At 60.5% G+C, this 212,401-nt stretch carries 182 protein-coding genes and 5 tRNA genes (1 of these 187 cut by a window edge); 132 read left to right on the top strand and 55 right to left on the bottom strand.

Annotated features, from left to right (window positions below):
- A partial coding sequence (locus BUE15_RS02810) for a phosphoenolpyruvate carboxykinase (ATP) (protein ID WP_139252098.1) occupies positions 1–530 on the bottom strand: 530 nt, incomplete at its 3' end.
- 357 nt (positions 531–887) lie between these two features.
- Here BUE15_RS02810 and BUE15_RS02805 point away from each other — a divergent pair.
- The 4 genes from BUE15_RS02805 to BUE15_RS02790 all read left to right on the top strand — a co-directional run bounded on the left by BUE15_RS02805 (position 888) and on the right by BUE15_RS02790 (position 4,183).
- Positions 888–1,829 carry an AraC family transcriptional regulator gene (locus BUE15_RS02805; RefSeq protein WP_073281143.1) on the top strand — a complete coding sequence of 314 codons (942 nt, stop codon included), beginning with the start codon at positions 888–890 and terminating at the stop codon, positions 1,827–1,829.
- A gap of 124 nt (positions 1,830–1,953) precedes the next feature.
- A complete protein-coding gene (locus BUE15_RS02800; protein ID WP_139252097.1) occupies positions 1,954–2,475 on the top strand; it encodes a sigma-70 RNA polymerase sigma factor region 4 domain-containing protein in 522 nt (173 codons plus the stop codon).
- Positions 2,476–2,560: 85 nt separating this feature from the next.
- Complete coding sequence (locus tag BUE15_RS02795) at positions 2,561–3,358, top strand: tetratricopeptide repeat protein (protein WP_073281141.1); 798 nt, start codon at positions 2,561–2,563, stop codon at positions 3,356–3,358.
- 99 nt (positions 3,359–3,457) lie between these two features.
- Positions 3,458–4,183, top strand: a complete 726-nt coding sequence (locus BUE15_RS02790; protein WP_073281140.1) for a TIGR04283 family arsenosugar biosynthesis glycosyltransferase — start codon at positions 3,458–3,460, stop codon at positions 4,181–4,183.
- A 47-nt stretch (positions 4,184–4,230) separates the two neighbouring features.
- On the opposite strand, the gene BUE15_RS02785 is transcribed toward BUE15_RS02790, so the two are convergent.
- From BUE15_RS02785 to BUE15_RS02765, 5 genes are all read right to left on the bottom strand, one after another.
- The gene (locus BUE15_RS02785; protein WP_073281139.1) at positions 4,231–5,280 is read right to left on the bottom strand and encodes a hypothetical protein; all 1,050 of its coding nucleotides are present in this window, start codon (positions 5,278–5,280) and stop codon (positions 4,231–4,233) included.
- Positions 5,281–5,505: 225 nt separating this feature from the next.
- Positions 5,506–8,019, bottom strand: a complete 2,514-nt coding sequence (locus tag BUE15_RS02780) for a hypothetical protein (RefSeq protein ID WP_139252095.1) — start codon at positions 8,017–8,019, stop codon at positions 5,506–5,508.
- 602 nt (positions 8,020–8,621) lie between these two features.
- Positions 8,622–9,320: a metallophosphoesterase family protein gene (locus BUE15_RS02775; RefSeq protein WP_073281137.1), complete on the bottom strand. Its 699-nt coding sequence runs from the start codon at positions 9,318–9,320 to the stop codon at positions 8,622–8,624.
- A 93-nt stretch (positions 9,321–9,413) separates the two neighbouring features.
- Complete coding sequence (locus BUE15_RS02770; RefSeq protein WP_073281136.1) at positions 9,414–9,629, bottom strand: hypothetical protein; 216 nt, start codon at positions 9,627–9,629, stop codon at positions 9,414–9,416.
- A 66-nt stretch (positions 9,630–9,695) separates the two neighbouring features.
- Positions 9,696–10,196 carry a hypothetical protein gene (locus tag BUE15_RS02765; protein WP_073281135.1) on the bottom strand — a complete coding sequence of 167 codons (501 nt, stop codon included), beginning with the start codon at positions 10,194–10,196 and terminating at the stop codon, positions 9,696–9,698.
- 121 nt (positions 10,197–10,317) lie between these two features.
- Here BUE15_RS02765 and BUE15_RS02760 point away from each other — a divergent pair, with 121 nt between their 5' ends.
- From BUE15_RS02760 to BUE15_RS02710, 11 genes are all read left to right on the top strand, one after another.
- Positions 10,318–10,866: an NADAR family protein gene (locus BUE15_RS02760; protein WP_073281134.1), complete on the top strand. Its 549-nt coding sequence runs from the start codon at positions 10,318–10,320 to the stop codon at positions 10,864–10,866.
- Between the two features lie 201 nt (positions 10,867–11,067).
- Positions 11,068–11,796: a GAF domain-containing protein gene (locus BUE15_RS02755; RefSeq protein WP_073281133.1), complete on the top strand. Its 729-nt coding sequence runs from the start codon at positions 11,068–11,070 to the stop codon at positions 11,794–11,796.
- A 68-nt stretch (positions 11,797–11,864) separates the two neighbouring features.
- Positions 11,865–12,122 carry a 4a-hydroxytetrahydrobiopterin dehydratase gene (locus BUE15_RS02750; protein WP_073281132.1) on the top strand — a complete coding sequence of 86 codons (258 nt, stop codon included), beginning with the start codon at positions 11,865–11,867 and terminating at the stop codon, positions 12,120–12,122.
- Positions 12,123–12,351: 229 nt separating this feature from the next.
- The gene (gene rsmI, locus BUE15_RS02745; RefSeq protein WP_073281131.1) at positions 12,352–13,095 is read left to right on the top strand and encodes a 16S rRNA (cytidine(1402)-2'-O)-methyltransferase; all 744 of its coding nucleotides are present in this window, start codon (positions 12,352–12,354) and stop codon (positions 13,093–13,095) included.
- The gene (gene lnt, locus BUE15_RS02740; protein ID WP_244535856.1) at positions 13,085–14,749 is read left to right on the top strand and encodes an apolipoprotein N-acyltransferase; all 1,665 of its coding nucleotides are present in this window, start codon (positions 13,085–13,087) and stop codon (positions 14,747–14,749) included. The genes rsmI and lnt overlap by 11 nt, the downstream gene beginning before the upstream one ends.
- Before the next feature lie 60 nt (positions 14,750–14,809).
- Positions 14,810–15,604, top strand: a complete 795-nt coding sequence (locus BUE15_RS02735) for an inositol monophosphatase family protein (protein WP_073281130.1) — start codon at positions 14,810–14,812, stop codon at positions 15,602–15,604.
- Between the two features lie 674 nt (positions 15,605–16,278).
- Positions 16,279–16,962 carry a carboxypeptidase-like regulatory domain-containing protein gene (locus tag BUE15_RS02730; protein ID WP_073281129.1) on the top strand — a complete coding sequence of 228 codons (684 nt, stop codon included), beginning with the start codon at positions 16,279–16,281 and terminating at the stop codon, positions 16,960–16,962.
- A 45-nt stretch (positions 16,963–17,007) separates the two neighbouring features.
- Complete coding sequence (locus tag BUE15_RS02725; RefSeq protein ID WP_073281128.1) at positions 17,008–17,439, top strand: hypothetical protein; 432 nt, start codon at positions 17,008–17,010, stop codon at positions 17,437–17,439.
- Between the two features lie 27 nt (positions 17,440–17,466).
- On the top strand, positions 17,467–17,829 hold the full coding sequence (locus BUE15_RS02720) for a hypothetical protein (protein ID WP_073281127.1): 363 nt from the start codon (positions 17,467–17,469) through the stop codon (positions 17,827–17,829).
- 109 nt (positions 17,830–17,938) lie between these two features.
- On the top strand, positions 17,939–18,136 hold the full coding sequence (locus BUE15_RS02715; protein WP_084548769.1) for a FeoB-associated Cys-rich membrane protein: 198 nt from the start codon (positions 17,939–17,941) through the stop codon (positions 18,134–18,136).
- Between the two features lie 131 nt (positions 18,137–18,267).
- On the top strand, positions 18,268–18,609 hold the full coding sequence (locus BUE15_RS02710; protein WP_073281125.1) for a hypothetical protein: 342 nt from the start codon (positions 18,268–18,270) through the stop codon (positions 18,607–18,609).
- Positions 18,610–18,703: 94 nt separating this feature from the next.
- Here BUE15_RS02710 and BUE15_RS02705 read toward each other — a convergent pair whose 3' ends face one another.
- The 3 genes from BUE15_RS02705 to radA form a co-directional block, all read right to left on the bottom strand.
- Positions 18,704–19,726, bottom strand: coding sequence for an SPASM domain-containing protein (locus BUE15_RS02705; RefSeq protein ID WP_073281124.1), 1,023 nt, complete (start codon positions 19,724–19,726; stop codon positions 18,704–18,706).
- Between the two features lie 104 nt (positions 19,727–19,830).
- Entirely contained in the window at positions 19,831–21,303 is a 1,473-nt protein-coding gene (locus BUE15_RS02700) for a TlpA family protein disulfide reductase (protein ID WP_073281123.1), read from the bottom strand.
- A 193-nt stretch (positions 21,304–21,496) separates the two neighbouring features.
- On the bottom strand, positions 21,497–22,879 hold the full coding sequence (gene radA, locus BUE15_RS02695; RefSeq protein WP_073281122.1) for a DNA repair protein RadA: 1,383 nt from the start codon (positions 22,877–22,879) through the stop codon (positions 21,497–21,499).
- A 235-nt stretch (positions 22,880–23,114) separates the two neighbouring features.
- Here radA and BUE15_RS02690 point away from each other — a divergent pair, with 235 nt between their 5' ends.
- The 8 genes from BUE15_RS02690 (at position 23,115) to BUE15_RS02655 (ending at position 34,687) form a co-directional block, all read left to right on the top strand.
- Positions 23,115–24,404, top strand: coding sequence for a tail fiber domain-containing protein (locus BUE15_RS02690; protein WP_084548768.1), 1,290 nt, complete (start codon positions 23,115–23,117; stop codon positions 24,402–24,404).
- Between the two features lie 191 nt (positions 24,405–24,595).
- A complete protein-coding gene (locus tag BUE15_RS02685; protein WP_073281120.1) occupies positions 24,596–26,188 on the top strand; it encodes a hypothetical protein in 1,593 nt (530 codons plus the stop codon).
- A 33-nt stretch (positions 26,189–26,221) separates the two neighbouring features.
- The gene (locus BUE15_RS02680; RefSeq protein ID WP_084548767.1) at positions 26,222–26,923 is read left to right on the top strand and encodes a phage tail protein; all 702 of its coding nucleotides are present in this window, start codon (positions 26,222–26,224) and stop codon (positions 26,921–26,923) included.
- Positions 26,924–26,941: 18 nt separating this feature from the next.
- On the top strand, positions 26,942–28,393 hold the full coding sequence (locus tag BUE15_RS02675) for a T9SS type A sorting domain-containing protein (protein ID WP_073281119.1): 1,452 nt from the start codon (positions 26,942–26,944) through the stop codon (positions 28,391–28,393).
- Between the two features lie 269 nt (positions 28,394–28,662).
- Positions 28,663–32,253 (top strand): S8 family serine peptidase, encoded by a 3,591-nt coding sequence (locus BUE15_RS02670; RefSeq protein WP_073281118.1) that lies wholly within the window; start codon positions 28,663–28,665, stop codon positions 32,251–32,253.
- A 317-nt stretch (positions 32,254–32,570) separates the two neighbouring features.
- The gene (locus BUE15_RS02665; RefSeq protein ID WP_073281117.1) at positions 32,571–33,413 is read left to right on the top strand and encodes a metallophosphoesterase family protein; all 843 of its coding nucleotides are present in this window, start codon (positions 32,571–32,573) and stop codon (positions 33,411–33,413) included.
- The gene (locus BUE15_RS02660) at positions 33,413–34,033 is read left to right on the top strand and encodes a hypothetical protein (protein ID WP_139252094.1); all 621 of its coding nucleotides are present in this window, start codon (positions 33,413–33,415) and stop codon (positions 34,031–34,033) included. The genes BUE15_RS02665 and BUE15_RS02660 overlap by 1 nt, the downstream gene beginning before the upstream one ends.
- Before the next feature lie 42 nt (positions 34,034–34,075).
- Positions 34,076–34,687 (top strand): hypothetical protein, encoded by a 612-nt coding sequence (locus BUE15_RS02655; protein ID WP_073281115.1) that lies wholly within the window; start codon positions 34,076–34,078, stop codon positions 34,685–34,687.
- Positions 34,688–34,701: 14 nt separating this feature from the next.
- Here BUE15_RS02655 and BUE15_RS02650 read toward each other — a convergent pair whose 3' ends face one another.
- Positions 34,702–36,078: a lysophospholipid acyltransferase family protein gene (locus BUE15_RS02650; protein ID WP_073281114.1), complete on the bottom strand. Its 1,377-nt coding sequence runs from the start codon at positions 36,076–36,078 to the stop codon at positions 34,702–34,704.
- Positions 36,079–36,194: 116 nt separating this feature from the next.
- On the opposite strand from BUE15_RS02650, the gene BUE15_RS02645 reads away from it, so the two are divergent.
- Both BUE15_RS02645 and BUE15_RS02640 read left to right on the top strand, forming a co-directional pair.
- Positions 36,195–37,028, top strand: coding sequence for a tetratricopeptide repeat protein (locus tag BUE15_RS02645; RefSeq protein WP_139252093.1), 834 nt, complete (start codon positions 36,195–36,197; stop codon positions 37,026–37,028).
- 91 nt (positions 37,029–37,119) lie between these two features.
- Complete coding sequence (locus BUE15_RS02640) at positions 37,120–38,847, top strand: T9SS type A sorting domain-containing protein (RefSeq protein WP_073281112.1); 1,728 nt, start codon at positions 37,120–37,122, stop codon at positions 38,845–38,847.
- Positions 38,848–38,976: 129 nt separating this feature from the next.
- Here the strand turns inward: BUE15_RS02640 and BUE15_RS02635 are convergent, their stop codons facing one another.
- The gene (locus BUE15_RS02635) at positions 38,977–40,599 is read right to left on the bottom strand and encodes a vWA domain-containing protein (RefSeq protein ID WP_073281111.1); all 1,623 of its coding nucleotides are present in this window, start codon (positions 40,597–40,599) and stop codon (positions 38,977–38,979) included.
- A gap of 584 nt (positions 40,600–41,183) precedes the next feature.
- Between BUE15_RS02635 and BUE15_RS02630 the strand changes: the two genes are divergently transcribed.
- On the top strand, positions 41,184–41,957 hold the full coding sequence (locus BUE15_RS02630) for a porin family protein (RefSeq protein ID WP_073281110.1): 774 nt from the start codon (positions 41,184–41,186) through the stop codon (positions 41,955–41,957).
- Between the two features lie 258 nt (positions 41,958–42,215).
- Here BUE15_RS02630 and BUE15_RS02625 read toward each other — a convergent pair whose 3' ends face one another.
- A complete protein-coding gene (locus BUE15_RS02625) occupies positions 42,216–44,168 on the bottom strand; it encodes a vWA domain-containing protein (protein ID WP_084548766.1) in 1,953 nt (650 codons plus the stop codon).
- A 419-nt stretch (positions 44,169–44,587) separates the two neighbouring features.
- Here BUE15_RS02625 and BUE15_RS02620 point away from each other — a divergent pair, with 419 nt between their 5' ends.
- From BUE15_RS02620 to rpiB, 3 genes are all read left to right on the top strand, one after another.
- Positions 44,588–45,880 carry a serine hydroxymethyltransferase gene (locus BUE15_RS02620; protein ID WP_073281109.1) on the top strand — a complete coding sequence of 431 codons (1,293 nt, stop codon included), beginning with the start codon at positions 44,588–44,590 and terminating at the stop codon, positions 45,878–45,880.
- A gap of 145 nt (positions 45,881–46,025) precedes the next feature.
- Positions 46,026–46,883, top strand: coding sequence for a twin-arginine translocase subunit TatC (tatC, locus tag BUE15_RS02615; RefSeq protein WP_317614835.1), 858 nt, complete (start codon positions 46,026–46,028; stop codon positions 46,881–46,883).
- A 119-nt stretch (positions 46,884–47,002) separates the two neighbouring features.
- Positions 47,003–47,434, top strand: a complete 432-nt coding sequence (rpiB, locus tag BUE15_RS02610; protein WP_073281107.1) for a ribose 5-phosphate isomerase B — start codon at positions 47,003–47,005, stop codon at positions 47,432–47,434.
- Positions 47,435–47,653: 219 nt separating this feature from the next.
- Here the strand turns inward: rpiB and BUE15_RS22455 are convergent, their stop codons facing one another.
- Complete coding sequence (locus tag BUE15_RS22455) at positions 47,654–49,066, bottom strand: hypothetical protein (RefSeq protein ID WP_073281106.1); 1,413 nt, start codon at positions 49,064–49,066, stop codon at positions 47,654–47,656.
- A 181-nt stretch (positions 49,067–49,247) separates the two neighbouring features.
- Between BUE15_RS22455 and rbfA the strand changes: the two genes are divergently transcribed.
- From rbfA to BUE15_RS02560, 9 genes are all read left to right on the top strand, one after another.
- Entirely contained in the window at positions 49,248–49,682 is a 435-nt protein-coding gene (gene rbfA, locus BUE15_RS02600) for a 30S ribosome-binding factor RbfA (protein ID WP_073281105.1), read from the top strand.
- Positions 49,683–49,799: 117 nt separating this feature from the next.
- Entirely contained in the window at positions 49,800–50,609 is an 810-nt protein-coding gene (locus tag BUE15_RS02595) for a class I SAM-dependent methyltransferase (RefSeq protein WP_073281104.1), read from the top strand.
- A 186-nt stretch (positions 50,610–50,795) separates the two neighbouring features.
- Positions 50,796–52,025: an ABC transporter permease gene (locus BUE15_RS02590; protein WP_073281103.1), complete on the top strand. Its 1,230-nt coding sequence runs from the start codon at positions 50,796–50,798 to the stop codon at positions 52,023–52,025.
- A 179-nt stretch (positions 52,026–52,204) separates the two neighbouring features.
- Positions 52,205–55,165 carry a DEAD/DEAH box helicase gene (locus BUE15_RS02585; protein ID WP_073281102.1) on the top strand — a complete coding sequence of 987 codons (2,961 nt, stop codon included), beginning with the start codon at positions 52,205–52,207 and terminating at the stop codon, positions 55,163–55,165.
- A 29-nt stretch (positions 55,166–55,194) separates the two neighbouring features.
- Positions 55,195–55,977: a hypothetical protein gene (locus BUE15_RS02580; RefSeq protein WP_073281101.1), complete on the top strand. Its 783-nt coding sequence runs from the start codon at positions 55,195–55,197 to the stop codon at positions 55,975–55,977.
- 49 nt (positions 55,978–56,026) lie between these two features.
- Positions 56,027–56,233, top strand: a complete 207-nt coding sequence (locus tag BUE15_RS02575; protein ID WP_073281100.1) for a hypothetical protein — start codon at positions 56,027–56,029, stop codon at positions 56,231–56,233.
- Between the two features lie 54 nt (positions 56,234–56,287).
- A complete protein-coding gene (locus BUE15_RS02570; protein ID WP_073281099.1) occupies positions 56,288–56,791 on the top strand; it encodes an SRPBCC family protein in 504 nt (167 codons plus the stop codon).
- Between the two features lie 316 nt (positions 56,792–57,107).
- Positions 57,108–57,371, top strand: coding sequence for a hypothetical protein (locus BUE15_RS02565; protein WP_139252092.1), 264 nt, complete (start codon positions 57,108–57,110; stop codon positions 57,369–57,371).
- A gap of 98 nt (positions 57,372–57,469) precedes the next feature.
- Complete coding sequence (locus tag BUE15_RS02560; protein WP_073281097.1) at positions 57,470–58,657, top strand: class I SAM-dependent rRNA methyltransferase; 1,188 nt, start codon at positions 57,470–57,472, stop codon at positions 58,655–58,657.
- A 151-nt stretch (positions 58,658–58,808) separates the two neighbouring features.
- Here the strand turns inward: BUE15_RS02560 and BUE15_RS02555 are convergent, their stop codons facing one another.
- Positions 58,809–59,693 carry a prohibitin family protein gene (locus BUE15_RS02555; RefSeq protein ID WP_073281096.1) on the bottom strand — a complete coding sequence of 295 codons (885 nt, stop codon included), beginning with the start codon at positions 59,691–59,693 and terminating at the stop codon, positions 58,809–58,811.
- Positions 59,668–59,934 (bottom strand): hypothetical protein, encoded by a 267-nt coding sequence (locus BUE15_RS02550; RefSeq protein ID WP_073281095.1) that lies wholly within the window; start codon positions 59,932–59,934, stop codon positions 59,668–59,670. The genes BUE15_RS02555 and BUE15_RS02550 overlap by 26 nt, the downstream gene beginning before the upstream one ends.
- A gap of 309 nt (positions 59,935–60,243) precedes the next feature.
- Between BUE15_RS02550 and crtD the strand changes: the two genes are divergently transcribed.
- The 3 genes from crtD to BUE15_RS02535 all read left to right on the top strand — a co-directional run bounded on the left by crtD (position 60,244) and on the right by BUE15_RS02535 (position 63,247).
- A complete protein-coding gene (gene crtD / locus BUE15_RS02545) occupies positions 60,244–61,752 on the top strand; it encodes a 1-hydroxycarotenoid 3,4-desaturase CrtD (RefSeq protein ID WP_073281094.1) in 1,509 nt (502 codons plus the stop codon).
- 83 nt (positions 61,753–61,835) lie between these two features.
- Positions 61,836–62,540, top strand: a complete 705-nt coding sequence (locus BUE15_RS02540; RefSeq protein WP_073281093.1) for a carotenoid biosynthesis protein — start codon at positions 61,836–61,838, stop codon at positions 62,538–62,540.
- Positions 62,541–62,629: 89 nt separating this feature from the next.
- Positions 62,630–63,247 (top strand): TetR/AcrR family transcriptional regulator, encoded by a 618-nt coding sequence (locus BUE15_RS02535; RefSeq protein WP_139252091.1) that lies wholly within the window; start codon positions 62,630–62,632, stop codon positions 63,245–63,247.
- 87 nt (positions 63,248–63,334) lie between these two features.
- Here the strand turns inward: BUE15_RS02535 and BUE15_RS02530 are convergent, their stop codons facing one another.
- Positions 63,335–63,577, bottom strand: coding sequence for a DUF6952 family protein (locus BUE15_RS02530; RefSeq protein ID WP_073281091.1), 243 nt, complete (start codon positions 63,575–63,577; stop codon positions 63,335–63,337).
- Between the two features lie 11 nt (positions 63,578–63,588).
- A complete protein-coding gene (locus BUE15_RS02525; RefSeq protein WP_073281090.1) occupies positions 63,589–63,906 on the bottom strand; it encodes a thioredoxin family protein in 318 nt (105 codons plus the stop codon).
- Between the two features lie 307 nt (positions 63,907–64,213).
- Between BUE15_RS02525 and BUE15_RS02520 the strand changes: the two genes are divergently transcribed.
- Positions 64,214–64,792: an arylesterase gene (locus BUE15_RS02520; RefSeq protein ID WP_073281193.1), complete on the top strand. Its 579-nt coding sequence runs from the start codon at positions 64,214–64,216 to the stop codon at positions 64,790–64,792.
- Positions 64,793–64,866: 74 nt separating this feature from the next.
- Here the strand turns inward: BUE15_RS02520 and glgP are convergent, their stop codons facing one another.
- The gene (gene glgP, locus BUE15_RS02515; RefSeq protein WP_073281089.1) at positions 64,867–66,516 is read right to left on the bottom strand and encodes an alpha-glucan family phosphorylase; all 1,650 of its coding nucleotides are present in this window, start codon (positions 66,514–66,516) and stop codon (positions 64,867–64,869) included.
- A 256-nt stretch (positions 66,517–66,772) separates the two neighbouring features.
- The gene (locus BUE15_RS02510; protein WP_073281088.1) at positions 66,773–67,162 is read right to left on the bottom strand and encodes an MmpS family transport accessory protein; all 390 of its coding nucleotides are present in this window, start codon (positions 67,160–67,162) and stop codon (positions 66,773–66,775) included.
- A gap of 321 nt (positions 67,163–67,483) precedes the next feature.
- Here BUE15_RS02510 and BUE15_RS02505 point away from each other — a divergent pair, with 321 nt between their 5' ends.
- The 6 genes from BUE15_RS02505 (at position 67,484) to BUE15_RS02480 (ending at position 77,208) form a co-directional block, all read left to right on the top strand.
- A complete protein-coding gene (locus tag BUE15_RS02505; RefSeq protein WP_073281087.1) occupies positions 67,484–68,926 on the top strand; it encodes a hypothetical protein in 1,443 nt (480 codons plus the stop codon).
- 242 nt (positions 68,927–69,168) lie between these two features.
- Positions 69,169–71,100, top strand: a complete 1,932-nt coding sequence (locus BUE15_RS02500) for a glycoside hydrolase family 13 protein (RefSeq protein ID WP_084548765.1) — start codon at positions 69,169–69,171, stop codon at positions 71,098–71,100.
- 74 nt (positions 71,101–71,174) lie between these two features.
- Complete coding sequence (locus BUE15_RS02495; protein WP_073281086.1) at positions 71,175–71,882, top strand: SDR family oxidoreductase; 708 nt, start codon at positions 71,175–71,177, stop codon at positions 71,880–71,882.
- A gap of 326 nt (positions 71,883–72,208) precedes the next feature.
- Positions 72,209–74,065 carry an alpha-amylase family glycosyl hydrolase gene (locus BUE15_RS02490; protein ID WP_073281085.1) on the top strand — a complete coding sequence of 619 codons (1,857 nt, stop codon included), beginning with the start codon at positions 72,209–72,211 and terminating at the stop codon, positions 74,063–74,065.
- 207 nt (positions 74,066–74,272) lie between these two features.
- Complete coding sequence (locus BUE15_RS02485; protein ID WP_073281084.1) at positions 74,273–75,898, top strand: MFS transporter; 1,626 nt, start codon at positions 74,273–74,275, stop codon at positions 75,896–75,898.
- A 206-nt stretch (positions 75,899–76,104) separates the two neighbouring features.
- Complete coding sequence (locus BUE15_RS02480) at positions 76,105–77,208, top strand: glycosyltransferase (protein WP_073281083.1); 1,104 nt, start codon at positions 76,105–76,107, stop codon at positions 77,206–77,208.
- Between the two features lie 68 nt (positions 77,209–77,276).
- On the opposite strand, the gene BUE15_RS02475 is transcribed toward BUE15_RS02480, so the two are convergent.
- Positions 77,277–77,687 (bottom strand): hypothetical protein, encoded by a 411-nt coding sequence (locus BUE15_RS02475; RefSeq protein WP_073281082.1) that lies wholly within the window; start codon positions 77,685–77,687, stop codon positions 77,277–77,279.
- 147 nt (positions 77,688–77,834) lie between these two features.
- Here BUE15_RS02475 and BUE15_RS02470 point away from each other — a divergent pair, with 147 nt between their 5' ends.
- The 14 genes from BUE15_RS02470 (at position 77,835) to BUE15_RS02405 (ending at position 97,078) form a co-directional block, all read left to right on the top strand.
- Entirely contained in the window at positions 77,835–79,688 is a 1,854-nt protein-coding gene (locus tag BUE15_RS02470; protein WP_073281081.1) for a family 10 glycosylhydrolase, read from the top strand.
- A 113-nt stretch (positions 79,689–79,801) separates the two neighbouring features.
- Complete coding sequence (locus tag BUE15_RS02465; RefSeq protein WP_073281191.1) at positions 79,802–82,834, top strand: M16 family metallopeptidase; 3,033 nt, start codon at positions 79,802–79,804, stop codon at positions 82,832–82,834.
- Between the two features lie 326 nt (positions 82,835–83,160).
- Positions 83,161–83,391 (top strand): hypothetical protein, encoded by a 231-nt coding sequence (locus BUE15_RS02460; protein WP_073281080.1) that lies wholly within the window; start codon positions 83,161–83,163, stop codon positions 83,389–83,391.
- A gap of 154 nt (positions 83,392–83,545) precedes the next feature.
- Entirely contained in the window at positions 83,546–86,956 is a 3,411-nt protein-coding gene (locus BUE15_RS02455; RefSeq protein WP_244535855.1) for a DUF4175 family protein, read from the top strand.
- Positions 86,957–86,999: 43 nt separating this feature from the next.
- Complete coding sequence (locus tag BUE15_RS02450) at positions 87,000–87,452, top strand: ATP-binding protein (protein WP_073281078.1); 453 nt, start codon at positions 87,000–87,002, stop codon at positions 87,450–87,452.
- 4 nt (positions 87,453–87,456) lie between these two features.
- Entirely contained in the window at positions 87,457–87,942 is a 486-nt protein-coding gene (gene ybeY / locus BUE15_RS02445) for an rRNA maturation RNase YbeY (protein WP_084548763.1), read from the top strand.
- A gap of 128 nt (positions 87,943–88,070) precedes the next feature.
- Positions 88,071–88,799: a GNAT family N-acetyltransferase gene (locus BUE15_RS02440; protein WP_084548762.1), complete on the top strand. Its 729-nt coding sequence runs from the start codon at positions 88,071–88,073 to the stop codon at positions 88,797–88,799.
- Positions 88,800–89,017: 218 nt separating this feature from the next.
- A complete protein-coding gene (gene mnmG, locus BUE15_RS02435) occupies positions 89,018–90,886 on the top strand; it encodes a tRNA uridine-5-carboxymethylaminomethyl(34) synthesis enzyme MnmG (protein WP_073281077.1) in 1,869 nt (622 codons plus the stop codon).
- Between the two features lie 48 nt (positions 90,887–90,934).
- Positions 90,935–91,963, top strand: coding sequence for a S41 family peptidase (locus BUE15_RS02430; protein ID WP_139252090.1), 1,029 nt, complete (start codon positions 90,935–90,937; stop codon positions 91,961–91,963).
- A 276-nt stretch (positions 91,964–92,239) separates the two neighbouring features.
- Positions 92,240–93,133: a class I SAM-dependent methyltransferase gene (locus tag BUE15_RS02425; protein ID WP_073281075.1), complete on the top strand. Its 894-nt coding sequence runs from the start codon at positions 92,240–92,242 to the stop codon at positions 93,131–93,133.
- A 5-nt stretch (positions 93,134–93,138) separates the two neighbouring features.
- A complete protein-coding gene (locus tag BUE15_RS02420; protein WP_073281074.1) occupies positions 93,139–93,486 on the top strand; it encodes a hypothetical protein in 348 nt (115 codons plus the stop codon).
- Entirely contained in the window at positions 93,470–95,089 is a 1,620-nt protein-coding gene (locus BUE15_RS02415) for an Ig-like domain-containing domain (protein WP_073281073.1), read from the top strand. The genes BUE15_RS02420 and BUE15_RS02415 overlap by 17 nt, the downstream gene beginning before the upstream one ends.
- Positions 95,090–96,052: 963 nt before the next feature.
- Positions 96,053–96,544, top strand: a complete 492-nt coding sequence (locus BUE15_RS02410; RefSeq protein WP_073281072.1) for a DUF4385 domain-containing protein — start codon at positions 96,053–96,055, stop codon at positions 96,542–96,544.
- Between the two features lie 48 nt (positions 96,545–96,592).
- Positions 96,593–97,078 (top strand): hypothetical protein, encoded by a 486-nt coding sequence (locus BUE15_RS02405; RefSeq protein ID WP_073281071.1) that lies wholly within the window; start codon positions 96,593–96,595, stop codon positions 97,076–97,078.
- A gap of 215 nt (positions 97,079–97,293) precedes the next feature.
- Here BUE15_RS02405 and BUE15_RS02400 read toward each other — a convergent pair whose 3' ends face one another.
- Complete coding sequence (locus BUE15_RS02400; RefSeq protein ID WP_073281188.1) at positions 97,294–98,697, bottom strand: inorganic phosphate transporter; 1,404 nt, start codon at positions 98,695–98,697, stop codon at positions 97,294–97,296.
- Between the two features lie 298 nt (positions 98,698–98,995).
- On the opposite strand from BUE15_RS02400, the gene BUE15_RS02395 reads away from it, so the two are divergent.
- The gene (locus BUE15_RS02395; RefSeq protein ID WP_073281070.1) at positions 98,996–100,519 is read left to right on the top strand and encodes a glycine--tRNA ligase; all 1,524 of its coding nucleotides are present in this window, start codon (positions 98,996–98,998) and stop codon (positions 100,517–100,519) included.
- Positions 100,520–100,711: 192 nt separating this feature from the next.
- Positions 100,712–103,954, top strand: a complete 3,243-nt coding sequence (locus BUE15_RS02390) for a DUF7948 domain-containing protein (protein ID WP_084548761.1) — start codon at positions 100,712–100,714, stop codon at positions 103,952–103,954.
- Between the two features lie 68 nt (positions 103,955–104,022).
- Here the strand turns inward: BUE15_RS02390 and BUE15_RS02385 are convergent, their stop codons facing one another.
- Positions 104,023–104,427 carry a hypothetical protein gene (locus BUE15_RS02385; protein ID WP_073281068.1) on the bottom strand — a complete coding sequence of 135 codons (405 nt, stop codon included), beginning with the start codon at positions 104,425–104,427 and terminating at the stop codon, positions 104,023–104,025.
- Positions 104,428–104,666: 239 nt separating this feature from the next.
- Here BUE15_RS02385 and BUE15_RS02380 point away from each other — a divergent pair, with 239 nt between their 5' ends.
- From BUE15_RS02380 to BUE15_RS02370, 3 genes are all read left to right on the top strand, one after another.
- A complete protein-coding gene (locus tag BUE15_RS02380; RefSeq protein WP_073281067.1) occupies positions 104,667–107,105 on the top strand; it encodes an efflux RND transporter permease subunit in 2,439 nt (812 codons plus the stop codon).
- Positions 107,106–107,239: 134 nt separating this feature from the next.
- Positions 107,240–110,671 carry an isoleucine--tRNA ligase gene (gene ileS, locus BUE15_RS02375; RefSeq protein WP_073281066.1) on the top strand — a complete coding sequence of 1,144 codons (3,432 nt, stop codon included), beginning with the start codon at positions 107,240–107,242 and terminating at the stop codon, positions 110,669–110,671.
- A gap of 264 nt (positions 110,672–110,935) precedes the next feature.
- On the top strand, positions 110,936–111,595 hold the full coding sequence (locus BUE15_RS02370; protein WP_073281065.1) for a lipoprotein signal peptidase: 660 nt from the start codon (positions 110,936–110,938) through the stop codon (positions 111,593–111,595).
- Between the two features lie 81 nt (positions 111,596–111,676).
- Here BUE15_RS02370 and BUE15_RS02365 read toward each other — a convergent pair whose 3' ends face one another.
- On the bottom strand, positions 111,677–112,087 hold the full coding sequence (locus BUE15_RS02365; protein WP_073281064.1) for an Imm50 family immunity protein: 411 nt from the start codon (positions 112,085–112,087) through the stop codon (positions 111,677–111,679).
- A 74-nt stretch (positions 112,088–112,161) separates the two neighbouring features.
- A complete protein-coding gene (locus BUE15_RS02360) occupies positions 112,162–113,148 on the bottom strand; it encodes an aldo/keto reductase (protein WP_073281063.1) in 987 nt (328 codons plus the stop codon).
- A 108-nt stretch (positions 113,149–113,256) separates the two neighbouring features.
- Between BUE15_RS02360 and BUE15_RS02355 the strand changes: the two genes are divergently transcribed.
- Both BUE15_RS02355 and rnr read left to right on the top strand, forming a co-directional pair.
- Positions 113,257–115,269 (top strand): ABC transporter ATP-binding protein, encoded by a 2,013-nt coding sequence (locus BUE15_RS02355; RefSeq protein WP_073281062.1) that lies wholly within the window; start codon positions 113,257–113,259, stop codon positions 115,267–115,269.
- A 194-nt stretch (positions 115,270–115,463) separates the two neighbouring features.
- Positions 115,464–117,968, top strand: a complete 2,505-nt coding sequence (gene rnr, locus BUE15_RS02350; RefSeq protein WP_084548759.1) for a ribonuclease R — start codon at positions 115,464–115,466, stop codon at positions 117,966–117,968.
- 111 nt (positions 117,969–118,079) lie between these two features.
- On the opposite strand, the gene BUE15_RS02345 is transcribed toward rnr, so the two are convergent.
- Positions 118,080–118,568 (bottom strand): energy transducer TonB, encoded by a 489-nt coding sequence (locus BUE15_RS02345; protein ID WP_073281061.1) that lies wholly within the window; start codon positions 118,566–118,568, stop codon positions 118,080–118,082.
- Between the two features lie 130 nt (positions 118,569–118,698).
- Here BUE15_RS02345 and BUE15_RS02340 point away from each other — a divergent pair, with 130 nt between their 5' ends.
- From BUE15_RS02340 to BUE15_RS02330, 3 genes are all read left to right on the top strand, one after another.
- Complete coding sequence (locus tag BUE15_RS02340) at positions 118,699–119,670, top strand: polyprenyl synthetase family protein (protein ID WP_073281060.1); 972 nt, start codon at positions 118,699–118,701, stop codon at positions 119,668–119,670.
- 129 nt (positions 119,671–119,799) lie between these two features.
- Positions 119,800–120,453: a rhomboid family intramembrane serine protease gene (locus BUE15_RS02335; RefSeq protein ID WP_073281059.1), complete on the top strand. Its 654-nt coding sequence runs from the start codon at positions 119,800–119,802 to the stop codon at positions 120,451–120,453.
- Positions 120,454–120,586: 133 nt separating this feature from the next.
- Positions 120,587–120,820: a PLDc N-terminal domain-containing protein gene (locus BUE15_RS02330; RefSeq protein WP_170865167.1), complete on the top strand. Its 234-nt coding sequence runs from the start codon at positions 120,587–120,589 to the stop codon at positions 120,818–120,820.
- 75 nt (positions 120,821–120,895) lie between these two features.
- On the opposite strand, the gene BUE15_RS02325 is transcribed toward BUE15_RS02330, so the two are convergent.
- On the bottom strand, positions 120,896–121,519 hold the full coding sequence (locus BUE15_RS02325; protein WP_073281057.1) for a DUF2939 domain-containing protein: 624 nt from the start codon (positions 121,517–121,519) through the stop codon (positions 120,896–120,898).
- Between the two features lie 138 nt (positions 121,520–121,657).
- Between BUE15_RS02325 and BUE15_RS02320 the strand changes: the two genes are divergently transcribed.
- Together BUE15_RS02320 and BUE15_RS21430 are read left to right on the top strand one after the other, a co-directional pair.
- Positions 121,658–122,515: a glycerophosphodiester phosphodiesterase family protein gene (locus tag BUE15_RS02320; RefSeq protein ID WP_073281056.1), complete on the top strand. Its 858-nt coding sequence runs from the start codon at positions 121,658–121,660 to the stop codon at positions 122,513–122,515.
- A 342-nt stretch (positions 122,516–122,857) separates the two neighbouring features.
- The gene (locus BUE15_RS21430; protein WP_139252088.1) at positions 122,858–123,244 is read left to right on the top strand and encodes a helix-turn-helix domain-containing protein; all 387 of its coding nucleotides are present in this window, start codon (positions 122,858–122,860) and stop codon (positions 123,242–123,244) included.
- A gap of 956 nt (positions 123,245–124,200) precedes the next feature.
- Here the strand turns inward: BUE15_RS21430 and BUE15_RS02315 are convergent.
- Complete coding sequence (locus tag BUE15_RS02315) at positions 124,201–124,518, bottom strand: DciA family protein (RefSeq protein WP_073281055.1); 318 nt, start codon at positions 124,516–124,518, stop codon at positions 124,201–124,203.
- A gap of 62 nt (positions 124,519–124,580) precedes the next feature.
- The gene (recF, locus tag BUE15_RS02310; RefSeq protein WP_073281054.1) at positions 124,581–125,708 is read right to left on the bottom strand and encodes a DNA replication/repair protein RecF; all 1,128 of its coding nucleotides are present in this window, start codon (positions 125,706–125,708) and stop codon (positions 124,581–124,583) included.
- 192 nt (positions 125,709–125,900) lie between these two features.
- Here recF and pdhA point away from each other — a divergent pair, with 192 nt between their 5' ends.
- From pdhA to BUE15_RS21425, 15 genes are all read left to right on the top strand, one after another.
- Complete coding sequence (gene pdhA / locus BUE15_RS02305; RefSeq protein ID WP_073281187.1) at positions 125,901–126,965, top strand: pyruvate dehydrogenase (acetyl-transferring) E1 component subunit alpha; 1,065 nt, start codon at positions 125,901–125,903, stop codon at positions 126,963–126,965.
- Positions 126,966–127,016: 51 nt separating this feature from the next.
- Positions 127,017–127,787 (top strand): tetratricopeptide repeat protein, encoded by a 771-nt coding sequence (locus tag BUE15_RS02300; protein WP_139252087.1) that lies wholly within the window; start codon positions 127,017–127,019, stop codon positions 127,785–127,787.
- A 158-nt stretch (positions 127,788–127,945) separates the two neighbouring features.
- Positions 127,946–128,422, top strand: coding sequence for a 6,7-dimethyl-8-ribityllumazine synthase (gene ribH / locus BUE15_RS02295; RefSeq protein ID WP_073281053.1), 477 nt, complete (start codon positions 127,946–127,948; stop codon positions 128,420–128,422).
- Between the two features lie 255 nt (positions 128,423–128,677).
- The gene (locus BUE15_RS02290; protein ID WP_073281052.1) at positions 128,678–129,061 is read left to right on the top strand and encodes a TraR/DksA family transcriptional regulator; all 384 of its coding nucleotides are present in this window, start codon (positions 128,678–128,680) and stop codon (positions 129,059–129,061) included.
- A 188-nt stretch (positions 129,062–129,249) separates the two neighbouring features.
- Positions 129,250–131,052 carry a pseudouridine synthase gene (locus tag BUE15_RS02285; RefSeq protein WP_073281051.1) on the top strand — a complete coding sequence of 601 codons (1,803 nt, stop codon included), beginning with the start codon at positions 129,250–129,252 and terminating at the stop codon, positions 131,050–131,052.
- 114 nt (positions 131,053–131,166) lie between these two features.
- Entirely contained in the window at positions 131,167–131,958 is a 792-nt protein-coding gene (locus BUE15_RS02280; RefSeq protein ID WP_244535853.1) for a type III pantothenate kinase, read from the top strand.
- Positions 131,945–133,294 (top strand): BamG family beta-barrel-assembly machinery protein, encoded by a 1,350-nt coding sequence (locus BUE15_RS02275; protein WP_139252086.1) that lies wholly within the window; start codon positions 131,945–131,947, stop codon positions 133,292–133,294. The genes BUE15_RS02280 and BUE15_RS02275 overlap by 14 nt, the downstream gene beginning before the upstream one ends.
- Positions 133,295–133,304: 10 nt before the next feature.
- Positions 133,305–133,895, top strand: a complete 591-nt coding sequence (gene lptC / locus BUE15_RS02270) for an LPS export ABC transporter periplasmic protein LptC (protein ID WP_084548758.1) — start codon at positions 133,305–133,307, stop codon at positions 133,893–133,895.
- 11 nt (positions 133,896–133,906) lie between these two features.
- Positions 133,907–134,167, top strand: coding sequence for a hypothetical protein (locus BUE15_RS02265; RefSeq protein ID WP_073281048.1), 261 nt, complete (start codon positions 133,907–133,909; stop codon positions 134,165–134,167).
- Between the two features lie 252 nt (positions 134,168–134,419).
- Entirely contained in the window at positions 134,420–136,540 is a 2,121-nt protein-coding gene (locus BUE15_RS02255; protein ID WP_073281046.1) for a peptidylprolyl isomerase, read from the top strand.
- Between the two features lie 201 nt (positions 136,541–136,741).
- Positions 136,742–138,553 (top strand): tetratricopeptide repeat protein, encoded by a 1,812-nt coding sequence (locus BUE15_RS02250; RefSeq protein WP_139252085.1) that lies wholly within the window; start codon positions 136,742–136,744, stop codon positions 138,551–138,553.
- 282 nt (positions 138,554–138,835) lie between these two features.
- Positions 138,836–140,557 (top strand): single-stranded-DNA-specific exonuclease RecJ, encoded by a 1,722-nt coding sequence (gene recJ / locus BUE15_RS02245; protein WP_170865170.1) that lies wholly within the window; start codon positions 138,836–138,838, stop codon positions 140,555–140,557.
- A gap of 125 nt (positions 140,558–140,682) precedes the next feature.
- Complete coding sequence (gene lptB, locus BUE15_RS02240) at positions 140,683–141,414, top strand: LPS export ABC transporter ATP-binding protein (protein ID WP_073281044.1); 732 nt, start codon at positions 140,683–140,685, stop codon at positions 141,412–141,414.
- Positions 141,415–141,507: 93 nt separating this feature from the next.
- Complete coding sequence (locus BUE15_RS02235) at positions 141,508–143,046, top strand: GH3 auxin-responsive promoter family protein (protein WP_073281043.1); 1,539 nt, start codon at positions 141,508–141,510, stop codon at positions 143,044–143,046.
- Between the two features lie 174 nt (positions 143,047–143,220).
- Positions 143,221–143,460 (top strand): hypothetical protein, encoded by a 240-nt coding sequence (locus tag BUE15_RS21425; protein ID WP_139252084.1) that lies wholly within the window; start codon positions 143,221–143,223, stop codon positions 143,458–143,460.
- Between the two features lie 23 nt (positions 143,461–143,483).
- Here BUE15_RS21425 and BUE15_RS02230 read toward each other — a convergent pair whose 3' ends face one another.
- The 8 genes from BUE15_RS02230 to BUE15_RS02195 all read right to left on the bottom strand — a co-directional run bounded on the left by BUE15_RS02230 (position 143,484) and on the right by BUE15_RS02195 (position 152,191).
- Positions 143,484–144,266 carry a TIGR00266 family protein gene (locus tag BUE15_RS02230; RefSeq protein WP_073281042.1) on the bottom strand — a complete coding sequence of 261 codons (783 nt, stop codon included), beginning with the start codon at positions 144,264–144,266 and terminating at the stop codon, positions 143,484–143,486.
- 204 nt (positions 144,267–144,470) lie between these two features.
- Positions 144,471–144,851 carry a hypothetical protein gene (locus tag BUE15_RS22155; protein ID WP_073281041.1) on the bottom strand — a complete coding sequence of 127 codons (381 nt, stop codon included), beginning with the start codon at positions 144,849–144,851 and terminating at the stop codon, positions 144,471–144,473.
- A 128-nt stretch (positions 144,852–144,979) separates the two neighbouring features.
- Positions 144,980–146,536, bottom strand: coding sequence for a glutamate--tRNA ligase (gene gltX / locus BUE15_RS02220; RefSeq protein ID WP_073281040.1), 1,557 nt, complete (start codon positions 146,534–146,536; stop codon positions 144,980–144,982).
- Positions 146,537–146,673: 137 nt separating this feature from the next.
- The gene (locus BUE15_RS02215; protein WP_084548757.1) at positions 146,674–147,285 is read right to left on the bottom strand and encodes a pentapeptide repeat-containing protein; all 612 of its coding nucleotides are present in this window, start codon (positions 147,283–147,285) and stop codon (positions 146,674–146,676) included.
- Between the two features lie 15 nt (positions 147,286–147,300).
- Entirely contained in the window at positions 147,301–147,690 is a 390-nt protein-coding gene (locus BUE15_RS02210) for a RidA family protein (RefSeq protein WP_073281039.1), read from the bottom strand.
- Positions 147,691–147,882: 192 nt separating this feature from the next.
- Positions 147,883–149,718 carry a glutamine--fructose-6-phosphate transaminase (isomerizing) gene (gene glmS / locus BUE15_RS02205; protein WP_073281038.1) on the bottom strand — a complete coding sequence of 612 codons (1,836 nt, stop codon included), beginning with the start codon at positions 149,716–149,718 and terminating at the stop codon, positions 147,883–147,885.
- A 102-nt stretch (positions 149,719–149,820) separates the two neighbouring features.
- Positions 149,821–151,395, bottom strand: a complete 1,575-nt coding sequence (locus tag BUE15_RS02200; RefSeq protein ID WP_073281037.1) for a DUF4270 family protein — start codon at positions 151,393–151,395, stop codon at positions 149,821–149,823.
- The gene (locus BUE15_RS02195; RefSeq protein ID WP_073281036.1) at positions 151,379–152,191 is read right to left on the bottom strand and encodes a glycogen/starch synthase; all 813 of its coding nucleotides are present in this window, start codon (positions 152,189–152,191) and stop codon (positions 151,379–151,381) included. Before BUE15_RS02195 ends, BUE15_RS02200 begins: the two co-directional genes overlap by 17 nt.
- 119 nt (positions 152,192–152,310) lie before the next feature.
- On the opposite strand from BUE15_RS02195, the gene panC reads away from it, so the two are divergent.
- The 7 genes from panC to BUE15_RS02160 all read left to right on the top strand — a co-directional run bounded on the left by panC (position 152,311) and on the right by BUE15_RS02160 (position 158,467).
- A complete protein-coding gene (gene panC, locus BUE15_RS02190; protein ID WP_073281035.1) occupies positions 152,311–153,183 on the top strand; it encodes a pantoate--beta-alanine ligase in 873 nt (290 codons plus the stop codon).
- Positions 153,184–153,273: 90 nt separating this feature from the next.
- Positions 153,274–153,621, top strand: coding sequence for an aspartate 1-decarboxylase (gene panD / locus BUE15_RS02185; protein ID WP_073281034.1), 348 nt, complete (start codon positions 153,274–153,276; stop codon positions 153,619–153,621).
- Between the two features lie 58 nt (positions 153,622–153,679).
- A complete protein-coding gene (locus BUE15_RS02180; RefSeq protein ID WP_084548756.1) occupies positions 153,680–154,750 on the top strand; it encodes a lysylphosphatidylglycerol synthase transmembrane domain-containing protein in 1,071 nt (356 codons plus the stop codon).
- Positions 154,734–155,213 (top strand): D-glycero-beta-D-manno-heptose 1-phosphate adenylyltransferase, encoded by a 480-nt coding sequence (rfaE2, locus tag BUE15_RS02175; RefSeq protein ID WP_073281033.1) that lies wholly within the window; start codon positions 154,734–154,736, stop codon positions 155,211–155,213. The genes BUE15_RS02180 and rfaE2 overlap by 17 nt, the downstream gene beginning before the upstream one ends.
- Before the next feature lie 75 nt (positions 155,214–155,288).
- Positions 155,289–155,984, top strand: a complete 696-nt coding sequence (locus BUE15_RS02170) for a zinc metallopeptidase (RefSeq protein ID WP_073281032.1) — start codon at positions 155,289–155,291, stop codon at positions 155,982–155,984.
- 261 nt (positions 155,985–156,245) lie between these two features.
- Complete coding sequence (locus tag BUE15_RS02165; protein ID WP_073281031.1) at positions 156,246–157,385, top strand: acyl-CoA dehydrogenase; 1,140 nt, start codon at positions 156,246–156,248, stop codon at positions 157,383–157,385.
- Between the two features lie 158 nt (positions 157,386–157,543).
- Entirely contained in the window at positions 157,544–158,467 is a 924-nt protein-coding gene (locus tag BUE15_RS02160; RefSeq protein WP_073281030.1) for a helix-turn-helix domain-containing protein, read from the top strand.
- A gap of 89 nt (positions 158,468–158,556) precedes the next feature.
- Here BUE15_RS02160 and BUE15_RS02155 read toward each other — a convergent pair whose 3' ends face one another.
- From BUE15_RS02155 to BUE15_RS02145, 3 genes are read right to left on the bottom strand one after another with little or no spacing between them, the layout of a single operon-like run.
- Entirely contained in the window at positions 158,557–159,324 is a 768-nt protein-coding gene (locus tag BUE15_RS02155; RefSeq protein ID WP_073281029.1) for a geranylgeranylglyceryl/heptaprenylglyceryl phosphate synthase, read from the bottom strand.
- The gene (locus BUE15_RS02150) at positions 159,302–160,003 is read right to left on the bottom strand and encodes a hypothetical protein (protein ID WP_073281028.1); all 702 of its coding nucleotides are present in this window, start codon (positions 160,001–160,003) and stop codon (positions 159,302–159,304) included. The genes BUE15_RS02155 and BUE15_RS02150 overlap by 23 nt, the downstream gene beginning before the upstream one ends.
- A 6-nt stretch (positions 160,004–160,009) precedes the next feature.
- Complete coding sequence (locus tag BUE15_RS02145; RefSeq protein ID WP_073281027.1) at positions 160,010–160,396, bottom strand: phage holin family protein; 387 nt, start codon at positions 160,394–160,396, stop codon at positions 160,010–160,012.
- A 148-nt stretch (positions 160,397–160,544) separates the two neighbouring features.
- Here BUE15_RS02145 and BUE15_RS02140 point away from each other — a divergent pair, with 148 nt between their 5' ends.
- Complete coding sequence (locus BUE15_RS02140; protein ID WP_073281026.1) at positions 160,545–161,684, top strand: J domain-containing protein; 1,140 nt, start codon at positions 160,545–160,547, stop codon at positions 161,682–161,684.
- An 81-nt stretch (positions 161,685–161,765) separates the two neighbouring features.
- Here BUE15_RS02140 and BUE15_RS02135 read toward each other — a convergent pair whose 3' ends face one another.
- Positions 161,766–162,257, bottom strand: a complete 492-nt coding sequence (locus BUE15_RS02135) for a fasciclin domain-containing protein (RefSeq protein WP_073281025.1) — start codon at positions 162,255–162,257, stop codon at positions 161,766–161,768.
- 512 nt (positions 162,258–162,769) lie between these two features.
- Here BUE15_RS02135 and BUE15_RS02130 point away from each other — a divergent pair.
- The 13 genes from BUE15_RS02130 to BUE15_RS02070 all read left to right on the top strand — a co-directional run bounded on the left by BUE15_RS02130 (position 162,770) and on the right by BUE15_RS02070 (position 175,261).
- Positions 162,770–164,110, top strand: coding sequence for an AMP-binding protein (locus BUE15_RS02130; protein WP_139252083.1), 1,341 nt, complete (start codon positions 162,770–162,772; stop codon positions 164,108–164,110).
- Between the two features lie 43 nt (positions 164,111–164,153).
- Complete coding sequence (locus tag BUE15_RS02125; protein ID WP_073281024.1) at positions 164,154–164,738, top strand: TetR/AcrR family transcriptional regulator; 585 nt, start codon at positions 164,154–164,156, stop codon at positions 164,736–164,738.
- A 3-nt stretch (positions 164,739–164,741) separates the two neighbouring features.
- A complete protein-coding gene (gene paaE, locus BUE15_RS02120) occupies positions 164,742–165,821 on the top strand; it encodes a 1,2-phenylacetyl-CoA epoxidase subunit PaaE (protein ID WP_073281023.1) in 1,080 nt (359 codons plus the stop codon).
- Positions 165,822–165,898: 77 nt separating this feature from the next.
- The gene (gene paaA, locus BUE15_RS02115) at positions 165,899–166,849 is read left to right on the top strand and encodes a 1,2-phenylacetyl-CoA epoxidase subunit PaaA (protein WP_073281022.1); all 951 of its coding nucleotides are present in this window, start codon (positions 165,899–165,901) and stop codon (positions 166,847–166,849) included.
- An 83-nt stretch (positions 166,850–166,932) separates the two neighbouring features.
- On the top strand, positions 166,933–167,220 hold the full coding sequence (paaB, locus tag BUE15_RS02110) for a 1,2-phenylacetyl-CoA epoxidase subunit PaaB (protein ID WP_073281021.1): 288 nt from the start codon (positions 166,933–166,935) through the stop codon (positions 167,218–167,220).
- A complete protein-coding gene (gene paaC / locus BUE15_RS02105) occupies positions 167,220–168,026 on the top strand; it encodes a 1,2-phenylacetyl-CoA epoxidase subunit PaaC (RefSeq protein WP_211617569.1) in 807 nt (268 codons plus the stop codon). The genes paaB and paaC overlap by 1 nt, the downstream gene beginning before the upstream one ends.
- Positions 168,020–168,532, top strand: a complete 513-nt coding sequence (paaD, locus tag BUE15_RS02100; protein ID WP_073281020.1) for a 1,2-phenylacetyl-CoA epoxidase subunit PaaD — start codon at positions 168,020–168,022, stop codon at positions 168,530–168,532. Before paaC ends, paaD begins: the two co-directional genes overlap by 7 nt.
- A gap of 104 nt (positions 168,533–168,636) precedes the next feature.
- A complete protein-coding gene (locus tag BUE15_RS02095; RefSeq protein WP_073281019.1) occupies positions 168,637–169,422 on the top strand; it encodes an enoyl-CoA hydratase-related protein in 786 nt (261 codons plus the stop codon).
- A complete protein-coding gene (locus BUE15_RS02090) occupies positions 169,419–170,606 on the top strand; it encodes a 3-hydroxyacyl-CoA dehydrogenase NAD-binding domain-containing protein (protein ID WP_073281018.1) in 1,188 nt (395 codons plus the stop codon). Before BUE15_RS02095 ends, BUE15_RS02090 begins: the two co-directional genes overlap by 4 nt.
- Positions 170,584–171,021, top strand: coding sequence for a hydroxyphenylacetyl-CoA thioesterase PaaI (gene paaI / locus BUE15_RS02085; RefSeq protein ID WP_073281017.1), 438 nt, complete (start codon positions 170,584–170,586; stop codon positions 171,019–171,021). The genes BUE15_RS02090 and paaI overlap by 23 nt, the downstream gene beginning before the upstream one ends.
- 26 nt (positions 171,022–171,047) lie before the next feature.
- A complete protein-coding gene (gene pcaF / locus BUE15_RS02080; protein WP_073281016.1) occupies positions 171,048–172,253 on the top strand; it encodes a 3-oxoadipyl-CoA thiolase in 1,206 nt (401 codons plus the stop codon).
- 86 nt (positions 172,254–172,339) lie between these two features.
- Entirely contained in the window at positions 172,340–174,391 is a 2,052-nt protein-coding gene (gene paaZ / locus BUE15_RS02075; RefSeq protein WP_073281015.1) for a phenylacetic acid degradation bifunctional protein PaaZ, read from the top strand.
- Positions 174,392–174,499: 108 nt separating this feature from the next.
- Positions 174,500–175,261 carry an enoyl-CoA hydratase/isomerase family protein gene (locus tag BUE15_RS02070; protein ID WP_073281179.1) on the top strand — a complete coding sequence of 254 codons (762 nt, stop codon included), beginning with the start codon at positions 174,500–174,502 and terminating at the stop codon, positions 175,259–175,261.
- Between the two features lie 539 nt (positions 175,262–175,800).
- Here the strand turns inward: BUE15_RS02070 and BUE15_RS02065 are convergent.
- Positions 175,801–175,873 (bottom strand) — tRNA-Phe (locus BUE15_RS02065).
- A 179-nt stretch (positions 175,874–176,052) separates the two neighbouring features.
- Here BUE15_RS02065 and BUE15_RS02060 point away from each other — a divergent pair.
- The 5 genes from BUE15_RS02060 to BUE15_RS02040 all read left to right on the top strand — a co-directional run bounded on the left by BUE15_RS02060 (position 176,053) and on the right by BUE15_RS02040 (position 182,129).
- On the top strand, positions 176,053–177,447 hold the full coding sequence (locus BUE15_RS02060) for a 4Fe-4S dicluster domain-containing protein (RefSeq protein ID WP_073281178.1): 1,395 nt from the start codon (positions 176,053–176,055) through the stop codon (positions 177,445–177,447).
- Positions 177,448–177,559: 112 nt separating this feature from the next.
- Positions 177,560–178,456, top strand: coding sequence for a (Fe-S)-binding protein (locus BUE15_RS02055; RefSeq protein ID WP_244535852.1), 897 nt, complete (start codon positions 177,560–177,562; stop codon positions 178,454–178,456).
- Positions 178,457–178,587: 131 nt separating this feature from the next.
- Complete coding sequence (locus BUE15_RS02050) at positions 178,588–179,073, top strand: hypothetical protein (RefSeq protein WP_073281014.1); 486 nt, start codon at positions 178,588–178,590, stop codon at positions 179,071–179,073.
- Positions 179,074–179,260: 187 nt separating this feature from the next.
- Positions 179,261–181,114 carry a CHU_0125 family OmpA-like outer membrane integrity protein gene (locus BUE15_RS02045; protein ID WP_244535851.1) on the top strand — a complete coding sequence of 618 codons (1,854 nt, stop codon included), beginning with the start codon at positions 179,261–179,263 and terminating at the stop codon, positions 181,112–181,114.
- Between the two features lie 235 nt (positions 181,115–181,349).
- The gene (locus BUE15_RS02040) at positions 181,350–182,129 is read left to right on the top strand and encodes a proline and serine-rich protein 1 family protein (RefSeq protein WP_073281012.1); all 780 of its coding nucleotides are present in this window, start codon (positions 181,350–181,352) and stop codon (positions 182,127–182,129) included.
- A 74-nt stretch (positions 182,130–182,203) separates the two neighbouring features.
- Here BUE15_RS02040 and BUE15_RS02035 read toward each other — a convergent pair whose 3' ends face one another.
- Entirely contained in the window at positions 182,204–182,680 is a 477-nt protein-coding gene (locus BUE15_RS02035; protein ID WP_073281011.1) for a DUF4293 domain-containing protein, read from the bottom strand.
- A gap of 90 nt (positions 182,681–182,770) precedes the next feature.
- Here BUE15_RS02035 and BUE15_RS02030 point away from each other — a divergent pair, with 90 nt between their 5' ends.
- The 5 genes from BUE15_RS02030 (at position 182,771) to BUE15_RS02010 (ending at position 187,903) form a co-directional block, all read left to right on the top strand.
- On the top strand, positions 182,771–183,973 hold the full coding sequence (locus BUE15_RS02030) for a thiolase family protein (RefSeq protein ID WP_073281176.1): 1,203 nt from the start codon (positions 182,771–182,773) through the stop codon (positions 183,971–183,973).
- A 28-nt stretch (positions 183,974–184,001) separates the two neighbouring features.
- Positions 184,002–184,538, top strand: a complete 537-nt coding sequence (locus BUE15_RS02025) for a GNAT family N-acetyltransferase (RefSeq protein ID WP_073281010.1) — start codon at positions 184,002–184,004, stop codon at positions 184,536–184,538.
- A gap of 84 nt (positions 184,539–184,622) precedes the next feature.
- Positions 184,623–185,414, top strand: a complete 792-nt coding sequence (gene truA / locus BUE15_RS02020) for a tRNA pseudouridine(38-40) synthase TruA (RefSeq protein WP_073281009.1) — start codon at positions 184,623–184,625, stop codon at positions 185,412–185,414.
- A gap of 152 nt (positions 185,415–185,566) precedes the next feature.
- Positions 185,567–187,276 carry an ABC transporter ATP-binding protein gene (locus BUE15_RS02015; RefSeq protein ID WP_073281175.1) on the top strand — a complete coding sequence of 570 codons (1,710 nt, stop codon included), beginning with the start codon at positions 185,567–185,569 and terminating at the stop codon, positions 187,274–187,276.
- Between the two features lie 102 nt (positions 187,277–187,378).
- Positions 187,379–187,903, top strand: a complete 525-nt coding sequence (locus tag BUE15_RS02010; protein WP_073281008.1) for a hypothetical protein — start codon at positions 187,379–187,381, stop codon at positions 187,901–187,903.
- An 83-nt stretch (positions 187,904–187,986) separates the two neighbouring features.
- Here the strand turns inward: BUE15_RS02010 and BUE15_RS02005 are convergent, their stop codons facing one another.
- The 5 genes from BUE15_RS02005 to fbaA all read right to left on the bottom strand — a co-directional run bounded on the left by BUE15_RS02005 (position 187,987) and on the right by fbaA (position 191,104).
- Positions 187,987–188,685 (bottom strand): outer membrane beta-barrel protein, encoded by a 699-nt coding sequence (locus tag BUE15_RS02005; RefSeq protein WP_073281007.1) that lies wholly within the window; start codon positions 188,683–188,685, stop codon positions 187,987–187,989.
- Positions 188,686–188,696: 11 nt separating this feature from the next.
- Positions 188,697–189,365, bottom strand: a complete 669-nt coding sequence (locus tag BUE15_RS02000; protein WP_073281006.1) for an outer membrane beta-barrel protein — start codon at positions 189,363–189,365, stop codon at positions 188,697–188,699.
- Positions 189,366–189,499: 134 nt separating this feature from the next.
- Positions 189,500–189,573, bottom strand: a tRNA-Pro gene (locus BUE15_RS01995).
- Between the two features lie 107 nt (positions 189,574–189,680).
- Positions 189,681–189,754 (bottom strand) — tRNA-Pro (locus BUE15_RS01990).
- 267 nt (positions 189,755–190,021) lie between these two features.
- Positions 190,022–191,104, bottom strand: a complete 1,083-nt coding sequence (fbaA, locus tag BUE15_RS01985) for a class II fructose-bisphosphate aldolase (protein ID WP_073281005.1) — start codon at positions 191,102–191,104, stop codon at positions 190,022–190,024.
- Positions 191,105–191,377: 273 nt separating this feature from the next.
- Between fbaA and BUE15_RS01980 the strand changes: the two genes are divergently transcribed.
- The gene (locus BUE15_RS01980; RefSeq protein ID WP_073281004.1) at positions 191,378–191,896 is read left to right on the top strand and encodes a T9SS type A sorting domain-containing protein; all 519 of its coding nucleotides are present in this window, start codon (positions 191,378–191,380) and stop codon (positions 191,894–191,896) included.
- Between the two features lie 92 nt (positions 191,897–191,988).
- Here the strand turns inward: BUE15_RS01980 and BUE15_RS01975 are convergent, their stop codons facing one another.
- Complete coding sequence (locus tag BUE15_RS01975) at positions 191,989–193,776, bottom strand: ABC transporter ATP-binding protein (protein WP_073281003.1); 1,788 nt, start codon at positions 193,774–193,776, stop codon at positions 191,989–191,991.
- A gap of 264 nt (positions 193,777–194,040) precedes the next feature.
- On the opposite strand from BUE15_RS01975, the gene BUE15_RS01970 reads away from it, so the two are divergent.
- From BUE15_RS01970 to coaE, 8 genes are all read left to right on the top strand, one after another.
- Positions 194,041–195,129: a Glu/Leu/Phe/Val dehydrogenase dimerization domain-containing protein gene (locus BUE15_RS01970; protein WP_073281002.1), complete on the top strand. Its 1,089-nt coding sequence runs from the start codon at positions 194,041–194,043 to the stop codon at positions 195,127–195,129.
- Between the two features lie 86 nt (positions 195,130–195,215).
- Positions 195,216–196,400 carry a transcription antitermination factor NusB gene (gene nusB / locus BUE15_RS01965; RefSeq protein WP_073281001.1) on the top strand — a complete coding sequence of 395 codons (1,185 nt, stop codon included), beginning with the start codon at positions 195,216–195,218 and terminating at the stop codon, positions 196,398–196,400.
- A 91-nt stretch (positions 196,401–196,491) separates the two neighbouring features.
- Positions 196,492–196,803 (top strand): YtxH domain-containing protein, encoded by a 312-nt coding sequence (locus BUE15_RS01960; RefSeq protein ID WP_073281000.1) that lies wholly within the window; start codon positions 196,492–196,494, stop codon positions 196,801–196,803.
- A gap of 181 nt (positions 196,804–196,984) precedes the next feature.
- On the top strand, positions 196,985–197,992 hold the full coding sequence (locus BUE15_RS01955; RefSeq protein WP_073280999.1) for an isocitrate/isopropylmalate dehydrogenase family protein: 1,008 nt from the start codon (positions 196,985–196,987) through the stop codon (positions 197,990–197,992).
- Between the two features lie 30 nt (positions 197,993–198,022).
- Complete coding sequence (locus BUE15_RS01950) at positions 198,023–198,544, top strand: DUF1573 domain-containing protein (RefSeq protein WP_073280998.1); 522 nt, start codon at positions 198,023–198,025, stop codon at positions 198,542–198,544.
- Positions 198,545–198,662: 118 nt separating this feature from the next.
- Positions 198,663–199,001 carry a preprotein translocase subunit YajC gene (yajC, locus tag BUE15_RS01945; protein ID WP_073280997.1) on the top strand — a complete coding sequence of 113 codons (339 nt, stop codon included), beginning with the start codon at positions 198,663–198,665 and terminating at the stop codon, positions 198,999–199,001.
- A 39-nt stretch (positions 199,002–199,040) separates the two neighbouring features.
- Positions 199,041–199,985, top strand: a complete 945-nt coding sequence (locus BUE15_RS01940; RefSeq protein ID WP_073280996.1) for a hypothetical protein — start codon at positions 199,041–199,043, stop codon at positions 199,983–199,985.
- An 85-nt stretch (positions 199,986–200,070) separates the two neighbouring features.
- Positions 200,071–200,667, top strand: coding sequence for a dephospho-CoA kinase (gene coaE, locus BUE15_RS01935; RefSeq protein WP_073280995.1), 597 nt, complete (start codon positions 200,071–200,073; stop codon positions 200,665–200,667).
- 198 nt (positions 200,668–200,865) lie between these two features.
- Here coaE and BUE15_RS01930 read toward each other — a convergent pair whose 3' ends face one another.
- From BUE15_RS01930 to BUE15_RS01910, 5 genes are all read right to left on the bottom strand, one after another.
- Positions 200,866–202,038 carry a GNAT family N-acetyltransferase gene (locus tag BUE15_RS01930; protein WP_073280994.1) on the bottom strand — a complete coding sequence of 391 codons (1,173 nt, stop codon included), beginning with the start codon at positions 202,036–202,038 and terminating at the stop codon, positions 200,866–200,868.
- 83 nt (positions 202,039–202,121) lie between these two features.
- Positions 202,122–203,729 carry a hypothetical protein gene (locus tag BUE15_RS21860; protein ID WP_170865166.1) on the bottom strand — a complete coding sequence of 536 codons (1,608 nt, stop codon included), beginning with the start codon at positions 203,727–203,729 and terminating at the stop codon, positions 202,122–202,124.
- A 62-nt stretch (positions 203,730–203,791) separates the two neighbouring features.
- Entirely contained in the window at positions 203,792–205,411 is a 1,620-nt protein-coding gene (locus BUE15_RS01920; protein ID WP_139252082.1) for an ArnT family glycosyltransferase, read from the bottom strand.
- 80 nt (positions 205,412–205,491) lie between these two features.
- Positions 205,492–205,569: transfer RNA gene (locus BUE15_RS01915), tRNA-Val, on the bottom strand.
- A 24-nt stretch (positions 205,570–205,593) separates the two neighbouring features.
- Positions 205,594–205,668, bottom strand: a tRNA-Val gene (locus BUE15_RS01910).
- Between the two features lie 190 nt (positions 205,669–205,858).
- Here BUE15_RS01910 and BUE15_RS01905 point away from each other — a divergent pair.
- Complete coding sequence (locus BUE15_RS01905) at positions 205,859–208,375, top strand: AsmA-like C-terminal region-containing protein (protein ID WP_073280991.1); 2,517 nt, start codon at positions 205,859–205,861, stop codon at positions 208,373–208,375.
- A gap of 111 nt (positions 208,376–208,486) precedes the next feature.
- Positions 208,487–209,407, top strand: coding sequence for a TerB family tellurite resistance protein (locus BUE15_RS01900; RefSeq protein ID WP_073280990.1), 921 nt, complete (start codon positions 208,487–208,489; stop codon positions 209,405–209,407).
- 75 nt (positions 209,408–209,482) lie between these two features.
- Here BUE15_RS01900 and BUE15_RS01895 read toward each other — a convergent pair whose 3' ends face one another.
- Together BUE15_RS01895 and BUE15_RS01890 are read right to left on the bottom strand one after the other, a co-directional pair.
- Positions 209,483–210,628: a mechanosensitive ion channel family protein gene (locus tag BUE15_RS01895; protein ID WP_073280989.1), complete on the bottom strand. Its 1,146-nt coding sequence runs from the start codon at positions 210,626–210,628 to the stop codon at positions 209,483–209,485.
- 72 nt (positions 210,629–210,700) lie between these two features.
- On the bottom strand, positions 210,701–211,930 hold the full coding sequence (locus BUE15_RS01890; protein WP_073280988.1) for a Glu/Leu/Phe/Val dehydrogenase dimerization domain-containing protein: 1,230 nt from the start codon (positions 211,928–211,930) through the stop codon (positions 210,701–210,703).
- Positions 211,931–212,186: 256 nt separating this feature from the next.
- Here BUE15_RS01890 and BUE15_RS01885 point away from each other — a divergent pair, with 256 nt between their 5' ends.
- On the top strand, positions 212,187–212,401 hold the 5' portion of the coding sequence (locus BUE15_RS01885; RefSeq protein ID WP_044014970.1) for an ArsR/SmtB family transcription factor. It continues 94 nt past the right edge of the window; 215 of the gene's 309 nt are visible here — the first part of the coding sequence; the start codon lies at positions 212,187–212,189; its stop codon lies off the right edge, out of view.

Below are 212,401 nucleotides of genomic sequence, written 5' to 3'. Positions count from 1 at the left end.
AGGATGGCGAAGTTCTTCTGGCGCGTGCCGTCGGTGGCCGGGTCGGCCTCGAAGCCCGGGGCGCAGATGATGGAGAAGTCCGGCGTCCAGCTCGTGTCGGCGCCGGCTGCGGGGCGCAGGAACATGTTGTAGCAGAACAGGTTGTGCCAGGCCAGCTCGTTGACGACGCGCAGCTTGAGCTGGTAGTCGGGGTGGGCGCCGGCGTAGGCCTCGCGCACGAACAGCTCCTTATCAGCCAGGTAGGCCGCCATTTTCTGGTGCAGCTGCTCGAACTTGTCCTCGGGGAAGGGGATGTTGATGTCGCCCCACCAGACGCTGTCCTGCGTGCCGGCATCTTTCACGATGAAGCGGTCCTTGGGCGAGCGGCCGGTGAAGGCGCCCGTGTCGGCCATGAGCGCGCCCGTGTCGGTGAGCACGCCTTCGTGGCGGCGCAGCGCGTGCGCGGTGAGCTGCTCGGGCGTGAGGTTCAGGTGCACCTGCGCGGCCCCGGTGAGGCCCAGGGTAGTAAGGCGGCTATCGAGCGTAGTCATAGGAAAGAAAATGAGGTGGGAATTTGAGCGAAAAGACGGTGAGACGGGCGGCAGCTTACCCCTAGTTGCGTTGGAGCGGTAAACAGAACAGATACATCAAGCCGAAAATACAGCCGGACAAACGAAACATCATCCGAAATCAGGCGCACAACACTGCCAGCGCGGCCACCATGCCGTAGCGAGGGTATAAGCACCCGAATTGTCTGACAAAGCTAGTACACGACCTGCAGAGCCAATGAGATGTTTCGGCATATTAGCGGGACAAAACGAACATTTTGTGTGGCAGCGGTATATTAGGCAGGGCAGCTGGTTTTCGGCGGGCTGCTCCGCCCCGATAGTGCTTCCAGTTTCAGTGCCATGCCTAAGCAAATAGCCCATTACAACGGCCTCTACGGCGATACGAAGGCGCAGGTCTCGCATACGTACATTTACAGCCAACTGATTTCGCCGCGCAACCGCACCACCAACTGGGGCCTGAAACCGCACCTGCACGGCAACCTGTACCAGCTGTTTTTCCTGGAGGCCGGGCAGGCTACGCTCGACGCCGTAGCGGAGCCCATGGAATTGAGCACGCCCTGCGTGGTGCTGATTCCGGCCGGGGCGGTGCACGGCTTCACGTTCAGCCCGCAGGTGAAAGGCCGCTCCCTCACGGTGGCCGAGGCGCTGCTCGACACCATTCTGCAGGTCAGCCCCTCTATTCTGATTGAGCTCAGCAGCGTGTACGTGCTCAGCGACTTCACGGAAGAGGAAAGCTTTGCGGAGCTGCTGGCCCTGGAGCGCCACATTCATGCCGAAATGCACTCCCAGCTGCCGGAGCGCCAGCTGGCCCTGAACGGCTACTTCAAGCTGCTGTTTGTGAAGCTGTTCCGGCTGCTCAAGCATCAGGAGCGCAAGGCGGCGGGCAGCTCCAACCGCAACCTGCACTACTTCCACGAGTTCCAGAAAAGCGTGGCCCGGGCTGCTCCGTTCGAGAAGAAGATTGCCGATTATGCCCGCGAGCTGAACATTACGCCGGTCCACCTGAACCGCATCTGCCACGCCGTGAAGGGCAAGTCGGCGCTGGAAATCGTGAATGCCAATACCATCCGGCGCGCCCACAACCACCTGGTATATACCTCGTCGTCGATTTCGGAAATTGCCTACACCCTGCAGTTTGCCGACTCCGGCTACTTCACGCGCTTTTTCCGTAAGCACACGGGCCTCTCGCCGGTAGCCTACCGGGCCCGCGCCTACCGCGACGAGAAGCGCGCCGCCGAAGCCGGCAGTGCCGCGCACCCCGGCAAAGCAGCGTCCGTCTGAGCCAGCCAGCCGCCCGCCCGCCACGTTCACTCATCCACAACCCAACTTTCTGCGTTATCTTGTTCCGCCCCCAACGGCTTATCGGCCGGGGGGCTTGTTTTTCGTCTTTGTTATTTCTGGTGCCGTGACTCAGCCCTTAGCCGAAACCCTGACCCACCTGCGCGTTGGCAACCAGACGTTTCTGATAAAATTCTACCAGGAAAACCGCAACCTGTTTGCCCGCTGGGCCCGGCGCCAGCACCAGCTGGAGCCAGCCGCGGCGCACGAGCTGCTGCGCACCGTGCTGGTAGAGTTCTACGACCAGGTAGCCGATGGCCGCCTGACCAAGCTGCCGCCCGACCTGCGGGCCTACGTGTACGGCATGGCCGCTCAGAACCGGCAAACCACGCAGACAGAAACCGATATTCTGCCCGCGGCGGAGGCGGGGCGCCGCCGCCGGCTGCTGGGCCTGTTCACGCAGCTCACCACCGACTGCCAGCAGGTGCTCATGTTCTTTTATTTCCGGGGGTATAATTTCGAGAAAGTGGCCGGCAAAATGGGCTTCGCCAATGCTACCGTGGCCCGCCTGCAGAAGTCGGGGTGCCTGCGCCGCCTCTACGACCTGCACCTGCGCACCCAGCAGGCGGCCAGCCCGGCCGGTTCTTGATTCTGTTGCTTGTTCTGGCGCGCTTCTGTGTAGCTTCGCCGTTGCATCCTCGCTTCGCTGTTCTTCCCTCGCCTGCTCCCCGCTTATGACACCTCCCATCGATTTGCGCCCCTACCTCGATGAGCTGGAACGCTTTGCCGATGGGCAGATGTCGGAGAGCGAGCAGGCGGCTTTTGAGCTGCGGATGGAGCAGGACGAGCAGCTTAGCGCGGCCTACGAAGCCTACGAGCGGTTTACGGCCGACCTGCGCTGGGTAGCCGGCCACGAAACCCTGCGCCACCGCCTCATAGGCCTCGACAAACGCCTCGACCAGCGCCAGCAGGCCCTGACCCGCATTCAGCGCCGCCGCCGGCGCACCCAGGTCCGCTGGACGGTGGTAGCGGGCGTGCTGGCCGTATTGCTGGGCCTGGGCATCTGGCTGTGGCTGCGCCCGCACACCATGAGCCCCGACGAAGCCTGGACCTATTATTACACGCCGGAGCCCGGCCTGAGTAAAGCCGCCACGCGGAAAAAAGGCAACACGCTGCTTTCAGAAGCCATGCTGCAGTACCGCAACGGCCAGTATCCGGAGGCGCTGCAAACGATGCGTCGGATTTCCGAAGCCGGCCTGAGCCCCGACTCGCTTTACTACTACACGGGCGTGGTACTGCTGCGCCAGGGCGACGCGGCAGCGGCCCGCTCCTACCTGGTGCGCGCCAGCCGGCAGCCCGGCTCGGCGCTGACGGGCAAGGCGCTCTATCATCTGGGGATGGCGCAGTGGCGCACCGGCCTGCTGCCCCAGGCTCAGACGACTCTCCGCACCGTAGCCGCCGACTCCCGCAACCCTTATCAGCGGCAGGCGCGCAAGCTGCTGCGCACCAAGCTGCTACAGCCTCAGCCGTAAGCGGCAGTCACTGCTTCTGCCGCTACCAACTGGCCCTTTCCCGACCATCCTATTTGGTTTGGTGGCAACCGGGACGCGGGCGGACTCGTCTGGCCAAGTATGAACTCTGTGTCCTCCGCACCGGCCTCCTTCAGCATTATCATTCCTACCTACAGGGAAGCCGGCAATATCGGGCGGCTACTCTCCTACCTGCGGGAAGCGGCCGGGCCGGCCACTGCGCTGGAAATTGTGGTAGCCGACGCGCACAGCCCCGACGGTACGGCCGCTGAGGCCCGGCAGGCCGGGGCCCTGGTGGTGCAGTGCCCGCAGAAAGGCCGGGCAGCTCAGCTCAATTTCGGGGCCCGCCACGCCACCGGCGACATCTTGTACTTTCTGCACGCCGACACCTATCCGCCGGCAGATTTTGTGCAGCAGATCAGGGCGGCCGTGGCGCAGGGCGCGGGCAGCGGCTGCTACCGGCTGCAGTTCGACCATCCGAGCTGGTTTCTGAAAGCCAACGCCTGGTTTACCCGCTTCCCCGTGCAGGCCTTCCGCTTCGGCGACCAAAGCCTGTTTGTGCGGCGGACTGTTTTTGAGCAGGCCGGCGGCTACCGCGAAACCATGGTTGTTTTTGAAGATCAGGAAATTACGGGGCGCCTGGGGCGGGTAGCCCCATTTCGCGTACTGCCCGGCCCCATCGTCACCTCGGCCCGCAAATACCGCGAAAACGGCGTGGTGCGGCTGCAAAGTATTTACTACCTGCTCACGGTTATGTACCACTTGGGTCTGCCCCAGCACCGCATGGTAGATGCCTACCGCCGCCTGATCCGGCAGGATAAGGTGTAGAGGAGCAGCAAGAGGCAGCGCTTATTTCAGCCTGCACTCTGACTACCTTACTCTTTCTTCCGGCGCCGCAACGGGTGCTGAATCACCTCATTCCCCACAAAGTTCTGCCCGCCGGTAGCCTTATACTGCTGGTACCGCTCGGCCTCCACTTTGCGCCGGTCCACGAAATACAACCCGCCCCGGAAGCCGCGCCGCCGCACCCAGTTGTTGATCAGGAAGGCATGGGTTTTCTCCAGGCGGTTGACGCCGCGGGTTGGTACTCCGTATTCGCCCTGGAAGTATACGCCCGGTGCCACCGGTGGCCGCACAATGCCGGTTGTGTCGCCGTGGCGCAGGCGCTCCGTATCGGCCACCCAGCTGCCGTTGATGATGTTCACGGCCGGATAGGGCGAGGGGTTGCCCCACATTACGCGGCGCTGGGCTCCGTTCACGTTGGCAAACCACGGCAGGTGCGACATGACGAAGGCCGAGAAATACGCGTACTCTACCGGGTCGTAGTTCCGCTCCCGAAACACCAGCGTCACTTCGCGGCGCTCCGCCCGAATCATGCGGCGCAGCTCCTTCCGGAAGCGGGTGTCGGCCAGGTACTCCAGCGCCTCCGCGAAGGTATTGAACAGCACCGTCAGGCCGTTGTAGTGCACCGCGCCGTGCAGGTAGTTGATGGCGTGCGGCATGCGGCGGCGCGTGCCGTGCGGTATCTCCGGCGTCGGCACCGACTTGCCTACCATCGTCGCCAGAAACTTGCCCACTTTGCCCACCAGCACCTCATCGGCATCCGGAGCGTAGCTGGGCTCGGCCCACGCCGTGCCCACCGGCGTCCGGAACACTACGTTGCGGGGCCACACGGCGCCCTGCCCGTCGGGCATCTGTCCGCTCACCCAGGGATGACCAGGCGCCAGCAGCCCCGCCGGCATCTTATGCAGCGTGAGCAGGCGCATCACGTGCAGGGCGCCGCCGGTGTTATGGATAAGGTTGCCGCGTACGATGTTCTGCAGCAGAAAGGCCCGCTCCTTCACCCAGGCTCGCTTCCGGCGGCGCGCCGGTGGCAGTGCTGTATCAGGCGAAGAAGGCTGGGCGGGGGAAGGAATGGTAAGCATAGCAGCAGAAAATAGAAGAGCCAAGGCACTGGTTTCTAAAGCTACACGAATTATGCGGGGCTTTTCGTATGCGGCCTATTCCTGAGGCCCAATAAGCCGGCACTAGCAATAGAGCAGAGCGGTGGGCCTACAGTAACTCTCCGAAACACACAGCGCCACCCGAACGGAGTGGCGCTGTGTGTTTGCCGAACAACGCGCCTCTAGTGGCGCTGTACCAGGCTTTGCTTACTGACGCACTACGCGCTGGCGCAGCACGGTACCGTTCAGGCGGGCCGTCAGCACGTAGGGGCCGGCCTGGCAGGGCGGCGTCAGGTGCGTTTGGCTGAAGCCGGCATCCAGCGTGGTAGTTTGCTCCCATACCGCGCGGCCCAACGCATCGGTCAGGGTGAAGGTAACCGGCGCGGCAGTGGGCATGGTCAGCTCCACGGTCAGCTGCTCGCTGAAGGCGGTTGGGTAGGCGGCCAGCTGCGCGGGCAGGCTTTCCTGAAAGGCCACGGGGGCCGGACCATAGTAGGTGGTTTTGCCGTCCTGGTCTTCCTGGCGCAGGCGGTAGTAGCGCAGGCCCTGCTTGCCTTCTTCCTGATCAACAAACTGATAGGTACGCGGCGCAACGGAGACTCCTTCGCGGGCGGCCACAAACCCCAGCTGCCGGAACTGGCGGCCATCGGTGCTTACTTCTACCCCGAAGCCGCGGTTGTGCAGCTCCGTGGCAGTGGCCCAGGAAATAACTGCCTGCCGCCCTTCGCGCACGGCCCGGAATGCCGTGAGACCCACCGGCAAAGGCCGCAGCACGTCACCGAGGGTCCAGCGCGAAAATCCTTCCACGTTGTTCAGCGTGGCGTAGCCGGCGCCGCTGCTGCTTACGCCCCGCATCTGCCAGTTGGCACCGGCGTCCGTCGATTTGAAAAAGCGCAGATTGGCGGGCAGAATGCCGTTCAGCTCGTGGTCCAGGTAGTGCATCACCATGCTCAGGTTCAGGCCGGTAGCCGTAGTGGCCACCACGTCGAAATAGCGCTTGATGCCCTGGTTGCCGGAGGCGCTGGCGGCCGTGCCCGTCACACGCAGCACGTCGGTGGAGCCGGGCAGCACCGAGCCGGGGGCAGGCGTCATCGTCAGGCCCAGCCCGCCAAACTGCTCCGTATTGTTGGCCCGTACGGTGCGGGTAGCCAGCAGCTTGCCCAGCACGTAGCTGGCATCCGATTCGGTGATGTTGGCTTGCTCCAGCAGCTCAATCGTATGCGGGCCCGTTACCAGAATACCGTTGGTGAGCGTCAGTTGGCTGATGATGTCGGCGTCGTTGGTGATGGTCTTGTTGCCGGCACCGTTGATTTCGAGGTTGAAGTAGACGCCGCCGCTCACCAGCTGCGGGCCGGTGCCGGTCAGTTTCACGAGGCCGCCCACGCTCGTAAACGTGCCGCCCGAGTTGTTCATATCACCCTTGATTTCGAGCGTGCCCTGGGTCTGGTTGTAGGTACCGGAGGCGCTGTTGAGGAAGTTGCCCGTCACGAGGACGTCGCCGGCATTCTTGAGCACGCCGTCGTTGCGCAGGTTGCCGCTCACGGTGAGGGCGCCACCTACTTCCACGTTCACAATCTGGCCGCTGGCTACCGTGAAGTTGCGCAGGTCGGTATCGGCGCGCGAGTTGAGGCTGATAACGCCGCCCTGGCCGCTGTTGGTCACGTTGGTCACGCTGATATCCGACACGGAGGCCCAGCCGTTTTCGAGGCGCAGGGCCGTGAGCGGCTGCGTGGTGCTGGTCAGGCTCACGTTGCTAACCAGGTTGTTGCTGACCGTGGTGCTGGTGCCGGCGCCGCAGTTCACCACAATTCCCCGGAACTCGGCGCTGGTGTTCACCCAGGCCCCGCCACTGGCCGCCGCCGCGCGCCCCCCAATGGTGTTGCCGCTGATGACGTTGTTGGTAGACGAGGAGCCCGGCTCGAAGGCAATGGCCGTTTGGACGGTGTTGGGCGTGGTAGCGGCGTCGTAGAAGAAGTCGTTGTTCGACACGTTCCAGTTCAGGCCGTTGCCGCTCTGTACCTGCAGCCCGCTGGTCGTGAAGTTCGACAGGTCGTTGTCGGTAATGGTGGTGGCGTCGTTGAAGGCACCGGGCTGAATGTTGAAGGCGTAGACCAGCGTTTTGGGCAGGCTGGTGGGCGCAGCACTCGAAATCAGGTTGTCGGTCAGCGTGTTGTGGTCGTTGCCGGTGCCACCGCTGGCCGCGTTGCCGATGGTGACTACGCCCAGCCCGGGCATCTGGCAGCTGCCCAGAATCCGCGTCTGGCTCAGGCTGTTGTAAGAGGCGTCGCCCTGAAATATCACCGTAGCCAGCGAAATATCGGTCTGGCGCAGTGTGAGCGTGCGGGCGTTGGCGCCGTTGTGGCCGCTTACTACCACGTAGCGGCTGCCCGCTCCAAACGTCAGGGTGCCGCTGATGCTGGTGCTGACGCCGGCCGCCGGCCGGATGGTAATTGGATTAGCCGCAGTGCCGGCCTTATTGATGACTACGCTTTCAGTGTAGGCCGCATCCAGCAGCTGGATTTCGATGGGTTGCGCGGGCACTCCGGTGATGGAATTGATGGCCTGCGTGATAGTAGCATAAGTCCCGCCCGCTCCAACGGTTTTCACAACGGGAGCCGCCCAGGCAGAGGATGAGGTGAGCAGCAGCAGGGAGCCGGCCAGCCAACCGCGGAACTGAGGGGTACGGGCGCGGCCAGCCATGCGAGGTAGCAGTGTTTTCATCGGAATAAAAGAAGGAGCAAGCGTGATTGGGAAACCAAAACAGAGCCACCGTACCAGAAAAGCCGGACGGCCTCAGAAGCCAACTATTCCACCCGAACCAAGCGGGCGTACCGCGCACAGATACTGAATTCTGGCAGGTCGGACAACTGCGTCTCCTACCAAAGTCTAATTATCACTAGCCAATTAGCATTCTTTCTAATATGACTGTTCAAATATAAGCGCAAAGAGGAACGCCGCAACAAAGTCGCACTTTATTTTTGGATTACCAACATAGAGATGAGAGTTGAACTGTTAACCAATAGCCTAAATTACAGCTTATAACAGCCATTACACGGTTTTACAAGATAACTCTCCTTTCTTATTCGACTACATCTTGATTGCTCTTCGTTGTATTCGCATCTCCACAGAGCGCACCTGAACAAAATTACAATTATTGTACATTTTAAATTTTATCATCTTCACCATTTGAAGAATATACAAGCACAGTACAATTTTCTTCGTTTAAAATATTGTAGAAATGCTATTAAATAAAAGGTCCGGCCGTTCCTGTGCTATGAAAGCAGCAGGAGCGGCCGGACCAGGCGCTGTATCATCCGCAGAGGTCAGCGGCGGGCTATTGCGTAGGGCGGTTCCCGATTGGGTACCAGCGTAAGCTCAAAGGTGTCGAGGTTGAGCGCGGCCAGATGCGCCAGTTCCGGATTGTGCCGGTAGACGCAGCCCGTATCGAGGCCGATGGCGCCGCCCCGAATTCGGACGCGCCGCTGCACTTCGGCCGTGGGGATGGGCACGTGGCCGTGCAGCAGGCGGCGCCCGGCCAGCCGGGAAGTATCTACCGTAAACTGCTTGATGTTGAGCATGGAATGCCAGTCGGTGCGCATGCGCTCAGGCGGCAGCCGGAAGTTGTAGCCGGCATGCACCAGCGTAAACCCCGGAATATCCAGCTGGTGCGGCAGCCCCGCCAGCCACTTCAGATAAGGCTCCGGAATGTCGGCGGCCTGCGCTACGCCAAAGCTTTGCAGCGTGAGCTGGCGGTCAGCGGCGGAGGCCCACGTCAGTTGCGGCCGGCCCTGGGCAGCATCCAGCAGTTCCTGGTCGTGGTTGCCGCGCAGGCAGTGCACCTGGTAGCCGCTATGCGTCAGCCCCATCAGATAGTCGAGCACGCCGCGGCTGTCGGGGCCTTTGTTTACGTAGTCGCCCAGCAGGTATAGCTCGTCGTCGGGCTGCAGCTTCAGTTCGTGTTCCAGCAGATACTGTAGTGTCTGCAGGCAGCCGTGCAGGTCGGTGGAAGCGTAGCGGGCCATAGTAGAAGAGCAGTGGTGAAAGGAAAAGCCGGGTGGTACTGAAGAAAAAAGCACCATCCGGGGCGGATGGTGCTTTCTGCTGGTCAGGCATTATTAGCTATAAGGAGGCTTGTCGAGGTCAGGCTTATCAAGGTTGCGGTTGGGGTGGCGCAGGCCGGCATCCAGGGCTTCCTGCTCCAGGCGCTCCTCCGTCTGCTCATCAAACTCGTTTACCGGCAGGTCGCCGGTGCCTTTGGGCTGCTCCGTCTGGCTGGGGTTTCCGTGGTTCTCTTTCGACTGCTGGTTGGTGTTATTGCTGTTGTAGGGCATGGCGCTCAGGGTCTAAAGTGAAAAATTGGAGTTGTAAACAGCCATCGGGCACGGCGTAGCTGCGCGCTACTGGTCGATGTCCGTGTCGGTGGCGTTGGGGTCGGTGAGGTCAGCGTTGGTACCCTGGCGGGCGAGGTCGGCGTTGGTGCCGGTGGGGCGGTCCATCTGGCCCATGCCCACGCGCGAGTCGGGGTCCGACATTTCGTCGCGGCCCGGGCGGGCGTCGTCGCGGTCCAGCTCGTCTACCGGGCGGTGGGCTTCCAGATCCGCATCGTTTTCGTCGGGCATGTCTTGGTTGGGCCGGTCGGGGCGGGTTTCGTCGGCGGCCCGGATGTTGTCGGCCGGGTGGCCGGCTTTGTCGGCATCCTCATTCACAGAAACGGCCGAAATGCCGTTGCCGCTGTCGGTGCCGTAGCCCTCCTTGCCTTCGCGGTTGCCGAAGCCTCCGCGGGCCGCTTCGTTCTTGGGCGGGTCGCCGCCGGGCGTGATGTGGCCGGCCGCCATTTCCTGTTCAGTTGTATCGTCGTTGATGACGCGCACGGGACGGTCGTTGGGGTCAATAGCCATAGTAGAAGAGGTGTTGTGGTGGGTAGAGAGTACAGAGTAAGTGTACTGTGGTTCCCGGATTTGGGTTTAGCTTTGCCCGTATCCCGCCCGAATATTTCGCCCTATCATTTTATTTTTCAGCATGTTACCACCCATCCGCTCCGTTGCTGCGTTACAACGCCACCTTGCAGCAGGCGAGACGGTGAAGTACCTGCTTTTCTGGGGGCATACCGGCCAGGGCACTCCTGGCAAAGAGGCGTTCAGCCAGTGGTATCCGGCGCCGTTTACTGTAGATGGCGACACCTATGCCACCGCCGAGCATTATATGATGGCCGAAAAAGCCCGCCTGTTTCAGGATGAAGCCACACGCCAGGCCATTCTGCAGGCTTCCCACCCCGATGTGGCCAAGCGGCTGGGGCGCAGCGTAGAAGGCTTCCGGGAAGGCGTATGGAATGCCGAGCGGTACGCGGTTGTAGTGCGCGGCAACCTGGCCAAATTCAGCCAGCACCCGGCGCTGCGGGAGTTTCTGGTGGGCACCGGCAGCCGGGTACTGGTAGAAGCCAGCCCCATAGACAGTATCTGGGGCATAGGACTGGCGCAAAACCACCCGCAGGCCACCAACCCCGCTGAGTGGCGCGGCCTGAACCTGCTGGGCTTTGCGCTGATGGAGGTGCGGGCCGCACTGCAATAATTCCGATAGTACTGCCGGGCCGAAAGTGGCTGTTTCCGGGCTCTACGCCGCGCCGGGCACGAATCTGTGAGTAACTTAGTTGCAGCGTTGCCCGTTTGGCAAAGGCATATACTCTGCCAGCCCGGTAGCTTTTGCCGCTGCCCGGCCGAGCGGCGACCTGTACGCGTTGCCGGACAAGTGCCCGTTGTCTACTTTCTGATTATGTCTACTGCTTTTCCCGGGCTGATTCCGGACGACGAGGATCTTCGCCTTGATGCCCTCAGGCCCTATCGGGTACTATTTCAGCCCAATCAGCCGCTGTTCAATGAGTTTGTGTCTATTCTGGCCAAACTGTTTGCCGTGCCTATTGCGCTGGTGTCGTTGGTTGGTGCCGATGAAGTAATATTTGCCGGCAACGTGGGGCTGCCAGGCATGGGGCAGACCGCCCGCTCCAACAGCCTGTGTTCCGTAGCCGTGCTGCACGAGGGCATTACGGTGTTCCAAGACCTGCTGCAGCACCCCTGCAACCTGGTGAACATGGATGCCGTGCGTGGCCTTCGGCTTGGGTTTTATGCGGGCCGCCCCCTCCGCTCGCCCGGTGGCCTGGCGGTGGGCACGCTCTGCGTCATAGACCGCAAGCCCCGGCTGCTTTCCTCTACCGAGCAGGTTCTCCTCGACCACATGGGGGCAGTAGCATCGGACATTTTGCTGCTGGAAGCCACCTTTGCCAACGACCAGACCCTGAGCCGGGCCCTCTGGGAGCGGGTACGGCAGCAGGTGCAGTTCTCCCTGACGCGCATGGACACCCTAGCCGAGCTGGGCAAACACGAAGACGACCAGGAAACCGACGCGGCCCGCGCCTATCGGCAGTCCAGCCAGGAAGAGGCGCTGCTGGTGGTGCAGGCCATGCAGAAAGAGCTGAAGCAGGCCCTGGCCGGTCTCGGGAAGTAGGCTAGCCGCGCATCGGGCGCGGGTTGGGGTTGCGTATCTTGCCTCGCTATCAGCCAGCTTTTTCCGCTATGTGGACCGAACACGACAACACGCTCACGCGCACCTTCCGCTTCCCCGACTTCAAAACGGCCTTCAGCTTTATGAGCGACGTGGCCGAAGAAGCTGAATACCAGGAGCATCATCCCTGGTGGAGCAATGAATACAACGTGGTCAGCTTCCGCCTGCGCACCCACGATGCCGGCAACCGTGTGACCAACAAAGACCATCAGCTGGCCGCCGCCATCGACCAGTTGGCCGCTGAATACGGCGGAGAGCAGACGGAGTAGCGCGGCCCCAACCGCACGTCGTTTCAAGCAGCTCGTCGTTCGGAGCGTGTTGAGGAATCTCGCGTGCCGACGTTGTAGAGGCACTTACCATACTAGCGAGACTCCACGGCTGCGCACACTGGCCTGATGCGCCACATGCTCGGAATGACGGGCTGTGTATGCTTGCCGCTGACGTCCAGCAACCACTAACTGCCACCCGGCAACCCACAACTCAGCTACCTTTGTCGTTATGGCTGACTCCCAAGAAAAGACGTTGCTTTACCTCGTGCCCACGCCCATCGGCAACCTGGAGGATATTACGCTGCGGGCCATTCGGGTGCTGGGCGAGGTAGACACCGTGCTGGCCGAAGACACCCGCACCAGTGGCCGCCTGCTGCAGCACCTGGGCCTGAAAAAGCCCATGCTCAGCTACCACCTCCACAACGAGCACCAGCAGGTGCAGCGCCTGCTCGATAGGCTGGAGAAGGGCGAAACCATGGCTTTGGTGTCGGATGCGGGCACTCCCGGAATTTCCGATCCGGGCTTTTTGTTGGTGCGCGAGTGTCTGGCCCGGGGCCTGAAAGTGGAATGCCTGCCCGGCGCCACGGCTTTCGTGCCGGCCCTGCTCAAATCGGGCTTCGGGGCCGAGCGGTTTACGTTTGAGGGGTTTCTGCCAGTGAAAAAAGGCCGCCAGACCCGCCTCAAGGAGCTAGCCCAGGAGCACCGCACCATGATTTTCTACGAGTCGCCGCACCGGATTGTGAAGACGCTGGAGCAGCTGGCCGAAACGCTGGGCCCCGACCGCCCGGCCTCCGTCAGCCGGGAGCTGACCAAGCTGTTTGAGGAAACCGTGACGGCCCCGCTGGCCGGGCTGGCGGCCAACTTCGCGGCCCGGGCGGCCATCAAAGGCGAAATTGTGCTGGTGGTGCAGGGCCGTAAAGAAGAGCGCACCAAGGAAGACCGTTATGCTACCCCCGAAGACCGTGCTGACTAAACCCACTCCCGAAACTCTGGCACCAACTGCCGCCGGCCGCCTGAGTTACTGGCTGCCCAGCCTGCTGGCGCTGCTGAGCGCCGGCCTGCTGTGGCTGGGCTGGCCCGTGCACCCTTCGGGGCTGGCGCTGGTGTTGCTGGTGGCCTGGGTGCCCTACCTCCGGCTGGAGCAGCTGCTTACGCAGCAGGGCGCCAGCGGCTGGAAAGTGTTCCGCTATACCTACCTCTGCCTGGTGCTCTGGAACGCCTTCACTACCTATTGGGTGAGCTACAGTACGCTGGGCGGCGGCATCACGGCCGTGGTCTGCAATGCCCTGATGATGTGCGCGCCGGTTATGGCGTTCTATCATACCAAGCGGCTGGCGGGCCCGGCGCTGGGCTACTTCTCGCTGCCGGTCTACTGGATTGCCTTCGAGCAGCTGCACCTGCACTGGGACCTGACCTGGCCCTGGCTCACGCTCGGCAACGGCTTCGCTCAGGCTAACTACTTGGTGCAGTGGTACGAATACACCGGCTTCCTGGGCGGCTCCGCCTGGATGTGGCTGGTGAATATTCTGGTGTTCGGGGCGCTGTTCCGCCGGCAAACGGTGGCGCCCGCCCGGCGCTGGCTGGCCCCGGTGCTGGCGGCCGCGCTGCCCATCGTGGTGTCTTTGCTTATCGGCAGCCAGTACCAGGAGAAGGGCCAGACGGCGGAGGTAGTGGTGGTGCAGCCCAACGTCGACCCGTTTCTGGAGAAGTTCAGCAGCAACCCCAACTTCATTCCCTACGATGAGCAGCTCACGCGCCTCATCCGCCTCACCGAGCAGCAGCTCACGCCCCAGACCAAGCTGGTTCTCTGGCCCGAAACGGCGCTGGAAGAATCCTACTTCGAGCAGTCCTTTGAGATTCATCCGAAAGTAGTGCGACTGCGCTCCTGGCTGGCCACCCACCCCGGCCTGGAGCTGATTACGGGCATCACCAGCGTGCAGCAGTACCCGAGCAAGGAAACGGCTACGGCCACCGCCCGCTTCCGCGACGACCTGGGCTTCTACGACGTGTCGAACACGGCCGTGCACTTCTCCAGCGCCAGCGCGCCCGTCACGTTCTACCACAAATCGAGACTGGTGCCAGGCGTGGAAAAAGTACCCGTGGCCCTGGCCAAACTCGTCAACAACATCGACCTAGGCGGCTTCGTGGGCTCGTATGGCAGCCAGGATGAGCGTACTGTGCTCCAGAGCACCACTTCGGCTCTGCGCATTGCGCCTTCCATCTGCTACGAGTCGGTGTACGGCGACTTTATGGCCGAATACATGCAGAACGGCGCCACGCTCATCGGCATCATCACCAATGACGGGTGGTGGTCCGATTCGCCCGGCCACGAGCAGCACCTGCAGTACGCCACACTCCGCGCCATCGAAAACCGCCGCGACATTGCGCGCTCCGCCAACACCGGCATTTCGGCCTTTATCAACCAGAAAGGCGAGATTGTACAGCGCACTGGCTGGTGGGTGCAGGCCGCCAGCCGCCACACCGTACATCTCAACGAAGAGCTGACGTTCTATGCGCGGCATGGCGAGCTGATTGGCCCGGCCACGCAGCTACTGGCGGTGCTTCTGCTGGGCTTCACGGCTGTGCAGGCCATGCGGGCCCGCGCCAAGCATTCTACAGCCTTGTAATTCAGCTACGTGGCTTCCGCCGCGGCAGGCTCCGCAAGACTTTATTTTACTTTCGACTTCATGGATTTCAACCACATCAGTTTGCAGTTGGCGGCCGTGGCGCGCCGCGCCGGCCAGTTTATTCGCCAGGAATCAGCTACGTTCAGCCGTAGCCATATCGAGAGCAAAGGCGTCCACGACCTAGTGTCGTATGTGGACAAGGAAACCGAGAAGCTGCTGGTAGATGGGCTGCGCGAGGTGCTGCCCGAAGCCGGCTTCATCACCGAAGAGGGCACTGAGGGCGCCCACCGCGCCGAGGAATTCAACTGGATTATCGACCCGCTCGATGGCACGACCAACTTCGTGCACGGCCTGCCGGTGTATTCCGTGAGCGTGGGTCTGATCCGGGGGCAGGAGCTGGTAGCGGGGGTAGTGTATGAGGTAGTGCGCGACGAATGCTTCCGGGCTGCCAAAGGCGCCGGCGCTTTCTGCAACGAGCTGCCGATTCGGGTTTCTGATGTTCCGGACCTGAATAACGCCCTCATTGCCACGGGCTTTCCCTACACCGATTTTGGCCTGATGAACGACTATCTGCAGGTGCTGGGCTCGTTCATGCGGAAGTCGCACGGGGTGCGCCGGCTCGGCTCCGCAGCCGTAGACCTGGCGTATGTGGCGGCCGGACGCTTTGAGGGGTTCTTCGAGTTCAACCTAAACTCCTATGATGTGGCTGCGGGCCTGCTGCTCGTGACCGAAGCAGGTGGCCGCACCACTGAGTTTCTGCAGGACGGCGACCCGCTGTTTGGCAGGCAGGTGGTAGCCAGCAACGGCCACGTGCACCAGGAGATGCAGGACACCATCCGCGAATACTGGAAGTAGGCTATTTGCTTCCCCATTTGCAGCGCTGGCACCTCTTTCAATGTAAGGAGGTGCCAGCGCTGTTTTTATGGTAGCTAGCTGACTGGAAACAACTTAGCAACCAAGCGGTCTACCTACTACAAGCCAGCTACAAAGCGGTAGCCGCAGGCGCATCTGCAAAAACTACTGGCTATGCCTACCTCAACCAAGGGATAAGCGGTAACAGTGGTTGGAAATCGGCCAGCGCAACCCTCCTGGTTCTCTGCTGCTTTGCTCTACTAAAATCCCTAGCACGACAGTGTCACGGACTTAACAGGGTACAATCTAGAGTCATACGAAACCAAGCTGCACAATGCCCAGTATACAGCGCACTTAGCTGCTAATAGTCCAACATAGACATTAACCATTTTATCCCATATTGGGATTAAAATTCCCGCATTGAAATTTAATGTTGCACTATTTCAACTATTTTTAAAAAACACCCAGATAACTATTCATAGGCAGTAAAACTATGTTGATCTGGACAGGGCTTGGTTTCATAGAGCGTTTGTGGCAGTTCGCCGAAATAGCACAACCATCCTACAATAGGATTTTAATAACTACTATAAACTATGTTATATTTTTCAGGTATTTAACCCTGTAACTTTGCGGCTCACACCGAGCGCTCTTTTTAACTAATTACACCTGTCAGCTTCATGAAACTAAGTGCTACTCCCTTTCACCCGGTTACTGGCGAACTGCTGCCGACGTACCGGGATGCTTACCTCCGTGGAGACCTTTCCAGCAAAAACACCGAAGCGGTAGACAACTACCTGAAGGCGAACAGCCAGTACGGTGATGCCACGCTGCGCCGTTACTTCGAGTTGAACCAGGCCGGCCATGCCGTAAAGCCCATTGGCTGGGTACAGCGCCAGTTCGACCTTATCCGCACCGAGCCGCAGCGCTTCCGCCGTCGGGCGGCGTCGCTGGTGGCGGGCAGCGTGCTGGTGGGCGGCGCAGTATTTGCCGGTGCCAACCTGCCAACTACCCCCACCGAAGACCTGCCTACCGCCACTGCCACTCCAACTGAGCTGGTAGAGCCCGCCAGCAGCGAGGCTGCTGCTATGCGCGTAATGACCGTGCGGGGCCGTATTCTGGACGAAAACGGCAAGCCGCTTATTGGCGCTACGGTGCTGGACAAAACCAGCGGCCGGGGCGTGAGCACCGATGCTTCCGGCAGCTATTCGCTGGCAGTGCTGGGTGGCCAGGCCCCCGTGCTGCAGTACGGCTACGCTGGCTACACCGAGGAAGAAGTACGCCTGAAAGGCCGGGGCACGTACAACGTGACGCTGCTTCCGCGCGAAGCCACCGCTAAAAAGCGCCGTTGGTGGCTCTTCTAGCAGCGTTGCCGCGGGCGTATCAGCCGCTTTCCCCTTCTTCTTCGCATGCCCTTTTCTTTCCTAAACAGATTCAGTCTGCGTAAAATCACGGTCGGGACTACCGATGACGCCGGCCAGGCGGCCCGGACGGTCCTTGAGCAGCTGCTCACCGAGTTGCCGGAAATGCTGCTGGCCTGCCTGGTGGAAGTATCGTCAGGCCGTGTGCTTGCTTCCTACACCACAGCGTCGGCGCTGAATCCAAACCAGATCAGTCTGCGGTATGCCAAGCTGCTACGCCAGACAGACTCCGCGCTGGCTGCCCGGCAAATTCCGGGTGGGCCGCTCACTGAGATGACCCTGCTCCTGGAAGACCAGCTGCATCTGATCCGCCCACTGCCAACCCGCGGCTGGTACTGCTTCCTCGCCGTTCGTTTCGCTGACACCAATTTGGGTATGGCATCGGAAATACTACGTCGCCAAACCGCACAGCTTCAATAACTCACCTTTTTTACTATCATCACTCCGATGTCAACCCCCAAACAAGCCGTTAAAGAAATCCTGGAAGAACTGCCTACGCTGTTGGCCGTTGCAGTAGTAGAAACCGAAACGGGTATGGCCCTGGCTTCTCACACTAACATTGCTGACTTCGATATTGATACGGCTGCTGCCTACAATACCGAAGTGGTAAAGCAAAAGTTGAAAGCTATACAGGCTCTGAAGCTCAACCAGACGGTGCAGGACATCCTGCTCACGCTGACCGACCAGCTGCACGTTATCAAGCTTTCCCCCACCGGTGACAAGTTCATCTATCTGGCGGTGAACTCGCGCGACACGAACCTGGCCGTTGCGCGCCAGGTCCTGAAAGCGCAGACGGCTGTTCTGACGTAAGGCAGTCAGCTACCTGATGTATCTAGAAATGCCCGCTGGTAGTTCCGGCGGGCATTTCGATTTTGGCAGGAGCAAACTTTTCCGGTAGCGCCGTAGTTTTGTGGCTGCTATGTGGTTACAAACCTTGATTATCGGACTGCTCTTTGCGGCGGCGGCGTTCTATGTAGGGCGGCTGTTCTGGCGCGCTTTTTTCAGCAAGTCGGAGGCCGGCTGCGCCAAGGGCTGCGGCGGTGCCTGCTCGGCTATTGATGTGGACCGGCTGCAGCGCACCATTGAGGTAGCCGAAGCCCGTTACAAGGCCCAATAGGCGCCCACAGATCTTCCTGAAATAAGGGCAACCCGCCCCCGTACCGCCCTCGTATAGCCGATACGGGGGCGTTCTGGTTGCTCTCGTGCGTACTGTGCTATTTCTCTCTCATTCCCGAATACCACACAATCATGCAAGACAAAGAAGAAGAACACTCGCTCGTTAGTGTAGAGAACAAGCTCAACAAAGACGGTTTCACGGAAGACTTCCGGGTGACGGAAGGCCGCCTGCACACCATCGGCACCGACCGGAGCAAGAGCTATGCTCCCAACGAAGTGACCATCGTGGATTTCTACCGTTTTGAGGGGGAAAGCGACCCGGACGACATGTCCATCCTCTACGCCATCGAAACCAATGACGGCGTGAAAGGCACCATCTCCTCGGCCTACGGCGTCTATGCCGATGCTGATGTAGATGAGTTTCTGAAAACTGTGGAAGACCTGGGCAAAAACCTGCGCAAGAACCACAAATAGCACCGGCTCTCCTCGCTACGCCACAACGACCAAGTGCGCCCCGGATAGGTCCGGGGCGCACTTGGTCGTTGTAGCGTCAGGCCTACAGGCACTCTTAGCCCCAGACTTTGGTGCCCTCGGTGCAGTTGCGGCACATCTCTATCTGGTCGCGGCCCTTGAGCAGCGACGCCCGAAACTGCCGGTACTTGGGGCCGTGCCACAGCTGGCGGAAGGTCTGGGTTTTCAGGTCGCCGAGGCGGTATTCGGCGTCCTTGTCGAAGCAGCAGGGCACCACCAGCCCGTCCCAGGTAATGACACAGCTGTGCCACATCTTCCAGCAATGGTTGAGCAGGCGGTTTTTGATGCTCCAGGTACCGTCCTGGTTGTTTTCGTAGCGCGAGTAGTAGTCGATGGTGGGAATGAGCGGTGAGCCGTGCTGGTAGTCGTAGATCTGAGCCGTTTTGAACCACACGTCATCCACGCCCAGTTCGGCAGCCAGCTGCTTTGCTTCCTCCATCTGGTGTTCGTTGGGGCGCACCACCAGAAACTGAAATACCACCCGCGGCGTCTGGCTCTTCAGCTCCCGCCGCCACTTAATCAGGTTGCGCGTGCCTTCCAGCACTTTGTCGAGCTTGCCGCCCACCCGGTATTGCTGGTACACATCCTGCGTGGTGCCGTCCAGGGAAATGATAAGCCGGTCGAGGCCACTTTCCACGGTGCGGCGGGCGTTTTTGTCGTTGAGGTAGTGGGCATTGGTGCTGGTGGCCGTGTAGATGCCCTTGCGGGAAGCATACTGCACCAGATCCAGGAAATTGGGGTGCAGGTACGGTTCACCCTGAAAGTAAAAAATCAGGTACCACAGCCGCGACGCTACCTCGTCGATGGTCTTGCGGAACAGCTCGTCGGGCAGCATGCCGGTGGGCCGCGTGAAGGAGCGCAGCCCGCTGGGGCATTCCGGGCAGCGCAGGTTGCAGCTGGTCGTCGGCTCGAAGCTGAGCGCCACCGGCAGGCCCCAGTGCCGCGCCTTGCCCGTCAGTTTGCTCAGGGCGTAGCCGCCCACCACCTGGGCCGTGTTCCAGACGCGGCGCGGCGTAGCCTTGGAAATAAAGTTGAGCGAGTCGGTGAGAAGGGAAGCCATGCTGCGGGTAAAGGTACGTCGGCCAGACAGGACCGCCTCTTCAAACAAAAACGCCCCCCGATGTTTCGGGAGGCGCTTCTCTTATTTCGGCTGCGAAGCCCGTGCTACTTGGCCGGTGCCTCCGTAGGCAGCAGGCTGGTATAGGTGCTGGCTTTGCCGAAGGACTGCTTTATTTCGTCGACGGCGGCGCGGCTGCTCAGGCGCTTGGGCTTGGTGTTGAGGAAGGTACCGTCTTCGGCCAGCAGGAAATAGGCCGGCACATCTTCCAGAGCGTAAGCCCGGGCAATAGGAGCCCGCATGCCACCCACGGCCCGCACATGCACGCCGGGCAGCTTTTTGCTTACTACCAACTGCTTCCAGGCGCCTTCGTTTTCGTCGAGAGCAATGTTAAGGAACACGATGTTCTTGTCCTCAAATTTCTTGGCCAGGTCGGCGGCGTAGGGCAGGTCGCGCAGGCTCAGGCCGCTGGTTGTGCGCCAGAAGTTGATGTACACCAGCTTGCCCCGGAAGTTTTGCAGGCTTACTGTATCTCCTTTGGCCGTAGTCAGCTTGAAGTCGGGCGCCATGGAGCCAATAGCAAACGCCTTGTGCGTGTCGAAATCCTGGCGCAGCACGGGCGTGTACACGTTCTTGGTGTCCACGCTGCGGAAGTCGGCCAGCATCGCCTCCGACTGCCGGACGTGCCCAAACCGGAACGACTCCTGCATCACGCGGCCCATAATAACGGGGCGCACGGCACCGCTGAGCTGCTTGCGGGCCATGTCGTAGCACACCTGATAGAAATCGGGGTCGGAGCGCTGCTTGCCGGCGGTAGTAGCCAGGTAGTGGATGTAGTTCAGCAGAAACTCCTGGTACATCTCGCTCTGGATAGCCGCCTCGTTGTTGATCAGCTTCTTATCGTTGAGAAACTCAAAGTAGGAAGGCGACATTTTCAGGCGGCCTTCCGTGGCCACTACCTGTTCGCGCAGGTCCTGGAACGTGAGCTTGTCGTTGGCGTAGCTGTAGTCGATTTCAGCCTGCGCATACCGGCGGAAGGCTTCGCTGAACTTATTGTCCTCGATGGCGTTTTTCAGAAACTTCTGCTCCTCCTTGCGGCGGTAGTCCAGAAACGACACGAAGCCAGCCTCGTACAGCATGATGTTGTCGGGCAGCACCTGAAAGCCGTCGTTTTCGATGAACTGCTCGTCCAGATCCGACAGGTAGGTATTGGCTTCGGCACCGCGGCCCTTGAAGCGCACGGACCCGGGCAGGTCGCTGCCCCGGAACCGGATTTCCAGCGCATCGCCGGGCTCCAGAAACAGGTCGGCTACATCTTCGCCGTATACCAGGTCGGCGCGGGCGGGGCCATCCAGCTTAATAGCCATCCGGAACTCGCCTTTGTCGTCGAGGCGGGCGTAGGTAATCTGCTCTTTCAGATCAAGCGGATTTTCGCGGACTGCCACGGCCACCGTGTCCCGGGTTCTGCCGTTTACTTTGCCGGTGAGCGTTACAGTGCCCTGGGCCTGAGCCTCGAAGGACAGGGCCGCGAGACCAACGGCCAGCAACCACCCGGAAAGAAAGCGAATAGAGTACGACATCGGAGCAAGTAGTTCTGGCAGATAGCTTCGGAAGTTGCCGCTAAGCTGGTCCGGCCGCTTGTGGCGCCCCGTCACATCATTCGCGGTAAAAGTCAATTCCTGTATCGAAGATACGGGTTTTGGGTTGTGATAATCCAATCCATTTGCGGTCTTTTTTTCGTAGCCAGCCCTGCTGCCCTACCTTTTGCGGATATTATCCAAACAAACCCTCCAATACTTCATCCAGCCGGCCGGCTGGCTGCACCCGAATGCCGTAGCGGGCCAAGTCGAGGCCGCGGGCGTTGAACTGCGAGATGTACATTTCAGCAAAGCCCAGCTTCTCGGCTTCGCTCAGGCGCTGGTCGAGGCGACTTACCGCTCTTATTTCGCCGCTCAGCCCCACCTCGGCCGCCAGGCACACCTCGCCCCGGATAGCTACGTCGTTGAGGGAGCTGACGACGGCGGCGCACACGGCCAGGTCCAGCGCCGGGTCATCGAGGCGCAGGCCACCGGCAATGTTGAGGAACACGTCGTGCTGGCCCAGGCGCAGGCCGCTACGCTTTTCCAGCACAGCCAGCAGCATCTGCAGGCGCTTGGCATCGAAGCCGGTAGAGCTGCGCTGAGGGGTGCCGTAGGTGGCGGGCGTCACGAGGGCCTGCACCTCCACCAGCAGCGGCCGGTTGCCTTCCAGCGTGGCCCCGATGGCCATGCCGCTCAGGCTCTCAGTGCGCTGGCTAAGCAGGATTTCGGAGGGGTTGCTCACCTGCCGCAGTCCCGTGCCCTGCATCTCATAAATGCCCAGCTCCGACGTGCTGCCGAACCGGTTCTTGATGGTGCGCAGAATGCGGTAGCTCAGGTGCCGGTCGCCCTCAAACTGCAGCACTGTATCTACCATGTGCTCCAGGATTTTGGGGCCGGCAATGGAGCCATCTTTGGTGATGTGGCCGATGAGCAGCACCGGCACGCCGGTTTCCTTGGCGTACTTCAGCAGCTCGGTGGTACACTCGCGCACCTGGCTCACGGAGCCGGCCCCCGCCTCCACCAGGCCCGAATGCAGAGTCTGGATAGAGTCGACGATGACGACGTGGGGCTGCAGCGTGTCGATCTGCTTGAAGATGTTCTGGGTGTTGGTTTCGGTGAGGATGTAGCAGTTGGGGTGCTGCTCGCCCAGCCGCTCGGCGCGCATCTTGATTTGCTGCTCGCTCTCCTCGCCCGAAATGTAGAGCACCTTCATCTGGGTCAGGCTCATGGCAATCTGAAGCATGAGCGTGCTTTTGCCGATGCCCGGCTCGCCGCCAATGAGCACCAGAGAGCCGGGCACGAGGCCCCCACCCAGCACGCGGTTCAGCTCGCCGTCGTTGGTGTTGAAGCGGGCTTCTTCTTCAAAGTGAATCTCGCTGATAACCCGGGGCTTGGCCGCTTTGGTGGTACCCACCGTGGTAGAGGCTTTCCAGGAGCCGGCGGCCTTGGTGTCTTCTTTCTGGATAACTTCTTCAACGTAGGTATTCCACTCGCCGCAGCTGGGGCAGCGGCCTATCCATTTGGCGCTTTGGGCACCGCAGTTCTGGCAGAAATAGAGGGTCTTGAGCTTGGCCATTCGAAGGGATTGGAAGGAACTGCTACAATGCGGGCAGTCGCTAAAAAGTTTGGCAAGAACGGAGTTTTTGGGTGCTTCGGCGCAGCTGCGCAGCTGGCAATGGCGCGGCTAAAAGTCGGCGCTGTTCATGCACCAGAACTTAGGTGCTATAAACCTGCTAGTCAGCACTTTGCCACGCATTATTTAAGTACCATTCTGATTTGTATTACTTTGTAAGATAAACAATACTACCCCTATGAAACACCTTTCCTCTGTTTGCCGCTCGGCCGGTGTGCTGTTCTCTTTGCTCCTGTTCGGTGCCGCCGGGGCTCATGCCCAAGCCACCCAGAACTACGGTTTCAACGACTACGACATACACCTGCGGGCCCCCTCCGATAACAACCACGGCCTGGGCTGGTACGGCTCCGCCGCCAACCCCAAAAACTGGCAGGGCCAGACCGTTGATGGGCCGGTGCTGTACGGCTACACGGGCGGCGCGCTGGGCACTACTCATAGTGGCACCCGCAAGCTTGTGCTGACGTGGAACCATACCGGCCACGTGGGCATCGGCCTCAGCAGTCCGCAGTACCCGCTGCACGTGGCCGGGGCCGGCTACTTCACCGGCGCCCTGACCACCACCGGCACGCTCAGCAGCAGTGCATTGGGGGTGGGCACGGCCTCGCCTGCACTGCTGCTGCACCTGACCAACAACAACACGCCGGCCATCCGGATGGAGCAAAACAACTCCGGTGGCTTCAACGCGCAGACCTGGGACATCGGGGCCAACGAAGCCAACTTCTTCGTGCGCGACCTGACCAATGGCTCGCGCCTTCCTTTCCGCATCCGGCCAGGGGCCCCCACCAGCTCCGTCGACATCAGCGCCAGCGGCAACGTCGGCATCGGTACCAGCACTCCACAGGCCAGGCTGCACATAGTTGGCAATGCCAAAATCGACGGAAGCAATACGCTGGAGTTTGGCGCGGGCGTAGCGGGCAAGCAGACGCAAGCCGGCACTATTGGCTACGGCAACCTCACGACGGATGCCCTGAATATTGTGGGGGCCGGCACCAGCGCCACCGACCGGAAAGTGGCGGTGTACTCCGAAGGCGGCATGACCATCACCGGCAACCTCACCCTGAACGGCGTGGTAGCTTCCAGCTCCGATGCCCGCCTGAAAACCAGCATACGTCCTCTGGCTGACGCCCTGGCCGGAGTCCGGGCGCTGCAGGGCCGCCGCTACCGATTCCGTACCGGCAAAGGGCCGCAGGGTGAGCAGCTGGGTTTTATTGCGCAGGAACTGGAGCAGGTATATCCTGAGCTGGTCATGACTGGTGCCGATGGGCTTAAGGCCGTGAACTACGCCCAGCTGACGCCGGTGCTGGTAGAGGCCCTGAAGGAACAGCAGCAGCAAATAGAGCAGTTGCGCACCGAGCTTTCGGCCACCCAGGCGCAACTGCGGCAGCAGCACATGGCCAGCACCGCCACCCTGGAAAGCCGGCTGCAACAGCTGGAAACACTGCTGGACGCGCGGGCAGCAGCCAAGTAGCCGCCCACACCCATTGCCGGCGGGTAGTGTACGTGTGGAGCGTCCGGGCTGATGCGCTATTTTGGCAACCCACAACTCTCACCACCAACCTATTACGCACTTTTACTTGCTTGATTTTAGCAGTAGACACATAATAACAAATTAGATTTTTTCTATATTTACCTGCTCTTCTCTCTCCTACATTCTACTCTATGAAACACTTTTATCGTCTGCTGCTGGGGCTTGGCCTCAGCGGACTGGCTTCGGGGGCGCACGCCCAGACCGGGGCCGTAGGCGTGGGCACTGCCACCCCCGATGCCAACGCGGCGCTGGATATTTCGGCGGGCACGGCGGCCAATAAGGGCCTGCTGGTGCCCCGCCTGACGGAAGCCCAGCGTACGGCCCTTACGACTACCAGCCAAGGCATGCTCGTGTACCAGACCACTGGCCTGCAGCCGGGCTTCTGGTATTTCCAGGGCGGGCAATGGGTGCCGCTGGGCATTGGAGCCGGCACGGGCGCCCAGAGCTGGCTGCGCACCGGCAACCCGGGCATCAATGCCGCCACCGACTTTCTGGGCACCATCAACTCGCAGGACCTGGTTTTCCGGACCAATAACACGGAGAAACTGCGCATTGACATCGACGGCACGCTGTTCGCTAATTCCTCTAAAGGCCTAGTACTGAACCAGGCTGACGCACCGCTCATCACGCGTGGCTGGGACAAATTCACTTCTGGTAACTACAACGGGCTGGGCCGTTGGGGGGTGTTTATGGAAGCCAACACGCTTACGTTTGGGGTGCCGGCGCTGGGTGGCAAGCAGTTTCAGTGGGTAAGCTACGATGTTACCTCTGCGCGCAACACGACCTTCATGTCGCTGACGCAGGAAGGCCGCCTGGGTATCGGCACCACTCCGGCCCTCACGCTGGATGTGCTTAACGCTATAGGTATGCGCAATGGCGCAGCCTGGGACCACCTCTACTTCGCGCATGATGGCAGCACAGCCTACATGAATGCCGGCGGTGCCGAAACCGGCCTCGCGCTGCGGGTAGGTGCCAGCGGCCAGGGCAGCTACGGCGACCCTAGCCAGAACTACCGCGACGTAATGCGCCTATTACCCGGCGGCAACGTAGGTATCGGGGTTACGAATCCGGCGCAGGCGCTGGAGGTGAATGGGGGCATTTCGGCCGCTACGTTCAATGCCATCAGCAAGCAAGGGGCCTTTCTGCAGTGGAACCGCTCCAACAACGACGGGGAGACCTGGCTGCTGAACCAGCAGGGCTTGGGCGGCGCCAACGCGGGCATCCGGTTTGGCAGCGCCACGCAGGCCAATGCCGTAACGGAGTGGGCGCGTTTCCTCAACAACGGCAACTTCGGCATTGGCACGACGAGCCCCGGCGCGAAACTGGAAGTAGCCGGCCAGGTGAAGATTACGGGCGGCACCCCGGGCGCAGGCAAAGTCCTGACCTCGGATGCCAGCGGCCTGGCCACGTGGCAGACTCCGGCAGCCAGCACCACCGCTACCAACATTCAGACGACTGCCACCTTTGCTATTCCTACCACTGGCAACGCGGCACTGGCCCCTACTACGGGTGTCGTAATTCTGCCTGATAATGCTAACACGAGCAACGGCACCATTACGCTGGGCATAGGTACCAACGGCCAGACGCTGGTGGTCACCAACCTCGATGCGCAGGTCGTGAGCCTGACCAGCAGCAGCGGCACCGGCAACCTGCTGCCCAATTTCGCGGCGCAATTCGTGTACGTCGTGAATGGCAGCACCGCCGGCTGGTTCCGCATCAATTAGGCCTTCCTTCTCCCGACTTTTTTTCTCTGCTATATGCGACTCATTGCTACTCCCGCCGGTATCGTACCGTCCTCAAGCCATGCTCACCAGGCCGAGCCCGAGCGCCGGGGCTGGCTTAAGCGCCTCGGCGCCCTGCTTGGCGGCACCTTGCTGGCGGGCACTGCCGCTGCCGGCACCCGCGGCGCGGCCTCGGTGCAGGGCGAGTATCCTTACCTTGGCGAAATCATCATGTTTGCCGGCACCTATCCACCCAGAGGGTATGCCTTCTGCGACGGACAAATACTGTCTATTGCTCAAAACACGGCCTTGTTTTCTCTCCTGGGAACAACGTACGGCGGCAACGGCCAGACGACTTTTGCGCTGCCCGACCTACGCGGCCGCTTACCTATGCACAATGGCCAGGGGCCAGGGTTGTCGCCCCATACTCTGGGAGAAATAGCCGGGACCGAAAACGTGACGCTGACCTTCAATCAGATGCCCGCCCACAACCATACGGCCACGGCTACCCAGGTTACCACTAGCCCGGGCAACACCAACAACCCCAGTGGGGCTCTGCTGGCCAACGATGGTGCCGGAGGCACGCAGTATGCTACTGGCGTTGCTTCCAACGCCAGTATGGCGGGTGCTCCCACCATCGGAATAGCCGGCGGCAACCAGCCCCACCCCAATATGCCGCCCTATCTGTGCATCAATTTCTGCATTGCTCTGGAAGGTATCTACCCATCCCGGAATTAAAGCTTTACTTTATACCATATGAAGCCACTCTACTCTTTTCTGGCGCTGAGCCTGACGGCCGGCCCCCTGGCGGCCCAGGGACTCACGAATGACGGCAGCACCATCACGGTAAGCACGGGCGCCACCCTGTTTGTGGCTGGCCCGCTGGAGAACAAAACCGGCGGCACTTTCAGCAACGCCGGCACCGTGGAGGTCGGCGGCGACCTGACCAACGCCGGTACGCTCACTTCGACCGGCCTCGTGCGCCTGACCGGCACGGCTAACCAAACCCTGACTCCAGGCGGTGCCAGCCTCGCGCAGCTGGAAGTGGCCAACACCGGTGCAGCCGCCCAAAACGTGGTAAGCGTACCGGCCGACCTGACCATCACGCAGCAGCTCACGCTCACGAGCGGCATGGTACGGACGGCCGCAGCCGCCACCATCAGCCTGCCTAACACGGCCAGCGTGAGCGGAGAAGCGCCCGGCCGCTACGTGCAGGGCAACCTGCAGGTGACGCGCACAGGAGTGAACAGCGCCACCAACTTCGGCAACGGTGCCACCCTCGACCCCGGCAACAACATCGGGACCGTGACGGTGAAGCGCACGGCCGGCCTGCTGCTGCCCAACGTGAGCTACGGCCAGAACAACGCCGTACCAGCCCTGCAGGGCATCGACCGAATCTGGACCATCACGAGCAGCAACAACGTCAACAATGCCGTGGCCGTGACGCTGAGCTGGCTGCCCGAAAACGACCACAACCTGAGCAGCTTTGCGCAGGCACAGGCTTGGCGCGCTACGAGTGCCACCACCTGGGCCAAAGCCGGGGCGCAAGCCGCTGCCACTACCACCAGCACCAGCCGCAGCTTTTCGTTCAGCACCACTGTATTGGGGGCCCTCACGGTGAGCAACGCCGCCAACCCGCTTCCCGTGGAACTGGTAGACTTCACGGCGGAGCGCCAGGACAACGACGGCCTACTGCGCTGGGCCACGGCTTCGGAAAAAAACAACGACCGGTTTGAGGTGGAAGCCAGCGCCGACGGCAGCACCTTCCGCCGCATCGGGCAGGTGCAGGGCCACGGCACCACCGCCCAGCGCCACGACTACCGCTTCCTCGACCAAAACCTGGCCCGCTACCAGGCCAGCACCGTGTACTACCGCCTCCGCCAGGTAGACCAGGATGGCACCGAAACCCTCTCGCCCGTGCGGATGGTGCAGGTGCCCGGTGCCACGCCAAAGCTGCTGGCCGAAGCCTTCCCCACGCCCCACTACGGTGGTCCGCTCACGCTGCGGGTGCAGGCTCCGGCTGCCGGCCCCCTCACGCTGCGGGTGCTGGAAGCTACAGGACGGGTGTTGTGGCAGGAAACGCGCACCGTGCAGGCCGGCTGGCATGAGCAGCCTCTTGCCCGCGCCGCCGAGTTGCCCGCCGGCCTTTACCTGCTGAGTGTGCAGCAGGCTGGCCAGCAGCAAATGGTGAAACTGGTGCGGGAGTAGCCACGCCACTACCATAAACAGCTGAAAAGCGCCTCCGTTGGGAGGCGCTTTTTTGTTGGCCAATATGCCAGCGCCACTCGGAAAGCAATTGATGCGTGCTGTCTGGTATTCTCCACTACGTCACTGCATTACCTGCACCTCCCACTCCGCATTTTCGCCTGACTCCCACAATTTTCCGGGCGCGCACCAAACCTGCCCGCGCTTGTGTATCTTCCTGCCACGCTTCATCCAATTTTCATCTGAACACAACTTCTACTCCTGCTTTCTGCATGAAACACCTTCACTCCCTGGGGCTGGCGGCCCTGCTGGGACTGGCGCCGTTGCTGGCTTCGGCCCAGCCTGCCCAGCCGGCCGGCCGCTACGCCCTGCAGCTGGCCTCGGGCCCGGTAACGCCCACTGCCAACGCCGCCGAGTGGCTCCGGCAGCCTGCTACTGCTCCTTCCGACGCGTGGCAGGGCCAGGTGTTCCGGGTGCTGCAGTTCGAGCAATTGCCCACTGCCGCCCAGAAAGCCGCCCTGGCCGCCACCGGCGTGCGCCTGCTCGACTACCTGCCCCGCAACGCCTGGACGGCTTCGCTGCCCGCCACCCTCAGCCACCAGCGGCTGGCGGGGCTGGGGCTGCGGAGCGTGCAGCCGGTAGCGCCTACCTGGAAGCTGGCCGGCGACCTGGCCCGCAACGTTATTCCGGACCACATGCAGCGGGGCGGAGGCCTGGTGGAGGTGAACGTGCAATACTACGCCACCATCACGCCCAACCAGGCCGCCCAGGCCCTGCGCCAGACCGAGTGGCAGGAAGCCGGCAAGCCGCAGTTTGAGCAGCAGCTACGGGTGCTGTGCCGCCCCGCCGATATTGCCCGCCTGACGGCGCTGCCCTGGGTGAGTGCCGTAGAGCCCGCCACGCCGCCCGCGGAGCCGGAAAACTTCCGGGGCCGCACCGACCACCGCGCCAACGCTATCAGTACCGACTACGGCGCGGGCCGCCACTACGACGGGCGCGGCGTGACCGTAGGCCACGGCGACGACGGCCGCATCGGGCCGCACATCGACTACCAGGGCCGCTTCGACCAGAGTGCCGCCGGCCCCAGCAGCGGCAACCACGGCGACCATGTAGCGGGTATCATCATGGGTGCCGGCAACATGGACCCGCGGGTGCGCGGCAACGCTACGGCCGCGTTCAACCTGTACTACTCGTACCCCGGCAACCTCAACAACACGCCTGCCGCATATGCCGGGCCCCGGCGCATGCGCGTCACCAACTCCAGCTACGGCGACGGCAACAACGCGGGCTATACCAGCTTCACACGTACCGTAGACCAGCATACGCGTCAGCGGCCCTATCTGCTCCACGTGTTTTCGTCGGGCAACTCGGGCACCAGCAACTTCAACTACGGTGCCGGCGCGGGCTGGGGCAACATCACGGGCGGCCACAAAATGGGCAAAAACGTGGTGACCGTGGGCAACGTGCTCTACACTGATGCGCTGGCCAGCTCCAGCAGCCGCGGCCCGGCCAAGGACGGCCGCATCAAGCCCGATGTGTGCGCCGTGGGCTCCAGCGTCACGTCGACCGTCGACCCCAACACCTACGCCGTTTTCACCGGAACCAGCATGGCGGCGCCCGGCGTGGCCGGCGTCACGGCCCAGCTGGTGCAGGCTTACCGCTCGCTCAACAGCCAGCAGGAAGCCCCCACAGCCCTGCTCAAAGCCGCTCTGATGAACACCGCCGAAGACCTCGGCAACCCCGGCCCCGACTTCCGCTTCGGCTACGGCCGCGTGAATGCGCTGCGGGCCGTGCGGGTGCTGGAGCAGCGCACCTACCTGAAAGACTCGCTGACGACGGGCCAAACCAAAACCCACACCCTTACCATTCCTTCGGGCAAGAAAGAGCTGCGCGTGATGGTGTACTGGCACGACTATGAGGCCGCCATCAACTCCAACCCCAGCCTGGTAAACGACCTGAACATGGAGCTGGCCGCGCCCGGCGGCGGCAGCTACCAGCCCTGGGTGCTCGACCACCGGCCCACCGTGGCCCAGCTCAATGCCAATGCCATCCGGGCGCGCGACTCCATCAACAACGTGGAGCAGGTGACGCTGCAGGAACCGACGGCCGGCACCTACACCCTGACAGTGCGCGGCGCGGCCGTGCCCCAGGGCCCGCAGACGTACTACGTGGTGTATAGCTACATCGAGGATGGCGTGGAGCTGACTTACCCGCTGGGTGGGGAAGGCTTCGTGCCCGGCGAAAACGAAGTATTGCGCTGGGACGCCCCCACTGGCACCGGCACCTTCGCGCTGGACTACACCACCGACAACGGTGCTACCTGGCTGCCGATTTCGGCCAGCGTGGCCGCCACGGCCCGGCATTTCGACTGGACCGTGCCAGCCGGTGTGGCCTCGGGCCGCGTGAAAGTGCGCGTAACCCGCGGCGCGGCCAGCAGCCAGTCGGTAGCCCCGCTCACTATTTCGCCGCTGCCCGGCAACCTGCGCCTGGGCTACGTGTGCGCCAATACCGTGAAGCTGCAATGGGATACCCTCGCCACGGCCTCGGCCTACGTAGTGTACAAGCTGGGCGCCGAATACATGGACTCCATTACGACTGTGACGCGCACTTCTGTAGTGCTGACCGGCGTAGGAGCCGGCGCCGAGCAGTGGTACAGCGTGCAGCCCATTCGGGCCTCAGACGGGCTTCGCGGGCGCCGCACCCGGGCCCTCAACCAGCCTGCCCTGCTCAACAACTGCCCTGGCCCGCCGCTCGTTGCCTTCCAGGCCAGCCGCACGCTGGTGTGCCCCGGCACGGCCATCACCCTCACCGACCAAAGCCAGTCGCAGCCGACTACCTGGGCCTGGAGCATTGCGCCCAGCGCGGGCGTAACGTTTGTGGGCGGCACCACGGCCGCGTCGCAGAATCCGCAAATCCAGTTCAGCACGCCCGGCACGTATAGCGTAACGCTGCTGGCCAGCAACAGCTACGGCCCCACCACGCTCACCCAAAGCGCCCTGATTACGGTGTCGAACGGGCGGGCGCTGCCGCTGGCCCAGAACTTCACCACTGGCACCTTCCCGCCCGCCGGCTGGCAGATTGAGAACCCCAGCTCCAATTACACTTGGCAGCTCAGCGACCAGAGCATCATGGGTCCCGATACGCTGCTGCGCCCCGTGCCAATGGTGGCCGACTACTCCGATAACGTGCGCGGCGCCGAGGACTACCTCATCACGCCGCCTCTGGAGCTGAGCAGCCGGGCGCCCGGTGCCAACAGCCTGCAGCTCAACTTCTGGGTGGCCTACGCAGCGTACAGCGCCACTTACTTCGATGGTATCCGGGTGGATGTGAGCACCGACTGCGGCCTGACCTTCCAGCCTACGGGCTACCTGAAGCGCGGCACGGCCCTGGCCACCGTTACGGGTTTCCAGACTTCTGAATGGGCCCCGAGCGGCCCGGCCGACTGGCGCCAGGAAACGGTGGACCTCTCCAGCCTGCTGGCAGCCGGCGGCCCCTCCCGGATTCTGGTGCGCTTCGCCAACATCAACGACTACGGCAACAATGTGTACCTGACCAACGTGCGCCTGCGCACGGCCGTTGTGCAGAAAACTGCCGCCAGCCGCAACGCCAACCTGGGTCTGGTGAGTGCCTATCCGGTGCCGTTCGGCCAGCAGCTGACGGTACAGCTGGCGCCCACCACCAGCGGTGCAGCTACACTGGTTCTGCTGGATGCGCTGGGCCGCCAGGTTAGCCGCCAGGCCCTGACGCTGCGTGCCGGCGTGCCGCAGCAGCCCCAGTTGGCTACCGGCGCACTGCCGGCCGGCGTCTACACCCTGCGCCTGCTCACCGCCGACGGCAGCCAGCAGCTGAAAGTGGTGAAGTAACGCCGCATTAGTTTCCATCAAAGCAAAAAGCGCCTCCTCCGGGGGCGCTTTTTCGTTGAAACGGCATTGCCTGGTCCGGTGTCGGCAGCGCAGCCAGGTGCAGGAAACGCAAAAAAAATCCGGCCAGTGCCAGCGCTCCATTTCGGGCTCAAATTCTTCGGCAGACAACCTTTGCCGGAAACGTTTCCTCCGGCGAAGCCCCTTGGCAGGGCGCAGACAACGTTTCTTAATAAACAACCGCCTTGGTTAGCGAGTATATAGGCGTGAGACCATTCGCATTGGCTGGCCTCGTTTCGCCACCGAAGTGGTTTTGCTCTATGTCCTTCTCTACTCTGCTTCAACCCTGGCGCTTTGGGCTGGCGGTTGCAGCCACTGCCCTGTTCAGCAGCTGCGAGCTGCTCGAATTTAGTCCTAATGATTTTCGCGGCCCTGCCAGCCAGACGAATCTTACCCAGAAAAACCTGGACCGCCTGGCCGAGAATCCGCTCCCGGCCGGCGACACCCTGCGCTTTATCTTCACCGGCGACTCTCAGCGCTTTTATGAGCAGGCTGAGGCGCTGGTAGAAAGCGTAAACCGGCAACAAGGCATTTCGCTGATGGTAATAGCGGGCGACATTTCCGATTTCGGGCTGGCCCGCGAGATGCGCTGGGTAGACAACCGCCTGCGCAAGCTGACTATTCCGTACCTCACCGTTATCGGCAACCACGACCATGTGGGCAACGGCCGCGCCGCGTACCAGCACATTTTTGGGCCGCTGAACTACTCTTTCGTTTACGGCGACACCAAGTTTATCATGGTGGACACCAACAGCCGCGAGTACAATTTTAATGGCCGCGTGCCGGACATGCCCTGGGTGAAGCAGCAACTCAGCGACCTGCAGGGCGCCAAGCGGCAGATAGTGATGTCGCACGTGCCGCCGCAGGACCTGGACTTTGATCAGACGCTGAAGGAAGACTACACCCGGAGTCTGGCCGAGGCGCCGAAGCTGGTGTTTGAGTTGAACGGCCACCGCCACGACTTCAGCATTGGGGAGCCTTTTGAGGATGGCGTAACGTACATCAATTCCTACGCCTTCGAGGAGAATCAGTATGTGATTCTGACACTGTGGAATGATGCTGATGATGAGCCGCAGTTTCGGCTGAAAAAAGTCAGGTTCTAATGCGCAGGCTTTTGTTTTTGCTGGCGGGGCTAGGCGCTGCCAGTGTACTGCCCACTCTGGCGCAGCAGAAGCCGGTGGCTCCTGCTGATTCGCTGCCCTGGTTCCGGCCGCGCCACGTGGTGGTGCAGACGGCCGGCGGCCTTGGCATGGTGGCCGCCGGGGCTGGCTACAGCTTCTGGCGCGACCGGGCCGAGGCAGAAGTTCTGCTGGGCTACGTGCCGAAAAAATATGCGGGCTCCACCCTCACTATTGCCACGGCCAAGTTTCTCTACACCCCTTTCAAGCTGGCGCTTAGCCCCCGCCTGGAGGTGCGGCCCCTCACGGTAGGCGCGTACGTGAGCTACACCCACAACACCATCAACGATGAGGTGCGGGGCCAATACACGAAAGGCTACTACTGGTTCTCGACCGATACGCGGGTGGGTGCGATACTGCTGGGCGGCCGGGTCAGCTATTTGCGCACCGAGCGGGCCTCGGGCCGCTCCCGCCGCCTCTCCGGCTACTACGAGCTGGGCACCAACGATTTGTATTTGACGAGCTACGTCCCGAACGGCAACTATCGGTCGTTGAGCCCGTTAGACATCCTGACCCTGGGCCTGGGCATCAAAGCAGAGTTTTAGCCACTCCCCGGCCCGCTACAGAAACAGTATTTCCAGAGGGCCATGAGGCAGCTTTCCGTTCGCACCTCCATTCTGCTGGGCTTGCTGCTACTGCGCGCTGGCGGCGCAGCGGCGCAGGATGCTACCCCAGTGCAGGAGCCGCACCGCCGCACTGTGCCGTTCTTCCTGACCCTGCAGATTGGCGGTGGAGCGGGCATGGTGGCGCTGGGCGGGGGCGTGCGGCTGGCCGGGCAGCACATGGAGCCCGAAGTACTGCTGGGCTATGTGCCGCGCCGCTTCAGCAGCCAGCCATTGGCTGTTTTCACGTTCAAAACCACGTATCTGCCCATCAATGCGGGCCTGGGCCGGCACTGGAACGTGAGCCCGGCCGTGGGCGGCTACATCAGCTACACCCACGGCAACACCATGCTAGACAGCAAGGAACCGGGCAAATACCCCGGCGACTACTACTGGTTTTCCTCGAAAGTCCGGACGGGCGCGTATTTCGCGCCGCGGGTATCGTATTCGGGTGTGCGGGCCGGGGCGCCGCGGGTAGCGGCCTATGCCGAGCTGGGCACCAACGACCTGTACTTCTGGAGCCGGGCTACCAACAAAAAGGCCCTTTCTTGGAGCGAAATCCTGACCCTGGGCTTCGGCTCTAAGGTAGCCTGGTAGCACCGGCAACCGGCCTAGCGGGCGTGCCGCAGGTAAGCCTGGCGCGCTTCATTCAGAAGACGCAGGATAGTGGCGCGCTGCCGGAGCAGGTCCTCTACCACGGGGCGCTGCTGCCGAAACAGGCGCAACGCCCGCAGCCGCCGCAGCCGCCCGGCCAGCTTGTTGGCGTAATACAGCGCATAAAACCCCGACACCGGCAGGCTGAGCCCATACAGCAGCGTCCAGCGCCAGTCGTGGGTCAGGTAGCGGTGCACCAGCGCAATCTGGGCCGCGTAGCCGAAGCTGAACGTCAGCATCCCGACTACCAGCATGATGGGCGCCACAAACTCCACCTCTTTGGTAGCGCGCTTGGCCACCATCGACGGCAGCTTGTAGGGCAGATAGTTGTTGAGCGCCCCATACAGATATGCCGGCAGCCCCAGCGTCAGCTTCAGGCCGGCCTGGATGGCGCGGGCCGTGCGCGTATCGGGTGAGCCGGTGCGCTCCAGGGCCTCATCGGTGAGGCCGAACTGCCGGAGCTGCTGCAGATACACCGCCAGCTTTTCGCGCACCTCGCCCAGGTGGTTGGGGTCGTTTTTCTCGAAGTAAGCCACGGCCTGCAGCAGGGTGCGGCTCAGCTGGAAATTGTCGTAGAGCGTGCGCGGGTCGTCTTCGATGAGGTGGCCGGTAAAGGTGCGCTCCAGCTGCTGCACCAGCTCGTCCTCGGCCGCGTCGCGCGTGATAACCAGACGCTGCTCCAGATGCCGCCGGATGTCTTCGGTGAGCTGGTCGGCGGCGGCGGCGGGGTCCTGGTAATACGCCTCGGCATAGTCGGCCACCCGAATGGGCGGAGCCACGTTTACCAGCACGTCGGAACGGAACCGCTGCGGGTCGAAGTAGTTGATACCCACCGGCAGTATCCGCAGCCCCAGCTTGAAATCGTGCCGGGCTTCGGCGCCCAGCGCAATGCGCGCCGCCCCGGTTTTCAGAGGCCGCAGGCGCCGCTCGCTCACGCTGGTGCCTTCCGGAAAAATCATCACCGTACCGCCGCGGCCCAGGTAATCGTAGCACTTGCCGAACGTGGCCTCGTTCTGGGCGGCCAGCTGCTCGGGCGTCACGGCTTCGGCGCCGGTTTCCACGTCCTGACGGCGGTAGATGGGAATGGAATTGCCGGAGGTCAGCACTGCCCTCGATACCGGGTTCTTGAAAAATGTGCTTTTGGCCAGAAACGCAATGGGCTGGCGGCGGTTAGCCGCTACCACGAGCGGGTCCATGAGCGTGTTGGGGTGGTTGCTCACCATCAGCAGCGGCCCCGGCGTCTGGAGCCGGTCACGGTGGCGGATTTCGAGGCGGCGGAAGAACACGCGCAGCGCCACCTGCACGAGCGGCTTCATGACGGTATAGAAGAGCATAGGCAGCAAGTACGGAGGAACTTAGTAGACGGCCAACCGCGAACAGGCCGCGCTTGCAACATTTATTGTCGCGTATCGGCCAACTGCCCCGCCCCGCTCAGGCGTATACTCCCGATATGCTGCACCGTTACTTGCTTTTTTTATTGCTGCTGGCCGCGGTTCCAGGCCAGGCCCAGACCTCCAAAACCGCCGCGGCCACCGCTACCGAGGCCGAAGTACTGCGCAAAGCCACCGAGCTGATGCAGGACCGCCAGTATGAGTCGGCGTGGAAGCTGCTCAACGGCTTCGACCCCAAACATCGCCGCCCGGCCGTGGCCCTCAAGCAAACCGAGCTGGCCCTCAACTACCACCTGCGCAGCCGGGAGCTGGAAGGCTTCGGCTTTGTGGATCTGAAACCGCTGGAACGGCTCGACTCGCTGCGGGCGAAGTACACGCGGGCCGCCATCCGCTACCCGTTTGCGGTGGAGCTGGTGCTCAAGAATCTGCTGAAGCAGCAACCGGGCAACTATAAGCTCAACCGCGCCCTGGCCGACTACTACTTTCAGGTGGAGCAGTGCCAGTGCGCCGAAGCCGATAAGTCGCCAGCGACACTCTACGCCCTCATGGCCCGCCACTACACCATCGCGCACCAGCACGGGCAGGGCGACTACAGCTCCTACTACAAGCTGGGCTACGCCCGCATGAGCCAGACCCGGTTTACGGAAAGCCTGCCGCTGTTTCAGCGCTCCATCAAGCTCCGCCCCGACTATGCGCCGGCTCATTTCCACCTCGCCTACAGCTATACCGAGCTGAAAAAGCTCCGGCCAGCCCTCGAAGAAGCCCGCACCGCCGCCCGCCTCGCCGACACGCCGGAGCTGAAATACGACGCCAACTTTGTGGCCTCCGAGCTGGAGCGGCGCCTGGGCATCCCCTCTTCCACCCCAAAGCCGGAGCCCACCAACAAGCCCTGACAGCACTAGCCGTGCCTGTAGCAGAAAAGCGCCCCCGCAAGTATCTTTATATATAATTTTCTAGCATTACAACACTTTTTCCCTCACGGCCATGAAACACGCTTTTTCGCTTACCTGCCGCCTAGTGCTGGGGCTGGTTCTACAGGTTGTGGCTATGCCAGCTGCACAGGCGCAGGCACCGGCCTGGCAAACGGCCGTGGGCACGGCCGGCACCAGCATTTCGGTGAGAGCAGCGGCGGCCAACGCTAACGACGAGGTACTTGTAGTGGGTGATTTCGCCAATACCGCCACGTTCGGCACCACCACGCTCACCAGTACCGGTACTGCCAATGATGGGTTCGTGGCCAAATGGAGCAATAGTGCCGGCCGTTTTGTGTGGGCCCAGCAGATAAGTGGCACCGCCGGCGGCGAGTACGTGCAGTCCGTGGTCGTCAGTGGTACTGCCATCTATATAGGGGGCATTTTCACCGGCCGCAACGCCAGCATCGGTACCACCTTCCTGAACAACGCCGACACCTTTGGCAACTCCGACCTGTTTGTTGCCAAGCTGACTGACGCCGGAACCAGCAGCAGTTTTGGCTGGGCGTACCGGGCCGGTGGGCAAGGCAGCGAGGAGCTGGCGGGATTAGCAGTTTCAGGCTCCGGCGTATATGCTGCCGGTACTTTCCGGGGCGCCACCACCACATTGGGCTCCATCAGCCTGAGCAACGCCAGCAGTTCCGGCTCCAACATCTTCGTCACCAAGCTTACTGATGCGGGTGCTACTGCCAGCTTTACCTGGGCCCAGCAGGCCGGCGGCAGCACCGGCGCCGACCTGGTAAAAGCCGTGGCAGCCAGTGGAACCAGCGTCTATATAGCTGGCCAGTACTCCGGCACCACTACCCGCTTTGGCAGTACGCTGCTACCCAATGCCGGCAACTCCGACTTGTTTGTAGCAAAGCTCACCGACGGCGGCAGCACTGCCGGTTTTACCTGGGCTCAGTATGCTGGTGGCACAGGCTTCGAGGCGGTAAATGCCGTGGCGGTTGAGGGCACGAATGTGTATCTGACGGGCCAGTTTGGTAGTCCGACTCTCGCCATAGGCAACAGTAGCCTCACAAATGCCGGCAGCCTGGACCTATTCGTGGCCCGGCTGACTGATGCGGGCAACGCCGGCTCTTTTGCCTGGGGCCAGCAGGCCGGAGGCAGTGGCGCGGAGGTAGGCAATGCGCTGGCCGTACACGGCCCCAACGTGTATGTAACCGGCTACTTCGACAGCCCTGCTGCCCTCTTCAGCAGCACCACCTTGTCTACAACCGGCCAGGCCGATGTGTTTCTGGCCAAGCTCACCGATGCGGGCAGTGCCGCCCCATTTGACTGGGCACAGCAAGCCGGTGGCCCCTCCCGCGACGCTGGCACTGCAGTAGTTCTGCAGGGTGCACGTTTGTATGTAGCCGGCAGTTTTGATAGTCCAGCCATCAGCTTCGGGCTCCTTTCCCTCACCCGGCCGGGCACTTCCACCGGTTTTTTTCTGGCCTCTCTCACCGATGTAGTACTATCCTCCGGCACCCCGGCACTGAGCAGCGGTGCTATTGCTGTTTTCCCCAATCCGGCTCGCACCACTGTTTCCGTCATGCTGCCTGCTTGGCCCGGCCTGGCGCGCGCTACACTCGTTCTGCTGGATGGTTTGGGCCGGGTTGTGCGCACTGAGCAAGTGGCGCTGTTGGCGCCAGATATGCGCCACGAACTGAGCGTAGCTGGTCTGCCGGCGGGCCTGTACGTGCTGCGCATTGTGGCAGGGCCAGCTACTGCTACCCGTTCCCTGGCAGTAGAGCGGTAGCTTCACCTCACATAGTTGATACGGCGGCTGATCCACTGGCCGCCGGGATTCTGCATTCAGCTTGGCTGGCCTATACTCGAACACAGAGCCACGACGGCCGGTGAAGCTACTGAACGTGCCACAGTCGTATCACCGGCCGGCCGCTACTGCGCTGCTCAGCATGGCCGCCTGCTGCACCAGCTCCCGGAATTCTGCGCGGGCCCCATCTGCATCCGGCCCGGCCACGCTGCGCGCCAAAGCGGCCGTGCTTTCCCAGGTGGCTGTTCCACCGTGCCGGGAGTGGCGCAGCAACAGCCCAAACTGCGCCACCGAAGCCGCCAGGCGCAGATTGTCGGAGGCCTGCGCTATGGGCTCGTTGAAACGGAAGCCGCGCACGGGCAGCGTGAGCAGGCGGCTGGGGCTGCCCTGCGGCTCCTGGTAGCGCAGCTTCACGGTCAGTAGCTCGTGGCTGGCCGTAGCCGCCGGGGCGGTGGCCGTGGTCTGGTACTTCAGCGCGTCAACGGTAGCGGCGGAAGAGGCCGGGGCCCCGGCGGGCACCACCTCGTAGAGGGCCGTTACCTGCTGGCCCGCGCCCAGCTCACCAGCATCTTTGCGGTCATCGTTGAAGTCTTCGGCGGCCAGCAGGCGGTTTTCGTAGCCCAGCAGCCGGTACTCGCGCACTAGCGCCGGGTTGAACTCCACCTGCACTTTCACGTCTTTGGCCAGCGTAAACAAGGTGCCCCCGAACTGACTCACCAGCACCCGCCGGGCCTCCCCGATGTTGTCGATATATGCGTAGTTGCCGTTTCCTTTGTCGGCCAGCAGCTCCATGCGGCTGTCCTGCAGGTTGCCGCGGCCAAAGCCCAGCACCGACAAAAACACGCCCGATTCCCGCTCCTGCGTCACCAACCGCTCCATGTCGGCATCCGACTGCTCGCCCACGTTGAAGTCGCCATCCGTGGCCAGAATGATGCGGTTGTTGCCGCCGGCCCGGAAGTGCCGGCGCGCCACCTGGTAGGCCAGCCGCAGCCCCTGCCCGCCCGCCGTCGAGCCCCCGGCCTGCAGCTCGTCCAGCGCCTCCAGAATAGCCTCCGAATTGGTGCCCGGCGTGGGGGGCAGCACCAGCCCGGCCGCCCCGGCATACACCACTATCGACACGTAGTCCTGCGGCCGCAACGCCTGCTGCACCAGCTCCCGCAACGATTCTTTCAGCAGCGGCAGCTTGTCCGGGTCTTCCATCGAGCCCGACACGTCCAGCAGAAACACCAGGTTGGCAGGCGGCAGATTCTCCGTTGAAACCTGCTTGCCCTGCACCCCTACCAGCACCAGCTGATGCGCGGGGTTCCAGGGGCAGGCGGCTACTTCCGCGTTCAATGAGGCCGGGCCGGTAGTGGGCTGCGGATAGGAGTAGGGGAAGTAGTTCACCAGCTCTTCCAGCCGCACGGCGTCGGGCGGGGGCAGCTGCCGGTCCTGGGTCAGGAAGCGGCGCACGTTGGCGTAGAAAGCCTTATCTACGTCAATGGCGAAGGTGCTGAGCGGGTTGCGGCGGGCATCCAGAAACGGGTTTTCGTGGATAACAGTGTAGTTCTCGCGGCTTTCCGGCCCTATGGTATCGGCGGCGTTGGCCGCGGCATCGGGCGCGGCGGCCGGCTCTGCGGCAGCTTCTACCTGCTCCGTCACGGCCATGTTTTCGGTGGAATATTGGTGGCAGGCGGGCAATAGCCAGGCGCCAGCCAGCAGCCCGCACAGGGGCAGCAAGCGGTTCAGTTTCATCAGAAAGAAGACGTAAAGGATGAAAAAGCCTCACCCGAACACTTGCGCTGAACCAGCCGCCCCGCCGCAGCTCGCGACCTGGCGTGGGGCAGCCCGGCCGGCCGGTTTCCTTCGCGACGGAAACAACAGGGCCAGCAGAAGCAGCGCGGCCGCCCGCTCAGGGGTCGGCCTCGGATGAAGAGCAAAGACAAGCGGCGCCGCCTGTGCCTCTTTATGCCTCAGCCCCTTCCGATGTAACCCATTGGAGTCGTGGAAAGTGATGAGGTGACAGGTAAGAGGTGACAGGTAACTGGTGATGGGGGGCAGGGGGGGACCGTCATTCCGGGCGCTGCGCTGCGCAGGCGAGGAATCCTGGGTGTTGACGTGCGCAAGGTGGTTTGCCACACTAGCGAGATTCCTCGGCTACGCTCGGAATGACGTTCTGCTTTTCACCTCATCCCCATTTACCTGTCACTTGTCACTTGTCACCTGTCACCCCCTTTTCTAAAAAACTGGCACGGTTTTGTAATTACCCCTGTCACAAGCCCGCCGCCGGAACCGCGCACCCCGGCCCGCCCGCTCCCAACCTCCAACACACCCTCGTCATGAATACCAAAAAACTTTTCGGCCGTGTGGCCGCGGCTACGCTATTGCTTTCAGTTTTCGGCAGCGCCGCCCAGGCCCAGGTGCAGACCCACCGCGTACCGGCCTACACCGGCAAAGCCCAGGCCCGCCCCGTTACGTCCTATAAATCGTCCTCCACGAGCACCAACGGCCCCCAAATCGGTATCCGGGCCGGTGTAAACGTCGCCGACTGGTCTGGGGATGCGGTGCAAAGCGTGATGGATCTGGCCGGCTACACCGATGGCGCCGTCACCAAAAGCATGAAAACCGGCTTCCACGCCGGCCTCTACGCCACGCTGCCCATTGCCCCCGGCTTCTCAGTGGAGCCCGGCGTGCTCTACTCCGAAAAAGGCACCAAGCTCACCGGTACGCTCCCCTTCGAGCAGTTCGACTTCCTGAATGCCCGCGTTACGGCCACTTCGCGCATGTCGTACATCGATGTACCGGTGCTGGCCAAGGTGGATATCGTGCCCGGCTTCTACCTGTTTGCCGGCCCGCAGGCCTCGTTCCTGGTGAGCGGCAAGGCCCGCGTAGAGGCTGGTTTGCTCGGCTTCTCGGCCTACAAGCAGGATTTCGACATCAAAGACCAGTTCCGCCCCGTCGATTTCAGCGTGACCGGCGGCCTGGGCTACCAGTCGACCAGCGGCTTCGGCCTGAGCGCCGGCTACGACTACGGCTTCTCGTCGCTCGACAAAAACAACCGCTTCGACGCCTACAACCGCGTCATCAAAGCCTCGGTGAACTACTCGTTCTAAGCGCTTCCGGGCAGGCTGACTGCTCATAAAAAAGGCCCCGCTGCTAACCAGCGGGGCCGTTTGCGTTTTCCGGCTCCATCTTCCACAACCTCCCCGGAAAACTATAGCATACAACACCCCAATACACCCTCTTACGTACCCAAAGGCCAGGCCGGGCCCGACGACACATACCGGCCCCGACCCGCTGCAACCGGCCGGTGCCTGCGCCGGGTGGGTGAGTGAAGCTCCCGACCTGACCCAATTCCTGTAGTTTGCGGCTTAGCGCGCCCCGTAGCTTTCGGCGCCGGGCCGCAGCCCTTCCGCCGCCTTCACCAGCCGCACAAACTCCGCCCGATACCCCTCCGCATCCTTGCCGCGCGCCGTTTCGGCCAGCTTGGCGGTGGCCCCAAACGTGGCCTCTCCCCGGTGCTCCGACTCGCGCAGCAGCATCCCGAACTGGGCCACCGCCGCTGCAAAACGCAGGTTTTCCGAAGCCCGTTCCACCGGCACCGCCGGCCCGCGCAACGTGCGCTCCAGCAGCTGGCTTTTGCTGCCCTGCGGCTCCTTATAGCGCATTTTCACGGTCAGCAAATCCGCTGAAGCCGGGGCCGGCTGCTCCGTGGCGGCGGCCTGGTATTTCAGCTTGTCAACCACGGGCGGGGCCCCCACCGGCACCACCTCATACAGGGCCGTCACGGTGTGGCCCGCGCCCAGCTCGCCGGCGTCTTTGCGGTCATTGTTGAAGTCTTCGGCGGCCAGGGCGCGGTTTTCGTACCCGATGAGGCGGTACTCGCGCACCCGCGCCGGGTTGAACTCCACCTGCAGCTTCACGTCCTTGGCCAGCGTAAAGAGCGTGCCCCCGAACTGCCGCACCAGCACCCGCCGGGCTTCGTCCAGGTTGTCGAGGTAGGCGTAGTTGCCGTTGCCCTTGTCGGCCAGCAGCTCCATTTTCTTGTCCTGGTAGTTGCCCTGGCCCACGCCCAGCACCGTCAGAAACACCCCCGATTCCCGCTCCTGCACCACCAGCCGCTCCATGGCGTCGTCGGATTTTTCGCCCACGTTGAAGTCACCGTCCGTGGCCAGCACCACCCGGTTGTTGCCGTCCTTCTGAAAATTGTCGCGCGCCACCTGGTAGGCCAGGCGCAGGCCCGCGCCGCCCGCCGTCGAGCCCCCGGCCTGCAGGTTATCGATGGCCCGCAGAATCTCGCCCCGCTTATTGCCCGGCGTGGGCGGCAGCACCAGCCCGGCCGCCCCGGCATACACCACCAGCGCCACCCGGTCCTGCGGCCGCAGCTCCTTCACCAGCAGCCGCAACCCCGCCTGCACCAGCCCCAGCCGGTCGGCCCCGTACATCGAGCCCGACACATCCACCAGAAACACGAGGTTGGCGGGCGGCAGCTTATCGGTAGCTACCTGCCGGCCCTGCAGCGCCACCTGCACCAGCTGGTGGGCCGGGTTCCAGGGGCAGCCGGCCAGCTCCGTCGTCACCGAAAACGGCTCGGCGCCGGTGGGCTGCGGAAAGTCGTACTGAAAATAGTTGATCATCTCCTCCACACGCACCGCGTCGCGCGGGGGCAGCTGGCCCTGCTGCAGAAAGCGCCGCACGTTGCTGTAGCTGGCCGCGTCCACGTCAATGCTGAACGTGCTCAGCGGGTCTTTTTGGGCTGAATGAAACCCGTTTTCCTGGATGCTGGCATACGACTCGCCCACGCCCGGCTGTGGAGGCGGCGCTGGATAGTAGGGCTGGCTCAGGCTGCTCGTTCCCCTCAACACCACGCTCGGCTTGGCCGCGCGGTCCTTCATCTGGCCTCTTTGCTCAATCTTTACCCCGGCCACTTTGCCCTGCAGCGCGCCCCCTGTCACTACTACTTCGCTCAGTTGCTTCTGGTCAGCCACCAGCGCCACGTCTACCTGCCGCGTGGCAGGCACCATTTTTTCCACCTGCACATACCCGATAGAGCTGAACACCAGCGTCCGGTGCCGGCCGGGCAGTGCCAGCGAGTAGGTGCCGTCGTGGCTCGTGGAGACGCCGGTCGTCGTGCCTTTCACCAGCACCGTCACGCCGGGCAGGCCCTGGCCGGTGCGGGCGTCCGTCACGCGCCCGTACGCACTCATCGTATCAGCCGGGGCCGTCGGCCGCACGGGCTCTGTGGTGTTGCGCTGCGCCTGGGCGGCGGTAGTGCAGGCGAGGCTGCCGGCCAGCGCCAGCAACGAAAGAAGATAGTTGTTCATAAGGCAGGCCGCTTAGGTGAGGTTGATACTCCCTTGATGCCACCCCTCCACCAATTCCACACGCCCCCGAAAAAAATATCCATCCGCTACCCGCCCCCGGTTCGATGCCCCCGGTCCGACGCCAAAGGCGTCCGACCGGTCGCCGCTCCCCATCCGCCCCCACAAACCACCAGTCAGCAACCATAAACCATCAGTCAGACGTGATAAACCATCAGTCAGACGTGATAAACCATCGGTCAGATAGCATAAACCATCGGTCAGACACCATAAACCGTCAGTCAGCAAGCATAAACCGTCGGTCAGACACCATAAACCGTCAGTCAGCAAGCATAAACCGTCAGTCAGACAGTAAAAACCACCCGTCAGCCCCCGTTTGCGCCGTACTTGGCAGTTCCGGCCAGCGGCGTACCTTTGAAGCTATGGAAACGCAAGCCCCCGCCCTCATGCAAGACACCGCCATTTTCGACCTGATTCAGCGCGAGAAAGAGCGCCAAACCCACGGCATTGAGCTCATTGCCTCCGAAAACTACGTTTCGGAGCAGGTGATGCGCGCCCAGGGTTCCATCCTCACCAACAAGTACGCCGAGGGCCTGCCCGGCAAGCGCTACTACGGCGGCTGCGAAATCGTGGACCAGATCGAGCAGCTCGCCATCGACCGCGCCAAGCAGCTCTTCGGCGTGGAGTGGGTGAACGTGCAGCCGCACTCCGGTGCCCAGGCCAACGCCGCCGTCATGCTGGCCATCCTCAACCCCGGCGACAAAATCCTCGGCTTCGACCTCTCGCACGGCGGCCACCTCACCCACGGCTCCCCCGTCAACTTCTCCGGCAAGCTCTACAAGCCCTCTTTCTATGGCGTAGAGCCCGAAACCGGCCTCATCGACTGGCAGAAAGTAAAGGAAACTGCCCGCCGCGAGCAGCCCAAACTCATCATCTGCGGCGCCTCGGCCTACTCCCGCGACTGGGACTACCAGGCTCTGCGCGAAGCCGCCGACGAGGTAGGCGCCCTGCTGCTGGCCGATATTTCGCACCCCAGCGGCCTCATCGCCAAAGGCCTGCTCAACAACCCGTTCGAGCATTGCCACATCGTCACGACGACCACGCACAAAACCCTGCGCGGCCCGCGCGGCGGCCTCATTATGCTGGGCAAAGACTTCGAAAACCCCTTCGGCCTGAAAACCCCGAAAGGCGAGCTACGCATGATGTCGGCCCTGCTGGACTCGGCCGTATTCCCCGGCACGCAGGGCGGCCCCCTGGAGCACGTTATCGGGGCCAAGGCCGTGGCCTTCGGCGAGTGCCTCTCGGACGCTTACACCCAGTACACGCAGCAGGTGATTAAGAACGCCCAGGCCCTGGCCAGCGGCTTCGTGGCGCGCGGCTACCAGATCATCTCGGGCGGCACCGACAACCACCTCATGCTGATTGACCTGCGCTCGAAGGGCCTCACCGGCAAGCTCGCCGAAAACACCCTCGTCAAGGCCGACATCACCATCAACAAAAACATGGTGCCCTTCGACGATAAGTCGCCCTTCGTGACCAGCGGCATGCGCATCGGCTCGGCCGCCGTCACTACCCGCGGCCTCCGGGAAACCGACATGGCCCGCATCGTCGACCTCATCGACGACGTACTCATGCACCACGACGACGAGGCCCACCTGCTGCGCGTGCGCGGCCAGGTAAACGAGTGGATGCAGCAGTTTCCGCTTTTCGCTTAACGAAATGAGTGGATGAGTGAAGGAGCGGATGAGTGAATAAGATGCCGTTGGCTACATCCTGCCGGGGCTGGTTTTCGTTCGTCTTGCATCCCCTTTCTCGCTTACCGCTTCACTCATTCCCTCATCCCCTCATTCACGCATTACTTTGAATACCGAACAATCTATGCCGGGCGAGCCCCAGGAAATGTCCTTCATCGACCATCTGGAGGCGTTGCGCTGGCATATTATCCGCTCCGCCATTGCCATTGTGGTGTTCACGCTGGCGGCCTTCCTGGCCAAGGACTTCCTGTTTCACGACCTGATTCTGGGCCCTTCGCGCGGCGACTTCTGGACCTATAAAGCATTTTGCCGCTTCGGCCAGTGGATTCACGCCGAAAGCCTCTGCATCGGGGAGCCCACCTTCGATCTGCAGAACCGCCAGATGAGCGGGCAGCTGACCATGCACATCAGCTCCTCGTTTGTGGTAGGGCTGGCGCTGGCCTTCCCCTACACGTTCTGGGAAATCTGGCGCTTCGTGAAGCCGGGCCTGTATCCGCACGAGCAGGCCAATTCGCGCGGGGCGGTGTTCTTCGTGTCGGTGCTGTTCATCGTCGGGCTGCTGTTTGGCTACTACATTGCCGCCCCGCTGAGCATCAACTTTCTGGCCTCGTACCAGCTTGATGCCACCATCGAAAACCAGATTGACCTGCAGAGCTACATCAGCACCCTCACCACCATGAGTTTGTCGTGCGCTTTCGTGTTCGAGCTGCCGATGATAGTGTTCTTCCTGGCCAAAGCCGGCCTGATTACGCCGGAAATCATGCGCCTCTACCGCAAGCACGCCATTGTGGTCATCCTCGTCATTGCGGCCGTCATCACGCCCCCCGATATTTCCGCCCAGATCATCGTCACGATTCCCATCGTGCTGCTCTACGAGCTGAGTATCAACATTGCCCGCGTAGTAGGCCGCAACCGCACCAGGCAGCTCAACGACCGGCTGGCCGAGAACAACGGCGTCGCGTAGTGGCAATGCCTGACTGAGTGAATGAGTGACTGGGTGAATGAGTGATGGACGCTCCGGAATCCCCTATTCACTCATTCACCCATTCAGGCATTCGCTCATTCAATCATTCACTTACTGCTATGAAACCTATTGCCCTCGGCTCCGACCACGCCGGCTTCGAATACAAGCAAATGCTGCTGGAGTGGCTCCGCGACAACGGCTACGAAACCCGCGACTTCGGCACCTACTCCGCCGATTCCGTCGATTACCCTGACTTTGTGCACCCGCTGGCCTCGGCCATTACGGCCGGTGAGCTGGAGCGCGGCATTCTGGTCTGCGGCTCCGCCAACGGCGTCTGCATCACGGCCAACAAGCACCGCGGCATCCGGGCGGCTATTGCCTGGGAGCCGGAGCTGGCCGAGCTGGCCCGCCAGCACAACGACGCCAACATCGTCTGCGTGCCGGCCCGCTTCGTCAGCCCGGAAAACGCCCGTGCCATCGTCAGCCAGTTCCTCAACACCGCCTTCGCAGGCGGCCGCCACCAAAACCGCGTCAACAAAATTGATTGCTAAGTTGGGTGATGAGGTGACAAGTGACAGATAACAGGTAACAGGTAACAGGTAAAAAGAACGTCATTCCGAGCGAAGGCGCAGCCGGAGTCGAGGAATCTTGCTAGTGTGGTAATTACTATCACAACGTCAGCACGCGAGATTCCTCGGCTGCGCTCGGAATGACGGTCTGCTTTCTACCCCTTCACCACTTACCTGTCACCTCATCACTTCATCACCCCATCACTTCAACCGATACACCCGCGGGGTTGCCGTAGGCTGGTAGCGGCCGAAGATGGCGGGCACTTTGTACTGCAGTTCCTCCAGCCGGTTGGTCTGGTCAATCAGGACCGTGGGTGGGGCAGGAGCGAGGTTGCGCGACAGCCGGTACACGGCCGCGTACTGGCTCAGATACCCGAAATCAGCCTGAGCCAGGCGCCAGTCGAGGTAGGGCGAGGCCGGGCGGTTGTCGATGTAAGGACGCATATCGGGGCCCAGCACCAGCAGGCTTTGGCCCTTGATGGCGGCGTACTGCGGGTTGGGCTGCACGGCGTAGCGGCTTTCGGCCGGAAACTGTAGCACCGTTTCGAGGTGCAGGATTTCGCGGTAGCGCAGCCCCACTACGCTGGCCAGCACCGCCACAAACACCACTTCCACCACCCAGCCCCGGGGCGCTTTCTGCCACAGATACAGGCTGAAATACGTGACGGGCGGCAGCACCAGCACCAAAGAGCCGGGCGCTACACCCCGCCCCGCCCACGCCATCAGGCCCGCTACCAGCAGCCACACCAGCATCATCTGCTGAAACTTCACCTGAAACACCAGCCCCAGCGACGTGGTGAACATGCGGGCCAGCGCCAGCAGCAGCACCGCGCCGGGCAGCACCAGCAGCCGCCATTGCAGCAGCAGCGGCAGCCCGTCGGCCCCCAGCACCAGCCCGCTGAGCGTAGGGACCAGATGAAACCGGCTGAAATCGGGCAGCGCATCGGTGTAGAGGAAGAACGTGGCGGCCACCGCATACGGAAACCCAAACCCGCAGAGCAGCAGCAGAAAGCTCCGGAACGAGTTGGCCGCGAAGATGATAACGGCAAACAACCCGACCAGCAGAAACAGCGCCAGCGGCAGGTAACACAGCGCCGCCACCCCAATCAGAAACCCCGCCCGAAACAGCCGCCGGTTGTCGTAGCCTTCCCGCGAAGTGGGCAGCAGCGCGCTCAGCCCCAGAATGATAAACGTGTGCCCCAGCAGCAGCGGCGACAGAATATCGAGGTCCGTAGTGGCGCTGGCCAGCAGCAGGTAGGTGAGGGCCGCCAGGTAGCCGCGCTCCGGGTGCACATCGGCCCGGTTGAGTACAAAGTTCAGGCGTAGCGCCTGCGTAACGAGCAGGGCCAGCGCAATGATGCGGTAGAGCCACAAGGGCCGCGACGCAACCACGTCGAGGCCGGCAAAAAGTGCCGCGGCCAGCGGGGCGGTGGCGTCGTACAGGTCGCGGTAGGGCAGGGCTCCTTCGTGCAGCCGCTCGCCTACCAGCAGCGCCCGCAGCTCAATGGCCGTGAGCGGCACGCCCCACCACAGCAGCGGCAGCCGCACGGCCAGCACCAACACAAGCAGCGCCACCAGGCGCGTGGGCAGAGGGCTTTTAAAGAATTGAAGCAAGCCAGGAGGAAGATGACAGGTGACAGGGGAGAGCCGGCAAAGGTACGGCCTTGCCTCCATGCCCACCGACAGGGGCTGTGCGCCAGACCAGCAGCAGCCTGGGCCTGAGCAGCAACGCCGGACCGGCCCCGGTTACTTTTCGCCTAATTACGTAATCACCTGCTTATCTTTGCCGATTCCTATGGAAAGCAAACGACAGCAAAAAGTATCCAGCCTGCTGCAGCAGGAATTGGCCGCCGTGTTTCAGCGCGACCTGCCGCACCTGTTTCCGGGCCTGGCCCCGGGCATCAGCACCGTGCGCGTATCGCCAGACCTGGGCGTGGCGCGCGTGTACCTGAGCCAGCTACTGGCGAAGGAAGGCAGCGGCGAAGCCACCCTGGCCCTGGTGCGCGACAACCAGAAAATGGTGCGCCAGGCCCTGGCCAAGCGTATCCGGCAGCAGTTGCGCATCGTGCCCGACCTGGTTTTCTTCCTCGACGACTCGGCGGCCTACGCCGCCAAGATGGACCAGGTGTTCGGCCAGCTCAACATTCCGGCGCCCGAGCCCGAAGCCGATGAGCAAACCGGCGAGGCCGCGCCCAAACGCCCCAAACTCTTCGCTGACGAGGATGAATGAATGAATGAATGAGTGGATGAGTGAATGAGAGAATGATGACATCCTGATGTGCTCATTTCTCTAGGGCTCTCCACTTGCAATTCACTCATTCGCTCATCCACTCATTCACTCATTGTCTTGCATTACGACCCCATTAAACGCTCCCTGGGCGAGGTTTTTAACCGGACGCCGCTACTGCGCCGCCTGTTTTATCATCTGCTGGATCTGCTGCTGCTGCGCACCTGGCACGTGCACCGCGAGCTGCGCCAGTGGGCCAAAGGCCGCACCGACGAGAAGCTGACCATCCTGGATGCCGGCTCCGGCTACGGCCAGTACTCCTACTGGCTGTCGGGCATGAGTGCGAAGTGGAGCATTCTGGCCGTGGATGTGAAAGACGAGCAGATTGCCGATTCCAACCAGTTCTTCCGCGGAATTGGGCGCACCAACGTGCAGTTTGCCGTCCAGGACCTTGTGCTCTACCAGGAGCCCAACACCTTCGACCTGGCCCTGTCGGTAGACGTGATGGAGCATATTCTGGAAGACGTGGAAGTGTTCCGCAACGTGCACGCCTCGCTCAAGGACGGCGGTATGCTGCTTATTTCCACCCCCTCCGACCAGGGCGGTTCCGACGTGCACTCCGATGGCGAAACCAGCTTCATTGAGGAGCACGTGCGCGACGGCTACAACATTCATGAAATTCAGCAGAAGCTGCGCACCGCCGGTTTCGAGCGGATTGAGGCCCGCTACAGCTACGGCGAGCCGGGCCAGATTTCGTGGCGCCTGAGCATGAAATACCCGATTCTGATGCTCGGCCAGTCGAAGCTGTTCTTCCTGCTGCTGCCATTCTACTACCTCGTCACGTTCCCGTTCTGCCTGCTGCTCAACTGGCTGGATGCCCGCACCACGCACGATTCCGGCACCGGCCTCATCGTGAAAGCCTGGAAGTAAGCCTTCGGGGCCGCTACCTTTTTCGGGGAGTGGCGTATCTTGGGGCTCCCGCCGGCCGTTATTTTTAAGGCCGGGCGTTTCTGAGGAGCCAGCCCGGCCGGCTCTTTGGGTATAGCCAACACCCGCGCCAGTTAAGTACCTTTAGCCACTACTGCCCCACCCGCCTTTCCACCATTCACGCCCCGCATGGACGTTCCGTTGCTCATTGCCCGGCGTTACTTTTCCTCGAAGAAGAAGCGCAACATCATCAGCATCATCTCCAACATCTCCATGATTGGCGTGGCGGTGGGCACGATGGCGCTGATTATTGTGCTGTCGGTGTTCAATGGGCTGGAGGATCTGGTGCGCACGCTCTACGGCAAATCGGACCCCGACCTGCTGGTGACGGCCGTGGAAGGCAAGTCGTTTCCGGTGAATGAGAAGATGCTCGATGACCTGCGCCGCATCCGGGGCGTGGGCCTGCTCACCGAAGTCATCGAGGACAACGCCCTGCTGCAGTACCACGACCGCCAGATGGTGGTGAAGATGAAGGGCGTTTCGGAGAACTACTACACCCAGAGCAACATCGACTCGGCCATTGTGGAAGGCGACCACCGCCTCCGCCGCGGTGGCGAGCCATACGCGCTGCTCGGGGCCGGTGTGCAGCACGAGCTCAGTATTGCCCTCAACAACCGCTTTGCACCGCTGCACCTGCTGTATCCGCGCAATACCGGCAAGAAAACCCTGTCGCTCAACCCCGAAACCGCCTTCACCGAGAAAACCATTACGGCCGGCGGCGTCTTCCTGATCGAGCAGCACATCGACGACAGCTACATCTTCGTCCCGATTGAGTTTGCCGAAGAGCTGCTGCACTACGGCGACCGGCGCACCGCCCTGGAGGTAAACGTCGGCGACGAGCACGACATCCAGAAGGTGAAAGCCGTTATCAAGCAGCACCTGGGCAGCAAGTTCAAGGTGCTTGACTCCGATGAGCAGCACGTAAGCCTGCTGAAGGCCATCAAGGTGGAGAAGATGTTCGTGTTCATCACCTTCGCCTTCATTCTGCTGATTGCCTCGCTCAACATCTTCTTCTCGCTCTCGATGCTGGTTATCGACAAGCGCAAGGATGTGGCCATTCTGCTGGCTATGGGCGCCACTCCGCGCGACATCCGCCGCATCTTCCTGCTCGAAGGTGCTATTGTGGCGCTGGTAGGGGCCGCTACGGGGCTGGCGCTGGGCATCACCATCTGCTGGCTGCAGCAGACGTTCCATATCGTGAGTATGGGCATGGCCACCAGTGTGGTCGACTCCTACCCCGTAAAGATGCAATTCGCGGATATCGTGCTTACCGGGCTGGCCATTGTCGTCATCACCATTGCCGTTTCTATCCGGCCTGCGCTGAACGCCGCCAAGCTCGACGTGCGCGAGAATCTGTAACATTCCCCGGACCTGATCAGTATTCCATCTACCTGAAAGGCCCTTCAGGCATAGTGGAGTATAGGGTTCGTCTTATAAATGTGATTATTTATAGAATGAATTTTACTTTTCACTAAAAAAACAGGAATTTAGCATTTGTCAGTACATTCAACGCTGCATTTTGGTCGATTTTTATCCTCATGAAGGTTTCCACCTCTCAACCTTTTCAGATTGTTTATTCACTACTCGAGCACGAGTATCTGGGATATTTATTTGAGTCTTACGTAGTTCAGCGCAACAATAAGGACCAGCTCACGCTCCAGCACCAGACCGTCTCCGCTAAAAACGCCCCTGAGTTTGCCGACGGTCTGGATGAAATCGACTTCGAATTGGTGGCCCTCACCGACCAGATTCAGCAGGATGCAGTTATCAAGGAATTCTGGCCGAAAAAAACCACGCCGGCCGACTTCTTCCTGAAGATATACGACCCCGAGAAAGGCGACAAAGCGCTGCAGGACGTTATCTTCCGCTACGTGCAGGAGCGCATGGGCCAGATTCTGGAGCGTCTGCACGGCAAGTATGTGTTCATCATGGGCAAAGACGGCGAGCCGACCTGGCGCGAGATGCAGCTGGCCCCGGAGCCGGCTTCCGTGCTGTTTCACTTCCGCCGCAACGAAGACAACACGCACTACTTCCCAACCATCCAATACCAGAATCAGAAGCTTGATTTTCAGTACAAGAACGCGGTAATCGTGTGCGAGCAGCCGGCCTGGCTGCTTCTCGATAATGTGCTCTACCACTTCCGCAACGATGTGGACGGCAAGAAGATCAAGCCCTTCCTCAACAAGAAGTTCATCGTAATTCCGCGGCAGGTTGAGGAAAGCTATTTTCAGCGTTTCGTGGCGCCGCTGGTCGAGTCGTTTGATGTGCACGCCCGGGGCTTCGATATTCGCTCGGAACGCTACGTGGCGCGGCCTCAGCTCACGTTTTCGGATGCCCCGACTGCCACTGTGGTGGAAGAGGTGCGTCCGGCCGCCCGGCGGGCGCTGGCCGAAACCGGGGGCTCGGCCGTAGCCACGGCCGCCGTTTCTGACCACATTCACTTCGACCTCAGCTTCCGCTACGGCGACCACACCGTGCACAACGGCTATGACAAGCGGGTGTGCGTGAAGCTGGAAAAGAAGGAAGACAACTACATTTTCCACCGGCTCGTGCGCAACCTCGACCGGGAACAGGAAATCATTCGGGAGCTGGCCGACCGGGCGCTGGAAGTGCGCAACGGCCGGGCCGTGCTGGAAAAGGCCACCGCCTTCCGCTGGCTACACCACCACGCCGACGAGCTGGCGCGCATGGGGTTCACGGTGCAGCAGGGCAGCACGTCCGGCAAAGACTACTTTATCGGGGCCGTGAGCGTGGAAGTGGGCATCACGGAGGCCAACGACTGGTTTGATGTGCGCGGTACAGTGCGCTTCGGCGAGTTCGAAATTCCGTTCATCAAGCTGCGCTCCTACATTCTGCAGCGCCGCCACGAGTTCCGGCTGCCCAACGGCCAGATTGCCATCATCCCGGAGGAGTGGTTTACGCAGTATTTGGAGCTGTTTGCGTTTGCCGAGGAGCAGGCGCACACCCTCACGCTACGCAAGCACCACCTGGCCCTGGTTTCGGACCTGCAGAACGGCAGCCTGGCCACGGTGGTCATGAGCCGCAAGCTGGAAAAGCTGCGCGGCTTCGAAACCGTGGAAGACCAGCCGATGCCGCGCGGCTTCCGGGGCGAGCTGCGGCCCTACCAGAAAGCCGGCTACAACTGGCTGCACTTCGTGAAGGACTACCATTTCGGGGGCTGCCTTGCCGATGATATGGGCTTGGGCAAAACGATTCAGACGCTGGCGCTACTGCTGCAGCGCAAGGAAAGCGGCGAGGCCGGCGGGGCCGCCTCCTTGCTGGCTATGCCTACTTCGCTTGTCTACAACTGGTTGAGCGAGGCCCAGAAATTCACGCCCGACCTGCGCATCCTGACCTACACGGGTACCTACCGCGACAAAAACGTAGAGCAGTTTGCCGACTACGACGTGGTGCTGACCAGCTACGGAATTGTGCGCCTGGATGCTGAGCTGCTGAAAACCTACAAGTTCGACTACGTGATTCTGGACGAGTCGCAGGCCATCAAGAACCCGAGCTCCACTACGTCGCAGGCCGTGCGCGGGCTGCACTCGCGCCACCGCCTGATTCTGACCGGTACGCCCGTGGAAAACAGCACGATGGACCTCTGGTCGCAGATGTCGTTCATCAATCCGGGTTTGCTGGGCACCCAGACGTTTTTCCGCAAGGAGTTCCTCAAGCCCATCGAGAAGGGCAAGGATGAAGGGCGCACCCGCAAGCTGCACGCCCTCATCAAGCCCTTCATTCTGCGCCGCCACAAAGCGCAGGTGGCCCGCGAGCTGCCCGACAAGATTGAGCACCTCAGCTACTGCCCCATGACCGAGGAGCAGCAGCACTGCTACGAGGAAACCAAGAGCTACTACCGCAACAAGATTCTGCAGAACATCGAGGAGCACGGCACGGCCAGCACCCAGTTTATGCTGTTGCAGGGCCTCACCAAGCTGCGCCAGATTGCCAACCACCCCCGCATGGCCGACGAGGAGTATGAGCACGAGTCGGGCAAGCTGCGCGAGGTGGTCCGGATGATTAAGAGCGTGGTATCGGAAGGCCACAAGGTGCTTGTATTCAGCCAGTTCGTTAAGCACCTGGATATCGTACGGGCTTCTTTGGATGAGCGGCAGATTGACTACGCCTACCTCGACGGCAACACCCGGGAGCGGCACAAGGTGGTGAACCGCTTTCAGGAGGACGAAAAGCTGCGCGTGTTCCTGATTTCGCTGAAAGCGGGCGGCGTGGGCCTCAACCTCACCGCCGCCGACTACGTGTTTATTCTGGACCCGTGGTGGAACCCCGCCGTGGAGGCGCAGGCCGTGGACCGCGCCCACCGCATCGGGCAGCAGAAAACCGTTTTCACCTATAAATTCATCACCAAGAACACGGTGGAGGAGAAGATTCTGGCCCTGCAAAACAAGAAGATTCAGCTGGTGACGGACCTGATTACCACGGACGAAGCCATCATCAAGAGCCTCACCAAAGAAGATATTGAGGAACTGCTCGGGTAATACTGGCGCAGATTAACAACACGGAACTATTGAATTTCCAGACCGTTTACCCCCTTACTTCTGGCAAGCTTCGGCTACTTACCCTTGATTCAGACGAGCACGGCAACTTCATTGCCTTATTGAGCAACTGGGAAGTCTGGACCAACCAGTGGCGACTGGCGCTGCAGCAGCAGTTTCGATTTCCCCTGATCAGAAAAATTGATGATACCCGATTCCTGATAGTGGAATCCCGGCGTGGCCCGCAAGACAACGGTCATGTTTTCGGAGTTAGCGGCAATAAGCTGCTGACGTTCAATGCAGGAGATGCAGTTGAAGCTGTTCTGGTGCAGGACGAGAAGATTGTAATTTCTTATTTTGACGAGGGCATAGGTAGTGGTAAACCCAGTAGTGACGGGTTGGCCGTGTTCAACTTTGATGGTCAGCAGCTTTGGGGGTTCAATTCAAGCAACCCGGCTCACTTTATATTGGACTGCTATTGCATGTGCAAACTGGGCAAAGACAGTATTCTGTTCTATCCCTACACTGACTTTCCCTTGCTGGAGCTACGTCTTACCGACTACCAGGTAACTCATCAGCAAACCCCGGATGATTTCTGCGGTAGCCATGCCCTAACCACCACGCGTGGCAACGTTATTTTCTGTGGTTCCTACGAAGACACGTGTTTCTTCTGGTGGGACAGGAAGGATAAAATCAAACGTTTTGGTGATTTCCCTCCGGCCAGACTACGAGGAATTGGTAATGGAAAATTCCTGACTTTCGATGATCATAGCTTTACAATAGTAGATGCTATGGCAGTAATGAGAGAGAAATAGTCATCTGGCATACTTACACAGGGATCAAGCATAACCAGAGAAACAGCATATGGGCCTGTTCGACGCGCCAAAACCCGTCCGGGTAGAAATAAAAGGCCACACGCTGCACTGCATTATCTGCCGGCACCAGGGCTTCCACCGCAATGAGGTGAGACTGGAACGTGCCGGGCTGTTCACCTCCGACTGGGCTGACCCGCATGCCATCTGCTATGAGTGTGACAATTGCGGCTACCTGCACTGGTTTATGCCGCAGTAGCGGCGCTCTGGCAACCAGACCAAACCCAGTAGGCTGCGCGGGAGTTAAGCAGCCATGCACTTACTTCTTCGTACGCACGTAGCGGCTGCCCCGGCCCAGGTGTGGGCCGGCTTCACACGGGAATTGTTTCTGGACCTGGCGCCGCCATTTCCGCCATTCCACCTGCTTCGTTTCGATGGCTGCCACCGCGGCGACGAGGTGCATCTGGAGCTGGGCGCCGGCCTGCTTCGTCAGCTCTGGACCTCGCTCATCACCGACCACGGCATCCGGCCCGACGGCACGTATTTCTTTGTGGATGAAGGCCAGACGCTGCCCAAGCCGTTGCGCTTCTGGCGGCACCGCCACCTGCTGCAGCCTGCCCCCGGTGGCGGCACCTTCATCGTGGAAGATCTGGAGTTTCGCAGCCCGTTTCGGTGGCTTGATGCGCTGCTATACCCGGCCATGTGGGCGCAGTTTGCCTGGCGGCGCCCTATCTACCGGCGCTACTTTGGCCGGCCGGATGGCAACGCCCCTATTTTGGGCCCGGCCCCCGGCAAGGCAGCGCTGAAGCCGCAGTAGCCGTATATGCCCCAGTCAACCCGCGTATATTGCCCCGAATCCGGCCCTGCTCATGCATATTCCTACTTCTCTCCGCAGCTTTCGGGCTGTTTTTCGTTTGCTGACGGCCGTGCTGGTTCTGAGTGGTGCGGCGGGCTGCAGTAGCAGCCGCTCAGCGTATCAGTTTTGGCCAGTTCCTTCGGTAGCTGTTCTTCCAGCTACACCCGATTCTGCCACGTCTTCGGTAGTAGCTACTGTACCGGCAGCGGCGGCTCAATCCGCTACCTGCTCCGCTCCGCCACGCAGACAACTAGCAAAAAGGCCGCCTTTGCGGGTAGTGGCCCGAGCCATTCAGCAGGCGCACGCTCACCAACAGCCGCTACTAGCCAAGCCGACGAGGCAATCGGAAGCCGCCAAAGTAGCGGCACCGCAGCGCCCAACCGAAGTGGGGCTAGGCACCACGGTACTGGGCGTGCTGGGGCTGGTGGTGCTGCCCATTGCGCTGCTGGGCCTGCTGATCTGGGGCGGGCCGGTATGGGCCGTGCTGGCCGGCCTCTCGGCTCTGGCGGTGCTCATCGCCTACCTCGACCCGTTCGGATAAGCCCGGCTGCCGCTACAGCGGGCACGAAATCCAGGGCCGCCCGCGAATCCTGCGCTGGTGGGGCTACCTTTGCAGTCCAATCTGCTAATTCTGCTGCCATGCCTGCCACTGTCACGCTCAAACCCGGAAAAGACCAATCTCTGCGCCGCCGCCATCCGTGGGTGTTTTCGGGGGCCATTGGCCGGATGCAGGGTGAAGTGGTGGAAGGCGAAGTAGTACTGGTGCAGGCCGCCAACGGCGAAATGCTGGGTGTGGGCCACTATGCGCCCGGCTCCATTGCCGTCCGTATGCTCGACTTCGGCCCCGATGCGCAGTTGCCCGATGCCACGTTCTGGGAAAACCGCCTGCGCAATGCCTACCAGCTCCGCCAGGGCCTGGGCCTGACCGGCACCGGCAGCACCGATGTATACCGCCTCACCCACGCCGAAGGTGACGGCCTGCCCGGCCTCATCATTGACGTGTACGGCGACACGGCCGTAGTGCAGGCGCACAGCGCCGGCATGTACAAAGCCCGCCCGCTCATTGCCGCTGCGTTGCAGGCAGTCATTCCGGGCCTGCGCGCCATCTACGACAAGAGTGCCGAAACCGTGCCCGCCAAAGCCGCACCGGGGGCGCAAAATGGCTACCTGTTCGGGGAAAGCAATGGGCAGGAACACGTAGTACACGAGAACGGCCACCCGTTTGCGGTAGATTGGGAAACGGGCCAGAAAACCGGCTTTTTCATCGACCAGCGTGACAACCGCAGTCTGCTGGCCCGCTACGCGCCCGGCCGCCGCGTGCTCAACACGTTCTGCTACACCGGTGGCTTCAGCTCCTACGCGCTGCAGGCCGGGGCCGAGCTGGTGCATTCCGTGGATTCCAGCAAAAAGGCCATTGAGCTGACTGAGCGCAACGCTGCCCTCGCTGGTCTGGAAAGCAAGCACGCGGCTTACGCCGAAGACGTGTTCAGCTTCTTCAAGTCCACTCAGGAGCAGTACGACCTGATTGTGCTCGACCCACCCGCGTTTGCCAAGCACCTTTCGGCCCGCCACAATGCCCTGATGGGCTACAAGCGCCTGAATGCGGCCGGTATCAAACACATTGCGCCAGGCGGGTTGCTGTTCACGTTCAGCTGCTCGCAGGTGGTTTCGGCCGAGCTGTTTGAGGGCGCGGTACTGGCAGCGGCCATCGAAGCCGGCCGGCCCGCCCGCATTCTGCACCGCCTCACCCAGCCCGCCGACCACCCCGTCAGCCTGTTCCACCCCGAAGGCGAATACCTGAAAGGTCTGGTGCTGGCCGTGGAATAGAGCCGGCGCTTGCTTTTAACGTTGCCATCCTGAGCAACGCGAAGGACCTTACCACCACCGAACGTCAACTGTATAGAAGCTTCGTTTTAGGGTGGTAAGGTCCTTCGCGTTGCTCAGGATGACGTTTTTCGGCAGCTTTTTAAGCAGCAAGCTACTTGGCGCCCGCCGGGGGCATCTGCATCAGGAACTGGCTGCTATTGCCACCCGTGTAGGTGGGTACGGCGCTGCCGCCTTTCTCCCAGGCTTCAATCCAGCGCATCTGCACCAGCAGCGGCGTGAGGCTTTGCTGCTGCTTCTCGTTGGCGTAGGCCTGCGCGTCGGCGGCAATACGGATGGCTTTGGCGCGGCCTTCGGCTTCGGCAATATTGATGCGGGCCTGAGCTTCGGCCTGCCGGATGCGGTTTTCGGTTTGCAGGCCGGTTTGCACGGCCGTGTTTTTGGCGTCGATGGCGGCTTTGAGGCTGGCCGGCGGCTCCAGCTTGGTGGTAATCTGCTGCACGTTGAAGCCCATGCCCTGGAGCTGCCCCACGAGGTTGGCCTTCACGCGTGCCTCGTAGCTGCCCCGGTTGCTGATGAGGCTGTCGGCGGTATAGCGGTTGGTGGCCACGCGGTAGGCCTCGTACACGGCCGTTTTCAGGAAGCCGTCCTCAATGGCCGCCAACGGGCGGCGGTACTGCCGGAAAATGTCATCCACCTTATCCGATTGGATATAGTAGTTGAGGCTGGGAGCCACGCCGAAGCTGGAACCGTCCTGACTCTGCACCTCAAACTCCTCATATTCCTTGTGCTGGGTGTAGACCGGAAACTCGTACACGGCCGTGCTGAGCGGGCTGTAAAACACCCAGCCCGTGGTGTAGGTGATGTCGTCGACGCCGCGGCCGGAGCCGGCCAGGTTCACCTTGATGCCCACGTTGCCGGCATCAATGCGTTCTACTTTTATCAGGCTGCAGCCCGCAATCAGGGCTAGTAGCAACAGCCCAACGAATACCAGCGGCTTCAGCCAGTTGCGGCTAGGGTTTAGTTGAAATTCGGCCATTAGGTGGCGAAGAAGAGGGAATAGAAGTAGAGAAATAACGCAGAATGGCCCGGCCGGCCTGGTACAGCGACAGAACCACACCCGCCGCCAGCACCAGAACCCCCAGCAGCCCGCAGATCAGCCACCAGTCGGAGGGGCTGCTTAGCCAGTCGAGGCACAGGGGCACGGCATAGGGCAGCACGGCGGCGTAAAACACCAGCCAGCCGCCCAGCCACAGGTAAGAAATGTATTTTGGAGCCATAACAGAGTATCCAAATCTACTGATGTTGGCGGCAATATCGGCATCCGTCGGCACCACACACCTCCTGGCAGGGTGCTGACCACCCGTCGGGTGCTACAGCCGGAACCCATGCGCCGTATGGGCCGTGAAGAAGGCCGGCTCTGCTCAAACGTGAGCGTTGCGCGCCTTGGGCGCATATTTCTGATTGCATGGCAATTAAACCAACATTCGCCCCCGCGGCCGCTGCCCGGGCCTACTTTTTCGGCGGCCAGTTGAAGCCATCCGGTGAGTTTTGGAGTTGTAGCTTGCGCATACCCTTTATCTTGCTCTGTGGCCCGAAAAAAAACGTTCGTTTCTCCTGCTTCTCGTCCGGTAGCTGTTATTGGGGCTGGTATTGGCGGTATTGCCACGGCCGTGCGGCTGGCGGTGCGCGGGCACAAAGTCACGGTATTTGAGGCCCAGGAAAGCTTCGGCGGCAAAATGCACCAGCTGGAGCTGCCCGGCGGCTACCGTTTCGACGGTGGCCCCTCGCTGTTTACGCTGCCGCACCTCGTGAATGAGTTGTTCGAGCTGGCCGGCCGCAACCCGCAGGACTATTTCCGCTACCAGCGCCTCGACCCCATCACGCAGTACTTCTTCGCCGATGGTACCCGCCTCACGGCCTGGGCCGACGAAGAGAGGTTTGCGCAGGAAGTGCAGGACAAGCTGCACGTGCCGGCGACGCAGGTGCTGCAGTTTCTGCGGCGCAGCGGCCAGGCGTATGATGGCACGGCGGGCACGTTTCTGCACAAGTCGCTGCACAAAGCCGGCACCTACCTCAGTCCCGAAGTGCTGAAGGCGCTGGCGGTGCTGCCCCAGCTGGGCCTGCTCAGCACCATGCACCAGCGCCACGCGGCGGCTTTCCCGCAGGATGCGCGCCTCGTGCAGCTCTTCGACCGGTTTGCCACCTACAACGGCTCCGACCCCTACCAGGCACCCGCTACACTCAGCCTGATTCCGCATCTGGAGCACGGCCTGGGCGCTTTTTACCCCGAAGGCGGCATCTATGCCATTGCCCAAAGCCTCGTACGCCTGGCCGAAGAGCTGGGCGTAGCGTTCCGCTACAACGAGCCGGCGGAGGAAATCCTGACGGCCGGCGGCCACGTGACGGGCCTGCGCACGCCGCAGGATGTGTACGACTTCGGACTGGTGGTCAGCAACATGGACGTGGTGCCTACCTACCGCCGCCTCTTGCCCGCGCAGCCTGCGCCGGAAAGCACGCTGGCCCAGCCCCGCTCGTCCTCTGCCCTGATTTTTTACTGGGGCATCGCCCGGCGCTTTCCCGAGCTGGGAGTGCACAATATCTTCTTTTCGGCTGATTACAAGCGCGAGTTTGCGGCCATCTTCCAGGACCACACCATTGCCGACGACCCTACGGTGTACGTGAACATCACGAGCGGCCACACGCCCACCGATGCGCCGGCCGGCCATGAAAACTGGTTTGTGATGGTGAACGTTCCGCATGACCAGGGGCAGGACTGGCCGGCACTGGTCGCCCGCACCCGTGCGGCCGTGCTGGCCCGTGTGAGCCAGGCGCTGGGCACCGATATTGCTCCCCTGATCCGGGCTGAGCAGGTCTGGGACCCGCCGGGCATTGAGCGGCGTACTTCCTCGTTTGGGGGCGCGCTGTACGGCAGTTCCAGCAACAACCTGCTGGCCGCTTTCCTGCGCCACCCCAACTTCTCGCGGAAGCTGGAAGGGCTGTACTTTTGCGGTGGCTCGGTGCATCCCGGCGGCGGCATTCCGCTCTGCCTGCTTTCGGCCCGTATTGTTTCTGACCTGATTAAGAATGAGGCATAAAAGCGGACTAGGCTGCTGCGGCCAGCGCTTATGCGGCGCAGCAGCCTGCCCACGTCTCATTGCCTTTCCCTGCTTTTCTCTCCATGCCCGACTCCATCCAACACCTTCCCACTGAGGCTACCCCCCCGAACGAAGCTGCTACCGCGCAGGCCACTGCCCAGCGCCGCCGGCTGCGCCTGGCCCAGGGCATTCTGCTGCTGTTTCACGTCACGGGGTTTTTGGGCCTGGGTTTCGCCGAAGACCCCTCGTTCTATCTGCAGTTTGTGCCCCTGAACCTGCTGCTGACCGTGGGCCTGCTGCTGGCGTACCAGACCGAGAAGACCGCAACGTTCTGGTGGTTCTGCGCCGTCACGATGGCCGTGGGCTTCTTCGTGGAGGTTATCGGCATCCGGACCGGGCTGCTGTTTGGGTTCTACCAGTACGGCCCCACGCTGGGTACCAAATGGCTGGGCGTGCCCCTGATGATAGGAGTCAACTGGCTGATGCTGGTGTATACCACCGGCGTTATGGCCCGCTACCTGCCCATCCCGGACTTTTTGCGGGCCCTGGTAGCCACACTGCTCATGGTAGGCCTCGATGCGTGCCTGGAGCCCGTAGCTGTGCGCTACGACTTCTGGCAGTGGCGCTTTGATGTAATTCCACTGCAGAATTTCAAGGGCTGGTTTGCTGTATCCCTGATTCTGCAGGTGTTTTTCAACCGCACCCATTTCGCAAAACATAATGCACTTGCTCCGTTTATATTTATGCTGCAACTGCTTTTCTTTTTCGGATTGGGCCTGCTCAGCTAAAAATATTTCCATTGTGGAATATTATTTGTTATGCCCATCATCGTTCTTGAATAAAGCCCATTCCCCGACTTACCCCTTATTCCCCCTTTATGGAGCAAGTACTACTCCACCAATTACTTGAGCGAACGAACCTGCTGGTGCGGGATATGGGGATACGCCTGCTGCACGAAGACCAGCTGGCGGCCGCGCTGGATCTGACGCCCAGCACGTTCCGGACAGTTTTTGGCTCCAAGGCAGAGCTGCTGCTGCAAGTGACGCGCTACAACCTGGCCCGGCAGCGCCACGAGCATCAGGAGCTTTTTGCCAACCTCGCCACGCCCGTGGAGTGCCTGCTGGCACTGCTGCGCCACAGCGTGCAGGAGCTGCGCGGCTCCCACCACGACTACCATATTGTGCGGGAGCAGTTTCCGCTGGTCTGGGAAACGATGCAGACGTATCTGCAGGAGTACGCCTACCCGCTGCTCACGCGTCTTATTCAGGAAAGCATTCAGGAAGGGCAGCTCCGGGCCGCGCTTGATGCGCCGTTTATTGCGCGTATCCTGCTGGCCCAGTTTAGCTTAGTGCTGAACGAGACATTTTTTCCGCCCGACCAGACCAACCTGGGCGAGGTGTACTATCACATCTTCTTTCCGTACGTGCTGGGCCTGTGCACCGAAGAGGGCATGCGCCTGACGGCCACTCACTTCAGCAAAGCCTGGGGCCGCTAGCCATCCGGCGCCTACCACAAGGCACCTACCACAACGGGCCGGCCCTGCATAGGGTCGGCCCGTTGTGGTAGGTGCGGTACCGGCAGCTTAGCTGATGGATACGCGTACTTTCTTGGTGTATTCGCGCAGAGCGTCTTTAAACTGGGAGCCGTGTTCCTGCATGTGGTTGAGGATGAAGATGGCGGCAAACACGTGGGTCAGCTTCTCGCCTTCGTCTTCACCTTCCACCTCAAAGGCCGGCTCCTGCTCTTCCAGCAGCGCCTCTTCGGCAGCTACCAGGGCTTCCAGCGTCTGGGTTTCCACCAGGCGCTTGATAACGGGCATTTTCATGAGCGGCGGGCTTAGTTGAGGCGCGAAATCAGGGCGGCTACGGCTTCTTCCTTGCTGGCTGCTACCGTTTCCAGCAGCTCGCCGTTGCGGAACACGGCGAAGAAGGGCAGGTTGGTAACGTTGGCCAGCTTGCGGGCCTCGGGGCTGGTTTCGGCATTCACGTCCAGAAACTTGATGCCTTGCTCCTGCATAGCAACGGCCATACGCTTGTATTTGGGCGAAAACAGGCGGCAGTTGCCGCACCAATCGGCGTAGTATTTCACCACTACTTTCTCATTCTGTTCGAGCAGCTCGGCAAATTCGGCGTCCGTGGCTTTGATAACGGGCATTGGGTCAGTTTTTTGTGAGAAACGGCGTAAATCCAGATAAGAATGATTCTTACCTTCAGCAAAGGTAAAGCCGGAAACCGGTAAAAAGGTTTGTTCTGCCGCAGATTTCCCGCCCGCCGCCCCAACAAACCGAAGGAAGCCGGCAACTTTCAACCAGCCCCACGGAGTATACGCTGCAGGCCCGGTTACTTGCCGGGCGCTTGTTTATATGCAGTATCTCCTGGTTTTCGTGTGCCTGCTGCTGGCTGCCTGCGGAGCGCCGGATTCTGCCGCCACTCAGCGGGCCGCCACGTCCCCGCCTCCCCGTATGCAAAACATCATTTTCTTCGGCAACAGCCTCACGGCCGGCTACCAATTGCCGGCCAGCGCCGCCTTTCCCAGCCTGCTGCAGCAGCGCCTCGACTCCCTGAACCTGCCCTACAAGACGTTCAACTACGGCGTGAGCGGCGAAACCAGTGCCGGCGGCCGCCAGCGCGTGGCGTCCGTGCTGGCCCGCCAGCCCGTGGATGTGTTTGTGCTGGAGCTGGGCGCCAACGACGGGCTGCGCGGCATTCCGGTGCGCGAAACCACCCAGAACCTGCAGGCCATCATCGACCAGGTGCGGCTGAAGTATCCGGAGGCGCGCATTGTGCTGGTAGGGCTGGAGTTTCCCTTCGACCTGAGCGCGCTGGGTGGGCACCAGTACGGCCGCTATGCCGCCGAGTTCAAGGCCCTGTTTCGTATTCTGGCCGAGAAAAACAGCCTGCCGTTCGTGCCGTTTCTGCTGCAGGGCGTGCTGGGCCGCCGCGAGCTGAACCTGCCCGACGGCGTGCACCCCAACGCCGCCGGCCACAAGCTGCTCGCCGACAACGTGTGGGCGGTGCTGAGCGGGCTGTTGACCACATAAAAGACAAAGCGCCCTGCCGAACGTATTCGGCAGGGCGCTTTGATACCGTAGTGTGTGGCCGCGGGCCAGGGCCGCTACGCCTTATACAGCTTCTGGTAGTACTCCGTAGCCATGCGGCCCGACTCGAACTCGGGCTCTACCTCGCGCATGGCGGCTTTGGCCACGGCCAGGTATTTCACCGGCTCGTCGTAGTAAAGCGGAATTATTTCGTTTTCCAGCACATCGAGCAGGCTCGCCGCTTCAATGCTGTCCTTCACGTGGTCGGGCTGGTGGATGTCGGTGTGCGGGATGACGAAGCCGTTGTGGCCGTGCTGCACAAACTCCGGAATCCAGCCATCGGCAATGCTCAGGCTCAGGCTGCCGTTCATGGCGGCCGTCATGCCGCTGGTGCCGCTGGCCTCGCGCGGGAAGCGGGGCGTGTTCAGCCACACATCGGAGCCGCGCTTCAGGTAGCCCGACAGTGCCAGCTCGTAGCCCGTAAGCACGGCGCAGGTTTTCAGGCCTTTGGTTTTCTCAATGATGTCGTTGAACAGCCCGATGGCGCCGTAGTCTTTGGGGTAGGGCTTGCCGGCCCAGATAACCTGCACCGGCCGGTCGGCGCGGTTCACCAGCTCCTGGAACCGCTCGAAATGGTGCAGAATGAGGTCGGCGCGCTTGTAGCCGGCAAAGCGGCGGGCCCACACCACGGTCAGCGCATCGGGGTCGAGCAGCGTACCGGTCTGGTCAGCCACGATGTCGAAGAGCTGCTTTTTCAGCTTGCGCTTCCGGGCTTTCAGTGCCGCGTCGTCGTTGGCTTCCAGCGCCTCGTGCAGCTGCTGGTCGCGCCAGTAAGTGCCGTTCTGCGAGTTGGTGATGGCAATAATGGGGCAGATGCCCGGGTTGGCGCCCCACATGTCATTGGCCACAGTGCCGTGCACCTTCGACACGGCGTTGGAGATGCGTGAGAAGCGCAGAGCCGTGAGCGTGTAGTTGAGCGTTTCGTTCTCGACGCCCGCCACCCGGCGGATTTCGTCGGCGGGCACTGAGCCAAAGAACGTCATGTCGGTGAGCAGCCGCATGGGGTGTTCTTCGTTGCCGGCCAGCTCGGGCGTGTGCGTCGTGAAAACGAGGCGCTTCTGTACTTCCTCCAGCTTGCGGCCGTGCTTCTCGTAGAGGTAGAATGCCAGCGGCAGGCCGTGGCCCTCGTTGAGGTGATACACGTCCGTCTGCACGCCCAGCACGTCCAGTAGCTTGCCGCCGCCCACGCCCAGCAGAATGCTCTGCGCCACCCGGGCGGCCGTGTCGGCGTCGTAGAGATGGTGCGAGATGGTCCGCGAGATGTAATCGTTTTCGGGGATGTCGGTGGTCAGGAAGAACATCGGGGCCGTTCCGAACGTGTCGGGAGCCAAGTACATGGCCTTCACCTGCACTTCGGTCCCATGGATGGTGATGGGGAAGATGAGGCCCGTGTCTTCGAGGAAGGAGTAGTACTTGTGGCGAAAGTCGCAGCGCATCGTCTGGTCCTCGTTGCGGCCCTGGTCGTAGTAGCCGAAAGTCCAGAGGATACCGATGCCGATGAGGTTCTGCTTCAGCTCGTAGGCGGAGCGCATGTGCGAACCGGCCAGGAAGCCCAGGCCTCCGGAGTAGGTTTTGAGGGCCTGATCCAGAGCAAACTCCATGGAGAAATACACTGCCTGGGTTGCGAATTCGGGCGCCGGCGTGTAGGGTTTAAAGTCAAAAGCCATAGGGGGAAGGTCGGTGAGAAGGTAACGCCGTGCTGGCAACCAGCATACGACGGGCCCAAATATCGGATTTTCCCCGTGACACGTGTTGAATGACACCGCAGATAGCAGATTAGCGCTAAAACTGGTCAATACAACACCAGTAATCGATGAATTGCTGATCAGTGGTGGCGGCTTCCGCTGCAACTGCAGGCGCAAAAAAAGCGGCCGGCCCACCCGCGCTTTGCGGATGTGCCGGCCGGTGGGAAGTTGCCGCAGGCTACTGAATTACATACACGATGTTTACCTGAGCCGAGTTGCCGCGCCCGGTTTCGGTTTTTACCTGCGTTCCATCGAGCAGGATAGTGCCCGTTATTTCGCTGCTGGCGGTAGCTCCGTCCAGTTGGGCCAGGAAATTAACGGCCTCTCCCTGCTTGAGCGTACGTTTGAACTTGTAGGTTTTGGGCAGCGCCACGTTGTCGAGGATGGTGGTGCCGCCCGTTTCGTTGGCATAGATGATGTCGGCGGTAGCGCCGCTGGTCGGGGTCGAAATCCGATACTCTACTTCTCTTTCACGGGGGCCGGCAGGCTTGTTGTCGTCATCGTCTTTGCTGCAGCCGGTGAAGGCGAGTACACTGCCAGTCAAGAGCAGATAGGCCAATTTCTTCATCAGAAACCAGGGTATAAGATGTGGAGGAAAGGGTTGAGCGGGCAAATATAATTATACAATGTTATTGTAATACTACCCATCCTGATGGCGGCCGGAAGCATGCCTGCTCATCCCGGAACGGACATTTTACCCTGTCACCCGCCAGTGGCTAGCCGGAGTGGCAAAGCGGCTCACTTTAGTTCCCATGAGACGCGTGAATGGCAGCGTATAGAATTAGGACATAAGTGGTTGGGTAGAACAATACCGGGTACCTTTAACCAGCCTGACGCGCTGCGCGGGCTAAGCGAGCCACTCCTTTTCCACTTTCCAACCAACTCACTTATGAAGTTCCATTTCGTGTGTGCGGCAGCGGTGATGCTGTTCATGGCATCCTGCTCCAAGCAGGAGCTGACGCCTGCTACGCCCGCCGCTACTACGGCCACTGCTACTGCCAACGTGAGTGCCACCGGCTTTCCGGAAGGCTTCGAGACGGGCACCAAAACCGCGTATACCACCGGCTCCGCCACGCTCGGCTCGGGCTCCTGGACGCTGAACGATGCGCTGCTCGGCAACACCACCGCCGACCGCAAAACGGGCAGCCAGTCGGCCCGGATCCGTAATGTGGGCTCGCTCACGATGAACTTCAACACCCCGGCCGGGGCCGGCATCGTGACGGTGGCGCACGCCGTGTATGGCACCGATGGCAGCTCGCAGTGGGAGCTGTGGGCCAGCCAGAACAGCGGCTCGAGCTACGCCAAAGTGGGCAGCAGCATCACGAGCAGCGCCACCACGCTCAGCACGGCTTCGTTTACCGTGAACCTGAGCGGCGCGGTGCGCCTGCAGATCCGCAAAACGTCGGGCGGCACCAACCGCATCAACATCGACAACATCACCGTGGAGCAGTATGGCAGCGGCGGCGGCACCACGCCACCCGCTACCGGCGCCAGGAAATTCCTGTTTGATGGCTCGCACGGCGAGCTGGCCGGCAACGCCGACTGGGTGCTGGACGTGAACAGCGGCGTGGCCTCGCGCTACCCGACGCCGGCGCAGAGCGGCATCACGAGCAGCACCCCGGAAACCTACTGGACCGGCGCCATTTCGGCCTGGGGCGTGGCGCTGGCCAAGCTGGGCCACACCGTGGAGCAGTTGCCGGCCGGCACGGCCATCAGCTACGGCAACGCCTCTAACCCACAGGACCTGAGCAACTACCACGTGTTTGTGGTAGACGAGCCGAACATCGTATTCACGGCGGCCGAGAAAACCGCCATCCTGCAGTTTGTGCAGAACGGCGGCGGCCTGTTCATGATTTCGGACCACACCATCTCGGACCGCAACAACGACGGCTGGGACTCGCCGGCCATCTGGAACGACCTGATGCAGAACAACTCGGTGAAAACCAACCCGTTCGGCTTCTCGGTGAACATGGACAACATCGTGGAAAACAGCAGCAACGTGCGTACCGGCAGCAACCCCATTCTGAATGGCTCGCAGGGCGTGGTGTCGCAGCTTTCCTTCCACAACGGCGCCACCATGACGCTCAACCCCACGGCCAACGCCACCGTGCAGGGCCTGATCTGGCGCAAATCGGCCACGCAAGGCAACAACCTGGCAATGGCGGCCAGCAGCACGTTCGGCTCGGGCCGCGTGGTTATCATCGGCGACTCCTCGCCGGTGGACGATGGCACCGGCTCGCCGGGCAACACCGTGTACGATGGCTGGGGCGAAAACGTGAGCCATCCGCGCCTGCACATGAACGCCTCGCTCTGGCTGGCCAGGCTGCAGTAACCGCCCTCTGTTTTTCAGGAAAACCCCGTGGTCCGGTAGTCGGGCCACGGGGTTTTTGTTTGGAGCAGAGCAGGGTAGAAGTAGGGGGAAATTCCGCGGCTACAGAGCCTGATTGCCCACTGCGGCGCTACAAAGCGTCAGAATCGGTCAATACAACACGGATTCCGCGCAGTTCAGCATTATATTCCCGGCGGCTTCCTGCCGTAACTTGCCCCCTTTCTGACCCGATTCCCACTGCGCCCATGACTACTTCCCGTCTTCTGCTGCTGGCTGGCTCGCTGCTGGCTTCCAACCTGCTGCCTGCGCCCGCTCAGGCCCAGCTCAACCCGGTGGCGCTGGCCCGGCTGGCCAGCAACGGGGCCATGCTGGCGGCCAACGCCCAGAAAAGCGCGCCCATCCAGCGCATCGACCCGACTTTCTGGTGGGTGGGCATGAAGAACCCGAAGCTGCAGCTGCTGGTGCGCGGTGCCGGTATCGGGAGCAGCAAGGTGAGCCTGAAGTACGACGGGGTGACCCTGGACGGCGTGCAGCCGCTGGAAAACCCGAACTACCTGCTCGTCAACCTCACCATCAGCCCCAGCGCCAAACCGGGGCAGCTGGCGCTGGAGTTTAAGGGCAAGAAAACGGTGCGCTACAACTACGAGCTGCGCGCCCGCACCACGCCGCAGGACCCCACCAAAGTGCAGGGCGTGTCCACGGCCGACTTCGTTTACCTGCTCATGCCCGACCGGTTTGCCAACGGCGACCCGAAGAACGACTACATCAAGGGCATGAAGGCGCCGGCCGTGGCCCGCGACTCGATGTACAGCCGCCACGGCGGCGACCTGAAGGGCATTGCCGACCACTTCGACTACCTCAGGCAGCTGGGCGTCACGGCTATCTGGCCCACGCCCATCGTAGAAAACAACCAGCCCAAAGCCAGCTACCACGGCTACGCCCTCACCGATTTCTACGCCGTAGACCCCCGCTTTGGCTCCAATGCCGAGTACGTGTCGTTTGTGCAGCAGGCGCACCAGCAGGGCCTGAAGGTGGTGCACGACGTGGTGCTCAACCACATGGGCACCCAGGGCTACCTGTTTCAGGATGCGCCGGCCAAAGACTGGTTTCATCAGTGGCCCGCCTTCACGCGCAGCAACTTCCGCGACGCGGCCTTCAACGACCCCTACGTGTCGGGTTTCGACCGGAAGCAGTTTGGCGAAGGCTGGTTCGATACGAGCATGGCCGACCTGAATCAGAGCAATCCGCTGGTGAGCACCTACCTGATTCAGAACTTTATCTGGTGGGTAGAGTACACCGGCCTCGATGCTTACCGCGTCGACACTTACACCTACTCCGACCGTAAGTTTCTGATGGACTGGGGCAAGGCGGTGCTGGACGAGTATCCCAAGCTGGGCATGTTTGCCGAAGCCTGGGTGCAGGGCACCCAGCAGCAGGCGTACTTCGCCCGCAACATTCTGCCCGAAGTTGATGGTTTCAAGAGCAACATGCCGGCTGTGCTCGACTTCCAGAGCCAGTACGCCATCAACGAGGCGCTGACCAAGGACGCCGGCTGGACCGAAGGCATCAACAAGCTTTACTACACCCTGCAGGCCGACTGGCTCTACGAAGACCCGATGCGCAACGTGGTGTTCCTCGACAACCACGACATGAGCCGCTTCTACTCGGTGATAGGGGAGGACTTTGCCAAGTACAAGATGGGGCTGGCCTGGCTGCTGACCACGCGCGGCATTCCGCAGCTGTACTACGGCACCGAAGTGCTGATGAAGAACTTCTCCGACCCCGACGGGAAGGTGCGTGAAGACTTCCCCGGCGGCTGGGCCGGCGACAAAAAGAACCTGTTCACGAACCGCACGGGGCAGGAGGCGGAGGCCTTCAACTACGTGAGCAAGCTGGCCAACTACCGCAAAACGCATCCCGCGCTGCACGCCGGCAAGTACCAGCACTTCATCCCGAACGAAGGCGTATACACCTACTTCCGCTACTCCGACGCCGGCACCGTGATGGTGATGATGAACTCCAACAAGGACGAGAAAACCGTGGATATGGCCCGCTTCGCCGAGCGCCTCAACGGCTTCAGCTCCGGCACGGAAGTCACGACGGACACGGCCCTGCCCAACCTGAAAACGGTGAAACTGCCGGGCCGCACGGCCTGGGTGGTGGAGCTGAAGAAGTAAAAACCGGGCGCCGGCAGGAACAAGTTGGTTTTGCTATACCTTGTAAATGAGCTTTTTCCCTCAACTGCATTGCTATGACTGACCTCACCGACCAAGTTGCTATTGTTACGGGAGCTTCCCGCGGCATTGGGCGCGCCACAGCGCTGCTGCTGGCCATGCAGGGCGCCAAAGTGGTGTGCGTGGCCCGCTCCGCCGACGAGCTGGAAGAGGTAGCGCACAAAACCCGCGGCCTCGCCATTCCGGCCGACGTATCGGACGCAGACGATGCGCAGAACGTGGCTGACGAAGCCCTGCGCCACTTTGGCCGCCTCGATATTCTGGTCTGCAACGCCGGGGTGGGTTCGTTCAATCTGCTGGAGCACTTTTCGGCCACTGAGTGGGACCGGATGTTTGACGTGAACGTGAAAGGCACCTTCCTGCTGTGCAAGGCTGTGGTGCCGCACTTCAAGGCGCAGCGGAGCGGCCACATTGTGGGCATTGCCTCCGATGTGGCGCGGCGCACCTTCGAGCACGGCACGGCCTACGGGGCCAGCAAGTTTGCCCAGGATGCCGTGCTGGCCAGCCTGCGCAAGGAAGTACGCCCGCACGGCGTCAAAGTCAGCACCATTTATCCGGGCCTCGTCGATACCTATTTCAACGACTCGCTGCCCGGCAGCCCCGACGCCGAAAAAACCCACCTCAAACCTTCCGATGTGGCCCAGGCCGTGCGCTACGTGCTGGAAGCCCCGGCCCACGTGGTGGTAGATGAGCTGATGCTGCATCCGCTGACGCAGGAATGGTAATGAGGTGAATCGTGATGAGGTAAATGGTGACAGGTGACAGGTGACAGGTGACAGGTGACAGGTGACAGGTGAAAAGAACGTCATTCCGAGCGAAGCCGAGGAATCTCGCTAGTGTGGTAAATCCTGTTGTGCACGCCTGTTGCATAGCTCAGCACGCGAGATTCCTCGGCTGCGGCTCCGCCCACTGGCTTGATGCGCCACATGCTCGGAATGACGGGCTGCTTTTTCCCTCATCACCCTTTACCTGTCACCTGTCACCATTTACCTCATCACGATTCACCTCATCACCCTAACCCACCAATTCTCCATTTCCTATCTTGCCCGGTATGAGAAACCTGCTACTGCCTGCCGTGGCCCTCTCGCTGGGGCTTGCTTCGTTTTCTTCTTTCCTTCTGACCGCGCACACCCCCGTTCCCGTGTCCGATATCCCGACTACCGCTGCCCCCGACCCCAACACCACCGATGAGGTTCCGCAGGACAACAAGCTGGTTATCTACCAGCTAATGACGCGCCTGTTCGGCAACAAAACGGCCCTGAACAAGCCTTATGGCACGGCGCAGGAAAACGGCGTGGGCAAGTTCAACGACATCACCGACAAAGCCTTACAGGAAATCAGGAAGATGGGCGTGAGCCACGTCTGGTACACCGGCGTGCTCGAACACGCCACCATGACGGACTTCAGCAAGCAGGGTGGCCCCGGCCCCGATGATGCCGACGTGGTGAAAGGCCGCGCCGGCTCGCCCTATGCCATCAAGGACTACTACGACGTGGCCCCGGACCTGGCCGTGAACGTGAAAACCCGCATGCAGGAGTACGAGGCCCTGATTCAGCGCACGCACAAAAACGGCCTGAAGGTGCTCATGGACTTCATTCCGAACCACGTGGCCCGCAGCTACCAGTCGGACGGGAAGCCGGGCGGCGTGGTGGATTTGGGCGCTCAGGATGATAAAACCAAGGCCTTCGCGCCCAACAACAACTTCTACTACCTGCCCGGCCAGAGCCTGGTGGTGCCCAAAGGCGGCAACCCGGTGGGCGCGGCCCTGGGCCCGAAGGAAGACGGCAAGTTTGTGGAAACGCCCGCCAAAGCCACCGGCAACGACGTATTTTCGGCCACCCCCAGCGTGAACGACTGGTACGAAACCGTGAAGCTCAACTACGGCGTGGACTACCAGAATGGCCGCAAGCCGAACTTCTCGCCCGTGCCCGACACGTGGAAGAAGATGCGCGACATTCTGGTGTTCTGGGCCAAGAAAGACGTGGACGGCTTCCGCTGCGACATGGCCGAAATGGTGCCCGTGGAGTTCTGGACCTGGGTGATTCCGGAAGTGAAGAAGGTGAAGCCGGACATCGTGTTCATTGCCGAAGCCTACGACCCCAAAGTCTACAGCCGCTACCTCAACGAGGGCAAATTCGACTTCCTCTACGACAAAGTGGGCCTCTACGACGGCCTGCGCCGCCTGATGACCACCGGCGGCAACACCGACGACATTACGGAGGTGTGGCGCAAGGAAAGCCGCGGCTTCTCGTCTAGAATGCTGCGCTTTCTGGAAAACCACGACGAGCAGCGCATTGCCTCCAAAGACTTCGCCACCGACCCGCGCACCGCTATTCCGGCCATGGCCGTGACGGCCACGCTGGCCTCGGGCCCCGTGATGCTGTATTCGGGCCAGGAAGTGGGCGAGCCGGCCCTGAAGTCGGAAGGCTTTTCGGGTGAGGACGGGCGCACCACCATTTTCGACTACTGGGGCGTGCCGGAGCACCAGAAATGGATGAACGGCGGCAAGTTCGACGGCGGCAAGCTCGACGACAGCCAGAAGCAGCTGCGCGCCTTCTACAGCCGCCTGCTCAACCTGGCCAGCACCAGCGACGCTATCCGCAAAGGCCGCTTCTACGAACTGCAGGACGCCAACAACCTGGGCAAGGAGTACGACCAGAAGGTGCTCTACAGCTACCTGCGCTACACCGATACCCAGCGCCTGCTCGTCGTCGTCAATTTCAGCCGCGACAAAACGCTGCGCCCCACCATCAGCATCCCGGCGGATGTACGCAAGCGCATCGGCCTCGACCCTACTGCGTTCTGCACCTACACCGACCTGCTCAACGATGCGCCGCCCACCGAGTTCCTCAACCTCACGCTGCCCCCGCTGAGCGCCCACATCTTCGAAATCAATCCTAAAAAGTGATGAGGTGATAGGGTAAATGGTGAAAGGTAAACTGAACGTCATTCCGAGCGCAGCCGAGAAATCTCGCTAGTGTGGTAAACCTTGTTGTGCACGTCAGCACGCGAGATTCCTCGACTTCGCTGCGCTCCGAATGGCGTTCATTTTACCTGTCACCTGCCACTGTTCACCCCCTCATCACTTCATCACCCCATCACCTCAACCTCACTCATGGCAACCAACGTAGCGGCCGCCCCTCACGATACCCGCGAAAAACCCCGCCTCAGCTTCTGGCAGATCTGGAACATGAGCTTCGGCTTTCTGGGGATTCAGTTCGGCTTCGAGCTGCAGAACTCCAACGTGAGCCGCATTTTCGAGACGCTGGGTGCCAACAAGGACGATATTCCGATTCTGTGGATTGCGGCGCCGCTCACGGGTCTGCTCGTGCAGCCCATCATCGGCTACTTCTCCGACCGGACCTGGCACCCGTACTGGGGCCGGCGCCGGCCTTTCTTCCTGATTGGCGCCATTCTGGCCACGCTGGCGCTGTTTATCATGCCCAACTCGTCGGCGCTGTGGATGGCGGGCGGTATGCTCTGGATTCTGGACGCGAGCATCAACATCAGCATGGAGCCGTTCCGCGCCTTCGTCGGCGACAAGCTTCCCGGCGAGCAGCGCACCTGGGGCTTCGCTATGCAAAGCTTTTTTATCGGGGTCGGCTCCGTTATTGCGGCCGCGCTGCCCTGGATTTTCAACAACTGGTTTCACCTCAGCAATACGGCGCCCAGCGGCGAGATTCCGCCCTCCGTGAAATGGTCGTTTTATGCGGGAGCCATTGCGTTTCTGCTGGCCGTGCTTTACACGGTGTTCACCACCAAAGAGTCGCCGCCCGAAGATATGGAAGCCTTCCGGCGCGAGAATGCCCAGGTGGGCATCTGGGACGGGCTGAAAGAGTCGTTTCTGGGTATTTTCTCGATGCCGACGGCCATGCGGCAGTTGGCCCTGGTGCAGTTTTTCACGTGGTTTGCCCTGTTCTCGATGTGGATTTATTCCACCAACGCCGTTACGAGCAACATCTACAACATGAAGGTAGACAGCGGTTTGTACAGTCGCCTGACGAGCTTCATCGGTAGTGCGGCCGGCCGGGAGACAGATGAGAAGGCCCAAAAGGAGCTGGCCTCGCTGCAGAAAGACATCCAGGAAATCAACCAGTTCCAGGCTGATAAGCCCGCCAAGATTATCACCATCAACATGGCCAACTACTACCTAACGCACGCGCAGCCGGCAGGGCAGGACCAGGCCGAGCTGAAGCGCGTGCAGCAGCAGTACAACGACGGCGCCGACTGGCTGAGCTTGGCCTCGTCGGTACGCAATGGCGTGGCGGCCATTTTCGCCTTCGTGATTCCCTTTATTGCCGCCCGCACCAGCCGCCGCCTGGCGCACATGCTCTGCCTGCTGATTGGAGGGCTGGGGCTGCTGTCGCTCAAGCTCATCACCAATCCCGACCTGATTATGGTGTCGATGGCCATGGTTGGCATTGCCTGGGCCAGCATTCTGAGCATGCCCTACGCTATTCTGGCCGGCTCGCTGCCCGCCAACCGGATGGGCTATTTCATGGGCGTGTTCAACTTTTTCATTGTCATTCCGCAGATTGTGGCCGCCACCATTCTGGGCTATTTCACCATGCATCTGTTCGGCGGCAACACCCTCCACACGCTGGCCTTGGGCGGCGCTTCCATGATACTGGCGGGCCTGCTCACGCTCTGGGTAAAGGACAACGACGAAGCACAAGGCGCCATTCCGGTAGTGGACTCGCCGGGCTACGACACCCCAACCGTCACGACGCCTCGCGCATAAGAGTTGGTTCCTTGATACGATGCCCCCGGTTGCCCTGCAGCCGGGGGCATCGTGTTTTCAGTCCGTATTTATCTCGAATTATCCCCGTGAAAATCAGCATTTAACTCCGCAACAGTCGCCAAGCCTTTGCTCGTATTGCTTACTTACGTCTGGTTGGGCGCTTGGCACTCGGCAAGCGTTGCAGGCTGGAGGGTGCAAGGCCACGTATGCTGTTTCTGACAATCTTTTTCGGCCTGTTCTTCGGGCTGTTCGTGCTCATTCTGGGGCGGCTGCTGTTTTCCCGCACGGCCCCCGCCGACTCCGGCGCCCGGCCCCGCGTGAGCATTCTGGTGGCGGCCCGCAACGAGCAGGATACCATTGAGCGGTGCCTGACTTCGCTCTGCCGCCTGCAGTACCCGCCTGAGCTGCTGGAGATTCTGATTGCCGATGACGCCTCCACCGACAACACGGCGGCCGTGGTGGAGCGTTTCATTGAAGGCAAACCACAGTTCCGGCTGCTGCGGGTGCGCCACCAGCTGGGCACGGCCCGCGGCAAAAGCAACGCGCTGGCTTACCTCTGCCGGGCCGCATCCACGGATTATTTCCTGTTTACGGATGCCGATATGGCGCTGCACCCGCACTGGGTACAAACCATGCTGGCCGCCGCCGCCTCCGACGAGCAGGTGGGCATCGTGACGGGCATCACGACGGCGGCGGGCCGCCGGTTTGGCCGCCTGCAGGGCCTCGACTGGCTGTTTGGCCTCAATATCATCCGGGTGCTCTCCGACCTGGGCCTGCCCATCACTTCGGTCGGCAACAACATGCTGGTCACGCGGGCCGCTTATGAATCTATCGGGGGGTATGAGGCGCTGGCGTTCAGCATCACGGAGGATCTGCAGCTTTTCAGCCGGATTGTGGGGCAGGGCTGGCACTTCCGAAACCTGTGCGAAACGTGTGTGCTGGGCGTCACGGTGCCGCAGCCAACCACGCAACACCTGCTTCGGCAGCGCAAACGCTGGATGAAGGGCGCCGTGCGGTTGCCCGCGAGTCTGTCGCTGTTGTTCGGCTTCTACGGCATGTTTTATATCGTGCTGTTCTGGCCGGGCCTGCTGGCGCCAGCTGTTCTGCTGGGCATATACGGCGCCAAAATCATCTGCCAGACGCTGTTTCTGCACCTGACGCTCCGCCAGGTAGGCCGCTGCGAATCCCTGGGGCTGCTGCTGCTCTACGAGCCGTATCTGTGCCTGCTGTCGGTGGCGGTGGTGGGCTATACGCTCTGGCCGGGCCATATCTGGTGGAAGGAGCGGCAGTATCAGTGGGCTGAGGGCTAGCAGCAACCTCGCTCAACATTCCGTGCCAGGCTACTGCCGCCAGAGTCAGCGGGCCGGCAAACTACGGTCTATCGGCTGGCCTGCAGCCACTGTTGCGCGGCCTGCTCTTCCGTGAACACGCGCACCGACACCATGTTCATCTGGTCGGTAGCCAGTTCGTCGGCCAGGCGCATGTTGAGGGTTTCGGCGTGGTAGGGCGTGACCAGGTAGGCCAGGCGGGGCCGGGTACCCGGCAGCGCCGCGGCCAGCGAAGCCCGAAAATTCTGCATCACCCACCGAAAATCGGCCGGCTCGGCCAGGCCCCGGCTGCGGAGGTCAATCAGCCAGCGGCCTATCTTTTCCCGCTCCGCCAGATTCAGGGCTACCTGATAGCCGTGGCGGTGCTCTTCGGAGGTAGCCGGCCGGGTCCAGCGCAACAGCAACTGCCCCAGATCGGCGCGGTGAGTGAGCAGCAGGTATTCGAGGTTGGCAACAAGCATCAGCAAGCATCAGCGAGGGGTGGAAAGCAGCGTAAAGATAGGCACTAACCGCCGCGCAACATACATCGTGCCGATGAACAAATGATGAAAAAAGGAAGGGGAGCTTTATCTTCCATTCGTCATCCCCCACCCTTATTTTCTTCGCTTATGCTTCTACGCTACCTCCGCTGGCTGCGGCCGGGCCTGTACGCGGCCTTATTTCTGATTATCAACGCTCTGCCCAGTCAGGCTCAGCCTTCTTCCCCGCCCAAGCGGGAGCTGCGCGCGGCCTGGGTGGCCCACGTATTCAACCTCGACTGGCCCAGTGCCCGCACGCGCACGCCGGCTCAGCAGCGCCAGGAGTTTGTGGGTATTCTGGACAGCCACCGGCAGAACGGCATGAACGCCGTGGTGGTGCAGATTCGGGCGGCCGCCGATGCGCTGTATCCCAGCACCCTGGAGCCCTGGAGCGAGTGGCTGACCGGCACTCAGGGCGTGGGCCCCAATCCGCCCTACGACCCGCTGGCCTTTATGGTGCGGGAGGCGCACCGCCGGGAGCTGGAGTTTCATGCCTGGCTGAACCCCTACCGTGCCCTCACCAACGCCACCACGGCCAGCGTAGCGCCCACTCACGTCACGGTCCAGCACCCCGATTGGGTGGTGCCGTTCGGGACGCTGCGGGTGCTGAACCCCGGCCTGCCGGCCGTGCGCCAGTACCTGACGCGGGTGGTGATGGACGTGGTGCGCCGCTACGACGTGGATGCCATTCACTTCGACGACTATTTCTACCCCGCCCCGCAAACCGGCGTGGTGTTCAACGACGACGCGGCCTTTGCCGCCGACCCGCGCGGCTTTGCGGCCACCACTGCGGGCCGGGCCAACTGGCGCCGCAACAACGTGGACATCTTCGTGAAAATGGTGTCCGACAGCATCCGCAGCGTGAAGCCGTGGGTGAAGTTCGGTATTTCGCCGCCCGGCGTGTGGCGCAACGGTACCAGCGTGGGCGGCACCGCCACCACCGCCTTCCAGAGCTACTCCGACATCTTCGCCGACTCGCGCAAGTGGCTGCGCCGCGGCTGGGTCGACTACCTGGCCCCGCAGGTGTATTTCGCCATCGGCCAGACGGCCGCCAACTACTCCCTGATTGTGCCGTGGTGGAGCCAGCAGGTGAATCCCGACACCGTGCGCCACGTCTACATCGGGCAGGGCGTGTACCGTATTAGCGCCACGGCCACCGAGCCGGGGTTCCGCTCGCCCAGCCAGCTACCCAGCCAGATCCGGCTGCTGAGGCAGCAGCCCAACGTGCAGGGCAGCATGTTCTACAAAACCACCGAGCTGCGCGCCAACCCGCTGGGCTTAGCCGACTCGTTGCGGCAGGATTTCTACCGCTACCCGGCTCTGCTGCCCACTATGCCCTGGAAAGACAACGTGCCGCCCACCGCGCCCGTGCAGGCCGGCCTCTGGAACAACTCCAACTCTGGCTTTGTGGAAATGAGCTGGCAGCCCGGCCCCGCCGCTACCGATGGCCAGCTGGCCCGCCAGTACGTAGTGTACCGTGTGCCGGCGGGCAGCGGCCCCATCACGGCGGCCGACCTAGCCAACCCCGCCAACATCCGGGCTATTACGGATACCACGTATTTCCGGGAGCCGGCTACCGGAACGTCCTTCCGCTACGCCCTCACGGCCCTGGACCGCCTGCACAACGAAAGCGCCACGGCCACGCTCACCATTCTGCTGCCTACCACGGCAGGCGCGCAGGCCGCTCCGCTGCTGGAACCCGCGTATCCCAACCCCTTTCAAGCCGAAACCCGCCTAGCCTTTACGCTGCCCACGGCCGGCCCCGCCGAGATGCGCTTGCTCGACCTGACCGGCCGCGAGGTGGCCCTACTGGCTTCCGGCCGCCACGCAGCCGGCCGCCACGAGCTGACCTTGCGCGCTGCCGCGCTGCCCGCGGGCCTCTACGTGCTGGTATTGCGCACCACCGATGGCGTGGCGCGGCAACGGCTGCTGCTGACCCGCTAGCTCTGGCTCTGTCACACCCAAATTGCGGTTTCGGAACCTGCCGTGCGTCCTGCAGGGTTGCAGGAACGTCTGTGCCCTATATTCACGACTTCATTTCCCACATTTCCATTTCTATGACCTGCAAACCGCTTTGGCTGCTCAGCCTGGGCCTCACGCTGGCCCTGCAGCCGGCTACCGCCCAGCAGAAACCCGCTGCCAAATCTGCCGCTACGTCGGCTACCGGCACCAAACTCGTGGAGAAAGTGACCCGCAAGGGCACCGAGCTGGTGATTCCCTACGAAAAATATGTGCTGCCCAACGGCCTCACGCTGCTCATCCACGAAGACCACTCCGACCCCATTGCCCACGTTGATGTCACCTACCACGTAGGCTCGGCGCGGGAGCAGATCGGCAAGTCGGGCTTCGCGCACTTCTTCGAGCACATGATGTTCCAGGGCTCCGACAACGTAGCCGATGAGCAGCACTTCAAGCTCGTCACGTCGGCGGGCGGTACGCTGAACGGCACTACCAACCGCGACCGGACCAACTACTTCGAAACCGTGCCCAGCAACCAGCTCGAAACGGCGCTGTGGCTGGAGTCGGACCGCATGGGCTTCCTGCTGGACGCCGTGACGCAGCAGAAATTTGAGGTGCAGCGCTCCACCGTGAAAAACGAGCGGGGCCAGAACTACGACAACCGCCCCTACGGCCTGGCTTCCGAAAACGTAGCCAAAACGCTCTACCCGTACGGCCACCCCTACAGCTGGCTCACCATCGGCTACCTCGAAGACCTGGACCGCTCCGACGTAAACGACCTCAAGAACTTCTTCCTGCGCTGGTACGGCCCCAACAACGCGACCATCACGGTGGGCGGCGACGTGAAGCCGGCCGAAGTGGTGAAGATGGTGGAGAAATACTTCGGCTCCATCAACCGGGGGCCGGCCGTGCAGAACATGAAGCTGCCCGCGCCCGTGCTCACCCAGGACCGCTACGTGCACTACGAAGACAACGTGCGCTTCCCGATGCTGCAGATGGTGTTCCCGACGGTGCCCCAGTACCACCCCGATGAGGTGGCCGTAGACGCGCTGGCCGAAATCATTGGCGGCGGCAAAAACTCGCTGCTCTACAAAAACCTGATCAAGACGCAGAAATCGGTGCAGACCCGCGCTTACCACCCCACCTCGGAGCTGGGCGGTGAGTTCACCATTGTGGCCCTGAGCCTGCCCGGCAAAGGCCTCGACAGCACTGAGGCTATTGTGCGCAAAACGATGACTGAGTTTGAGAAGCGCGGCGTAACCGACGACGACGTGGCCCGCTTCAAAGCCTCGCGCGAAGCTGACCTGGTGAACGGCCTGGCCAGCGTGAGCGGCAAAGTAAGCCAGCTGGCGGCCTATCAGACGTTTGCCGGCAACCCCAACCGCCTGCCCCAGGAGCTGCAGCGCATCCGCAGCCTCACCAAGGCCGACGTGCAGCGCGTATACAACCAGTATATCAAAGGCAAGAAAGCCGTAGTATTGAGCGTGGTGCCTAAGGGCGGCACGGCCCTGGTAGCCAAAACCGACAACTTCACGGTAAGCAAAGACGGCTACAAAGCCCCCGCTACCGACGAGTATGCCGGCCTGAAATACGTGAAGGCCACCGACAGCTTCAACCGGAGCGTACAGCCCAAGGGCGGTGCCAACCCCGTGATTCAGGTGCCTGCCGTATGGCGCCAGGAGTTTGACAATGGCCTGAAAATCATTGGCAACCGCAACACCGAAATTCCGACCGTGACCATGCTGCTCACCATCCGGGGCGGCCACCGCCTGGAGCAGCAGAACCTCAACAAGGCCGGCGTAGCCTCGCTCACGGCCGCTATGCTGGAAGAAGGCACCCAGAAGTACACCGGCGAGCAGTTTGCCGCCGCGCTGGAGAAGCTGGGCAGCGACATTCAAACCAATGCCGGCGACGACAACACGACTGTTGTGGTGCGCAGCCTCACCAAAAACCTGCCCGCCACGCTGGCGCTGCTGGAGGAAATGCTGATGCGCCCCCGTTTTGCGCAGGCTGATTTCGACCGGCTGAAAAAGCAGACGCTGGAAGGCATTGCCAACCAGAGCACGCAGCCCGTGGCTATTGCCAACAACACGTATGCCCGCCTGCTCTACGGCCCCGGCGACGTGATGAGCATCCCGGCTTCGGGCTCTACTACGTCGGTGCAGGGCATCACGCTGGATGATGTGAAGCAGTTCTATCAGCAGAACTACGCGCCCAACATCAGCTACCTGACGGTGGTAGGCGACGTGGACCAGAAGGATGTGCTGCCGCGCCTGGGCTTTCTGAAAACCTGGGGCCGCAAAGCCGTGACGCTGCCCGCCAGCGACCCGAACCCGCAGCCCGACAAGACGCGCATTTACTTCGTGAACAAGGACGGCGCTGCGCAGTCGGAAATCCGGGTGGGCTACCTCACGCCGCTCACTTACGATGCTACCGGTGACTTCTACCGCGCCTACCTGGCCAACTACATCCTGGGTGGCGCCTTCAACTCGCGCATCAACCTGAACCTGCGCGAAGACAAAGGCTACACTTACGGGGCCCGCTCGGGCTTCCAGAGCACCCGCTACATGGGTCCCTACACGGCCCAGGCCGGTGTGCGGGCTGATGCCACGGCGGCTTCGGTGAAGGAATTCGTGAAGGAAATCAAGGAATACCGCAACGGTGCCACCGACGAGGAACTGCAGTTTCTGCAGGCTTCGGTGGGCCAGAGCGACGCCCTCAAGTACGAAACCGGCCAGCAGAAAGCCGCTTTCCTGGGCCGCCTGCTCGAGTACGACCTGCCCACCAACTACGTGAGCCAGCAGAGCGAAATCCTGAAAAACCTGAAGCGCGAAGACCTGCAGGCCAGCGCCCAGAAATACCTGCCCATCGACAACATGTACATCGTGGTGGTCGGTGACCGGGCCAAGGCCTTCCCGGGCCTCTCGGAGCTGGGCTACGAAGTGGTAGAGCTGGACCTCAACGGCAACAAAGTAGCCACCCTGACGGCCCCGGCCGCCGCTGCTCCGGCAGCTCCGGCCGCCGCGCCGGCCACTGCTGAGAAGATGAAAGTGGTGAAGAAGGACAAAGAGGGCAAGAAAAAGCGCAAGCAGAAAACCAACGAAGACGGCACCGCCGGCAAAGGCGAATAGTCGTTCTTCTCTCTGGCAGAACAAAGCCCGGCCTGATTTTCAGGTCGGGCTTTTTTGCGGCCGGGAAAGTAGCCGACCGAACTAGTAACCAGCCCGTTTCCCGGCCACCTGGCGTCCGGTTCTGCTTGTATCTACACTGCCGCTGAGCGTTTGCTGCCGGCTAGAAGCGTGGATATTAGCCACCCGCCAGCAGCAACAGAAAGGGCTTGCAATCAGGAAATAACCGACGGTGCTTTTTTGACCAGCTTGCTCTTGAAGACCAGCGGGAACTTATGACAGGCACGGAACGGTTTACGCGTGCCTTTCGGCCCCGATGCCCACTGCCTATGACGCTGAATTCTCCGCCCAACGATTTGCCTGGCCTCTACGAGGAGCATTCGGTTGCCTCAGGCAACGCCAGACGCATCCTGCAGACGCTGGCCTACATTGCTCTGATGGTCGGGCTGCTCTATTTGCTTTACAGTTCGTTTGGGCAGCCACTGCCCAGAAAAAAGCTCCGAAAGAAGCCCTGGCCCATCAGCCAGGGCTTTTTGTTGCTGCAGTGCCGGGCCCTCTAAGCCCGCCGGGTAGCAGCGCCGGGTTTTTGCAGTAGAGGCCCTTCGGTCCGGAACCGGGCCACCCCGGAGCCGGTTCTATCGGCGCGGGTATGCAGCCCGCACCGCTTAATCCGTATCTTTCCCCGGAGGCCATTAGGGGCCGCTGGATATGCCTGTGTCGCACGAAACGTCTTCTACCTCTTCTGCTTTGCGCGAAGTGCTGGCCCGCCTGGAGGCCTTCAAGCGCAAATTCTACCTTTCGCTGCTGGTGCGTGGCGCGCTGGTGGCCGGCGCGCTGCTGCTGAGCTTGTTTCTGGTGTTGAACCTGCTCGAATACTTCCTGTACCTGCCTACCTGGGTGCGGGGCGGGCTGCTGTTTGGGTTCCTGGGACTGGCCGCTTATGCCTTCATGCGCTGGATCTGGCAGCCGCTGGCCGCCCTCACCAACCTGCGCCGCCTGCTTTCAGATGAGCAAGCGGCTCAGCGTATCGGGGAGCTGTTTCCGGACGTGCAGGACAAGCTGCTGAACGCGCTGCAGCTCCAGGACAAAGCCCAGGGCAACGCCCTGATTGCGGCCAGCCTGGAGCAGCGCGCTGGCCAGCTGGCGGGCGTGCAGTTTGAAAACGGTATCAACATTCGGCAGCAGACGCGGCCCTTATGGAAGTACGTGGCGGTGCCGGCCGCTGTCATCATGGCTGTGCTGCTGATTTATCCGGCCTTCTTCGTGCAGGGCACGGCGCGCATTCTCAACTACCGCCAGAAGTACGCGCCGCCCGCGCCGTTTAAGTTTATCATCGAAAACAAGGACCTGACGGCATTTCAGGGCGAGGATTTCAAGCTGGAAGTGACGGTGGAAGGGGAGGCCCTGCCCAACGACGTCACCATCCAGTACGGCGGGCGCGAGCGGCACCTAGTGCAGGACCGGCCCGGCCACTTCAGCTACCAGTTTCAGCAGCTGCAGCAGGATGTGGAATTTCAGCTGGCCGCCGCCGACGTCACGTCCGCCGACTACGACCTGCGCCTGCGCCAACGCCCCAACCTGCGCGACTTTCAGGTGGACGTGACGTACCCGGCCTACCTCGGCAAGCCCCGCGAAACCATCCGCAACACCGGCAACCTGACCGTGCCGGAGGGCAGCACCGTGCGCTGGCGCTTTGCCACGCAGGCCACCGAGCAGCTGCAGCTTCTCTTCAAAAGCCCCGACGAAACCCTGACCGCCACCCCCGACGAGGAGGAATTCACGGCTTCGCGGGTGGTGAGCCGCACCCAAAGCTACGCCGTGCGCCTCCGCAACCCGGCCAGCCTCAACCGCGACCCAATCGAGTACCAGCTCACGGCCATTGCCGACCAGAGCCCCGAAATCAGCCTGGAGTCTTTCCCCGATACCACCTCGCTGCGCTACCTGGCGCTGGGCGGCAACCTCCGCGACGACTACGGCCTCTCGCGCCTGCAGTTGCATTACCGCCTCACCAGCAAGGCCCGGCCCAACCCGGCGTTTCAGGTGCGGGCCTTGCCGCTGGGCGCGGGTCCGGTGCAGTCGTATGCCTACCAGTGGGACCTGCGCACTCTGAAAATGCAGCCCGGCGACCGGCTCGAATACTTTGTGCAGGTATGGGACAACGACGGCGTGCACGGTCCCAAAGCCACCCGTACCCGTTCGGCGGAGTTCCGGCTGCCCAGCCGCACCGAACTGCGCGAGCAGCTGAACTCGCAGGCCGAATCGGTGCAGAGCCAGCTGAGCAAGTCGGCGGAGCAGAGCAAGAAGCTGGAGCGTGAGCTGGCCAAAAGCCAGGACAAGCTCAAGACCAAGCGCGAGCTGAACTTCCAGGACCGCAAGCAGCTGATGGACATGCTGGAGCAGAAGCAGCAGATGGACCAGCAGATGCAGGACATGAAAAAGCTGTTTGATGAGCTGACCCAGAAGCAGGACGAGCTGGACCCTAAAAGCCAGGAGCTGGCTGAGAAGGCCAAAGAGCTGCAGAAGCTGATGGAAAGCCTGCTCGACCCCGAAACCAAGAAGCTCTACGACGAGCTGCAGAAGCTGCTGGAACAGCAGAAAGACATGAACCAGCCCGAGATGCAAAAGCTCCTGCAGCAGCTCGAAAACAAGGAAAATACCCTGCAGAAAGAGCTGGAGCGCGCCCTCGAAATGTTCAAGCAGCTACAGTTTGAGCAGAAGCAGGAAGCCGCACTCGAAAAGCTGGAGCAGCTGGCCCAGGAGCAGGAAAAGCTGGCCCAGGAGACCCAGAAAAACGACAAGGACAACCCCGACAACAAAGACAGCAGGCAGAGCCAGCAGCAGAAGCAGGACCAGCTCAAACAGCAGCAGCAGGAAAAGCAGCAGCAGTTCAACGAGTTGAAGAAAGAGCTGCAGGACCTCAAGAAGATGGACGAGCAGCTCGGCAACGAGAATGGTGCCGACGAAATGAAGCTCGAGCAGCAGCAGGTGGACGAGCAGATGCAGGACAGTGAGCAGCAGCTGGGCAAAAACCAGAACCAGAAAGCCAGCCAGAGCCAGCAGAAAGCCGCCCAGAGCATGAAGCAGATGGCCCAGAAAATGAAGCAGCAGATGAGCGACGAGGAGCAGGACCAGCAGCAGGAAAACATCGATGACCTGCGCGACATCCTCGAAAACCTGCTCAAGCTCAGCTTCGACCAGGAAGGCCTGGCCAAGGACTTCCGCCGCGTCGACCAGAGCGACCCGCGCTTCGTGCAGCTCGGCCAGACCCAGCGCAAGCTCAAGGACGACGCCCGCGTGGTGCAGGACTCGCTGTATGCGCTAGCCAAGCGCGTGTTTCAGCTGCAGAGCTTCGTGACGCGTGAAGTAGGCGAGATGAACGGCCGCATGGACGAAAGCCTCGACCACATCCGGCAGCGCGACGTGGGCCGCGCCACCGCCAGCCAGCAGCAGGCCATGACCAGCATGAACAACCTGGCCCTGATGCTGAACTCGGCGCTGCAGCAGATGCAGCAGGAGCAGCGCGAAAGCCAGAGCCAGCAACAGCAGCAGGGCGGCGGCAAGCCCGGCCGCAAAAAGAAGAAAGGCAGCAGCGCCGGCGAAGGCCAGCTCGGCAAGATGCAGCAGCAGCTCAACCAGCAGATTCAGCAGCTGCAGCAGAGCGGCAAGCAGGGCCGCGCCCTCTCCGAAGACCTGGCCAAGCTGGCGGCTCAGCAGCAAATGCTGCGGCAGGCTTTGCAGGAGCTGGAAAAGCAGCAGAAGGGCACCAAGCCCGGCCAGAAAGATGGCAAAGGGGAACTCGGCGGTGGCGGCTCCGGCGAATTGAAGAAATTAATGGAACAAACAGAAACCGACCTCGTAAACAAGCGGCTGACGGAGCAGACTATCATGCGCCAGCGCCAAATTCTGACCCGCCTGCTCGAAGCCGAGAAATCGGCCCGGGAACGGGACCAGGATGACAAGCGCGAGGCACAGTCGGCTCAGAACCGCCCACCTGTTTTTCCGCCCGCCTTTGACCAATACAAACGCCAGAAAGACCGCCAGACTGAGCTGCTCCGCACCGTGCCGCCAGCCCTCACGCCTTACTATCAGCGGGAGGTAAGTGAATATTTTCAGAAAATGAAATAGCGTCTCGCTAAGTTTGCGCCCCGCCGCCCCTCACCACTACCTAATGAAGCAGGTTAAAATCCAGATTCCCTCCCTTGTCGAGAATATCCGTGTGGTTGAAAGTTTTATCGATAACTCGAAAGACACTTTCCACATCGAAGACGACATCTACGGCAATATCATGGTGGCCGTCACCGAGGCCGTCAACAATGCTATCCGCCACGGCAACAAGTTCGACAAAGACAAAAACGTCTATCTGTCGCTGTTTGTGGAGCAGGACAAGGTGAAGTTTGAGATAGAAGATGAGGGCTCGGGGTTCGACTATACTAACCTCATTGACCCAACCGCGCCCGAAAACCTGGAGAACCCCGGGGGCCGTGGCATTTTCCTGATCCGGCACCTGGCCGATGAGGTGGAGTTTCATAAGGACGGCCGCAATGTGCAGCTCACGTTTATGCTGCCTACTCCCACCGAATCCGAATCGGCCGTTAACGGCGCCGAAACGACTTCCCACTAGCAGCATGAGCGACCTGCCTACCGAGCACAACGACCAGGAAGACGATGATTTCGGCCGCGACGAAGGCCCGGGCATCGAGTTTCTGGTGGAAGATGTGGATTTTCAGCTGTCCGACGCCGAGGAGCTAACCTCCTGGGTTGAGCGGGTGGCCGAAGTGCACGAGCACGAAATTGTGCAGCTCACCTACATCTTTTGCTCGGATGAGTACCTGCACAAGGTGAACGTGGAGTACCTCGACCACGACACCTACACCGACGTCATCACCTTCGACAATGCCGATGATGCCGACATTATTGAAGGCGACATTTTCATTTCGGTGGACCGGGTACGCGAGAATGCGCAGACGCACGGCGTCACGTTCCGCGACGAGCTGCACCGCGTCATGATTCACGGCGTGCTGCACCTGCTCGGCTACGCCGACAAGGACCTGCTCAGCCAGACGGCCATGCGCAAAAAAGAAGACGACTGCCTGCAGCTGCGCACCTTCTAGCTCACTGCACCGGCTTGCTACCTGAAACGCCCGCCTTTTCGGTGGGCGTTTTTTGTGTGGCACCTTCCCGGCCCGGTCCGGCGCCAAAGGCGTTAGACCGGAAGGCTCAACTCCAGTATATTTCCGCAATGTCTGCCACGCCCTCACCCATCCGCATCATTCCCGGCAACGCCCTGGACCATTACCTGAGCCAGGGCTACTACCGGATGGCGCAGGACCTGTTTACGTGCCGGTTTCTGCCCGTGGAGGATACGCTGTACACGGTGCACTGGCTGCGGCTGGTGCTGGCTGAGGTACGCTACGGCCCGGAGCAGCGCCGCCTGCTGCGCCTGAATGAGCGGTTTTCGGTCACGGTCCGGCCGTTTCAGCTGACGGAGGAGCTGGAAGAGCTATACGCCCGCTACCGGGCCAGCATTACGTTTGATGCGCCGCCCACCGTAGAGGCGTTTCTACTGGCCGGCGCCACCCACAACGTTTTCACCACCGAAACCATCGAAATCCGGGACGCAGGGCAGCTGATTGCGGCCGGCATCTTCGACAGCGGGGCCCGGACCATGGCCGGCATCATGAACTTCTACGACCCCGGCTACCGCAGGCACAGCCTGGGCAAGTACCTGATGCTGCTGAAAATCAACCTGGCCCGGAGCCGCCAGCACCAGTATTACTATCCCGGCTACCTGGTGCATAACTACCCCAAGTTCGACTACAAGCTGTTTCCCTGCCAGTCCGCCACCGAGGTATTTGATGCCAGCACCAGCCAGTGGCTCCCGTTTTCGAAGGAGGTGGTAGCCACTCATGCCGCGGCCCTGCTGGACGAGTTGCAGCGGGAGTTTCTGGCAACCTACGACAGTGAGTGACGCGGCCACCGGCGCGCACAAAGCGGAAGGCTGCTTATCTTTGCACAGGTTTTGAGCGGGTTGCGTCCGGGTTTGTGCACGTGCTTTTCGAGTAAACTGCCTGCCTTGTGCGGGCGTTTTTGATTGGCGCAGGCCCTGAAGTTGGTTTTGCCCCGCAGCTTCCGCACCAAATACCGCGCAGCGCTGTTCATCCGAGCAGCTTTCTAAGTACCTCCGCCATGTTTCAGCAAGAAGATTACGACGTTATTGTAGTAGGAGCCGGCCACGCCGGCTGTGAGGCCGCCGCCGCCGCCGCCAACATGGGCTCCAAGGTCCTGCTCGTAACGATGAACATGAACACCATCGCGCAGATGTCGTGCAACCCGGCCATGGGCGGGGTGGCCAAAGGGCAGATTGTGCGCGAGGTGGACGCGCTGGGCGGCCAGTCGGGCATCATCACCGACAAAACCATGATTCAGTTCCGGATGCTGAACCGCTCGAAAGGCCCCGCCATGTGGAGCCCCCGGGCGCAGTCGGACCGGATGCGCTTTGCCGAAGAATGGCGCCTCACGCTGGAGCAAACCCTGAACGTGGACTTCTGGCAGGAAGCCGTGACGGGCATCGTGGTGGAAAACGACACGGTGGTGGGCGTGAAAACGGCGCTGGGAATCGAGTTCCGGGGCAAGTCGGTGGTGCTCACCAACGGCACCTTCCTCAACGGCCTCATCCACATCGGGGAGAAGCAGTTTGGGGGTGGGCGCGCCGCCGAGAAAGGCAGCACCGGCATCACGGAGCAGCTGAAAGAGCTGGGCTTTGAAGCGGGCCGCATGAAAACCGGCACCCCGCCCCGCGTGGACGGCCGCAGCCTCGACTACAGCAAAATGGAGGAGCAGGCCGGCGACGCCGAGCCCGGCAAGTTCTCCTACCTCGACACGCCGTCGTTGGTGAAGCAGCGCCCGTGCTACATCACCTACACCAACGCCGAGGTGCACGAAATCCTGAAGGAAGGCTTCGAGAAGTCGCCGATGTTCCAGGGCCGCATCAAGGGCCTGGGGCCGCGCTATTGCCCTTCAGTAGAGGACAAAATCAACCGCTTCGCCGACAAGGACCGCCACCAGATTTTTGTAGAGCCGGAAGGCTGGAGCACGGTGGAAGTGTACGTGAACGGCTTTAGCTCTTCGCTGCCCGAGGACGTGCAGTACCGCGCCCTGCGCAAGATTGCCGGCTTCGAAAACGCCAAGATGTTCCGCCCCGGCTACGCCATCGAGTACGACTTCTTCCCGCCCACGCAGCTGCACCTCACCCTGGAAACCAAGCTGATTCAGAACCTGTATTTCGCGGGCCAGATCAACGGCACCACGGGCTACGAGGAGGCCGCCTGCCAGGGCCTGATGGCCGGCATCAACGCCCACAACAAGGTGCACGGCAAGCAGCCCTTCATCCTGAAACGGAGCGAGGCCTATATCGGCGTGCTCATTGATGACCTGGTAAACAAAGGCACCGACGAGCCCTACCGCATGTTCACGAGCCGCGCCGAGCACCGCCTGCTGCTGCGCCAGGACAACGCCGACCTGCGCCTCACGCCGCTGGGCCACGCCTTGGGCCTGGCTTCGGATGAGCGGATGGACCGGGTGCGCGAGAAAGAGCAGCAAACGCAGGAAATAGCCAAGCTGCTGAAGAATTTCGCCATCGAGCCCCAGGAAATCAACGGCTGGCTCACGGAAATAGGCTCGGCCGTTATCAGTGAGAAAACGCGCGCCGTGAACCTGCTGCGCCGCCCTAATGTGGACCTGCCGGCCCTGGCGCGGGTGCTGCCCGGCCTCACGCTGGCGCTGGCTCCGTACCGGCCGGAGGCACTGGAGCAGGCCGAAATATTGGTCAAGTACGAGTCGTATCTGGAGAAGGAGCACCAGCAGGCGGCGCGGGTGCAGGAGTTGGAAAACTTCGTGATTCAGGGCCGCCTCGACTACCGCGCCATGCCGGCCCTCTCGCACGAAGCCCGCGAAAAGCTGCTCAAGATTCAGCCCGAAACCCTGGGTCAGGCCTCCCGCATCAGCGGCGTTTCGCCTGCGGATGTGTCGGTGCTGATGGTGTATTTGGGACGTTAGTTATTGTCATTTTGAGCAACCAGAACGTCATTCCTCGCTCCGCTCGTAGTGACGTTCTGGGATGCGCTTTGCAAATTGGGCTTTGTGTTGATACGCTATGCAACCATGAGGCTCAAGCTCTGCATTCTATTCTTCGTCTTTGCCTCTTGTAGTGCAGATAATGCAGTACGTAGGCTCCCTTCACCCGCGGTGCGGAAGTATTTGGAGGAGATAACCAGTATCCTGCAAGCCAATTTCATTAATCGGTCGGCAATAAACTGGGTAGTTTTCAGGCAGAACCTACTAGCGCAAGCAAGTGGCGCCAAAACAATTGAGCAGGCCTATCCAGCGGTTGTATCTGCTATTGGAGCCCTGGGCGATAAGCACAGTATGTTTGTGCCCGCCCGGCCGCTGAAGGGCCTCGAAACGCCTTCTGCCAAGCAGCCCCTGCTATACCCCGACGAGCCGGTGCCTGGGGACATTGGCTACATCAGAATTCCGTGGGTTGTCGGTAGTCAGGAAAAGCTGGACGCGTACATCACCCGCGTGCAAGCCCAAATCAAGGAGCGGGATAAGCCGGAATTAAAAGGCTGGGTCGTGGATTTGCGAGGGAATATGGGCGGGAATATGTGGCCGATGCTTGTGGGGGCAGGACCGATTTTGGGAGAGGATACCCTCGGCTACTTTATCGACTCGGATAATGCCCACACCGCGTGGCGCTACGAAAAGGGCAAGGCATTGCTGGACGGCAACACACAGGCAGAAACAGCCAAGTATTATACGCTTCAGTCGGCCAACCCTGTAGTGGCCGTGCTGACCGATACCCTAACGGCCAGTTCGGGCGAGGCCGTTGCGGTGGCCTTTAAAGCCCGAAAGCACACCAGAAGCTTTGGGGCGGGCACGTGCGGGGTATCTACCAGCAGAAGCCGCTTTTATTTGTCCGATGGGTCCGTTTTTTTGCTGACAACCGCTGTATTCGCCGACCGCCGCCTGGCACGGTATGGCCACTCTATAGCCCCCGACGAGCCGCTCGAGTCGAGCGAAGTAGTGCCACGAGCCGTCCGCTGGATCAGAGAAGAATACGAAATGAGGAAATAAGTGGCCTGGCTATAGAAACTGTATCGTCATGCTGAGGCGCAGCCGAAGCACCTCTACCGCATAGGTGAATTACTACCGCAACGTCAGCACGCGAGGTGCTTCGGCTGCGCCTCAGCATGACGTTTTTGCTTAATGACATTCTTATCTGGCAAAAACGGCCGCGGATCCTTTCGGATTCTGCGGCCGTTTTTGGTTTTGTACCTTCGCCTTGCGGCTGGCTTCTCTGCGCAGGCTGGTCGTCGCAATCAGCGGAATCAACATAATCAGCGAGCATCTGTGATTTACGAGCGTTTGGAGAAGTGCCCGGTGTGCGGCAAAACGGAGTTTCGCAACAAGCTGGTGGTCGAGGATAAGTCAGTCAGCAAGGAGAGTTTCGCCATTCAGCAGTGCGAGGCGTGCTCGTTCCAGTTCACCAACCCCCGGCCCGACGCCGCCCACATCGGCCGCTATTATGAGTCCGACGAGTACGTGTCGCACAACAGCGGCGCGGGCGGGCTCATCAACCAGGCCTACAAGGTGGCGCGCTTCTTCACGATGCGCCGCAAGGTGGGCCTGCTCAACCGGCTGGTTCCGCGCAAAGGCCGGCTCTTCGATTATGGCTGCGGCACGGGCCATTTTCTGGCGGCAGCCAAAGGCAACGGCTGGCAGGTGGCGGGCTGGGAGCCCAACGCCCGGGCCCGCGAAGAAGCCACCCAGCGCGTAGGGCAGCCCATCGGCACCGAAAATCTGGTGCAGTTTCAGCCCGGCAGCTTCGATGCCATTACGCTCTGGCACGTGCTGGAACACGTGCACACGCTCAACGAAACGCTGGCCCAGCTCATCAGCCTGCTCAAGCCTGAGGGCGTGCTGCTGATTGCGGTGCCCAACGTGGAAAGCCTCGATGCCCAGCACTACCGCCAGGACTGGGCCGCCTACGACGTGCCGCGCCACCTCTACCATTTCAGCCCCAAAACCATGACGCAGCTGCTCAAAAAGCACAAGCTGACAGTGCTGGAAAAGCTGCCGATGGCGCTGGATGCCTACTACGTGAGCATGCTCAGCGAAAAGCACCGGGCCGAGCGCAACGGCGGTATGCTGTCGGTGCTGAAGGCGGGCTATAAGTCCAACCAGTACGCCGAGCAGCACGAAGGCCAGTATTCCAGCCTGATTTACGTAGCCGCCAAACGCTAAACCCTATGACCGTGCCGCGTGCCTGCCTGCTGGGAGTGCTGCTGGCCGCCGGGCTGCCGGCTGTAGCGCGGGCAGGCGGGGGAGGGGAGGGGCCGGCGCCGGACCGGGCGGCCTCATGTGGGCTGCTGCATACGCAGAGGACCATTTCGGGCGGTGCGGCGTACGTGCCGCCCGATACCAGCCGCCGCACGGCCGGGCCGGATACGGTGGTCCAGCGCCCGGCTCTCATTCCTGATACTACTCCCGTAGTAGATGAGGACAAACCCACCCGCAAAACGGCGCTGTTTACGGCCCTGGCTATTGCGGCGCTGACTATTTCCACGCTTCTGCTCTACAATGTCCGCTCGCGCTAATCTTTTTCTTCTGTTTTCGGTGGCGGCGGCTGTGGCCGGCTGTGCCTCCGTCAGCTCGCCGCAGGGCGGCCCCCGCGACGTTACGCCGCCTAAGCTGGTCAGCTCCTCACCGGTTAATGGAGCCCGCAATGCCCGCCCTCAGCAAGTCCGGCTGGTTTTTTCGGAAGCGGTGCAGGTGAAGGATCTGCAGAAGAACCTGATTATTGCGCCCACCATTGCCGAAGACAACAAGTACAAAGTACGCGAGGAGCGCAACGCCATTACGCTGCTGTTTGAGAAGCCGCTGGAGGAAAACACGACCTACTCGTTCAACTTCGGCAACGCCATTTCCGACATCACCGAGAGCCTGCCCGCCGCCGATGCCATCATCAGTTTCAGTACCGGCGCGGTGCTGGACTCCGGCGCCGTGCAGGGCACCGTCCGCGGCCTGCTGACCCAGAAACCGGCGGAGGCCGCCGCCGTGCTGCTGTATCCGGAGGCCGACACGGCCGGGCTGCGCCGCGGCAAACCGTACTACCTGGCCCGCTCCGACAAGGCGGGAGCCTACAAGCTGCGCAACCTGAAAGCCGGCCGCTACCGCCTCTACGCCCTCATCGACAAAAACCAGAACACCCGCTACGATGAAGGCGAGAAAATAGCCTACCTGCCCCAGCCGATTACGGTAGGCTCCCGGCCCGACACGGTGCGGCTGGAGCTGGTTCGGCCGGACGGGCGGCGGCCGCTCGTGAGTGGGCAGCAGGCGGCGCCAACTCAATACCGGGTTAGTTACAACGAAGGCCTGCGCTCGGCTACACTGGCCCCGCTGGGCGGCACGGGTTCTGCCGCGCTGGCCGAAGCGGTGCAGCTGGCGGAGGCCGGGCGCACAGTGGCCCTTTACCGAACAGCGGCTCTCACGGAAGGCCGCTATCTGCTGGCCGCCACCGACAGCGCCGGCAACACCGGCCGCGACACAGTTACGGTGAAGTTTCAGGGGACGGCTCCGGCACGGCGCCTGCCGCTGTACACTGTGGAAGGCAACCCGCGGGACGTGTACCGGCAAGGCGAAGTGCGCTACACCTTCGCGGAGCCCATCCGCGTAGCGCCCGGCAAACCCTTCGCCACGCTACAGGAAGATTCTTCCGCCCGCCGCCCGCTGCTGCTGGGCCCCGATGGAACGCTCAACCCTGACCGCCTGCATCTGACCGTGCTGCTCAACACCAAAGCCAAGTCCAGCCTCACGCTGCAGCTCGATACGCTCAACCTTACCACCATTTCGGGGCAGCGGCTGGGAGCCCGGCCGCTCCGGCTGCGCGTAACGGAGCAGGCAACCACCGGCAGCCTGGCTGGCACGGTCCAAACTAAATACAAGCGCTACGAAATTCAGCTGCTGGACGCGCAGGGTGTGCTTGTGGCTACGTTTAACAAGCCCGGCCCTACTTTCCGCTTCGACCGGGTTGCGCCGGGCACCTATACCATTCGGGTGCTGATAGACGCTGATGCCAATGGCAGCTGGCGGGGCGCTGACCCCAACTTGCTGCTGCCGCCTGAGCCGGTATACCTGCTGCCGCAGCCGGTGCAGGTGCGTGCTAACTGGGAAGTGGAAGACCTGCGCCTTACGTTCTAACGCTACTGCGCCTTACAACTGCCCTGCTACTGCCTCGTCGGGTGGTGGCAGGGCTTTTTGCTGCCCCTCCTGGCAGCCTACTTACGAGTAGCTGGACTGATGCCTGCCGTGCCTGCTACTTTAGGCTCTTGGTAGGGCTTGCGCGTAGCTTGGCGGCCGTGGAACACTTTCCAAGGTTACTTTTCGCCACTTAAATGGGCTTATACGTGCTGGAAATGCGGTTTTCCTGATTCGGGGCTGTTTCACGGCGCCAAGCCCAATTGGCTTTTCTGCTGGAAAAAGGCCGCCTCGGCTGGGTGTGAGCCAGCTTTCCACATGGAGCAGGACGCGTTTCCAGTTACTGAGGGCTTTTTTGGGCTCTTTTCCACAGCTATTCCACAGGGTTTTCCACGTCTGTAGGGCCAATTGGCTTAACCTGTGGATAATACCTGCCTAACCTGGGGATAACCCGTGGAGAAAAAAGGGATAAGTTTTTTTGCGTTTCTCACGGCCCCAGCACCCCCTTGCAGCTGTCCACACCCGGTGGATAAGCGTGGACAACTTCGCCCGCTTTTCACCACAATCCACACCTGCCGTGGACTGTGGATTGTGGATTAGTGGATAAGCATTGTGGATTGTGAAAAACTTTATTAAAGCGTTTACAGTCAGTATTTTACTATCAACATACCCTGTTGACAGACGGTGCATAAACCCGCAGCTTTGCACAAGTTATTAGCCCTGTGGATTACTATTTCTGATTGTCCACTTATGCACAGCCCTAACGACAGGGATAAAAAAGATTTCTTAAAATTTCTTCTTTTAAAAAGTTATTAACCCTGTGGACAAACCGGAGGCCGAAAAAAAAAGGAGCCGGCTGAAGGAAGTCCTGCGGCTTCGCTGGTTCGGCTGCTGAGCCGGCCGGTGGCCTGCGGCAATCCTGCTGCCGGGTTCAGCGTATACAGGCAGCACCCTCTTCCGCGCCGTATGCCGTTCAACTACAACCAGGATTTCCGCAACCTCGACTTGCGCCAGCACCCGGAGCTGTACCGCGTGGGCAAAGGCGAGCAGGGCGTGTTGCTGGTGCAGCCCTATAAAGCCGAGATTCTGCCCCACTGGCGCTTCCGGACGCCTGAAGTGGCCCGGGAGTCGTCGGAGAAGATTTACGCGCTGTTTGAGGCCTATTTAGAGGCAAATGATTTTGTGGGCGCCGACATGGCCCGCAAGTTTCTGCAGATGGGCTTCACGCGGGCCCGCCGCTACGCCAACCACCAGGGCGGCAAAAAATACGCCGGCCCCGTGCCCGACGACAAAAAAGGCCAGAGCGGAGCCCACGGGCGCGCCGAGTTGCCCCGCTCGCCCGAAGACCCGCAAAAGGCAGAAGCCGCCGCCATCTTCAAGCGCAAATGGGACGAAGCCAAAGCCCACCCGGAGTACGTGCGGCAACGCGCCGAATTTGAAGCCCGCTACGGGAAGTGACCCGGCATTGGCTACCTTTACTTTCTCCTACCACTACATTCCTGAGCTATGAGCCCGACCCAAGCATCGCCTTCGAGCACCGACGAAAACGAAATCATTCTGGGCACCGGCATGGGCCCGCTCCGCTTCGGCGCAACCATGGACGAGGTGCGCGCCCTGATGGGAGAGCCCGAAGAAATTGAAGAGTCGGAAGACGACGACGAGTTCGAGCACCAGGCCTGGAACTACCTCGAAGAAGGCTACTCGCTCTACTTCGACCGCGAAGACGACTTCCGCCTGAGCTGCATCGAAACCGACCACCCCGGCATGCGTCTCTACGGCGAGAGCATCCACGGCAAATCGTCGGATGACATTCAGGAGCTGATGCGCCGCCACGGCCACGAGTCCAGCGAAATTGAGAAGATGGATACCGGCGAAATGCGCATCTCCTACGAAAAGGAAATGATTGACCTTTACTTTGATGAGGATGAGCTGCAGTTCGTGAATTTCGGTGTCTTCATCTCCGAGGACCTGGACGTGCAGTGGCCTGCCTAATTCAAGGTTATCCACAAAAAGCCCGAATTTTGCTGTGGATAAGTGGATAAGTAGTTGATTTGGTATCTGTTTAGCACGCTCTTTGTAGCACAGCAGCCAAGTTATCCGCATTTCCGGCTCCTACGAAAATCATGGCGCATAAAAAAGCCGCTCTTGCAAAAGAGCGGCTTTTTTGTATTCAGCCAAGAAGGCAGGCGGCAGTAAACGGCTAGGGCTTAGCCCAGAATAGCGCGGAACAGCAGGAACAAGCCGCCCGAAAGAGTCATGGTCACGGGCAGCGTAAGCACCCAGGCCAGCGCAATGTTGCGCACCATCTGTGGGTTCAGGTTCTTGATGCCGCGGTTGGCCACCATAGAGCCCGCAATAGCCGACGACAGCACGTGCGTGGTAGACGAAGGCAGGCCGTAGGCGGTAGAAGCCCCAATCATGGCGGCGGCCACCAGCTCCGACGAGGCGCCCTGCGCGTAGGTCAGATGCTCCTTGCCGATTCGCTCCCCGATGGTTTTCACAATGCGCTGCCAGCCAATCATGGTGCCCAGGCCCAGCGAAATGGATACGATGAGCAGCACCCAGGTCGGCGCGTAATCGGTGAAGGTGCGCAGGTTGGCGAGTGAGTCGTCCAGCGTGGCCCGGTCGGCGGTGCTCAGGCTCACATTGTTGCTCTTCTGGATGGTTTTGGCCTGGCTGCCAAGCAGCAGGACTGCTTTGCGGATATGGAAGCGCGCTTCCTGCGGCAACTGCGACACGGCCGTTTTGCCCACAAAAATGCTGTCCAGCGCATTGGTCTGCACCCGGATGCTCGACACGGCCGCCCGGTCATCGGCGCTGAGTTCGGCTACGTTCACCTTCTGCATTACCTGCTCCACTTTCAGCAGCGAGTCGCGCATGTCCAGCGGGTTCTTGGAATGGTCGAGGGCGTAGAACGTGGGCACGATGCCAATCATGATGAGCATGATCAGGCCCACACCTTTCTGGCCGTCGTTGGAGCCGTGGAAGTAGCTTACCAGCGTACAGGTCACAACCAGGATCAGCCGAATCCACAGGGGTGGGGGCTTGCGCTTGTGCGGCTCCTTAAAGATGGCCTTGTTCTTCACAAAGCGCTTCAGCAGGAACATCATGATAATGGTGAGGGCAAAACCGAACAGCGGGCCCACCAGCAGCGCAATACCCGTGTCGCCGGCCTTGCTCCAGTTGACGGCGGCGTTCTTGGCTTCCGGCAGGAAGCTGAACGCAATGCCCACGCCCAGAATAGAGCCGATAAGCGCGTGCGACGAGGACGACGGCAGCCCGTAGTACCAGGTGCCCACGTTCCAGATGATGGCACCAATAATCAGGGCGCCCACCATGGCAATGCCGTGGTACACGTTCTGATCTACCAGACTCTCAACCGGCAGCAGGTACACGATACCCATGGCCACCCCGATACCGCCGGTCAGCACCCCGATAAAGTTCCAGAAAGCCGACCAGACCACGGCCACCCACGGCCGGAGCGTGTTGGTATAGATTACCGTCGCTACGGCGTTGGCCGTGTCGTGGAAACCATTGACGAATTCGAACGCGCAGGCTGCTATCAGACAGAGGATTAGCAGGATCAGCACGTGAGGCTCTAAGCCAAACATAAAGAGGGAATTGGTGAAAATTTGGTTTTCATCATCCAAAGGTAGCTCACCCTAAGGCGGGGCAAGATTATGAAATTGTTACGGAGTGGCATCCGGCCCGGGTATTGAGGCGCTAAACGCAGGAATATTCAACAAGTTGAGTTGAATGGCGGCACAAGCCCGCGCATCCGCTACTTTTGCCCATACTTTTAGAGCTGAGAGCTTAGAGCCGGGAAGCCCGGCCCTCTTCGGGCGCCCGGGCTGCATGGCAGTGGCCACGCTAAGCTCTGAGCTTCAGACTTCTCACTTCTCTTTCTATATGAGCAACACTCCGCAGAAAGCCGCCGCCAACACCACCGAAGGCACCCTGGCTGATATCGTTTCGCACGCCAAAGAATACGGCTTCGTGTTTCCGTCCTCCGAAATCTATGATGGCCTGGCCGCCGTGTATGACTACGGCCCCAACGGCGTGGAGCTGAAAAACAACCTCAAGCAGCTCTGGTGGAAGGCCATGACGCAGCTCAACCAGAACGTGGTGGGCATTGATGCGGCCATCTTTATGCACCCGCTCACCTGGAAAGCCTCCGGCCACGTCGATGGTTTTTCGGACCCCATGATTGACAACCTCGACAGCAAGAAGCGCTACCGCGCCGACGTGCTACTCGAAGACAAAGCCGCCGAGTACGAGAAGAACGGCGAGCTGGCCCGCGCCGAAACCCTGCTGGCCGAAATGGGCCGCCTGCTCACGGCCGAGGATCTGGCCGGCGTCAAGCAGCTCATCATCGACGAGCAGATTCTCTGCCCCGTTTCTAAAACCGGCAACTGGACCGACGTGCGCCAGTTCAACCTGATGTTCTCGACGCAGGTGGGCGCCGTGGCCGACGACTCCAGCAAGATTTACCTGCGCCCCGAAACGGCCCAGGGCATCTTCGTCAACTTCCTGAACGTGCAGAAGTCGGCGCGGCAGAAGGTGCCGTTTGGCATTGCCCAGATCGGCAAAGCCTTCCGCAACGAAATTGTGGCCCGGCAGTTCATCTTCCGCATGCGGGAGTTCGAGCAGATGGAAATGCAGTTCTTCGTGCGCCCTGGCACCGAAGGCGAGTGGTACGAAACCTGGAAAGCCACGCGCCGCCGCTGGCACGAGGCCCTGGGCCTGCCCGCCGACAAGCTCCGCTTCCACGACCATGATAAGCTGGCGCACTACGCCAAGGCCGCCGTGGACATTGAGTATGAATTCCCGTTCGGCTTCAAGGAAATCGAGGGCATTCACTCCCGCTCCGATTTCGACCTGACCCAGCACCAGACGCTGAGCCGCAAAAAGCAGAACTACTTCGACAACGACGTAAACCCCGAAACCGGCAAGCCCTACGGCAACTACGTGCCCTACGTGGTAGAAACCTCCGTGGGTGCCGACCGGCTGTTCCTGGCCACGCTGTGCCAGGCGTTCCAGGAGGAAACCATTGTGGAGGGCGAAGGCGAGGAGCAGAAAACCAAAACCCGCAAGCTGCTGCGCCTGCACCCGGCCGTGGCGCCGGTGAAAGCCGCCATTTTCCCGCTCGTGAAAAAGGACGGGCTGCCCGAGAAAGCCAACGAAATCTACAACAGCCTGCGCCACGACTTCCGGGTGGTAGTAGAGGAGAAGGACTCTATCGGCACGCGCTACACCCGCCAGGACCTCATCGGTACGCCGTTCTGCATTGCCGTCGACCACCAGACGCTGGAAGATGAAACCGTAACGGTGCGCCACCGCGACTCGCGCGAGCAGACCCGCATGCCTGTTTCGGCACTGCGCAGCTACATCGGGGAGGCCGTGAGCTTGTCGCGCATTTTCGAAAAGCTATAACCTGAGAAGGTTATAAGAAAATTGAAAGAATAGGTTTTCTATAATTCTTCCTTAAAATTCTCCGGTTTCGGTAAGATTCTTGCTTACTGAGGCCGGAGAATTTTATTGCGTTTTTTCTCCGGTATTTTCAGCTTTTGTGGGCTGCGTCTGGCCGTTCGTTTTCTGTTTTTCCTCCACCTTATATTCTTTTCTATGTCTCTTTCTACTCTTTCTGGGCGGCGGCTGTATGGGTTGCCGCGTCTGCTGACGGCGGTTAGTCTGCTGGCCTCGGCGCCGGCAGTAGCCCAGTTGGCAGCCCCCAAAGTAGCGGCACCCACCGCCACCCGGCAGCTACAGTTTATAGCCAACCGCAACCAGTGGGCCAAGCCGGTGATGTTTGCCACCGACGTACCCGGTGGCCGCCTGTATCTGGAGCGCGGCCGCCTGCTTCAGACGCTTTATGATACCAAACAGGTGGAGGAGCTACACCACCACAAGCCCGACGGCAAGGACCACCGCGTGAAGGCGCACGCCTACTCCGTGACCTTTGTGGGAGCCAACCTGCAGGCCGCGGTGAAAGGCGAAACCGAAACCGGCGAGGTCAGCAACTATTTCCTGGGCAAAGACCAAAGCAAGTGGGCTTCCAACGTGCCGTCTTTCGAGGAGGTGCGCTACAAGGAGCTCTATCCGGGCACCAACCTGCGCTTCTACACCAACAAGGAGCATCTGGAATACGACTTTGAGGTGGCGGCCGGAGCCGATACCCGGCGGATTCAGCTGCGCTACGAGGGCCAGCAGAAGCTGAGCATCGTGAAGGGCGCTTTGCACGTGGCCACTTCCGTAGGCACCGTAATCGAGCAGAGCCCCGTGGCTTACCAGCTGGTGAACGGCCAGAAAGTGAACGTGCCCTGCAACTACGTGCTGAGCGCCAACAACACGCTTACGTTCGGTTTTCCGCAGGGCTACAACCGTGCCCAGCCGCTGGTAATTGACCCGGTACTGGTGTATTCTTCCTACACCGGCTCGTCGGCCAGCAACTTCGGCTACACGGCCACCTACGACGCCCAGGGCAACCTGTATGCCGGCGGTACCGTGTTTGATCCGGGCTACCCTACTACTACTGGCGCTTATGATGTGAGCTACGCCGGCGCCCAGGACTATGGCATCATGAAGTTCAACCCTACCGCCACTACTCGGACGGCTTCGCGCATCTACGCCACGTATGTAGGCGGCAATTCCGACGACCATCCGCACAGCATGGTGGTAGACCCGGCCGGCAACCTCGTGATTATGGGCACCACCAACTCGTCGGACTTCCCGACGACAACCGGAGCCTATGACCGGAGCTTCAATACCGGCGCCGACATTGTTATATCGAAGCTGAACCCGACCGGCACGCAGCTGCTGGCTTCCACTTTCTTTGGCGGCAACGGCGTGGACGGACAGGTAACCAGCTCGCTCGACAACAACTACAACGACACCTACCGCGGCGACGTAACCACCGACCCGCAGGGCAACATCTACCTGGCTACTCTCACGTCGTCGGCGAACTTCCCGGCGGTCAACGGCTTCCAGATGACTAAAGCAGCCAACTCGGATGCCGTGGTAGCCAAGTTCAACTCCGGTCTGACGGCCCTGACCTGGAGCACCTTTCTGGGTGGCTCCGGGCAGGATGCGGCCTACTCGGTGCAGGTAGACAGCACGGGCACCGTGTTTGTGAGCGGTGGTACTACCAGCACCAACTTCCCCGGCACCTTGGGCGGCCTGCATCCGCAGTACCGCGGCGGCAGCGCCGACGGTTTTGTGGCCCGTCTCTCGGCCAACGGCAACGACCTGTTCCAGTCTTCCTACATCGGCACTTCTGCCTACGACCAGGCGTATTTCCTGCAGCTTGACCGCCAGGGCGACGTATATCTGTTCGGGCAGACCGATGGCCTGTACCCGGTGACTACCGGCGTGTACTCCAACCCCGGCAGCCCGCAGTTCATTCATAAGCTCAACCGCGCCCTGAATACCACACTCTTTTCGACGGTGATTGGCAACGGCAGCACGGGCAACTCCAATATCTCGCCTACGGCTTTCCTGGTTGACAACTGCGGGCAGATTCTGCTTTCGGGCTTCGGCGGCAACATCAACAACATGCCCATCACGCCCAACGCCATTCAGAGCAGTTCTACCGGCTCATCCGGCGACTTTGGCTACTTCTACATCATGCAGCTTTCGGCCAATGCCGGCGGGCTTGTATATGGCACGTATTTCGGCAACGGCAGCTGCCACGTAGACGGCGGCACCTCGCGCTTCGACAAGAAAGGCATCATCTACCAGTCGATGTGCGTGGGCAGCGGCTCGGGCGGGACACAGCTCCCCATCACTCCCAATGGCTGGTCGGCGACGAACGGGGACAGCTGGAACAATGCCGCCTTCAAAATTGATGTGCTGCAGCTGGACGCTTCATTTACGCCTTCCAACGTTCCGAACGGCTCCCGCATCCGCACGGGCTGCGCTCCGCTCACGGTGTTCTTCACGCGGCCTTCCGTCAGCGGTACGTCTACCAGCTGGGACTTCGGCAATGGCCAGACTTCGGGCAACGCCACGGCACTGGTGAGCACCGTATACAACACTCCCGGCCGCTACGTAGTGCGCCTCACCGTTACGGATCCTTCCAACTGCATCCAGAGCGCCACTGCCACCGATACCATTGTGGTGTATGGCCTGCCCCGGGCGGCCGCCGGCCCCGATAAAACCATTTGCGAAGGCGGCTCCACCACACTGAGCGTGCCCGATGCCGGCCCCGGCGTTACCTACTCCTGGTTCCCGCCCCTGGGCCTGAACACGAGTACCGGCCGCACGGTGGTAGCCTCGCCTACCGCTACCACTTTCTACATCCTGACGGCTAACAACGTCAATGGCGGGTGCACTGCCAAAGACACGGTAGTGGTGAACGTAGCGCCCCGCCCGCGCGTGACGGCCACGGCCAGCACGCTCAATGAGCTGGCCGGCACGCCCGTCAACTTCACGGCTTCCGCAACCGGCGGCACCGTGAGCAGCTATACCTGGGACTTCGGTGACGGAACTACCGGCACCGGCGCTACTACTTCGCACACCTACAGCAACCCCGGTCCCAACGGCACCACCTACCAGGTGCGCCTGACCTCCAGATCGGGCCCCAATGGTGGTTGCGAAGAGGTGCAGAACCTGGCCGTGTTTGTACGCGGCGTAGAGAAGCCCAACATCATCACGCCCAACGGCGACGGCAAGAACGATACCTTCCGCCCGTTCCTGACCTTCCAGCCGGTAAATATTCAGATTTTCAACCGCTGGGGTAAGAAGGTGTTTGAGCAAAGCAACTACACCGACGGCTGGGGCAAAAACAACGTCCCCGGCGGTGTCTACTACTACCTGCTCGAAAGCAGCACCGGCGAAAGCTGGAAAGGCTGGGTGGAAGTAGTCCGCTAAGCAACTGTAGCACAGAAAAGGCCCCTGGAACTCAGTTTCAGGGGTCTTTTTCGGTAGGAGGCAGTCGGTTAGCTGCGGCTGAGCCAATCGGCAGCTTCGCGGCGCGAGGTAAAGTAGTTGAACTCGACGTAGGCCGGTGGCAGCGTGCTGGCGCTGGCAGCCAGCGAATTGCCGACCTGGTACTGATACTGCCCCTCCGACACTACGGCCGCAATAAACAACGGCCGCGTTTCGTGCTCCGGCAGCACGCTGGCCAGCGGGGGCAGCAGCTCCAGCTCGTCGTCGGTGGGCGGGGCGTTGCGCTTCAGATCCAGCAGCAGCTTGCCCACGTTGTGCTCCAGCATCTGTTCCAGCGCCTGCTGATACGCCATGCCAAACGACACCGTGAGCCGGGTGGCGCTGTAGCTGAGCTGCAGCATGTCGGTGGTGGGGTGGTAGGTGAGCGACGCGTCGGGAGTATGAAACAGAGTCATAGGCAAAACCGGAAAAGCAATAACCTGTAGCAGGCAAAATGCAATTATGAGAGGCTTTAACTGGTTGAACTTCGGCTGTTTACGTGCTGATTAGCATTTTAAGTTTTCTATATTCAGTGAAATACTACGGATTTACCCCAAAATAACCGGCGCGGCCGGCGCTGCTACGGTGGCCGGTTTGCGCATTCGGCGGCTGTAGCTGCGGCGGGTTGCGTACCTTTGCTGCATTTTAGCAGCCTATGTGGAGAAACCTTGCCTTGTTTGTCATTAAGAACCGTCGGCTCCTGATTGGGCTACTGGCGGTTATTACCGTGTTTATGGCCTGGGAGGCGCGCAAGGTTGAGATGACCTACGACTTCGCCCAGGTAGTGTCGCCCGACGACCCGGACATGGTGTACTTCCAGCAGTTCAAGAAGACCTTTGGCGAGGATGGCAACGTGCTGGTGCTGGGCATGCAGGACAGCTCCGTGTATAAGCTGGGCAACTTCAACGAGCTGCGAACCCTCACCGACACGCTCAGCAAGGTGCAGGGCGTGAGCGGCATTCTGGGCGTTACGCGGCTGCCCAAGCTGGAAAAGGACACCGCCACCCAGACGTTCCGGGCCGTTCCTATCTTCCGCAACTTCCCGCGCACCCAGCTGGAGCTCGACTCGCTGATGCGCATCGTGAATGCGCAGGAGTTCTACAAAGGCCAGCTGATTTCGCCTACTACCGGGGCCACGCTGCTGGCGCTGACTATGGACCCGAAATTCCTGAATTCCAGCAAGCGCGAAGGCGTGATGCAGGAAATTCTGGGGCATGCCGAGCGGTTCCAGAAGAAAACCGGCATCAAGATGCACTACGCCGGCCTGCCCTATGTGCGGGCCACCATGACGACCAAAGTAGCGGCCGAAATGAAGCTGTTCGTGGGCCTGACCATCGGCATGATGGCCCTCACGCTGCTCATGTTCTTCCGCACGTGGTCGGCGGTGGTGTTTCCACTACTGATTGTGCTGATTGTCGTGACATGGTGCATCGGGAGCATGGTGCTGCTGGGCTACAAAATCAACCTGCTCACGGGCCTGATACCGAGCATCATCATCGTTATCGGCATCCCGAACTGTACGTATCTGCTCAGCCGCTACCACTACGACTACCGCAAATCCGGCAACCAGGTGCTGGCTATGGCCCGGGTAGTGCGCAAAATCGGGCTGGTAACGCTCATGAACAACACCACCACGGCCATCGGTTTTGTGGTGTTCTGCTTCACCAACATTGCCATCCTGTTCCAGTTCGGGGCGGTGGCCACGCTCAACATCTTCGTGGCGTTTGCGGTGTCGTTTATCCTGATGCCGATTGTGTTTACCATTCTGCCGCCGCCCACGCCCAAGCAGCTGGAACACCTCGAAGCCAGGCCGCTCATGAAGCTGCTTGAGTTCTTCGACTACGTGGTGCTGGAGCGCCGCCGCACCGTCTACATCACCACGCTGGCGCTGGTAGTGCTGGCTTCGTTCGGGGTGAGCAGAGTACGGTCGGTAAGCTACATGGTGGACGACTTGCCTAAGGATTCGTCGGTAAATTCCGACCTGAAATTCTTCGAGCAGCACTTTAATGGCGTGATGCCGCTGGAGCTGGTAGTGGACACGGGCAAGCCCAAAGGCCTGCTCAAGCTCAAGAATCTGGAGCGGATTGACCGGCTCGAAAACTACCTGCGCACGCAGCCGGTGCTTACCTCGCCGGTCAGCGTCGTTACGTTCCTGAAGGCCTCCACGCAGGCGTTCTACAACGGCGACCCGAGCTACTACCGCCTGCCCGACAACGACGAGAAGAACTACGTGTTCAGCTACCTGGCCCGCTCGCAGTCGACGGAAGGCAGCGAAGGCCAGCTCACCAGCAAGCTGCTGCGCTCCTTCACCGACAGCACCATGCAGAAGGCGCGCATCTCGCTCAAGATTGCCGATATCGGCTCGCACAACCTCGATACGCTGCTCAACAACCGCATCCGGCCCGAGATTAACAAAATCTTCAACGGCACCGGCACCGACGTGCAGCTGACGGGCACCACCATTATCTTCACCAAGGGCAACGAGTTTCTGATTGGCACGCTCAAATCGAGCTTGCTGCACGCGTTTCTGCTGGTGGGGGCCGTCGTTCTGATTCTGTTCCGCAGCATCCGGGCGGTGTTCTTCACGCTGCTGCCCAACTTCTTCACGCTGCTGCTCACGGGCGGGATTATGGGCTATTTCGACATTCCACTCAAGCCCAGCACGGCCCTCATTTTCAGTATCGCGCTGGGCATTGATGGCGACAACTCCATTCACTTGCTGGCCAAGTTCCGGCAGGAAATGGCTGCTAATGGCCGCCGGGTGAAAGCCGCCATCAGCACCACGCTTTCGGAGGCTGGCACCAGCATGATTTACACCAGCATTGTGTTGTTTCTGGGCTTCCTGGTGTTTGCCTTCTCGGAGTTTGGCGGTACCAAGGCGCTGGGCCTGCTCATGTCGGCCAGCCTGCTGATTACCAACTTCTCCAACCTGATTCTGCTGCCCTGCCTGCTGGTTACCTTCGAGCACGGCAAGGACGAAGACGTCATCGACCAGTCGGGCATCAAGCACTACGACGACAACTACCACGAGGAAGACGACGACCTGGAACTGAACCTCAACCGCATGCAGGTGCAACCCCGCCAGAACGGTTAAAATCATTTACACTATCGTCATGCTGAGCTTGCCGAAGCATCTCTACCGCTTCGTTGGATGACTACTGCAATGAAGCGGTAGAGATGCTTCGGCAAGCTCAGCATGACGTTCTGATACAACGACCCTCCCCCACAATGAACTACCCCGAATTCAAGCAGCCGCTCAACTACGGCCAGGTCGGCACCGATATCCTGGCGTGGTGGAAGCAGAACGGCATCTTTGAGAAAAGCGTGAGCACCCGCGAAGGGCAGCCTACGTTCGTATTTTATGAAGGCCCCCCTTCGGCCAACGGCGCCCCCGGCATTCACCACGTGATGGCCCGGACGGTGAAGGACATCTTCTGCCGCTACCAGACCTTGCTGGGCAAGCAGGTCAACCGCAAAGGCGGCTGGGACACCCACGGCCTGCCCATCGAGTTGCAAGTGGAGAAGGAGCTGGGTATCACCAAGGAGGACATCGGCAAGAAAATCAGCATTGAGGAGTACAACCAGCGCTGCAGGGAGACTGTCATGCGCTTCAAGGCCCAGTGGGACGACCTCACCGAGAAAATGGGCTACTGGGTGGACCTCGACGACCCTTACATCACCTTCGAGCCCGAGTACATCGAGAGCTGCTGGGCGCTGCTCAAGAAGCTCTACGACAAGGGCCTACTCTACAAAGGCTACACCATCCAGCCCTACTCGCCGGCCGCCGGCACCGGCCTGTCGTCGCACGAGCTGAACCAGCCCGGCACCTACCGCGACGTGAAAGACACGACGGTGGTAGCGCAGTTCAAGGTGAAGCGGGATGAGAAGTCGGAGAAGCTGTTTGGTGGTCCATCCTGGTTAATCGAAAACACTGACGTATTCATTCTCGCTTGGACTACGACGCCTTGGACACTACCAGCCAACACTGCTTTGGCCGTTGGCAAGAACATCCCTTACGTTCTTGTTCGCACCATTAATCCTTACACCAAGCAATACATCCGGGTTGTTTTGGCTAAAGCGAGGTTGAAGAGCTACTTCTCAGATTATACTGAAATTGGTAAGCCTACGCCACCAACCTATTCAGATTGGGGCAGTGAGACAAGACAGATTCCTTGGGAAATCGAAGCCGAATTCACTGGTGCTGACCTGGTGGGCGTCAACTACGAGCGGCTGTTCGGCCACGACAAGGGCTTTCCGGCCTTTGAAGGGGAGGAGCGTGCCTTCCGCGTTATCAATGGCGACTTCGTAACCACCGAGGACGGTACTGGCATCGTGCACATTTCGCCCACGTTTGGCGCCGATGACTTCCGCGCTGCCCAGCTGGCCGGCGTGCCCGCCCTGCTGGTTGCTGATGACGAAGGCAAGCTAGGCCCCATCGTGGACCGGACGGGCCGCTACGTGCCCCAAATGGGCGAATTCGGTGGCCGCTGGGTGAAAAACTACGACGGCCACGACCAGAGCGGCGCCGATTACAAAACCCTCGACGAGAGCATTGCCATCCGCATGAAAGGCGACGGCACGGCCTTCAAAGTGGAGAAGTACGAGCACACCTACCCGCACTGCTGGCGCACCGACAAGCCCGTTCTCTACTACCCGCTCGACTCCTGGTTTATCAAGACCACGGCGGTAAAAGACCGGCTCATCGAGCTCAACAAAACCATCAACTGGCAGCCCGAAAGCACCGGCACCGGCCGCTTCGGCAACTGGCTGGAAAACCTGGTGGACTGGAACCTGAGCCGCTCGCGCTACTGGGGCACGCCTCTGCCCATCTGGCGCACCCAGGACGGCACGGAGGAAATCTGCATCGGTAGCATTGCCGAGCTGAGCGCCGAAATTGATAAGGCCGTAGCGGCCGAGGTGATGACGCACAACCCCATTGCCACCGGCGAAATGAAGGATTTGCACCGCCCCTACGTGGACGACGTGTTCCTCGTGTCGCCCAGCGGCCAGCCCATGTACCGCGAAACCGACCTCATCGACGTGTGGTTCGACAGCGGCGCTATGCCCTACGCGCAGTGGCATTACCCGCTGGAAAACAAGGCCCAGTTCGAGAAGAACTTCCCGGCTGATTTCATTGCCGAAGGCGTGGACCAGACCCGTGGTTGGTTCTTCACCCTGCACGCCCTGGCCGTCATGCTGGAGGACTCGGTGGCCTACAAAAACGTGATGGCCAACGGCTTGGTGCTGGATAAGAACGGCAACAAGATGAGCAAGCGCCTCGGTAACGCCATCGACCCGTTCCAGACTATCAGCCAGTTCGGCCCCGATGCCACGCGCTGGTACATGATTGCCAACGCCCAGCCCTGGGACAACCTCAAGTTCGACCTGAACGGCATCACGGAGGTGCAGCGCCGCTTCTTCGGCACGCTGTTCAACACCTACTCGTTCTACGCCCTCTACGCCAACTTGAGCGGTTATGAATCAGAGAAGTATCCTAGTATTCCACTTGTGGAATGGAGCGAACTTGACTTATGGATTTTCAATAGGTTGCAAAAACTAATCGAAGATGTTCGCGGACATTTCGACAATTACGATCCAACTAAAGCCGCTCGTGCTATCCAAGATTTTGTAGTCGACCACCTTTCAAATTGGTACGTCCGTCTTTCCCGCCGCCGCTTCTGGCAAGGAGAAATGACAACTGATAAGATCAATGCATTCAAAACCTTGGAAGCATGTCTTCTGGGAGTGACGCAACTGATGTCTCCTATTGCACCATTCTTTAGCGAATGGTTATATAAGAATATGACGGACGGCCCTCGAGCTAGAGGGGCGTATCAAGGAAACCTTATGCCAGAGTCAGTGCATCTAACAAGGATTAAAGACGCTCAATGGGATCCATCAGTTGATTCAAAGAGTCTCTTAGATCGGATGGAGTATGCACAAAGAATCAGTTCTCTAGTGCATTCTCTTCGCAAGAAGTCTGGAATTAAGGTTCGTCAACCACTCAAGCAAATTTTACTTCCAATAGATGACAAGGGTAAAATCGGACTGATCAAATTGGTATCGGATCTGATTTGTGCTGAAGTGAATGTGAAGAGTATAGATTTTTTGGATGATACCAGTGGTATGCTGGTGAAGTCAGTGAAGCCCAACTTCAAGCGCCTCGGCCAGCAGTACGGTCCCAAGCTGAAAGCCGTGGGGGCCCGCATCCAGCAGATGAGCGCCGAGGAAATCAGCACCCTCGAAAAAACCGGCCAGCTGGCCGTGGAAATCGACGGCGAAGCCTACACCCTGGCCCCCGACGACGTGGAAATCCGCACCCAGGACCTACCCGGCTGGCTCGTAGCCACCGATGGCCCGCTCACGGTAGCCCTCGACGTGACCCTGACCGACGAGCTGCGCCAGGAGGGCGTGGCCCGCGAGCTGGTGAACCGCCTCCAGAACCTGCGCAAAGACAGCGGCCTGGAAGTGCAGGACAAAATCCGCGTGACGCTGGGCCAGCAGCCCGAGCTACAAGCCGCCGTGCAGTCGTTCGGCGACTATATCCGGGAGGAAGTGCAGGCCCTGAGCCTGGATTTTGCCCCGGAAATCAGCGGCGGTTCGGTGCTGGAATTCGACGAGTATTCGGTGCCCGTGCAGCTGGAAGTCGCAACTGCGTAAGGCTCAGCTACCAACCGCCGCCTCAGAAACGGCGGTTGGTACACGGACGCATAAAGCGCTACGCCGCCCCGCGGAATCAGCTCAAAAGGGCACAAAACGCCCCCTGAAACATATACCACCGAGGCTGAGCCCAGGACGAATGCCGATACAGCCAAGTCTAAAATTCAGCGTCAGTTTGTGCCAAGAGAGGGGAGAGGTTCCAGCCCTGACAGAGCGTCAGGGTAAAGTCTCGCTTCTCACTTCTAACCGCTCACTTCTCTTTACATGAAGTACTGGAAATACTACCTGGTGGCCCTGCTGGTCATCGTTATTGATCAGCTTTCGAAGTGGGCCGTACACCGCTACATGCCCATGGGAATGCCCGGCGAAATTCCGGTGCTCGGCGACTGGTTTAAGCTGCACTACACGCTGAATCCGGGCATGGCCTTCGGGGTAGAACTGCCCGCGCCCTACGGCAAAGTCATCCTCACGCTGTTCCGGCTGGTAGCCGTTACGGGCATCAGCTACTACATCTACCGGCTGTGGAAGCAGCATGCGCCCAGCGGGCTTATTTTCTGCATTTCCCTGATTCTGGGCGGTGCCATCGGCAACCTCGTAGACTCTATTTTCTACGGCGTGCTCTACGACAACGCGCCTTTCACCGCGCCCACTCCCTGGCTGCACGGGCAGGTGATTGATATGCTGTTTGTGGATTTCCCCGACGGCTTTTTTCCGGCGTCCTGGCCGCTGGTAGGAGGGGAGATGATACCCGATTTCCCCATCTTCAACATTGCCGATGCCTGCATTTTCGTCGGCGTGGTGCTGATCCTGCTGTTCCAGAACCGCTTCTATAGCCATGAGGAGGAAGAAGCCCACCCCGTAGCCGCCAACGACCCCGCTGCCGCCCAGGCCCGCCGGGACGCCGAAGCCTCGGAGGTGGTGTAACAAAGAGGAGCTTGATAAGCTAAAAATGCTTGTCGGAACTGTTCCGACAGGCATTTTAATTTCCACTGAACCGTGGCACTTTTACTGCGTTGGAGTCAAGCTTGTAACTATTATTTCTTCAGCTACTATAACGGCTTCCAAGCCTGTAGCAGCATCAATTGTACACTTAATTGTATCCTCAGCTTCTTCAAAAGCCAGATATAAAATAGCATTCTGATGGCTGAAGTTATCAAATTCCATTGCCCGGATTCCGTTGAACTGGAACTGTATGTCGCAGTTATTCAAGATCTTGTATCCACCTATTTCATCAGTTTTCTGGGTTCTTTCAAAAGCTGAAAGTAAAACAGTTACGGAGGGATGATAACCTGGGTTGGATTCAAAAATCACTCGCTTAATTTCCGCATCATGAAAGTTTGGCCAATAGCCAAAATGCCGATGAACAACTTCTGAGTTGATTATTCGGCTGATTGCGGTGCTCTCACTGTTAAGCATATCTAAGAAGCTTCAACAAGAAAATAGCAGAGTGGAACAGCTAGGTACGATGCCTATAAAATCAGGCGTTCTTATCACCAGCTATAGTACACCAGCGGTTTAATCCGTTGCTCATAAATACCCCGTACGGCCTGCATCTGCTCCGGAGTAAGCGCCGGCAGCTCGGCGGCCTGCAGGTTCGATTCGAGCTGGCTGGTCTTGGACGCGCCCGGAATCACGCAGCTTACTTCATCGAACATCAGCACCCAGCGCAGGGCAATAGGGGCGAGGTTGGGCTGATCGGGAAACACTTTCTTCAGCTCTTCCACGGCTGCCAGGCCGGTTTCGTAGTCTACGCCGGCGAAGGTTTCGCCCTTGTCGAAGGCGGCCCCGTCGCGGTTGAACTGGCGGTGGTCGTCGGGGGAGAAGGTAGTGTCGCGGGAGAATTTGCCCGTAAGCAGGCCGCTGGCCAGGGGCACGCGCACAATCAGGCCCACATCAAGCCGCTTGGCCTCACGGAACAGCAGTTCGGCCGGGCGCTGCCGAAACATATTGAAGATGAGCTGAATGGTGCTGACGTTGGCAAAAGTCAGGGCTTTGAGGCCTTCTTCCACCTTTTCCACGCTCACGCCGAGGTGCCGGATCTTACCTTCGTCCTTCAGCCGGTCGAATAGCTCGAAGATTTCGGGGCGGTAAAACACCTCGGTGGGCGGGCAGTGCAGCTGAATCAGGTCCAGCGTGTCGAGCTGCATGTTGCGCAGGCTCTGCTCCACAAACCGGCGTAGCGCGGCGGGCTGGTAGGCGTCGTTGGTATGGGGCTGGAGCTGGCGGCCGCATTTGGTAGCCACGTACACCGGCTCAGAGCGGCTGCGCACGAGCCTGCCCACGGCTTTTTCGCTTTCCCCGTCGCCATACACATCGGCCGTGTCAATGAAGTTGATGCCGCTGTCGACGGCGGCGTTGAGGATGGAGTCGGCGGTTTCGTGGCTGAATGGGTCGCCCCACTTGCCACCTACCTGCCAGGTGCCGAGGCTGATTTCGGATACGTTGAAGCCGGTTTTTCCTAGTTTACGGTAGTGCATAAGAGAATGAGGTGTGATTGTCTGTACCAGCAGCATACGCCAAACCGGCACGGCAAGCTACCGGCCACTGGCCTATCTTTACTTTTTTCCGCCCCGTCCGTCGCCGCCGTGTCCCAGTCCATCCTCTCCGTCCGCAACCTCACCATCGACTTTCACAGCCACCGCGGCAACACGCGGGCCGTGGCCGATATTTCCTTTGACCTGCGGCGGGGCGAAACGCTGGCCATTGTGGGCGAGTCGGGTTCGGGAAAATCGGTGACGTCGCTGGCGCTGATGGGCCTGATTCCGCTGCCGCCCGGCCAGATTGTGAGCGGCGAAGCGCGGTTTCAAAGCGAGGCACTGGGGGAGGTAGACCTGCTCACACTCTCCGACGAGCAGCTGCGAAAAGTGCGCGGCAACGATATCAGTATGATCTTTCAGGAGCCGATGACGTCCCTGAACCCCGTGTATACCTGCGGCAGCCAGGTGGTGGAAGCGCTGCGCCTGCACACTACGCTCACGGAGAAGGAAGCCGCAGCCCGCACCGTGGAGCTGTTCACGATGGCCCAGCTGCCCCGGCCCGAGAAAATCTTTACGAGCTACCCCCACGAAATCAGCGGCGGGCAGAAGCAGCGCGTCATGATTGCCATGGCCATGGCCTGCAACCCCGCCATCCTCATTGCCGACGAGCCCACCACCGCCCTCGACGTAACGGTGCAGGCGCGCATGCTCCGCCTCATCGACGACCTGCGCCGGCAGCACCAGACGGCTGTCATCTTCATCACCCACGATTTGGGCGTAGTGGCCGAAATAGCCGACCGGATTCTGGTGATGTACCGCGGCCGCGTGGTGGAGCAGGGGCCGGTGCTCGACATCTTCACCAACCCCCAGCACCCGTACACGAAAGGCTTGCTGGCCTGCCGGCCAAAACTTTCGGTTGGGAAGAAAAAACTTCCTGTTGTTTCCGATTTCATGCAGGAAAACGCCGATGGAAGCTTTTCTGCTACTGAAACTGGCCTACCGCAACTATCTGCTAATGACACTAGTCAAGCTGCTCCAATAGTCCCTCAAAGCATTCCTGAAACCACCAAAACGTTCCCCGTGGAACATTCTGTTTCACGCCCTGTGGAACCGGGCTTTGGGCTGACTGAGGCGCCGGGCCTGGAGTCCGGGTTACCACTGCCGCTGGTTCAGCTAGGCCCGGCCGCCGGGGTTGTCGGCGGAACCATGCCGGGAGCTGGTGCTCTGGATGCTGCTCCAGCTTCGGGCATTGGTCCTGACGCAGCCGCGGGTCCTGTAGTAGCGGCCACCCGCGCCGAGCCCATTCTTCGCGTCGAAAACCTGAACGTGCACTTCCCGATTCGCAAGGGCTTCTTCAACCGCCGGAAGGAATTCGTGCGCGCTGTGGATGGCGTGAGCTTCGACATCTATCCGGGCGAAACCGTAGGGCTGGTGGGGGAGTCGGGCTGCGGCAAGACCACGCTGGGCCGAACCTTGTTGCGGCTAGTGGAACCAACTTCAGGCAGCATCCTGTTCGAAGGAGTTGACCTGGCCACGCTACCGGCGGAGCAGCTGCGCCGCCGCCGCCGCGAGTTTCAGATGGTGTTTCAGGACCCTTACGCCGCCCTGAACCCGATGATGACCGTGGGCGAGGCCATCCTGGAGCCCATGCGGGTGCACGGCGTGGGCGGCACCAGGCAGCAGCAGAAAGACCGGGTGCTGGAGCTGCTGCGCACGGTGGGCCTGAAGGAGGAGCACTACCTGCGCTACCCGCACGAGTTCAGCGGCGGCCAGCGCCAGCGCATCTGCATTGCGCGGGCCCTGGCGCTGCAGCCCAAGTGCATCATCTGCGACGAGTCCGTGTCGGCGCTGGACGTATCGGTGCAGGCCCAGGTGCTCAACCTGCTCAACGACCTCAAACGTGAGTTCGGCATTACGTATCTGTTCATCACCCACGACCTGTCCGTGGCCCGCTTCATGTCCGACCGGATTCTGGTGATGCGCCAGGGGCAGATTGTGGAAAGTGGCCCGGCCGCCGAAGTCTACGCCAACCCGCAGCACGAGTACACCCGCACGCTGCTGGCTGCTATTCCTAAAGACGAGCCCGCTGATATCCGGGCCGCCGTGGCCAGCCGGGCGTAAAGTGGCCGGCGCATAACGTAACCATAACCCCGTATTTGTAGTCCGGAATAGTTATTCCCGGCTATATTCCGTATCATCTCCCCAGAGCCCATTTGTGGGCCTGCATACTTAACCCGGAAAGCTTCGTAAACAGCTTTCCCTATCAACCCTGCCGCCTGCGAAAAAGACAACCACTGGCGGCTCTCATTTTCTAAATGAAAAGAAAAGACGACTCCGCCGCCCCCCGCGCCGACCGCGCGAAGGCAGCAACCGGCAGCCATGAAGCTGCCCCCATTACCAAAGACATTGTATTCCGGATCTTCCGCGACAACCCCGGCAAAGTCTTCGCCTACCGCCAGATTTCGCGCCGCCTGGGCGTAACTACCAAGGAGCAGCGCGAAGACATCTTTGCCCATCTGAAGGCGCTGAAAAACGCCGGCACGCTTACGCTGCTCCAGAACGACGAGTACCGCCTCACGGATGCCGGGGCCGCCCACGCTGCTACGGAGCCCGCCAGCAGCCGCCGGCCGCGCAATGCCGGCAATATTCCGGTGCCGGCCCGCCGTAGCGGCCGCCCGGTTGAAACCGAGTTTGGCCAGGACCCCGTGGTGCACCGCCGCCGCGAAGCAGGCTTCGACTTTCCGGATGCCGACGGCGCTGATACCCGCCGCCGCCATGGCCACGACAGCCACGCCGAAACCCTCATTGGGACGGTGGCGCTGGCGACCGACAAGTACGCCTTCGTTATCAGCGAAGACAGTGAGAACGACGTGCGCGTGTTCACGGACCGCCTGAAGTTTGCCATGCACGGCGACACGGTGCGCCTGCGCCTGCGCGGCTCCCGCGACGGCCGCCCCGTCGGCGACGTGGTGGAGGTGCTCAAGCGCAACCGCGTGGAAGTGGTAGGCCGCCTGCAGCTGCAGGGCGGCATCGGCTTCGTGAAGCCTGACAACCGCAAGCTTTACTTCGACGTGTTTGTGCCGTTCGAGAACCTGCACGGTGCCAACCACGGCGAAAAGGTGCTGGTGCGCATTACCGAGTTTCCGGAGGATGACGCCGGCCGCTCGCCGGTAGGTGAGGTAGTTCGTAGCTTCGGACAGGCCGGCGAAAACGAGGCCGAGATAAACGCCATCATGGCCGAGTTTGGGCTGCCGTTTGAGTTTCCGGCTGAAGTGGAAGAAGAGTCGGAATCTATTTCCGACGTTATTCCGCAGGCCGAGATTGAGCGCCGCCGCGACTTCCGTCCCATCACCACCTTCACCATCGACCCGGCCGACGCCAAAGACTTCGACGATGCCCTGAGCATTCAGAAGCTGGAAAATGGCCACTGGGAAATCGGGGTGCACATCGCCGACGTGACGCACTACGTGCGGCCCGGCACGGCGCTGGAGCAGGAAGCCAAGCACCGCGCCACGTCCGTGTACCTCGTGGACCGGGTGATTCCCATGCTGCCGGAGCGCCTCTCCAACGGCCTCTGCTCGCTACGCCCCAACGAAGACAAGCTGACCTTCTCGGCCGTGTTTGAGCTGGACGAAAACGGCAAGCTCTACGAGTCGTGGTTCGGTAAAACCATCATTCACTCCGACCGCCGCTTCGCCTACGAAGAAGCCCAGGAGCGCATCGAAGGGCTGGACTCGGACTACACCGCCGAGATTCAGCTCATGAACAACATCGCCAAGAAGCTCTGCGCGCAGCGCTTCAAGCAAGGGGCCATCAGCTTCGAAACGCAGGAGGTGAAGTTCCGGCTCGATGAGAACGGCAAGCCGCTGGGCGTGTACGTGAAGGAGCGCAAGGACGCGCACAAGATGATTGAGGAGTTCATGCTGCTGGCCAACCGCAAGGTGGCCGAGTTCGTGTTCAAGCTCAAGAACCGCAAGCCGCGCCTGACCATGGTGTACCGCGTGCACGAAGCCCCCGACCCGGACCGCCTGCAGACCTTCGCGCTGTTTGCCAAGAAATTCGGCCACAACCTGGACCTGACCAACCCCAAGAAGCTGAGCACCGAGCTGAACGACTTGTCGTCGGAGGTGATTGGGCGGCCCGAGCAAAACGTGATTCAGACTCTGGCCGTGCGCACCATGAGCAAGGCCATCTACACCACCGAGCCGCTGGGCCACTTCGGCCTGGCCTTCGACCACTACTCGCACTTCACCTCGCCCATCCGCCGCTACCCCGACATGATGGCCCACCGCCTGCTGGAGCACTACCTGGAAGGCGGCAAGAACGTGGACGTGGAGCCCGTGGAAGAAGAGTGCAAGCACTCCTCGGAGCGCGAGAAAGTGGCGGCTTCCGCTGAGCGGGCCAGCATCAAATACAAGCAGGTGGAGTTCATGTCCGAGGTTATCGGTGAGACGTTCACCGGCGTGGTGTCGGGCCTCACGGAGCGCGGCATGTACGTGGAAATCGAGGAGAACAAGTGCGAAGGCATGGTGCGCCTGAGCGAGATTCCCGGCGACTTCTTCGAGCTGGACAAGGACAACTACCGCATCGTGGGCAAAAACACGAAGCGCATTATCCAGTTCGGCGACGAGCTGCAGGTAGTTGTGAAAGCCGCCAACCTGCTCGACCGCACTATCGACTTCGAGCTGGTGGACAACCGGCCCGATGCCGTGAAGCGCCGCGAGCAGGAGGAGCGCCGCCAGAACAGCAAGCCCCGCGGCTACCGCCCCGAGCGCAGCGGCGGCCGCCCCGGCGGCGACAAAGGCAAGCGCCGCCGGTAAGTCTGCTCGTGCAGGCAGGGAGCAGCCGAGCAGTTCGGCCCCAGCCTCAACCGTGAAAAAGCCCCCGGTGCTACTTGTGCCGGGGGCTTTTTTATGGCCATGCCGAAGCGCCTACTTGAAGTGTACTGGGAGCGTAATGGCAGTGGCTGCTGCCTGGCCGTTGAACTTGCCCGGATAAAAACGGGGCAGTTGCCTGATGCATTCCATAGCGGCGGCATCATAAGCCGGAGTGAGGCCTTGTCCCGGTGCTACCTGCACCTCCGTGACTTCGCCGGTGGCGGCCACTATCAGATTCACGAGCACCCGGCCGTGCTGCCGTGGCCCCCGGGGCCGTTGGAGCGTCTTGTGGATATACTTCAGAAGCGTCTCATGCCCGCCCGGAAAAACGGGCATCTGTTCCACCCGCAGGTAGCCGCCGCTGGTCAGGGGCAATGAGTCGGTGGGAGCTGGTTGAGGCAATGTTGCCGCTGGTTTGGCAGCCGGGCGGGCCGGCCGGGAAACCGGCGCCGGCTTGCGGGCATCCCACCAGTTGTAGGAGTTCTGGGCGGAAGCGGCTACCGCAGACAGCAGCAGGCCGCAGCAGACAAGCAGACCACGCATCGGAGAAATAGCTTAAGCATAGAAGAACACCTCCCGAAGATACCGGTTTGCTGTCCGACCCGCCTGCGCCGTTACCCAGCCGCTCGGTTACTCTTCCGTACCTTTCCTCTCCGAACCTTTACCCGTTTCTGTGGACCTCACTGCCCTCACCGACAAACTCACGGCCGGCCTCGCCGGCTTGCACTACGGCGACCAGCCTACCGCTCTTTACGAGCCTATCCGCTACATCATGGCCCTTGGCGGCAAGCGCATCCGGCCGTTGCTCACGCTGCTGGGCGCCCAGCTGTTCACCGATGAGCTGGACGGAGCTCTGAAGCCCGCGCTGGCCGTGGAGGTGTTCCACAACTTCACGCTCATGCACGACGACATCATGGACCAGGCGCCGCTGCGCCGGGGTCAGCCCACGGTGCACGAGAAATGGAACCCCAACGTGGCCATCCTGAGCGGCGACGTAATGCTGGTGCGCGCCTACGAACTGCTGCTGGACATGCCGCCGGCGCTGCTGGCGCCCATGCTGCGCCGCTTCTCCCAGACGGCCGCCGAGGTGTGCGAAGGCCAGCAGTGGGACATGAACTTCGAGACGGAAACCCAGGTCAGCATTGCCCAATACCTCGACATGATCCGGCTGAAAACGGCCGTGCTGCTGGGCTTCGCGCTGGAGTTGGGCGCGCGCCTGGGCGGAGCCTCCGAGCAGGATGCCGACCACCTGCGCCAGTTCGGGGTAGACATTGGCCTGGCCTTTCAGCTGCGCGACGACTTGCTGGATGTGTATGGCGACGCGGCCACCTTTGGCAAGCGCGTCGGCGGCGACATCGTGAGCGACAAGAAAACGTTCCTGCTGCTCACAGCCCAGGCGCAGGCCGATGCCACGCAGCAGGCGCAGCTGGCGCGCTACATCGGCCAGCCCGTAGCGGATGCCGACGCCAAGGTGCAGGCCGTGCGTGCCGTCTACGACAAGCTGGACGTTCGTCCGCAAACGGAAGCCCTCATCAACCGCTATTTCGCAGATGCCCTGCACCACCTGGAGCGGGTAGCTACGCCTGCTGCCCGCAAGGAGCCGCTACGCCAGTTGGCACTGCAGTTGCTGGAGCGCGAAAGCTAAACCAGTCCATTGCTTGTTTTCAGGCCCTTTACAGCCCTCGCGCAGTAATGGCCGTTCCGACGATAGGGGCGACGCCTGTTAAGCGCGTGGCGGCCCTGTAAAACGTTTTTCCTGCTTTTCCTTGCTTCTATGTTCCTGCTCAACCCGGCCCTTGTGCTGATTGCCCTTACCGCCGGTATTTCCATGTACGCGTGGTCGAACCGCCAACTAATGGACCGCTGGATACTCAGCCCCTACCTCGTGCAGCACAAGCAGCAGTGGTACCGGTTCCTCACTTCCGGCTTTCTGCACGCCGACCTGACGCACTTATTCTTCAACCTGTTTGCGTTCTACTCCTTCAGCCCCATTGTGCTGCGCGAGTACACGGAGCGGTTTGGGCTGGGCGGTGGTATCGGCTGCTTCCTGCTGCTGTATCTGGGCGGCATCATCGTCTCCGACATTCCCACCTACCTACGCCACCGCCACGACCCCGGCTACCGGAGTCTGGGTGCCTCGGGTGGGGTGTCGTCGGTGGTGTTTGCGAGCGTGCTGTTCTTTCCGGTAGCGCCGGCCGGTGCCGGTATCTACATTTTTCCGCTTCCGGTTCCGATCCAGCCCTTCGTGTTCGGCTTGCTGTACCTGGCCTATTCCTACTACATGAGCCGCCGCAATGCCGACAACATCAACCACGATGCGCACTTTTATGGTGCTTTGTATGGCGTGGTGCTGTCGTTGGCGCTGGCCCCGGCTTCAGCCATGGCCTTCGTCCAGAAAGTGCAGGCTTACTTAAGTAACTTACTGTAAACCAATATTATATAGAAAAAATAAACGAATTTTTATATCTATTCCGGAGAGTGTACCGTAAAGGGCATTCAACCTACCACTCTCTACTCCCATGAACAAATTGACTTCTTTGGCTAGCCGCCTGCCGGTCGCCATGCTTTCCCTGACTCTAGTCTTTTCTGTACTGCTCAGCAGCTGTTCCGGCCGCAGCAGCAACGGTAGCCTGACCATTTTCGGGGTCATTTACCTGATTATTGCCGTCTTGGCCTTCCTGAGCCTCATCAAGCAGGACTGGTCGATTGGTAAGAAAATCGTCTGGGGGCTTATCATCTGGTTTTTCCCCTTTGGCGGTTCCATCATCTACTTCCTCTTCTCGGGTCGGCGGTAGCTGCTTCAGTTGAAGACAACAAAAAGCCCCGGCACGAATTCGTGCCGGGGCTTTTTTCTGCGCTATTGCCAGTGCCTATTTCCCACCCAGTAGTTTCTTCTTTTCGAGGCGAGCTACGTGCTTGAGCAGCTCACCGGAGTTGGTGATTTCCGTGACCTGCCAATGGTCTCCGCGGCTAAGCATCTTCAGCTCCACTACCAGCGTGGTGTCATATTTGGGCTGCGTGAACTCCAGGCCAACCAGCGCCTGCTCTCCCTCTTCCTTCACGTACTTAATGTCCTTGAACTGGCTGTCGGGGTTGACCACTTTGCCAGCCAGGCCCAGCATGGATATGTTCACGAGCTTGCCCGGTTGCGCTGCCGCCGCCGCCTCCACCGAGCCGGTTTCGATGTAGCGGTGCAGCTCCTTGCGGGCCGCCTGCGCGAGTTGGGGCTTCATCATGCGCAAGGCCCCCTTAAACATCATTCCTCCGGGGTTCAGGAGCCCCAGCGCAGAGCCCTGGGTGGTAACCTGGTCTACTAGGTTGCCCGTTACGCTGCCTACGTCTACGTAGCGTTCAAAGTCGGCCACATCGTGGGTGCGCACGGCATTGGCGGCCTGCATCAGCGAGTATTTGGGGCCCGACTTCAGGCTTTGGTAATAGAAGTAGCCGCCGGCCGCAATGGCCACCAGCACGAGCAGAATCATCAACTTCTTCATAAGTATACGTAGGGAGAGGAGTGTTTGAACAGCGAAAATACTCGATTGGAGCGGGCTTACCACGCGCTGAATGCGTAGTGTATAGCTGGCTGCCATGAGGCGCACTTCCTTCTGAGGGCAGGCTGCGTAGAAGCAGCTATGCAAGTCTCTTCTGCTTCTTTTGTGCGCCCCGAAGTGCATGGCCACCGGGGCTGCCGGGGCCTGTACCCCGAAAATACGCTGCCTGCCTTTCTGCACGCTGTGCAGCTCGGAGTTGATGTGTTGGAGCTGGATGTAGTGCTTTCAGCCGATGGCCAGGTAGTGGTGTCGCACGAGCCCTGGATGAATTCTATTATCTGCCTCGCCCCCCGCCAGCAGCCAATTCCGGCTGATGAGCAGCACCAGCACAACCTCTTTCGGATGTCTTACGCCAGCATCCGCACCTATGACTGTGGGCGGCTACGGCATCCGGCGTATCCAAACCAGCGCAGCCAGCCCGCAGTTAAACCGCTGCTACGCGACGTAGTGGCGGCTACTACTATGCTGGCCCGGCAGCTGGGCCGTGCACCAGTTCATTTCAGCGTTGAAGTAAAGAGCACTCCTGCCGGCGACAATCTGTTTCACCCTGGTCCGGCTGCCTTCGCTCAGGCCGTACTAACCGAATTGCAAACTCTGGAGCTGGTGCCCCGCACTACGCTATTGTGTTTCGATGACCGGATACTGCAGCAGTGCCGGCAGCTACTCCCGGCCCTGCCGCTGTGCCTGCTTGTGGAAGACGACATACCCTTCGCAGAGCACGTGCAGAGACTCGGATTTTTGCCCGAGGTATACGGTCCGCGCCATGACCTAGTGACCCCAGAGCTGGTGGCGCAAGCGGCTGCTGGTAATGTGCGGCTGGTGCCCTGGACGGTCAATGAGGTGCAGGACATGCGCAGGCTGCTGGTACTTGGAGTAGCTGGCATCACTACCGATTACCCTGACCGTCTGCTGGCGCTTCTTCCTGAAAATGCCCATTAGGCATGCATCGGCTTCTGTAACAAGCCCACTGGCGGTTGCCGCACAACTATTGTTCCGGCAAATCATCTTGCTCTGTTCAGCGTCAGGCCTACTGTTACAGGTTAAAACACTGCCTATAGGCCCAGAATAGGCTTTTGCTAGTGATGCAATACAAGTGTAAAAGGCATTGTTTCAGTATGTGTAAAACAGTGAGCTTGTAAATTGTAGCATGTGTTACTCGTTACAAGTTTTATACTGTAACAGTTTTTGTTCATTCAAATGTGTTTACTTGTTCGATCTTGTATTGCTGTAATGCCGAACATATTTGTCATATTTACACTCTGATCTGTAGTTGCTTCTTCTATGCCACATCAAGGCGAAATCCTTCAGGAAACCATCAAAAACAGCGGTATATCCATTACTCGGATAGTGGACGGGTTGGGTATTACACGTCCCACTATGTATCGTAAATTCAAAGAAGAGACACTTGATTACGCATTTGTTAAAAGGGTTGGCGAAATTATAGGACACGACTTTTCAAATGATTTTACATCGTCACATCAATCTGTATTGCCTTTTGTAACACATAAGGCGGATGTTACACCTGTTAACACTGTAACAAACAAGTCTTCCTCTTTACAATCTACTGAGGCTGACCCCATAAAGCAGTTGTTAGCACTCCAAACCAAGTACATTGCATTACTGGAAGCCTACAACGAGCTCCTGTTGAAGGTGTATGGCCCGCGTTAACAAAAACGTTCCACGTGAAACATTTTTGTTTGCTTCCAGTAGCCGCGTTGTGTGGAACTGACCGCCTAGCCGGACGATGTAGGCAGGTCAATACGCAAGCTCACGATAGACCAAGTACATACTTAAGGCTGCATCCAAGCTTAAAGCAAGTCGGGAATAGCAGGGGTAAGCCATAGTGGCGAACTGCTACAGAACGCCGTGCTGGCAGACGCACACTAGTGCTTTTTTCCTGGCTGCTACTGCCGACTACTACAAAGGTTGCTGTGCTGATATACCCGGACTGTTGATGCCTAAATAGGGCAGGGGACGGCATCTTGCAAGTGAAGGATTTTCGTTTCTAAACCTCGCAGATTTGAATGCCTCTAAAGTGCCTGCAGGGCAATAGGTCAATCGTAGCTCTGACCGACTCACCAAGTCCTTACATTCTACATCAGGAAGACAGAGCAGCTAATACGACCAGATGCCACCCATAAAGTAGAGTGAGCCAAGAAAAGGCCTGCCATCATACCAAGCTCACCCAATGCGGCGGCTTATGCGGGTGCTTTGAAAGTCTTGGCGTATCCTAATTTAGAGTACGAAATAGCTGCCTGACTCTATTGCCAAGTATAGCACGCCGCGTATGTAGGCAAGCCAACTAGACGTAGCCGCCGGCCCTCAGGATGGTGAGCAGTCGATAGGAGGGGAGGGGCATATAACCTCACACCAGCAGTGTTGCCTGTGGGAGGTGGCGTACAATCACATCCCACTAAGGAAGGTCAGGGTTATGTAGGCCTACCGATGCTGCAGAGCGGAGTAATCAGGATTAAACCTGAGCCCCAGAGGTAGTGCTCCCTCAAATGAGCCAAGGCTCCAAGTCGAGAGCAAGCCATATGCGTGTAGTGGCAATGCTAGGTGGGCCTCAGGGTAGGTGAGCTGGATCGATGCGGTTGCTGGCCTCACACTGGCGAAAGCGCCAATTACAGGAAGACTACTTCTTTGACAACCGTTTCGCCAACCTCCGCATTAATAAGCTCCAGCACCCGGGTCTTGGCCATCACCAACTCATGCTTGAGGGGAGCAGAAGTCAGCCTGACGAATAGCTTGCTGTTGCTAACGTAGATTTCCTTGGTCTTAAGAGCAACTGCCTTGCCCATCACCTTCTCCCAGCTAGCTACTACCGTCACCTCGTTCAGTTTGCCTTGCAGCCGATAGGCCTTCAGCAAAGCCTTGATACTATCCTTGAGCGGGACAATATCAGCCTGACGGGAGTTTTCGGGGGAGTTTGGTTTTTTCACGAAGAGAATTTAATATAACGCGCGAGGAAGGGCGCAGCTGCCCTGGCCCAAAGGTACGGTGCTTATAGCGCCTGCACGCTGCCATGCTCCACCCGAAAACGACTGATCTGATCTGTGATGTTTGCCAGCGCCAGATCGGTGCGGTCGAGGTGGGTGTGGGTGAGAAACACTTGGCCAAAGGTATGGTCGGCGACGAGCTGCAGTAGCCGGGTGATGCGCTTCTCATCCAGCCGGTCGAAGATGTCGTCGAGAAGCAGGAGGGGCTTTTGCTGGTTCCGCGCAGCCAGGATTTCGAACTGCGCCAGCTTAAGCGCAATGACGTAGGACTTCTGCTGCCCCTGCGACCCGTAGCTCTTCACGGCCAGGTCATCCATCAGGAACACGAAGTCGTCTTTGTGGGGACCAACCGTGGTACGCTGCAGCGTGAGGTCCTTGCGTTCCTGCACCCGGAGCAGCTTGGCGAAATCGGCTTCCGGTAGCTGGCTCTTATAGGAGAGGGTCACCACTTCCCGGCTATCAGCAAGCTGCTGGTAGTGGCGCTGAAAAATGGGCACGAACTCCAGCAGGAACTGCTGCCGGGCTGCGACAATCTTCTCGCCCACCGGCACCAGCTGCTCATCCAGCACAAGCAGATAGTCCCGGTCGTAGCCACCCTGCCGCTCGGCTGCCAGCTTCAGGAGTGAGTTGCGCTGCCGCAGAATATGGTTATAAGAAATCAGCAGCTCCAGGTACGCGTGGTCGAGCTGCGAGATAAGGCTGTCGAAATATTTGCGGCGCTCTTCACTGCCCTGCCGGATCAGGTCCGTGTCGTAGGGGGAAATGAGCACGGCCGGATAGCGGCCGATGTGGTCTGATACCCGCTCGTAGGCCTGCTTGTCGTGCGTTACGACTTTCTTCTGGCCCGCCCGCAGGCTCACCTGAATCATCTCCTTGCTGGCACCAGCATCGGAACCAGGAGCGTCCTGCTGAAAGCGGCCTTTCACCACGAAAAACTCTTCTCCTTGTTTAATACTTTGCGCATCTAGCGGGGAGAAGGCACTCTTGGTTAGAGAGAGGTAGTGAACGGCGTCGAGCAGATTGGTTTTGCCGCTGCCGTTGTCCCCGATGAAGCAGTTGATGCGCGGCGAAAAGCGCAGATTGGCTTCATTGTAGTTTTTGAAAAACAGCAGGTGCAGGCTTTCGAGTATCATGCTTGGGGGTTCGGAATTGCAATCCTTTTACGTACTTTCGCATCCCAAACGCGAACAACCGAAAGCAAGATGGCGGAGACGAAAGTAAAGGCTACCCCGAAGGCTTCCAATTCGGCGAAGAAAACGCCGGCCCAAAAAGCCGTAGCCCAGAGCAATGCTGTTACCAATACGGTAGAACAGCCCGACCCGGTGATGCCCCCTGCCGTAAGCAAAGGCAAATCAGCCAAGAAGGGTGATGTGAAGGAGGCAGAAGCTACTTCACCAGCTAAACCCAAATTCTCGAAAGAAACCTACCTCGCCTGGTATGAGCAGATGCAGCTCATGCGCAAGTTTGAGGAGAAGGCCGGCCAGCTCTACGGTCAGCAAAAAATCAAAGGCTTCTGCCACCTCTACATTGGCCAGGAAGCCTGTGCTGCCGGAGCCGTATCGGCGCTGCGCAAAGGCGACAAGTGGATTACCGCGTACCGCGACCATGCCCACCCGCTGGCCCTGGGCACTTCGCCAAACGCCATCATGGCGGAACTGTATGCCAAAGCTACCGGCTGCTCGAAAGGCAAAGGCGGCTCGATGCACATCTTCGATAAGGAAGTAAACTTCGTGGGTGGCCACGGCATTGTGGGTGCGCAGGTGCCCATGGGTGCCGGCATTGCCTTCGCTGAGAAATACAACAAGACCGGCAACCTCTGCATCTGCTACATGGGCGACGGTGCCGTGCGCCAGGGTGCGCTGCACGAAGCCTTTAACATGGCTATGCTGTGGAAGCTGCCCGTCATCTTCGTGGTGGAGAACAACGGCTACGCCATGGGTACTTCGGTACAGCGGACTTCCAACGTAACGGAGCTCTACCACATCGGCCGGGGCTACGACATGCCGTCGGAGCCGGTGAATGCCATGAACGTAGAAGACGTGCACGATGCCGTAGCACGCGCCGCCGAGCGTGCCCGTGCCGGCGAAGGCCCCACGTTCCTGGAGTTCAAAACCTACCGCTACAAAGGTCACTCGATGAGCGACCCGGCAAAGTACCGCACCAAGGAAGAGCTGGAGGACTACCGCTCCCGCGACGCCATTGAGGCCGTACGCCACACCATCCTGACCAATAACATGGCTACGGAAGAAGCGCTGACTGCCATTGACGACAAGATCAAGGTGCAGGTACAGGAGTCGGTGGAATTTGCGGAAACTTCGCCTTACCCAACCGCCGACGAACTGTTCAAGGACGTGTACGTGCAGCAGGATTATCCTTACATCCGCGACTAACCCTGCCGCGGACTTCACTCCGGCTCTGGCCGCTGTTTCCAGAAACTTCTCATGTCAAAGATTCCTCAAACGGGCAAAACGCCCGGAGCCCGTCAGCCGCAACAGCCCGTCTCGGCCGACCCGCTTGCTACCGGCACGTATGCCCCGGAACACCCGCTACTGGAAGACCCCGACGCGCTGGCTATCCGGCTGGCTGAGTCGGAGGACTTTCTGCGCCGCAACAAGAACGTACTGCTCGGGTTGTTGGCAGTAGTGGTGCTGGCCGTAGTGGGAGCCTTTGTCTTCTACATGTGGCGCTCCTCCCAGGATGGCAAAGCGCAGGCAGCCATGTTCCAGGCGGTACACTACTGGGAAGCCGACTCGCTGAAGAAGGCCATGAAAGGCGACGGTCAGTACGTCGGGCTGGAATCGGTAGCCAACGAGTACAGCGGCACGAAAGCCGGCAACCTCGCCAATTTCTACGCTGGCGTGGCGGCCCTGAAGGAAGGCCAATACAAAGCGGCCGCTGACTACCTGGAGGATTTCTCGTCTGATGATCTGCTGGTGCAGGCCCGCGCCTACGCCCTGCTTGGTGATGCAAATCTGGAGCAGAACAAATACAAGGAGGCCGCCGACTTCTACAACAAGGCCGCCAACTACAATGCCAACGAGCAGTTCTCGCCCGGCTACCTGCTGAAGGAAGCTACGGCCCGGGAACTAGCCAAGGACTACGCCGGCGCCCTGAAAGCCTACGACCGGATTGTAACGGAATACCCGGCTTCCTTCGAAGTAAACGAAGCCCGCCAGTACAAGGCCCGCGCTGAAGCTCTCAGCGGCAAATAAGAACGAGCTGCTCCGGCACTGGAGCTGGCCCAACAGGAAAAGGACGGTGTAGTACCGTCCTTTTCTTTTACCCGATTCAGCCGCTCCGGTCGTTTGCCGGCGCGCAACACACAACGCCCGGCAATGGGCATGCGCAACGCTTCTCAACCTTTCCTCTGATGGCTACTTCCCTCAAAAACCTGAGCGAGTACAACTCCGACCACTTCATTGATATTGCCGACAAGCGCTTCGGGCTGGTAGTGGCAGAATGGAACCGCGAAATAACCGACACCCTGGCCCGCGGTGCGTACGAAACGCTACTGAAGCACGGCGCCAAGGAGGAAAACATTTTCCGCAACACGGTGCCCGGCAGCTTCGAGCTGACACTGGGCGCGCAGCTACTGGCCCAGCATGAGGAAATAGATGCCGTTATCTGCCTGGGTGTGGTCATTAAAGGCGAAACCAAGCATGACGACTACATCTGCCACGCCGTAGCCAATGGCATCACCAACGTGGGCCTCAAGTTCAACAAGCCGGTCATCTTCGGGCTCGTAACTACGAACACCCTGGAGCAGGCCTGGGACCGGGCAGGGGGCAAGCACGGCAATAAGGGAGTAGAAGGCGCAGTAGCGGCCATCCAGATGCTGAGTTTTTAGCAAGCCGACCCGCCTACCAAAGCGCACACAAGCGTAAAGTGCCCAGGCAAAAGGGATTGTCGTACAAAAGCGTAGCTTTGCGCCCGAAAATGCCGGGTGCCCTGCGCCGAAACAGGGAATTTGGCTGGCAGCGTAGGCACGCAGCTAAACTAATTTTCTGCTAAAGCTGTTGGCTTCAACATCCTGAAGCCTGTCTACGTCTTTTTCGTATCATCTTCTCTCTTCCATTTTTAGTTTACCTTTTCCGACCCCGACATGAGTGACGAAACCCTACGCTATTCCAGAGAAGATTTGGCTGAGTTTGAGCAAATCATCCAGGATAAGCTAACCGCCGCCCGCAAAGAGGTTGCTTTCATCAAAGAAACCCTGAGCCGCAAAAACGATTCCGGCACCGACAATACGGCCTCTTCTTCGAAGGTGCTGGAAGACGGTGCTGATACGGCCGAGAAAGAAAGCCTTAACCAGCTGGCCTCGCGCCAGATGAAGTTTATCATGCAGTTGGAAAACGCATTGGTCCGCATCAAAAACGGCACTTACGGCGTCTGCATCGGTACTGGCAAGCTGATTCCGAAGGAGCGCCTGCGCGCCGTACCGCACACCCAGCATTCGATTGAGGCCAAAATGGCCCGGCGCGACTAACTCCGCCACCTGTTCCTGCAGAGCCCGGACTTCCGGCCGTCCTTCCCAGTATGTGGAAGCAGGGCCGGAAGTCCGGGCACTGTTTTCTGGTCGGACTCGTTATCAACCGCCAGCCTCCGACCGGCGCTTTCCTGACACACATCTATTTTCATCTGTACCGTAGCGATACGGAACTCACCCTTGCAACTATGGGCAAGAAGCACAACTCCGACAACCCTGCTGGCCGCCGTGGCCGCACCGACCGACCTGCAGGCAACGCCGACGGATCCGGTTTTTACCAGAAATTCAATACCCCACGGGGCGGCTCCGACCGTTCGGGCGGCAACGGCAGTGACCGGGAGCGGCCAAGCCGTTCTGGTGATGCCGGCGGCCGGGGAGGCTATTCCGAGCGCCCGGCCTTCGGGCGGGGTCCTGGCGACCGTACCGGTGGCTTTGGTGGCCCCAAGAAATTCGGCGGCAGCCGTCCGGGCGGTAGCTTCGGGCGGAGCAATGAAGGCGGCTTCCGCGGCCGCGACACCGACAGCCGCCCCTATGGCAACCGCCCGGCCGATGGTGGCCGGAGCTTTGAGCGCCGGGAGCCGCGCCGCGACGATGACCGCCGGGGAGGATTCGGGGGGCAGCGCCGCGAAGATGAACGCCCGGTACGCTCGTTTGAGCCTAAAAAAACCTGGGAAGGCCAGCCGTACCGGCAGGAAGGGCGCCCGGCCGTGCCCCGCGGCAACGCTGGCGAGCGGAATCGGAAGTTTATTAAAGCGGACCCCAACCAAACGGAGGCGCCGCGCAGCTTCACGCCGCGCGAAGACAGCTTCGAGCGCGGCCCGCGCCCCGAGCAGAACCTGGGTCCGGATCGGGAAATCCGGCCGGCTCGTCCGTTCGATTTCCGGGGCCGCCCGGAAGGGTTTGAGGAGCAGGATGCGCCGCGCCGGGAGCGGAGCGCCAGCCCGGATGACCGCCCGCGGGGCAGCTTCGGAGAGCGGCGCGAAAGCAACTTCGGCAGCCGGAGCACGGGCGAGCGGAGCAGCTTTGGTACGCGTGGCTCCTCTGACCGCAAAGAAGGCGGCTTCGGCGCTCCGCGCAGCTTCACGGAGCGGGACGCTCGTCCATCGTCGCGGCCGGAGCGGCCGGCCCGCTTTGGGCACGATGCCGCTACCCCGCACCGCGCCGACAAGCTGCGCCGGGGCGAAGTAGCCGGCCAGGCCCCCGATTACAAAAACCTCAAGCACTACGAGGAAAACAAGAACCGCGGCAACAAGCGTCGGCGCCAGGAGGAAGAGGCCGGCACCGAGGAGCTGCGCCTGAACCGCTACATCGCCAACGCTGGGGTATGCTCGCGCCGCGAGGCCGACTCGCTGATTGCGGCCGGCGAAATCAAGGTGAACGGGCAGGTAGTGACGGAAATGGGCTACAAAGTGCAGCCCAACGACACGGTACAGTACGGCAAAACCAACCTCAACCGAGAGAAGCTGGTGTACGTGCTGCTCAACAAGCCGAAAGACACCATCACGACCACCGAAGACCCGGAAGGCCGCCGTACCGTGATGGACCTTGTGAAGGAGTCGTCGAAGGAGCGCATCTTCCCGGTGGGCCGCCTCGACCGCAACACCACAGGCCTGCTGCTCTTCACCAATGATGGAGAAGTGGCGCAGAAACTGTCGCACCCGTCGCACCGCAACAAGAAAATCTACCAGGCCGAACTCGACAAGCCTTTGACCGAAGAGCATCTGAAGCAGATTGCGGCCGGCGTAGAGCTGGAAGATGGCAAAGCCGAAGTAGACGACGTAGCTGTGGTAGCCGGCAATCCGCACTTTGTGGGCATTGAGCTGCACATTGGGCGCAACCGCATCGTGCGGCGCATCTTCGAGCACCTCGGCTACGACGTGGTGGCGCTGGACCGGGTGCAGTACGCCGGCCTCACCAAGAAAGACCTGCCCCGCGGCAAATGGCGCTTCCTGAACGAAAAGGAAGTTATCCGGCTGAAGTATTTCATGTAGAAACGCAACCCCGGCGCTGTCCGGGGGCTCTTATCCATGGTGTAGAGAAACAGGGAGTGGTGAGTTTGTAGTCCGGCCGGCGCGCTGCCGGTTCGGGCAGAACTCACCACTTCTGTGCTTCTCTGGCCTGCTTCCTTACGCCTCACCCGTCAGCATCAGCCCGTGCGCACGTTTGCCCTTGATATTGGTAACACAGCCGTGAAATATGGCTGCTTTGAGGGAAACGCGCTACTGGAATCAGAAAGCGGGCAAACCGCCGCCCAGATTCTGGCTGCCCTGCAGCGGCTGCGGCCAACCCACGGTATCGTGGCATCGGTAGCCGAGCCAACGGGGGAGTGGGCCGCTGCACTGCGGCAGGAGCTGAGCGGGCAGGTGCTGGAGTTCAGCCCTGCCACCACGCCGCTGCCGCTGCACAACGCCTATGCCACGCCGCACACGCTCGGGGCCGACCGGTTGGCCGCCGCCGTAGGAGCTGCCTGGCTGCGCCCCGGCCACGATACGCTTATCGTGGATGCCGGTACGGCCATCAAGTGCGACCTGGTGGAGGGCGGGCATACGTTCCGGGGTGGCAGTATTGCGCCGGGGCTCCGGATGCGGTTTGAGGCGCTGCACAAGCTCACGGGGCGCCTGCCGCTGGTAGAAATGCCCGCCGAAGCCGCCGCGCCGATACCCCTGACCGGGCACGACACGCAGGCGGCTATCCGCAGCGGCGTACTGAATGGAGCCGCCGCCGAAGTCAACGGCTTCATTGCCAGCTACCAGCAACAGTTTCCGCAGCTGGGCGTGGTGCTGGCCGGCGGCGACGCGGCTTTTTTCCAACCACGGCTGAAAGGCCTTATCTTTGGCATTCCGGAGCTCGTGCTGATTGGGCTCCACCGTATATTGGCATACAATGTTAAACTCTAAATACGCCGGGCTGCTGGGATTGACGGTGTTGGGCCTCGGTGCTGCCACGCACAGCCAGGGCCAAAACCTCGGCAACTCTCCTTATTCCCGCCTCGGACTGGGCGACACCTATTTCAATGCGGGCGGTGTCCGGCAGATGGGTATGGGGGGCACTGGCCTGGCGGCGCCTAACGGCTCACAGGTAAACGAGCTGAACCCGGCCCTGCTCTATTACACGAACCGCACCACCTGGGAGGCGACAGCAATAGGGGAGTACAAGACGGTAAGCAACAGCACGACTTCGCAGAAAACCGGTAGCGGCAAGCTGGGCTATCTGGCGCTGTCGGTGCCTATTTCCAGCCGTTGGGGAGCTGCCCTGGGCCTCAAGCCCTTCAGCTCCGTCGATTTTGAGTCGACGGAAATAATGCGCGTCGATAACAACCCCAACCTGGCGCAGGTACTCAACCGCTACAAAGGCGAGGGCGAGCTTTCCGAAGCCTACTTCGCCCACGGCGTGCGCTTGGCCAAAGGGCTGTCGGTGGGCGTGGCCGCATCGTATGTGTTCGGCAGCATCGACATGAACTCTTCCACGCAGGTGGTGCCCGACGACGTGCTGACCGCGGGTGGGGACATAGACCAGACGGTGCTGATAGACCATATCCACTACTCCGATTTCAAATTTCGGGGCGGTGCGCACTACCGGAGCAAGCTAAGCAAGACCCTCAACTACAATGTAGCCGGTACCTACAGCTTCCAGACCAAGCTGAACGGAGAGCGGCTCCTGACGCTGAGCCGCCAGACGGCCGTTGGTAGCCAGATTGGCGAAAACATTGTGCTGGAAAGCGGCGAAGGCAGCGCGACGGTGCCAGCGCTGGCGCAGTTCGGCCTGAGCCTCGACAACAACCGCAGCTGGTCAGCCAGCCTGGATGTTGCGCAGCAGCAGTGGTCGAAGTTCCGGGCCTTCAACCAGAAGGGCGGTACGGTTGGCGTGCCGCTGGACGACACGTGGCGCGCCGCTCTCGGCGGGGAATTTGCTCCGGATCCTGGCTCGGTTGATAGCTACTTTAAGCGCGTAACGTACCGGGCAGGTATTGCCGTAGCGCAATTGCCGTATCGGCCCGGGGGGCAGGTGCTCTACGACCGGTCGGTGAGCTGGGGCTTCTCGTTTCCGGTATCCGCCACAGCTCTTGATGCCACCATCCTCAACCTGGGCTTTGCCTATGGCCAGCGCGGCAACACCGATGTGCGGGAGCTGAGCACCGGTCTGACGGAGCGCAACGTGAAGGAAACCTACATCCGGGCGCAGCTGGGAGTGTCAATCAACAACCGCTGGTTTATCAAACGCCGCATTGAGTAAACTGCCGCGCATGGCTGCTTTCGGTCTGATATTGTCCTGCCGGCCTGTGCTGGCCCTGGTGCTGGGCGCCGGGCTGCTGGCGTCTGGCTGCCAGAAAAAAGACCCGGCGGCCAGCAAAAAGCCCGTGGAGTACAAGGGCCCGCTGCTGGAAACCACCAACGTGCTGACGCTCTACAGCGACTCGGCCAAACTGCAGATTAAGTACACGGCCCCTTTGGAGCAGCAGTTCGAAAGCGGCGACAAGCTCTACCCCAAAGGCATCGACGTAACGTTCTACACGAACGGGGGCAAAGAGGTGCTCAACACGCTGCGCGGCAACTATGGCCGCTACGACAAAGCCAAAAACCTCTATTTCATCCGGGGCGACGTGCGCGTAAGCAACGTGCAAAAGCAGCAGTCGATGAAGACCGAGGAAATGTACTTCGACCAGGAAAAGCGGCTGATCTACAACGATACCACGCAGCTGGTGCGCATCCAGACGCCCACCGAAATCCTGACGGGCTACGGCCTGACCGCCAACCAGGACTTCTCGCGCTACACCATCCTGAAGCCCGAAGGCGTGTTTACCATTGATCAGGCGGATATGAAGTCCGCCAACTAAACCTGTACCGCATGAAACGATTCTGGGAGCCGGGCCTTGGGCGCACTATTCTGTTTGCCGTGTCCGTAGTGTCTTTCGTTATCGGCACCTACCAGACCGTGCAGCGGATGGGCGACGAAAACGCCCTGCGCGACAACTACTGGCTGTTCATGATTTCGTTTTCCTGCGTGATGCTGTACCGCTACCTCAAGCCTGACGCCAAGCCGCAGGCCCCCAGCCAGCCCTCTACGCCTCCCGCCAAGCGCGTACCCCGCAACAAGCGCCGCGACTAACCCAAGGCCAGCCAACCGGCTGCCAACCACCTTGTGCAGGACCTTTTCTCGCCGGAATCAGCCGTTTGGTTGGCGTTCCGGCAAGGGAAGGTCCTGTGCTTTGCAGGGGCCGGTGCGTGTTTTCGCGACGCTGGCTTACTGCCCACTACCTCACCCGATTATCCAATCGGGGCCGGCCCTTTGATTCTCCCGGCAATTCTGGTTATTTTGCACCTCTTTCCGCTTTTACATACTGCGCTTTTTTTCAAGTAAATGGCATTAATTAACACGATTCGGGAAAAATCAGGCTGGGCCGTGGGCGTCGTCGCCGTGGGCATGGTGCTCTTCATTGTGGGGGGCGACCTGGTGGGCGGCAATAGTCGGCTGTTCAATCGGGACCAGACCGTGGTAGGCGAAATTGCCGGCGAGAAAGTGGAACTCGAAGATTTCCAAAACACCCTGGAGCAGGCCAAGCAGTCGTTCATTCAGCAGCAGGGCACCCAGCCCGACGAGCAGACGATGGGCTACCTGCGCGACCAGGCCTGGAACCAGACTATCTACCGGATTGCGTTCCAGAAAGAGTTTGAAAAGCTGGGCCTCACGGTTTCGGATGAGGAGCTGACCGATATGGTGCAGGGCAAAAACATTCACCCCAGCATCCGGCAGGCCTTCACCGATCAGCAAACCGGCCAGTTCGACCGCGCCAAAATCATCCAGTACCTGCAGGGCCTCGACAAAATGCCCCCGGATGCGCAGGCCGCCTGGCACAACTTCGAAGCCAACCTCGGCCCCGAGCGTATGGGCCAGAAGTACAACAGCCTGCTCAAACTGAGCAACTACGTGACGACGGCGGAAGCCAAGCGCTTCGACGAAGACCAGAACACCCGCGCCTCCATGCGCTACCTGTTCGTGCCGTACTTCTCCATCTCCGACTCGGCGGTGAAAGTAACCGACGACCAGCTGCAGGCTTACCTCGACAAGAACAAGTCGCGCTATAAGGTAGAAGATGGCCGCACCATCGAGTACGTGAGCATTCCGGTTACGGCTTCTGTGGAAGACAGCACGGCTTCCCGGCAGGCTGTTGATCAGCTGGCAGCCCAGTTTGCCGCTGCCCCGAACGACACGCTATTTGTGAAGCTCAACTCCGACCAGCCCTACAACTCGGCCTACGTTTCGCCGGCCGATATGCCGGAGAAGCTGCGTCAGCAGCTGCCCCTCACGGTAGGCAAGGTGTACGGCCCGTACTCGGAGAACGGCACTACCAGCCTGCACAAAGTAATCGGTGAGAAAACCGGGGCGCAGGCGGCGGCCCGCGCCAGCCATATCCTCATCAAGGCGGAAGGCACTACCCCGGAGGCCGATGCTGCTGCCAAAGCCAAAGCCACCGACCTGCTCAACAAAATCAAAGGCGGCGCCGACTTTGCTGCCATGGCTCGCCAGTTCGGCACCGACGGCACCGTAACGACCGGCGGCGACCTGGGCTGGTTCCAGCAAGGCCGCATGGTTCCCGAGTTTGAGAAAGCCGTATTCGGCGCTTCTTCCGCAGGCCTGCTGCCCAACCTGGTGAAAACCTCGTTCGGCTACCACATTATCAAAATCACGGCACCCAAAACCACTCAGACCTACCAGCTGGCCACCGTGCAGAAGCGCATTGCGCCTTCGGAAGCCACCAACGAAGCTGCTTACGCCAAAGCCCAGACGCTGAAAGGCGAAGCCACCGACCTGGAGTCGTTCCGCAAGGCCGTAGCCAAAGACAAGAACCTGCAGAAGCAGGAAGCCAAAGGCCTCGGCCGTGGCGACCGGGCCGTAAACAGCATCCAGAACGCCCGCGAAATTGTGCGCTGGGCCTATGGCACCAACGGCAAGAAAACGGCTGTCGGCGACGTATCGGAGGTGTTTGATATGGGCGACCAGTACGTTGTTGCCGTCTTGACCGGTGAGCGGAGCAAAGGCACTGCCGACGTGGCCAGCCTGAAGCCCGAGCTGCAGGCCGCCGTGCGCAACGAGCTGAAAGCGCAGCAGATTATAGAGAAGCTGAAAGGCAAAACCGGTACGCTGGAGCAGATTGCGGCCACCTACGGCCCGCAGGCGCAGGTGAAAACCACGGAAGGCGTTGTGCTGGGTACCGGTACCATTCCGGGCCTCGGCGGTGAGCCGGTAGCAGTAGGCGCCGTATTCGGGCTGAAAGCCGGCCAGAAGTCGGCTCCCATCCAGGGTGAGCAGGGCGTGCTGATTGTAGAGCCCGTGAGTGTGCAGAAGCCCACTGCTGCCACCGATGTAGCCGCCGTGAAAAAGCAGCTGATGATTCAGCGCCAGAACCGCGCCGACGGCCTCATCTACGAAGCCGTGAAAAACCACGCCAACATCAAGGACGAGCGTAACAAGTTCTTCTAGACCTTGCCCGCCGCATAAAAAAAGCCGCTTCTTCAGGAGCGGCTTTTTTTATGTGCGTGTGTCAGGTTGGTAAAGGTGCCGGGTTGCCTATGGCTTGAACCACTGGCTAAGCATTCCGTCAACCCAGCTACCCGCCATTTTCCTGCTTATCTTGAAATGAATCCGGCCGCTACGCCGTTTCCTTCCAATATGCTCCCTTCTATGCGTCGTTTACGTCCCGTGCTGATTTCTCTTCTGCTCCTGACCGTAGCTCCGGCCTACGCGCAGCAGGAGGGAGGCAACATTTCCCTGGCCAAAGAATACACCCGCAAGGGGGAGCACGAAAAGGCGGCCTTTCTGTTCAGCAAGCTGCCTACCGAGGCCCAGACTGCCCCCAACATTCTGCCCGACTATCTGGAGTCGCTGCAGCAGCTCAACCGCCACAAGGATGCCGAGAAGCTGGTGAAGAAAGCCCAGCGGCAGTACCCGCAGGAGCAGGTGTATGGCGTGACGCTGGGGGCCGTGTACGCCGCTGCCGGCGACCAGGCCGCCGCCAACAAGCAGTACGAAAAGGTGGTGAGCCAACTCAGCACCGCTCAGGTAGTGCCCGTCGCTACTGAGTTCAGCCGCCGGAAGCTGCCGGAATGGGCCGAGAAAACCTACCTGCGCGGCCGCGCGCTGGCCCAGAACGACACCGAGTATGGGCCGCAGCTCATCCAGCTCTATACCCAGAGCGGCAACTCGGAGCGGCTGATGGCCGAAACGTTGCGCCTGCTGCAGAACGATGAGCAGCAGCTGCCCTTTGTGCGCAACATGCTCCAGAACACGCTGCAGGACGAGAAAGGCTTTGAGGCGCTGGAGCGGGAGCTGCTCACCAATGTGCAGAAGTACCCCGAGCGGGCCGTGTACAGCGAGCTGCTGCTGTGGCTGCAGGTGCAGCGCCGCGACTTCACTGGTGCGCTGGTGCAGGCCAAAGCCCTCGACCGGCGCGGCCGCAGCGAAGGCAGCCGCGTGATGGATATTGCGGCCATTGCCCAGCAAAACAAAGACTATGAAAGCGCCATCAGCGGCTACGAATACGTGTTGCGCGAATACCGCAGCGGGCAGTTCTACGCCACCGCCCGCCAGCGGCTCGTGCAGACCCGCGAAGCCCAGGTGCGCGACACCTACCCCATTGATCCGGCCAAAATCCGGGGACTGATAGGGGAGTACCAGCAGGTGCTGACGGAATTGGGCCGCACGCCCCAAACGGCGCCGGTGCTGCGTAGCATGGCTGTGCTCTACGCCTTCCAGCTCGACGAGAAGCCCGCGGCCATGAAGCTGCTGCAGGAAGTAATTGATATGCCCCGCGCCAGCCTTGCGGTGGTAGATCAGGCCAAAGTTGATCTGGCCGACATCTACCTGCTGCGCGGGGAGCCCTGGGAGGCCACACTGCTGTACTCGCAGGTAGAGAAGTCGCACAAAGACTCGCCGCTGGGCTACGAGGCCAAGCTGCGCAACGCCCGCCTGAGCTACTTCGCCGGCGACTTCAAGCTGGCCAAAAGCCACCTCGACATTCTGAAGGAAGCCACCAGCCGCGAAATTGCCAACGACGCCATGCAGCTCTCGCTGCTCATCACCGACAACACCGCCATGGACACCGCCGGCGTAGCCCTGCGCGACTACGCCGTGGTGGAGCAGCTCGTGTTCCAGAATAAGCTGCCCGAAGCGCTGCGCGGCCTCGATGCGCTGCTGCAGAAGTATCCCGGCCACGCGCTGCAGGACGAAGCCTGGCTGCTGAAAGCCCAATTGCAGCGCCGCACCGGCGACTACAAAGCGGCCGTCGGAACGTTGGAGAAGATTACGGCCAACCCCAAATACGACGTGCTCAGCGACGATGCGCTGTTCCTGCTGGCCAATATTCAGGAGGAGAATCTGCAGGACAAGGAGCAGGCCCAGACGCTCTACAACCAGCTGCTGGTGAAATACCCCGGCAGCATCTACGTGGCCGAAGCCCGCAAACGGTTCCGCAAGCTGCGCGGCGACTCGCTGTAAGGATGTAACCACGAGGCCGTCATTCCGAGCATGTGGCGCATCAAGCCACATGCTCGGAGTGACGTGTAAGAGGACAGCCGCCTAGCTGAAAAACAGAAACATCAGGCCCAGGGCCATGATGAAAATCAGATACATCAGCCCGTCGGAGAGGATGTACTGGCCGTATTTGCGGAGGAACTCGTGGAAGCTGGACATGCCGCAAAGGTACGGCGAGGGGCTGGCTGCACGCGGTTTTCTTCGTACTTTTGAAGATATGCCGCTGTTAGGCTCCTGTAGGCTATGATGGAAAAACGATGGATTCGCAAGCCAGCGCCCGACGCTGAAAAAGTCCGGCACCTGGCCGACGCCCTGCGCGTCAATGAAACCATTGTAGCGCTGCTCTGCCAGCGCGACGTTTGCACCTTCGAAGAGGCCCGCGCCTACTTCCGCCCCGACCTGCGCACGCTGCCCGACCCGCTGCTGATGCGCGACATGGACTGCGCCGTGGCCCGCCTGCGCGAAGCCCTGCACGCCGGCCAGAAAGTGCTGGTTTTTGGCGACTACGACGTGGACGGCACGACTTCCGTGGCCGTAACCTACAGCTTCCTGCTGCCCTACTTCGGCACGGAGCGTATCGAATACTACATTCCGGACCGCTACAAAGAAGGCTACGGCATTTCGGAGGCCGGCATCGATTATGCGGCCGAAAACAGCTTCTCGCTCATCATTGCCCTCGACTGCGGCGTGAAATCCGTGGATAAGATTGCCTACGCCAACGAGCGGGGCGTTGACTTTATCATCTGCGACCACCACTTGCCGGGCGCAGAGCTGCCTGCCGCCGTGGCCGTGCTCGACCCCAAGCGCCAGGACTGCAACTACCCGTTTAAGGAGCTTTCCGGTTGCGGCGTAGGCTTCAAGCTGATGCAGGCCTTTGCCGAAGACCAGGGGCTCGACGAAGCCCCGCTCTACGACCTGCTGGACCTGGTGGCCGTGAGCATCGCCGCCGACATTGTGCCCATCATGGGGGAAAACCGCACGCTGGCCTACCACGGGCTGCGCCTGCTCAACGACCCGCAGCGGCCCCAGCGAGCCGGCCTCGACGCGTTGCGCGAATTGGCTGGTTTGCAGAAGTCCGACCTCAACATCAGCAGCCTGGTGTTCGGGTTTGCGCCCCGCATCAACGCGGCCGGCCGCATGGGCGACGCCAAACGCTCAGTAGCTATGCTGCTGGCCGACAGCAAGCAGGAAGCCTTCGACAAAGCCGCCGTGGTGGACAAAACCAACCAGGAGCGCCGCGGCTTCGATACCAGCATCACGAAGGAAGCGCTGGACATGATTGAGGCCGACGCGCTGTTTCAGGATGCTCACACTACGGTGCTCTTCAAGCAGGACTGGCACAAGGGCGTGGTAGGCATCGTGGCCTCGCGCTGCCTCGACAAGTACTACCGCCCCACCATCATCCTCACCGAAAGCAACGGCAAAGCCACCGGCTCGGCCCGCTCCGTGGCTGGGTTTGATGTGCACCAGGCCATTGAGGAGTGCGCCGATTTGCTGGATCAGTTCGGGGGCCACATGTACGCGGCCGGCCTCACGCTGCCGGTTGAGAACGTGCCGGCTTTCCGGGCGAAGTTTGAGCGGATTGTGGCCAGCCGCATCCGGCCCGAGCAGATGATTCCGCCCGTGGAAATCGACGCTGAGCTGAATTTAAACGAAGTAACGGGCAGCTTCCATAAGCTGCTGTGCCAGATGGAGCCTTTCGGGCCCGGCAACAGCAACCCCACTTTTATGGCGCGCGGCGTGTACGCGGCGCCTAATTCGGCCCGTGTGGTCGGCAACTCCCACCTCAAGCTGGCCCTCACCCAGGACGGGCACCACGTCCTCGACGCCATCGGCTTTGGGCTGGCCGAGCACCTGCCCCAGATTCAGCAGGGCCAGCCGTTCAGCGTCTGCTACACTGTCGAAATCAACGAGTACCGCGGCGTGCGCACTCTGCAGCTTCGGCTGAAGGATATCCGCTGGGAGTAACGGCAGCTGGAACGCGGCGGCTACCGTATGGCTGCGAGGCTGATGGCTACCTGTATACCAATCACCCGATTCTGCGTTAGCGTCTATCCCGTGCAACCCCGCGCCGCTTCGCTACCTTTGCCCCGATGATTCTCAGAGCCGAACACCTGGTTAAGAAATACAAAGCCCGCACCGTCGTCAACGATATGTCGTTGCACGTGGAGCAGGGCGAGATTGTGGGGCTGCTGGGGCCAAACGGAGCCGGCAAAACCACGTCCTTCTACATGACCGTGGGCATGGTGAAGCCCGACGGCGGCCGCGTTTACCTCGACGACCAGGAAATCACCAAAATGCCCATCTACCAGCGGGCCCGCCTCGGGGTAGGCTACCTGGCCCAGGAAGCCAGCGTGTTCCGCGACCTGAGCGTGGAGGAGAACATTCTGGCGGTGCTCGAAATGACCGACATGCCCAAGCAGGCCCAGCTCGACAAGGTGGAGTCGCTGCTGAATGAGTTCAGCCTGACGCACGTGCGCAAAAACCTGGGCAAGGTGCTGAGCGGCGGCGAGCGGCGGCGTACCGAAATAGCGCGCGCGCTGGCCGTCGACCCCAAATTTGTGCTGCTCGATGAGCCGTTTGCCGGCGTCGACCCCATTGCCACCGAGGAAATCCAGGGCATCGTGGCCAAGCTCAAGCACAAGAACATCGGCATTCTCATCACCGACCACGACGTCAACTCCACGCTCAGCATCGTGGACCGCGCCTATCTGCTCTTCGAAGGCAAGCTGCTGAAAGCCGGCACTGCTGAAGAACTGGCCGCCGACGAAACCGTGCGCCGCGTGTACCTGGGCAAGAACTTCGAGCTGAAGCGCAAGCTGTAGGGGGCGCTGGTAGGGGAAAGGGTGGATTAACTTCCGTTTCTTCGCTGCGTTAAATCCCTCTCCATCCCGTTTCCGTCTGCCCCGTTCCGCTCTGTGACTTTCGTTTCTTCCGCCCAGTCTGCCCTTCTCACTTGGACCGCGCAGCGGCGCCTGCCGGCCATCCGTCACTTCCGCGACCATCCGCACGAAGTGCAGCAGCAGGTGCTGCGGGAGCTGCTGCACACAGCGCGCGCCACGGAATGGGGCCGCCGCTACGGCTTTGCCGACGGGATGAGCAGTGCGGAATTTGCGGCGCGCGTGCCCATCAGTGCCTACGAAGAGCTGGTGCCGGATCTGGAGCGGGTGATGCGCGGCGAGGCCGATGTGCTGTGGCCCGGCCGGGTGCAGTGGTTTGCCAAGAGCAGCGGCACTACCAACGCCCGCAGCAAGTACATTCCCGTCACGCGCGAGGCGCTGCACGAGTGCCACTACCGGGCTGGCCGCGACATGGTGGCGTTGTCTACGCTCCACTATCCTGAGGCCCAGCTGCCGGGCGGCAAAACTCTCTCACTTGGCGGCACGCACACGCCCAATCCGCTCCGCCCCACCGATGCGGCCTCCCGCGCCGGCGACATATCGGCGGTGATAATGCAGAACCTGCCCGCCTGGGCCGAGCATATCCGGACGCCGCCTTTGGAGCTGGCGCTGCTGGATGAGTGGGAACAGAAAATCGAGCGGATTGCGCGCTACGTACTAACCCAGGATGTGCGGGCGCTGGCCGGCGTGCCCACCTGGATGATTGTGCTGCTGCGCCGCGTCACGGAGCTGGCCGGCGCTGGTAGCATCACGGAAGTATGGCCCAATCTGCGGCTGTTTCTGCACGGCGCGGTGGCGTTCGGGCCCTACCGGGAGTTGTTCCGGCAGCTTATTCCGGGCCCGCAAATGCACTATCTGGAGGTCTACAACGCTTCGGAAGGCTACCTGGCCCTGCAGGACGAGCCCGATTCGGAGGACCTGCTGCTGCTGCTTAATCACGGCATCTACTACGAGTTTCTGCCCGCCGACCAGTGGGAGGCTCCCGAGCCCCGGGCTCTGCCGCTGGAAGCCGTGGAGCTGGGCAAAAACTACGCCCTCATCATCAGTACCAATGCCGGCCTGTGGCGCTATAAAATCGGGGATACGGTGCGCTTCACCAGCCTGCAGCCCTACCGTATCCGCATTTCGGGCCGCACCAAGCACTTCCTGAATGCCTTCGGGGAAGAAGTGGTGGTGGAAAATGCCGAAGCCGCCGTGGCCGCCGCCTGCCGCGCTACCGCTACCACCGTGCGCGACTTCACAGCTGCTCCCATCTACTTCGCCGGAGCGGCCGATGGCTCCCGTGGCGGCCATCAGTGGCTTATCGAATTCACGCAGCCTCCCCACGACCCCGCTCACTTCACTGCCATCCTCGACCAGACCCTGCGCCAGCTCAACTCCGACTATGACGCCAAGCGCCACCGCGACCTGGCGCTGGCTCCCCCGATGGTAACGGTAGCTACATCGGGCCAGTTTGAGCGGTGGCTGGCCAGCCGTGGGAAGCTGGGTGGGCAGCACAAGGTGCCGCGTCTCAGCAATTCCCGGGAACTGCTGGAGGAAATCCTCAATACAGCCTGAGCCAGCCACAAAAAATCATCAAAATGAGGATTTAGCCAAGCAATGGAAGGGTAGGCTGCTACGTATGTCTTGCTTAGATGTTGTTGGACAATTCAATAAATTTAAGGGAGAATTTTACGTTGTTCTCAAACAACTATATATTAGAGGATTCGATACCGCTCAACCGCCCCCTCTGTGTCCGCCGTTGCCTCCTCATCCCACCGTCCTTACGTTTCCCGCCGGAAACGCCGCCGTTTTTCCGAAGAAGCTCCGCTCCTGAGCAACCGTTCCATGCTCGGCTTTCTGGGCCTGCTGATCCTGGGCCTGCTGGTCAGTCTGGGCATTATCGTGGCGCAGCTAGGCGACTCTGACACCATCTCCTCGCAGAGCAGCCCCAGCCAGCAGGCCCCGACCAGCTTTTTTGTGAGCCAGTAGCCGGCTGGCCGGGGCCGTACTGCTTATTGGTCCAGAATACCGCCTACCATCTTGCCCAGTACCCCGCCGCTTTCCTTCTGCGCATTGCCGCCGTTGGGAGCCAGCGCCTGAATCAGCTTCTTGATGGGCATCGACTGCAGCCATACGCGGCCGGTGCCGCGCAACGTGGCTAGGAGCAGGCCTTCGCCCCCAAAAATCATGGATTTCAGGCCACCAGCCCGCGCTACGCTAAAGTCGATGCCGGGCTCGAAGGCAACCACGCAGCCCGTATCCACGCGCAATAGCTCGTTGTTGAGGCGCTTCTCAATGATGGTGCCGCCAGCATGAATGAAGGCTTTGCCGTCGCCGGTCAGCTTCTGCAGGATAAAGCCTTCTCCCCCGAAAAAGCCGGCGCCCAGCTTCTGGTTGAAGTGAATGCTCATCTTGGTACCTCGTGCCGCCGCCAGAAAGCCGTCTTTCTGCACAATCAGCCCCTGTGGCATCGTGCCCAGATCTATGGGAATGATGGTGCCAGGGTAGGGCGCGGAAAAGGCTACCCGACTCTTGCCGTAGCCGCCCCGGTGCGTGAAGTGCGTCATAAACAGCGACTCGCCCGTGAGCAGGCGCGTACCCGCCGAAAACAGCTTGCCCATAAAGCCCTGGTCCGGCTCCGAGCCGTCGCCCATCTTGGTTTCGAAGGCAATGGCTTCGTCCATGTACACCATGGCGCCGGCCTCCGCAATTACCGTCTCGTTGGGGTCCAGCTCTACTTCCAGCACCTGAATATCGGTGCCGAGAATCTTGTAATCTACGTCGTGCGAGTTCATAGCCATGGAGAGAGGCGTGTGGTGAAAAGGTGCCTCAAGTATAGTGAAACCGCAGGTATTGTGGCCTGCCGCACGCTTGCCTTTCGGGCTCTGGGACTGGCCCGGCAGCGTAGGCGGTCCGCAAAAAGCAACGCCCCACTACCGGCAGGCATTGGGGCGTTGAGTAAGTGTGTGGCCTGCTGAGAAGCCAGGCATTGCGGGGGCTTATTCTTCCGGCAGCTCGGCGCGGGTATCTTCGGCTTCGGCGGCGGCGTCGGGCTCGGTCTTGGTGCCTTTGCGGCTGGTTTCCCGGCTGGTGCGGCGCATAAACTCGTCGTCCGATTCTTCCGGCTCGGCGGCGCCATCTTCCAGCGGGAAATCCTCCTCATCTTCGGGCTTCTCCCCAAACTGCCCGTCGCGGTTCACCAGCTTCTTGTCGCGCACGTGGCGGTTGAGAAACGTGTTGATGTCCTCTATGGAGTAGTTGGAGGTGATTTCGCCCAGCGGGTTCACTTTAATCTCGAACCCCTCCAGCTCCTTGTGTACGCGGGCTTTTTTCTCGGGGTCGTTCTTTTTCTTTTTCGGGCTGACGGGTTTCTTGGCCATAGCGGGGGCAGTAAAGCGTAGAGTAACGGCAAGGCCCTACGCAAAGCGGGGCCGCTCCTAGCATCACACTACGAAGCGGCCCCGCGTACGGATAACCGGATACCCTAATTTTTTAGCTGACTCCCTGCCTATGCGGCGGGCTGAGCCAAGGCTGCTACCGCCAGCTCAATGCGCTGCGCGGTTTCCTGGGCGCCCAGAATGCTCATAATGGCCATCAGGTCGGGGCCAGCGGCGGCACCGGTTACGGCTACGCGCAGCGCCTGCAGCACCTGGCCCAGCTTCAGGCCCTGGCCTTCCACTACCTGCGTGAGCAGCGTTTTGATGGCATCGGGCGTGGTATCGGCGGCAGCGGGAAGCTGACGGGCAAACTCAGCCAGCGCGCCGGACACCTGCGCATTCCACTTCTTGCTGATGACCTGCTCGTCGTAGCTGGCGGGGCGCGTGAAGAAGATCTGGGCTTCTTTGGCTAAGTCGGCGGGGAAAGTGGCGCGCTCCTTCACGAGGGCCGCAATCTGCTCGGCTTTGTCGGCCGGCACTTCCAGACCCTGCCCTTTGAGAGCTTCCTGCAGGTACTGCGCCAGCTCGGCGTCGGGCTTGGCCCGTAGGTACTGCTCATTGTACCAGCGCACCTTGTTCTGGTCGAAGCGGGCCGGCGACTTGCTTACCCGCTCAATGGAGAAGGCCTCGATAAGCTCCTGCATGGAGAAAAGCTCCTGCGTAGTGCCGGGGTTCCAGCCCAGGAAGGCCAGAAAGTTGATGAATGCTTCGGGCAGGTAGCCGCTTTCGCGGTAGCCGCTGCTCACGGTCGGTTCGCCGGTTTCAGCGTCTTTACCGTGCCATTCCAGCGGAAATACCGGGAAGCCCAGCCGGTCGCCGTCGCGCTTGCTGAGTTTGCCGGTGCCGTCGGGCTTGAGCAGCAGGGGCAGGTGAGCAAACTGCGGCATGGTAGCTTCCCAGCCGAAATAGCGGTAGAGCAGCACGTGCAGCGGGGCTGAGGGCAGCCACTCTTCCCCCCGGATTACGTGCGTGATTTCCATCAGGTGGTCGTCCACGATGTTGGCCAGATGGTAGGTCGGCATGCCGTCCGATTTCATCAGCACCTTGTCATCTACGGCCGAAGAATGCACCACTACCCAACCCCGAATCAGGTCGTTGAAGCGGATTTCTTCCTTGCGCGGCACTTTCAGGCGAATCACGTATTGCGCCCCGGTTTCCAGCAGCTGCTTTACTTCCTCGGCGGGCAGCGTGAGAGAGTTGCGCATCTGAGCGCGCGTGATGCTATTGTACTGCGGGTTAGGCACCTTGGCGGCGGTCAGGCGGGCGCGCATGGCGTCCAGCTCCTCGGCCGTATCGAAGGCGTAGTAGGCGTGGCCGCTGTCGATGAGCTGCTGCGCATACTGCATGTACATCGGTTTCCGCTCGCTCTGGCGGTAGGGCGCGTGGGGGCCGGGCGTGGCCGTCCAGGGGCTTTCGTCCAGCTTAATGCCAGCCCACTCCAGGCTCTGGCGGATGTAGTCTTCGGCGCCGGGCACGAAACGGTTCTGGTCAGTATCCTCGATGCGGAGCAGCATCTTGCCGCCCAGCTTGCGGGCCAGCAGGTAGTTATACAGCGCCGTGCGCACGCCGCCAATATGCAGCGGCCCCGTGGGGCTGGGCGCAAAGCGCACCCGTACTTCTCTTTCCATAATACAGTCGGTTCGCAGCGTCTTCGGGATAGAAAAACGCGCTGCAAAGGTACAAAAGGTGCGGCGGCGAAACAGGGAAATGGTGAGTTTGACGTTCGGGCTGCTGAAACAGGCCCGCCGTGCGCTCAGCGCATTTCTTATGCTACCACCAGCCCATACTTGGTAAGCAGGCCCGGCAGGCTCTGCAGCGCAAAACGGGCGTTTTTTAGTTCGTTCTGTTCGGGGTCCAGTAGCACTTCCTGCGCGGTAGCAAGGTCGGCACCGGTCAGGTTGGTCTGGCTGAAAACAGCTTCAGCCAACCGGCATTCCTGAAACAGGGCGCCGGTCAGGTTGGTGCGGGTGAAGTCAGCTCCGCGCAGTGAGCAGTCCACGAAGCGGGTGTTAGGCATATTCTTGCCCGAGAACAAGGCATAATCGAGCTGACACCGGTCGAAATGCACGTCGAACAGCATGTCGCGGCAGGCATGGAAAGCCAGCCCCAGCAGCTTGCAGCCCTCGAATGCCACGTTCTGCAGTGCGGTATCCGCTAGGCTGGTGCCGGCGAGGTTGCAGTTTTCGAACAGACACTCACTGAACCGGCGCCCGGCCAGACTGGCCTGCGTCAGGTCGAAATTGCGGAAGTGGTACTGCTCGAACTCCTGCTGCCCCACCAGCGCCGGCGGCATAGCGCGGTCCAGCACGTTTTCGGGCGGGAAATAGGAAGGCTTAGCCAGTGCTTTGGCAGGCTTCCGGGAAACAGGACGGCGCATGGCAGGAGCGGGGGCTTACCCTTTTACCGCCACGCAGGAAATTTCTACCTGCACGTCTTTAGGCAGGCGGCTTACTTCCACCGTTTCGCGGGCCGGGGCATAATCGGCTTCGAAGTAGCTGCCGTAGATGTCGTTGATGGTGCCGAAGTTGCCAAGATCCTTCACGAAGATGCTGCACTTCACCACGTCGCGCAGCGTGAGGCCGGCGGCCTGCAGCACGGCCTGCATGTTGCGCATTACCTGGTGGGTTTCCTGGGCTACGTCGCCGTCGCCGACGAGCTGACCGGTGGTGGCATCAAGAGCAATCTGGCCGGACACGTACACGGTGTTGCCGGCCTGCACGGCCTGGCTATAGGGGCCGATGGGCGCGGGGGCCTGAGCGGAGTAAACGACGGAATGGGGCATAGAAGAGAAGAAAATAGGCGGCAACGTCAGCCGCAGGACCTAAGCAAAAGTAAGCGGAAAAATGCCAGCCGCTGGAAGGGCTATGGAGATGCCCGCAGCCGGAAGCTGCTGCTGCCGGAGAGTCAGGCAATAAAAAATCCGTCTGCCGGAGCAGACGGATTTTTCTACAAGCGTATCTGAATCTGACGGAGGCTATTCCACCGTTACCGATTTCGCCAGGTTACGGGGCTGATCGACGTTGCAACCGCGCAGAACGGCAATGTGGTAGGAGAGTAGCTGCAGCGGCACCACCGAAACCAGCGGCACCAGCACTTCCGACGTCAGCGGTACTTCAATCACAAATTCCGCCATAGCCGGAATTACCGTGTCGCCTTCCGTCACGACGGCAATGATGCGGCCTTTGCGGGCCTTTACCTCCTGAATGTTGCTGACCACCTTCTCATACGAGCTGTCCTTGGTAGCAATAACTACCACAGGCATATTCTCGTCGATGAGTGCAATCGGGCCGTGCTTCATTTCGGCAGCCGGGTAGCCTTCGGCGTGGATATAGCTGATTTCCTTGAGCTTGAGTGCGCCTTCTAGTGCTACCGGGAAGTTGTAGCCGCGGCCCAGATACAGGAAGTTAGGCACATCCTTGAACGTCTCGGCAATCAACTCAATTTCGTCGTTCAGCAGCAGCGCCTTCTCTACTTTGGCCGGAATGCTGCTCAGCTCCACCATCAGCTCGCGCAGGCGGGTATCGGAAAGCGAGCCGCGCTTATGGCCTACAATCATGGCCAGCAGCGTGAGCACCGTTACCTGAGCCGTGAAAGCCTTGGTAGAAGCCACCCCGATTTCGGGGCCAGCGTGGGTATAGGCACCGGCATCCGTAGCGCGGGCAATGCTGCTGCCCACCACATTGCAGATACCGAAGATGGTAGCGCCTTTGCTTTTGGCCAGCTCAATGGCGGCCAGCGTATCGGCGGTTTCACCGCTTTGCGAAATAGCAATTACAATGTCGCGCTCCGTAATAACAGGGTTGCGGTAGCGGAATTCCGACGCATACTCCACTTCTACCGGAATGCGGGCCAGATCTTCCAGCAGGTATTCCGCTACCAAGCCAGCATGCCAGGAGGTGCCACAAGCCACAATGATGATCCGGTCGGCATTCACAAACTTGCGCTCGTAGGCCCGGATGCCGCCCATGTTCAGGTGGCCGGCTTCCAGCTCCAGACGGCCGCGCATCGAGTCGAGGATGGAGCGCGGCTGCTCGAAGATTTCCTTCAGCATGAAGTGCTCGTAGCCACCCTTCTCGATGCTGTCGAGCTCCATTTCCAGCTTCTGGATATAGGGCGTCTGCTGCACATCTTCCTTGGTGCGGATTTCGAGCTGGCCATTGCGGATAACCACGATTTCGTAGTCATTCACATACACCACTTCATTCGTGTACTCGATGATAGGCGTAGCGTCCGAGGCCAGGAAAAACTCGTCCTTGCCAACCCCGATTACCAGCGGCGAGCCTTTGCGGGCTGCAATCAACTGGTTGGGCTCGTCGCGGCTCAGCACCACAATGGCGTAGGCGCCAACCACTTCGTGCAGGGCCAGGCGCACAGCCTCTTCCAACGAGCAGTTGTTTTGCTTCTGAACTTCCTCAATCAGGTTCACGAATACTTCCGTGTCCGTGTCGGAATGGAAAACGTGGCCCTGCTGCTGCAGGTGCTGCTTCAGGGCAGCGTAGTTTTCGATAATGCCATTGTGGATGATGGCAATACGCTCCGAAGTAGAGTAGTGCGGGTGGGCGTTGGAGTCGTTGGGCTCACCGTGCGTGGCCCAGCGGGTGTGGCCCATGCCAACGTGGGCACGCGTGTCTTTTTCCGCAATGAAAGCCTCCAGCTCGGCTACTTTGCCTTTCTTTTTGTAAACATTCAGGTCTCCGTTGAGCAGCGCAACACCAGCGGAGTCGTAACCGCGGTACTCCAGGCGGTGAAGTCCCTTAAGAATGATGGGACAAGCTTCCTGGTGGCCGATATAAGCAACAATTCCGCACATAAGTGGAAGAGTGAAAAGGGGGTTGGTTCGTGAAAAAGTCAGAAAGCTGCGGCGTGGCAAATGCCATGCCGCAGCTTCACTCGCAAAAATAAAGGTCGAAAGTTAGCGCAACTTCGAGTAGTATACCCGCAGCTTGATATTGGTGCCGTCCAATACAGCCCGGTTCAGATCCAGCGTGAACGAGTTGCGCAGGAACGGAGAAAATACGAATGCTGCCGGAGAAGGGCCATTCAGTCTGTCATAGACATACGCCTGCACATAAGACGTAATGCTGGTGCTGTAGAATGTGTTGAGCGGGTTATTCAGAGTAGCCTTAGCTGTGTTCTGATAGTAGCCACCAGAATATTGGTCATCTCCGATAGAAGTCAAGCCAGCGCCGGTTGGGTTTACCCCATCACGCAATACCATGCGCTCAATTCGGGTGTTAAGCACGGTGCGCTGCAGTGCTTGGTTGCTGGCGTTAACTTCGTAGAGGTAGGCGCTGGTAGCCTGCGGGAACAGCAGGTTGGCGAAAGGGCTTACCGGTATCAGCAACTCGGCCCGGTTGATGGCAATGGCGGGGCTGCCACCATCCGTAGTTGGCTGGGCCAGAGTCCGCAGCTCGTTCAGGCCCGGTATTTCCAGCTTGGCTCCAAAACCGTTGCCGCCCTGCATATACACTTTGCCATCGGTTTCCGCTGCTGGTACCGACTGCGCAGCACCGGCAGTGCCAGCTAGGCGGCTAAGCGGTGAGCCGGTAGGCAGCTCGTTAGTAATCTGGGTGAAGAAGCGCGGGGCGTTGCCAAAACTTTGGAAGCCGGTCAGGCCCAGCGCAAGGCTGTATCGTCCCTTCAGTGTGCCAGTGTTCTTCTTGTTGGTGTAGTGGTAATGAAAAACCACCCGCGTACCGCCGCCTGGAAGGATGCTCGCTACCGCCGTATTAAAATCAGAAGTAGGCTGAATGGCAATACCTTTCCAAAGGGCATTCAGGGACGCTTGCGTGAAGTTGGTACCCTTGAGCAGCGCGAATACGTCGTTTGCCAAAGGCAGAGTCCGGCCGCCGCCGTGCAGCTTGAGGCGCACCACTTTATCCGGAGTCGTTACCAGCACCGAGTCTTTGTCGGTGGCGCTGGTCGGGTTGGTGCGCTGCCACTCCTTTTTCACGCCATTAAGCCGGGCACTCACATTGAGCCCCAACTCGGCGCCTGTTACCACCGAAGAAGAAGAATTATAGACCTGCCGCTCGTCCAGGGGTTGAGCCAGCTGGTAGATGTTTACGCGAAGCGGAGCGGTAGCCGAGCCATAAACCGTTTCGAAGGGCGCTTCTATCACCAGCGAATCGAGCTGCGGATTAGCGTCTACACCGGTTACCTGCCTCACACCCGACGGAACTGTGTCGCGTGCGGGCAGGGCCTGCGCAATCTTCAGATTCAGGTAAGCACTAGCGGTAGTCGTGCCCAACACATTGTCGCGCACCCGGCCTAACAGAATCTGCGACGACTTCTGGGTATCCAGCGAGTCGCGCAATACGGTAGAGGCCGTCACGTCGAAGTCGCGGTAGTCGGTATTAGCAGCAGTGGTACCAGGCAGTTCTACGCCAAGGTTGCTGGCGTCTTCGCAACCGGCCGCCGTGAAAAGCAGCGTGGCGGAAACTAGGGAAACCGACGCGAGCCGGTAGGCGCTAATTGGCCAGTTCATTATACAGTGCGTAGTAAGAAGTCAGTAGGTTTTCGTCGGCTCCTACCTGCCCGATCTGCTTGTTTTTCGAGTATTCCGAGAACAGAGCATTCAGGTTGTCGCTGAAATCCTCGTCTGATTTCACCACCGAGTCGGCGTATTCCATGCCTACTTTGATGAAGCCACCGAAGTCAGCAGTCTTCAAACCGGCCAGCATTTCGTCATCGATATCCAGCATTTTGGCTTTTTCGATGATGTCGCCGCCGAATTTGTAGTCAAACTCGTTGTTGTAGATCGTGAAAACCGACTTGGCGTCCTTGAAAATCGGGTCCTTCTTGTAGGTCGTTTTCAGGTACATCGGAATCAGGCCGGTCATCCAGTCGTTGCAGTGCACGATGTCGGGCGCCCAGCCTAGTTTTTTCACCGTTTCGAGCACACCTTTGCAGAAGAAGATGGCCCGCTCATCGTTGTCGGCGTGGAACTTGTCGTTCTTGTCTACCAACACCGATTTGCGGTGGAAATAGTCTTCATTGTCAATGAAGTACACTTGTAGCTTGGCATTCGGGATGGATGCCACCTTGATGATCAATGGCTTCTCATCCTCGCCTACGGCGATGTTGATGCCGGAAAGGCGCACAACTTCGTGGAGCCGGTTTTTCCGCTCATTGATGATGCCGAAGCGTGGAACGAAAATGCGAATCTCCATTCCCATTTCCTGCATCCCCTGGGGCAGGCGCCGTAAAAATTCCGCTACTTTGGTGGTCTGCAAAAACGGATCAATCTCCGTAGCCGCGTAGAGGATTCTCAACTTGGACATATCAGTTAGAAAAGGGTAGTTGGGGGAAGGCAACACGTTGGGGAGCACAAAATTAAACAAATTTGGGCGAAAATTCAACTAAACCCATCCGGGGCCTGTCGAAACAGGCTACTACATCTATGGAGATACTGCACACGGCCGCCGCGTTGCAAGCCTACACCGAAAACTGTCGTCGCGCGGGATTGCGCCTGGGGCTGGTGCCCACTATGGGTGCTCTACACGAAGGCCATCTGCAACTGGTACGGGCCGCCGCGCAAGCCTGCGACGTGGTGATTGTCAGTATTTTTGTCAATCCGACCCAGTTCAACAACGCTGATGATTTCCGGCTGTACCCCCGCCTGCCCCAGGCCGATGCCGACCTACTGGCGCCGGCGGGCTGCACCGTGCTCTTTCTGCCTTCGGTAGAGGAAATGTATCCGCACGCCGCAGTACTACGGTTCGATTTCGGGGCGCTGGAGCGCGTGATGGAAGGGGCCCACCGGCCCGGCCACTTCAACGGGGTGGCTACGGTGGTCAGCAAATTATTTCACCTGAGTCGGCCGCATCAGGCCTACTTCGGCCAGAAAGATTGGCAGCAGGTGGCCATTGTTCGCCAGATGGTGATGGACCTTGGTTTTGACCTGGAGCTTGTGTCTTTTCCAACCGTTCGTGAGGCGGATGGGCTGGCTATGTCCTCGCGCAACCGCCGGCTGCCGGCCGAGGCCCGTGCAGCGGCTCCGCGCCTGTATGCTGCCCTGCAGCTTGCCGCCGAGCAACTCACGCGCGGGGCTTCTGCTGCGGCTGCGCAGGCGGCGGCGGCCGCTTACATCGGGCAGGAGCCAGCCTTCTCGCTTGAATACTTGGAAATAGCCGATGCGCATACGCTGCAGCCCATTCATGTGTGGGTGCCCGGGCAGGCGGTGGTTGTGTGCCTGGCTGCGCAGGTGGGCGGCGTCCGCCTCATCGACAACATTGTGCTGCTGCCGGAGCAGCAGGCGGTAGGAGCAGCCTAGCTGCCGGGCTGGTAAGCCGCTTTCTGCGAGGCAGCCTACCAACTCTGGCTTCCGTATCTTTGCGGCCTTTGTTTTTATCTGCTTTTTCTCATGCACATCGAGGTCCTCAAATCAAAGATTCACCGCGTTAAGGTCACGCAGGCCGAGCTGCACTATGTAGGCAGCATCACCATTGATGAGGACCTGCTCGACGCGGCCAACATGGTGGAAAATGAGAAAGTGACCATTGTGAATATTAACAATGGGGAGCGGTTTGAAACCTACACCATCCGGGGAGAGCGGGGCTCGGGCATGATTTGCCTGAATGGGCCGGCGGCCCGCCGTGTGGCCGTTGGCGACATCGTCATCATCATTTCCTATGGTCTGATTGACTTTGCCGAAGCCCGCGCGCACAAGCCCACCGTTATATTTCCCGACCAGCACAACCGCCTGGGCTAGCCCTTGTGCGTACTGCTGAATCCTGAAGAGCCGTTAGCTGATTCTAGTAAATCATCTTGTGAAGCAACTCCTTACTGTTCTTAAATATACCCTGCTGCTGTCGGTGTCCGGGCTGCTGATGTGGTATGCGCTGCGTGGGCAAGACCTAAGCCGGATTGTGCAAACCGTGCGGGAGGCGAATTACATGTGGCTGCTGCTGACAATGGTGTTTTCGGTGCTGGGATATTTCAGCCGGGCCCACCGCTGGAAAATGCAGCTCGACCCTACCGTGAGCGGGCCCAAACCGTCTTTCTGGGATGTGTACCACGCCATGATGGCCGGCAACCTGGCTAATATGGTGCTTCCGGGCCGGGTGGGAGAGGTTGTGCGCTGCTCATTGCTGCAGCGCACCAGCCAAGTGCCGCTGCAGGTGTCGCTGGGCACGGTTATCACCGAGCGGATAATTGACGTATTGGTTCTGCTGGCGCTGCTGGGCACCGTGCTGCTTCTTGATTTTAAGACCTTCTGGGGCTTTGCCGATAAGTACCTGCTGCAGGGCAAGGCCGATGCGCTGGCCCGCAACAGCAATGCGCTGGTGGCCGCGGCAATTGTAGCTGTGCTCCTGGTGTTGCTGTTCGGCTATATCCTGTGGCGCAACCTAGAGCGACTGCGGCAGGTGGCCGTTTTCAATAAGATGCTGGGCTTTGTGAAAGGGCTGCTGGCCGGCGTGTTCAGCATCGTGAAGCTGGAAAACAAAGGCGCATTTCTGTTCCACACCTTCTTTACGTGGCTGGTTTACTTCCTGATGGATTACCTGGCCTTCTTTGCCTTCCCGGAAACCTACAACCTGGGCGTACGGGCAGCGCTGGCCATTCTCACGTTTGGCGCGTTTGGCATGGCGGCACCGGTGCAGGGCGGTATTGGTGTGTTTCACCTGCTGGTGCAAAGCACGCTGCTGGTATACGGCATCAGCAAGGAGGGGGGCATTGCCTATGCGCTGGTAGTGCACGGCGCTCAGACCCTGCTCATTGTGATAATGGGCGGAATCAGCTTTATTGTCAGTATGGGAAAATCGGGGCGGCTGGGGCGCAAGGGTTCCTTGCTCACTACCGTGCCTCTTGAAAACACCGCCGATGTGGAGCAAAGATAAAATCCTGAGCCGGGCCGACCTGCTGCCGCTGGTGGCATCCTGGAAGGCCGAGGGCCAGCAAATCGTGTTTACCAACGGCTGCTTCGATCTGCTGCACCTTGGCCACGTCGACTACCTGGAAAAGGCCCGCCACCTCGGCGACAAGCTGGTGCTCGGCCTCAATACCGACGCTTCTGTCAGCCGGCTCAAGCCGGGGCGGCCGTTGCAGGACGAAGTGTCACGTGCCCGCATTTTGGCCTCCCTTTTGTTTGTAGACGCAGTAGTGCTCTTCGATGAGCAAACCCCGCTGGCCCTGATTGAGGCCATTGTGCCCGATATTCTGGTGAAAGGCGACGACTACGCCATCGACGGAATTGTGGGCCACGAGGTGGTGTTACAGAACGGCGGGCAGGTACTCACCGTACCACTGGTAGCCGGCTACAGCACCACGCGCATCGTCGAGCGAGTATTGCGGAGTTCCTAGGAGGGTGGTTTCTGGTTGCGTTCGGCAACGGCCAGGGCCGCTGCCGGGGCTCAGAAACCATAAACGAACCTCTCCATGTACAACTCAAGCGGAATTTATTTCATCGTCATCCTGGCGATGGGCGTCAGCTGGATCATTCAGTGGCGCCTGCGCAGCAAGTTCAGCCAATATGCCCAGGTCGGGCTGCAATCCAACCTTTCCGGTAAGCAGATAGCCGAGCTGATGCTCGCCGACCACGGCATCACCGACGTGCGCGTCATCAGCACCGAAGGCCAGCTGACGGACCACTACAACCCCACCGACAAAACGGTGAACTTAAGCGAAGCCGTGTACGCGGAGCGGAGTGCCGCCGCCGCCGCCGTAGCCGCCCACGAGTGTGGCCACGCCGTGCAGCACGCCACGGCCTACAGCGCCCTGCAGTTCCGCTCGGCTATGGTGCCGGCCCTGAGCGCCGTGTCGAAGTTTATGCCGTTCGTTCTGCTGGCCGGCGTCCTCATGATTCGCTCCACGGTTATTCCGCTGGGCGTCGGTATCGTGTTGTTTTCGCTCACCACGCTGTTCTCTTTCGTGACTCTGCCCGTCGAGTTTGACGCTTCCAAGCGTGCTTTGGCCTGGATTGACCGGCGCGGCATTGTAACGCCACAGGAGCACACCATGGCCAAGGATGCCCTGTGGTGGGCCGCCATGACCTACGTGGTAGCTGCTCTCAGCTCACTGGCTACGCTGCTGTATTACGTAAGCATTTTCATGGGTAGCCGCGACCGGCGCTAAGCAAAAAAGCATGGTGCATCAAGTCGTCGTTCCGAAATCCGGGGCGGCGGCTTAGCGCTTACTCAATCCTGTCAGGATAGGAAACGCGCCGCTGTAAACCCGCTTTTTGGCCTGCTGTGGGCTTGCGAAGTATAAAAATCCGGGCTTTCTGCGCCAGCTCGCTAATTGTGATTTAATTTTGAAGGGCCGGACCAGCGTTGCTGCAACGCTTCCGCCCCTTGGCCCGACCTTTTCCCCATTCCCATCCCAAGTACTATCCGCATGGATTTCCAGCTTACCGAAGAACAACTTGCCGTACAGGCAGCCGCCCGCGAATTTGCTCAGAACGAACTCTGGGCTGGTGTAATTGAGCGCGACGAACATCAGAAATTCCCGGCTGAGCAAATCAAAAAGATGGGCGAGCTGGGCTTCATGGGCATGATGGTGAGCCCCGAGTACGGTGGTGGCGGTATGGATACCGTGAGCTACGTGCTGGCCATGGAAGAAATCAGCAAAGTGGATGCCTCGTGCTCCGTTATCATGTCGGTGAATAACTCGCTGGTATGCTGGGGCCTGGAGAAATACGGCACCGAAGAGCAGAAGCGCAAGTACCTGCCCGGCCTGACGTCCGGCCAGATCATCGGCGCCTTCGCTTTATCGGAGCCCGAAGCCGGCTCTGATGCTACCAGCCAGCGCACCACCGCCGAAGACAAAGGCGACTATTACCTGCTGAACGGCACCAAAAACTGGATTACCAACGGCACCACGGCCTCTGTGTACCTCGTAGTAGCCCAGACCAACCCCGAACTGAAGCACCGCGGCATCAACGTGCTGATTGTGGAGAAAGGTATGGAGGGCTTCCAGACCGGCCCGAAGGAAAACAAGCTCGGTATCCGTGGATCTGACACTTGCTCGCTGATGTTCACGGACGTGAAAGTGCCCAAGGAAAACCGCATCGGCGAAGACGGCTTCGGCTTCAAATTCGCCATGCAGGTGTTGGCCGGCGGCCGTATTGGCATTGCGGCGCAGGCACTGGGCATTGCCTCGGGCGCTTACGAACTGTCGCTGAAATACTCGAAGGAGCGCAAAGCTTTCGGGGTTCCGATTTCGCAGCACCAGGCCATTCAGTTCAAGCTGGCCGACATGGCGACCAACATTGATGCAGCCCGCCTGCTCTGCCTGCAGTCAGCCCACGACAAGGACGCCCACCAGGACTACGCCAAGTCGGGCGCTATGGCCAAGCTGTTTGCCTCTAAAACGGCAATGGACACGGCTGTAGAAGCCGTGCAGATCCATGGCGGCTATGGTTTTGTGAAGGAATACCACGTGGAGCGTATGATGCGCGACGCCAAAATCACGCAGATCTATGAGGGAACCTCGGAGATTCAGAAAATTGTAATCTCGCGGGAAATCCTGAAATAGAGAAGGAATAGCCTAAAAGTCAGAACTATTGCACAAAACCCAGCCGAATTTCGGCTGGGTTTTTCGTTTTTGTGAATTTTTATATCTTAATTTGCATTACATAAGTCCGGCCGCCCTGTTTACCGGACTTACCAAAGGACGCAAACCACCCCTGGAAGATGGAAGATTACAATAAAGTGATAGAGTCGCTGGGTGTACGATACATCAAAGCGAAAAACCTGGTACTGCAGCAGCCTTTTACGGTGCGCAATTCCTATGACGTAGGCAACAACCTGATTCTGCTGCACAAGGGCCGGATTACCTTTGGTGAGGAGGAGCAGGTGGTGGAAGAAGGCGAAATGCTGTTCATTCCGGGTGGCCGCGCCACCAAGGTGAACTACGGCGATTCGGCGGGTAAAATCATTACCAACGATGACCTGATCAGCAACAAGGACAAGTTCTTCCATTCCAACTCGGACCTCGACCTGATTGGCGACGCCGAGGAAAGCCACTCGTTTGTGAGCTTTGAGGCCAAGGTGTTCGACTCCGTGAACTTCTTTGCTTCGCTGGATGTGCCGGCCTTCCTGATTTCGAACAACTCGAAACTGGCCAACCTCGTCATTAAAGTAGTAGAGGAAAGCCTGCAGGAACTGCCCGGCCGGGAGCGGCTGATTACGATTTACACCGAGAATCTGGTGGTGGAAATTGTGCGCTACATCCTGAAAAACAAGATGTTTGTGGAGCAGCTGGCTACCAACAGCACGTACTTCAAGGATCCGCGCCTCATCGACCTGTTCAACTACATCAAGGAGAACATTGGCGGCGACCTGTCGAACAAAGTGCTCAGCAACGTGGCCAACGTGAGCGAGGACTATGTGGGCCAGTATTTCAAGATGCTGACCGGTATCAACCCGCAGGACTACATCGAGTACCAGCGCATGGAGCGCGCCGTGTTCCTGCTGCGCACCACCAAAAAGAGCATCCGCGACATCGGCAAGGAAGTGGGCTACAAAGACACTGCCTATTTCTGCCGCCGCTTCAAGATGATGTTCGGTATCCCGGCCGGCAAGATGCGTCGCCGCGAATCGGCCATGAACATCTAGGGCCTCATTCCCTGGATTCCAACGAAAAGCCCCGCCTTGTATATCAGGGCGGGGCTTTTCGTTGAGTCGGATACTGCTTCAACAACTCTCTATACCACGTCAGGCACCGTGTTGAACGACTGCACCACACGGGAAACCTCACCCAGAAATTCGGGCGCTTTTTCAATCTGGTTGCCCACTACAATGACATCGGCGCCGGCGGCGAGGGCCGCGTGTGCCTTCTCGGCTGTATTGATGCCCCCGCCCACAACCAACGGAATGTCTACGGCCTGGCGCACAGCCCGAATCATGGCGGTAGACACCGGATACAGGGCGCCACTACCACCATCTAGGTAAATCAGGCCCAGACCTAGCTGCTCGCCAGCCATGGCTGTGCAGGCCGCAATAGTTGGCTTGTCGTGAGGTAGGGGAGTGGTGCCGCTCACGTAGCTCGCCGTAGTCTGGCGGCCGGTGTCCACGAGCATGTAGCCGGTAGGCAGAATCTGCAGATTGCTCTGGCGCAGCAAGGGCGCCGCAATGACGTGCTGCCCAATCAGGAATTCCGGGTTGCGGCCTGAAATCAAGGACAGCAGCAGAATGCCGTCGGCCTGCGGATCGAGGTGCAGGCTGTGGCTGGGGAAAAGCAGCACCGGCACAGCTGAATGCTGCTTCAGCAAACGCAGAAGGGCAGCCTGATGAGAGGTCATCACCAGGCTGCCACCTACAAAAAAGTAATCTATCGGGTGCTGTTGCGCGAGCTCCAGCAACTGCCGGCAGCCTGCTTCGTCGAGGTTGTCGGGGTCAAGCAGGACCGCTAACGATTTGCGGCCGTCCGCGTGGCGTTTGCTGAGGCCATCATAGAGGCTGGTGAGGCGCATTCGCGTCGTCGTGGTGATAAGTAAAGTCGATGTCCCGGGTCTCCGGCTCGGCCGGAGAAGATGCAAGGTCGGGATTTTTGATCACCGGCAAATACTCACTCAGTTTTTTGGCTACTACCGCCATCAGCACAGCTGTAGCCTGCGCTACCAGCATCTTGCCTGTATCGGACTGCAAAAATGCCCGAAAGGTAGAAGCCAGAATAGACGAAGCCTCATCGGAATGGGTGGCATACGGTCCGGCAGCGGTCAGGCTGGCTTCGGGGCCGACAGGCTGAAATGGGTCATCGGCACCGGAGGCACTGGCGTGATACACATCGGGCGCAATATCGGCGCGCTCATGGATGGGCTGCTGGCCACGGTCGGCATGGTGCTGGAAGCTGCCAAATCCCAGGTCGTCGCCGGTGGGCAGGCTGGCTTCGGGGCGAAGCGGCTTGCGCAACGCCCGGCGGCCCCGGCGAGGCTCAGCCAACTCGTGCTTGGGCTTCTTAGAGCCGAAGGCTTTGGAAAGCAGCCAGACGCCGCCCAGTACGCTGGCCCCAATGGCTACGTACTTGCCGACCTGCTGCGTTTTTTCCTTGATTTCCTCTACGTCGCCTAGCAAGGCACGCTCGTATTCAAGCTTTTGGCGCTCCAAAAACTCCTTTTCATCTTCAAACAGTGGGTTAGTCAGTTCGGCCATGTCAGATTAGGCTTGACGTTTGTCGGATTTATAAATGGTATTGTCCAGCATCTTATCGGCCATACCTTGAAATGCTTTCTTATCGACGCCGACCAGAAAAATAATCAGGAGCACCAAGTAGAAGCCTGCCAAAATACCGAAGCCCCAGTAAGAGCTGTCGAGCAGCTCGTTGAGCAAGAGGCCCAGGAAGATATTCAGGAAGAGAAAAAAGAACAGCCCGATGGTGGCCATTGCCACGCCGTGCATGGTGCCAACTACGGCGCCCTTCACTTTTTCCTGCACTTCCAGCCGTACCAGATCAAGGCGGGTATCGAGGTAGCCTTTGAGGTTGCCAATCAGGTTATCAGTGCGGGGTGTCTTGTTGGCGTCGTCTTCGTCGTTGAAAATGCCCATATGCGGGAGAGGATTTATAGAAAACCATGTTAAGAGAGCAGCATCTGAAATGCCGGTGCGAAACCAACTTTTCGGATAGCCAGTTCATACGGAAATTGCGGAACCGTGTCTGAAATCTGCTATAATTTTACCCGCAACTTTTTCTGTCTTGAGTCAGAATCACTACCAGACATTAGGAATACCGGCAACGGCCTCTGCGCAGGACGTGAAGCAAGCCTACAAGCGGCTGGCAGTGGCGCTGCACCCTGATAAGCACGGTGGGAGCACCTTATACGAAGAGCGGTTCAAGGCTGTAGCTATTGCCTACGGGGTGCTGGGCGACCCGAACCGCCGCGCCGCCTACGACCACCAGCTGCGGGTGGCAGCCCAGCGCGCTGCGGAGGCACTGCGCCAGCAGCAGTATCAGAGCTCTACCCAGCACCTGTACGGCGTGCCGATGCCTCCGCCGGCACCGCTGCGTACCCGGCGGCCGGCCGGAGCTTCGGAGCGCCATTACCGGCCTATTGTGAGGCAGCGGCGGTTCACGCGCCGCGACTATCTGCTGGCTTTTGGGCTGCTGGCCGGGTTGCTGGTGTTTTTCCTGACCGTGAAGCTGACCATGGACCACGTCACGGCAGTAAGCAACTACGAAGATGGAATGCAGGCGTATGGGCAGCAGAAATGGGAAACTGCGCATGCCTACTTCTCGCAGGCGCTGCACTTCAAGCCCACGTACAGAGAGGCCTTGCGCCGCCGGGCCGAAATAGACCAGCTGATAAACCACAACTACAAAGCGGCGCAGGAAGACTATATGGCCGCGCTGGCTGGCACCGAGCAGGCGGCCGACCGCGCCCGGCTGCTGTACCGCCTGGGGCAGTGCCAGATCAGTCTGGGGGAGGCTGATGCGGCCGAGCAAAGCCTCACGGTGGCGCTGGCCCTCGACTCTACCCAAAGTGGCGCGTGGCTGGCCAGAGGCGAAGTGCGTTTGTTCGAGCAGCAGAGCTTCGCCCGAGCCATCGAAGATCTGTCAGTGGGCCTGCGGCAGCGTATGGCGCAGGGCAAGCCGCTGTCGGTGAAATACATAACCTATCGGGGGCTGGCCTATTATAAGCTGCAGGATCTGCAGCAGGCCCGGCTAGACTACCGGCAGGTTCTGGAGGCAAATCCGCGCAATGGGCAGGTTCATTTTCTGCTGGGCCGTGTGGCGCAGCAGGAGGGCAACGCGCTGGCTGCGTGTGAGTTCTTCACGCGGGCCGTGCGGCTGGGCTACGTTTACGCCGACGAGGCCCGCCGGCAAAACTGCCCGTAAAGTAGTGGATTGCCACTCAACCTAAAAAGGCGCTTTCCCGGTCAGGAAAGCGCCTTTTTGGTGTGTATCTGGCAGTGCCGACTAGGGCATCAGCACTTTGTCGATGACGTGAATGACGCCGTTGCTCTGCACTACATCGTAGGTGGAAATAGTGGAAACACCACCTTTCTCGTCTACGAGCACCACGTTTTTCGGGCCGTTCATCATTGCCTTCAGGGTACCGCCGCTTACGGTTTTCAGCGTTGCCGTGCCTTTGCCGGCTTTGATAGCCGCCATGATTTTGTCGGCCGTCATGTTGCCGGCTACCACATGGTAAGTCAGAATTTTGGTGAGTGTTGCCTTACTCTCGGGTTTCACCAGCGTTTCTACTGTCCCGGCGGACAGTGCGCTGAAGGCGGCATTGGTAGGGGCAAATACTGTGAAGGGGCCCTTGCCTTGCAGCGTTTCCTCCAGACCGGCTGCCTTCACGGCGGCTACCAGCGTAGTGTGGTCGGCCGAGTTGACGGCATTCTGCACAATATTCTTATTCGGGTACATCGCCTGGCCACCTACCGACACGGTGCCGGGCGTCATCGCCGGCCTTCATTTCCGTCGCTAGCTCCACCGTTAAGCGGTAAAGCTTTGCAAGCAAGCAGGAAGGCAAAGACTGACACGCTCCAACATAGTCCCGGGAAATGGGGTGGGCCAAACGCAGACCGGCCGAACCAGTTTACCTGGTTCGGCCGGTGTGGGATTTCGAAACCGTAGGGTATTCGAAGAGCGGGGGCCAGATGGGGTGGGAGTTCATCTGGTAAGCGGGATGTGGGAATTGGCCATCCAATAGCTGGGGGGATTAGCTGCTGGATGACGGGACAATATTAGACAATCTTTGGTAGATGCTAATGAGTGTTTGCTTTTTTTGGGTTAGTGAACACTCATTAGCCTGATTTTCATGGCTAATATTATTTTGTGCATGCCCTGGTTGCCACAAAAATGATTGATGTCAGCGCTACATTTTCCGATAAACTAACAAACGTTTGTTTACTAAATAGTGGTTACTTACCTTTATTGTAGCGCTTTGTTGCCTAGACTCTAACCCCATTCCCATGCTGTTCAATCCTGATGTTGAACGCCTGCCGCTGCCTCAGCTCCGGACTTTGCAAAACAGCCGCCTGAAAGAACAGGTAGCGTATGTATACCAGCGGGTGCCTTTCTATCAGAGAAAGTTTGACGAGTTGGGCATCAACCCGGCTACGTTTAAGGGGCTGGAGGAACTGCCGAAGCTGGGCTTTACCAAGAAGGCCGACTTCCGCGAAAATTACCCGTTTGGGCTGTTTGCGGTGCCGCAGAACGAGGTAGCTCGTCTGCACTGCTCCAGCGGAACTACCGGTAAAGCCACAGTGGTAGGCTACACGGCCGACGACCTGGAAATCTTCTCGGAGGTGGTGGCCCGCTCGCTGGCCGCCGCCGGCTGCCGGCCCGGTATGAAAATGCACAACTCCTACGGCTACGGCCTGTTTACGGGCGGCATCGGGATTCACTATGGTGCCGAGAAGCTGGGTATGACGGTGATTCCCGTTTCGGGGGGCGGCACCGACCGGCAGCTGCAGCTGCTGCAGGATTTCCAGTCGGAGGTTATCTGCGCCACGCCTTCCTATGCGCAGGTGCTGGCCGAAGAGCTGAAACGGCGCGGCCTCTCGCCCAATACGCTCAGCCTACGCTTTGCCGTGCTGGGCGCCGAGCCGTGGAGCGAAGCCATTCGGGGGCAGGTGCAGCAGGGCCTGGGCGTGGAAGCCACCAACATCTACGGCCTGAGCGAAATCATCGGGCCGGGCGTGTCGCAGGAAGACGTGGACGAGCGGGGCACGGGCAGCTACATCTGGGAAGACCACTTCTACCCCGAGATAGTAAGCCAGGAAACCGGCGAGCCGGTAGCCGAGGGCGAGATGGGCGTGTTGGTGCTCACCACTCTCACCAAAAAGGCCATGCCCATTCTGCGCTACTGGACCGGCGACATCACCAACATCTACTACGAGCACTCCCACAAGCGCACCCACGTCAAGATGGGCCCCATCCGCGGCCGCGCCGACGATATGCTCATCATTCGGGGCGTAAACTTCTTCCACACGCAGGTGGAGGATATCATCAGTGGCCTCGAAAACGTGAGCCCCTACTACCAGGTGGTAGCTTCGCGCCGCGGCAGCATGGATGAGGTAGAAGTGACCGTGGAAATCGAGGAAGTGCTGATGCGGGAGCTGGGCCTGGAAAGCCTCTCCGATGACGTGGTGCAGCAGCACGAGTGCCTGAAAACGCTGAAGGGCACGTTTGCCAAGAAAATCAAGGACAACATCGGGCTCAGCATGAAAGTAACCCTGCTGGGTTGCGGGCAGTTGCCGCGCAGCGAAGGGGGCAAATTGAGCCGGGTCAAAGATTTGCGCAATCTTTAGAAGGCCATTGGCAACCTGCTCCTGACCTTCTGATTTCCCACCTATGATTCCGACCCGCAAAGCCAACAAACGCCAGCTTATTCTCGATGAAGCCGCTAAACTCTTCAAACAAAAGGGTTTCGGCGGAGCATCCATGCGTGATTTGGCCAGCGAAGTAGGCATTGAAGCGGCCAGCATGTACAACCACATCAAGTCCAAGGACGAGATTCTGGAGCTGATCTGCTTCCGCGTGTCGGGTATGTATATCTCTCAGCTTGCCGAAATTGAGGCCACGGCTGCGTCGTACGTCGAAAAAATCAAGGCCCTGATCAGCCTGCACATCCGCCTCATGATTGAGGACGGTGCGGCCGTATCAGTAGCCAACCACGACTGGAAATATCTGCGCGAGCCGGCTCTGACCGAGTTCAAAAACGCCCGCAAACAGTACGAGAAAGGCTTTGCTGCGCTGATTGAGCAGGGTATTGCTGCCGGCGAGTTTCAGCCCGTGAATGTGTCGGTGGCCTTGTTCACGATTCTGTCGGCGGTGCGCTGGGTGGAGCTGTGGTACCGTCCTGGCCGCGAGCTTTCCGCCGAAGAGCTGGAAGCCAATATTATCACCATGCTCCTCACCGGGCTGGAAAAGAAGTAACCGATGAGCCGTTTTCATAAAGTCAAAATCAAGAGCATTGTGCGCGAAACGCCGGATTGCGTGAGCGTATCCCTGGATGTGCCCGCCGACCTGCGCGAAACGTTCAAATTCACGCAGGGCCAGTACCTCACGTTCCGCCGCGACCATGACGGGGAAGAGCTGCGCCGCTCGTACTCCATCTGCAGCAGCCCGCTCGATAATGAGTGGCGCGTGGCCATCAAGAAGGTGCCGGAAGGCCGGTTTTCCTCGCTGGCAGTGGAAACGCTGCGGGTAGGGGAGGAGCTGGAAGTCATGCCGCCGATGGGCCATTTCTACACCGACCTGCACCCCGAGCACCAGAAGCTCTACGTACTGTTCGCGGCCGGCTCCGGCATTACGCCGGTCATGTCCATCATCAAAACGGTGCTCCTGACCGAGCCCAACAGCCAGGTATACCTCATCTACGGCAACCGGGGCCGCAACTCCATCATCTTCAAGGAGGAAATCGAGGCCCTGAAAAACAAGTTCGTAGACCGCCTGAGCGTCTACCACATTCTCAGCCGCGAGCAGGGCGACACCGACCTGCTGTTTGGGCGCATCAACGCCGAAAAAGCCCGCCTGTTTCTGCAGAAGATTGTGCCCGCCCGCGAGATAGACGAGGCATTTATCTGCGGCCCGGAGGAAATGATCAACGATGTGAAGGACGTGCTGGCGGAAGCCGGCGTAGCGCCCGAAAAGATTCACTTCGAGATGTTTGCCTCCGCTGGTAGCGCCCAGCGCGCCGCCGCCCGCCAGGCCCAGCGCCCCGCCGGCGAAGACGACAAGCACAGCCAGGTAACCGTGCAGCTGGAAGGCACCAAGCGCGTGCTGGAAATGTCGTACTACGGCGACACAATTCTGGATGCCCTGCTCGAAACCGGCGCTGATGCGCCTTACTCCTGCAAAAACGGCATGTGCAGCACCTGCCGCTGCCGCGTGACGGAAGGCACTGTGGAAATGGACGTAAACTACTCCCTCTCCGACACCGAAGTGGCCAAAGGCTACGTTCTAAGCTGCCAGGCCCGCCCCACTTCTGAGAAAGTGGTTGTGGATTTCGACCAGTAGAAGGGGCTGCTCGGCAGGGCAGAATAATTTTCCTTACATTTAACTAACGATTGTTAGTTAATCTTTGTTGAACCGGTATGGAAACGCTAGAACTCACCCAGGAAGAACAGTTTCAGGCCCGTATTGATGCCGATGTGCGCATCGAGCCCAAGGATTGGATGCCCGACGCCTACCGCAAAACGCTCATTCGCCAGATTTCGCAGCACGCGCACTCTGAGCTGGTGGGCATGCTGCCGGAAGGCAACTGGATTACGCGCGCTCCTTCGCTTAAGCGCAAATCCATCCTGCTGGCCAAGGTGCAGGACGAAGCCGGCCACGGCCTCTACCTCTACTCGGCCGCCGAAACCCTGGGTGCTTCCCGCGACCAAATGCTGGCCGACCTGCACTCCGGTAAAGCTAAGTATTCGAGCATTTTCAACTATCCAACGCTGAGCTGGGCCGATATGGGCTGCGTGGGCTGGCTGGTAGATGGTGCCGCTATTCTGAACCAGGTGCCTCTCTGCCGCACGTCTTATGGCCCTTATGCCCGGGCCATGGTGCGCGTGTGCAAGGAAGAAAGCTTCCACCAGCGCCAGGGCTTCGAGATTATGCAGACGCTCTGCGAAGGCTCGCCGGAACAGAAGGCCATGGCCCAGGAAGGCCTCAACCGCTGGTGGTGGCCCACTCTGATGATGTTCGGCCCGAAAGATTCCGAGTCGCCGAATACGGCACAGTCGATGAACTGGCGCATCAAGCGCTTCACCAACGACGAGCTACGCCAGAAATTCGTGGACATGATGGTGCCCCAGGCCGAGTTCCTGGGCCTCACGGTGCCCGACCCCAACCTGAAGTGGAATGAAGCCAAGCAGGGCTACGACTTCGGCGACGTGGACTGGGAAGAGTTCTGGAACGTGGTGAAAGGCAACGGCATGTGCAACAAGGAGCGTCTGCAGGCCCGTGTGCAAGCCCACGAAGAGGGCGCCTGGGTGCGCGAAGCCGCTCTGGCCCACGCCGAAAAGCGCAAGCAGCGCGAAGCCGTAGCAGCGTAATCTCAGCCCAAATCCAGACTGCTCTGCGGCGCGCTGTATGGCGCCGTTTCTCCTGCTCTTTCCTGAGCTAAATTCCCCAAATCATGACCCAGAAAGAATGGCCCCTGTGGGAGGTTTTCATCCGCAGCAAGCAGGGCCTCGACCATAAGCACGTGGGCAGCCTGCACGCCGCCGACGCCGAAATGGCCATCCAGAACGCCCGCGACGTGTACACGCGCCGCCTCGAAGGCGTGAGCATCTGGGTGGTGGAATCGACGAACGTGCACGCTTCCAACCCCGACGATGCGGCGGCTTTCTACGAGCCAGCCAACGACAAAATCTACCGCCATCCGACCTTTTATCAGGTGCCGGATTCCATCAAGCACATGTAATGATGACGGATTCCACGATGCCCGCCCAAGCCCCGGCCGCTGCTCCTTCCGAAACACAGGCGCAGCTGTTTCCTTTCGTGCTGCAACTCGCTGACACCAGCCTGATTCTGGCGCACCGCCTGTCGGAATGGTGCGGCCACGGCCCCATTCTGGAGCAGGACCTGGCCATGGCCAACATTGCCCTGGACTTTCTGGGAGAGGCGCGCAGCTACTATCAGTACGCTGCCGAACTGGAAGGCAAAGGCCGCACCGAGGACGACCTGGCGTACCTGCGCAGCGCCGTGGAATACCGCAACCCGCTGCTGGTGGAGCAACCCAACGGCGACTTCGCGGTCACCATCGTGCGGCAGTTCATCTACGACTGTTTCCACTACCATCTGCTGCTGCAGCTCAAGTCGGGCCCCGATGCGCAGCTGGCGGCCATTGCTGAGAAGTCAGTGAAAGAGGCGGCCTACCACATCAAGTGGAGCTCCGAGTGGGTGATTCGGCTGGGAGACGGCACCGAGGAAAGCCGCCGCCGCGTGGAGAAGGCCATCGGGAACCTGTGGCGCTACAGCGGCGAGCTGACGACGCCATCCGCCACCGAGCAGGCCCTGCAGGCTGCCGGCCTTGTACCCGATTACGCGGCCATTCAGCAGCAGATGGCGGCTCACATTGCCCGCGTGTTTGAGGAAGCTACTTTGGCGGTGCCCGAAGGCGTATTTATGCAGAAAGGCGGCAAAGACGGCCGCCACACCGAGCACCTGGGCTACCTGCTGGCCGAGCTGCAATACATGCAACGCACTTACCCCGGCCTGGAATGGTAGAGCAACTGGCACCCCCGACCGAGGAGCACATCTGGCAGCTGCTGGAGGGCGTTTCCGACCCGGAAGTGCCCGTGCTCAGCATCATTGACCTGGGCATCGTGCGTGCGGTGCGGGTGGAAGGCGAGGAAGTCCACGTCACCATCACGCCCACCTACTCCGGCTGCCCGGCTATGAACGTTATTGCCACCGAAATCCGGCTGCTGCTGCTGGCGGAAGGCATCCATAAGCTGCACATCCACAACCAGCTCAGCCCCGCCTGGACTACCGACTGGATGAGCCAGGCCGGCCGCCAGAAGCTGGAAGACTACGGCATTGCGCCGCCCGTGGATGGCACGGCTACCGGCCACATGCTCAACCTGTTCGGTAAGGACACGGCCGTGCGTTGCCCGCTCTGCAAGTCTGATAATACGCACATGGTCAGCCAGTTCAGTTCCACGGCCTGCAAAGCCCATTACCAGTGCGACGACTGCCTGGAGCCATTCGACTACTTCAAGTGCCACGCGTAGGCGGGCGCATTCTCATAAGCCCGGAGAGTTAGGCGGAGCCGGAGCAGCTTTGCCGCTTCGCTCCGCCTGACAGCCGGTTCTGTTCTTTCCCACCCCAACTAATCATGTCCGAAACTCCTTCTCTGCTTTTCTCCCTTGATGGTGGTGTCGCTACCATCTGCTTCAACCGGCCCCAGGTTTTCAATAGCGTCAACAAGGAAGTAGCGCTGGCCATGCAGCAGTATTTGCAGGACTGCCAGCAGAACCCGGAAGTGCGCGCCGTGCTGCTCACCGGAACCGGCAAAGCCTTTTGTGCAGGGCAGGATCTGGCGGAAATCACCGGCCCCGACAGCCCGGAAGTAGCGGAGATTGTGGAGAAGCACTACAACCCGATTGTGGAGCTGATTCGGGCCCTGGACAAGCCGGTAGTGGCGGCCGTGAACGGCGTGGCTGCCGGCGCGGGTGCTAACCTGGCCCTGGCCTGCGACATTGTGGTGGCCAAGGAATCGGCTTCCTTTATCCAGGCGTTCAGCAAGATCGGGCTGATTCCGGACAGCGGCGGGACGTACTTTTTGCCGCGCCTGATTGGCATGCAGCGCGCTTCGGCCCTGATGCTGACCGGCGACAAGGTTTCGGCCACCGAAGCCGTGCAGATGGGCATGATTTACAAGGCGTTTGCCGACGACGTGTTTGAGCAGGAAGTGCAGACGCTGGTGCGCAAGCTGGCCGCCATGCCCACCAAAGGCCTGGCTTACACCAAGCAGCTGTTGAACGTGACGTTCAGCAAAGACCTGACCCAGCAGCTCCGCTACGAAGCCGACCTGCAGCTGCGCGCCGGCGCCACCTCCGACTACAAAGAAGGCGTGTCGGCTTTCCTCGAAAAACGCCAACCCAGCTTCACCGGACAATGAGCAAATTCACCGTTGGCATTATCGGAAGCGGCGCCATGGGCGCGGGCATTGCGCAGGTGGTAGCTCAGGCCGGCCACCCCGTCTGTCTGCTCGATAAGAATGCCGCCGCCCTGCAGCGGGCCACTTCTGGTATCGAGGCCAGCCTGCGCAAGCTAGCTGAAAAAGGCAAAATCACATCAGCCGACGCGGAAGCCGCGCACGGCCGCATCCGCGCCTGCTCCGACATGGATAATTTCGCGGAGTGTGGTTTGGTAATTGAAGCCATTGTGGAAGATCTGGCCGTGAAGCAGGCCGTATTCCGCGACGTGGAAACGGTGGTATCGGCTGACTGCGTGCTGGCCAGCAACACGTCTTCGCTGTCTATTGCGTCCATTGCAGCCGCCTGTGAGAAGCCGGAGCGGTTTATCGGCATCCACTTCTTCAATCCGGCCCCGGTTATGCAGTTGGTGGAAGTCATTCCGGCCGTGCAGACGCGCGCTGGTCTGGCCGAGGAAATCCGGGCGCTGGTGCAGAGTTGGGGCAAGCTGCCGGTGCTCACCAAAGACACGCCGGGCTTCATCGTGAACCGTGTGGCGCGGCCGTTCTACGGCGAAGCCATCCGAATTCTGGAAGAAGGCATTGCCGACGTGGCAACCATCGACTGGGCTATGACCGAGCTGGGCGGCTTCCGGATGGGGCCATTTACGCTCATGGACTTCATCGGCCACGACGTGAATTACCGCGTCACGGAGTCGGTGTTTGCCAGCTTCTTCTTCGACCCGCGCTACAAGCCCAGCTTCACCCAGAAGCGCCTGTTTGAAGCCGGCTACTACGGCCGAAAAGCAGGCCGCGGCTTCTACGACTACCGCGAAGGCGCTGTGCTGCCCGAGCCTACCCGCGACGAAACCCTGGGCCGCCAGGTGCTGCACCGCATCCTGGCCATGCTCATCAACGAAGCCGTGGATGCGCTGGCCCTGAACGTGGCCTCGAAGCAGGATCTGGAACTGGCCATGACCAAAGGCGTCAACTACCCCAAAGGTCTGCTGGCCTGGGCCGACGAGCTGGGGCTGCAACACGTCCTCACGACGCTAGACGACTTGTACCACGACTACCACGAGGACCGTTACCGCGCCAGCCCGCTGCTGCGCCGCATGGTGGCGGCCGGCCATACGTTCTTTCAGCATGAGCCAGCCGCAACCCGCTAGTACCAGCAGCACTGCCGAAGCCGTAAAAAACCGGATGCTGCAGCACGACGCGTTCAGCAAGCTGCTCGGGCTGGAAGTGGAAGAAGTAGGAGCGGGCTACTGCCGCCTGCGCTTCACGGTGCGGCCCGATATGCTCAACGGCTTCGCGGCGCTGCACGGCGGCGTCACCTTCGCGGCCGCTGATTCGGCGTTTGCTTTCGCCTGCAACAGCCACGGCCGCCAGAGCGTGGGCCTCACCGTCACCATCGACTACCTCGAAGCCGGCAAGCTCGGCGACGTAATTACCGTGGAGGCCCGCGAAGAAAGCCTCAAACACAAAGTAGGCGTGTACCAGGTGCGCGCCACCAACCAGCAGGGCACGGTGCTGGCCTTGTTCAAAGGCACTGCCTACCGCACCAGCAACGAGATACTGTAGGTGCTATCTGACAACTCACAACCACTATGAACCAAGCCTATATCATCGACGGCATCCGGACGCCCATTGGAAACTTCGGCGGCACGCTTTCCGCCGTTCGGCCCGACGACCTCGCGGCCCTGACCATCCGGGAGCTGCTCCGCCGCAACCCGTCCGCTGACCCCGCCGCCATTGCCGACGTTATTCTGGGCTGCGCCAACCAGGCCGGTGAAGACAACCGCAACGTGGCCCGCATGGCGCTGCTGCTGGCTGGCCTGCCTACCACCGTGCCCGGCGAAACCGTGAACCGCCTCTGCGCTTCCGGCCTCTCGGCCAGCATCGGGGCGGCCCGCGCCATCCAGAGCGGCGACGGTGACCTGTTCATTTCCGGCGGTGTGGAAAACATGACTCGCGCGCCGTTGGTGATGTCGAAACCGTCCAAGGGCTTCGGCACCGACTCGCAGATGGCTGACTCCAGCTTCGGCTGGCGCTTCATCAACCCGCGCATGCAGGAGCTGTACGGTACCGATGCCATGGGCGAAACCGCCGAAAACCTCGTGGACCAGTACGTCATCAGCCGCGACGACCAGGACCAGTTTGCCCTGCACTCTCAGCAGAAAGCCGCCGCTGCCCAGCGTGAAGGCCGGCTGGGCGAGGAAATCGTGGCCGTAGACATTCCCCAGCGCAAAGGGGAGCCGCTGCAATTCGCTCAGGACGAGTTCCTGAAGCCTGCTACCACGCTGGAAGGGCTGTCCAAACTGCGCCCGGCCTTCCGCAAAACCGGCACCGTCACGGCCGGCAACGCCTCGGGCCTGAACGACGGTGCGGCCGCGCTGCTGCTGGCTTCGGAAGACGGCATCAAACAGCACAACCTCACGCCCAAAGCCCGCATTGTGAGCATGGGCGTGGCCGGCGTAGAGCCGCGCATCATGGGTATCGGGCCGGTGCCCGCTTCCCATCAGGCCCTGAAAAAGGCCGGCCTGACGCTCAACGACATCGACATAATTGAGCTGAACGAGGCGTTTGCCGCCCAAAGCATAGCCTGCATCCGAGCCCTCGGCCTCCAGGACAACGACCCGCGCATCAACCCCAACGGTGGCGCCATTGCCCTGGGCCACCCGCTGGGCATGAGCGGCGCGCGCATCCTCAATGCCGCTGTGCGCGAACTGCACCGCCAGCAAAAGCGCTACGCCCTCGTCACGATGTGCATTGGCGTGGGCCAGGGCTACGCGGCCGTTGTGGAGCGGGTCTAGCTCCCGATAGTAACTGGTACGGAGTCTGAGTCCCGAATAAGGGCCGCGGGCTCCGGATTCTTTCATCCTTGCATCCTTTCTGTATCATGCCTGAACTTCTCGGAAACTACGCCATGGGCCGCTGGATGGCCGGCACCGGCGACCAGCAGGAACTCTACGATGCCAGCACCGGCGAAGTGGTGGCCATTGCCAATGGCGAAGGCTTGGACTTCGCGGCCATGCTCGACTACGGCCGCCGGGTCGGCAATAAGGCGCTACGCCGTATGACCTTCCACGAGCGGGGCCGCATGATCAAGGCGCTGGCGCTGCACCTCGACAGCAAAAAGGAAGACTTCTACACGCTCAGCTACCGCAGCGGCGCCACCCGCGCCGACTCCTGGATTGACATCGAAGGCGGCATCGGCAATCTGTTTGCCAACGCTTCGCTGCGCCGCAAATTCCCCGATAAGCCCTTCTATGTGGAGTCGGACCCCATTGCACTGTCGAAGGCCGGCAACTTCATGGGCCACCACATCATGGTACCGAAGGAGGGCGTCGCCGTGCACATCAATGCCTACAACTTCCCCATCTGGGGCATGCTGGAGAAAATTGCGGTGAACCTGCTGGCCGGCATGCCGGCCATTATCAAGCCCGCGTTGCCTTCCGCTTACCTCACGGAAGCCGTGGTGCGCGAAATCATTGCTTCCAAAATCCTGCCTGAAGGCGCGCTGCAGCTGGTCGTGGGCTCGGGCCAGGGCATCCTCGACCACGTAACCTATCAGGACGTGGTGACCTTCACGGGCTCGGCGGAAACCGGCCGCAAGCTCAAGGGCCACCCGCGCATCCTCGCCGAAGCCGTGCCCTTCACCATGGAAGCCGATTCGCTGAACGCCGCCGTGCTGGGGCCCGACGCCGTGCCCGGTACGATGGAGTTTGATCTGTTTATCAAGGAAATTCGCAAGGAAATGACGGCCAAGGCTGGGCAGAAATGCACCGCTATCCGCCGCGCCATCGTGCCCAAAAATCTGCTGGAAGATGTGCAGATTGCCCTCGGCAAAGCCTTGGCCCAAACCACCGTAGGTCACCCGCAGGCCGAAGGCGTGCGCATGGGCGCGCTGGCTGGCCTCGAGCAGGTGAAGCGCGTGCGTGAGCAGGTGCAGCGCCTGGCCAAAAACACGCCCATCGTGTACGGCGACCTGGACAACGTGCAGGTTATTGGCGGCGACTGCAAAACCGGCGCCTTCATGTCGCCGATTGTGCTGCTCAACTCCGAGCCGTTCAAGTTCACCGACAGCCACGAAATCGAAGCCTTCGGTCCGGTGGCCACGCTCATGCCTTACAAGGATGTGGACGAAGCCATTCAGCTCGCCAACCTTGGCAAAGGCTCGCTGGTGTGCTCCGTCGCCACCAACGACCCCGCCACGGCGCAGGAATTCGTGCTGGGTGCCGCCACGCACCACGGCCGTATTCTGGTGCTCAACGGCGAAGTAGCCAAGGAAAGCACCGGCCACGGCTCACCGCTGCCGCTGCTGATCCACGGCGGCCCCGGCCGGGCCGGTGGGGGGCAGGAAATGGGCGGCATGCGCGGCGTAGAGCATTTCATGCAGCGCGTTGCCATTCAGGGCTCCCCAAGCATGATTACGGCCATCACGGAAGTGTATCAGCCGAAGGCCAGGCAGATTGAGAAGGACAAACACCCCTTCCAGCACTACTTCGAGGAGCTGGAAATCGGGCAGACCTACACCACGCACCGCCACACCGTGTCGGAGGCGGATATCACCAATTTCGCGCAGGTGTCCGGCGACAATTTCTATGCGCACGTGGATGCTACGTCGCTGGAAGGCACGCTCTTCACGGGCCGTGTAGCCCACGGCTACTACGTGCTCAGCAAAGCCGCCGGCATGTTCGTGGACCCGCGCAAAGGCCCCGTGCTGCTTAACTATGGCCTCGACGAATGCCGCTTCACCAAGCCCGTTTACCCCGGCATGACCATCGGGGTGAAGCTGACGGTGAAAGAGAAGATAGGGCAGGAAAAGCGCGACGCCGAGGATGTAGCCAAAGGCATTGTGCGCTGGCTGGTAGACGTGTCGGACGAAACCGGTGAAACCGTTGCCGTGGCCACCATCCTGACCATGGTGAAAAAGAAAAACCAGGAGTAATATTTCACGCGGTGTCGCGCAGTAGGCGGCGCAGGGAATCGGGGTGGGCGTCCACTACGAGCCACCGCGCCACCCATTGCGCGACACTGCGTGAAAACCTATCAGAACATGCAAACAGGAACCGTTACCACCGCCACTAGCCCGGAAGGCATTGCCACCATCAGCTTCTTTCACCCCAGCCACAACGCCCTGCCAGGCGCGCTGCTCACCCAGCTGGCCGAAACCATCACGCAGGTAGGGCAGGCCGCCGAGACGAAAGTCATCATCCTGAAGAGCGAAGGCGAAAAAACCTTTTGCGCCGGTGCCAGCTTCGACGAGCTGATAGCCATTGAGGACGAAGCGCAGGGTCTGGCATTTTTCTCGGGCTTTGCCAAGGTGATTAATGCCTGCCGCACTTCGCCCAAAATCATCATCGGGCGGGTGCAGGGCAAGGCCATTGGGGGCGGCGTGGGCGTGGCTGCCGCCACCGACTACTGCTTCGCCACTGCCCAGGCCAGCGTGAAGCTCAGTGAGCTGGTAGTTGGTATCGGGCCGTTTGTGGTGGGGCCGGCCGTAGAGCGCAAGATTGGCAACGCCGCCTTTGCTCAGCTTGCCTTGGATGCCGCCGAATTCCGCAGCGCCGACTGGGCTCAGCAGAAAGGCCTGTACGCTGAAGTAGTGGACTCCATTAAGGCGCTGGATGCCGCCGTGCTGGCCTTTGCCCGCAAGCTGGCCGCCTACAACCCTGAGGCCCTCACCGACCTCAAGCACGTCGTGTGGCAGGGCACGGAGCATTGGGATACGCTGCTCACCGAGCGGGCCGGCATCAGCGGCCGGCTGGTACTGTCTGACTTCACCCGCCAGGCCATTCAGCAGTTCAAGAGCCGCTAAGCCGGACTAATCCACTAAAACGCAAAAAGCCGCTTCTCCTTGCAGAGGGAAGCGGCTTTTTAGCTTGGTAATGAGCAGATATCAGGCGGCTACAGCTTGTCTGGATTGGCAACGGCAGATAGATAGAATTTGCAGGCCCAACAGCCGCGGCCCGCGGAACTGAGCGTATAAATCGGAAAATACTTCGGTCACTTCATAGGTATTGGTCAGAAGATGATGCTCCGTCTGCCGGGTACTGACAACCTCTCCGTGCTGCAGTTCTGCCGTCGTCACCTGGCAGCGTACCTGATAAGAAGCCTCCTGTTTCATGACTGCACCGCGTTGAACGTGAGTTGCTGATACCTGAAACAAATATACTAATATAATTAGCTTTATCAACTAAAAATAGCTGCAATTTTGCCTGTGCTTATCTGTTTGAGCAGTTGTTCAGAATTAGTAGTCAGTAGGTTATCTGCGCCTATTCTAAGGCTGTATAATTAAGGTCTGCTTAGCCAGATAAAACAAAAAACCCGCTCAGCGCAGCGCTAAGCGGGTTTTAGTGGTAATGATTGGAATCGAACCAACGACACCAGCATTTTCAGTGCTGTGCTCTACCAACTGAGCTACATTACCAGCTCCGGGTGCTCCGCGGGCCGTTGTAGCCGTTGGAGAGCACAAAAGTAGTAAACCATTTTCATCTCGCAAGCCGTAACGTAAAAAAATGTTTCGGCGGAAAACTATCGGAGGCAAAACCGTAATTTGTTATGCATACCGACTATATTTCGGCTCCAACCCCAAACCTACCCTTTCCCGTGCACTTCTCCTTTCAAAACATCATCTTCCTGCTGGTGGCAATAGCCGGCTTCGGCCTGTTTGCCTGGCAAGCCCGGAAGATCCGGGCCAATATTCTCGTCGGGCGCGACCGGGATATGAGCGGCAACGTGAACGAGCGACTCTGGAAGACGCTGCTGGTAGCCTTCGGGCAGCAGAAAATGTTCAAGCGCCTCACGCCGGCCCTGCTGCACCTGGTGGTGTACGTAGGCTTCATCGTCATCAATATTGAAGTCATTGAAATCCTGATTGACGGTATTTTCGGGACGCACCGGGTGCTGGGGTTCATGGGGCCACTGTACTCGGCCCTGACGGGGACCAACGAGGTGCTGGGCGCGCTGGTAGTGCTGGCGGTGGTGGCCTTCTGGTGGCGCCGCAACGTGGGTGGCGTCCGCCGCTTCACGGGTCCCGAGATGCGCGCCTGGCCCAAGATGGATGCCAACGTCATTCTCTACATCGAAGTGATTCTGATGGTGGCGCTGTTCCTGATGAACGCCGCCGACCTGAAGCTGCACCAGCTGCAGGGCAAAGACCTGCCCGGCGCCTTCCCGGTCAGCGGGCTGCTCACGGGGCTGCTGCCGGATAGCCTCACGGCGCTGCATGTGCTGGAGCGTGTGGGCTGGTGGGCGCACATCGTAGGTATTTTGCTGTTCCTGAACTACCTGCCCAGCTCCAAGCACTTCCACATCATCATGGCCTTCCCGAACGTGTACTTCTCGCGGCTCATGCCGCAGGGCCAGTTCTCGAACGTGGACAGCATCACGCACGAGGTGAAAGCCATGATGGACCCCACGTACCAAGTGCCCACGCCGCCGGCTTCGGAAGGAGCAGAGGCTGCGCCTACGTCCTTCGGGGCCAAGGACGTGAACGACCTGGCCTGGACCAACCTGCTGAACGCCTACTCCTGCACCGAGTGCGGCCGCTGCACTTCGGTTTGCCCCGCCAACATCACCGGCAAGCTGCTCTCCCCGCGCAAAATCATCATGGACACGCGCGACCGGATGGAGGAGAAGTACAACTCGCCCCTTATTTTCGATCCTAACCTCTACGGCAAGGAAGCCAAGCACGACCCGCAGGAGCAGCTCGATAAGGAAAACCACACCTTGCTGCGCGGCTACGTAACGCCCGAGGAGCTGTGGGCCTGCACCACCTGCAATGCCTGCGTGGAAGCCTGCCCCGTGAACATTAACCCGCTGGAAAGCATCATTGAGATGCGCCGCTTCCTGGTGCTGGAAGAGTCGGCGGCACCTAACTCGCTGAACGTGATGTTCTCCAACATCGAAAACAACGGCGCGCCCTGGGCCTTCTCGCCCTCAGACCGCTTCAACTGGGCCGACGAGCTGTACGTAGCCGATAAGGCTGCCGTAACGGCCTAAACAAGCCTATCAGGCAGCGCAAAGCCCATAGAGGCTGATGCGCTGCTCTTACTCAGATACTCAGGCAGGTGCGCTACTTTCGGGACGCCTGCCACATAAAACCGACCTTATAATGGCTGAGCAAACTGCCAAACGTCAAGTATCCGTTCCGATGATGGCCGACCTGGCTGCCCGGGGCGAAACGCCGGAAATCCTGTTTTGGGTGGGCTGCGCCGGGGCCTTCGATGACCGGTACAAGCGCGTAACGCGCGCTTTCGTGCGCATCTTGGAGCATGTGGGCGTGAACTATGCCGTGCTGGGCATGGAAGAAAGCTGCACCGGCGACCCGGCCAAGCGCGCCGGCAATGAGTTCCTGTTTCAGATGCAGGCCATGCAGAATATCACCACGCTCAACGGCTACGGCATCAAGAAAGTAGTTACGGCCTGCCCGCACTGCTTCAATACCATCAAAAACGAGTATCCGGCGCTGGGCGGCGAGTATGAGGTGATTCACCACAGCACTTTCCTGCAGCAGCTCATCAACGAAGGCAAGGTGAAGGCCGAGGGGGGCGAGTCGTTCAAGGGCCGCCGCATCACGTTCCACGACTCCTGCTACCTGGGCCGCGCCAACAACATCTACGAAGCGCCCCGCGCCGTGCTGGAAGTGCTGGACGCCGACCTGCTGGAGATGAAGCGCTGCAAAACCAACGGCCTGTGCTGCGGCGCTGGTGGCGCCCAGATGTGGAAAGAGCCTGAGCCCGGCAAAAAGGACGTGAATGTGGAGCGCACCGAAGAAGCGCTGGCCACGCTCGATGGCGACGCCGATGTGCTTCTGAACCTGCAGGGCGTGGAAAGCAACGCGCCGGTATTGCCGGCCGGCTCCAACCGGGGCGGCAGCGTAATTGCCGTGGCCTGCCCGTTCTGCATGACTATGATGGCTGACGGCGTGAAGAACAAGGAGCGCGAAGCCGACGTGCAGGTGTTTGACCTCGCTGAGCTGATTGCCTCGGCAGAAGGCCTGAACGCCTAGCAGCACCCCGCTGGCACAATCATAAAAACCAGTACAGCCCGGCCGGAACTTCCGGCCGGGCTGTTTCTTTTGTACTTGAACTGTGGCCCCGAGTAGCGGGCTGCTCTACCACACGCTCTAATCAGTCTGTCATGTACGTTCCTTTCGACCAGTTGCCTGCTTCTGCCCGCCTCTGGATTTATCAGGCCAGCCGTCCGCTTACTGCGGCTGAAGAAACCCGTATCGAGCCGGTGCTCAGCCGGTTTGCCGAGGAATGGACCAGCCACGGCCGGACGCTGCAGGCGTCTGTGGCGGTGCTGCATCATCAGTTTCTGGTAGTCGGGCTCGATGAGGCAGTGGCCGATGCCAGCGGCTGCTCCATTGACGCGTCCGTGCGGTTTGTGCGGGAGCTGGAAACGATGCTGGGCCTCTCGCTACTGGAGAAGTCCCAACTGGCTTTTCTGGTCGACGAGCAAGTGCACCTGCTGGACCGGCGCCAGCTCAAGGCCGCCATTGAGGCCGGCCAGCTGACTTCCACAACGCCTTACTTCGATGCTACTGTATCCTTGAAAGATGCCTTGAAAAGCCGATTTCCGGCTCCTGCAGGCTCTACATGGCTGGCGCGTTACTTTAGTTAGAAACGGGGAAAATTTCGCCTTAAAGCTAGAATCCTCTTCAAACTTAGTATTATTAGGCCCAGGTTGGCCGAATTGAAGGCCGGCTCGTCTTCAACTCCACCCTTCACCACCTATGAAGAAACTACTACTGGTTTGCGCCGCAGCCGGTTCCACCGCCCTGCTGAGCGGCTGTGCAACCTCCGGCGGCATGAGTAAAGCAGACAAACGCTTTGCTCGTGGCGAGTATGAAACCGCCATTGAGCTCTACAAAGCCGATGTCGCCAAAGGCAAGGATGTTGCCACGGCTAACTACCGTCTGGCCGAAGCCTACCGCCTTTCCAACCGGATTGAGCAGTCAGAAGGCTACTACAAAGCGGCTATTGACGGCGGCGTAAAGGCCCCCGATGCTCAGTTCTACTACGGCCAGTCGCTGAAGGCCAACGGCAAATACGACGAAGCGGCGCAACAGTTTGATGCTTACACCCAGGCAAATGCTGGTCGCGCCCTCGCCCCCCGGGCCGAAATGGAATCGAGAAACGCCAAGATGGCCAACACCATCGTGGCCATGCGCACCAACAACGAGGTAATGCCGCTCGACCAGGTGAACACGCCGGCCGCGGAATTTGGCTCGTCCATCATGCCCGACACCAAAGAGCTGGTGTTTGCTTCCGGCCGCGAAGGCAAGAAGTACCTCGGCAACGGCGAGAATTTCAACGACTTATACGCCGTCAAGTTCGACGACGCTGAAAAGATGACCGGCGGCGCAGTGCGCAAGCTGGAGCCCATCTTCAATACCGAAAACAAGCACGAAGCCAGCGCCACCTACACCCCGGATGGCAAGACGATGGTGTTTGCCCGCTCAAACGACGGCTCGAAAAAAGGCCTGCTGAGCGTTGACCTCTGGATTTCCTACTTCAAGAACGGCGCCTGGAGCGAGCCGGTACTGGCCAACATCAACGACCGTACCGCCGACGACTTCGCTCCGGCTTTCTCTCCCGACGGCCAGACGTTATATTTCGCTTCCAGCCGCAAAGGTGGCCTCGGCGGCAACGACATCTACAAGGCTACGCTGGGCCCGAACGGCCGCTTCTCGCCCGCCGAAAACCTGGGTGACCAGATCAATACGCCCGGCAACGACAACTTCCCGGCCGTAGCGCCCGATGGCACGATGTACTTTTCCTCCGACGGACAGCCTGGTCTGGGCAAGCTCGACATCTTTATGGTGGACAAGGGCAAGGTAACCAACCTCGGGGCTCCCATCAACAGCTCCGGCGACGACTTCGCTCCGTATTTCACGACCAAGGACATTGGCGTCTTCTCCTCTAACCGCGCAGGCGGCAAAGGCTCGGACGACCTCTACATGTTCCGCAAGAAGGCCCTCAAGCTGGTTACTTTCTATGCCGATGGCACGGTGGTGACCCGCAACGACAAAACCGGTGTAACGGCACCCGCCAGCAACGAAGAAGTGGTGCTGTACGGCCGCGACGGCCAAAAGCTGCAAACCGTGACGACGGACGCGGAAGGCAAATTCAGCATCAAGCTGGACTCGGCTGCTGCCAACTACTCGCTGGTAGCTGACCGCCCCGGCTTCTTTACGGCCCGCACGCCCCTGAGCACGGTAGGCCGCAAACCTTCGCAGGATCAGCTGCCCAACGAAATGAACGACGTTCGTCTGCCGGTAGCCATGACCCTGACGGAAATCGTGAAGAACAAGGCTATCCGCGTCGAGAACATCTTCTACGACTACGACAAGTCGGATATCCGTCCGGATGCTGCTGCCGAGCTGGACAAGCTGGTGGAAACGCTGAACGACAACCCGAAAATCACCATCGAGCTGAGCTCGCACACCGACTCTCGTGGTAAGGATGCCTACAACCAGACTCTGTCGCAGAAACGCGCGCAGTCGGCTGTAGACTACATCATCTCGAAAGGTGTCGACAAGTCGCGCATTACGGCCAAAGGCTACGGCGAGACGCGTCCGGAAATCAAGAATGCCAAGACGGAAGAGCAATACCAGCGCAACCGTCGCACGGAGTTCAAGGTGACCAAGATTGCGGAATAAGCTTTTCGCTGAAAAGCTGAAAAAAGCCCCCACGGTTTCGAGCCGTGGGGGCTTTGTTTTTGGCCTGTAGCAAGGTTTCCGGCACCGAGCCGTACGGTTGGTAGTGGGCGCGTGGGAAGCCGACTGACGAGGTATAGTATGAGCAGGTCTGGCTCAGAGTTGGCTGCGTAGGAACTGGCACAATCCTTGGCTTATTAGCAGCACGGGCATACCACATGGCTGCCCGCACCCTGTGATGAAAAAGCTTCTACTTCTTTGCTTCGGTCTGTTTCTGCTGGCGGCTGCCCGCGTGCAGGCGGCCCCGGCTACGGTTACTTTCACGTCTGAGCGCGGCGTACCGTTCACCTTGCGCTTTGATGGCCGCCCTCTTACCCGCGGTGGCGTCCGCCAGGTATACATCGACCGGCTTGTGGCGGGTACGCACACGGCAGAGTTCCTGATTCCGACGGCTAACGGCCGGGCCATCAGCTACCGCACCCGCGTCTTCCTCGACCCTGGACTGGAAACCAGCTTCGTGCTGCTCACCCGCCCCGGCCGGGCGCCCGAGCTACGCAAAGTAGCGGCCGTGCCGCTGCGTGGTGTTTACGGTCCGGCTACTCCCGGCGGGTACTACGGCAACGCCCCCGGCGGATATGAGCCCGGCGGATATGACCCCGGCGGCCCCGGCTACGGCAATGGCGGCTACCACAACGGCGGCCAGCCCGGTGGCTACGGCTACACCCGCCAGATGGCCCCGCAGGACGTGGACGCTCTTCGGGCGGCTGTGCGGCGGCAGGCTTTCGATAATGAAAAACTGCCGCTGCTGCAGCAGGCGCTCAGCGAAACCACTATTCAGGCCGATGACCTGGTCGTGCTGATGAAAGAGCTGAGCTTCGAATCTTCACGGTTGGATCTGGCTAAGTTCGGGGCTGCGCGCGTGGCCGACCGCCAGAACCTGTACCGCCTCAACGAGGGATTTACCTTCTCAGCTACGGCCCGCGAGTTTCAGCAGTATCTGGCGCAGCCCCAACGCTAGCGGCTGGTGCCCCACACGAAAAAGGCTTCTCCACGCAAGTGAAGAAGCCTTTTTCGTGTGCAGGATAGGCAGGGTTAGCGCAGCCGGTCCATGCTGCGCACCAGCCGCTCGTCGCGACGGATGAAGCGGTTGGCCAGCAGGTTGAGCATCAGGGCCAGCGTAGGGAGGTAGAAGCCCGCCTGGTAGGTCCCCAGCATTTTCAGGTTGAGCGCCTGCTCGCCGAGGGTCGAAAAATAGAAGCCGGCTCCCAGGGTGCACAGAATGAGCAACAGGTTCAGCATGCCGAGGCGCAGCTGCGTGAACCGGTTGCGGAACTGAAATATCTCGAACAAGGCCACGGCTGCCGAAGCACCGGCGAACAACGCAATCAGCCACACATTGCCGGGCGGGGTGAGGCCGGCTCCGGCCTTGTTGTAGCTGAAGCCGAGGGCCGTCATGGTCAGCTCCTGGCCCGTGGTGGGGTCGGCTTTGTGCCAGAGCGGCAGGAAAAGAACAGCCAGCATGCTCAGGGCCAGCAGCAGCAGGAATACGCTTTGGATTCTTTGTATCATCTTTGTGTTTTGTCAGTTTGGGCCGCCGGCCGCGCCAGCGAGCGGGCAAAAGTAGCCAACAACGACTGGAATACCTGCATTCACTCCCCAATGCTTACTGCTTACATAGTTGACGCCGTCCGCACTCCGATAGCCCGATTTGCGGGTGCCCTGAGCAGCGTCCGCCCCGATGATCTGGCTGCGCACATCCTGCGCGAGCTGTTGCGTCGGAATCCTTCCCTGGACCGCAATGCCGTTGAAGACGTTATTATAGGAGCCGCCAACCAGGCCGGCGAAGACAACCGCAACGTGGCCCGCATGGCGGCGCTGCTGGCCGGTCTGCCCATCACCGTGCCCGGTACCACCGTCAACCGTCTGTGCGCTTCCGGGCTGCAAAGCATCATGGATGCCGCCCGGGCCATCAAGTCCGGGGAAGGCGACGTGTACCTGGCGGGCGGAGCCGAGAGCATGACGCGCGCGCCCTTCGTGATGGCCAAGTCGGAAACGGCCTTTGGCCGCGAGCTGACGGCACACGACACTACGTTGGGCTGGCGCTTCGTGAACCCGAAGCTGAGCAAGATGCACCACCCGTTTGCTATGGGCGAAACGGCCGAAAACGTGGCCAGGAAGTATGGCATCACGCGCACGGAGCAAGACGAGTTTGCCTTCAACTCGCAGCGCAAATATTACCGGGCCGCCGAAAAAGGACGTTTCCGCAAGGAAATAGCGCCGGTGTTCGTGGCCAACCCCAAAGGCGCCGCTGCCCTGTTCGATACCGATGAGCCGCCGCGCCTGAGCAGCATGGAAAAGCTGGCCACCATCCGGCCGGCTTTCCAGCCCGTGGATGGCACCGTAACGGCGGGCAATTCAGCCGGTATCAACGACGGAGCCGCCGGGGCGCTGGTGGTAAGTGAGGAGGCCCTGAAACGGTTCAACCTCAAGCCAATAGCCCGCGTGGTAGCCTCGGCGGTGGCCGGCGTCGATCCGGCGTACATGGGGCTGGGGCCGGTACCGGCTACCCAGAAAGTGCTGCAGCGCGCCGGCCTTACCCTGCAGGATATCGGCCTGATTGAGCTGAACGAAGCGTTTGCGGCCCAGAGCATTGCCTGCATCCGCGACCTAGATCTGAACCCGGAAATCGTGAACGTAAACGGCGGCTCCATTGCCATCGGGCATCCGCTGGGCGCGGCTGGCTCGCGCATCACGGCTACGCTGCTTCACGAAATGCAGCGCCGCGAAAATGTGCGCTACGGCCTCGTGACGATGTGCGTAGGGGTGGGGCAGGGCGCCTCCGTGATTTATGAGCGGCTGTAGGCGCCGGATTCGGCGCTAACTTGCGCAGATGACCAACCTGCTGACTCCCACGCTGGAACTGCCGCTGCCCAAGGCCCAATTGCGGCCCTGGCGGCCTACTGATGCCCCGGCACTGGCCCGGCACGCCAACGACCGAAGCGTCTGGCAGAACCTGCGCGACACGTTTCCGCATCCTTATACCGCCGAAGACGCCGCCTATTACCTGGCGATGGTAGCAGATAGCTCCCGCGACCTGCATCTGGCGTTTGAGGTGCAAGGCGAAGCAGTAGGCAGCATCGGCGTGCATTTCAAGAGTGACGTGCGCCGCCGCTCTGCCGAAATCGGCTACTGGCTGGCCCGGCCGTACTGGGGCCGCGGGCTGGCCACGGCCGCCGTGCAGGCAGTTTCCGAGTATGTGTTTGCGCATTTTGACGTGTGCCGGCTCTACGCGGTGGTGTTCGAGTCTAACGTGGCTTCGGGCCGGGTGCTGGAAAAGGCGGGCTACGAACTGGAAGCCATTCTGCGCAAAAGTGTGGTGAAAGACGGCCGCATGCTCGATTCGAGGCTCTACGCTCTGGTCGTCTGAACAACGGGGCAGGCTAAAGCCACCACGTCTGCGTAAGGCGTCTGATTACCTCATTACTCCATCACCTCATTACCTGATAAGTAAGTGCGCTACTTCCTTCATCTGGCCTACGACGGCACCCGCTACCACGGCTGGCAGGTGCAGCCCAACACCCTCACGGTGCAGCAGGAACTGGACCGCTGCCTCTCGCAGGTGCTGCGGCAGCCTGTGTTTTGCCTGGGCAGCGGCCGCACCGATACGGGCGTGCACGCCAGCCACCAGGTAGCGCACTTCGAGGCCGAAATGCCCGCTACGCTGGATAGCAAAACGCTGCTCTACCGCCTCAACCGCGCCCTGCCGCCCGATATTGCCGCCTACGCGCTGCACCCAGTGCCCGCGCAGGCCCACGCCCGCTTCTCCGCCGACGCCCGCACCTACGAGTACTATGTGCGCCAGGTGCCGGACCCATTCAGCGTGGGGCGCGCCCTCTACGTAGACCTGGCCCCCAATGTAGCCGCCATGAACGAAGCCGCCGCCCACCTGCTCGGCTCGCGCGACTTCACGGCGTTTTCCAAGGTGAAAGGCGGCGAAAACCACTACGTATGCGTGGTGTATGAAGCGGGCTGGCACCAGATGCCCGGCGGACTAGTGTTCCGCATTCGGGCCAACCGGTTTGTGCGGGGCATGGTGCGGCTGGTGGTGGGCACGCTGCTGAGTGTGGGGCGCGGCAAAATCACGCCGGCGCAGTTTCAGCAGATTCTCTGGGCCCAGAACCGGGTGGATGCCAGCGGCGCCGCTCCGGCCCAGGGCCTTTACCTGAGCCGGGTGGAATACATGCCCGATGTGGTGCCGCCGGAACTAGTGCCACCCGGTTTGCCGTACTTTGTAGGCCGATAGTAAACGCAGGCCGCGCATGACAGGTGGGCCGTGCAACTTCCCGCTGCCACTGCCGGTTACTACGCTTCAACTCCTTCTGCTCCTTGGATCCAACCACAGCTACTCCTGCCAAAACCGGCAACATCTTCGACTGGCAGGTGCTGCGCCGGCTGATGGTGTATGTGCGGCCCTACCGGCGCATCTTCTACCTGCTGGTGTTCCTGACCGTGGCCACGGCTGTGCTGGGCACGCTGCGGCCCTTCCTCATCCAGCGCATGGTGGATGTCACGATTGAACAGAACGACTGGGCGGGCCTGAACCGGGGCTTCGGGATTCTGCTGGTGCTGCTGGTGGCGCATGCCTTCGTGAGCTATCTGCAGACGTATTTCGGCGGCTGGCTGGGTCAGTACATTGTGCGCGACATTCGCACTGACCTCTACAAGCACATCCTCAACCTGCGCCTCAAGTTCTTCGACCGCACACCCATTGGTGTGCTCGTGACGCGCAACATTTCCGACGTCGAAACGCTGTCGGACGTGTTCAGTGAGGGGCTGGCCGCTATGATTGGCGACATTCTGCAGATTGTCTTCATCATGGCCTTCATGTTCTACATCGACTGGCGCCTGACGCTGGTGAGCTTATCTGTGATTCCGCCGCTGCTGTTCAGCACCTACGTGTTCAAGGAGAAGGTGAAGAAGTCGTTTCAGGAGGTGCGCACGGCGGTGGCTGGCCTCAATGCCTTCGTGCAGGAACACCTGACGGGCATGAACGTGGTGCAGATTTTCAACAACGAGCAGCGCGAATACCGCAAGTTTCAGGCCCTGAATCAGGAGCATACCCGCGCCAACATTCGCTCGGTGCTGTACTACAGCGTCTATTTTCCGGTGGCCGAAGTGCTGGCGGCGGTAGGAGTGGGGCTGCTGGTGTGGTACGCTGCGCAGGGCCAGATTGAGGGCACCATCTCCAAAGGCGCGCTCATCGCCTTCATCATGTACAACGCGCTGTTCTTCCGCCCTATCCGCCAGATAGCCGACCGGTTCAACACGCTGCAGCTGGGCCTAGTCAGCACCGAGCGGCTGCTGAAGCTGCTCGACAGCCAGGAGTTCGTGCCCAACAACGGCACGCTGGCCCCGGCTACGCTGCGCGGCGAAGTGGAATTCCAGAAGGTATGGTTTGCCTACAACGATGAGGAATGGGTGCTGCGCGACATCAGCTTCAAGGTGGAGCCCGGCCAGACGGTGGCTTTCGTGGGCGCTACCGGGGCCGGCAAAACCAGCATCATCAACCTGCTCAGCCGCTTCTACGACATCAACAAGGGCCATATCCGGGTAGACGGGCACGACCTGGCGGAGTACGACCTGAGCGTGCTGCGCCGCCACATCGGGGTGGTGCTACAGGACGTGTTCCTGTTTGCGGGCACCATCCGCGACAATATCACGCTCGGCCACCAGGATATCACCGACGCCCAGATCTGGGAAGCCGCCGACCTGGTCGGCGCCCGGCGCTTCATCGAGCGGCTGCCCGGCGCCCTCGACTACCCCGTGATGGAGCGCGGCGCCACGCTTTCCGTAGGGCAGCGCCAACTTATCAGCTTCGTGCGCGCCATGGTGTACCAGCCGGCCATTATTATTCTGGATGAAGCCACGTCGTCCGTCGATTCCGAAACCGAGGAGCTGATTCAGGAGGCCATTGAGAAGCTGATGCAGGGCCGCACGTCGCTCGTTATTGCGCACCGCCTCAGCACCATCCAGAAAGCCGACCGCATTATTGTGCTGGACCACGGCGAAATCAAGGAAGCCGGCCGCCACGAGGAGCTGCTGCGCCAGGGCGGCTTCTACCAGCAGCTCTACCAGATGCAGTACAAAGACGTGCTGGCCGGCTAACCCTGCGTGTGGCTCGAACGGCTGCTGCCCCGTAGCTTTGCAGCGGCAGCATCTGCCTTCATTCTGCGCCGGGCAGTGGTCCGCGCCGCTATTCCTTTTCTCATGAACCGAATTTTCCTGCTGCTCTCCCTTTTCCTGATTGTGGCCGTCGCCGTTGCGTATTACTACCTGGGCGGCTTCAAAAAGGCCGAAGTCAAGCTCGAAACTACCGCGCAGCCCATCTTTGTGGCGGGCCGCTACTTCGAAGGGCCTGCCAACAGTGAAGCTTTCGGCGACCTGACCCGCGAAGCCTACCAGATCCGGACCTCGGGCAAGCTGCGCGGTACGTTCGGCAACATCTTCTACAACGACCCCGCCAAAGCCAGCGAAACCGCCAAGGTATTCGTCGGCCTTATCGTAGACGATACTGTGTCGCAGGCGCTGCCGCAGGGCTACCGCTACCGCACCTTTGCCGGCGGCCAGCGCGTGCTGCACGCCCAGATTGAGGCCAGCTACCTCGTAGCGCCCGACAAGCTGTACACCGGCGTGAAAGACGCCGCCAAAACGCAGGGGCTCACGCTGCAAAACGTGTTTCTGGAGCGTTTCCCGACTTCCGGCCCCGTAGAAGTGTGGGCAGCAGTAAAGTAAGTTTAGCGGATATATCCGCCATTAAAAGGCCCGGCTGGAAGAGGTTCCAGCCGGGCCTTTTAGCATAAAGTGACTTGCAGAGCCTATTGACGACCCAGGTAGAACGAGGCCCCCAGGCGCAGGTCGCGCAGCCGGAATCCTGCATCAAACACTGATGCAGTGGGCTTCTCGCCGTTGTAGTCGTCGGTGCCATAAGTAGAGCGCTGATAAGACAGGCCCCGAAGGCCTATTTCCAGCGCGAATAGGCGCGTAGGGAAGTACACGAAGCCCGGGCTCAGCTGTCCGTAGAAGCCGGAGCTCTTGAACTCAGAATCGCTGAAACTGGCCGGCTGCTGCTGCGTGGTTTTGGTGCTCGAATAGCCCACGCCGCCCTGGCCGTAGAAAGCCGCTTTTTCGCCGAAGAACTTGTAGTAACGGGCAAACGGCCCCACCTGCAGACGGCGCGAACTATATTCGCCATAGAGCACGGTAGCTGTTGCGGGTCCCGGCCCCGGAGTAATAAGCTCTGGAATGACAACAGGGTATTTACGGGTTTCCTGCTGCCAGTCCGCCCTTATTCCTACCACCACTAGGTTCTCAGCCACAAAGTAGCCGGCAGTAGGGCTGATGTTGAATTTGCGCCACTGCTCTTCATACTTAGGCACATAAGTAGTGGCCTCCACTTCAGACGTCTGCTGCTGATAGCCGAGGCTACCACCTAGCAGCACCGTGCCCGTGGAGAGCTGCGCCTGTGCGGCCCCGGCCGTAGCCAGAGTCAGGAACCCAAGAAGATACGTTCTCATGGTGCAGTGCGCTAGTTACGGCCCAGGTAGAAGGAGGCACCGAAGCGCAGGTCACTGAGGCCGAAACCGAAGTCCAGGGAGCTGGTTTTGATTTCCGGCAGGTAGGCACCCTGCTTTCCTGTCAGGTTCTCGTAGGAAATGCCGCGGAAGGAGAGTTCCAACCCGAATTTTGGGGTTGGAAAGAACACGAAGCCCGGTGTCAACTGTCCGTAGAAGCCTGTCTGCTTCCGCTTATACGAATTATAGCCGGGGGCAGAGTTGGGCTCAGCAAGCTGCTGAGCACTCCGGTAGCCACCGCCCAGCTGCCCGAAGAAGGCCGCCTGGTCGCCGCCCACAAACTTGTAGTAGCGCAGCATGGGCCCAATGTTGAATTCTTTGGTGGTGTAGTCGCCGTACACAACGTACGGGTCCAGTGGGTCGATGGGCCGGTAGACAGGATAGTCCTCGCTGCTCGTGACGTAGCCCAGGTTCAGGCCCAGCATCAGGTTGTCGGCCAGGAAATGGCCCGCGCCTACGTTGCCTTCAAAGCGACTGGCCTTGCTTTCGTAGCTGCCCGACTTGTTGGTTTCGGTGGTGTAGCCGATGTTGCCGGTGAGCAGGGTCGTGCCCTTGGCAATCTGGGCCTGCGCCCCGGTGGCCGCTGCCAGGCTCAGGGCCAGGCAGCCGATAAAGGTTTTCATGTGGAAATGATAGAAGGGGAGAAAGGATAAGAGTGGCAAGTTAACGCCGTCTATCAGACGCAATTGTAGGCGCTGGAAAATAAAAAAGCCCGCTGAACGGGCGTCCAACGGGCTTTCGATAACCTAGCATAAAGTCGGGGTGGCAGGATTCGAACCTACGGCCTCGTCGTCCCGAACGACGCGCGCTACCGGGCTGCGCTACACCCCGAATTTCCCTGTTGGTGCGGCCTAGTGCACCGGGCAATTCAGATTATTTTGCCGAAAAAAGCCTCCGGGTGGGGTTCCCAGAGGCTTTTCGAGCAAGAAACTCTTCAGTCGGAGTGGCAGGATTCGAACCTACGACCTCCAGCACCCCATGCTGGCGCGATACCAGGCTACGCTACACCCCGAGAGAATTGAGACACAAAGGTAAGGTAGAATCTGAGAGTTGCGCAACACCAGCCCGATAAAATTCTGCCCGGATACCGCCGCAGCCATCTGCAGCAGCGGTAGTCTGCCGCCGCTGCCGGCCGAATCAGCCTCATTGTCTTTGGCTTAAAGTGAAAGGTCCGGGCCGGGTGGGCATAAAAAAAAATTTGCTGCGGAGCCGCTAAAAAAGAAGCGGCCCCTCTCAACTACGTCGAGCGGGGCCGCTTTGCGCCGTGGTGCTGCCGAAATTAGGGGCGGCGGTTCAGGGCGTTCAGGTCGTCGAAGGCCTGCTTCAGGCGGGCTACAAAGGCCTTTTCGCCTTCACGCAGCCACACGCGCGGGTCGTAGTACTTCTTGTTGGGCGAGTCGGGGCCGTTGGGGTTGCCGATCTGGCCCTGCAGGAACGCCTCGTTTTTCACGTAGTTGTTCTTGATGCCTTCCCAGAAAGCCCACTGCAGGTCCGTATCAATGTTCATCTTGATGGCGCCGTAGCTGATAGCCTCCCGGATTTCTTCCTGGCTGGAGCCGGAGCCGCCATGGAACACGAAATCGACGGGCTGCGGGCCGGTGCCGAAGTGCTCCTGCACATACTCCTGCGAGTTTTTCAGAATCACGGGCTGCAGCTTCACGTTGCCGGGCTTGTATACGCCGTGCACGTTGCCGAAAGCGGCGGCCACCGTAAAGCGGGGGCTTACGGCGCTCAGCTCCTTATAGGCATAGGCCACTTCTGAAGGCTGCGTGTAGAGCTTGGAGCTGTCCACATCGGAGTTGTCCACGCCGTCTTCCTCGCCGCCGGTTACGCCCAGCTCGATTTCCAGCGTCATACCAATCTTGTCCATGCGCTCCAGGTAGCGCTTGCACACCTCAATGTTCTCCTCAATCGGCTCCTCCGACAGGTCGAGCATGTGCGAGCTGTACAGCGGCTGGCCATACTGCGCGAAATGCTTCTCACCAGCCGTCAGCAGGCCATCAATCCAGGGCAGCAGCTTCTTGGCGGCGTGGTCGGTGTGCAGAATCACCGGCACATCGTAGAGCTCGGCCATAGCGTGCACGTGCTGGGCACCGGAGATGGCGCCGGCAATGCTGGCGCGCTGGTTGTCGTTCGAGGGATACTTGCCCGCGAAGAACTGCGCACCGCCGTTCGAGAACTGAATAATGACCGGCGAATTCACCTCGTGCGCCGTTTCGAGCACGGCATTTACCGTGTTCGTTCCCGTGACGTTCACGGCCGGCAGCGCGAAAGAATGCGCCTTGGCATACTGAAAAAGAGATTGAACTTCGTCGCTGTGCAGGACACCGGCGCGGAGTCCGGTAAGGGTGGGTGCAGCCATTGCGTAAAAGATGAAAATGGGATTGTGAGCCTTCGAACTTACTCACTTTCTCCGTAGCACCGCCCACCGAAACCTCTCAAAAGACGAAAATGCCCGCCTGCCGTGTGCCCGCAGCACTGGAAAAAAGCAAGTACCGGATAGAAATTATTGAAGCTGCCTGCTGCTAAACGTGCGTTGAGTATGAGGTTTTTACACGTAACAGGCAGCAGGCAGGATGGATTATACCTATCTTTGCTGAATACTGGATTGCTCACTCTAGCGTTAGGCGTGCGAATGAAAACACTCTTTACTCTCGTTTGCCTGGCAGGCGCGCTGTCGCTGTCGGCATCTGTTCAGGCCCAGACCAAGCCGGTGGCCAAGCCCGCCGCGAAGAGCCCCGCTGCTTCCGCCCCGGCTGCCAAGCCAAAAAACCCGGCCCCCGCTACCACCACACCTGCTGCACCCTCGTCGGCAACTCCTGCTCCGGCCAAAGCCACGGCTGCTGCCGAAGCGCCAGCGCCCCCTGCGCTGGTTACCGATAAAATGGAGCAGCCGGCTTCCAATACCGGCGCGCTGAAAGTGCGGGCCGAAACCAACCCTGTTACCAAGCGCCTCTCGGTACGCACCGATGCCACCGGGCCTACCCGGGTAGAAATCAACGGGCCCGATGGCCGGCCGGTCATCACCCGGGACCTGATCAACAGCAGCGAAGTGGCGGTGCTGGACGTGAGCGGGCTGCCGGCCGGTGCCTACATCGTGCAGTGCACTTCCGGCGAGCGGCGCGGCATGAAGCGTGTGATGGTAGGGCAATAGCCATCCTGACAGCTACAAGTGAAAAGCCCGTCTGGCAGTTGCCAGACGGGCTTTTATCATTTTTGAAGGTCCTGGAAGAGCCTGACTGACGGCTAAGCGGCGTCTTCGCTCTGCAGTTGCCGCTCGTACAGTGCCCGGTACAGGCCGGCTTCTTCCTGCATCAGCGCTTCGTGGGTGCCGTGCTGCACAATCCGGCCATCGTCGAGCACCAGAATTTCGTCGGCCAGCTTCACCGAACTCACGCGGTGCGAGATGATAAGGCTGGTACGGTTGTGCATAAGGCGCTGCAGCGCGCCCAGAATGGCGTTTTCGGTATTGGTGTCTACGGCCGACAGCGAGTCGTCGAGGATCAGGATCTTGGGCTCCTTCACCAAGGCCCGCGCAATGCTGACGCGCTGCTTCTGCCCGCCCGACAGCGTGATGCCCCGCTCGCCGACTTTAGTATCGAAGCCTTCGGGGAAGCGCATGATGTTTTCGTAGACGTTGGCGTCTTTGGCGGCCTGCAGCATCCGGGCTTCGTCGGGCTGGTCGAGGCCGAAGTTGATGTTGTTGCGGATGCTGTCCGAGAACAGGAACACGTCCTGCGGCACGTAGCCGATTTGCTCGCGCAGGCTGGTCAGGGCGTAGTCGCGCACATCCACGTTGTCGATTTTGATGGCGCCTTCGCTCACATCGAACAGGCGGCAGAGCAGCACGGCAATGGTGCTTTTGCCCGAGCCCGTGTTGCCGATAACGGCCAGCGTCTGGCCCGGCCGGATGCGGAAGCTCACGTTGCGCAGGGCCTGAATGCCAGTGTCGGGGTAAGTGAAGCTGACGTTGTCGAAGACGATGTCGCCCTGGATTTCCTGCGCTACATTCTCCCGCGACACGATGTCGGTTTTCTGGTCCAGAAACTCGTTGATGCGGGCCTGCGAGGCCTCGGCGCGCTGCACGAGGCTGCTCGTCCAGCCCAGCGCCGTTACGGGCCAGGTCAGCAGGTTCACGTAAATCAGGAACTCGGCAATGCTGCCCGTTGTGATGGTGCCCCGGATAACTTCCTGCCCGCCCAGCCACACCGTGACGATGGTGCTCAGGCCCACCAGAAACAGAATCAGCGGAAAGAAGAGCGAGTTGACGAAGTTCAGGCTCAGGGACTTGTCTTTGTAGTGCTCCGAGGCAATGGCAAACTGCCGGTGCGAATCCTCTTCGCGCACAAACGACTTCAGCACCCGGATACCCGAAAAAGCTTCCTGCACGAAGGTCGTCATGGCGGCTAGGGAGCGTTGGATTTCGTCGGACTTGCGCTCAATCAGCGTGTTGACGTAGAAGATGCTCACGCTCAGGACCGGCAGCGGCAGCAGCGTGTAGAGCGTCAGGCGCACGTTCACCATCAGCATCAGCGGCACGATGAGCACAAACAGAATCACGAGCTGCATGAAATACATCAGGGCCGGCCCGATGTACATGCGCACCCGCCCCACGTCCTCCGAAATCCGCGACATCAGGTCGCCGGTGCTGTGGCGGCGGTAGAAGGCCAGCGGCAGGCTCTGGTAGTGCTGGTAGATTTCGTTTTTCTGGTCGTTTTCCACGTGCCGGCTCATCACGATGAGCGTTTGGCGCATGAAGAACAGAAACACGCCCCGCAGCAGCGCCAGCACAATAATGAGCGTGCCGTACAGCAGCACGTTGCGCCCAAACAGCGAATACACTTCGCTTTGGGCCGAGGTGCCCGCAAACAGGTGGTACAGGTCAATGCCCTCACTCACCAAATCGAAGGCGTAGCGCACTATCTGGGCCGGAAAGATGGCCAGCAGGGTGCTCAGGGCCACAAACAGCACGCCTCCGAGGAAGTGCCATTTATAGCGAAACAGGTATTTATTGGTAGCAGAAAGTGCGCGCACAGCAGGAGAGGATAGGGGCCGGAACTCTTACGGCCCACCCGCCGCGAAGATAGCGCCGCCGATGGCCGTAACCGGAAATTGGGTTACTTTTGCACCCGAATTGAGGTGTGTGCTCCGAAGCGGGGGTTTGGGCCGGATGAATAATAGCCGGTTCTGAGCCGTTCAACGTAAACGCTGAGCCGCAGCGCACTTCTCAAAGATACAACCCGCAAGTTCCGCTCTGTTCTTTCCCAAAATTCCCCCATCCCCCTCTTCTCCGTCCCCATGGTTGAAATCCAAGAAATGACCGATACGTCGGTTTTCGGTCAGATTGCTGAGCACCAGCACGAGCAGGTAGTGTTCTGCCACGACCACGAAACCGGTCTGCGCGCCATCATCGGCATTCACAATACCGTACTGGGCCCGGCCCTGGGCGGCACGCGCATGTGGCACTACGCCTCCGATGCCGAAGCCCTGAACGACGTGCTGCGCCTCTCGCGCGGCATGACGTATAAGGCCGCTATTTCGGGCCTCAATCTGGGTGGAGGCAAGGCCGTCATCATCGGCGACCAGACCATGAAGACCGAGGCGCTGTTGCGCAAGTTCGGCCGCTTCGTGAAAAACCTCAACGGCAAGTACATCACGGCCGAAGATGTGAACATGACCACCAAGGACATGGAATACATCCGGATGGAAACCAAGCACGTAGCGGGCCTGCCCGAAAGCATGGGCGGCTCCGGTGACCCGTCGCCGGTGACGGCCTACGGCACCTACATGGGCATGAAGGCCGCGGCCAAAAAGGCGTTCGGGTCTGACTCGCTGGCTGGCAAGCGCATTGCGGTGCAGGGCGTGGGCCATGTAGGTACCTATCTGCTGGAGTACCTGCAGAAGGAAGGCGCCCAGCTGGTGCTCACCGACTACTACGAAGACCGCGCCATTGAAGCGGCGGCCCGCTTCGGTGCCCGGGCCGTTGGCCTCGATGAAATCTACGACCAGGATGTGGACATCTACTCGCCTTGCGCGCTGGGTGCCACCATCAACGACGACACCATTGCCCGGCTGAAGTGCCGCGTAATTGCTGGCTGCGCCAACAACCAGCTCAAGAGCGAAAATGTGCACGGCCCGGCCCTCGTGGAGCGCGGCATCGTGTATGCCCCCGATTTCCTCATCAATGCCGGTGGCCTCATCAATGTATACTCGGAAGTAGTAGGCGGCAGCCGCCAGACGGCTCTCACCCAGACCGAGAAAATCTACGACTACACCACCCAGGTTCTCAACAAAGCCGAGCAGGAGCAGAGCCATCCGCAAGCCGCCGCCATCCGGCAGGCTGAGGAGCGCATTGCCTCACTGGGCAAAGTAAAATCTACTTTTTAAATGGTGAATGAGTGCATGAGCGAATGAGTGAATGACCACTTCACTCATTCGCTCATGCACTCATTCACTCATTCTTTCTCAACCCCATGCTCAACCGTCGCACGCTCCGCATCAAAGTCATGCAGGCCCTCTACGCCTATCATCAGGCAGTTGCGTCTGATTTTTCGCTGGCTAATGACCAGATTGCGGATGCTTTTGCGCCCGATCTGACCTCGCCGGAGCCCCAGGACCGTCGCAAGCTGCAAGGCCAGCGCAAGCTGGCCGAAGTGGTGCTGAAAGAATGGTACAAGAGCGGCGAGGAGCCCGAAAAAGGCGACGATGCTGATGTGTACGGTGCCGTGCAGGATGCCATCAAGTACTACCAGAAGGCCATAGCGAAGGACGCTTCCTTTTATGGTGGCCAGATGGTGCACGCGGCCGAGAGCATTCACGACCAGTACCTACACCTGCTCAACATTCCGGAGGCGCTGCTACAGGTGATTGAGGAAGACAAAGCCCGCGCCGCCCGCAAGCACATTGCATCGGCCGAGCCGCTGCTGGACACCACCCGCCTCGAAGAGAATCAGGTCATCCAGAAGCTTATCAGCAACACGCAGCTGCAGGCCCTCACCATTCGCCGCTCCCAGCAATGGCACGGCGAAGAGGAGATGGAAGCCCTGCGCACCGCCTGGCGCAACGAGATAAAGCAGGACCCCGAAGTACTCAGTTACCTGGCGGCTCCGGCCGGCAACTACGCCGAGGACCAGGAAATGCTGAAGCACATCTTCAAAGCCTTTGTCTTCAAGGGCGAGAGTCTGCCGCGCTACATCGAGGAAGACGACCTGAACTGGGAGGAAAACCGGCCGGTCGTGAAGAATCTGGTGCTCAAGACGGTGAAGATGCTCGACGAAGCCGCCACCGAGGAAATGGAGCTGATGTCGCTGTCGGCGAACTGGGCCGAGGACAAGGAGTTCGCCGAAAGCCTCTACAAGCAAACCCTGGCCGACGACGAGAAATACGAGAAGCTGATTGCCGAATCGGTGCAGAACTGGGACGTGGAGCGCGTAGCCCTCACCGACAAGATTCTGCTGAAGATGGCGCTCTGCGAAATGCACCTCTTCCGGGGCATTCCGGTGAAAGTGACCATCAACGAGTACATCGAAATCAGCAAAATCTACAGCACCCCCAAGAGCAAGCAGTTCGTGAACGGGATTCTGGATAAATTGGCCCAGGATCTAACCGCCAGCGGCGCCATCCGCAAGTCGGGCCGGGGCCTGCTGGACAACCAGTAGCGCCCAGCCGGGGCAACCTGGCCGGGGCTGGCCTCGTCTATAGGGTGTTATTTTCTTTCCTCTCTTCCCACCACGCCACGTTTCGAATGTTATGGGTAGCAAAACCACTACCGGTATTTTGTGCTTCGCGGGCGGTGCCCTCACCGGGGCCGTCATCGGACTTCTGTATGCACCTGAGAAAGGTCGCGAAACCCGCAGCTGGCTGAGCTATCAGCTGGAAAAGTACCGCGAGACGCTGGCCGACCTCACCGAAAATCTCGTGACCAGCCGCGCCGACCAGAGCCCCAGCTCGGCTAAAAGCGAAGGCCAGCGCGTGATTCAGGATGCCAAAAGCAAGGCGGAGCAGCTGCTCGGCGACGTTGATCAGCTCATCAACCAGATAAACTCCCGCAAAGGCAGTTGAGAATGACGCCAGTGACCAAAATGTGCTGATGCGCTGATTTGCAGGAGGCTTGCCCTCGCTCTGCAAACGGCACATCGGCACATTTTCATTTGTGGCATACTCTGGCGTGGTACCTTTGCGCCAACATGGCCGGCCAGTTGGGCCGGCTTCCCCATCTCCCCATCCCTCATTTCATTACTTGATGCATCTCATCACCCTCATCCCCGGCGACGGCATTGGGCCGGAAATCACGAAAGCTGTAACCGACATTTTCGCTGCCGCCAAGGTGCCTGTGCAATGGGAAGAGCAGAACGCCGGCCAGACCACCTTCGACCAGTCGGGCGAGTTGATTCCGCAGGCGCTGCTGTCGTCGCTGGAGAAAAACCGCGTGGCCCTGAAAGGCCCCATCACGACGCCGGTGGGCAAGGGTTTCCGCAGCATCAACGTAACGCTGCGCCAGAAATACGACCTCTACCAGAACGTGCGCCCGTCTAAAACCACCGACGGCATCAAGACGCGCTACGAGGGCATTGACCTGGTGCTGTTCCGCGAAAACACCGAAGGCCTGTACTCGGGCCTGGAAGTATACGATGAGCGCCTCGGCATTGCCGACTCGTTCAACCGCATTACCAAGGAAGGCTCGCGCAAAATCTGCCGCGCCGCCTTTGCCTACGCCGACAAGCACGGCCGCAAAAAAGTGACGCTCGCCCACAAAGCCAACATCCTGAAAATGGCCGGCACCCTGATGCTGAACGCCTGCAAAGAAGCCAGCAACGAGTTTCCGCACATCGTGTTCGAGGACAAGATCATCGACAACATGTGCATGCAGCTGGTAAACAAGCCCGAGCAGTTCGATGTGGTGGTAACCACCAACCTCTTCGGCGACATTCTTTCTGACCTGTGCGCCGGCCTCGTGGGCGGCCTGGGCGTAGTGGCCGGCGCCAACATCGGCGACGATATGGCCATTTTCGAAGCCGTACACGGCTCGGCTCCCGATATTGCCGGCCAGGGCAAAGCCAACCCCACGGCGCTGCTCCGCTCGGCCCTGATGATGCTGCACCACCTGGGCGAGCACACCTACGCCGACCAGATTGAGAAGGCGCTGGAAGCTACTCTCAAAGACAAAAACAAGTGCACCGGCGACCTAGGCGGCCCTGCCTCCACCTCGGAGTTTGCGCAGGCAATTATTGCTAATTTGCAGGTTGCCTAGGTACTTGCCTGGGTTCACATTCTTTTTCGCATGAAACGTATTCTCTTTCCTTCTTTCCTGCTGGCGGGTGCTCTGCTGGCGGGTTCCTGCTCCAACGATAAGCCCGCCGAGGTAGGCGCGGAAGGCATGAACGCCGCCGCCACCGAAGCCGCCGCCAACCCGACCATTGACAACCCCAATGTGACGGCCGAAACTGAAGTAGCCAACCCAAACGCGCCGGTGATGACCTTCGCCAAAACCGAGCACGACTTCGGCGACATCAAGCCCGGCGACGTGGTAAAGCACACGTTTGAGTTCACGAACACCGGCAAGTCGCCGCTGCTCATCGAGAATGCGCAGGCGGCCTGCGGCTGCACCACGCCTTCCTGGACCAAGGAGCCTGTGCAGCCCGGCGGCAAAGGCACGATTGAGGTGCAGTTTGACAGCCACGGCAAATCCGGCATCCAGAACAAGCAGGTGACGGTGCAGGCCAACACCACGCCCAGCATCAACCAGATTTCCATCAAGACCAACATTCTGCCCGACGGCCAGCAAGGCCCGATCCTGCGGTAGCGTGTAGCAAGCCGACGGCTGATGAGGTGAAACGAGGTTCTGGTTAGTAAGGAGCCTGGTTTCACCTCATTGCTGTTTTCTGTTTTCCTGCCACCGTATTGCCTAACTGTCTCTGTTTATGTTTGCTACCCTCTTTCTTCAGGCCGCCGCGCCATCCTCTGCCAACAGCTTTTTGTCGTACCTGTTTCCGGTAGCCATTGCGGTAATAATGTACTTCTTCATGATCCGGCCGCAGCAGCGCAAAGCAGCGGAGGCCAAGAAGTTCCGCGAATCCATTGCCAAAGGTGCTACCGTGGTTACGATTGGCGGGCTGCACGGCAAGGTGCTGGATCTGAGCGACGACGCGGTTATCATTGAGGTAGACCGGGGCACGAAGCTTAAATTCGACCGCTCGGCCATTGCCCGCGAAGTGAAACCCGCTAAAGCCGCCGCTGACGCGCCAGCCACCTCGGCCTAATCCTACGCTGCCCTTATGCCGCTTGTCCGCCCTGCCCGTATGCTGCGCTGGTTCGTCAGCCCGTTTTACGGGCAGGAGCGCAGCTATTGGCGGGCCGTAACGGCATGCTTTCTGGCCGCCAGCACCTTCTGGATGCTGAACGCCCTTAACAAGACCTACACCACTCGCATCACCTATCCGCTGGCCTGGCGCTACGATGCCTCGCGCTACATGCCGGTGAAGCCTCTGCCAACGGAAATAGCCGTAAACGTGACCAGCCGCGGCTGGAAACTGCTTCGTAAGCAACTGATGCTGGACGTGAAGCCGGCCGAAATAACGCTGTATGGCCTGCCCAACACGCGCTACGTGACGGGCCTGGCCGTGCGGCCGGCGCTGCAGTCGGCCATGGAAGGGCTGCAGTTCAACTACCTGATTTCGGATACGCTCTGGGTGGAATTCGACCGGCTGGTGAGCCGCCGCCTGACCCTGGCGCTGAGTCCCGCCGCCGATGGCTCGGCGCTGCCGTTTGCGGCCCGTTTCATGCCGGCGCAGGTGCTGTTCCGGGGGCCGGCCCGGCAGGTAGAGGCGCTGGCCAACCCGTATCCGGTACATCTGCCCCAGGCGCCCGCCAGCAGCAGCAACGGCGACCTGAGCGTACCGATTGGCGGCCCGGAATTGGTGCAGACCAATGTGCAGGAAGTGCGTGTGCGCCTGCAGCCCCGGCCACTGGTGAGCGTGGGCCTGAATGTGCTGCCGGAGTTGGTCGGCTTCCCGGCGGGCCACATCTACCAGCTCCACCCCGCAACCGTGCGCGTGCGCCTGCAGTGCTTCCCCGAAGACAGCGCCCGCCTCGACCGAAGCAAAGTGCGCGTTCGGCTACACTACGGCCAGTTTACCGGCCCCGATTCCAGCCTCCAACCCGTACTGGCTCACGTGCCCGAAACGGTGCGCGGCCGCCGCGTCATCACCAAAGCAGTGCGTATCACCACAGTTCCACAGGAGTAGCTGCATACGCTGAGCAAGGGAGCAGCCGTTCAGGCATATGCTGCAGTTGCTCAGGCCTTCAGCATACTCACTTACTCTCCAGCGTATGCGTCGGATTGGCATTACGGGCGGTATTGGCTCGGGCAAAAGCGTGGTGTGCCGCCTGTTTCAGGTGCTGGGCGTGCCGGTGTACGATTCGGATTTCCGGGCCAAGTGGGTGATGGTGAACGACGCGCACCTGCGCGACGAGCTGCAGGCCGCTTTCGGGCCCGATACCTTCGACGCCGCCGGCCAGCTCAACCGCACCCACATCAGCCGCCTTGCCTTCGCCGATCCTGCCCAACTGGCGCGCCTCAATGCGCTGGTGCACCCCGCCGTAGGCCGCGACTTCGCCCAATGGTCGGCGGAGCGTGAGGCGCAGGGCCATGCCTACATCCTAAAAGAAGCCGCGCTACTGTACGAGTCGGGGGCCTACCGCCAGCTGGACCAAGTCATTACGGTATTTGCGCCGCTGGAAATCCGGCAGGCCCGGGTGCTGCACCGCGACCCGCACCGCACCGCCGACGACGTGCTGGCCATCATCGGGAAGCAGATGAGCGAGGAAGAAAAAATGCAGCGCGCCGACCACCTCATCCGCAACGACGACCAACACTTGCTGATTCCGCAGGTGCTGCAACTGCACCAGGCTTTCAGCGGAGAGTAACTGAGCAATTGAGTAGCCGCGTGGATAGGTAACATAAACAGCCCCACAACAGACCGTCATTCCGAGCGCAGCCGGAATGACGGTTTTTTCTTTGCTGGCCACATGCCCTAGGCCAGATGCATCTGGGCCACAGAGCATGAGCGGAGTAAGCCGCAATCCATAACGGCTTACTCCGCTACTCAACCATTCGGCTGCTCTTCACCGAATAATCGGGCTGCGCTCGAAAGGCCGCTGCCGGTCGAAGAGGTAGCGGTAGGTGACGTGGGTTTTGTAGATGCGCGCCCCGATGGAGCGGGTCAGGGCCAGCATCCGGGGGTTGAAGTCGCCTATCCAGTTCATTTCGATTTCTGTGTAGCCGGCCCGCATAAACTCGGCGCGGGCATGCACCATCAGGGCGCTTTCTACTCCCTTGCCCTGCCACTCCGGCACCACGCCAAATATTACTCCGAAGAGCTTTTTGTCGGTGCGCTGCTCGTAGCGGTGCTTTTGCCACAAAAAGCGCAGCTTATTCCAGAGGTTGAAGTTGCGGCCTACGTGCCTGAAAATCTGGTTTAGCTCCGGCAAGCTCACGAAGAAGGCAATCGGCTCGTCGTTGTGGTAGGCAAACCAAAGCAGGCGCTCATCCAGCACGGGCTTCATCTGGCGCACCAGTTCGCGGGCTTTTTCCAGCGGCATGGCCGCAATGCCGCTGTGGTTGGCCCAGGCCAGGTTATAGACGTGGTGGAAGTCTCGGGCCATCTTTTCCGGGTCGCGCTTGCTGGCGTGCCGGAACTGGAAGGCCGGATATTGCTCGGCGTAGCGCACGGCGGCGTTGCTGAAGCTGGGGTGCAGCTGCGTAGCTACTTCGCGGTAGCAGGTATACTGCTTGAAATACGTTTGAAAGCCATAGCTCTCAAATAGTTGCTGATAATACGGCGGGTGGTAGAACATGCCGTAGTTGGGCTCGGTGAAGCCCGACACCAGCAGCCCCCAGTACCGGTCCCGCTCCCCGAAATTGATGGGCCCGTCCATGGCCTGCATGCCGCGCCCGGCCAGCCAGGCGCGGCTGGCCTCAAACAGCGTATTGGCCGCCGCCTGATCATCAATGCACTCAAAGAAGCCCATGCCGCCGGTGGGCAGCGTGGTATCGGCGTAGGCTGTCTGCTGGTTTACGAAGGCCGCTACCCGGCCGATAACCTCCCCGGTGTCATTGGTCAGAATCCAGCGAATAGCTTCACCGTGCTTGAAATTGGCGTTCTGCTTCGGGTCGAAAACCGCTTCCAGCTCGTGGTCGAGGGGCGGAATCCAGTTGGGGTGCTGCTGATAAATCCGCTCCGCCAGGTCGCGGAACTGGCGGGCGCGGGTCGGGCTGTTGACTTCGAGCAGAGGCATAGCAAGTGTAGAAGAGGAGTGAGGCCCCGGGTTTCAGGAGAAAGCAGGGTTCGGCAAGCGTGGGCGCGAAGGTAAGAACAGACTTACTGCCGCCGGAAAACGGACAGCACCTTCACGCCCCCGGCCCGGATGGCGTGCACCTCGGTACCCAATGAATCGAGGTAGGACTGCGGGTGCCAGCGGTAGCCGGCCAGGTAGTAGCGGGCAGTGCCATCGGGGGTGTAGCGCAGGCGGGCCCGGTCCTGGGGCTTGATGATGAGGGAGTTGTTGTAGAGCGGATAGTGCCAGAATACATTCACCGTCACTTCCGGCGAAGCATCCTGCGCCAGCACCCACTCCAGGCCCTGCCGGTAGCCCAGCCCCCAGTAGTCGCGCTCAAAAAGCTGCTCGGCCACCTCGCCCGGCAGAAAGCTGAAATACACATTCTGATGCGGGTGCATCTGCACGATGCGCACGGCAGTATGCGCGGTTTCGAGCAAACCCAGCCCGATGGCCGCCCGGGCCGCCATGCGCCGCCAGCCGGCCTGCCGGCTTAGCCGCACCATTTGCCGGATGCCCTGCACCGCCCACAGCAGCAGCGCCGGATACACGAAATACAGGTGTCGCCAGCCTTCATACACTACCGTATGCGTGAGCATGACCACCTGTATGGGGCCCAGCAGCCACAGAGCCACCAGCACGCCGGTACGGCCTGCGGCGGTGCTCAGTGCGCGGCGGCCCCGCTGCCAGCCGTACCATAGCGCCGCCCCCAGGCCTACTACCGCCGCCAATGAAAACGGTAGCGGAATCGTGATGCCCATCCAGACCGGAATGTAGTGCCACGGCAACTCGCCTACCAGCAGAAACTGGCCCATGTAGAAGTTGGTGAAGCCCCAGGGGTAGCGCACCGCGTGTGTGCTCACCTCCAGCAGCTTCGGCAGCGAATGGGCCCACAGATACGGCCAGCCCGCCAGCACCCCCACGGTGGTTGCCCCCAGATACGCCAGCAGTACCGACAGCAACATCCGCCGGCCCGGCAGCGGCTCCAGGCCCCAGCGTTTTTCCAGCCCCAGCCCCACCAGCGTAAACAGCACCAGCTGCAGGCCCTGCACCCGGATATCCATGGCCAGCGCGGTAGCCAGCCCGTGCAGCAGGGCCCGGCCCACGGTGGGCCGCTGGCACAGGCGCAGCAGCGTGTACATGGCCAGCGTGAAAAAGGCCATGTACACGATGTCCTTGCCGTTGTAGAAGCCCTCGGCAAAGAACCGCGGCGACAACACCAGCAGCGCCGCCCCCAGCAGCCCCCAGCGCCAGTCGCGCAGCCAGTGGGTGCCCAGCCGGTATAGCGCCCAGGCGCCCATCGTGAAGAGGCTGAAGATCAGAAAGTGGCGCAGCAGAAAATAGGAGCGGGAGTCGTGGTCGGTGAGCAGGTAGCTCAGCACTACGGCGCTCATCTCGAACAGCGGCCCGTGGTGCGCGTCCGGGAAGTCGAGGATGTCGGGAGTGGTGGCGAAAGTGGGGTGGCTCTGAATCGGGTGCGTGGCCGGCAGCAGCTTGGCCGCAATGAACTTGAGGTTGACCAGCCCGTTGAGGTGGTTGTTCGTTTCATCCCACGACACGCCATAGTCGCGGTGCAGCCAGGCACCCAGTAGCAGTAGCACCCCAAAAAACAGCCCCGTACTTAGCCGACGGACTTTACTGGCAACAGGCATCGACAAGAAATTGAACAGGAAAGCAGATAGAAAAGCTGGCTGCGAAGATGCGAAGCCCGGCACTAGGGCCGCCGGAATACCGAAAGTATCTTGATGCCCCCGGCCCGGATAGTGTAAACTTCTGTGCCCAAACTATCGGGATAGGGCTGCGGGTGCCAGCGGTAGTTAGCCAGAAAATAGCGGGCCGGCGGCGCGCTTTGGGCGGCTGGTACGCGGCGCAGGCGCGCCTGGTCAGAAGCCGACAGTAGGAAGGCATTGGCGTACACCATATCCGGCACGTCGCTGGCCACGGTTACCTGCGGCGCCGGGTCGTGGGCCAGCACCCAGTCCAGTCCCTGCCGAAACGCCAGGCCCCAGTAGTCGCGCTCAAACTGCTGCTCTGCCACCCGGGCCGGCAGGAAGCTGAAGTACAGATGCTGATAAGGATGAAGCTGCACTATGCGCGCTACCGTCCGCAGCGTCTCGCCGCCCAGCAGCAGGAGCAGCGCCGTGGCAAGGTGCCGCACCCATTGCCGGGGCTGTGCGGCAGCCCGCCCAAGCAGCAGCAGGCCGCGCACAGCCAGCAGCAGCAGCGCCGGATACACGAAATACAGGTGCCGCCAGCCATCATACAGCGTCGAGCGCAGCACTATCACCATCAGCACCGGCCCGAGGAGCCAGCCCAGGGTCAGCAGGTGCAGGCGGCCGGGCAGGGTACGCGCCATACTGAAGCGCTGTCGTAGGATCTGCCGAACCGAAGCCCCAACTCCCAGCACTGCCGCCAGCACGTAAGGCAGCGGAGTCGTGATGAGCATCCAGACCGGAACGTAGTGCCACGGAAGCTGAGCGGCGGGCACAAACTGCCCCAGATACAGCGTGCTGAAGGGCCAGCCGTAGCGGCTCAGGCTCTGGTAGGCCTCCAGAAAATGCGCCAGTGGCGCCTCCCACAGATACGGCCAGCAGGCAATGGTTCCGAGCACAGTGGCGCACCCATACACGGCCAGCATCCTGGCAAGGCGGCGCGTCGGTATGGTATCGTTCGGGCCGGGAAAGGCGGCCAGCAGGCCCACCCCGGCCACCGTGAAGGCCACTATAATGAAGGCCGGCAGCCGCAGCCCAATGGCCGCGGCCGTAGCCAGGCCATGCACCAGGGCCCACCACAGCGTAGGCCGCTGGAGCAGCCGCGCCAGCGTGTACATGGCCAGCGTGAAAAAGGCCATGAAGACAATGTCCTTACCGTTGAAGAAGGCTTCCGCAAAAAACCTCGGCGAGAACACCAGCAACGCCGCCGCCAGCAGCCCCGCCAGCCGATGCCCAAACTGCAGCCAGGCCAGCCGATACAAGGCCCACGTGCCACCCACAAACGTCAGAAAGACACACAGGTGCCGCAGCAGAAAATAGTGGCCCGGCTGCCCATCGGCAAGCAGCCGCCCCAGCCCCGCCACCGGCAGCTCAAACAGCACGCCATGGTCGTTGTTCTTGTTGCTGGCCAGGGGCGGAATCCGCCGCAGGTCGGCATCGGCCGGCAGCAGCGCCGGAAACAGCTGCTCGGCCACATACTTGGCATTGATGGCGCCATTGTGATGGTCGGTTGGCTCATCCACCGAAACGCCGTAGTCGCGGAAGAGCAGCAGCCCGGCCAGCAGCAGCAAGCCAAAGAACATGCGTACCAGCCAGTTCTGCCTTTTAGCGCGTGCAAGCATAGTCCCAAACAGAAATACAGCTTCCGACACCAGGCCGGCCGGAAAACAAAAAAGGACAGCCGGGAGGGCTGTCCTTGTAATGGTGGGAGATACTGGGTTCGAACCAGTGACCCTCTGCTTGTAAGGCAGATGCTCTGAACCAGCTGAGCTAATCTCCCGAGGGGTATGCGTAAACAATAAAGTGGGAGATACTGGGTTCGAACCAGTGACCCTCTGCTTGTAAGGCAGATGCTCTGAACCAGCTGAGCTAATCTCCCATGGGCGTGTCCCGTTTGGGATGGCAAATATGGCAGGTCATTTTCGATTACGCAACTCTTTGTGCGAACTTTAAGCCGGGAATTTGTCTGGCATGGGCGTAGGCGAGAGGGCAACTCTTTTAGAGTCAGAAATTTTCGACGATTGAAAAAGCTGCGGCGACTAGTAATATTTTCTTTAACCGGGCTGCTTTTGCTGCTGGCCGTGGTAGTGGGCGGCGTGTGGCTGGGGCAGGAGCGCATCATTGCGCTGTTTGTGCAGGAGGCCAACCGCTACCTTATAACGCCGGTGAAAGTGGGCCGCATGCAGGTTTCCCTGCTCGACCAGTTCCCGCGCGTGTCCATCACGCTGCACGAACTGCGCGTGAGCGGCTCGTTACCGCAGGATACCGTGCCGCTGGCCCGTGCCCGCCGCCTCTACTTCGCCTTCGATGCCTGGGACATGCTGCGCGGACACTACCGCATCCGGGCCGTTACGCTCACCGATGGGCAGGTGCAGGTCAGCCACGACCAGCAGGGGCGCGCCAACTACGACGTCATCCGCTACGATACCACCGCTACCGCCGCCAGCCAGCCCTTTGCATTTGCCCTCGAAAATATCAGGCTGGAGCGTGTGCGGGCCGTATACGATGACCAGCAGCGGCAGCAGCGCTACACCGTGCAGGTGCATGATGTGAAAGCCCAACTCGACGTAGAGGACATGTTGGTGGGAGTGCGGGCCCAGGGCAGCACGCGGGTAGAGGCTCTGCAGCTTGGCCCCGATGCCTACTTCCGCAACAAAGACCTGGCCCTCACGACCCGCCTGCAGATAGACCGCGCCGCCCGGCTCGTCACCATCGAGCCGTCGGTGCTGAACGTGGGCAAGGCTGCCTACAGCGTGGCCGGCCGCGTCGACTACCGCCAGGCTACCACCCTGGGCCTGCGCATGGAAGGCCGCCAGACCGATGCGCAGTCGGTGCTGGCGCTGCTGCCGGCACGGCTGGCCAGCCGCCTGAGTGCCTACCGCAGCCGCGGCGACTTGTACTTCGGCGGAACAGTGCGCGGCGAGCTGTCGGCGAAAGCCAGCCCCCGCATTGATGTAAGCTTCGGCTGCCGCGACGCCTCGTTTTACCATCCGGAGTTCCGGCAGGCCGTGGAGCACGTGTTTTTGAGCGGCAGTTTCAGCAACGGTGCGGCCCGGGCCGCCCATACTTCCGTGCTGAGTCTGCGCGACGTGCGCGGTACGCTGCAGGGGCGCCCGTTCAGCGGCAACGTGCGCTACGTCAACTTCCAGAACCCCACCCTGAGCCTGGATCTGCGGGCCGACCTGGACGTAGGACGGGCGCAACGCTTCTACCCGCTGGCCGCCGTGCGTGCGGCCAGTGGCACCGCCCGGCTGCAGCTGCAGTTTGTGGGGAATCTGCGCCAGTTTCGGGCCCAGCCCGCTTCGGCCGCTGTGCGTTCCAGCGGTGTACTGGCGCTGCACGGCGTGCAGCTGCAGCTGCGCGACTTCCGCCAGCCATTTACGGGCTTGAATGGCAACTTCGTGCTGCGCCGCAATGATGTGGCTATCAACGGCTTTTCCGGGAAAATTGGCAATTCTGATTTCCGGCTGAATGGCTTCTTTCGGAATGCGCTGGGCTGGCTGCTGCTGCCCCGCCAGCAACTGCTCCTGGATGCTGACCTGAAGGCGCAGCTGCTTGATTTTGACCAGCTGCTGCGGATGCACCAGCCCGCCGGCCCTTCCCGGGCCACTGTCGCCAAACCAGCCGCGCCGAGTACTCCGGCAGCCGGCAGCTATGGCTTGCGGATTTCGCCGCAGCTGGCCCTGGATGTGCGTACCGATGTGCAGCGCGTGCGGTTCCGGCGGTTTCGCGGGCAACGCCTAACGGGCACCATCCGGCTGCGCAACCAGCTGCTGAGTGCCGCCCCGCTTTCTATTATGGCAGCGGGTGGGCAGGCCAGCTTCCGGGGCACCCTCGACGCGCGCCGGCCTCAGCTGTTGCGCCTGAGCTCTACCATCAGCTGCCAGCAGCTGCCGCTCGACAGCCTGTTCTACGCCTTCGAGGATTTCGGCCAGCGCTTCATTACAGCCCGGCACCTGCGCGGCTCCCTCACGGCCCGGGCCGAATCGGACCTGTATTTCGATGGGGCTCTGAACCCGCTGACTGACCGAATGGAGGCCGAAGTGAACCTGACTGTGCGCAACGGCGAGCTGAACAACTTCCAGCCGCTGCAGAAGCTTTCGATGATTGCGGGCCGGGAGCGGCTGCGGCATCTGCGCTTCGCTCAGCTTACTACTCCGGTCTACATTCAGAGCCGCACGGTGTATCTGCCGGAAATGGAAATCCGCTCCAACGTGCGGGCGGCTTCTCTGATCCGCGTTACCGGCACGCACACCTTCGACCAGCAGATGGACTACCACGTCAGCATCCCGATTCTGCCGGGGCTGCTGCAGCGTACGGCCGGTATGGGCTCCGGCCCCAGCCTGCTGCTGGCCATTCAGGGCGACGAGGACAATTTTCGGGTGACGTATGACCGACGGTCGTCGGTGGCCCGGCCGGCAAGCAGCCTGCCGCCAGCGCGGCGTCCGGCTACGGCCGCTGAACCGCCCAAGCCAGTGGCACCAGTTGAAAATACCACGCCCCCGGCCCCACGCAAGGCATTCGAACTGAAAAAGCCGGAGAAAAAACCGGCGCAGCCCCAGACCGGCGAATACTTCGACTTTTGAGTGCTGCAACGCCCCAGGTTGGTGCCGGCATCGTACGCTAACCTAATCCGTAGCTCTGCGTTAGAGACCAACAGCAACAGCTGTTTGACCACCCCCTCACATGCAACTACAATGAACGATTCCCAACTCCTGCAAAACTATTCGGATCAAGAAAAAGCGGCCTATCTAAGCGTGATTGCCAGCCTGGCGTCCGCCGACCGGGAGGCTTCTGCCACTGAAATTGAGTTTCTGCAGCAGCTTGCGCACCAGGCCGGTCTTTCTGGCGGCGCTACCCAGCAGGTTCTCTCAGCGGCCCGTGACTCTACCAACGACAGTATCAAAGCCAACCTGGACGCGTTGCGTGGCAGCGACCTGCGCTACTCGCTCGTGACAGACCTCATCAGCTTTGCCCGCGCCGATGGCTCCTACGCCAACGACGAGGAAGCCATGGTGAATAAAATTGCCGCTTACCTCAACATCACGCCCCAGCAAACTCAGGCTCTGAACCAGGTAGTAGACCAGGCCGCCCACGTCCCGCACGATGCCAGCGACCCCGCCAAACAAGGCTTCTTCAGCGGCATCAGCGACAAGCTCGACAATGCCGGAATTCCGAAAGGCGCTCTGATGGCCGGTTTGCTGGGCGTAGTGGCTCCGATGGTGCTGTCGAAGGTGATGGGCGGCCGCGGCCAGAGCAGCGGTGGGGGCCTGATGGGTGGCGGCCTGATGGGCGGCGACACTATGGGCGGCCTGATGAGCGGCGCTATGGGCGGCAGCTCAATGGGTGGCCTGCTCGGCGGCTTGCTCGGCGGGGGCCTGCTGAGTGGCATGATGGGCGGCAACTCGGGCGCCGGAGCATCAGGCGGCTATGGCAACCTGCCGCAACAGGGCTCCCATGTGGGCAGCGGCGGCCTTGGCTCGCTGATGTCTATTCTGGGCGGCTTGGGCGGCCAGCCCAACTCGCAGCCCCGCAGCGCCGGTGGCGCCGGACTGGGCGGCCTGATGGGCGGCGGCATGGGCAGCCTGCTTGGTGGGCTGCTCGGCGGACGCCGGTAGAGCCAACCGACTTTTACTTCCATACAAAAGGCCGGCCGCTCATGAAGCGGCCGGCCTTTTGTATGAAGCAGAGGGCTATAACAGGGGCGTGTTGACGGGGTTGAGCCCTTCCAAAGGCCCGCCGTGCCCGAGCTGCACGACTGTGGTACCGGAGCTGGCGAAAGAGCCGCCCGCCCGCTCCACTGCTTCTATGAGGCGGTAGTTCATTTCCTCCTTCACGGCCAGATACTCGTCGTAGCTGGTGGTTTCCACGAAGTACTGCACGGTAACTTCCTTGGCTGCAGGCGTAAGCGCCGCAAACTGTATCTGCACATCCTGCGTAACGAGCGGATTTTCGCCGATGAGCCGTTTGCCCTCCCGTACAATCTGGTGCAGTTGCTGGCTGGTGGTGGTGTGGCTGAGCGCCAGCGTGAAGTTGACGCGCCGGGCCGTCCGCAACGACAGGTTGTCCAGCGGCTTGTCAATCATCGACTTGTTGGGCACGGTTACGTAGCTTTTCTCAGCAGTACGCAGGCGCGTGCTCCGGAAACCTACCTTCTCCACGGTGCCCGTCACGCCGCCCACATCCACCAGGTCGCCCACGGCGAAGGGCCGGTCGAGAAAGATGGTGAACGAGGCAATCAGGTTTTCGAGGCTCTCCTTGGCTGCAAAGGCCACGGCCAGGCCCCCGATGCCCAGGCCCCCAATCAGGGCCGTAACGTTGACGCCGAACACGCGCCCCAGCAGCGCCAGAAACGCCAGAGTGAGCACCAGCACCTTCAGCAGGTCTTTGGCAAACGGAATCAGCTGGTTGTTGAGGCGCGAGGTGCTGGCCTCAGCCCGCCGCCGAAACACCAGCGTCAGAAAATCGACGAGGCGCAGCCCAATCCAGGTGATACCGACAATCAGCCCGACCTGGTAGAGCCGGAACAGGGCCACCTTGGGCCAGGGCTCGTGCTTGGTAAGCTCAGAGCTGCTCACCGGATAGTCGAGCACCTGAAACGCCAGGTATATCGTGGCGAAGAATACCACGATGGACATGGGCTGAATCAGCAGCGCCTGAAACTGTGCTTCGCTCACGCCTTCGGTCCGCTTGCGGATGAAGCGGAACACCAGCCGCGACAACAGCCGCGACAGCAGCCGCCGAAACGCGTAGCCGAACAGCAGAATGCCCGCGCAGGTCAGGTACGCGCCCACATTGTTGCCGAGCAAGCGGTAGTGCAGGATTTCCTGAAGCGTCATAAGGGAAAGGATGAAAGGGCCTGTAGAGCGTTCAATTGGTGCCGGGAAGTGCGCCCGCCGCTTACCGGGGCGTTATACCAGCTGGCGCAGCGCCATTTCAAACGACTTCTGGGCTACCCCCGTGCGGGAGTCGCCCTGCTGGCGGGTGCGCTCCAGCGCCCGGCGAATCACGCGCGACGTATCAGCGAAGATGGCCTGGTCGGTGATTTCGGCGTTGGTTTCCATCAGGTAGGCGAAGACGCGCGCCATGCCGCAGTTGGCAATAAAATCGGGGATGACGGAAGTGTGCTGGTCGGCAAACTCGCCGGTCGGGCCGAAGAAGATTTCCGGGTCCTGGAACGGCACGTTGGCGCCGCACGAAATAACTTCCAGGCCGCCCGCAATCAGCTGCTCTACCTGCCCGCGCGTAACCAGCCGGGAGGCCGCCGCCGGAATAAAGATTTCGGCACCGCTGCTCCAGATACGCTGGTTGATTTCGTCGAACGACAGCAGGTTCGGAGCCGTCAGGGCGTTGCCCTCGCGCTCCAGAAACAGCGCCCGGATTTCCTCCAGCGAGAAGCCCTCGGTGTTGAGCAGGCCGCCCGCCCGGTCGATGATGCCGGTGATACGGGCGCCCTGGCTGGCCAGATAGTAGGCCGCTGCGGCCCCCACGTTGCCCCAGCCCTGAATGATGGCGCGCTTGCCGGCCACACTGCGGCCACCCCACAGCTCGTAGTAGTGGCGTACGGCTTCGGCCACGCCGTAGCCCGTAATCAGGTCGGCTACGGTGTATTTGCGGCTCAGGCTGGGCGTGAAGGTGGTGTCTTCCAGAACTTTCACTACGCCCTGACGCAGCTGGCCCAGCTTCTGAATCTTCTGTGGCTCGGTGGCGTGGTAGTGGCCGTTCACGATGCCCTCCTGCGGATGCCAGAGGCCATAGTCTTCTGTAATCGGAATAACATCGTGGATTTCGTCCACGTTCAGGTCGCCGCCGGTGCCGTAGTAGTTCTTGAGCAGCGGAATTACGGCGCGGTACCAGCGTTCCAGCACGCCACGCTTGCGCGGGTCCTGCGGATCGAAGTTGATACCCGACTTGGCACCGCCAATGGCCGGGCCCGACACGGTAAACTTCACTTCCATGGTTTTGGCCAGGCTTTCTACCTCCCGCTTGTCGAGGCCCTTGCGCATACGGGTGCCCCCGCCGGCCGCGCCACCCCGTAACGAGTTGATAACCACCCATCCTTCTGCCTCTGTTTCGGCATCTTTCCACTCAAAAACAATTTCGGGACGCTTATTTTCAAACTTGGCCAGCAGATCTTTCATGTGAAAAAACGGGAAGAGGGTGGAAGGGTGAGGGGGCTATTTAATCTGCCAAAGGTACGCAGCCCTCGGCAAGGATGCGGGTCTTTAGCCCGGAATGGTACTACTCGCGCGCTTGATGCGTTAAGTGGAAAGCCGCAATTTTTTACCTCTCACTTTGGCGGGCCGGAACTCTTTAAGGCAGAAATATCGTAGTAGGCATATTCCTGCCTGATGACCGGCAAGCCTGCTCTTCCATCTAGACACCGTTGTACACTGTATGAAACCCTTGCTTTCGCGCGTAGAATCGAAAAAAGTAGATAAGGCTGCCGCTATGCTCAAAGTGCTGGCGCACCCCAAGCGTCTGGCTATTGTAGACCTGCTCGGCAAAGAGGATAAGATGACCGTAACGGAAATCTACCGTTCGCTCGATTTGCCCCAGGCTATTGCTTCTCAGCACCTTATCACCCTTAAAGACCGCGGCATCCTGTCGTC

Source organism: Hymenobacter psychrotolerans DSM 18569 (assembly GCF_900142395.1).
GTDB lineage: Bacteria > Bacteroidota > Bacteroidia > Cytophagales > Hymenobacteraceae > Hymenobacter > Hymenobacter psychrotolerans.
Note: the sequence above shows the minus strand (reverse complement) of the source record. Positions and strands in the feature narration are given on the sequence as shown.

Bases quoted from the DNA above. Each gene is read 5' to 3' on its own strand.
- BUE15_RS02465 (WP_073281191.1), top strand. From the start codon at position 79,802: ATGACCTGCAAACCGCTTTGGCTGCTCAGCCTGGGCCTCACGCTGGCC.
- BUE15_RS02370 (WP_073281065.1), top strand. From the start codon at position 110,936: ATGAAGTACTGGAAATACTACCTGGTGGCCCTGCTGGTCATCGTTATT.
- BUE15_RS02345 (WP_073281061.1), bottom strand. From the start codon at position 118,568: ATGCGTGGTCTGCTTGTCTGCTGCGGCCTGCTGCTGTCTGCGGTAGCC.
- BUE15_RS02665 (WP_073281117.1), top strand. From the start codon at position 32,571: ATGTCCTTCTCTACTCTGCTTCAACCCTGGCGCTTTGGGCTGGCGGTT.
- BUE15_RS02050 (WP_073281014.1), top strand. From the start codon at position 178,588: ATGTACGTTCCTTTCGACCAGTTGCCTGCTTCTGCCCGCCTCTGGATT.
- BUE15_RS02360 (WP_073281063.1), bottom strand. From the start codon at position 113,148: ATGCACTACCGTAAACTAGGAAAAACCGGCTTCAACGTATCCGAAATC.
- BUE15_RS02680 (WP_084548767.1), top strand. From the start codon at position 26,222: ATGCGACTCATTGCTACTCCCGCCGGTATCGTACCGTCCTCAAGCCAT.
- BUE15_RS02325 (WP_073281057.1), bottom strand. From the start codon at position 121,519: ATGAAGAAGTTGATGATTCTGCTCGTGCTGGTGGCCATTGCGGCCGGC.
- rpiB (WP_073281107.1), top strand. From the start codon at position 47,003: ATGAAACCTATTGCCCTCGGCTCCGACCACGCCGGCTTCGAATACAAG.
- BUE15_RS02275 (WP_139252086.1), top strand. From the start codon at position 131,945: ATGTTAAACTCTAAATACGCCGGGCTGCTGGGATTGACGGTGTTGGGC.
- coaE (WP_073280995.1), top strand. From the start codon at position 200,071: ATGCGTCGGATTGGCATTACGGGCGGTATTGGCTCGGGCAAAAGCGTG.
- BUE15_RS02390 (WP_084548761.1), top strand. From the start codon at position 100,712: ATGTCTCTTTCTACTCTTTCTGGGCGGCGGCTGTATGGGTTGCCGCGT.
- paaC (WP_211617569.1), top strand. From the start codon at position 167,220: ATGATGACGGATTCCACGATGCCCGCCCAAGCCCCGGCCGCTGCTCCT.
- BUE15_RS02495 (WP_073281086.1), top strand. From the start codon at position 71,175: ATGACTGACCTCACCGACCAAGTTGCTATTGTTACGGGAGCTTCCCGC.
- recJ (WP_170865170.1), top strand. From the start codon at position 138,836: ATGGAAAAACGATGGATTCGCAAGCCAGCGCCCGACGCTGAAAAAGTC.
- rbfA (WP_073281105.1), top strand. From the start codon at position 49,248: ATGGAAAGCAAACGACAGCAAAAAGTATCCAGCCTGCTGCAGCAGGAA.
- BUE15_RS02630 (WP_073281110.1), top strand. From the start codon at position 41,184: ATGAATACCAAAAAACTTTTCGGCCGTGTGGCCGCGGCTACGCTATTG.
- BUE15_RS02710 (WP_073281125.1), top strand. From the start codon at position 18,268: ATGCAAGACAAAGAAGAAGAACACTCGCTCGTTAGTGTAGAGAACAAG.
- BUE15_RS02475 (WP_073281082.1), bottom strand. From the start codon at position 77,687: ATGCTTGTTGCCAACCTCGAATACCTGCTGCTCACTCACCGCGCCGAT.
- BUE15_RS02715 (WP_084548769.1), top strand. From the start codon at position 17,939: ATGTGGTTACAAACCTTGATTATCGGACTGCTCTTTGCGGCGGCGGCG.
- nusB (WP_073281001.1), top strand. From the start codon at position 195,216: ATGCTCAACCGTCGCACGCTCCGCATCAAAGTCATGCAGGCCCTCTAC.
- BUE15_RS02210 (WP_073281039.1), bottom strand. From the start codon at position 147,690: ATGCCCCATTCCGTCGTTTACTCCGCTCAGGCCCCCGCGCCCATCGGC.
- paaB (WP_073281021.1), top strand. From the start codon at position 166,933: ATGACCCAGAAAGAATGGCCCCTGTGGGAGGTTTTCATCCGCAGCAAG.
- BUE15_RS02385 (WP_073281068.1), bottom strand. From the start codon at position 104,427: ATGACTCTGTTTCATACTCCCGACGCGTCGCTCACCTACCACCCCACC.
- BUE15_RS02490 (WP_073281085.1), top strand. From the start codon at position 72,209: ATGAGAAACCTGCTACTGCCTGCCGTGGCCCTCTCGCTGGGGCTTGCT.
- panD (WP_073281034.1), top strand. From the start codon at position 153,274: ATGCACATCGAGGTCCTCAAATCAAAGATTCACCGCGTTAAGGTCACG.
- rnr (WP_084548759.1), top strand. From the start codon at position 115,464: ATGAAAAGAAAAGACGACTCCGCCGCCCCCCGCGCCGACCGCGCGAAG.
- BUE15_RS02570 (WP_073281099.1), top strand. From the start codon at position 56,288: ATGCACTTACTTCTTCGTACGCACGTAGCGGCTGCCCCGGCCCAGGTG.
- BUE15_RS01950 (WP_073280998.1), top strand. From the start codon at position 198,023: ATGAAACGTATTCTCTTTCCTTCTTTCCTGCTGGCGGGTGCTCTGCTG.
- BUE15_RS02030 (WP_073281176.1), top strand. From the start codon at position 182,771: ATGCTTACTGCTTACATAGTTGACGCCGTCCGCACTCCGATAGCCCGA.
- BUE15_RS02230 (WP_073281042.1), bottom strand. From the start codon at position 144,266: ATGAACTCGCACGACGTAGATTACAAGATTCTCGGCACCGATATTCAG.
- BUE15_RS02540 (WP_073281093.1), top strand. From the start codon at position 61,836: ATGCCCGACTCCATCCAACACCTTCCCACTGAGGCTACCCCCCCGAAC.
- BUE15_RS02700 (WP_073281123.1), bottom strand. From the start codon at position 21,303: ATGTCGTACTCTATTCGCTTTCTTTCCGGGTGGTTGCTGGCCGTTGGT.
- BUE15_RS02335 (WP_073281059.1), top strand. From the start codon at position 119,800: ATGTTCCTGCTCAACCCGGCCCTTGTGCTGATTGCCCTTACCGCCGGT.
- BUE15_RS02530 (WP_073281091.1), bottom strand. From the start codon at position 63,577: ATGAAAATGCCCGTTATCAAGCGCCTGGTGGAAACCCAGACGCTGGAA.
- BUE15_RS02705 (WP_073281124.1), bottom strand. From the start codon at position 19,726: ATGGCTTCCCTTCTCACCGACTCGCTCAACTTTATTTCCAAGGCTACG.
- BUE15_RS02730 (WP_073281129.1), top strand. From the start codon at position 16,279: ATGAAACTAAGTGCTACTCCCTTTCACCCGGTTACTGGCGAACTGCTG.
- BUE15_RS02480 (WP_073281083.1), top strand. From the start codon at position 76,105: ATGCTGTTTCTGACAATCTTTTTCGGCCTGTTCTTCGGGCTGTTCGTG.
- BUE15_RS02460 (WP_073281080.1), top strand. From the start codon at position 83,161: ATGACGCTGAATTCTCCGCCCAACGATTTGCCTGGCCTCTACGAGGAG.
- BUE15_RS02585 (WP_073281102.1), top strand. From the start codon at position 52,205: ATGAAGGTTTCCACCTCTCAACCTTTTCAGATTGTTTATTCACTACTC.
- BUE15_RS02765 (WP_073281135.1), bottom strand. From the start codon at position 10,196: ATGGCTATTGACCCCAACGACCGTCCCGTGCGCGTCATCAACGACGAT.
- ribH (WP_073281053.1), top strand. From the start codon at position 127,946: ATGGCTACTTCCCTCAAAAACCTGAGCGAGTACAACTCCGACCACTTC.
- BUE15_RS01980 (WP_073281004.1), top strand. From the start codon at position 191,378: ATGAAAACACTCTTTACTCTCGTTTGCCTGGCAGGCGCGCTGTCGCTG.
- BUE15_RS02170 (WP_073281032.1), top strand. From the start codon at position 155,289: ATGTACAACTCAAGCGGAATTTATTTCATCGTCATCCTGGCGATGGGC.
- BUE15_RS02620 (WP_073281109.1), top strand. From the start codon at position 44,588: ATGGAAACGCAAGCCCCCGCCCTCATGCAAGACACCGCCATTTTCGAC.
- paaZ (WP_073281015.1), top strand. From the start codon at position 172,340: ATGCCTGAACTTCTCGGAAACTACGCCATGGGCCGCTGGATGGCCGGC.
- BUE15_RS02640 (WP_073281112.1), top strand. From the start codon at position 37,120: ATGAAACACGCTTTTTCGCTTACCTGCCGCCTAGTGCTGGGGCTGGTT.
- BUE15_RS02770 (WP_073281136.1), bottom strand. From the start codon at position 9,629: ATGCCCTACAACAGCAATAACACCAACCAGCAGTCGAAAGAGAACCAC.
- BUE15_RS02590 (WP_073281103.1), top strand. From the start codon at position 50,796: ATGGACGTTCCGTTGCTCATTGCCCGGCGTTACTTTTCCTCGAAGAAG.
- BUE15_RS02400 (WP_073281188.1), bottom strand. From the start codon at position 98,697: ATGTTTGGCTTAGAGCCTCACGTGCTGATCCTGCTAATCCTCTGTCTG.
- BUE15_RS02675 (WP_073281119.1), top strand. From the start codon at position 26,942: ATGAAGCCACTCTACTCTTTTCTGGCGCTGAGCCTGACGGCCGGCCCC.
- BUE15_RS02055 (WP_244535852.1), top strand. From the start codon at position 177,560: ATGGCTGAGCAAACTGCCAAACGTCAAGTATCCGTTCCGATGATGGCC.
- BUE15_RS02290 (WP_073281052.1), top strand. From the start codon at position 128,678: ATGAGTGACGAAACCCTACGCTATTCCAGAGAAGATTTGGCTGAGTTT.
- BUE15_RS02735 (WP_073281130.1), top strand. From the start codon at position 14,810: ATGGATTTCAACCACATCAGTTTGCAGTTGGCGGCCGTGGCGCGCCGC.
- BUE15_RS02505 (WP_073281087.1), top strand. From the start codon at position 67,484: ATGAAGTTCCATTTCGTGTGTGCGGCAGCGGTGATGCTGTTCATGGCA.
- BUE15_RS02645 (WP_139252093.1), top strand. From the start codon at position 36,195: ATGCTGCACCGTTACTTGCTTTTTTTATTGCTGCTGGCCGCGGTTCCA.
- BUE15_RS02200 (WP_073281037.1), bottom strand. From the start codon at position 151,395: ATGAACTGGCCAATTAGCGCCTACCGGCTCGCGTCGGTTTCCCTAGTT.
- rfaE2 (WP_073281033.1), top strand. From the start codon at position 154,734: ATGTGGAGCAAAGATAAAATCCTGAGCCGGGCCGACCTGCTGCCGCTG.
- BUE15_RS02760 (WP_073281134.1), top strand. From the start codon at position 10,318: ATGTTACCACCCATCCGCTCCGTTGCTGCGTTACAACGCCACCTTGCA.
- BUE15_RS21860 (WP_170865166.1), bottom strand. From the start codon at position 203,729: ATGCCTGTTGCCAGTAAAGTCCGTCGGCTAAGTACGGGGCTGTTTTTT.
- BUE15_RS02300 (WP_139252087.1), top strand. From the start codon at position 127,017: ATGTCAAAGATTCCTCAAACGGGCAAAACGCCCGGAGCCCGTCAGCCG.
- BUE15_RS02195 (WP_073281036.1), bottom strand. From the start codon at position 152,191: ATGTCCAAGTTGAGAATCCTCTACGCGGCTACGGAGATTGATCCGTTT.
- pdhA (WP_073281187.1), top strand. From the start codon at position 125,901: ATGCCCCCTGCCGTAAGCAAAGGCAAATCAGCCAAGAAGGGTGATGTG.
- BUE15_RS02415 (WP_073281073.1), top strand. From the start codon at position 93,470: ATGTCCGCTCGCGCTAATCTTTTTCTTCTGTTTTCGGTGGCGGCGGCT.
- mnmG (WP_073281077.1), top strand. From the start codon at position 89,018: ATGTTTCAGCAAGAAGATTACGACGTTATTGTAGTAGGAGCCGGCCAC.
- BUE15_RS02130 (WP_139252083.1), top strand. From the start codon at position 162,770: ATGCTGTTCAATCCTGATGTTGAACGCCTGCCGCTGCCTCAGCTCCGG.
- BUE15_RS01970 (WP_073281002.1), top strand. From the start codon at position 194,041: ATGGTTGAAATCCAAGAAATGACCGATACGTCGGTTTTCGGTCAGATT.
- BUE15_RS02650 (WP_073281114.1), bottom strand. From the start codon at position 36,078: ATGCTCTTCTATACCGTCATGAAGCCGCTCGTGCAGGTGGCGCTGCGC.
- BUE15_RS02720 (WP_073281127.1), top strand. From the start codon at position 17,467: ATGTCAACCCCCAAACAAGCCGTTAAAGAAATCCTGGAAGAACTGCCT.
- fbaA (WP_073281005.1), bottom strand. From the start codon at position 191,104: ATGGCTGCACCCACCCTTACCGGACTCCGCGCCGGTGTCCTGCACAGC.
- BUE15_RS02420 (WP_073281074.1), top strand. From the start codon at position 93,139: ATGACCGTGCCGCGTGCCTGCCTGCTGGGAGTGCTGCTGGCCGCCGGG.
- BUE15_RS02690 (WP_084548768.1), top strand. From the start codon at position 23,115: ATGAAACACCTTTCCTCTGTTTGCCGCTCGGCCGGTGTGCTGTTCTCT.
- BUE15_RS02025 (WP_073281010.1), top strand. From the start codon at position 184,002: ATGACCAACCTGCTGACTCCCACGCTGGAACTGCCGCTGCCCAAGGCC.
- BUE15_RS02660 (WP_139252094.1), top strand. From the start codon at position 33,413: ATGCGCAGGCTTTTGTTTTTGCTGGCGGGGCTAGGCGCTGCCAGTGTA.
- BUE15_RS01940 (WP_073280996.1), top strand. From the start codon at position 199,041: ATGCTGCGCTGGTTCGTCAGCCCGTTTTACGGGCAGGAGCGCAGCTAT.
- lptC (WP_084548758.1), top strand. From the start codon at position 133,305: ATGGCTGCTTTCGGTCTGATATTGTCCTGCCGGCCTGTGCTGGCCCTG.
- BUE15_RS02780 (WP_139252095.1), bottom strand. From the start codon at position 8,019: ATGAAAACACTGCTACCTCGCATGGCTGGCCGCGCCCGTACCCCTCAG.
- glmS (WP_073281038.1), bottom strand. From the start codon at position 149,718: ATGTGCGGAATTGTTGCTTATATCGGCCACCAGGAAGCTTGTCCCATC.
- BUE15_RS02775 (WP_073281137.1), bottom strand. From the start codon at position 9,320: ATGGCCCGCTACGCTTCCACCGACCTGCACGGCTGCCTGCAGACACTA.
- BUE15_RS02000 (WP_073281006.1), bottom strand. From the start codon at position 189,365: ATGAAAACCTTTATCGGCTGCCTGGCCCTGAGCCTGGCAGCGGCCACC.
- yajC (WP_073280997.1), top strand. From the start codon at position 198,663: ATGTTTGCTACCCTCTTTCTTCAGGCCGCCGCGCCATCCTCTGCCAAC.
- BUE15_RS02450 (WP_073281078.1), top strand. From the start codon at position 87,000: ATGAAGCAGGTTAAAATCCAGATTCCCTCCCTTGTCGAGAATATCCGT.
- BUE15_RS02725 (WP_073281128.1), top strand. From the start codon at position 17,008: ATGCCCTTTTCTTTCCTAAACAGATTCAGTCTGCGTAAAATCACGGTC.
- BUE15_RS01930 (WP_073280994.1), bottom strand. From the start codon at position 202,038: ATGCCTCTGCTCGAAGTCAACAGCCCGACCCGCGCCCGCCAGTTCCGC.
- BUE15_RS02070 (WP_073281179.1), top strand. From the start codon at position 174,500: ATGCAAACAGGAACCGTTACCACCGCCACTAGCCCGGAAGGCATTGCC.
- BUE15_RS02805 (WP_073281143.1), top strand. From the start codon at position 888: ATGCCTAAGCAAATAGCCCATTACAACGGCCTCTACGGCGATACGAAG.
- BUE15_RS02145 (WP_073281027.1), bottom strand. From the start codon at position 160,396: ATGGGCATTTTCAACGACGAAGACGACGCCAACAAGACACCCCGCACT.
- BUE15_RS02525 (WP_073281090.1), bottom strand. From the start codon at position 63,906: ATGCCCGTTATCAAAGCCACGGACGCCGAATTTGCCGAGCTGCTCGAA.
- BUE15_RS02125 (WP_073281024.1), top strand. From the start codon at position 164,154: ATGATTCCGACCCGCAAAGCCAACAAACGCCAGCTTATTCTCGATGAA.
- BUE15_RS02090 (WP_073281018.1), top strand. From the start codon at position 169,419: ATGAGCAAATTCACCGTTGGCATTATCGGAAGCGGCGCCATGGGCGCG.
- BUE15_RS22155 (WP_073281041.1), bottom strand. From the start codon at position 144,851: ATGGCCAAGAAACCCGTCAGCCCGAAAAAGAAAAAGAACGACCCCGAG.
- BUE15_RS02150 (WP_073281028.1), bottom strand. From the start codon at position 160,003: ATGGCCGAACTGACTAACCCACTGTTTGAAGATGAAAAGGAGTTTTTG.
- BUE15_RS21430 (WP_139252088.1), top strand. From the start codon at position 122,858: ATGCCACATCAAGGCGAAATCCTTCAGGAAACCATCAAAAACAGCGGT.
- BUE15_RS02160 (WP_073281030.1), top strand. From the start codon at position 157,544: ATGGAAGATTACAATAAAGTGATAGAGTCGCTGGGTGTACGATACATC.
- BUE15_RS02655 (WP_073281115.1), top strand. From the start codon at position 34,076: ATGAGGCAGCTTTCCGTTCGCACCTCCATTCTGCTGGGCTTGCTGCTA.
- BUE15_RS02440 (WP_084548762.1), top strand. From the start codon at position 88,071: ATGTCTGCCACGCCCTCACCCATCCGCATCATTCCCGGCAACGCCCTG.
- BUE15_RS02040 (WP_073281012.1), top strand. From the start codon at position 181,350: ATGAAAAAGCTTCTACTTCTTTGCTTCGGTCTGTTTCTGCTGGCGGCT.
- BUE15_RS02405 (WP_073281071.1), top strand. From the start codon at position 96,593: ATGAGCCCGACCCAAGCATCGCCTTCGAGCACCGACGAAAACGAAATC.
- BUE15_RS02625 (WP_084548766.1), bottom strand. From the start codon at position 44,168: ATGAACAACTATCTTCTTTCGTTGCTGGCGCTGGCCGGCAGCCTCGCC.
- BUE15_RS02410 (WP_073281072.1), top strand. From the start codon at position 96,053: ATGCCGTTCAACTACAACCAGGATTTCCGCAACCTCGACTTGCGCCAG.
- BUE15_RS02255 (WP_073281046.1), top strand. From the start codon at position 134,420: ATGGCATTAATTAACACGATTCGGGAAAAATCAGGCTGGGCCGTGGGC.
- glgP (WP_073281089.1), bottom strand. From the start codon at position 66,516: ATGGCTTTTGACTTTAAACCCTACACGCCGGCGCCCGAATTCGCAACC.
- BUE15_RS02500 (WP_084548765.1), top strand. From the start codon at position 69,169: ATGACTACTTCCCGTCTTCTGCTGCTGGCTGGCTCGCTGCTGGCTTCC.
- pcaF (WP_073281016.1), top strand. From the start codon at position 171,048: ATGAACCAAGCCTATATCATCGACGGCATCCGGACGCCCATTGGAAAC.
- BUE15_RS01900 (WP_073280990.1), top strand. From the start codon at position 208,487: ATGAACGATTCCCAACTCCTGCAAAACTATTCGGATCAAGAAAAAGCG.
- BUE15_RS02285 (WP_073281051.1), top strand. From the start codon at position 129,250: ATGGGCAAGAAGCACAACTCCGACAACCCTGCTGGCCGCCGTGGCCGC.
- ybeY (WP_084548763.1), top strand. From the start codon at position 87,457: ATGAGCGACCTGCCTACCGAGCACAACGACCAGGAAGACGATGATTTC.
- BUE15_RS02380 (WP_073281067.1), top strand. From the start codon at position 104,667: ATGTGGAGAAACCTTGCCTTGTTTGTCATTAAGAACCGTCGGCTCCTG.
- BUE15_RS02215 (WP_084548757.1), bottom strand. From the start codon at position 147,285: ATGCGCCGTCCTGTTTCCCGGAAGCCTGCCAAAGCACTGGCTAAGCCT.
- BUE15_RS01960 (WP_073281000.1), top strand. From the start codon at position 196,492: ATGGGTAGCAAAACCACTACCGGTATTTTGTGCTTCGCGGGCGGTGCC.
- BUE15_RS02670 (WP_073281118.1), top strand. From the start codon at position 28,663: ATGAAACACCTTCACTCCCTGGGGCTGGCGGCCCTGCTGGGACTGGCG.
- BUE15_RS02685 (WP_073281120.1), top strand. From the start codon at position 24,596: ATGAAACACTTTTATCGTCTGCTGCTGGGGCTTGGCCTCAGCGGACTG.
- BUE15_RS02330 (WP_170865167.1), top strand. From the start codon at position 120,587: ATGCTTTCCCTGACTCTAGTCTTTTCTGTACTGCTCAGCAGCTGTTCC.
- BUE15_RS02010 (WP_073281008.1), top strand. From the start codon at position 187,379: ATGAACCGAATTTTCCTGCTGCTCTCCCTTTTCCTGATTGTGGCCGTC.
- radA (WP_073281122.1), bottom strand. From the start codon at position 22,879: ATGGCCAAGCTCAAGACCCTCTATTTCTGCCAGAACTGCGGTGCCCAA.
- BUE15_RS02095 (WP_073281019.1), top strand. From the start codon at position 168,637: ATGTCCGAAACTCCTTCTCTGCTTTTCTCCCTTGATGGTGGTGTCGCT.
- BUE15_RS02045 (WP_244535851.1), top strand. From the start codon at position 179,261: ATGAGTAAAGCAGACAAACGCTTTGCTCGTGGCGAGTATGAAACCGCC.
- BUE15_RS02520 (WP_073281193.1), top strand. From the start codon at position 64,214: ATGCAAAACATCATTTTCTTCGGCAACAGCCTCACGGCCGGCTACCAA.
- BUE15_RS02135 (WP_073281025.1), bottom strand. From the start codon at position 162,257: ATGACGCCCGGCACCGTGTCGGTAGGTGGCCAGGCGATGTACCCGAAT.
- recF (WP_073281054.1), bottom strand. From the start codon at position 125,708: ATGATACTCGAAAGCCTGCACCTGCTGTTTTTCAAAAACTACAATGAA.
- BUE15_RS02035 (WP_073281011.1), bottom strand. From the start codon at position 182,680: ATGATACAAAGAATCCAAAGCGTATTCCTGCTGCTGCTGGCCCTGAGC.
- panC (WP_073281035.1), top strand. From the start codon at position 152,311: ATGGAGATACTGCACACGGCCGCCGCGTTGCAAGCCTACACCGAAAAC.
- paaI (WP_073281017.1), top strand. From the start codon at position 170,584: ATGAGCCAGCCGCAACCCGCTAGTACCAGCAGCACTGCCGAAGCCGTA.
- BUE15_RS02155 (WP_073281029.1), bottom strand. From the start codon at position 159,324: ATGCGCCTCACCAGCCTCTATGATGGCCTCAGCAAACGCCACGCGGAC.
- rsmI (WP_073281131.1), top strand. From the start codon at position 12,352: ATGGCTGACTCCCAAGAAAAGACGTTGCTTTACCTCGTGCCCACGCCC.
- gltX (WP_073281040.1), bottom strand. From the start codon at position 146,536: ATGGAAAGAGAAGTACGGGTGCGCTTTGCGCCCAGCCCCACGGGGCCG.
- BUE15_RS01955 (WP_073280999.1), top strand. From the start codon at position 196,985: ATGCATCTCATCACCCTCATCCCCGGCGACGGCATTGGGCCGGAAATC.
- paaA (WP_073281022.1), top strand. From the start codon at position 165,899: ATGGAAACGCTAGAACTCACCCAGGAAGAACAGTTTCAGGCCCGTATT.
- BUE15_RS02250 (WP_139252085.1), top strand. From the start codon at position 136,742: ATGCGTCGTTTACGTCCCGTGCTGATTTCTCTTCTGCTCCTGACCGTA.
- lptB (WP_073281044.1), top strand. From the start codon at position 140,683: ATGATTCTCAGAGCCGAACACCTGGTTAAGAAATACAAAGCCCGCACC.
- BUE15_RS02755 (WP_073281133.1), top strand. From the start codon at position 11,068: ATGTCTACTGCTTTTCCCGGGCTGATTCCGGACGACGAGGATCTTCGC.
- BUE15_RS02395 (WP_073281070.1), top strand. From the start codon at position 98,996: ATGAGCAACACTCCGCAGAAAGCCGCCGCCAACACCACCGAAGGCACC.
- BUE15_RS02750 (WP_073281132.1), top strand. From the start codon at position 11,865: ATGTGGACCGAACACGACAACACGCTCACGCGCACCTTCCGCTTCCCC.
- BUE15_RS02550 (WP_073281095.1), bottom strand. From the start codon at position 59,934: ATGGCTCCAAAATACATTTCTTACCTGTGGCTGGGCGGCTGGCTGGTG.
- BUE15_RS02560 (WP_073281097.1), top strand. From the start codon at position 57,470: ATGCCTGCCACTGTCACGCTCAAACCCGGAAAAGACCAATCTCTGCGC.
- paaE (WP_073281023.1), top strand. From the start codon at position 164,742: ATGAGCCGTTTTCATAAAGTCAAAATCAAGAGCATTGTGCGCGAAACG.
- BUE15_RS02535 (WP_139252091.1), top strand. From the start codon at position 62,630: ATGGAGCAAGTACTACTCCACCAATTACTTGAGCGAACGAACCTGCTG.
- BUE15_RS01920 (WP_139252082.1), bottom strand. From the start codon at position 205,411: ATGCTTGCACGCGCTAAAAGGCAGAACTGGCTGGTACGCATGTTCTTT.
- BUE15_RS02165 (WP_073281031.1), top strand. From the start codon at position 156,246: ATGGATTTCCAGCTTACCGAAGAACAACTTGCCGTACAGGCAGCCGCC.
- BUE15_RS02635 (WP_073281111.1), bottom strand. From the start codon at position 40,599: ATGAAACTGAACCGCTTGCTGCCCCTGTGCGGGCTGCTGGCTGGCGCC.
- BUE15_RS02795 (WP_073281141.1), top strand. From the start codon at position 2,561: ATGACACCTCCCATCGATTTGCGCCCCTACCTCGATGAGCTGGAACGC.
- BUE15_RS02790 (WP_073281140.1), top strand. From the start codon at position 3,458: ATGAACTCTGTGTCCTCCGCACCGGCCTCCTTCAGCATTATCATTCCT.
- BUE15_RS02785 (WP_073281139.1), bottom strand. From the start codon at position 5,280: ATGCTTACCATTCCTTCCCCCGCCCAGCCTTCTTCGCCTGATACAGCA.
- BUE15_RS02470 (WP_073281081.1), top strand. From the start codon at position 77,835: ATGCTTCTACGCTACCTCCGCTGGCTGCGGCCGGGCCTGTACGCGGCC.
- BUE15_RS02015 (WP_073281175.1), top strand. From the start codon at position 185,567: ATGGTGTATGTGCGGCCCTACCGGCGCATCTTCTACCTGCTGGTGTTC.
- BUE15_RS02555 (WP_073281096.1), bottom strand. From the start codon at position 59,693: ATGGCCGAATTTCAACTAAACCCTAGCCGCAACTGGCTGAAGCCGCTG.
- BUE15_RS02575 (WP_073281100.1), top strand. From the start codon at position 56,027: ATGGGCCTGTTCGACGCGCCAAAACCCGTCCGGGTAGAAATAAAAGGC.
- BUE15_RS02265 (WP_073281048.1), top strand. From the start codon at position 133,907: ATGAAACGATTCTGGGAGCCGGGCCTTGGGCGCACTATTCTGTTTGCC.
- BUE15_RS02510 (WP_073281088.1), bottom strand. From the start codon at position 67,162: ATGAAGAAATTGGCCTATCTGCTCTTGACTGGCAGTGTACTCGCCTTC.
- BUE15_RS02005 (WP_073281007.1), bottom strand. From the start codon at position 188,685: ATGAGAACGTATCTTCTTGGGTTCCTGACTCTGGCTACGGCCGGGGCC.
- BUE15_RS01890 (WP_073280988.1), bottom strand. From the start codon at position 211,930: ATGAAAGATCTGCTGGCCAAGTTTGAAAATAAGCGTCCCGAAATTGTT.
- BUE15_RS02320 (WP_073281056.1), top strand. From the start codon at position 121,658: ATGCAAGTCTCTTCTGCTTCTTTTGTGCGCCCCGAAGTGCATGGCCAC.
- ileS (WP_073281066.1), top strand. From the start codon at position 107,240: ATGAACTACCCCGAATTCAAGCAGCCGCTCAACTACGGCCAGGTCGGC.
- BUE15_RS01895 (WP_073280989.1), bottom strand. From the start codon at position 210,628: ATGACGCTTCAGGAAATCCTGCACTACCGCTTGCTCGGCAACAATGTG.
- paaD (WP_073281020.1), top strand. From the start codon at position 168,020: ATGGTAGAGCAACTGGCACCCCCGACCGAGGAGCACATCTGGCAGCTG.
- BUE15_RS02485 (WP_073281084.1), top strand. From the start codon at position 74,273: ATGGCAACCAACGTAGCGGCCGCCCCTCACGATACCCGCGAAAAACCC.
- BUE15_RS02365 (WP_073281064.1), bottom strand. From the start codon at position 112,087: ATGCTTAACAGTGAGAGCACCGCAATCAGCCGAATAATCAACTCAGAA.